Below are 230,686 nucleotides of genomic sequence, written 5' to 3'. Positions count from 1 at the left end.
AATCAATATCGATCTGACCGATGTTGATACCATTTACAATAATTGGTACAACAATTTCCGATTTTACATCAATATTGCACGAAATATAATTGTCTTGCGCAGTAACATCATCAACTAAAAAAGTTTCATTACTTTCGGCTACTTGTCCGCAAATGCCTTTTCCAAACGGAATAATTATGTGGTCTGTAGGTAATCCGGCAAAGGGTCCCAAGTGTAATTCTTGCTTGCTGGTATCGGCAAAATAAAAACCAACCCAATCGTAATGTGCTACATTTAAATGTAAAAGATTACAAATTTCTTGTAATCGTTCATTAATGGTTTTGTCTGATTTTATGATTTCTGTTAAAGAAATCTTTAATTGTGCTCTTTCCATATTCTTTTTTTAGTAAATTTACAAAAAATTAAAACGCAGCAAAATTTAAATGTTTCAACGCTATCTATATAATATTTTATTAGCAGTTGCCGTACTTTTCTCGAATGTAGGGCTGGCTATTAATATTCATTATTGTGGTAACGAAATTGAAAAGGTTGAATTAGGTTACGCTGCGTCTATAAATTGTGCAGAAGACACGCACGAAAAAGCGTGTTGCAAAGAAAAGAACGAAACGGTAAAGAAAGATTGCTGTAAAAACGAAACAATCAAGCAAAAAACAGACGAGGTTGTTATTAAAATTTCTAACGTTCAGCAGTTTTCAGACTTTATAACGCCGGTTGTTTATAAATTTCAGCCGCTTGTTATTTCTAAAATCAATCTGCCAAAGAAAATCAACGTTACTTTTAAATGCGAAAGTAATGCTCCACCTTTATACAAACTCTACAACCAGTATTTGCTGTACGCATAATTACACATTTTTTACCAAAAGAATGTTTAATTAATTATGCAAATTCATGAAATATACCTTAATGCTATTGTGTGCGTTTGGCGTGCACAACATTTATGCCCAAGATACTTACAAGGGTAAAGTTTTAGATACTTACAATACATCTATAGAAAAAGCAAATATTACGGTTAACGACAGCGTTGTTGCCACTACAGATAAATTCGGAATGTTCGAAGTTACTTTAAACGAACCGTCTGTAATTTATATTTATGCTGAAGGATATGAGGTTTTAGAAGCCGAATTAACAGATAAAGACCAATTTTACACATTTCAAATTCAACCAGAAGCAGCCTTAAATGAATTGGTTGTAAACGTAAACAAGAAAAATACCGAACGCAATAAAGGTATTACCAATTCACAAACCATGAACAGTGGTGAGTTGCTAAAAGCGGCTTGTTGTAATTTGGCAGAATCTTTTGAAACAAATCCATCAATCGATGTGAATTTTTCCGATGCCATTTCCGGATCAAAACAAATTAAAATGTTGGGCTTAACAAGTCCTTATATTTTAATTGCTGAAGAAAATATTCCGAGTGTTCGCGGGGCTTCGCAGGCTTACGGTTTATCGTTCACACCGGGAACCTGGGTAGAAAGTATTCAGGTTACCAAAGGTGCGGGAAGTGTAGTAAATGGTTTTGAAAGTATTTCGGGACAGATCAATACTGAATTGATCAAACCTGCAAACGATATTCCTTTCTTTTTGAATTTATACGGATCTACCGATGCGCGTTTTGAATTGAATGCACATTTTAACGAGAAAATTTCAGATAAATGGAGTACTTCGTTATTTGTACATGGAAATACCCGCGTTAAAAAGAACGATATGAATCACGACGGATTTTTAGATAATCCACTGGGAAGTCAGGTAAACGTAATGAACCGTTGGCAGTATCAAAACCTTGAAAAAGGTTGGATTGCCTTTATTACGGCTCGATACATGAAAGACGAAAAGCAAACCGGTGAATTAGATTTTGATAAAGATCAACACAAATTATCAACCTTAAAATGGGGATCTGAACTAAACACCGATAAGTTTGATGCCAGCACAAAAGTTGGTTACGTTTTTCCAGATCAGCCTTACAAAAGCTTTGGTTGGCAAAACTCGTTCAGTTATCATAAACAAAATTCGTATTTTGGTTTAAACCAATTCGATATTACGCAACGCAGCATTTATTCCAACTTTTTATATAGTTCCATCATCAGTAATACGCTGCATAAATTCTCTACCGGAGCAAGTTTTATGCATGATGATTATTCGGAATTCGTAGCAAATTACGGTAGTCAAAATTTCGACAGAATCGATACAAGCTACGGCGCTTTCTTTGAATATACGTATGATAACGCCAATAATTTAGCATTGATTTTAGGTGGAAGAATTGATAATTCTAACCGATTGGGAACTTTTGTAACTCCGCGTATGCATTTGCGTTACAATCCGTGGGAGAAAACAACTGTTCGTGCATCGGCAGGTCGTGGAAAAAGATTAGCGAATATTTTTGCAGAAAACCAGTATTTGTTCGCAAGTTCACGTCAGTTTAATATTTTAAACGAAGGTGGAAAAGCGTACGGAATGGATCCTGAAATTGCTTGGAATTACGGTTTAAGTGTTTCGCAAGATTTTACTTTTTTAGGAAAGAACGCTAGTTTAACGCTTGATTTTTATCGTACCGATTTCCAAAACCAAATTGTAGTTGATATGGATCAATCTGCAAGAACCGTTAATTTTTATAATTTAGAAGGAAAATCGTACGCGAATTCTTTTCAAGCTGAATTGAATTACAATATCATTAAACACTTAAACTTAAGAACAGCGTACAAATATTACGATATTAAAACAACGTACGGCGACAAAACGTTAGAACGTCCATTACAGGCAAAACATCGTTTGTTTGCCAATTTAGAATTTTCTACTCATGAACATAATGGTGCATATTGGAAGTTTGATACTACATGGAACTGGTTAGGTGCACAGCGTTTACCTTATACGGGCGATAATTCGGCAGAAAATCAGTTGACATCATATACCAATCCGTTTTCTACGATCAATGCACAGGTAACAAAAGTGTTTTCTGATAAATTTGAAGTGTATGTAGGTGGCGAAAACATTGGGAATTACCAACAGCACCGTGTAATTTTAGGAGCCGATGATCCGTTTGGCAATGAATTTGATAGTACTATTGTGTACGGACCAATTTTTGGTAAGATGTTCTATGGCGGTTTACGATTTAAAATTAAATAGTATTTTAGTCTAAATTCATAATCTCAAAAGTCTAACATTTGGTTTGTTATTGTCAAATGAAACAATCTTAACGGATAAGCAATTAAACGATTAAACAAATAAACAATTTAAAATATAAAGAAAAATGAAAAAATACTTATTAGTATTATTGGCTGTTTTAGGTGTTGCATTTACAACTACAGCGCAAGAAAAGAAAAACAAAAACGCAAAAGTTGATGTTGAGGTAAAAGGTAACTGCGATATGTGTAAAAAACGTATTGAAAAAGCTGCTTTTAGCGTAAAAGGAGTAAAATCGGCAGAGTGGCATGCAGATGATCAAACGCTTCACTTGATTATCGACGAAAATAAAACAGATGCTTTAAAAATTCAAGAATCGGTTGCTAAAGCTGGTCATGATACAAAAGATGTTAAAGCAACAAAAGAGAACTACGATGGTTTACATGGCTGTTGTAAATACGATCGTGAATCGTAAATAATTTTTTATAACCCCGAAATTTATTCGGGGTTATTTTATGTTAATGCGAACTCAGCATGTTTTTTGGATCTAAATAAGTATCCAATTGTTCTTTTGTTAAAATATTTTGTTCAATAATTAAATCATAAACGCTGCGGTTTTCTTGCAATGCCTGTTTGGCAATTTTAGTACTATTTTTATAACCTATTATTGGGTTTAAAGCTGTAACAATACCAATGCTGTTTTGTACTTCGTTTCTTAAATGGTCGGTGTTTGCTGTGATTCCTTCAATACATTCAACACGTAGTGTGTCAATGGCGTTTGTTAATATTTCAATCGAATCAAATAAGGTCAATGCAATAATTGGTTCCATAACATTTAATTGTAATTGTCCGGCTTCGGCAGCTAAACTCACGGTTAGTTCGTTCCCAATTATTTTAAAACAAACCTGATTCACCACTTCCGGAATTACCGGATTTACTTTACCCGGCATAATTGACGATCCCGGTTGTTTTGGCGGTAAGTTAATTTCGTACAAACCAGTTCGCGGTCCCGATGTTAACAATCGTAAATCGTTACAGATTTTAGATAATTTTACAGCCAACTTTTTTAACGCGCTGGCATAACCTACAAAACTGCTGGTATCAGATGTTGCTTCGACTAAATTTTCTGCCAACTTAACCGGTTCGTTTAAAAGAGTTGCCAATTTTTCTGCACAAAGTTGTGCGTAACCTTTCGGAGCGTTTAATCCGGTGCCGATGGCGGTTGCGCCCATATTTACTTCTAAAAACTGAAAAGCCTGATCTTGTAAATACGGAATTTCTTTTTTCAGTGTAAATGCAAATGCTTCAAATTCCTGACCTAAAGTCATTGGAACGGCATCTTGCAATTGGGTTCGCCCCATTTTAATAACGTTTTCAAACTCTTTCGCTTTTCTATCCAAAGCAAAAAACAATTTTTCTAACGCATTAGTAACTTGTTTCGATGATTGAAATAGTGCCAGTTTTAATGCCGAAGGATACGCATCGTTAGTAGATTGTGATAGATTCACATGATCGTTCGGAGAACAATACTGATAATCTCCTTTTTGATGCCCCAGTTTTTCCAGAGCAATATTCGCAATTACCTCGTTGGCATTCATATTTACCGAAGTTCCTGCACCACCCTGAATCATATCAATAGGAAACTGCTCAAAATACTGGTCTTTCAGAATATCTAAACAAGCTTGCGAAATAGCATCTTTCAGTGTTTCGTTGATCAATCCTAATTCAAAATTCGTTTCAACAGCCGCTAATTTCACAACCGCTAACGATTTTATAAAAATGGGATACTGATATAATTTGTGGTTCGATATTTTAAAGTTGTTAATAGCGCGTTGGGTTTGCACGCCGTAGTAGGCATTTTCGGGTATCTGTAAATCGCCTAATAAATCAGTTTCTGTCCGAAAAGAGTTCATGCTTTTTGTTTAAAATTACAAAAAATCTTTCAACCTACTTTTAATTTAAACGGAATATTAACAAATAAATAATTTAGCAGTTAAAAGAAATAATACGCGTTTGGTATGTGATTTATCTCGTTTTCTTTACCTATAACAACCGAAATAATATCCAGACTTACCTCTAAATCCAAATCTTTTTCTATGATGTACGCATTGGTAGCTTCTAAAATAAGTTTGATTTTTTTGTTGTTCACAAAGCTTTCGGGCTCGCCAAAATGAGTCGATGTTCTGGTTTTGACTTCGATAATTGCTAAAATATTTTCTTTAGCAGCGATAATATCTATTTCGGCTTTTTTGTAACGATAATTCGTTTCAAGAATAACATAATTGTTGGCTACTAAAAATTCTTTAGCCAATTGTTCGCCTTGTTTTCCAGTATCGTTATGCGTTGCCATTTTAAATATATTTTAGAGATGTAGATTCGTTATTGATGTTTAACGAAACTTTTGTTCCCAAATTTAAAGCACGATTATCAGGAATGTGACCCGCAGGAAAATCAAAACAAATTGGGAAATTGTATTCTTTGCAAAGATCCAAAACAATCTGCTTAACATCATATCCAAAAGGAATCTGGTTGTCGTGCATATCGGTCATTCCGCCAATAATCAATCCATTTAAATCATCGAAATAACCATTGCGTTTTAAGTTGTAAAACATTCGGTCGATATGATACAAATATTCATCTAAATCTTCCAAATACAATATTTTATTTTTTGTGTTGATGGATGATTTCGATCCTAACAAACTATAAATAATCGATAAATTTCCGCCAACAAGCAAACCTTCTGCATTGCCGGTTTTATTACTTGAATTCGATGGAATTTCAATTTGATAATCTTCATTAAATAAAGCCTGACGCAATGTTTCTTTAGCTTCGTTCAACGCTTTTGGTACAGAATACGGCATAATGGCGTGCAAAGTGGCGATGCCCAAATTGTGAATATGGCTGTGTAAAACGGTAATGTCGCTAAAGCCAATGACCCATTTTGGATTTTTTACGAATTTAGAAAAATCGAGTTTATCAATGATTCGAACGGTTCCGTAACCACCGCGCGCAATCCAAATGGCTTTAATAGAATCGTCATCCATCATACGCTGTAAATCATCTGTTCGTTGTTCGTCGGTTCCACCTAATTGATTCGCGTTAATGTCAATAGTGGATCCAAAAACAATGTTCAATCCCCACGATTCAAAAAGTGAAACGGCTTCTTGAGCTTCATCTCTGGTAAAACTTCTTGCGGTACAAACCATTGCTACGGTATCGCCTTTTTGTAAATATGCGGGAATTTTCATGATGATAATTTTAAACAAAAATAGTTTTTAATTGATATTTAGAAAACTATGTTGGTTTTATTTTACGACATATTTCACAGATTTTTTTGAATGATGATAAATTATGTAAAACCTGAAATAGATCTTATTAACTTAAATATCATTAGCATATTGTTGTTTGTTATCCTGCAAGGTCTTTTTTAGACCTTGTAGGTATAATATATGTGCAAATTACATATCTACAAGGTTTTTAAAACCTTGCAGAATATAAAGATTAATGAAAATGTCAAACAATAAATAACATTTCTTTAAGTTTTGGTCTATTTAACCATAACCAAAAAATGATTAAATTTGTAGAAATTTTAATTTAACAGATCATGTATCCAGAAGAAATAGTAAAACCAATGCAGGCTGAATTAACTTCGGCAGGTTTTGAAGCATTATATACATCAGAAGAAGTTGAAAACGCTTTATCAAAAGAAGGAACAACATTAGTAGTTGTAAATTCGGTTTGTGGTTGTGCGGCGAGAAATGCACGTCCGGGCGCAATTATGAGTTTAAACAACGGTAAAAAACCAGAAAATATTGTAACGGTTTTTGCAGGTGTAAACAAAGAAGCGGTTGATACAGCACGCGAAAAAATGTTTCCATTTCCACCATCATCACCATCTATGGCATTGTTCAAAAACGGAGAATTGGTGCACATGTTAGAGCGTCATCATATCGAAGGCCATCCGGCAGAAATTATTTCAGAAAACCTAAAAGAAGCTTACAACGAACATTGTTAATCTTTTAACTGAAAAAATATATAAAAATCTATCGAATTTCGGTAGATTTTTTTATTTGTCGTATATTTGAACATAAATTACGAAAAGTGCACAAAATTTTATCTTATCCGTTAAGTATTGTATATTATTTGTTCTTAAGCTTAAGCTTATTAATTTTTCATCCGATACAATGGATTTGTTTGAATTTATTTGGATACCAGGCACATACACGCAGCGTTGTTATACTACAATGGTTTCTAATGCGCAGTGCCAATGTTTTAGGGACAACTTTTGCAGTAAAAGGGCTTGAAAAATTACCTGTAAACAAACCAATTATTTATGTATCAAACCACCAATCAATGTTTGATATTGTTTCAATGATCTGGTTTTTACGAAAAACACATCCAAAATTTGTAAGTAAAAAAGAATTAGGTAAGGGTATACCAAGTGTTTCGTATAATTTAAAACACGGCGGATCGGTTTTAATAGATCGTAACGATCCAAAACAAGCACTACCTGCCATTAAAGGTTTGGGCGAATACATACAGAAACACAACCGTTCTGCAGTAATTTTTCCCGAAGGAACACGATCTAAAAACGGTGCTCCAAAACGCTTTTCAGAAAACGGCGTAAAAATGCTTTGCAAATTTGCACCCGATGCTTATTTGGTGCCTTTAACAATAAATAATTCTTGGAAAATGTTTCGTTTCGGAATGTTTCCAATGGGATTAGGAAGCGCAATAACATTAGAAGTACACGAAGCAATGAAAGTTTCAGACTACGATTTTGCCACCTTATTCCAAAAAACCGAAGAAGCAATCGTTTCTTCCATAAAATAACACAACGCAAGTTGTACAAAAAACAGTAAAAATGTCTATTCAAAATGTTCGATTAGAAGTAATGCAGTTCTTGGAAAAGAACATAGATACTTTTGTGCAGAATTATTTAATTCCTGTAGAAAAGATCTGGCAGCCTTCAGATATGTTACCCGATTCACGCAACGAAAACTTTTTAGAAGAAGTTCGTGAACTACAAGCTTATGCAAAAGAATTACCTTACGATTTCTGGGTGGTTTTAGTAGGCGATACCATTACCGAAGAAGCGTTACCAACGTATGAATCTTGGTTGATGGATGTAGAAGGTGTTGACCAAATGGGAGGCGAAGATGGTAGTGGAAACGGATGGGCAAAATGGATTCGTCACTGGACGGGTGAAGAAAACCGTCATGGTGATCTTTTAAACAAATATCTGTACTTATCTGGGCGTGTAAACATGCGCGAGGTAGAAGTTACCACTCAATATTTAATTAACGATGGTTTTGACCCGGGAACAGACCGCGATCCGTATAAAAACTTTGTGTTTACCAGTTTTCAGGAATTGGCAACGTATGTATCGCACAACCGAGTGGCACAGTTGGCTAAAAAGCATGGGGATCATAAACTATCAAAGATTTGTAAGTTGATTGCGGGCGATGAAATGCGTCACCATCATGCGTATTCAGAGTTTGTTGAGCGAATTTTTCAGGTAGATCCTTCGGAAATGATGAAAGCTTTTCATTACATGATGAAGAAAAAAATTACTATGCCGGCAAATTTAATTCGTGAATCGGGCGGAGCGATTGGCGATGCATTCCATAATTTTTCAGAATCGGCACAGCGTATCGGTGTTTACACATCTATGGATTACGTAGATATTTTAAACAAGCTGATTAAACGTTGGGAAATCGATAAAATTACTAATTTGACCGATGAAGCAGAAAAAGCGAGAGATTACCTGATGAAATTACCAGACCGTATGGCAAAATTAGCTGAGCGTATGAAGATTTCAGACGAATCGCACGTTTTTAAATGGGTGACACCAGCAATTGTAAAATAATATAAAGCCGATAGAAATATCGGCTTTTTTAATCTTTGGTAAATCGTGTGTCACGTGTTAACCCGCAATTCGTCAGTTCGAGCGAAGTCGAGACTTTTCAATGAAAATATAGTCTAATTAAAATACTAAAATGAATTACATAGATCAAACCATAAATTTTGTTAAGAAAGAATTAGAAGGTGCCGAAACCGGTCACGACTGGTTTCATATTCAACGTGTATATAACAATGCGTTGAATCTTTTAAAAACCGAAGAAGCAAATGAACAAGTTGTTGTTTTAGGAGCTTTGTTGCACGATATCGCCGACAGTAAATTCCATAACGGCAATGAAACAATTGGTCCTAAAAAAGCAATGGAATTTATGACATCTATTGATATTATTGATGAGGTTAAAGATCATGTTGTAAAAATCATCGAAAACATTTCTTTTAAAGGTGGAAATTTCAACAAAACGTTTCATTCTAAAGAATTAGATATTGTTCAAGATGCAGATCGTTTAGATGCTATTGGCGCCATTGGTATTGCCCGGACTTTTAATTACGGCGGATACAAAAACAATGGGTTGTATGACCCGGAAATTCAGCCAAAATTAAAAATGACCAAAGAAGAATACAAGAATCATAAAGGAACAACCATTAATCATTTCTACGAAAAATTATTGCTGCTTAAAGATTTAATGAATACCGAAACCGGTAAAAAAATCGCAGAAAACCGTCACCAATATATGGAAGGTTTTTTAGAACAGTTTTATAACGAATGGGAAGGAAAAGCGTAAGAATAAATAGCTCCTTAAAATTTAAGGAGCTTATTGTTATTTCTTTTCAGGTGTTTCGTTAATAACACGAATAGGTGATGCAGCAAAAGGATTGCTGAATCCGCCTTCGTAAATGGCATTTTTAATTTCGTCTTGTATTTCAAAGTTTAACGAACCAAAATCTGCTTTTGCAGCCCAAACACGAACGGTTAAGACAACACCACTTGCGGCTAATTCTTTTACAAAAATCTCTGGTTTTGGATCTTGTAAAACTCGGCTGTCGGTAGCTAGTTTGCTTTCTATTGCCTGTTGTACTTTTTGAATGTTATCTGCATAGCTTACGGTTAAAGCAAATTCAATTCTGCGTTTTGATATCTTCGAGAAATTTCTGATTACAGAATTTGCCAAAGCTCCATTCGGACTAAAAACTTTTATTCCTTGTGCGTTGTTTAAAGTGGTGTATAATAGATCGATTTTTTCTACGGTTCCATCGGTTCCGGCAGAGTTTTCTATGTAATCGCCTACTTCAAACGGACGGAATAATAAAATCAACACACCACCTGCAAAATTCGATAATGATCCTTGCAAAGCCAAACCTGCTGCCAAGACTAAACCTGATAATGCTCCTAAAATCGCGGTTGTTTGAAAACCAAGATTTCCTGCTACCGATAAAATCAATAAAGCATACAAAACAAATTTAATGATTGATAGTAAGAAACCCCGTAAGGAAAGATCAACATTGCGTTTTTCAAATCGTTTTTTTACAAGTTTTAAAACTGTTCGTATAATGAATAATCCAATGATTAAAACTAATATTGCAGCAATTATTGACGGAATAGCATCAATAAACTTAACGACTAATAATTCAAAATAATCGGAAATTTTTGTTACAGAACCTACAACACCTTCTTTAACATTTTCTGGATTAACGACGTTTAATAATTTTTCTTTTTCTGTAGTTAACGATGGAGTTTCTTTTACAACGGTAACTAATGAATCTTTTTTCATGTTCTCAATTTTTTTACAAAAATAAAAAAGAGATGTTTATCACATCTCTCTTTATAAAATATTTATGTTTTTTAGATCGCTAATTTTTTAGCAATTGCTTTTGGTAAAGCATTTTTGTGAACCATTACATCGGTTGCTTTGTACTTCATAAATTCTTTAGTCATGTACATGTATCCTTTGTAATCGTTAGATAATCCCCAAGAGTTTTTAACAATATAATACTCTTTACCGTTTTGATCTTTCGCAATACCCACAATGTGCATTCCGTGATCATCGGTAGTTTCGTAATTGTCAAACGCTTTTTGGCGGTCTGCATCGGTAACTTTTTTCTCTGGTTTTGGTCCGTTGAACATATCTGCTTTTTGTTCTGCAGTCATTTGTGCAAAATCAATTTCAGGAATGTAAGCTATACCATTTTTCCAGCTAAATCCTTTTTCAGAAACATCGCCACCCCAAGCAACAGTATAACCGTTTTTCAAAGCGTTGTCAACAATTTCTACTAATTCATCTTGTTTCACATTCCAAACTTGATCAAAAGCCCAGTTGTCAGGAACCAACAAAGTGAATTTTGAATAGTATGGATATTCTGTAAACGAAGAAACTTCTACATAATCATCTGGGTTGATCCCAACCACTTGGTCTGCAAATGTTTTAGGCGTGTATTTTTTACCTTCGTATGTAAATTCTTTAGGAGCAGTACCTAAATAGGTGTCAATAACAGCTGTGTAAGCAGTTAACCAGTTTTCTGATAATTTATCGTTTTTAATAACCGATGCCAAAACAGATTCGGTAATTTTGCTCATTTCAGAGAAGTTGTTACGTGTTTGCCCTTCTTGTAAGCCCGAATAAGCCGATCTTGGAACCGTACCGTATTTTTTGTACATGTTCATAACATCGTGAAAAGCACCACCTTCGCCCAACGTAACTGCACCATGCATTTTTACATACATTTTACCTTTTTCGATATACGCGTTACGAGCTGTGAAGATTTGAGCTAATTCAACAGGTTTTTTACCCATGCGAATCATTTCAGATTCAATGAATGAATTTCCTGAATAAGACCAACAAGTTCCAGATGAACCTTGATCTTTAACCGAAGTGTTTTCTAAGTTAATTACATCGGTAAACGTAAAATGATCTTTACTGTTGGCACTTTGGTTTGCCTTTACCTTATTCATTAAATCGTCTTGTGCCGATACATTTGAAGTTGCAGCTAAAGCAATTAATACCGCCGCAAATAATGGTTTTAATTTTAAACGAAACATATTGTTATTTGAATATTTTTAATAGTAAGTACGAATTTATGCAATTTGTTACATAACTAAATGAAATGTTTAATTTTTTTGAAAAACATAGTAGTAATTTTTGTTTTGCACTAACTTTACTTTTTGGATTTTTTTATGGAAATTAAAGAACAAAATATACTTACCAAACCCATATTATGGTTTCTTACAATTAGTACAGGTTTAATTGTTGCGAATATTTATTACAACCAACCTTTGTTAGGTTTAATTGCAAAAGATTTTGACATTACAGAAAGTAAAGCAGTTAAAATAGCAATGCTTACACAAATGGGTTATGCCTTAGGTTTGTTTTTAATAATTCCCTTAGGAGATAAAATAGCACGTAAAAAGTTGATTTTATTCAGCATGTTTCTTACTATGCTTTTTTTGCTAACTATAGCTACAGTTACTAACTTGATGTTATTGTATGTGGTTAGTTTTGCTTTAGGAGTAGTTTCGGTTGTTCCGCAGCTTTTTATACCCATGGTTGCCGAACTTTCTACCGAAAATACCCGTACACAAAATATCGGCATGGTTATGTCTGGCTTGTTAATAGGTATTTTAGCATCAAGAATGATTAGTGGTATAGTTGGTGATTATTTTGGTTGGCGGTTTATGTTTTACATTGCTTTGGGGTTAATGATACTTACAACAATTTTTATTTATTTGTTGTTGCCACAAACATATCCTCACTTTAAAGGAAGTTATATTTCACTACTAAAATCGGTTGCTCATTTTGCTAAAACAGAACCTGTATTACAATTAGCATCCTTGCGTGGAGCTTTATCGGCAATTTTTACTACTTTGGTTTTTCATTTAGAAGAAGCTCCTTTTTTAGCAGACGCAAGTGTTGCGGGAATGTTTGGTTTGGTGGGAGCAGTAGGCGCTGTTGCTGCAGCTTCAGTGGGCAGGTTTACACGTTATGTTTCTAAAAATACAATTATAAGTGTCTCTCTTTTAATTATATTGTTAAGCTGGATGTTTACCTATTTTGCAGGCTATACTTATTGGGGATTGATAGTGGGTTTTATACTGATTGATTTTGGACTACAGTCGAGCCACATTATGAACCAAAGCGTGTTTTTTGCAATAAATATTAAGGCAACCAATCGTTTAAACACAGTTTATATGGTATCGTATTTTTTAGGTGGATCATTAGGAACACTTTTAGGAGCTATTGCTTGGGAGCATTATGGATGGGCAGGTGTTTGTTGTATAGGTGTAATATTCACTGTTTTTGCATTATTAGCTCACATTTCGTTGTATAAAAAAGTAGAAAGATAGTGTATGTTTATAAAAAAACCTTCAATATTAATTGAAGGTTTTTTTTTCTTATTACAACGTTTCTTTTAACCATTTAAAAAACTCGGTTTGCCAAACCATCGCATTTTGTGGTTTAAGCACCCAGTGGTTTTCATCGGGTAAATAAACAAATCTACTTTTAATGCCTTGTAATTGTGCAGCTGCAAATGCTTCCTGACCTTGACCAATTGGCACGCGGTAATCTTTACCGCCATGGAAAATCAAAATAGGTGTGTTCCAGTTTTTAACCAATAAAATTGGGTTGTGCTGGTAATAGGTTTTTGCAGCATCTTTATTGGTTTCGGTATCCCAATACGCACCGCCTGCATCCCAGTTAGGGAAAAAAGTTTCTTCGGTAGTTCCGTACATGCTGTGTAAGTTGAAAACACCGCAATGAGCAATAAAACTCTTAAAACGGTTTTGGTGAATTCCTGCCAAATAGTAAACCGAATAGCCGCCGTAACTTGCACCAACTGCACCACGACGAGCGGTATCTACATATTTTTCTTTAGAAACATCGTCGATAGCCGAAAGGTAATCGTTCATTGCCTGTCCGCCCCAATCTTTAGAAATAGCTTCGTTCCATTCCACTCCGAAACCAGGTAAACCTCTGCGGTTTGGTGCTACAATCACATAACCTTCTGCTGCCATTAACTGGAAATTCCATCGGAACGAATAAAAAGGCGATACGATAGACTGTGGTCCGCCTTGGCAATATAACAACGTAGGGTATTTTTTGTTAGCATCGAAATTTGGAGGAAGAATAACCCAAACCAACATTTTTTTACCATCGGTTGTAGTTACGTAACGTTTTTCAACCTTGCTTTTTGCAATTTTACTATACGCAGCATCATTTACATGTGTAATCTGGTTCCACGTTTTTTTCTTTAAATCGTACGAATAAACTTCAGAAGCCGTATTAAAATCGGTACGGGTAACCAAAACTTTATCTTTTACAAAGCCTACAATACTGGCAACATCAAAAATACCGTTGGTTAATTGTTTTACCTGCACGGCAATTCTCGTCACACCCGGAAAGTTCACTTCAAACAACTGCGTAGTTCCATCAATCGGAGCAATAAAATAGACTTTTTTACCGTCGTTGCTCCAAACATAGCTGTTTACCGTTCCGTCCCAACCAGCGGTTAAATTAATATCAATGCCTTTGTGACGCACAATAATATCGTTTTTATCGGCTTCATAACCATCGTTTTTCATTTGCAGCCATGTTAAATCGCCGTTTGGTGAAAAAGTTGGGTGCGTATCGTAACCTAAATTCTTTTCGGTTAAATTAACGGTTTGCTTGGTATCTAAATGATATTCATACAAATCGGTATTCGTACTTGTAGCATAAGCTGTTCCTGCTTTCTTTTTTGATACATAAATAACCGATTTTCCGCTTGGATGCCAGATATAATCTTCTTCGCCACCAAAAGGTGCCTGCGGACTATAATAAGGTTCATCTTTTAATAGATCAGTTTTTTCATTGGTTTCCAAGTTCGTAACAAAAACGTGGCTGAAAGATCCGTCGTTATCTTTGTCCCAATGGCGGTAATCTAAACCATCGTACACATACACATTCGATTCTTTCAATTCAGGATACCTGTCTTTTCCTAAAACTTTATTTACCTTAACTTCTTCGGCAGATAATTTAAATTTTCCGTCGGGTGAAAGGTTTCGGTCTTTAATCAAACCATCAGTATTTTCAAGTTCTTTGATGCGTTTTCCGTCAACGGTTACCTGATATGTTTTGTATTCCACCGTGTTTTTATCCACATTCGGAATTCCAACCTTATAAATTAAAAAATCGCCTTTTTCTGTGATGCCAACCGGGTTTACGCGCCCTAACTGCCAAAGTAATTCTTTTGTCATTACCTTATCTTGTGCACTGGCCTGCAGCGCAATTACCGATAAAGTAGCTAATAAAATACGTTTCATTTTTACACCTATTTTTAGTTGCGGCTAAATTTACGAAATATTAAATGATAAAAATTCCTTAAAGTTTTGTTTTATGTTTTTTGAAGGATCGAAAAATGAAAAATTATGACTAATTTCACGAACGAAAAAATACTACACAATTAATTTAGAATGGAAGATTTTAACTGGGGCGACTTAATCAATCCTGAATTCTACATAAATTTAGAAATTGCCGGTCATAAAATTGGTTTATACGTTGTTTTATTCATTGTATTTGCCGAAACGGGTTTGTTGGCAGGCTTCTTTTTACCGGGTGACAGCTTATTGTTTTTATCGGGAATTTACAGCAAAGCTTTAATGAGCGAAATTGTTGTAATTGAAAGCGATTTTTTAAATGTTTTAGGCGTGGCATCGTTAGTTGCTGTGGCAGGAATCGTTGGTAATTTGTTTGGATACTGGTTTGGATCTAAAAGCGGAAACTATTTGTATCAGAAAGAAGACGGATTTTTATTTAAAAAGAAATATCTGTTAGAATCGAAAGCTTTTTTTGAAAAACACGGTGGTCGTGCCATTATTTTTGCACGTTTTTTACCGGTTGTTCGTACGTTTACGCCAATTATCGCAGGTGTTGCCAATATGGAATTCAAAAAGTTTTTGTTCTATAACATTGTAAGTTCTATTGCATGGGCATTTTCGCTGATCTTTGCAGGTCATTATCTGTATCGATTTTTGTTAGACAGCTACGGCTTTGATCTTACACATTATATAGAATACATCATTCTGGTAATCATCATCATCACAACGGTACCATTTGTTGTTAAACTGATAAATAATAAAAGAGCAAAAAATAAAAAATAAGGGAGTATATTTACATCCCTTTTTTTATGCATTATGGTGAAGAAAATTTTTAAATTCATAGGTAAATTAATCCTGTATTTTTTCGGGATCAGTATTGGTTTGGTTCTCCTTTTTAAGTTTGTACCCGTGCCGTTTACGCCGCTGATGTTTATACGAACTTTTGAACAAATTGGTAGCAACGATAAAGTTGTTTGGAAACACGATTGGGTTTCGATTGATGAAATGGGAACATCGATTCAAAAAGCGGTTATTGCCAGTGAAGACGGAAAGTTTACTACGCACAATGGTTTCGATGTAAAGGCGATCGAAAAAGCGTATAAGAACAATCAAAAAGGAAAGAAGGTTAAGGGCGGAAGCACCATTAGCCAGCAAACTGCCAAGAATGTTTTTCTTTGGCCGGGCAGAAGTTACTTACGAAAAGGATTGGAAGCGTATTTTACGGTTTTGATTGAAGTTGTCTGGGGCAAAGAACGAATCATGGAAGTTTATTTGAACTCGATTGAAATGGGCAACGGAATTTACGGAATCGAAGCGGCATCACAACACTGGTTTAATAAATCTGCAAAAAATCTTACAAAAACCGAAGCTGCTGCTATTGCTGCCATTCTTCCAAATCCGAGAGTTTACAAAGCTAAAAACGGTTCGAGATATATCGAAAGAAGAAAGAATGCTATTAAGCGTCAGATGAATTTTTATAATAGTCCAAACTATTCGGAATAATAATGAATGAAGATTTAAAAAAAGGATTGATCGGACTTGCTTTTGGACTTATATTATTAATTTTTGGATATTTTTCGAAATACTTAAAAAATAATGACAGAGAAGAACCCAAAACTAAAGATGAAAAAATACGTAAAGGACTTTTAAATGTAACCTACGTTGGTTATTTTACCAAAGGCATACTCGGAATTATTATTATTCTTATTTCCTTACTGTTTTTTATTAAATATTTGGTAACTATGTTATAAATTATCATCTATTAATTTTTTTGTAACTTTACTTTTAGTACACAACTTAAAATGATAATTCTTTAAGTTTTCGAGAAGTCCTCACAGGTTTTTAAAACCTGTGAGGACTGAAATCAAAAGTCTTTGGTTTGTTTTTTGTTATGTACAAATAAAATTATATTATTAATTAAAATTTAGAACTATGAAAAAGAACATGTTATTAATGGCTGTTGCTGCCGGATTGTTATCGGTAACGGCTTGTAAAAAAGAAACAACTACAACAACTGAAACTACGGTTGATACATTAACCACAGAATCTACAACGGTTACTACCGAAGAAACAACTGTTGATCCTGCGGTACAAGCAGAAATTGATGCTGCGGAAGTTCGTTATGAAAAAGCCGAAGCTGATGTGAAAGCTGCCGTAGAAAAAGGCGATAAAAAAGCCGAAGCAGCAGCTGTAAAGGTTCGTGACGAGGCTAAAACTTCTTGGGACAAGTTAAAAGCAGGTGTAAACAACGCCGCTAACGATGTAAAAGACGGTATTAACAACGCTGCAGAAAAAGTAGAAGAAGGTGCTGATAAAGTGGGCGAAAAAGCTAAAAAAGTAGGTAAAGATGTAGAAGAAGGTTACAACAAAACCTTAGATAAAATGAAAACCAATAACTAATTATTTTAGTTTTATAAAAAAATCCTGTATTTTGCAATACAGGATTTTTGTTTTTTATATCTTTTAGAATTGATCAGTTTGATAATATTTTCTCGTCAGTTCAAGCTTGTCGATAACTTCAAATTTCTAATAAAAATTTACAGGTAAATTAGTTTTAGAAATTTTAGCGATACAAAATGGTTGTATAGGCATATGATGTCCAGCATTGTTAACAATCTTGTTAATATAAAACTGTACTTCGGTTGATGTATATAATACTTTATCAACTACAATAGCATATTTTCCATCAGGACGAGGTTCGTCTCTCACAAATACTATGTTTTCTTGATTAAAGTTTATTGTTGTACCACTTAAATCATGATGCTCTGTGGCAAGTAAACTTACTAAACTATTCCAATCAGATTGTGCTGTTATCACGCTGTTTTGTGAGGTTGTTGTAATGTTATCACCAGCAAAAGCGCCAGCAGCTAAAATTTCAAAAATTTCATTTTCAGCAGCTATCACGTTATCATCTCCTTTACAATTTGTTAAGAAAATAGAAAGTGTTGCAATTAAAATAAAGTTTTTCATATAGTTATGTGTTTTTAAATCAATTATATAAAAATAACTAATTTATTTTATGAAAAGCAATATTAATAATTGATTGAAAAATATCCTTCTAATTCCCTTTAAACTCGGCTTTACGTTTTTCTAAAAAAGCGGTGGTTCCTTCTTTAAAATCGGCAGTTCCAAAGCAATATCCAAAACGATCAATTTCTGTATTAAAACCATTAATTCCGTCTTTAAAATTAGCGTTCACCGCTTTAATTGCTTGCGAAATAGCCGTTGGCGAGTTTTTAGCAATTTTCAATGCTAATTCGGTCGCTTTATCTAACAATTCAGGTTGCGAAACCATGTGGTTAATCAATCCGTATGATAAAGCCGTTGGAGCGTCAATCATTTGTGCGGTCATAATTAATTCATTAGCACGCCCTTTACCAATAAGCTGCGGTAAACGCTGCGTTCCGCCGTAACCAGGAATCACGCCTAAGGTAACTTCTGGTAAGCCCATCTTAGCGTTGTTGCTTGCAATACGTATGTGTGCCGCCATTGCCAATTCTAACCCACCGCCTAAAGCAAATCCGTTTACGGCAGCAATTACCGGCGTTTGTAAATTCTCTACAAAATCAAACAATAATTCTTGTCCTTTTCTTGCTAATTCAGATCCTTCCGATACATTAAAACTTGCAAATTCCGAAATATCAGCACCTGCAACAAACGCTTTTTCGCCCGATCCCGTTACAATGATGGCACGCACTTCGTTATCGCTTTCGCATTCTTTAAAAGCATTGTGCAATTCCTCGATAGTTGCCTTGTTTAAAGCGTTTAATTTTGTTGGGCGGTTAATTGTAATAGTAGCTACAGCATTATTTTTTTTTACTAAAATGTTTTCAAACGACATATTTTTATTTTTTAGTTACTAATTGGTAGTTTTACGTAAAACGTTGTTCCTTTATTCAAAACCGATTCAAAACGGATGCTTCCGCCGTAGCTCTCGATCATGTTTTTAATCATTGCCAAGCCAAGTCCCATTCCGCTTGTTTTTGTTGTGAATTTAGGTTCGAAAATTTTATCTTTAATATCTTCAGGAATCCCAGATCCATTGTCGGAAACAGTGATTAATACCGATTGACCTTCTCTTTTAACTTTGACTGAAATTCGTGGAAAGGGTTCATAATTCGGAATTCCTTCAATAGCATTTTTAACCAGATTGTTTATGATTCGGATAATTTGCGATTGATCAAATATAGCAATGATTTCGTCTTCGGTTGATTCAAAATTGATAAAATCTTCGTTAAAAATATCCAAAGCCAATTGCACCACCTTAACAACATTCAACGTGGTATTTTCTTGAGCAGGCATCGATGCAAAGTTTGAAAAAGCCGATGCAACCGCACTCATGGTATCAATTTGCTGCACCATGGTTTCGCAAAAGTCTTTTATCTTTCCGTTTACGTTTGGATCTTCCGGATTGAATTTTCGTTGAAAACTTTGAACGGATAATTTCATTGGCGTTAACGGATTTTTAATCTCATGCGCCACCTGTTTCGCCATTTCGCGCCACGCCATTTCGCGCTGACTTTGAGCCAGTTTTTCTGCCGATTCTTCTAACTTATCAACCATTTGGTTGTACGAATTTATTAAGGCTTCAATTTCGTACGAAGCGTTTTCTACCTTAATTTTTTCGTTTCGGCGGTTAATATTTGTTTTTTGGATACGATCGCTAATTAATTGAATGGTTTTGGTAATGTAGCTTGATAAAATAAACGCGAGAATAATTGCCAGAATAATTACAAAAATATAAATCTGTGCAAAAAGTATTAAAAAACTGTTTACCTGCGCGTCATAAAACGATGTTTCTTCGGCAACTGGCATGCTAATAATTCCTAGCGGTTTAAACTGGTTGTCTTTTATGTAGTTGTAGGCAGAACGGTATGTTACGCCGTCTATAATTCGTAAATCAATAAAGCGTTTGGTACTTGTGGTTTCAATTATTTTCAGAATATTGGGAGATATAACTTCGTTGTTTATTTTATCGACAATAAAATTTCCTTTCGATGTTATTAAAAGATTTCCCTTTAAATCGTAAATGTTGATCTGTATGTTGTGAATGCTGGAGAGTTCGAAAATTTTATCCTTAAAAATCAATGGTAAATTTTCTGTCGTCACAGGAATATCCGTGGTTTGCAGAATAAAGTTTAAATGCTCGTTTACGGCATCTTCCTTTCTAATCAATCGATCCTGATGGTAATTTCGCGCTTCTTTTTTAAACTGATAAATGGTAACCATGGCAATTAAAACCGACGATACAATGGTAAGAAAAATCATGGCAATGAAAATTCTTACACGTAACGATGTGCTTTGTATGTTGAATGGTTTTGCCATAAATGCCTAATTTTTCTCGCGTATTTTCTTATAGAATTTAAAGCCTAAAGTTAACAATAGTGCCAATACAAAAATACCGGCTACGCCAAAAATCCAGTTAATGGCACTTTTTAAAATTACTAAAAATACTACTGAAAAAAGTATAATTGTGGCACCTTCGTTCCAAATTCTGAAAAAAGAACTGTTTTTTGTAAGGTTTTTGTTTTTGATCTGTTTTACAAACTGCTGACATTTAAAATGATACAGCCATAAAAGCAGTACGAAAAGCAATTTAACGTGCATCCAGGGCATTTGCAAAAGTGCAGGATTTTCCACCAACATCCACACGCCAAAAATAGTTGCCAATACGGCAGCCGGAAAAGTAATAATGTACCACAATCTGTTAGTCATTATCCGGTATTGATTTGAAAGAATTTCCTTTTCAATATCCGATTTTAACTGAGCTTCGGCATAATACACAAACAAACGTACAATGTAAAAAAGTCCGGCAAACCAGCAAACAACAAAAATAATATGTAACGCCTTTAAGTATAAATACATAAATTAGTTTTTAGACCAATCTTTTACCCAATTTGCAACCACGTTACACCATTCGTCTTCATCGTTCAAACACGGAACAGCAAAAAATTCTTCGCCACCATTTGCTTTAAAATCTTCGTTGGCACGCATAGCAATTTCCTCTAATGTTTCTAAGCAATCGGCAACAAAAGCAGGTGTTACAACAGCTAATTTCTTAATTCCTTTGGCAGGCATGTTGTTAATTTCAACATCGGTATAAGGTGTTAACCATTTGTCGCCGGCTAATCTTGATTGAAAGGTTTGACTGTATTTTCCTTCGGGAATTCCCAATAGTTTAACCACTTGTTTGGTGGTTTCAAAACATTGGTGGCGGTAACAGAACTCGTGTGCAGGCGATGGTGTAGTACAACACGATCCATTGATTTTACAATGCGATTTGGTTACATCGGTTTTACGAATATGGCGTTTTGGAATTCCGTGATATGAAAACAGCAAATGGTCATAATCAAATCCTTCCAAATGTTTTTTTATAGAATTTGCCAATGCCTGAATAAAATCGGGTTTGTTGTAAAATGCAGGAACTTTGGTCAACGTTATTTCAGGAAATTTAGTAGCAACCAATTCGTCTGCCAATGCCCAGATTGTAGTAGTTGATGCCATAGCATACTGCGGATATAAAGCCAACAACATTACATCGGTTACACCTTGATCTTTTAATTCCTGCAGCCCTTTTTCAATAGTCATTGTTCCATAGCGCATAGCTAAAGCAACGGGAATATCCACTTGGTTTTTCACTTTTTCGTGCATTCTTTTAGAGAACACAATCAAAGGTGAACCTTCGTCTGTCCAAATTTGTGCATAAGCGTGAGCCGATTGTTCAGGACGTTTTCTTAAAATGATTCCGCGGACCAATAAAGCACGCAGTAAATATGTAACATCGATCACATATTTATCCATTAAAAATTCATCTAAATAAGGCTTTACGTCTTTTGGTGTTGGACTTTCGGGCGATCCTAAATTAACTAATAAAACTCCTTTCATGTTTTGTGTGGTATTAATTTGTCACTAAAGACATTAAATATTTTTTAGGCGTAGTGCCAAATTTCTTTTTAAATGCTGCAATAAAGTGGCTTGCAGTGCTGTAGCCAATGCGGTTACCCACTTCGTTTACATTATAAGTGCCGCTGTCTAACAATTTACGGGCATATTCCATTTTATAATCAAACAAAAATCCGTAAACTGTATCGCCATAAACCTGCTTAAAACCTTGTTTTAATTTTTTGATGTTCAAACCAATTTCATCTGCTAATTCCTGAAGAGTAGGAGGTTCTGCCATATTTTTCAACAAAATGTCTTTGGCATGTTTAATTTTCATAGTTTCTTCTTCATCGGTTTTAAACGGGCAACTTTCATCGTCGGTTCCTTCGGGTTTATTAAAAAGAAGACTCAATAATTCGTAAACTTTGGCCTTATAATACAGTTTTTTGACCGATGAATGCAGATTGAAGTTCATTATTTGATACAAAACAACCGACATGGAAGGGGTAATGTTTGTTTGTGCATAATGTTTCCTGTCGATCGCATCTTTGTTTAAAAAAGGAATAAACTCGGCTTCGGTCGAAAAAAGATTATGAAATTTTTTTATCGATATAATCACAGAAATGATCCACGAACTCGGTTGAACTTCCAAATGAATAGGCAAGCCACGCTGCGGATTGTAAAGCGTTAAACTGTTTTCTTCGTTAACCGGTATGGTGTAAGCGCCGCTGTTAAAAACAAACGTTCCTTTCCCTTTTAAAATAAAGTGAAACTGCATAACCTCGTTACTTAAATCTTTTGTGATAACCTGCACATTGTCAGATTCGTTTTTTAAGCGAATGCAAATAAAATCATCTTCTAAAATAACATCTTCTTGAGTTCTCATAGCGTTGTTTTTGTTTTTTGAATGAATTAAAATTTAGCAATCAATCTATTTAGAATTGTTCTAAATATTAATTCAGTAAAAATCATTAACGTCAGCAAATATAAGGCTTTTTTGAAAAAATAACGCAACAAAAAATCAAAATGTAACTTTGCGATATAATTAGTCCTTACAGCGTTATTTTAATTAAACTATTGCTTTTAAATTTGTGAAGCTTTATTAGTGAAACTAAATAATGAAGAACAACAACAATATAAAACCGTCGCATTTTTATGTGGTGGGATTAAATTACAAGAAAGCCGATGCGGAAACGCGTGGTAAATTCAGTTTAAGCGACCAGGCGAAATCGAATTTGCTGGACGATGCCCGTTTGGAAGGAATTCCGTCTTTAATGGCTATTTCTACCTGTAACAGAACCGAACTGTATGGTTTTGCAGAACATCCATTTCAATTAATTTCTTTATTGTGCAAACACAGTAACGGTACGGTAGAAGATTTTCAGCGTGTAGCTTACGTGCACAAAAATAACGAAGCTGTTTCGCATCTTTTTAAGGTTGGAACAGGAATGGATAGTCAGATTTTAGGCGATTTTGAAATTATAAGTCAGGTTAAAACCGGTTTTATTGCAGCCCGCGAAAAAGGATTGACCAACAATTATTTTGAACGATTGGTAAATTCGGTTATTCAGGCAAGCAAGCGCATTAAAAACGAAACCGAGATCAGTACCGGTGCAACTTCGGTATCATTCGCTTCGGTTCATTACATCTTAAATAATGTAGCAGATATTAAAGAGAAAAATATCCTGCTTTTCGGAACAGGGAAAATAGGTAGAAATACCTGTGAAAACCTTGTGAAGCATACAAAAAATAATCAAATTACTTTAATAAATCGCACCAAAGACAAAGCACAGAAAATTGCGGGTAAATTCAATTTAATCGTTAAAGATTATGCCGATTTACAAGCCGAAATTCAAAATACCGATGTGCTGATTGTAGCAACCGGGGCGCAAAATCCAACCATTGACAAAGAATTGCTGAATCTTAAAAAATCATTGTTGATTTTAGATTTATCGATACCAAAAAACGTGAATGAAAATGTGTTGGATGTTGCCGATGTTACCTTGGTTCATTTAGATCAATTGTCTCAAATGACCGATGATACCTTAGCAAAACGCAAAGAATATGTGCCGCAGGCAATGGCTATTATAGATGAGGTGAAGCATGAATTCATTACTTGGACACAAGCCAGAAAATTTGCACCGACAATTCACGCGCTAAAAGCAAAATTGGAAGAAATTAAAGAAACCGAATTAAAATACCACAAAAAGAAAATACAAAACTTTGACGAAGATCACGCGAATTTAATCACCACGCGTCTTATTCAAAAAATTACTACACACTTTGCCAATCATTTAAAAAATGAAACCACCGAAGTTGATGAAAGTATTGAATGGATCGAAAAAGTTTTTCAAATAGAAACACTCACAAATGAATAAAATAATCAGAATTGGAACCCGCGACAGCGAATTAGCGCTTTGGCAAGCCAATACCGTATCAAAACAACTGAATAATTTAGGCTATAAAACAGAAATTATAGCTGTAAAGGCTGATGGGGATATTATTTTAGACAAACCTTTATACGAGTTAGGAATTACCGGAATATTTACTAAAACGCTCGATGTTGCCATGATTGCCGGCAAGGTTGATATTGCGGTGCATTCCATGAAAGACGTACCAACAGCTTTACCGCAAAGTATTGTGCAGGCTGCCGTTTTAAAGCGCGGAAACGTGCATGACATTTTGGTTCACAAAGGATCTACCGATTTTTTGGAGACCAACGGAACAATTGCCAGCGGATCGTTACGCAGAAAAGCGCAGTGGTTAAACAAATATCCGAAACATACAGTAGAAGATTTACGTGGAAACGTGAATACGCGTCTGCAAAAACTGAAAGATAATTCGTGGAATGCAGCTATTTTTGCTGCCGCCGGTTTGGAGCGAATCAATTTAAAACCAACCGAGTTTATTAATTTAGATTGGATGGTTCCCGCTCCAGCGCAAGGTGCAATGATGGTTGTTGCAATGGAAAACGATAATTATGTTTTAGATGCCGTTGCACAATTAAACGATATTGAAACCGAAATTTGTACACATATAGAACGACAGTTTTTACGCACATTAGAAGGCGGTTGTACTGCACCAATTGGTGCTCTGGCAAGTTATAATGAAGAGGAAGATACCATTATTTTTAAAGGAAATTTACTTTCGATAGACGGAAAACAGAAATTCGAAATTGAAAAGAATGTTCCCATTAACGAATGGAAAAAATTAGGTTTTTTCGCAGCAAAAGAAATTTTGGAAAACGGCGGTTCTGTATTAATGATAGAACTTCGATCTCAATTGAAAAAGTAAAATGAAACCAAAAATCTGCATATTATCAACCAAAAGACTCAATAGCAATCAAAAACAATTTTTGCTAAATGCAGGTTTTTCGGTAATCGAAGCAGATTTTATCAAAATTATATTTGTTCCTTTTCAGTTAAAAACCATTCCAACTTTATTGCTTTTTACATCTCAAAATGCTGTAAAAAGTGTATTGCAGAATGAAAATATCGAAACTTTAAAGCAAATTCCCGCTGTTTGTGTAGGTTCAAAAACCAAACAATTATTACAGGAAAATGGATTTAATGTGCTGGAAGTTCAAGAATACGCAGAAGATTTAGCACCGATAATTCAACAGAAATATCACTTGGAACAAATTGCCTTTTTTGCAGGAAATTTAAGACGAGATGTTTTACCAAATGCCATGCAAAAAGCCAATATTTCTTTTGAAGAATACATAGTGTATCGAAATACTACAAATTCAATAGAAATTCAAGCAGAAACTGATGCATTGCTGTTTTTTAGTCCATCGGGAATTCACAGTTATCTGCAACAAAACACCATAAAAAATCAAACCTGTTTCTGCATTGGTACTACAACTGCTGCGGCTTTAAACGGAATTACGAACAATATTGTAATTGCCAACAAGCAAACGGTAGAAAATGTAATTATTCAGTGCATTAATTACTATAGCAATAAGCTTTAGGCAGAATGCCATAAGCAAAATTAATATAAACAATTTGGCTTGAAGCATACAGCTTAAAGCCTAAAGCTAAATAAAAAAATGTTAAAAAACGATTTATTTTTAAGAGCATTAAACGGAGAATCAGTTGAACGTCCGCCAGTTTGGATGATGCGCCAAGCAGGAAGATATTTACCGGAATTTAGAGCATTGCGCGACAAATACGACTTTTTTACCCGTTGCGAAACTCCGGAATTAGCAGCCGAAATCACGGTCCAACCCATTAGAATAGTAAAACCCGATGCAGCTATTTTATTTTCGGATATTTTGGTGATTCCGCGCGCAATGGGAATTCATGTGGAATTAAAAGACAATTTAGGACCGCAGATTCCAAACCCAATCCGAACAATGGAACAGGTAAATCAGGTGATTGTTCCAAATATCGAAGAAACGTTGGGTTACGTGATGAATGCCATTAAACTAACCAAAGAAATGTTGAACGATGAGGTTCCATTGATTGGTTTTGCAGGTTCACCATGGACTATTTTTTGTTATGTGGTGGAAGGAAAAGGATCTAAGAGTTTTGATACCGCAAAAGGTTTCTGCTTTTCAAATCCGGTTGCAGCACACACTTTACTACAAAAAATTACCGATACAACCATTTTGTATTTAAAGGAAAAAGTAAAAGCGGGTTGTAATGCTATTCAGATTTTTGATTCGTGGGGCGGAATGCTTTCTCCGACCGATTATAACGAGTTTTCGTGGCAATACATCAACCAGATTGTGGAAGCTTTAGCAGAAGAAACAAAAGTGATTGTTTTTGGAAAAGGCTGTTGGTTTGCTTTAAACGAAATGGGTAAAAGTAAAGCATCAGCTTTAGGTGTAGATTGGACGTGCTCTGCAAGAAATGCACGTTATTTATCGGGCGGAAACATTACGTTGCAAGGAAATTTTGATCCGTCAAGATTGCTTTCGCCAATCCCAACCATCAAAAAGATGGTTCATGAAATGATTGACGAATTCGGTAAAGACAAATATATTGTAAATTTAGGGCACGGTATTTTACCAAATATTCCGGTAGATCACGCAAAAGCGTTTATTGATGCGGTTAAGGAGTATAAAGGGTAGTTTTCCTGCAAGGTTTAACAAACCTTGTAGGAATAAATACAAGAATGACAAAGGCATTATGAAAACATGAGATTAGAAGTTTTAAAAAATGATTGTTTTTATCACATTTATAATAGAGGGATTAACGGATGTGTTATTTTTTCTAATGATGATAACAAGCTGTTTTTTCTAAAGAAATTAAAGTATTTTGCTACCAATTCATTTAAAGTCTATGCTTATTGTTTAATGGATAATCATTTTCATTTGATAATAAAAGTTATAAATGAAACAAACATCACTCAACAGTTTTCTAATATGTTTAACTCTTATGCGAAAGCCTATAACAAGCAAGAAAGTAGGACAGGTAGCTTATTTGAAAAACATTTTAAAAGAGTGCAGTTGAAAGATGAAGTTTATTTAAAGAACCTTATTTTGTATGTTCATTTAAATCCATTTCATCATTTAAACCAAGATTATAAAACATTTCAATTTTCATCTTTTGCTTCCATTTTGTCAGATAAGGAAACAAATTTGCCGAGACTAGAAGTTATTGATTTATTTGATAACATTGAGAATTTTATGGATTGCCACTTATTAAAACAAGAATTTTTAAACGAAATTTATACATTGGAATGAACACCTGCAAGGTTTCAAAAACCTTGTAGGTATAAGAAAAAAGTTTTGAATACCTACAAGGTCTCCAAGACCTTGCAGGATAAAAAAATAATAAAATGCTTACAAGTAAAAAAGACGAAACCGAACAACGTTTAAATTCCATACTGCAAAAGCTTTCGGGAATTACGTTTGTACCTGAAAATTGGAACGAAGCTGTATTTTGGACAACTTTAGAAGAAACCGGATTGTCTAAAACCGATGTTTTGGAAAAAGAAGAAAACTTGTTTTTTCAGCAATTGATCGATTTGCAGTTTCCTTGGGAACACATGGAGAAACTAGCTGATATTTTAGTAGGTTTAGATCCAAAACAACCAAATCAGCTGATAAAAGAACGTGCAAAGCATCTGTATCAATTCATACAAAATGAAAGTAAAATGTTCTCGTTTGAAATTATGAATAAGATTGGAAAGTTATAATAAACTCCTGCAAGGTTTAAAAAACCTTGTAGGTATCAATAATAATCAGACCTACAAGGTCATCAAGACCTTGCAGGACTAAACACTACAAACCATGAAAGATAAATTTTATACCTACATTCAAAATCTACAAGATCAAATTTGTAAAGCATTAGAAGATGCTGACGGCAACGCAAAATTTCGTGAAGACCTTTGGGAACGCCCGGAAGGCGGTGGCGGAAGAACCCGAGTGATTGAAAACGGAAATGTTTTTGAAAAAGGTGGCGTAAATATTTCGGCTGTACATGGCAAATTGCCAGAAAGTATGCAAAAGATGTTCAATGTAGGCGAAGCCGATTTTTTTGCTTGCGGATTAAGTATGGTTATTCATCCTAAAAGTCCTATGGTTCCTACGGTTCATGCCAACTGGCGCTATTTTGAAATGTATGGTGAGAACGGAAATGTAATTAACAGTTGGTTTGGTGGTGGGCAAGATTTAACGCCGTATTATTTGTTTGAAGAAGACGCCAAACATTTTCATCAGGTATGTAAAACAGCTTGCGATAAACATAATTCCGATTTTTATCCTAAATACAAAAAGCAATGCGATGAGTATTTTTGGAACTCACACAGAAATGAAGCTCGCGGAATTGGCGGATTGTTTTTTGATTATTGCAAGGCAACCGAAAATCAATCAATGGAAGACTGGTACAATTTTGTAACCGAACTTGGCAATAGTTTTACGCAGGCTTATGTACCAATTGTCAATAAAAGAAAAGAATTACCTTACACGGATGAAAACCGAACTTGGCAGGAAATTCGTCGAGGTAGATATGTAGAATTCAATTTGGTGCACGATAAAGGAACTTTGTTCGGATTAAAAACAAACGGTAGAATAGAAAGTATTTTAATGAGTTTGCCACCACATGTTCAGTGGATTTACGATCATAAGCCCGAAGTTGGTTCAGTAGAAGAAAAATTAGTAGAAGTATTAACCAAACCGCGCCAATGGGTAAACTAATTCTGTTTTGTATTATCTGCTTTTGTTGCAATCGTGTTTTGGCTCAACAAGACACTTTGCAGCCTTATATGGTTTCGTACAATGAAAAAATGGTTGGAAGCATTACCTATCAAAACAGTTCCAACACTTTTTTTATGACGTATGAAGACGGTGCAGATTCATACAAAGCCGAATTTATTCCCAACACACAACAACGGCTGGTTGCGGGTTTAAGTTATAAAATGATTGATGTTTCGATTGGATTTACGCCAAATTTCATGAAAAACGATGCTTCAAAATTAGAATCGAATAATTTTAATCTGGGCTTTAGGTTCAATTACAAAAAATGGTATCAATCGGTAACATTCATCAATCAAAAAGGTTTTTTTGTAGATTTTAATCATTTGGAACGATTTTATCTTCCAAGATTTCGATCTACAAAACTGGGCGGAACCACATCGTATGTATTCAACGATAAATTTTCGTACAAAACCATTTTCAATCAAAATCAGTGGCAGCTAAAAAGTGCGGGTAGTTTCGTACCAAATTTCTCGGTTTACTACACCAATTTAACGTCTAAAGACACGCCAGATCATGTGCATATCGATATGTACACGTTTTCGTTAGCTCCGTCGTACCATTACAATTGGGTTATCAGTCAAAAGTTTTTGGTTTCGGCAGGTTTGCTGTTGGGTGCGGGGATTAATATTGCAGATAAAGAGGTAACGCCGTTGTACGAAGCTTCTATGAATATTAAGTTGGGATACAACACCGATTCGTTTTTTACCTATTTGGGAATCAACAGCACCAGCTTTTTTCAGGAAGAAGAAAAAAATGAGTTCTACGATTCGTTTGCCGATGTTAAATTAGCAGTAGGATACAGGTTTGATCCACCAAAAAAGTTTAAAAAATTATATAATGATGTAACCCGAAGAATAGGGTTTTAATTGATGTTATGAAAAAGTATATTTTATTTTTTTTGATAATGAATCTTTTTACAGGGTGTGATTATCTAAATACATATTCAATTGTAAATAAATCAGGAGAGGATTTAATTGTAGAAGCATCATATTACGAATCTTATATTGATAGTGCGAATATTAAGAGGTCGTTGATGTTTGATCTAGCAGCGAAAGATATTTTAAGTTTAGATACAATTAATTATAAATTGAAGTTAAGATTAAAACCAGATGAGGAGTTTGGTTTAGGATTTAGTATAAATGGAGTTCCTAAATTTGATCACAACAAAGAGATTTCAATTTATAAAAATGATTCTTTAGTATTTTACGGGAATCAATACATTATACAGAATCTATATACTAATTCAAAACAAGATCATACAGAAGTTTTAAATATATATTAAGCTAATAACTTAAAACTATCAACTAATAACAAAAATTATGTTTCCATTACACAGAGGTAGACGATTAAGACAAAACCAATCTATAAGAAGTTTAGTAAGCGAAACAACATTAAGTCCAAGCGATTTTATGTTTCCGATGTTTATTGCCGAAGGCGAAAATATAAAAGTAGAAATACCGTCGATGCCCGGAATTTTTCGCAGATCGATTGATTTAACGATAGAAGAAGTAAAAGAACTTTTTGCATTGGGAATTCGTGCCGTGAATATTTATGTAAAAGTAGATGAATCGTTAAAAGATAATACCGGAAAAGAAGCTTGGAACCCAAACGGATTAATGCAGCAAGCAATTAAAGCCATTAAAAAAGCGTGTCCCGAAATGATTGTAATGCCCGATGTAGCTTTAGATCCGTATTCAATTTACGGTCATGATGGGATTATAAAAAACGGAGATATAGAAAACGATGCTACGGTTGAAGCTTTGGTGAAAATGGCGGTTTCGCATGCAGAAGCCGGAGCCGATTTTGTGGCACCAAGCGATATGATGGACGGTCGTGTGTTGCGTTTACGCCAAGGTTTAGATGCTGCCGGATTCACAAATGTGGGAATCATGAGCTATTCGGCTAAATATGCATCGGCATTCTACGGGCCGTTTCGCGATGCATTAGATTCAGCTCCAAAAGAAACTGGTGAAGTTGTGCCTAAGGACAAAAAAACATACCAAATGGATTACGCAAACCGAATTGAAGCTATTAAAGAAGCTGTTTGGGATGCCGAAGAAGGCGCCGATATGGTGATGGTTAAACCCGGAATTGCTTATCTGGATATTGTACGCGAAGTTAAAAATGCCGTGAATATTCCCGTTACTGTTTTTCATGTATCAGGCGAATATGCGATGATTAAAGCAGCCGCAGAAAAAGGTTGGTTAGATCACGATAAAATTATGATGGAACAATTAATGTGTATTAAACGTGCTGGTGCAAGTTTAATATCGACGTATTTTGCTAAAGAAGCGGCTATTTTGCTGACCTCACAATCCTATCAATAAGTAATAATATAAGAAATACTAACCAAAAGTATCTTCCATATCTTTGAAGGATACTTTTTTCTTTATAATTTTTTGACTCATTATAGTTTGATACATATTTCAAGTCAGGGACAGGAATATCAGCGTTCTCTATGTTATCTAGCAAATCCATATACTTATTATATTGTTCTCTGTCGCTTTCGGAACCAGAAAACCTGCTTCTTAAACATTCTTTTATCTCATCATATAATTTGTAATAAAACGGAGAATCTAATTCATTTAACTTTTTAAGATGATAGAGTACTTCCATTAAATTCTCTTTTTGAATATAAGAATTTAAGGCATAATAGATTTCAGCATCTGCATTTTCTGTGTTTTTATCTTTATCATAGAGTTCATAGGTTTTGTAAGAGTTCTTCAAATGGAATGAAAAACGCGGTGTTCCTGAAGACAAAGCTGTTGAAAATTCAATTTTTTCAAATATATTTAAGTTGCGTATTTTTTTATGCAATGCTTTTACAATTTTTCTTAAGTTCTCTGAATCTTCGGCTTTTCGTAAAGCAAGAATATTAACTATTTTTGAGAAGTAATAACGCAGATGGAATAAATCATTTTTGGATGTTGCTGTAAATTTGTTTATGTAGATTTCCAATGCTTCTATGTCCGAACGGTTGTAATAATAAATTGCCAATGCTTCATCATATTGCTGTTGTTCAAAAAAGTATTTACCTACGGTTTCATTATAATCTTTCAGAGAAAAATGTTCTTCAATTTTTTCCCCGCTAATTGAAAAAATGCCGGAATATTTCTCATAAAATTTTCCGGCAAAAGGATTGCCCCGTAAATCTAATTCTTGCAAGCCATAATAAAAGCTTACAGGTAGAGGTAACGGTTTTTCTACATTATTATTTTTAAGCAACACATTTCTTAATTGAGGAAAATTCGATAATACAGAAACATCAGAAATTCGATTGTCGTTAAGATTTAATACTTGTAAATTCTTTAAACTTTCAAGAAATTGAATATTTTCAATAGCACAATTCGACAAAGACAACCAATGCAAATCGGACTTAAATTTATCTTTGCCCAAATCATCAGCTTTCATATTATCGGCTTGTAAAGTTCTTAATTCGGTTAACTCGGTTACTGGTTTGATTTTTTGAATTGGGTTATCGGAAATAATTAACCAATTTAATTTTATGCAATCATTCAGAAAAAAAATATTGTTTATCTGATTGTTTTGTATATTCAAATAGTTTAGATTTTCTTTTCCTTTTAGTGCTGATACTTCTTTAATTTTGTTATGAGAAAGTCCAATATTTGTTAGATTATTTAGATGTTTTAATGCGGAAATGTCTTCAATTTTATTAGCACTTAAATCCAAATGATTTAAATTAAGATGATTTTCTAATATAGAAATATCTGATATTTTGTTTTTGTTAAGTGCTAAAGATTTAAGATTTTTTAAATGAGTAATTGGTGTAATATCTTTAATATTAGCCTGATTTAAGGATAATATTTCAAGAGATTCTAGGTTTGATAACGGTGTAATATCTTCAATACAGCTCCCGTAAATCACGATTGATTTTAGTTTTGATAAATATTTTAACGGATTTAAATCTGTTATTTTTGAACCATAAAAACTTATAACCTCTAAATCTTTCAATTCAGAAAAAACACCTATGTCATCAATATCACATTGACCATCTTCAATATCAATTTTTTTTAGCTTTTTCAAAAGTCTAAGGGAAGATAAATCTTTTAAAACATAATTATTAATATTAATTGTAATTGATTTTAATTCAGTATAGTTTGATAAAGCTTCTAAAACATTTGAATCTAATGCAGGGAATTCGCCATATTCAGGATCAAAAAACTCAATATGAGAAACAGAACCTTTTTCATTTCGTTCAAAATAATAACAATCTTCATAAATTTTCAGCCTTGTTTCTAAATCGTGTAATCTGTCCATCTTTATTAATCTTGCATTTATAAAAATAGTTAAAAATTAGTTAGTAATGCTTTTAAAGTTTCTGTAAACTTTTACGTTTTCTTACCTTTGCAAAAACTAACAACAATGAAAAAAATATTATTTTCAGGTATTTTATCAACCATACTATTTACTTCTTGCGGAAAGAAAGAAGAGAAAAAAGAAGCATTGTATCCTGAAAATGTTGCAGAAAAATTAAGTCCCGAAGATCAATTGGTTGCAGATGGAAAAGAGTTGTTTGAAAGTAACAAGGCGGCTTGTTTTTCTTGTCATAAAGTAGATAAAAAGGTTATCGGTCCAAGTGTAAAAGATATTGCAAAAATTTACAAAGAACAAAACGGCGACATGGTTGCGTTTTTACGTAAAAAAGCCGATCCTATTGTAGATCCGTCACAATACAACGTTATGGAAACCAATTTTGCCATTTTAAAAACAATGAGCGACGAAGAAATAAAATCATTAGAAGCTTACATGATGAGTACCATTAAATAGCAAAAAGCATCTCAATTGAGATGCTTTTTTGTTTATAATAATTTTAGTTTTACTTTAGTGTTCTAATAAAAACATAATTATGAATATTGAAGTTTCTTCAAGTTTTAAAGCACAAGCTAAAAAAGCAATTTGGGCAATTGTACTATTTTTTGTCAGTTTTTTATTGCTAATTATTGTAGGTTTAGCAATTGCTGCATTGCTTATATATTTGGCAGTACAAATTGTAAAGCACACTCCTAATTTTACAACACTGATATTAGCGTTTGGTATAGCTTCATCTGGAGTTATTTTGGTTGTATTTCTTTTTAAGTTTATCTTTCAAAAATCTGTTTCTAATACAGACGGAATGCGTGAAATTACAAAAGCACAGCATCCAAAACTTTTTCAGGTTATAGAAGAATTAGCAGCACAAGTAGCAACTGATGTTCCTAAAAAAGTATTTATTACAGATCAAGTAAACGCATCGGTTTTTTATAATTCATCTTTTTGGAGCATGTTATTTCCTGTTCGAAAAAATTTAATGATAGGTTATGCTTTAGTAAATGCTTCAACAAAAGATGAATTAAAGGGGATTTTAGCACATGAATTTGGACATTTTTCTCAAAGAAGTATGAAAGTGGGAAGTTATGTTTACAATTGTAATCGTGTGATATATAGTCTTGTTTATGAAAATAATTCGTTTGAAAATAGTATTGAAAAGTTTTCTAACGGACATATTTTTTTAAAGGTAACCTTTTTAATATCAATTGTAATTATGCGTGGTTTTCAATGGGTTTTAAAAAAACTGTACAACATTTTAAATATAAGTTACTTATCATTATCACGTGAGATGGAATTTCATGCCGATGCTGTAGCAACCCACATTGTAGGCTCAGATACTATGATTGACTCTTTGTTAAGAATGGATTTAGCAGATAAATCATATAATTCTGTCATTGAGTTCGTTAATGAACAGTATGCAGAAAAGAAAAAGATTTCAAACTTGTTTTCATTGCAAAAAGATGTTCTTCAGTTTTTTGGAGAATTAAATAATTTAAAGTTCAAAGGTAGATACCCGTTAGTTACAATTGAAGAAATAGATCAATATCAAAAAAGTAGGTTGATTATAAAAGATCAATGGGCATCACACCCAACAACCGGAGAACGTATCAAAAAAATTAAGACATTAAATATCAAAAAAGAAAATCCGAACATTGTAGAAGCAAATGTGTTGTTTGATAATACAACGATTTTAGAAGAAAAGCTAACCGATTTGTTTTATAATGATTTAGAAGATAGTTCTTTAGAACAAATAAACTTAAACGAGGTTTTTAACGCATACAAAGCGTATTACAAAACGGTTACATTTAACAAAGAATATAATGGATATTACAATTACAAAAACCCAATCTTAGAACCTTCTCAAATTTCAGAAGTATATCCCTTACTTACTTTTGAAGAATTATTTTCTGATGAGGTAATGGAGCTAGTGAATTCTTATAATGCTTTAAGTTCCGATTTTAATGATTTGAAATTTTTAACCGTTGAAGATCATGTGATTAAGACATTTGATTTTGATGGAGTTAAATATAAAAAGAATCAAGCCGGACATTTACTAGAAGGTTTGAATAAAGAAAAGGAAGTGCTAGAGGCAAAAATACAAGTGCACGACGAAAAAATTTATCATTTTTTTTTGCAACAAGCTAAATTAAATGATGCTTTACCAAAGTGGCAAAAATTATACGATATATATGTTTATTGCGATAAGTTGTACGATTTAGGATTTGAAGAAACTCAAAAACTAGAAAAACAGCTTGAGTTTTTACAACACGATTTGAATTTAGATGTAATTTATAAACATTTAAAGGATTTAAAAAACATCGAAGAAGTTTATAAAAAGCACCTTAAAGTTGTAGAAGAATTGCCTTTGTATCAAGAAGCAATTAACGATGATTTAAAAGAAATTGTTACAGCTTACATTAATCATAACAGTTTATACATAAAAGGAAATACGTGGAATGATGACAGTTTAAATACTTTATTTAGTTGTTTACGTTTATTGCCGCATATACATTCTAGATTAATGTTTGTATCTAAAAAACAGTTATTAGATTTTCAAATAGATATGATAAAAGTTCCTGTATAAAGCATCTCAACTGAGATGCTTTTTTTATTCTTCTTTACTTTGAACAGATCTTGCAATGGCAATTTTATATTTTTTACCTTTCATTTTCTGATCTTTAATATCTTTTAACAATTGTTGAATTTTAGATCGCTTTACGGCTGCGAATGATATAAAGTCTTTCACTTCAATCAAGCCTAAATCTCCTTTTTCTAAATTTCCTTTTTGCGATAAAAATCCAACAATATCAATTTTATTTAGTTTGTTTTTCTTGCCTCCGCTAATATACAAAGTTTCAAATAGAGGTTGCTTTGGAGTAGAAGCTGATTTATCTAATTTAAAAACGGGCATTCCGTAATCAATATAATCCATTTTTTTCTCGTCTTCATGGATAATCAAATACGCCGTTCCTTCACTTTTCATACGTGCCGTTCTACCGTTTCTGTGCCTAAACTCTTCTTCTTTAAACGGCAAATGATAGTGAATTACGTGTTTAATGTCCGGAATATCCAATCCGCGTGCAGCCAAATCGGTCGTGATTAAATATGGTACACTTCCGTTTCTAAACTGAATAAGTCCACGTTCGCGTTCGTCCTGATCCATTCCGCCATGATAATAGGTTGCAACAATTCCTCTTTCATTTAAAGTGTTCGATATTCTTTCAACCGCATCTCTGTGATTACAGAAAATAATTCCGGCTTCGGAATTTAAATTACAGATTAAATGAAATAGTGTGTTTAGCTTGTCTTTTTCTTCTGAAATGACTTTTTTGACTTCTAATAAAGAGAAGTTTTCTTCGGTTTGATAAATGAAATTTAAAGTAGTTGGTTTTGATATTTTGGTGTATTTTGGAATTTCGATGGCATTGGTTGCCGATACCAAAACACGCTTGTCAACATTTTGTAAACGCGCAATAATGAACGACATTTGTTCGTGAAAGCCTAATTGCAACGATTTGTCAAACTCGTCTAAAATCAATGTTTTAATGGTTTTTGGATCGATCGATTCTCTTTCCAAGTGATCCATAATTCGTCCGGGAGTTCCAATTAAAACGCTTGGTGGCGATGACAGATTTTTTATTTCAGTATCAATACTATGTCCGCCGTAGCAAATGTTTACTTTATAATTTGTCCCCATTTTTTTCCAAACCTGCTCAATCTGCAAACCTAATTCTCTTGACGGAACTAAAATCAAAGCTTGAATTCCATTGGCATCCGGATCGATCAACTGATAAAGCGGATACAAAAACGCCAGTGTTTTTCCCGATCCCGTAGGCGATAATAACAGCGTTTCGTTTGTATTTAAGATTGTTTCGTTCGCTGCAAGCTGCATTTCGTTTAACTCTTCAATGCCTAAATTCAGTAATATATTGGTTGATTTTGAATGATAATTCATTTGGAAATAATATTAAAATGTGGGAAAATAAAAAGAGGATTTCTTAAAAGTTAAAACTGTCAAGCTGAACTCGTTTCAGCTTCTCATAATATTCGAAAGTTAAAATAATGAGATTCCGGAACAAGTCCGGAATGACAAGAGCTTACACTTTAAGAAAACCTCTTTTTTATAATTGTTCAATCACGTAATCTTTATAAAAATCTTCGATTTCATCAAAGATACGTAAAAGCTGGTTGGGATCATCTTCTGTAACCAATCGTTGACGATGTGCTTTAAAACTGTGAATTCCTTTAAAATAGTTGGTGTAATGACGGCGCATTTCTACAATTCCCAAACGTTCGCCTTTCCATTCCATAGACCAAATCAAATGATTTTTTGCTGCCTCCAATCGGTCACTCATTGTAGGTGGAGCTAAAATTTCTCCTGTAGCTAAATAATGTTTAATTTCATTGAAAATCCAAGGATAACCAATCGCAGCTCGACCAATCATCATACCGTCTAAGCCAAAACGTTCTTTGTATTCTTTAGCTTTTTGAGGCGAATCAATATCTCCATTACCAAAAATCGGAATTTTAATACGCGGATTGTTATGAATACGTTCTATATGCGTCCAATCGCTGTGTCCTTTGTACATTTGTGCGCGCGTACGTGCATGAATGGTTAATGCCTGCACGCCAACATCTTGCAAACGCTCGGCAACTTCATCAATATTAATCGACTCTTCGTCCCAGCCCAAACGTGTTTTTACCGTAACAGGCAAGTTAGTTCCGCTGATAACCGCTTTGGTCAACCGAATCATTAAATCAACATCTTTTAAAACTCCGGCACCGGCACCTTTGCAAACTACTTTTTTAACGGGACATCCAAAATTAATATCAACCAAATCGGGCTGAACAGTTTCTACAATCTTTGCCGAAAGCTGCATGGCTTCTTCATCGCCACCAAAAATCTGAATACCAACAGGGCGCTCGTAATCAAAAATATCCAATTTCATTTTGCTCTTCATTGCATCGCGAATCAACCCTTCCGACGAAATAAATTCAGAATACATCATATCGGCACCGTGCATTTTGCACAAACGGCGAAACGGCGGATCGCTTACATCTTCCATAGGTGCCAGTAAAAGCGGATGTTCGGGTAATTCTATTTTTCCTATTTTAATCATTCAATGAAATTTTATGCAAAATTAATCTATTATTTTTAAAGAGAGAAATCCGTTTTTATTCCAAATCAAACTTTAAATTAGGTAAATAGCGTTCTTTAATAATGTTTAAATGATGAATGTTGTGGCCTACAATCAGCTTTCCGATGGTTTCTACCGATACTTCATTCCCATTTGCGTTTCCTTTTTGTGCTAATTGTTCTGAAGTAAGTTTATTAAAAAATGCAAGCGAAAGCAATCTGTTTAAATGGAATTCTTCAATAAGTGAAGGTAATTCTTGTTGGTTTGCTGTTCCGTTTTTAGCATAATTTTCTTCATTAAATCCGGGAAGTTCTGTTTGATCTTTCCTTGCAAAACGTAATGCTCTGTAATGAAATATTTTTTCTACATCGGTTAAATGTTCCAATAATGTTTTCAAAGTCCATTTTCCATCAGCATAAGCAAAATTACTTTGTTCTTCGGTTAATGACTGATAAATTTCTAATGTTTGGTTACAAACAATTTTCATTTCATCTAACCAGTTTTCAGAAAGAATCAAATTTATATATCGCTGTATGTATTTTTCAAATTCGGTCATATTTTATAATTTTAAACTTAATGTAAATTAACGATGTTTCCTGATGTTTTTTATATCTTTAGAAACATTAATTAGTGAAACTTATGTCGAATATAGATTTTATTTTTGAAGAAAAAGCTGCCGATATCGGTAATTTTTTGGTAGGCAGATTGTTGCCTTTTAGACAAAAACGCAATATTGGTCCGTTTGTTTTTATCGATCACATGGGCCCGGCACACATGACAGCAGACGAGAATTTAGATGTTGGTCCGCATCCGCACATTGGCTTGTCAACATTAACCTTTTTGTTTGATGGCGCTGTAGCACATAAAGACAGTTTGGGGAACGATATTGTTATTAAGCCCGGAGCTGTAAATTGGATGACTGCCGGAAAAGGTGTAGTGCATTCTGAAAGAACGCCCGATTATTTAAGAACGGTTGATAAAACTATGCACGGTTTACAGATTTGGATTGCTTTGCCGAAAGATTTGGAAGATATGGAACCGAATTTTATACATATTGAGGCAAAGGATTTACCGACTTGGAAAGAAGGAGCAGCAGATTTTAAATTGATTGCAGGTGAGTTTGAAGACAAAAAGTCCGGAGTTCCCGTTTACAGTAAGTTGTATATGATTGAAATAAAAGCACACGAAGATATGACCGTTAATTTACATGATAGATTGTATGGTGAAAGCGGTTTGTATATTTTAGAAGGCGAAGTTTCTACCAACGAAAGTGCTTTTGGCGAAAAACAAATTCTAATAACTAAAGATGCGCATTTATGTACTTTTGATATTAAAGCGGGATCTACTATTTATTTGTTTGGCGGCGAACCTTTTCCTGAAGAACGTTTTATTTATTGGAATTTTGTATCATCGTCTCGTGAAAAAATTGAAGAAGCTAAATTAAAATGGCAAGCACAAGAATTCCCGAAAGTTCCTGGTGAAACCGATTTTGTTCCGTTACCTGTTGATTCGTTTAAGAAAGGTTAATAATGGAAAAAGTCACAGCAAAAATTGGCGCAGAAAATTATAAAACGGTAGTTACTTCACCAACTTCGGAATTTATTACCGATATGCCGATCGATGAAGGCGGTCAAAATCTGGGTCCAAAACCAAAAGAATTATTAGCCGCAGCGTTGGCAGGTTGTGTTGCAATGACCGTTAAAATGTACGCCAACCGAAGCAAATGGTTGTTGGATGATGTTTTTGTAGATGTTGAAATTGATACCGAAACAACTCCGGGAACAACTATTTTTATAAAGAAGGTTTCTTTTACAGGTAATTTAACCGATGAACAAGAAAAAAGATTACACGTAATTGCCCAAAAATGTCCGATTAATAAAATACTGCAAAGCCCTATTATAGTAAAATAAAATCTCGGCAATATGTCGAGATTTTATTTTACTTTATATCTTCAACATCTATAAAATTGAATTTAAAAAGTTCTGAACTAAAATCATATCATCAGAATTAAAGTCAATATTTTTCTGACTAATGAATTTTTTAATTTCTTTAGAATGATCGGGAAAGATCTTTTCTAAATCTTTGCTTTTCTGTATTGGATTAACAGTATTTTCATATTCAATAAAATACAAAGGTTTTTTTAATTTGAATTCAGGTAATTTTTTTTCTTCATAACTATTGGTAGATTCTTTATAAGGAATAAGTTCAACACTATCTAATTTATAAAGTTTAACATTAGCATTAGTAATTCCAACAGTTAATAAATAATCTTCTTTGCTAGCTTTGTTAGTTTTATATTGCTTTAGAAAATATTTTCTACCGTCTTTAAAAGTAATTTCGTTATTTTTTTCCTTAGATAAATTTATTACCTCAGTTGGAGATTTTTTATATTCAAAATAACCACTGTAATTATTATATCTTAAATCAAAATATTGAGAGCCATTATTTACAGTTGCTTCACTAAATTTATCATTAACAAATTGGGAACCTAGGGTACTAACTTTATCCGAAGAAAAATTTGTAAACCTGAGAGATTCAATCCCACTATTAGTTGGTATTACTGGAGCGGAAACTTTTCCTAATACGTCTGGTGATGATGATAATACCTGTCCAAACATATTCGTGTAAACTAAAAGGGAAAATAATAATGATAGTTGAATATTTATTAACTTCATAATGTTATATTTAATTGATTAGTAATTTACTAAAGATACGATTTTAATATTGTTTTATGAAAAATTAATTATATATGATATAAAAAATTAGCCTAAAAATAAACTATATTTGCAATTTGTAGCCTTTGGTAACTGCGTGAGAGATAGAAGCGAAAAGCCCGCAAGAATGAGGACTTGAAGCGCATAGCCCGACGAAGGAGGAACGACGAACGGCACGCCCAAAGAACAATTTATTTTTTACAATTTACACCAATGAAAAATATTAGAAACTTCTGTATTATAGCCCATATTGACCACGGTAAAAGTACCCTGGCAGACCGATTATTGGGTGCCACACAAACCGTGACAGCTCGCGAAGAAAAAGCGCAATTGCTTGATAATATGGATCTTGAAAGAGAACGTGGTATCACAATTAAAAGTCACGCCATTCAAATGGAATACAAATACAAAGGCGAAGATTATATCTTGAATTTGATTGATACTCCGGGACACGTAGATTTTTCGTACGAAGTTTCTCGATCAATTGCTGCCTGCGAAGGTGCTTTGTTGATTGTTGATGCAGCACAAAGTATTCAGGCTCAGACAATTTCAAACCTTTATTTGGCATTAGAGAATGATTTAGAAATTATTCCCGTGTTGAATAAAGTTGATTTACCATCAGCAAACCCAGAAGAAGTAAGCGATGATATTATTGATTTATTGGGTTGTAAGTTAGAAGATATTATTCACGCATCGGGTAAAACCGGTTTTGGTGTCGAAAATATTTTGGCTGCTATTATTGAGAAAATTCCTGCACCAAAAGGAAATCTAGACGAACCTTTACAAGCGTTGATTTTTGATTCGCACTACAATCCTTTCCGTGGAATTGAAGTTATTTTCCGTGTATTGAACGGTGAAATTAAAAAGAACCAGAAGATAAAATTCATGGCAACTGGCAATGAATATTATGCCGATGAAGTAGGTACGTTGAAATTAAACCAAGTACCTAAACAAAAAATTTCTGCAGGCGATGTTGGTTATTTAATTTCGGGAATTAAAGAAGCTAAAGAAGTAAAAGTAGGTGACACCATTACCGATGCTGTAAATCCTACCAAAAATATGATTACCGGTTTTGAGGATGTAAAACCAATGGTTTTTGCCGGAATTTACCCTGTTGATACCGAAGATTACGAAGATTTACGTGCATCGATGGAAAAATTGCAGTTGAACGATGCTTCGTTGGTTTTTCAGGCAGAAAGTTCTGCGGCTTTAGGTTTTGGTTTCCGTTGTGGATTCTTGGGAATGTTGCACATGGAAATTATCCAGGAACGTTTAGAGCGAGAGTTTAATATGACCGTGATTACTACGGTTCCTAACGTTTCGTATTTTGCGTACACTAAAAAAGAACCAGATACTCCGTTTGTGGTAAATAACCCGTCTGATTTACCGGAACCATCGAAATTAGACCGTGTAGAAGAGCCTTTTATTAAAGCTACAATCATTACAAAATCTGATTTTGTGGGACAGGTAATGAGTTTGTGTATCGAAAAACGCGGACAAATTACGAATCAAACCTATTTAACAGAAAGTCGAGTTGAATTGAATTTTGATATGCCTTTGGCAGAAATTGTATTTGATTTCTACGATCGATTAAAAACGGTTTCAAAAGGATACGCTTCGTTTGATTACCACCCAATTGGTATGCGATCGTCTAAATTAGTCCGTTTAGATGTATTGTTAAACGGACAAAATGTGGACGCGCTTTCTGCATTAATTCACGAAGATAATGCGTATCATATCGGAAAAAAAATGTGTGAGAAATTACGTGAGCTAATCCCTCGCCAACAGTTCGATATTCCAATTCAGGCAGCAATCGGAGCGAAAATTATTGCACGTGAAACCATTAAAGCATTGCGTAAAGACGTTACTGCAAAATGTTACGGTGGTGATATTTCGCGTAAACGTAAGCTGTTAGAAAAACAAAAAGCAGGTAAAAAACGTATGCGTCAGGTGGGTAACGTAGAAATACCGCAATCGGCATTTATGGCTGTTTTAAAATTAAATGATTAATTAGTTGTAGGCTTTTAGTTTATAGTTTTTAGATAATAGAAAACCTATCCAATTATACGGATAGGTTTACTTTTTTTTAGTATTTGAATATTTTACATTACCTTGTATATTTTGATTATAAACGATAAATAAAATACATAAATTTAATAGATGAGTTTTCTAAAAAATATTTTCGCAAAGAAGGATGAGTCAATAAAAAGCTATAGTGATTTTTGGAACTGGTTTCAGAACAATGAAAAAATCTTTTTTAACATAGTAAAGGAGAATAAAAACATTGAAAAAGACTTCTTTGATAAACTTTCTTATAAACTTGAAGAGCTTAAAGATGGGTACTTTTATTTAACTGGAATGTACAACGACAATACTGTTGAATTAATTTTTACTGCTGATAGTAATATTAAAAATATTGTTTTTGTTGAAGAACTTGTAGAACATGCTCCAAAGATCATTGGTTGGAAATTCACTGCTTTAAAACCAGCGTTAGATATTGAAAATCTAGCAATTAATATGGGGGAATATAAGTTTGATAGCGATAATTTATCTTTTTATTCAAATGATTATGCTGATTATCCTGACGAAATAGATATTACCGTAATTCATGATGATCTAACCGAAGAAAATAAAGATCAAATAGCCAATGGAATTTATATTTTCTTGGACAATTATTTGGGTGAACTTGACTTTGTAAATAATATCGATAATTTGCAGGTAATCAGCAAGAATGAAGCTAAAAAAGAATTGATACCAATTACAAAACTGAAAGATTTTTTAATTTGGCGACAAAAAGAATTTATTGAAAAGTACGATGGTGTTCGTTATAACACAGAAGAAGATGAATATTCAATTTTAGAAGCAGAATTAAAAAACGGAAACAATTTAATCGCCGTTGTAAATTCGAATCTTCTTAATTGGGATAGCAAGGCTTCACATCCTTGGATAGCTGTTATTACATTTAAATTTAACGGACACAGCAATAACGGAATGCCGTATGAAAACGATTATAAACGCTTAAATGAAATAGAAGAAAGTATATTGCAACAACTTCTGGACAAAAATGGTTATTTGTACATTGGCAGGCAAACTGCAAATAGCGAACGGGAAATTTATTTTGCTTGTAAAGATTTTCGCAAACCTTCAAAAGTACTTTTTAGCATACAACAAAAATATGGTAATGAATTTGACGTAGGATATGATATTTATAAAGACAAATATTGGCAATCATTTGAAAGGTTTATACCTAAATAATAAAAAACGCATCAAGAAATTGATGCGTTTTTCGGTTGTTTGTTGTTTACTTACTTATTATGAAAAAATTATTTTGCTTTTGTAAATTCTAAATTAACAATGAATTTTACATCTTTTGCAATACCCATACCTGTTGGGTCATAGTTTATGTTGAATGCAGTTCTGTCGATTGTTGTAGTAGCCTGAAAACCTACTTTTTGATTACCTTGTCCGTCATCTTTCAATAAACCGCCGTAAACTAAAGTAAAAGTAACCGGTTTGGTAACATCTTTAATCGTTAAGTTTCCGTTTAATTTATAGTTTTTACCATCTTTTTTAACCGATGTAGAAACAAATTTAATGTCGTTGTATTTAGCTGTATCAAAAAAATCAGCCGAACGTAAATGGTTGTCACGAGCGTCAATTCCTGTGTTTACTGAATTTGCATCAATAGTAAAATTGAATTTTGCAGAAGTAACATCTTCATTAGTCATCTCTAACGAACCTTGGTACTTATCCATTTTACCATCTACAAACGAAATCCCCATGTGACCAACGGAGAAATTTAAGAACGAATGGTACGAATCTACATTATATTTTGTCTGTGCAAACGATGCTACAGAGAATAATGTTGCAACAAAAAATAGGGCTATCTTTTTCATTATTTACTTTTTTAAGTTTGATAAGACAAATTTATAGCAGTAAATACCGATAGCCGTTAACCTAGATTAAGAAATGCTTTAAACATAAAAAAGTCCAACATTTGTTGGACTTTAATTTAATATTTCAAAGAAAATTATAATTGAGGACCAGCCGCAACTAATGATTTTCCTTCTTCGTTATCTGTGTAGTTTTCGAAATTTGATACGAATAACTTCGCTAAATCTGTAGCTTTGGTTTCCCATTCAGAAGCTTCTGCATACGTGTTTCTTGGATCTAAAATGTTGGTATCAACACCTTCTAAACCTGTTGGAACAGCTAAATTGAAAATTGGAACTATAGTAGTTTCTGCATTTTCGATAGATCCATCTAAAATACGGTCGATAATTGCACGGGTATCTTTTATAGAAATACGTTTTCCGGTACCGTTCCAACCAGTGTTCACCATGTAAGCGGTAGCGTTATGCTCTTCCATTTTCTTAACTAATTCTTCACCGTATTTTGTTGGGTGCAAGCTTAAGAATGCTTTACCGAAACAAGCCGAAAAAGTAGGTTCTGGCTGAGTAACACCACGCTCTGTTCCTGCTAATTTTGCTGTAAATCCTGATAAGAAATAGTATTTTGTTTGTTCTGGAGTTAATTTAGAAACCGGAGGCATCACACCGAAAGCATCTGCCGTTAAGAAGATTACTTTTTTAGCATGACCTGCTTTTGAAACCGGTTTTACAATATTTTCGATATGTTCGATAGGATACGAAACACGAGTGTTTTGCGTTACAGATCCGTCTTTAAAATCAATTTTTCCGTTTGCATCAACCGTTACATTTTCTAACAATGCATCACGCTTAATAGCTGCAAAAATTTCTGGTTCATGTTCTTTACTTAAATCAATTGTTTTAGCGTAACATCCACCTTCAAAATTAAAAACTCCGTCTTTATCCCATCCGTGCTCATCATCACCAATCAATTCACGTTTTGGATCTGTTGACAACGTAGTTTTTCCTGTTCCAGATAAACCAAAGAAAACAGCAACATCGCCTTCTTTACCTTTGTTTGCAGAACAGTGCATTGAAGCAATTCCTTGTAACGGCAAGTAATAGTTCATCATAGAGAACATACCTTTTTTCATTTCGCCGCCGTACCAAGTGCCGCCAATTAACTGCATTTTTTCGGTTAAGTTGAATGCAATATAAACTTCAGAATTTAAGTTGTGTGCTTTGTAATCTTTAAATGAAGTTTTAGATGCGTTGATTACCACGAAATCTGGCTCACCAAAGTTTTCTAATTCAGCTTCGGTTGGGCGGATAAACATATTTTTTACAAAATGTGCCTGCCAAGCCACTTCCATAATAAAACGAACTTTTAAACGGGTATCTTCGTTTGCACCGCAAAAAGCATCAACAACATATAATTTTTTACCTGATAATTCAGAAGTTGCGTTTTGCTTTAAAGCTTCCCAAGTATCTTGAGAAATAGGTTTGTTATCGTTTTTAGCGTTTTCAGAAGTCCACCAAATAGTGTTTTCTGTAACGGCATCTTTTACAATATATTTATCTTTAGGAGAACGTCCGGTGAAATCACCTGTCATAACGTTTACAGCTCCAAGTTCCGATACTTGTCCGCGCTCAAAACCTTGCAAGTTCTCATCTGTTTCAGCTTTAAATAACTCATCGTACGACGGATTGTAAATAATTTCTGTTACATTGTTAATTCCGTACTTCTCTAAAGATATTGATTTTGAAACCTTCATTTTTAAATCTTGTGTTGTGTTAATTTGCATACAAACTTACTAATAAATTTAGTATTTTTTTTATTAATTGTTTTTTTGTTTCATAGAATAGAACGCTGTTAAAAACCAGCTTACTATTAAAAATAATCCGCCAACGGGTGTTACAGGTCCTAAAAATTTAAAGTTTATGCCCGATAAACCTTGGGTTGCCAGTAAAAAAATCGATCCCGAAAATAAAAAAATGCCTATGGTTGTTAAAATACCAATGGTGCGCTTGTTCTTTTCTGTTAATACATTTAGTTGCGATATAAGCAGTAAAAACAAAGCGTGATACATTTGATATCGTACACCAGTTTCAAAACTTACCAACTGTTCTGCTGTTAAAACTTTTTTTAGTGCATGTGCGCCAAAAGCACCTAAAATTATTGCAACAAATCCAAAAAAAGCTGCCAATGTTACTAACTTTCTAGTCATGGGAAAATTTTTGTCAAATGTACACTTTTTTATTTTTCGATAAGTGTTTTTTTTCATGCGCTATTTTTTTAGTACTTTTAGCACATTCAAAACCAGAAATTAATGAAAAATATATTGTTGTTTGGTTCAGGAAGATCAACCTCTTCTTTAATCAAATATTTGTTGGAACGTACCGAAACACATCAGTTCAAACTTCATATTGCCGATCAGTCGATCACATCCATCCAAGATAAAATAGCCAATAATCCCAACGCATTTGCCATTGCTTTAGATATTCATAACGATACAGAACGCACCAAATTGATAGAAAAAGCCGATGTAGTAATTTCTATGATGCCTGCTTTTTTACACCCGATTATTGCTACCGATTGTTTGACTTATGGTAAGCATTTAGTGACAGCATCATACATTTCGAACGAATTAAAAGAAATGGATGCCGAGGTAAAAGCAAAAGGATTGATTTTTATGAACGAATGTGGATTAGATCCGGGAATTGATCACATGAGTGCCATGAAAGTTTTAGACGAGATTAGGGAAAAAGGCGGAAATCCGGTTCATTTTGAAAGTTTCTGCGGTGGTTTGGTTGCTCCGGAATCTGATGATAACATCTGGAAATATAAATTCTCGTGGAATCCTCGTAATGTGGTTGTTGCCGGTCAAGGTGGTGCAGCAAAATTTTTACAACAGGGCACTTATAAATACATTCCGTACCAACGTATTTTTAAACGTACCGAATTTTTAGAAATTGAAGGTTTTGGAAGATTTGAAGCGTATGCGAACCGAGATTCGTTAGGATATCGTGAAGCGTACGGTTTGCAAAATGCACATACTATTTACCGCGGAACCATGCGCAGAGTGGGTTATTCGCGTGCTTGGAATATGTTGGTTCAATTAGGTGTTACCGATGATACCTACACGATTGAAGATTCTGAAAACATGACGTACCGCGAATTTATCAACTCGTTTTTATATTATCACCCAAGCGATTCTGTAGAGGTAAAATTCCGTTTAACTTTGAATGTGGAACAAGACGACACCGTTTGGGATAAGTTTGTAGCTTTGGATCTTTTTAATAACGATAAAAAAGTAGGATTGAAAAATGCAACGCCGGCACAGGTTATGGAAAAAATTCTGTCTGAAAAATGGACGTTACAACCAACAGATAAAGACATGATTGTAATGTATCATAAATTCGGTTATACCATGCCCGGAAGTACAGAAACTTTTCAGATAGATGCTACAATGGTTTGCCTTGGAGAAGATGCAGTATTAACCGGAATGGCAAAAACAGTTGGTTTGCCTGTTGGTATTATTACCCTGAAAATATTAAATGGTGAAATTACTACACCGGGAATACAAATGCCACTTACAAAAGAGGTTTACGAACCTGTTTTAAAAGAATTAGAAACTTTTGGAATTATTTTTCAAGAAAAAGAAGTTCCATATGATGGTGGAATGATAAGATAAACAAACAGCTCAATCTTTTAGAATTGAGCTGTTTTATTTAATATAAATTCGTTCCGAATCTAATTTTAAGCTATCGTAAAATTCCTTTTTTGAAGCAGATACTAAATAAAAAAAACCACCATATCTTATATAGTGGTTTGGTTCTGTGAGATAGTATATTAACTTACTTTAATGCCCATAAATAAATCAATCTTTTTTACTACAAGTAAAATCTTCATACTGTTTTCGCTGTGTTTGCGATTTTTTTTAAAATCTTCATTTACTTGTCGCATCAAACATTCTCGAATCAGAAACAGTTCTTCTTCTTTAAACATTCTGTAAAGATAGTGATTGATTTTAACAAAAACAACCTGTTTGTTGTTTGTTAATTTTGATTTAATCTATTTTTAATAATTTTATTAACATAATTGGTTGTTTGTTAATAATTTGTAAAAAAATATGTAAATAGATTGATAGTGATTATTAACTCTTTTAAATCCCCTTCGGAATAGCGTTAATTAATTTTTGAGTATACGGTTTTTGCGGATGTTCAATTAAAGCATCAGCTTCGTTTTGCTCTTCGATTTTTCCTTTGTTCATTACGATAATCTGATCCGAAATATATTTTACAACAGCCAAATCGTGTGATATAAACAAATAGGTAAATCCAAAATTATCTTTTAAGTCATTCAGTAAATTTAAAACTTGTGCTTGAACCGAAATATCCAATGCCGATACCGATTCATCGCAAATAATTAATTTAGGATTCACAGCAATTGTACGTGCAATACCTATACGCTGACGCTGACCTCCGGAAAATTCATGTGGATATCGATCATAATGCTCTGGCAACAAACCTACTTTATTCAACAAATCCAATACTTTTTCTTTACGTTCTTTATCGTTTGCACATAGTTTATGTACTTTCATTGGTTCTAAAATAGCTTCGCCAACGGTTATTTTTGGATTTAACGATGCAAACGGATCCTGAAAAATAATCTGAATTTCCTTCCGCAATTCTTTTAGTTCGCTTTTCGATAATTTGGTGATGTCTTTTTCTCTGTAGAAAATTTGTCCTTTTGTAGCTGGATCTAACTGTAAAATCGCATTTCCTAAGGTCGATTTTCCACAACCGCTTTCGCCAACTAATCCCAATGTTTCGCCTTCGTACATTTTAAAACTTACATTGTTTACTGCCTTAAAATAATCATTCGACTTGAACAAATGTGTTTTTAAAAGATATTCTTTCTCAACATTCTCCACACGTAGCAAAGGTTTTTGATTGTACAATTTATCCAAATGTTCTTTGCGCTCCTCTTTCGAAATAGCTGCAGCATTTTCTGTTCCACTTAAATAATCTTGAATGGTTGGCAAGCGTTTTAAACGGACATTTAACGATGGGCGAGAAGCAATTAATGCTTTTGTATAAATATGTTCGGGATTTTTAAAGATGTTTAAAGCCGAATTCTGTTCAACAATTTCACCTTTGTACATAACCAGAATACGATCGCAAATTTCTGATATTAATGATAAATCGTGCGATATAAACAAAATGCTCATTCCGGTTTCCTGTTGCAGATTCTTCAACAATAAGATAATTTCCTGCTGAACCGTAACATCTAAAGCAGTGGTTGGTTCATCGGCAATGAGGATTTCGGGTTTGCAGGCAATTGCCATCGCAATCATTACCCGCTGTTTTTGTCCGCCCGAAATTTGATGTGGATATTTATTATAAATTGTAATCGGATCGGGCAGTTTTACCTGATCGAACAATCGCAAAACTTCTGCTTTAATTTCTTTTTCGGATAAATTAGTGTGTGTTTCTAAAATTTCGGCAACTTGTTCGCCACAGTTTATCGACGGGTTTAAAGAACTCATAGGTTCCTGAAAAATCATTGATACTTTTTTGCCTCGAATTTTCTGAAAAGCTTTTTCGGAATAATTGGTAATATTTTCGTTTTTAAAATGAATAGAACCCGTGTTTAAATCGGATACATTTTTAGGAAGCAAACCCATTACAGCCAGACTTGAAACCGATTTTCCCGATCCCGATTCGCCTACAATACCAACAATTTCGTTCGGAAAAACTTCAAACGAAATAGAATGTATTACTTCGTTCCATTTTTTTTCCTGTAAAAAAGAAATACTTAAATTTTCTACCCTTAAAATCGGTTCTTTCATAAAAAAATACTACCAATAATTATAAAAATTAAAGGTAGTAAAAACAAACTAAACAATTTTTTTAAATGTGTGATGTTTGATGATGGATGCCTGATGTTTTCAACTTCTGAATTTACACCCAGCACCCAGCATCAAACATCAAACATCGGTCATCACGCTACATTTTGTGTATAATCTTTTGTAACAACCAGATTTATCGGGGTGCTGTTTAAAAGATTGTCGTAAATAGGACAACGTTCTTTAATTTCATCCATCCAAAACTTCAGTGTACTTAAATCGGCACTAGTGACAGGTTTTACAACCAGTTCAATTCGTTCAAAACCGCTTCGGTCTTTCACATTTAAGCCTTGTGTTTTGGCGGTATTTATGGTTCCTTTAATTTCAATCTGTATCGATTTTAAATTCATGTCCAGATCATCTGCAACCTGATGTCCAACCATATTAATGCATGCTGCAAATCCTGCTAAAAGATATTCTAAATGGGCATTTGAATTCTTTTTCATATCGTTTTGAGTGATTGAAAATTGTAATTCGCTGCTTTTAATGTTTAACTGGCTTTGGTTGGCAAAACTTAATAATGAAATTTGTTCTAGGCTCATGATTACTGGTTTTATGTATTATTAATTTACTTTTTTTGAATTTTATTTTAGCTACATAGGTTTTGTTTTTAACCACATAGTTCTTCTATTTACTGTTGTCTTTATTTAAGTTTATCATAGATTTTGTTTTTACAAAATGGACATAGGTTGATTTTTAAATATTCTATGTGTATATATGGTTAAATAATTATTGGGCATAAAAAAATCCCCTGCGGTTTAGCAGAGGATTCACTTTTAAATTTATGTTGTAAAACAATTACAATTTAGTGCATACAAAACCTCTGCGGGGAAATTTCCACATTCTACAGTTGCGTGTATGTTTAATAAATTGTTGCATTTTAATTTTTCTGTTGATTTTTATTTCGGAACAAAATTCTAAATTTATTTTTTAAAAAGAAAATTATTTTTAAATTTTAACATTTAAGTATTTTATACCGAAAATATTACGGTTAGAAAGTTTTGTAACAGATTTGATTTGCAATGTCAAAGTAGGCATACCTTATTTCTATATTTTTTTTAAAATTAGAAGTTAATAAATTACTTAATTCATCTATTGATTTGTTATTGTCAGTACTTGTTCCTGTCCATCCATCTTTACACAGTCCAAAAACATCATCAAAATTTGGTTTAATAGTATAACTCTTAGTATCAAACATTTCTATGAATTGTTTATTTTTTGTGTCAAGGAAATAAATATCAGTAATATAAACTTCGTTGTTTTTAAAGTGTATTTTATAAGTTATTACACTGATTTTAGAGTTCGATTTTGATAAATCATTTATTTCATCATCAAACATTTTAAGTTTATGATTAATTTGACTTTTAAAATTCTCAATATTATCTGATTTGAACAGAGAAATGGTGTCGGTTTTAAATAAAGGCTTTTCATTTTTTTGTGCCACGCAAACTGACCAATTTAGGAATAGTACAAATAAAATTATTAATTGTTTCATAGTTGATTTGGTTAAAATTAATCATTTGACTTTATTCATTTACCGAAAAAATTTCACTTTCGTTTAAAATGGTTTCGTTACGCATTCTTAAAAAAATTTGTGCTACGGCAACTACATCGCGTTCGCAGTATTTTGCAATTCGTTCTATGTTTTTCTCGTTGTAATATACGTTACGGACTTCGCTGCCATCGATGTCTTCTTTTGGCGATGGTATGTTTAAAACATGTGTTAGTAATTTTAACGAGGTGTAATGTTTGTAATCGCCGAATTTCCATAATTCCAGCGTATCTAAATGCGGAATTTCCCAAGGTTTTCTACCGAAAAGTTGCAATTTTTCAGGAATGTTTATTCCGTTTATTAACATTCTTCGGCACATATAAGGAATGTCGAATTCTTTAATATTGTGTCCGCAAAATACAAATGCCGGATTTGAAAAATGTGTTTTTACCAGATCATTAAATTCTTCTAACAATTGTTTTTCTTCTCCAATGATCGATTTGGTTCTAAACTGTCGTTCGGCATTTTTAATGGTGAAATATCCAACCGAAATACAGATGATTTTTCCGAATTCTGCCCAAATTCCTGCTCGATCATAAAATTCTTCGGGCGTTAAATCATCTTTACGCTGATATTGTGTTTTATCGGCAAATAATTGCTGTGCATCTTCAGGTAATTCATTGAAAAATTCTGATTGCGGAACGGTTTCAATATCCAAAAAAAGAATATTCGGTAAAACTATTTTATCAATCATAACTGTTTGCTTAACATATTATACGCTTCATCGATATACACATACAAATCGTTGCTGTGCGCATCGGTTGTGGTTTGTAAACCTTTGATATGCCCCAGACGGACAATGATTAAATTGTCTTCGGGAATTACAATAGTAAACTGCCCCAAATGCCCGCGCATGTAGTAAATATGCTTGTTTTTATAGTTTGATAACCACCAGCCGTAACCATATTGCGGACTTTCTTTGAAACGCGGGTTTATCGATTCAAAAACAAATTTCATAGAAAGCAGTTGCTCGCCATTCCATTTTCCGTGCTGCATATACAATTTACCAAATTTGGCAAAATCGCGAGCATTGCTGGCAATACAACAGTATGCTTTTTCAATTCCGTTGTCTTTATGGTCGATCTGCCACAGTGCATCATGTTCCATTCCCATAGGTTTCCAGAAATATTTCGAAACAAAATCAGCCAAAGTCATTTTTGTAGCTTTCTCTAAAACCATTGCCAATAATTGCGTATCGCCACTTTGGTAGATAAATTCCTGTCCCGGTTTTTTATCAATCGGTAAACTCAACATCAGCGAACGCAGATCGTTTTTAAAATATGCCTGTGTGGTAATCGATGTTGGTCCGTAATAATTTTCATCCCATTTTTGTCCCGATGCCATACTCGCTAAATCACCAACGGTTACTTCTTTCGCAAATTTGCCCGTTAGTTCGGGTAAAAAATCAATTACTTTAGTATCTAAACTTTGAATCATTCCTAAATTAATCGCTTTGCCTAATGCCGATGTTACAATGCTTTTCGCCATAGAAAACGAGTTGGTTTTGCTGTCTTCTTTGCCAATATCGAAATAACTTTCATGAAAAATACTGTCGTTTTTAATAATTAAGAACGATGTAGTTTGTAAGTCTTTATGTGTTTGATTCAGCTTTTCGGTAGCCGGAACTTTATTGTAATTTTTTGATAGATTCCAAGGTTGCGCCGTTCCTTTTTTAATTTCTCGATTATTAAAATAACTGTAATCTTCTAAAAAAGCCGTTTTATGACCAGTTAAATACGTTACGCGAATTGCACGAAGCAAATAACCGTAACCAAAAATGTACATAAGGGCAATGATTGTTATAAAAACAATTGCAAACCATTTAAGAATTTTTATAAGAATTTTCATGATTTTATTTGTTGGATAAATTAAAGATAACAAAATTTATTCATGGTCTAATTTATTTTTTTACCACAGATTCACAGATTTATTTAACTGGTGTTCTGAATGGTTCTAAAATAAATATGTAAAAGTGAGTTAAAATAATTTCCGTGTATCTATGGCAATAATTACTCGTCGTCTAACTGAAAAATTTCATTTACGGTTACATTAAACATTTTAGACATGCGCAAAGCTAATTCTACAGACGGAGCATATTTTCCAGCTTCGATTGCATTGATGGTTTGTCGTGTAACACCTAATTTTTCTGCCAATTCTGCCTGCGTGATGTTATGAATGGCGCGGAATACTTTAATCTTCGTTTTCATAACTGAATTGTTTTTTATAGATGAATAATTTGGTATAATAGAAGATGTTTAAAAATAAGATAAAAGCGTAATAAAAAAACATAATTATATAAACGAAAGGCATACCAAAAATTAAAAATTCACTAATTATTAGTAGTATAAAGGTAAAATAAGTAGCATTAGTTATAGATTTATATCGAATTAAACCAATCATTTCGTCTTCGGTTTTTTCTTTAGAAAAGGCTAAAATTATACCACTAGAAAAAAATAATAAGTCAACAAGCTCATTATAAATGTCTTCCTTTCCAAAAGAAAAATAAAAAGAATTTTCAGAACTTAGAAAGTGATCACTAGCTATTGCAAATACAGGAACTCGGAGTTCATATGCAATTTCAAAAGGAATTAATATAACTAATGTAAGCGAAATTATAAAAACCACCAAAGCAGGAATTTTTAATTTGTTCGGGAATAGATAAATACTTTTCATAATAAAGAGTTTTAAAATTATTGATTGAATCAAATGTAATAAAAATTTTATATAATGTAAATTATTTTTTACATATTGAAATAAATGTTTTACAAAAATTAAATTAATTGATGTAATGAGATCCTGAAACAAGTTCAGGATGACCCAGTATTTGTCACTCTGAACTTGTTTTCAGAGTTGCATTGCTACCTTATAAATATTGATTTAATAAAAAAAGCTCTATAAAGTTTTCAAACTTTATAGAGCTTTGAGCTTATAACTAACAGCTAAAAACGAATAGCTGTTTACAAATTCTGAAAGAAATCGTTTCCTTTATCATCGGTAATAATAAATGCAGGGAAATCTTTAACGGTTATTTTTCTCACTGCTTCCATTCCTAATTCAGGGAAATCAACAACTTCAACTTTTAAAATATTGTCTTTTGCCAAAATAGCTGCTGGTCCACCGATAGATCCTAAATAAAAACCGCCGTGTTTCGCACAAGCGTCGGTAACCTGTTGTGAACGGTTTCCTTTTGCCAACATAATCATTGATCCGCGGTTTTCTTGGAATAAATCAACATAACTGTCCATACGTCCGGCAGTTGTTGGTCCAAAAGATCCTGAAGCCATTCCTTCCGGAGTTTTTGCAGGTCCTGCGTAATAAACCGGGTGGTTTTTAAAATATTCCGGCATTGGTTCGCCATTATCTAACATTTCCTTGATTTTTGCGTGGGCAATATCGCGGGCAACAATAACGGTTCCATTTAACATTAATCGGGTTTTAATCGGATGTTTGGTTAATTCCGCCAAAATCTGATCCATTGGCTGATCCAAATCAATATGTACAGGTTCTTCTAAATGCGGAGCCGTTTCTGGTAATAATCTCGCAGGATTTGTTTCTAATTGTTCTACAAAAATACCATCGGCAGTGATTTTTCCTTTGATATTTCGATCGGCAGAACATGAAACACCCAAACCAACCGGACAAGATGCTGCATGGCGTGGCAAACGGATTACACGAACGTCGTGCACCAAATATTTACCGCCAAATTGCGCACCTACACCAGATTCTTGGCAAATTTGCTGTATGCGTTTTTCCCATTCCAAATCGCGAAACGCTTGTCCTGCCATATTTCCTGTTGTTGGTAAATGATCGTAATATCCTGCAGATGCCTTTTTAACGGTTGCCAATGTTGCTTCGGCAGATGTTCCCCCAATAACCAAAGCCAAATGGTAAGGTGGGCAAGCAGCCGTTCCCAAATCCATTATTTTAGCTTTTATGAACGCTTCTAACGATTTATCGTTTAATAACGATTTTGTCTGTTGATATAAAAAGGTTTTGTTTGCCGATCCACCGCCTTTTGCAAGGAACAGGAATTCGTACGAATTTCCTTTTTTAGAATAGATGTCTATTTGTGCAGGAAGGTTAGATCCCGAGTTTTTCTCTTCGAACATTGAAATTGGAACGATCTGAGAATAACGTAGATTTTTGTTGATATAAGTGTTGAAAATACCTTTTGACAATGCCTCTGCATCATCAATTCCGGTATAAACATTTTCGCCTTTTTTTGCAATTACAATTGCCGTTCCAGTATCTTGGCACGATGGTAATTCGCCGCCAACAGCCACAGCTGCATTTTGCAATAAGTTGTAAGCAACAAAACGATCGTTGTCGGTAGCTTCTGGATCATCTATAATAGCGCGCAATTTTTCTAAATGCGACGTACGCAGCATAAACGAAACATCGGTCATTGCTGTTTCTGCCAATAATTCCAATCCTTTCGGGTCAACCGTTAAAATTTCGCGATCTCCTAATTTTTCAATTTTTACGTAATCTGAAGAAATTTTACGATACTGTGTATCATCTTTTTGTACAGGATACGAATCCTGATATAGAAAATCAATCATTTTTGTTGTATTGTTATTTAGTGGCGTAAAAATACTGAAATATGATTTTAGACTGACTCTAAATTTTAGGTGAAATCCATAAAAAAAGAGAAGTTACCTTCTCTTATCTTCTTTTCGAAACGTAGTTCATTAATTCTTTTTTGTTTTTGTCGAAATCGAAACTTTCGTAAACTATGTAGAAATTTTTAGTGTCAACACAATAATCATACAGTAATTTCCCGGCTTGCAAACGTGCGTCGTCAAAAGAAAAACTGCTTAAAAGCGTATTGATCTGCTGCGATGTAAACAATGCCGATTTTACTTGTTGTTCTATAAAAGCCAATTTGTCTTTATCAAAGCTTGCGGTTCTTTTTAATGTTTGCACAAAATTATCAAACGAACGGTTGTCCATAACTTCTTTTTGTTGATTATAACCTGGTTGATTGTTGTAGTTTGATGAATTATTATAAGGATTATTCCAAACATCGTCCCACTCATTAAAACCATACATTTGTCCTTGAACTCTGTACGAATCTAACAAATACAAACCATAATTGTTGAAAAAATCTAATACCATACGCATATTGTTTCGAACATTTAATAAAGTTCTGTAAATTAAATAACGGTCTTGATAGATAGAAAGCATCATTCTGCCTGATTTTAAATCGAAAAAACGATACTTTCCAGAAGACGAACTGATTACCTGATCGTCAATTTCCACTGTATAATAACCATATTCGGGAATTCGTAAAAACACTTCGGAATAACCTGAATTCTGATTCCAGTTATATCGGGTTTTTGTATTTCTATTATCGCTTCTTGTCAGCGAACGGTTTCCGGATTGGTTAGATGATGATGTAGTACGAGGTAAATCTGTGCTACGTTGCGTTTTCATTTCGGTAGCCGATGCTTCGTTTTTTAACAGTTCACCTTTTTTACCGGCTTCTTGGGCAAAAGTCAGCGTACTTAAGGTTAACAAGCAAAGAGTAATTATTGTTTTCATGATTTATAAGATTATTATTTTATTGAGCTTTTTCATGAATCATGCCAATTTTTATGAAGGATGAATATCAGCATAAAAAAACCTCTTCAATCGAAGAGGTTTTGTATATTATTTGTTAACTTTTGCTAGATATTGATCGATAGCCATTGTCATTGATGGCGCTTCGGGTGTTGGTGCCATAATATCGACACGTAAACCAAAAAGTTCGGCTTCTTTCTTTGTTGTGCTTCCAAAAACACCAATTCTTGTGTTGTCTTGAACAAAATCGGGGAAGTTTTTAAACAACGAATTTATTCCTGTTGGACTGAAAAAACATAAAACATCATATTTTACATCTGCTAAATCAGACAAATCGCTCATTGCTGTGCGGAAAAATATTCCTTGTGTCCAGTTTACACCTAAGTCATTAAGGGTTTGTGGAACATCATCATTTAATTTATCCGATGCCGGCAATAAAAACTTGTCGTCTTTAAATTTCTTAATAAGTGGCGATAAATCAGCAAAATCTTTCTGTCCAACATAAATTTTACGTTTACGGTAAACAACATATTTCTGCAGGTAATAAGCAATAGCTTCACTCTGACAGAAATATTTCATTGTTTCAGGAACTTTAAAACGCATTTCTTCTGCAACTCTGAAATAATGATCTACAGAGTTTTTGCTTGTAAGAATAATAGAGGTATAGTTGTTCAGGTCAATTTTTTGTTGACGCACTTCTTTGGCGTTTACACCTTCAACGTGAATGAAAGGTCTAAAGTCAATTTTTACTTTGTATTTCTGCTGTATGTCGAAATACGGGGAATTCTCCACTTTAGGTTCTGGTTGCGACACCAAAATTGATTTCACTTTCATGGTATTTGTGCTTTAGGTCTTAGAAATAACAAACCAGTTATATAAGATAACGTAGGGTGCTATTTCAAAGGTGCAAAGATACAAAATAAAATAAAACAAAAACTGACTAAATACTTTTTGATAGTTTTTTAAGAGAAGAATAAACAAAATTGTGTTAAATAATACGAAAACTCCCGATACTACCCATATAAAATAATCAAACGAAAAACGGTTGTAAAATAAAATGGCAACAACAGGTAGTAATAGTAATCCTAAATAAGATCGGTAACTAACCTTAACCAAATTGTATTGTTCGGCAAATTCTTCCATATTAAAACAAACCGCAATTATTTTTTCTACAAAATATTTTACCAGAACAAAAAACAACAAAATGCTTAAAATACGCAGGTATGTTGGGAAATAATTTAGGTTAGAAAAACCGGTAAGGCTTATTACGTAATGTACAAAAAGACTCAATGAAACCATTTGCACAAAAAACATACTTATGGTAAAACCGCTTTTTATGTTATTGCTGTCGCGGTACGTAGAAAGATATTTATTATTAAAAGCCAGTTTTATAAAATCATCAAACCGGTTTGGAAACGTAAGTCGGGTAATAACAATTGTGGCAAAGGTTATTGTAAGTAAAACCGTTGCCCAATCAAGAGAAAAATTGTTTCTATCTAAAAAATCTATTTCCATAAACGTTGTAAAAATACTAATTTTATGCGGAATAAAACCTTTTAATTTTATTAAGAAAACTACATTTAAAAAAAGCTACATTTGAGCAATATTTTTTTATGAAGCAAAATATAGTTGTAATACCTACTTTTAACGAAATAGAAAATATCGAAGATATTTTACGTGCGGTTATGAATTTGGACACACCCATTGATGTTTTGGTGGTTGATGATAATTCGCCCGACGGAACCTCGGAAAAAGTATTACAAATTGCAGAAGAATTCCCTGATAGGATTTTCTTAAAGAAAAGATTAAAGAAAAACGGACTGGGCACCGCTTATGTAGCCGGTTTTAAATGGGCGTTAAAGCATAATTACGAATATATTTTTGAAATGGATGCCGATTTTTCGCACAATCCGAATGATTTACCAAAATTGTTGGAAGTGTGTAAAAATGTAGCCGATGTTGCTATAGGTTCGCGCTACGTAAAAGGTGTTAATGTGGTAAACTGGCCGTTAAGTCGCGTATTATTGTCGTATTTTGCATCGGTTTACGTGCGTTTTGTGACCAGCATGAATGTTATGGATACCACGGCGGGCTTCATTTGTTACCATCGTTCGGTTTTAGAACAGATCAATTTGGATAAAATTAAATTTGTGGGATATGCGTTTCAGATCGAAATGAAATATCGCGCATTTTCACGTAACTTTAAGCTGGTAGAAGTTCCAATTATTTTTACCGATCGAACCAAAGGAAAATCAAAAATGTCGGGCAGTATTATTAAAGAAGCCGTTCTGGGCGTTTTACAATTACGATTTAAAAAACTATTTAATAAATTATAAATGAGCACTCTTTTAATTAAAAACGGAACCATAGTTAACGAAGGAAAAGTTTTTAAAGCCGATATTTTTATCGAAAATGAAATCATTTCTAAAATAGATACACAAATTACGGTTGCTGCCGATAAAGTAATCGATGCTTCGGGATTGCACATTTTTCCGGGTGTTATTGATGATCAGGTTCATTTTCGCGAACCAGGTTTAACACACAAAGGTAACATTGCAACAGAATCTAAAGCGGCAATTGCAGGTGGAGTTACATCGTTTATTGAACAGCCAAATACGGTTCCAAATGCCGTTACGCAAGAAATTTTAGAAGAGAAATATCAAATTGCAGCCAATACATCTTACGCGAATTATTCGTTTATGATGGGCGGAACCAACGATAATTTAGAAGAAGTTTTAAAGACAAATCCGCGTAATGTTGCCGGAATTAAGTTGTTTTTAGGATCATCTACAGGTAATATGTTGGTTGATAACGAAGAAGTTCTGGAGAAAATATTCTCATCAACAAAAATGCTGATTGCCGTTCACTGCGAAGACGAACAAACCATTCGCGAAAATCTTGCAAAAGCAAAAGAAGAGTTTGGTGACGATATTCCGGTATCGCAACATCCTGTAATTCGTAGTGCAGAGGCGTGTTATAAATCGTCATCAAAAGCAATTGAATTAGCGAAGAAAACAGGCGCGCGTTTGCATATTTTCCACATAAGCACTGGAATTGAAACCGATTTGTTCAGAAACGATATTCCTTTAGAAGAAAAAATGATTACTGCAGAAGTTTGCGTGCATCACTTGTATTTTTCAGATGAAGATTATAAAACAAAAGGAAATTTCATTAAATGGAATCCTGCGGTAAAATCGGCAACTGATCGAGAAAAAATCTGGGAAGCGTTGTTAGATGATCGTATCGATGTGATTGCAACCGATCACGCACCGCATACATTAGAAGAGAAATCGCAAAAATATTCTCAAGCTCCGTCTGGTGGGCCGTTGGTTCAGCATTCGTTGATTACTATGTTAGAATTTGCAAAAGCAGGAAAAATATCGTTAGAAAAAGTTGTTCAGAAAATGATGCACAACCCGGCAATTCTGTTCAAAATAGAAAAACGCGGTTTTGTTAAGGAAGGTTTCTTTGCCGATTTGGCTTTGGTTGATTTAAACAGCGAAAAATGGACGGTTACCAAAGAAAACGTATTGGCAAAATGCGGTTGGTCTCCTTTAGAAGGTGTTGATTTTACCACAAAAGTACAGTCAACAGTTTTAAACGGAAAGGTTGTTATGGAAAACGGCGTTATCAGCGAAGAACGTTTTGGTCAACGATTGTTATTCAATAGATAATATGAAAAATTTAGTTTCAGCATTTTTTTTAATCATTCTGGTTGGTTGTACAAAAACAGAGAAAGCCGAAATTCCGCAAGAAAAAATGGTCGATGTTTTGTATGATCTTACTGTATCGTCAAGTGCACGCAATACATCAAACAGAAGAGATACCATTCAGTATGTGGTAGATTATAAGCAGATTTTGAAAAAACATGGTGTAGACAGTTTAAAGTTTATCAAAGCGCAAAAAATCTATCAACAAGATCCCGATGTATATGCGGTAATTTACGATTCGGTTCAAAAACGCCTTCAGAAAAAGTTAGAAGAAGTTCGTGCTACCAAACCCGATTCAACCGAAGAAAAACTCAATCCGGTAATCAACGTAAAAGAACTTAAAGCATTGCGCCGAAACAAATAATAATTTAGTAAAGTCACATTTTTTGTGGCTTTCTTTATTTTTGAAAATACTATATTTGCACAAAATATTTTAAAGATGAAAAATTTAGTAGAAGAATTACGCTGGCGCGGGCTTGTTCACGACATGATGCCCGGAACAGAAGAACAATTAACAAAAGAATCTACTACAGCATATATTGGTTTCGACCCAACATCAGATTCATTACATATAGGTAGTTTAGTACCAATTATTTTATTACAGCATTTAAGAAATTTCGGACACAAGCCAATTGCTTTGGTTGGTGGAGCGACTGGTATGATTGGCGATCCATCAGGGAAGTCAGACGAAAGAAATTTGTTAGACGAAGCTACGCTTACTAAAAACGTAAACGGAATAAAAGCTTTGTTATCTCGTTTTTTAGATTTTGATGCGAAAGATGATAACGCACCGGTTTTAGTAAATAACTACGATTGGATGAAAGATTTTTCGTTCATTGCTTTTGCTCGCGATGTAGGTAAGCGCATTACAGTAAATTACATGATGGCAAAAGATTCAGTAAAAAAACGTTTTGAAAGTGATGGTGCCGGAATGAGTTTTACCGAATTTACATACCAATTAATTCAAGGATACGATTTTTACCACCTAAATAAAGAATACAACTGTTTGTTGCAAATGGGCGGAAGCGATCAGTGGGGAAATATTACTACGGGAACAGAATTGGTACGCCGTATGAATGTTGATAACGATGAGCGTGCAAAAGCTTATGCAATGACTTGTCCGTTAATCACAAAAGCCGATGGTTCTAAATTTGGAAAAAGCGAAGGTGGTAATATTTGGTTAACAGCCGATAAAACATCGGTGTACAAATTTTACCAGTTTTGGTTGAATACAGCTGATGCAGATGCAGAAAAATACATCAAGATTTTTACTTTTTTGTCAAAAGAAGAAATCGAAAAAATAATAGCAGAACATAACGAAGCACCGCATTTACGTCCGTTACAAAAACGTTTGGCAGAAGAAGTAACCGTAATGGTTCATTCGCGCGAAGATTTTGAAAACGCAGTAAAAGCATCAGGAATTTTGTTCGGAAATGCATCGGCAGACGATTTAAAAGCATTAGATGCTAAAACATTCTTAGAAGTTTTCGATGGAGTTCCGCAAGCCGAAATTTCTATGGAAGATTTAAAAGCAGGAATTGACATTGTAGATGTTTTAAACACTAAATCGGGCTTTATGAAATCAAACGGAGAAGCAAGAAGAGCTTTAGCAGAAAACTCGATCTCTGTAAACCGTGAAAAAGTTCAGGAAGGTTTTAGTTTATCAACAAACGATTTAATAAACAATCAGTTTGTGTTGCTACAAAAAGGCAAGAAAAATTACTTTGTATTAAATGTACAATAACAATTAAACCTCAGTGAAAGCTGAGGTTTTTTATTTTAAAATAGACTTTGTCATTTCGACGAAGGAGAAATCTTATAATTACGTAATAAGTTTTTAATTTTATAGAGATTAATAAACCATTAAATTACATCCACGAATATCCGAATTATCAAATCTGCCCAAAACTTCAAAAGAGTAATCGGGATATTTCTTACCTAAATCTTGCGTAGCAATAAACGAGCACGAATTTATATTAGCCAAATCAATCACATTAATACCGCCTGTTTTTCCATCTTCAATAATTGTTAACGGATCCTCGGTATCGCGAATTAAAATATCCATCCACGGCGGACATTCAAAAATACCATCACCAAACGAATAGGCTTGAGAAAGTAATTCCGTCATTCCGTATTCCGAATGAATTTTTTCCACTCCAAAACCTTCGGCTAAAATCGTATGCAGTTCTTCGCGAATTAGTTCTTTACGTTTGCCTTTCATACCACCGGTTTCCATAATAATGGTGTTCTTTAGCTCGAATTTTTGTAGTTCAATTAAATCTAAAAGAGAGTAGGTAACACCAATTAACAAAATATTTTGTCCCTTGTTATCTAATTCGACTAACTTCTGTGCGAGTTCATTGTAGTTATGCAGATAAAATCCAGAATCGGGATGATTAGATCCTTCTATAAAATCTTTTGCCATGTAGATTAACGACGATCCTTCGCGTTCTAAATAGGAGGGAAGCAACGCCAAAACGGCATAATCTTCAATGTTTCCGTAAAATTTAGAAAACGCACTACGAAAACTGGCTTCGTAAAAACCTAAATCGGTTACATGATGTTTAGAAGTGATCATTCCGGTAGTTCCGCTACTTGTGAACGTGGTTTGCACGGCATCTATAGAACTTAATATATCTTTCGATTTAAAAAATTCAATAGGTAAAAAAGGAATTTCAGTAAGGTGCTTTACATTCTCCGGACTTTTCTTCAACAACAAACAGTATTTTTGATACACTTCGTTGTGCTGAAACTGATAGCGAAACACTTTCATCGCTGTTTTATGAAATTCTTTTGTGGTATGTATGGAAATGATGTCTTCTGGTGTAAACACGATTTTTGTTTTAAAGTACAAAATTACGAATAAAAAAAGCATCTCGGTTAAGAGATGCTTTTAAGATTTATTTCTATAAAAATTATTTAATAACAACTTTACGAGTAGCTGTTTTACCAGCTTCGTTGATTTTTGCTACATAAATACCCGCTTTCAATGTAGAAACGTTTACTTGAGAAACAGTAGTAACATCTAATACTTTTTTACCTGTTAAATCAAATAACTGTACGTTTTTATCAGCAGTATTGTTTGATGTAATGTTTAAAACATCGTTCGCTGGGTTAGGGAAAATGTTTAAACCTTCGATGTTGTTTTCTTTTGTTGATGCAGAAGTAGTATATGTGAATGTAACAGATAAAACTCTAATTTGATTACCAGATGTTGCGTTAGCACTATTTTGAAATTTTAAACCAGTTGCCGCATTTATACCAGATATAGTATATAACCCTTGGCTATCTGCAACCAGGGCAGTTCCTGTAGTAGATCCATCAACAAAATATGTTGCGTCTGCTGCATTAGTAACACCTGCTTCCACAATAACGTCAGTTACTGTAATATTATTTGTGAAAGTAAATTCAAGTGAACCACCATCTCCAGCTCCTGGATAAAGTCTAATGGTACCACCGCCTCCATCGTAGTATGCAGGATCAACATTTGAAGCATTTTTTACAGTTGTAAATGAAATGTTGGAATCGATAGCACCACTAGGAAATGCCTGTGCGTTTGTAAAGCCAAACTGATTAAATTCCTTTTTAACTGTAGTCTGTGCATTCGCAGCAAAAGAAGCTGCCAAAATTGTAACTAAAGTGTAAATTTTTTTCATATCTGAATTGTTTTTAAATTTTATAATGCAAAGTTAAGGTAATTTTTTAAAACCTAAAAGAGTGTATGTTACTAAATTGTTTCCATTAAAAAAGCCCGTGAAATAATCACGGGCGTATGTTTTATTTTATTACAATTTTGCGTGTAATGCTGTTATTTTTTTCGGACAGTTTTAAAATATAAACGCCCGCTTTTAAGTTGGATACGTTTAATTCTTTCTGGTAACCGTTCATTTCTGTAAAAACAATTCTTTTACCCAGCATGTCGTACAACTCAATAGTTTTGGTTGAGGTGTTTTCTGCGTTAATGTAAATTTTACCGCTGGTAACCGGGTTCGGGTAAATTTGAACCTTGTCTAACGTATTCTCGGTTTTAACTTGGTCTGCTACTCCACTGTTTTTGGCTGTTTGTGCTTGCGCAGAAAAGCTTGTTATTATTAACAGTAAGAATATATATAGGTATTTTTCTTTCATAACTTTAAATTGAATAAGTAAATATATAAAATAAATATCAAATAAAATACCAAAAAAATAACCTCAATAAAAAATTGAGGTTATTTATGAAGATTTTAACTGATTTACTGTTTGTTTAAGTTGTTTTACATCTTTGCGTAGTATGACAAACTGACTTAAACTGTGACAGTAATTATTTGAAATTTATTACAAACCTACTGTCCAGCCAGTTGCCCAAGTTGGGGTTGCTGTTCCGTTACCTGCACCTGTTGCTGTAGCATCTTCTGTAAAGATTTTGCTAACATCTGCAGCTGTTCCGTCGGTTTTCTTTCCTTTAGATTTTGTTGCAACGTTATCAAATTTAACGCGTGTAGCTTTTAATTCACCACTTGCAACGTAGCTAATTCCTTCATCGTGCTCCACATCGAAACCTGTTCCAAAGTTACTTAGTACAACGTTGTCAAAAGATCCTTTAGTACCTACACGCAATTTCATTGCTTGGTTTTCGCTACCACCGTTGTTACCAATTAACGTTAAGTTTTTAATAGTTGGGTTAGCAATTGGTGCTGCTGTGTGGTTGTTAGAGTTGTTATCTGCTTCGATACCACGGTTACCACCATTTGTTCTTTTCCCGTACCAGTTTTCACCTACACCGTTCCAACCTTCTGTCCAATCGAATAAATCATCACCTACTTCACTATGGAAATTTGTAACAACTAAGTGTTTAGCATCAACGGTACCACCAAACCACTCAAAACCATCGTCTGATCCATCGTGAATCTGTACATAATCAATAGTTGTTCCTTTACCCACACCAAACATAGAAAGACCATTGAATTCTTTATCTGCGTTGTAAGAGTATCCAGAATATTCGATTCTTAAATATTTAATAGATCCTGAGTTGTCATTCGCATCAGATCCACCATAAGTTAATTCAGAAACCTCTGCAGTTGCTGTAGCTCCTTTGTTAATTGGTGCTTTACCGCAAATTACCAAACCACCCCATTTACCTGGCGCTTTTTCTTCTGCAGTCATGATTACCGGGTTAGAAGATGTACCTTCGATGAAAATTTGCCCACCTTGTGCAACAGCAATGTAGCGAACTGCATCAAACTGACCTGCGCCTAAAGCTGTAGCTTCAATTTTTACACCTGCTTTAATGGTTAATTTTGCACCGTTAGCTACGATTAGTTTTCCGGTTAATTTATAAGTTCCGTCTGTTAATGTTACGTGACCACTTTTAATTTCGCCTGTTAAATTGTTACGGTCTACTTTAAAGTCTGAAGTTGGTTGTTCTACTTCTGGAGTTGAATCGTCACTTGAACAAGAAACTGCTGTTGCTGCTAATGTTAATGATAATAATGTTAAGCTAAATAGTTTTGAAATTGGCTTTTTCATTTTCTTTAAATAATTAGTTATTTTATTTGATACAAAGTTGTGTATTAATACTTTAATGTGTGTTAAGCGTATGTAATGAATATGTTGTTAAAATGTATATTTTCCACCTAAACTAAAGAAGGCTCCTCTTTTATATGTAACAGCATCTATTGCACCTGAAGCGTTGTCTTGTATTCTGCGGAATTCCGGATTTAAAATGTTACGTGCGGCAAAATCAAGTGCAAAGTTTTTATGGATTTTTGTTTTTAAGATAAAATCTAAACTTCCCATGCCTTTGTCAATTAAATTACCTTTGCTTTCTACACCTAAAGCGTACAAACGGTCAGAATAATGTGTGTATGCAACAGTAGCGGTCATTCCTCTGCCTTCGTTCCATTCGGTTACATACGAAATATCTGCATTCAATAATAAATCAGAAGCACCTGTGAACGACGATCGGTCAAAATCAAAATTGGTATTTATCAATCCGTTGGTTTCACGTTGAATTTTATCTTTATCTACTTCCTGATCGGTTTTCATATACGATACATTCAAACCACCCGAAATGTTATTGATGTTAGTTCCGCCAAAATCAAAAAGTCTTTTCTTAATTTCGAATTCTGCTCCGTAAACGTATCCTTTGTCACCAATATTTACCCAAGTGATATCGTTGGTAGAAGATGCCATGGTGATTTCATTGATAGGATCTTGAATGTACTTACCAAAAGTGGCTACCGAAATTACTTCATCGTTCATTGGGAAAATTTCCCATTTTAAGTCAAAGTTGTAGTTTTGCGATGGATATAAGTACGGGTTACCTACTTTAATTTCGGTTACGTCTTCGTAAATAAAGCGTGCGCGTTCTTTAAATTGAGGCAATGTGTAGGTTTTACTTGCTGCTAAACGTAAATTTTGTGTGCCTGACAATTCATATTTTAACGATAAGTTTGGTAAAAATTCGTTACGGTTAAATTTGTTGGTTTGCTCAATAGCATCTAACTGCGTTCTCCATTGTACGGTTTGATCTATTTTTTCGTAACGTAAACCAATAACTGCGCTGAATTTATCGGTTAAACGGTATTCTAAATTACCAAAAGAGGCATGTATATTTTGTTCACCACTGTATGTTTGTGGAGTATCGCCTGCAAATGCCGAAATACTAAATAAGCCGCTGGTATAGTTTTGCTGATTGAAAAAAGTATCTAAATTATTCGGATTTACAGCACTTGTTAAAGCATCGCCCGAAATACGGAAGTTGTATTGTATCGCTTCAAAATCACGTTTTTTTACTCGACCGTTGTAACCAAAAGTTACTTTTCCTTTTTCGTTACCGTTTTCATCAACACCTAATTTGTAATTCAATGCAAGATTCGCTGCAATTTCATCTTCTTTAAGATTTTGAAAGTAACGGTGGTTATCTGTAATGGTACGTTGCGCTAAAGTGTAAGTATCTGAATCTTTCCAGTAAAACATTTTGTTTTGCGTTCTATCCGGCATGTCACTTTCAATGGTGTTGTACGATACCGCCCAATCAAAACCTAATTTTTCGTTTAGTTTGTGGTTACCCAACAACTGATTAATTAAAACCGTATTTTGAATGAATGTACCACGCTGAACCAATAAAGCATCATGATCGCCTTCAAAATCACGGTCGCTGCCTGTATAAGTATCTCTTGATAAATCAGAAGAATTAATGTACAAAAAGTTATATGCTAAACGGTGGTTGTCATTCACATGGTAATTAGCATTAAACATACCTGTAGTATTGGTAGTTTGCGAGAATTTTTCCTGGTTAAACGATTTTAATTTTGCACCCTGCGCACTGGTACTTTGGTTAATACCTTCTCTGTAAGTAAAACCGTTATCAAAACTTGCTGTAGCAAATAAATTTAATTTACCGGTTTCGCCAATTAAGAACGATTTACCTGCTTTTAAACCAAAGTTTCCACCAATTGGACCGGCACTTTCTGGTTGTAAACTGTTCTGAAAGTTGTAACCATTTAAAGCGTTGTTAGGTTTTCCGTATGATGCGTAACCCATTTTGCTTGGACCTTGCGGAAGTACAAAATCGCTGCCTTTGCTTAACGCATTGGTGTTTGCTTGCGCACCTAGTTCAATTTCGAACAAACCACTGTCTTTAAAATCTTTTGATAAGATATCTACATTTCCACCACCAAAATCTCCGGTATTTCTTGAATTAAAGGTTTTGTCGATCGAAATATATTCCACAATATCCGTTGAAAATAATTCTAAATTAATGTTCTTTTTCTCCGGATCGTTCGATGGAACCGGCAAACCGTTTAAAGATGTTGAATTGTATCTGTCGCCCAAACCACGAACATACACGTTATTGCTTCCTTCTTGCTGAGAAATACCTGCTGTTTTTGCAACCGCCGCAGCAACATCGCCCACACCTTTACGCGAAAGCTCTTGTGCGCCGATCTGTTGTTTTATTTCTAACGATTTACGCTGTTCGCTTAATAAAGCTGTTTCCGATGATTTTCTGTTATTAACCGTAATAACCAACTCGTTTAAATTGGCTTCTTCAGGAGTCATATTAATGTTAACTTCGTTAGCACTTCCTGTATCATAAGGTAAAACAAAGGTTTGATACCCTGCGTACGATGCTTCTAATAAATAAGATCCTTGCTCGCATTCAATTTCAAAATACCCGTTTTCATCGGTTTCTGCACCAATTGATGTGTTTTGTAACATCACTGTTGCATACGCCAAAGGTTCGTTGTTATTAGCTGTATCGTAAATGTGGCCTTTAATCGTTTTTGTATCCTGTGCATAAGTCACTACTCCAAATAATAACGCTGCTGCCAAAAAATTTAATTTCATTATATTGTTATTATAAATTTTCGTTGCAAAGGAATTACCTAAAAGTTATTGAAACGTTACAGCTTTTTTACGAAAGTATTGAGTTTTTGTAAAGAAATTGTTAGTACATTAAATAATCGTTAAGAGGTTGTTTGTTTTTTATTTATCTTTAATTTTACAACCGAAACAACAATAAAACAAATGAAAAATAAGGATATTAAAATCTTATTAGTTGATGATGATGCGGATATTTTAGAAATTGTAGGTTTTAATTTAGAAGCCGAAAATTATCAGGTATTCACAGCCAAAAATGGTAAAGAAGCATTGTCTATTGCAAAAAAAGAAGTTCCTAACTTAGTTATTCTTGATGTAATGATGCCCGAAATGGATGGTATTGAAACATGCGAAAACATGCGAAAGATGCCTGAATTGAACAGCAGCATTATTACGTTTTTAACCGCTCGTGGCGAAGATTATTCGCAAGTTGCTGGGTTTGATGTAGGTGCAGATGATTACATAACCAAACCAATTAAACCAAAACTACTGGTTAGTAAAGTAAAAGCATTGTTACGCCGTGTAAAAGAAGATATTTCAGTAGAAGATGTTTTAAAAATTGGCGATATAGAAATTAACCGCGAAGAGTATAAAATCATTAAAGACAAAACTGAAATTATTTTACCACGTAAAGAGTTTGAATTGTTTTATCTTTTAGCTTCAAAACCAGGAAAAGTGTTTAAACGCGAAGAAATTTTAGACAAAGTTTGGGGTAACGAAGTAATTGTTGGCGGTAGAACAATTGATGTACACATAAGAAAACTACGCGAAAAAATTGGCGACGATTTATTTAAAACCATAAAAGGCGTAGGTTATAAATTAGAAGTTTAATGGGTATAAAATACCGTAAATCTTACAAATTTGCATTAAAATCGTCATTGGTCATTGTACTTTTTAGTACATTATTGCTCATGGCGTTGCAACATTTATTTTTCCAAATAAACTGGCTTTTTACAGTAACATTTACGTTGCTGTTTTTTGCTTTTTGCTTTTTTGTGTTGCAATACAGGGTAGAACGCTTTATTTACCGCCGCATTCAAAAAATATATAAAGAAGTAAGTATTTTAGACGAATCGGTTTTGCGAAACCAACCGGTAACTACCGATATGCAAACGTTGATGTACGAAGTAAACAAATTTGCTACCGATAAAAAAGTGGAAATTGAATCACTTAAAGTACAGGAAGAATACCGCCGTGAGTTTATTGGAAACGTGGCGCACGAACTCAAAACACCTTTGTTTACGGTTCAAGGATACGTTTCTACATTGTTAGATGGCGGTGTGAAAGATAAAGCAATTCGCAAAAAATACCTGGAACGTGCCGATAAAGGTATTGAACGATTAATTGATATTGTGAACGATTTGGATATGATTACCAAATTAGAAACAAACGAATTAAAAGTGAACATTCAAACTTTTGATATAATCGAACTTTTTCAGAATGTTTTTGATTTGTTGGAAATGAAAGCCGATAAAAAAGACATCACCTTAATGTTTGATAAAGATCACTATAGATCAATTTTTGTGAATGGTGATCGAGAAAAAATCAATCAGGTGGTTTTAAATTTGGTAGATAATTCCATAAAATACGGTAAAGATAATGGTACAACTGAAGTGTCAATAGAAAGCTTAACCGATAAAAAACTTCTTATTCGTATAACCGACAACGGTTACGGAATAGAAAAAAAGCATATTTCCCGTTTGTTTGAACGTTTTTACAGAACCGATTCCAGTAGATCGCGCGATATTGGCGGTTCCGGATTAGGTCTGTCCATTGTAAAACACATTATAGAAGCCCACAACGAGCATATTTACGTAGAAAGTAAAATAGGTGTAGGGTCTGAATTTTCGTTTACTATAGAAAAAGCTGTTAAAAAATAACAGCTTTTTTAGTTTTCTAAATTTAACTACCGTTCAATTGTTGTATTTTTACCAAAATTTTGTAGAGTGGGAAGTAAAAATAAATTGAAACGCTTCAGAGAAAACGAAACGTTTTCAAATGTTTATCAGCCGGGTAGAGAAGAGGTTATGAACGATAACTTTGCTTTAAAAGGCAACTGGAATAAAGAAGTTTTTAAAAACAATAACCCGATTGTTTTAGAATTAGGTTGCGGTAAAGGCGAATATTCGGTAGAATTGGCGCGCCGTTATCCAAACATAAATTTTATTGGAGTTGATATAAAAGGATCGCGTTTTTGGCGTGGTGCTAAAACGGCTGTTGAAGAAAATATCCCGAATGTAGTCTTTTTACGCACACAAATTGAATTGATTGAAAACTGTTTTGCAACACACGAAGTTGATGAAATCTGGATTACTTTTCCCGATCCGCAAATTAAATACAAACGTACCAAGCACCGTTTAACCAACGAAGAATTTTTGGCTCGATATAAAAATATCCTGAAGGAAGAAGGGATCATTAACCTAAAAACCGACAGCGAATTTATGCACGGTTATACTTTAGGTTTATTGCATGGCGCAGGGCACAAAGTGTTGTACGCAAACCACAATGTTTATAGAAACGAAGGTGCTCCGGAAATGGTTACGGGTATTCAAACTTTTTACGAATCGCAGTATTTAGAGCAGAACAAGCCCATCACGTATATTAAATTCCAGCTTAAGTAATGAATTATATCCTTCCTTTTTTGACAGGGCTTATTGCTTCTGTTTTTGGAACATTACTTCCTGGTATTTTAAATGCTACGGTAGTAAAAATTTCTAAAAGGGAAGGAATGAAAAACGCCTACAGCTTTATGCTGGGCACTTTTATCATCATTGCTTTACAAACCTATTTGGCGGTATTTTTTGCAAAAATTATTGATCGAAGTGTTTTTATAACCAACATTATCCGTGAAATTGGTTTTGTGGTTTTCTTGATACTCACGATCTATTTTTTTGTGGCAAAACCCAAGAAGAAAGACGATGCCGAAATTGAAATCATACAAAAAAGAAAACGTTTTACCCAAGGTATTTTGTTGGCATTAATAAACGTATTTCCTATATTTTATTATGTTTTTATAACCATAACGGCTGTTAATAATAATTTTTACGAGATTAATTATATCAGTAATGTTTTTTTAACGGTTGGTGTGTTAATTGGATCTTTTTTAGCTTTCATGTTTTATATAAACCTATTTAAAAATGCGGTGTTGCAAGAGAACTTTGTCTTAAAAAACATCAATAAAATTTTAGGTTGCGTAACCGGAATCATCACCGTTATTAATTTGTACAAACTGTTTTATAAATAATGGAAAAAGATTTTTTTCAGCGGGTTTATGAAGTTGTAAAGCAGATTCCCTACGGAAAAATTACAACGTACGGAGCTATTGCAAAAAAGATAGGTGCGCCAAAATCTGCCCGAATGGTTGGTTATGCGTTAAATGCTTCTGGCATGCACGAAGATGTTCCGGCCCACCGCGTAGTCAACCGAAAAGGTTTACTTACTGGCAAGCATCATTTCCAAGGAACCAATTTAATGCAGCAGTTGCTGGAAAATGAAGGAATAAAAATTAAAGAAAATACGGTTCAAAATTTTAATGAACATTTTTGGGAGCCTTAAAAAAACATCCAAAATTTAAATTTTGGATGTTTTCTGTTTTAATCTTATTTTTTTATAAATTTGGAGTGATAAACTACCTTACCGCCAGATTCTAATTTTATTAAATAGGCACCATTTGCAAGATGCGAAACATTTATGCTGTTTTCTGAAACATTTTGTTCTACTACCTTTTTTCCATTAATGTCATAGATGGTGATTTTTTCAATTATGATATCTTTTTCTGACCAAAAAAGTTTATCGGTAGTTGGATTAGGATATAAATTAATACTAATTTCATTAGTGTATTCGTGAGAGGAAGCTTTTCCACAATAGTAAACCTCTTTAGGTGTAGTGGCAGGCGAAATTTGAGATGGTAAATTTGTATTAGTACCAAAATACCATAGTGAATTGTCATCTTTAGTCAACCAGAAGCCTTTGTAAAATCCAATAGATCCAGTAACACTTTTCCAATCTTTATCGGTGCCTATTTGTGTACGTATGTTTGTATTCATGTAAGTATATGGACCTCCAAATAAACCAGCACCAGAATACCATAGTGAACCGTCGGTTTGTATTCCTAAAAAATTAGATCCTGTGATACTTACATCTTTCCAAGTGTCCGTGCCAAGTTGTATATAATCTGTAAAATAATCCATTTGGACATTATTTATACCCAAACCGTTATTGTTATTACTATTCCCATACGAAACGCCCCACAAGGTATTATCATTTTTGAGCATTACATAAAAAGAGTCGGAACTTATCATAATTTTTTTCCAATCAGTATCCTTACTCAATTTATAAAAGCCGTTAGATTCAAATTGGGTTCCTAGTGGTAAGCGAATAGCATTACTAACGCCGGGGTTGGGTGCGCCTAAACTTACAGCGCCTGTACCATATAGTTCACCATTATTTTTTATAGCAAATGTAGTATGACTATCAGCATTTATAAAACTCCAATCGGTATCGTTATTTAATTGAATAGGTGTTGTTTGGTCTTGTGGTAAATTAGAATGGAAGTAACCTAAAGCTTTAGTTCTTGTATTTCCCCATCCCCACAATGTTCCGTTAGATTTTAATGCAATAGAATGCCAACCACCTACAGCAATCATTACCCAATCATTATCCGTTCCTACTTGTGTAGGTATGTAATGATCTGTCATGGTACCGTTACCTAATTTCCCGGCGTCATTACTACCCCAACTCCACAAAGTCCCATCATTTTTAATGGCTAATGTATGAAAGAATCCCTGACGTATCATTTTCCAGTTTGCATTAATTTCTATGTGGGGAGCTGAAAAAGAATAATCATTTTTAGTGCCATCGCCTATTTGTCCTCGATGACTATTTTCACCAAACGAAACTCTTTTATTGTCTTTAGTAAGAATTGAAACAACATTTTGTCCTACCGATATTTCTTCAACACAATATTGAGAATATACATTAAAACCTAATAATGTAATAAAAAAGAATAGTAATTTTTTTTGCATAATTATTGCTTTTTTAGTTTATCATAAAAATACTAAAATTTTATACAATCATAATGTATGTTTAAAAAAAGCCAAAGTGTTATACTTTGGCGATACTAATTGTAAAAAAAATAAATTTTACTTCAACGCATTAATTGCATGGTTGTAATCTGGTTCTTGAGTAATTTCAGGAACTTGTTCGTTATAAACTACTTTTCCTTCTGGGTTTATTACCACAACAGCTCTACTCATTAAGCCATTTAAAGGACCGTCGGTCATTTTAACGCCGTAAGCATTTGTAAAATCGTCACTTTTAAAATCCGATAATGTTTCTACATTACTTAAACCTTCTGCCGCACAAAAACGGTTCAATGCAAACGGTAAATCTTTAGAAATACATAAAACAACCGTATTATCTATTGCCGAAACTTCTTTGTTGAATGTGCGTACCGATTGTGCGCAAACACCAGTATCAACACTTGGGAAAATATTTAAAACCACATTTTTTCCTTTGTAATCGCTTAACGATTTTTCAGACAAATCGCTTGCTGTTAATTTAAAATCTGGAGCCGTTGCACCAATTTCTGGTAAATTTCCTGCGGTATTAATTCCGTTTCCTTTAAATGTTATCTGTGCCATAATTTCAATTTTTTGTTTCTATAAAATTACAGCTATTTTTAAATAAAGGCTATAATGCCTGAAAAACTTTTTGTTTAATTAACATCCTTCACCCAGCATCAAACAACATACTTAATTTATTAAATCATTAACTTTAAAGTATCATAAATTCGTGTTATCTTTGTAATTTAAAATAATTCTACATAAGTTGTTTAGCAGCAGGTTTTTAAACAGCTTTATTAAGATACAAAAAATGAAATTAGACAGAAAAGAAATATTAACTGCTTTAGAAACTATTTCTATTGCAGGCGAAGGTAAAAATATGGTTGAAAGCGGTGCGGTACAAAACGTAATGACTTTTGGCGACGAAGTGGTGGTTGATGTTACGTTGCACACGCCGGCTTTACATATTAAAAAACGTGCCGAAGTAGATATTATGAAAACCATTCACGAAAAAATCTACGATAAAGCAAAAGTAAAAGTAAATATTAAGGTTGAAACTCCAGAGAAACCTGAAATCAAAGGCAAATCAATTCCGGGAATAAGCAATATTATTGCGGTATCGTCTGGTAAAGGTGGTGTTGGTAAATCAACAATTACGGCAAATTTAGCGGTTACATTGGCTAATATGGGCTTTAAAGTTGGTGTTTTAGATGCTGATATTTACGGCCCTTCGATGCCAATTATGTTCGATGTTGAGAAATCGAAGCCAATTTCGGTTGATGTAGATGGAAAATCAAAAATGAAACCAATTGTAAGTTATGGCGTAGAAATGTTGTCGATCGGATTTTTCACAAGTCCGGATCAGGCAGTAATATGGCGCGGACCAATGGCATCTAAAGCATTAAATCAAATGATTTTTGATGCAGATTGGGGCGAATTAGATTTTCTTTTGTTAGATTTACCACCAGGAACTGGCGATATTCACTTGTCATTAATGCAATCGTTACCAATTACGGGCGCGGTTGTGGTAAGTACTCCGCAAGCTGTTGCGTTGGCAGATGCTAAAAAGGGAGTGTCGATGTTTATGGCAGATAGTATCAACGTACCGGTTTTAGGTATTATTGAAAACATGGCATATTTTACTCCCGAAGAATTACCTGAAAACAAATATTACATTTTTGGACAAGAAGGAGCGAAGAATTTAGCTTTAGATTTAGATGTTCCGTTTTTAGGTGAAGTGCCTATTGTACAAAGTATCCGCGAAGCAGGCGATTACGGTCGTCCGGCAGCATTACAAGAAAAATCTCTTGTAGCCGATGCTTTTATAGAAATTGCTAAAAATGTAGTATCACAAACCGTTTTAAGAAACGAATCGCTTCCGCCAACCGAAGCAGTTAAAATTACAACAATGGCAGGTTGTTCTGCTGTAAAAAAATAATTCTAAAACATATTGATTGTTTTATCAATTTAAAAATATATGGCTTCAGAAACTATAAAACAAAATGTAGAAAAAGCGTTAGAAGAAATCCGTCCGTTCTTGAAATCAGACGGAGGTGACATCAGCTTAATTTCTATCGAAGACGATAAACATGTGAAAGTTCGTTTAGAAGGCGCTTGTACATCATGCAAAATCAACCAAATGACCTTGAAAGCAGGTGTAGAAACTACCATAAAAAAATACGCTCCCGAAATTGAAACGGTAGAAAATATTTCGGTGTTTTAATAAACTATAAGCAAATTAGTGATGAATGATATTTATCACTTTTTTTGTGCTTATAGGTCTTTAATTTTATATAAATTTTACTTTTATGATTGAAACTGATATATTAATAATCGGTGCCGGACCAACAGGACTTTTTGCCGTGTTCGAAGCCGGATTATTAAAATTACGCTGTCATATAATTGACGGACTTCCGCAACCTGGCGGACAATTAACAGAGTTATACCCCAAAAAACCAATTTTCGATATTCCGGGCTATCCTTCGGTTGGCGCTGCCGAATTAATCGATAATTTAATGGAACAAATTAAGCAGTTTGAACCTGGTTTTACCTTAAACGAAGTTGCCGAAAATATTGAAAAACTAGAAGACGGCACTTTTATTGTCACCACCAACAAAGGAACACAACATCATGCCAAAGCAGTAGCAATTGCGGGAGGTTTGGGCAGTTTTGAACCACGAAAACCGGTTATTGAAGGATTGAATTTCTACGAAGATAAAGGTGTAGAGTATTTTGTTAAAAATCCGGAACAGTTCAGAGATAAAAACATTGTGATAAGTGGTGGTGGCGATTCTGCTTTAGATTGGAGCATCTTTTTAAGCGATGTTGCTAAAAGCGTTACTTTGGTTCACAGAAGAAACGAATTTCGTGGTGCATTAGATTCTGTAGAAAAAGTTCAAGAATTAAAACATCAGGGAAAAATTAATTTGATAACGCCAGCCGAAGTTACCGAAATTCACGGAAATGAACATGTAGAAGCCGTAACTTTATCTTTTGATGGCGGTGTATCTACCCAAATTATTAAAACCGATTATTTTATTCCGTTGTTTGGTTTAACTCCAAAGCTTGGTCCAATTGCCAACTGGGGATTAGAGATCGAAAAAAATGCCATTAAAGTAAACAACGCACTTGATTATCAAACCAATATAGAAGGTGTTTACGCTATTGGAGATATTAACACCTATCCTGGTAAATTAAAGTTGATTTTATGCGGATTTCACGAAGCAACTTTAATGTGTCAAAGTGTTTATAACCGAATAAATCCTGGGAAAAAATATGTGTTGAAATACACCACAGTTTCAGGTATCGACGGGTTCGACGGAACACGTAAAGAAGCCGAAAAAGCGGTTGTAAAAGCGATTGATTAATGGATCTATCTAAAAAATATAAAGAGTATGTTAAAAAAGCATACTCTTTTTTTGTAACATTTCGTTAAAAACACTACTTACTAAATAAAAAGCAGTATGACATTTAAACAACTCGCCAATTTAGAATGGAAAGGCATGAAGCGTAAAGGCGGCATGGCACAAAGTATTATAATGGCAATTGGTAAAGGCTATTTCGGGGTTTGCTATTTAATTATCATGACCATAATGACTCCTGGTTTATTTAAATTCTCCGAAGAAGAAGGGTTGGATCCGTTTCAGGGATTTTTTAAATATGCCATTTATTTATGGTTGGGCGATCTGGTAATTCGTTACTTCTTTCAAAAAATGCCAACCACTTTGGTAAAACCGTTGCTAATACAGAACGTTCGCAAAAAAACAATTGTAAATTACTGCCTAACAAAATCGGCATTATCGTTTTTTAACTTTGTAAACCTTTTTATGGGCGTTGCCCTTTTACTTTTATTGGTATTAGACTATAAAGTAGGTTTTGTAGCAAGTTTTCTGTTTGCATTGTCGTTTACCATATTCTTTTGGGCAAACAACTTTTTAGTGCAGCTTTTAAATCACGTAAATAAATTTGCATTGCCGTTTTTAGTGGTTTTTGCTGGAGTTTTGGCGTTAGATTATTTTAAGTTTGTAGAAGTTACCGCTTACACCAAATATTTCTTCGAAGCGCTTTACAATTATCCGTTTTTAATAGTAGTTGTAGCAGCATACTTGATTGCATTGCTTGTGGCGTGTTATCGTTTTTACTTTAAAAATTTATCGTTAGACAGTACCGTTGTTGTAAAAAAAGAAACCTATAAATACTACGATTTAAACTTTTTAAACCGCTTTGGAAGATTGGCTCCGTTTTTAAAGTTAGATTTAAAACTGCTTACGCGTAACAAACGAACACGTACCGTTTTAATGATGAGTGCTTTGTTTTTATTGTATGGTTTGATATTCTTTACAATGGATATGTATAAATCAAATGACTTTTTTACCATTTTAGCAGCCATAATGATTACGGGCGGATTTATGATGCTTTTCGGTCAGTATGTACCAAGTTGGGACAGTAGTTATTATCCGTTAATGATGACACAAAATATTCCGTATCGAACATATTTAGAATCTAAATGGTTGGTAATGGTTTTAGGAACATTAGTTTCCACCGTACTGGCAAGTTTCTATCTGTTTTTTGGTTTGCAAACTTATTTAATAATTGTCGCTGTCGGCTTTTACAACATCGGGTGGAACTGTTATATGTCATTAATCACAGGGGCGTTTGTTCGTTCAAAAATCGATTTATCAAGCAATAAAAACGCATTTGGCGATAGTAAGGCATTCAGCGTTCAAACATTATTATTAAGTATTCCTACTTTGGCAATTCCTATGGTTTTGTATTTAATTTTAAACACATTTTTACCTTTTAACACTGCAATTATTGTGTTTATAGCAATTGGTTTAGTCGGAATTTTACTTAAAAAGCCAATGTTTAATTTAATAGAAAATCTATACAAATCACAAAAATATAAAACCATAAAAGCTTACAAATAGTTATGATACAAGTAGAAAATTTAAAAAAGATATACGACGGAAATACCGTTTTAGATATACAAGGATTACAAATTCCAATTGGCGAAAGTTTTGGTTTGGTAGGTAACAATGGTGCCGGAAAAACCACTTTTTTTAGTCTGCTGTTAGATTTAATTGAACCAACACAAGGCTTTATTAAAAACAACAACGTTATTGTAAATAAAAGTGAAGATTGGAAAACCTTTACTACCGCTTTTTTAGACGACAGTTTTTTAATTGGATACCTAACTTGCGAAGAATATTTTTACTTTTTAGGTGAATTGCGTAATCAAACAAAACAACAGGTTGATGCTTTTTTACAAACCTATGCCGATTTCTTTAACAACGAAATTTTAGGTAAAAATAAATTTATCCGAGATCTATCAAAAGGAAATCAAAAGAAAGTAGGAATCATTGGAACTTTAATAGGAAATCCTAAAGTGGTAATTTTAGATGAACCTTTTGCTAATTTAGATCCAACAACGCAAATCCGTTTAAAAAAGATTTTACGAAGTATTGCAGATACCAAACAGACAACCTTGCTGGTTTCAAGTCACGATTTAAATCATACGTTTGAAATATCTGACAGAATTGTGTGTTTTGAACGTGGTAGAATTATTAAGGATATCGACACCAAACAATATTCGTTCGAAGAATTAACCGCTTTTTTTGATGTGGTAGTTTAATTTGCTTCAACCACATATATCCCAAATTTATCCTGCAAGGTTTCTAAAACCTTGTAGGTGTAATTATAACAGACGAGCTTTATTTGAAGCTCGTTTTTTTATGAAGTAACTTAAAACCTTCATCCACTATCGTTTTAATAATTAGTATCTTTGCAAAAATGCAGATTATGAGCGATATTAAAATAACAATTATAGATAGAGAAGGAGCAGAGCATACCGTTGATGCACCTACAGATATGAACATGAACGTAATGGAATTGGTGCGCGCGTACGAATTAGCCGAAGAAGGAACCATTGGTATTTGTGGCGGTATGGCTATGTGTGCATCTTGCCAATGTTATGTTTTAAACGAAGACGAGGTTAGCTTGGTTGAGAAAAATCCGGATGAGGAAGCCATGCTTTGGGAGGCTTTTAACGTGAAAGAAAACAGCCGTTTAGGTTGCCAGATTCCTATTACACCAGAAATTGAAGGCTTGCGAATTGAATTAGCGCCCGAAGTTTAGTAAATATTTAAATAAATATATTTTTTACAGATAATTTTGTTACCTTTAAGGAAATTTTATAAGAAATAGTAAATTATAGATTTATTTTATTGGATTATTTTTATTGAAAAACGAAGGAACCCTTCGTTTTTCTTTTTAACAAGAACAATTTTAGTACAAACGATTGTTGAACCGAATATTTAATTAATTTTGCTCGATTTTAATTATCCTCTATGAAAACTTTATTAAAAGTTATAAAATGGTTGTTAATTGTATTGACTATTTTGTTGGTTGCATACATATTAGGAATATTCTTATTCCACGACACGGTTTTTTATTTAAATGAAAAATACCGTATCTATATGGTTATTCAGTTAGTGCATCTTGCGGCTTCGTTAAGTGCGTTGTTTGTTGTTTGGAGCAGCCAGTTGTTTGACCGTTGGAAAAAGATCGATCAAACATTGTTAGTCGTGTTTTTATCTATTTTTGGATTGTGGTATTGGTATAAAAAATATGTAAAAACTTATTTGCACCACGAAAATACAAAAGAGTAACTTCTTGTTAAAAAACAAAATCCCGAACATTGTTCGGGATTTCTTATTTATAAAATTCAAATCTTATTTAAAAGCAGGGAATCCGGTAACATCCATACCTGTAATTAACAAGTGAATGTCGTGCGTACCTTCATAAGTAACAACCGATTCTAAATTCATCATGTGGCGCATAATAGAATATTCACCGGTAATACCCATTCCGCCTAACATTTGGCGAGCATCACGAGCAATAGTTAATGCCATATCCACGTTGTTGCGTTTTGCCATTGATATTTGTGCCGATGTTGCTTTACCTTCGTTACGTAAAACACCCAAACGCCAAGTTAGTAATTGCGCTTTAGTGATTTCGGTAATCATTTCGGCTAATTTCTTTTGTTGTAATTGAAAAGCTCCGATTGGTTTATCAAACTGAATACGTTCTTTAGAATATCTTAAAGCCGTATCGTAACAATCCATCGCTGCACCAATCGCTCCCCAAGCAATACCGTATCGAGCCGAATCTAAACAGCCAAGTGGCGCGCCTAATCCAGATTTGTTTGGTAATAAATTTTCTTTAGGAACTTTAACGTTATCAAAAATTAATTCACCGGTTGCCGATGCACGTAACGACCATTTGTTGTGTGTTTCCGGAGTTGTAAAACCTTCCATACCGCGTTCAACAATCAATCCGTGAATACGTCCTCTTTCGTCTTTCGCCCAAACAACAGCAATATCTGCAAACGGAGCGTTCGAAATCCACATTTTTGCCCCGTTTAATAAGTAATGATCGCCTTTATCTTTAAAGTTGGTAACCATTCCGCCTGGGTTCGATCCAAAATCAGGTTCTGTTAAACCAAAACATCCAATCATTTCGCCGGTAGCCAATTTAGGAAGGTATTTCATGCGTTGTTCTTCGTTTCCGTATTTCCAAATTGGATACATTACCAACGATGATTGAACCGATGAGGTTGAACGTACGCCTGAATCGCCACGCTCAATTTCCTGCATAATTAATCCGTACGAAATCTGGTCTAATCCTGCACCGCCGTATTCCACAGGAATATAAGGTCCAAAACCGCCAATTTCACCTAAGCCTTTTACAATCTGTGTAGGAAATTCGGCACGTTGTGCGTAATCTTCAATAATGGGAGAAACTTCTTTTTTAACCCAAGCACGCGCAGCATCGCGTACTAATTTATGTTCTTCTGTAAGTAAATCGTCTAATAAATAATAATCTGGTGCCTGAAATAAATCCGGTTTCATATCTACAATTGTTTAGTTGTCACAAAAATACTTATTTTTTAAGAAGAAAGACAAAATATTTTATGATTGAATTTTTAGAATAAAAAATAGTAACTTGCTGTTAGTTATTGATAAATGAAGATAAAGCAGTTGCGATATGGCAAAAAATAATGTAAATAATCATATAAAAATAAACAGACTATTTGTTCTTTGCAGATACGTTGCAGTTGTTTTTGGAATAGTTTTGCTTTCTACTTGGACTGTAAAATCTGCATCTCTAGTAAATTCAACTAAACAAGTGTTACAGCAAGATCTTTTTAAAGAAATAACAGGTGTTGTTAAATCTGAACAAGGAGATCCGATTCCGGGCGTTGTTGTAAAGTTAGCAGGAACAAATGTAGAAACAGTAACAGATGCTGAAGGAAGATACAAGTTTAATGTTAAAAAAGGCGATAGAATTCAGTTTATTTATAGAGGATATAAAACAAGTATAGCAACTGTTCGTAAGAGTAATATTTTGAATGTTAAGATGATAAAAGATGATGCTGACTTACCTGATGTTATAATTTCTTTCAATTATCATTCAGCAACAGGATGTACTATTGATACAGTTGGTGTTAAAAAAACTGAACTTAATAAAAATCATTTTGTAGATATAGCATTCCCATTAGTTTTTAATGTCGATATGAGACCGTCAGAAGTTTACAGAGAACCCGAAACTATTTTAAAAGATGTAGAGAATTTAACACGAAATGGCAATTACACGTATATTATAGATGGCGTGCGTGTTAGCGAAGAAACATTTCGTTCGTTAAATCAGAACGATGTTGAGAGTGTTGATATTTACAAACACACAGATGTTTACAATGCTCGATTTGGAAATAAAGAAAATCAAAGTAGAATATCATTAAATGCTCGGTAAATCTTTACTCACTATTAGCGTCACTTCGAGTGTCGTAATGTAATGAAGCGTATCGAGAAGTTCTCGACAAGCTCGAACCGACGCTACTTTTGACTTTAAGACTTTTAACTTTTGACTATTTATTAAAACAGCCGCAACTGCTCTCCTTTGCTTCCATCAAACAAATCGGTTGATAACGCTGGAAATTTAGATTGACTGAAAAATTTCTTTCTTCCAATGTCGAATGTTTTGTGAATCATATCGGCAAAATTTCCGTTGCCTGCATTTCGTTTGGCAATATTCTTTTCTGCTAGATTTCCTTTATGTAACGATGCTATTTGGTTTAAAACTTTTTCTTTTCGATCGGGATAATGTATTTCCAACCAATCTTTAAAAACAGGTTCCACTTCGTCGTTCAATCCTACTAAAGTATATCCAAAAGAGTTCGCTCCGTTTTCTGCAATTGTTTTTAATATAGGTAAAATTTCCATGCTGTTTAACCCGGGAATTATCGGCGCAACCATTACGTGTGTAGGAATGTTATTTTCTGATAAAGTCTGCAGTGCTTTTAATTTTATTTTTACCGATGATGTTCTGGGTTCTAAAACTCTTCGTAATTCTTCGTTTATGGTTGGAATACTTAATGATACATTTACCAGATTTTTAGCTGCAAGTTGTTTTAAAATATCTAAATCGCGCAATATTAAGGCGTTTTTTGTAATGATACTCACCGGATGACGATAATCTAAACACAATTGCAATATTTTTCGAGTAATTTCTAATTTGCGTTCTAAAGGTTGGTAGCAATCTGTGTTGCCTGAAAGTTGAATGGTTGATACTTTGTAACCGCGTTTTAAAAAGAACTCTTCTAAAAGTTCGGGAGCATTTTTCTTTACTAAAATAACACGTTCAAAATCTACACCGGCGCTAAATCCCCAATATTGATGCGTTGGTCGGGCGTAACAATACGCGCAACCGTGTTCGCAACCCTGATAAGGATTTACAGAATACAAAAAAGGCAAACTGTTACCTTTTACTTTATTAACAATGGTTTTTGGGAAAACTTCTAAAATCTGAGTTTTAGCTAATTCTTCCTCATAATCATCTTGATAGATCGATGTTTCATATCTGTTTTTAAAAAACCGATTGTGAATGTTTTCTACAGCTCCCTGACCTTTTATAAATTCCTTTTTCATTGTAACGATTATTGCTTACCATAAAATTAAGAAGTTGATATGGCATTAAACGTCGTTTATAAAAATGAAAATTTACATCTTCAAATAAAAGTCTTTTGTAAGATTTGTGTATTCTGTAGTGTATTTATGGCGGTCTGTTTCAATGGTTAATTCATCAACTAATGGTTCTTGTTCTATTCGGGAAAAAGCCAATAAACTGCGTTTCACTTCTGATGTGGTGTTTCCTTTAACTCGAGTTATTTTCAATGGAAATAATCCAACTGAATGAGCTAATTCTATAAAATTTTCTTCTTCTTTATAGGGAATAATGACTGTGAAAATTCCATTTTCTGAAAGTAATGCTTGTGCCGATTCTATTAACTCATCAAACGGTAAAGCTTCCTGAAAGCGTGCCTGATCTCGTTTGTCATTTCCTGATGAATAATTTTCGGAATAAAAAGGTGGGTTCGATACAATTAAATCATATTCTTCTTCCTCTTCAAAAAGTTCTTCGGTAAATTCATCAATCGATGCGTGGTAGCAAAACAAACGGTCGTTCCATTTACTTTGTTCAAAATTTTCAACACATTGTTCGTAAGCTTCTTCGTCTATTTCTACTGCATCAATGTGCTGTGCATCGCTTCTTTGGGCTAACATTAAAGCAATTAATCCTGTGCCTGCGCCAATATCCAATATGTTGAATGGTTTATGAAAAAGGGGAGTCCAAGCGCCTAACAAAACGCCGTCTGTGCCCACTTTCATGGCACAACGATCTTGTTGAACGGTAAATTGTTTAAATGAGAACATTGAAGTAGATTTTACTTCAAAATTACTGTTTTAAATGAAAATAAGGGTAATTAAAGATACAAATCAATCAATCCTTCCGGAGTATTGAAAAGAATGGATTTGTTTTCGCGATTTACTTCAATAATGAATTCATCAATTAAAGGAATCAGTATCACGGCATCATCCTTCTGAACTTCAAACAGTGCTTGCACACCGTTGTCGCTAATTCGTAAAATGGTTCCAAAATTACCTAACCGCTGGTCAATGGCATCAAAACCAACAACCTCGTGGTAGTAAAATTTGTTTCCTTCTAATTTAGGAAGCATGGTAAGCGGTAAGTAAACATCTTTCCCTACAATGGTGTCAGCATCTTCTTCAGAATCCATATCTTCAAATTGGGTACGAAGAAATTTTTCTCTGTGGATTGATGATTTTTCAATAAAAAAAGGAACCAAATGTCCGTTTATTTCAACGAACATTGATTCCAATTCTGTGTACAATTCCGGCTCGTCCGTGTCTAAATAAACCAAGACTTCGCCTTTGAAACTATATTTCTTAGCGATTTTTCCTAAATAAAAACAATCTTTTTTACGCATTCAAAATCGCTTACAAATTATGCTTCAGTTTCTTCTGTATTTTCTTCTACTTCTGGAGTAGCTTCTTCTGCAGTTGCAGCTTCAGCAGCAGCTTTAGCTTCTTGTGCAGCAGCAATACGTTTTGCATTTACTTCTTTTTCAGCGTTTAATGCAGCAGCTTTAGCAGCAGCTTTGTTATCAGCCAATCCAGAAACTTTTGAACTTACTTTGTTTGTTTTTTCATCTAACCAAGCAGTGAATTTTGCATCAGCTTGCTCTTGTGTTAAAGCACCTTTACGTACACCACCGTTCAAGTGATGTTTTAATAAAGCACCTTTGTAAGATAAAATTGCACGAGCAGTATCTGTTGGTTGTGCACCGTTAAATAACCATTTTGCAGCAGCATCAACATTTAAGTCAATTGTTGCAGGGTTAGTGTTAGGATTGTAAGTTCCGATTTTTTCTAAGAATTTACCATCTCTTTTAGCACGTGCGTCAGCAGCTACTACCCAGTAAAAAGGTTTTCCTTTTTTACCGTGTCTTTGTAATCTAATTTTTACAGACATAATCTTTAAATGATTTAAGCGAGGTTCCCGACCTCTTAATTATTAAAATTGAAGTGCAAAAGTAATTATTTTTTTGTAATGATTGATTATTAACTAGTAAAAATTAACCTTAAGTTGTTAAATTTTAAAAAAGTTAAATAATTATTAAAAAAAATGATTTGCTGTTAAAGAAAAAATTCTATTTTTGTTTGGTAACATTGAATTCAGAATCTAAATAGAATATGAAAAAATACTTTTTATTTGCATTAATGGCAGTTTCACTAGTGTCTTGCGAAGAAGAACTAACTACTAATAGTCCTACGTTTGAAGCCATGAAAAGTTATGACTTTTGGCGTGCTACAAAATTAACGGCAAATGTTGATAATGGTAATTTGGTAATTGTTGGTGCAACCGATTCAGAAAACGTTACTTTATTCATTCATAATTATGAATCAGGAAAAGAATATGAATTAGGTACAACCAACCATCACGTTGCTACGTATTCTAAAATAGAAAATGATAAAGTGTACTTATATAGTACATCATCATCAACAGGAAAAGGATATATTAAGTTAGATCCGGTTGAAAAACAAGTTCCGGGAACAATCTCAGGAACGTTTATGGCTGAAATGGTACCGGTTGATCCTACTTTGGTTTTGCCAGAAACACCACTTGTTAATTTAAATAAAGGAGTGTTTTTTAGAATTCCTTTAGTTTATCCACCAGCGCAACCAGAAACGCCAAATCCATAATAAATTTTAATAAATTTGTTTAACACATACTTAAGTCGTTCTTTTTTAAGAGCGACTTTTTTTATCGTAACTTTGTATAAAATCAAGCTGAATTTTTCCCATGTACATAATTTTTGATACCGAAACAACTGGTTTGCCTAAAGATTGGAATGCACCTATTACCGATGTTGATAATTGGCCGCGCTGTATACAGATTGCCTGGCAGTTGCATGATGAAATGGGAAATGTTGTGGAACATGAAGATTATTTAATTAAGCCCGAAGGTTTTGATATTCCTTATGATTCTGAACGTATCCACGGAATTTCTACCTTATTGGCAACCGAAAAAGGTATTGATATAAATACGGTCCTAACCAAGTTTAATACGGCTTTGGGTAAAGCTAAATTTGTTGTAGGGCAAAATGTTGGGTTTGATTTGAATATTATGGGTGCCGAATTTCATCGTGCATCGGTAACTACGCCGTTAAATTCAATGGCAGTTTTGGATACATGTACCGAAGTTACTGCCAATTTATTGAAACTTCCTGGTGGTCGTGGTGGTCGTTTTAAATTGCCTACATTGACTGAACTGCACGAATATTTGTTCGATGTACCTTTTGGCGAAGCCCATAACGCAACTGCCGATGTGGAAGCTACTACAAGATGTTTTTTTGAATTGATCCGTAAAAATGTTTTTACAGAAAACGAATTGCAACAACCTGCCGGATATTTACAGCATTTCAAAGAAGTAAACCCGCAGCCTTTTCAGTTAATTGGTTTAAAGCACATCAATCTTAAAAAAGCATCCGAAGAAATTCGCAAGCAGTTAGAAGCTGCAGGTGTTATAAAAGATGATGCCGAGAAAACCACCATTACAGCCGATGTAAAAAAAGCCTACAACGAAGCGGTTTTTGCGCATTTGCATAATCATACACAGTTTTCGGTTTTGCAATCTACGATCGATATTGGTGCAATGATCAAAAAATCGGCAAAAGAAAAAATGTCAGCTTTGGCAATGACCGATCACGGGAACATGATGGGCGCTTTCAAGTTTGTTAGTGCAGTTTTAGATCATAACAAAAATGCAATAAAAGCCAACGAAGCTGCGATTGAAAACGGAGAAGATCCTAAAGAAACCGAGCTAAAACCTATTGTTGGTTGCGAGTTTTTTGTGTGCGAAAATCATACTGATAAATCTAAAAAAGACAACGGATATCAGGTAGTTCTTTTGGCAAAAAATAAAAAAGGATATCACAACCTTGCAAAACTATCGTCAATAGCGTCAATTAACGGTTTTTACTATGTTCCGCGTATCGATAAACAGGTTCTTTTGCAATATAAAGAAGATATTATTGTGCTTTCCGGAAATTTGTATGGCGAAGTACCCAGTAAGATTTTAAATGTTGGTGAAAAGCAGGCAGAAGAAGCACTTTTGTGGTGGAAAGAACATTTTAAAGACGATTTTTATCTGGAAATCATGCGCCACAATCAGGAAGATGAAGATCGTGTAAATAAAACACTGATCGCGTTTTCTAAAAAGCACAACGTAAAGTTAATCGCTACAAACAATACTTATTATTTAGAACAATCTGATGCCAATGCGCACGATATTTTATTGTGTGTAAAAGATGGCGAAAAACAGGCAACACCAATTGGTCGTGGACGCGGCTATCGTTACGGCTTGCCAAATCAAGAGTATTATTATAAAACTCAAGACGAAATGAAGGCACTTTTTAAGGATCTGCCCGAAGCCATTATCAATATCCAGGAAATTGTGGATAAAATTGAAGTTTATTCGTTATATCGAGATATTTTATTACCGAAATTTGATATTCCAGCCGAATTTATCCATCCAGAAGATGAAATTGATGGAGGTAAAAGAGGCGAAAATGCTTATTTACGCTATTTAACTTACGAAGGTGCAAAACGCCGATACAAAGAAATCAATGATGTTATAACCGAACGATTAGATTTTGAACTAAAAACAGTAGAAAATTCAGGTTATCCGGGATATTTCTTAATTGTTCAGGATTTCATTGCCGAAGCCCGTAAAATGAACGTGTCGGTTGGTCCGGGTCGTGGATCTGCTGCTGGTTCTGCAGTGGCTTATTGTTTGGGAATTACAAATTTAGATCCTATAAAATACGATTTACTTTTTGAGCGTTTCTTGAATCCTGATCGTGTATCAATGCCCGATATCGATATCGATTTTGATGATGAAGGTCGTGGTCGAGTTATGGATTACGTAATCAATAAATACGGATCTAATCAGGTGGCACAAATCATCACGTATGGTAAAATGGCAACAAAATCGGCAATTAAAGATGCAGCGCGTGTATTGGATTTACCTTTGTATGAATCGGAGCGTATCGCTAAAATGATTCCAACGATGATGCCTAGCAAGTGGAATTTACGTCGATTTTTATCTGAACCAGAAGATGCAATTAAGAAAGCTTTGCGATCTGATGAGTTTGATGCAGTTAAAGAATTAATCAGCGTTGCCAATCAAAATGATTTGTTATCTGAAACCATTCAGCAGGCAAAAATTATCGAAGGATCAATGCGTAATACGGGAATTCATGCCTGTGGAGTAATCATTACGCCAGACGATATTACCAATTTCGTTCCTGTGCAAACCGCAAAAGATTCCGATTTATATGTAACCCAATTTGATAACTCGGTTGCCGAAAGTGCCGGTTTGTTGAAGATGGATTTCTTGGGCTTAAAAACCCTTACCTTAATAAAAGATACAGTTGCAATTATAAAACAACGTACCGGTTTGGAGATCGATCCAGAAGAAATTCCGATTGACGATGTTAAAACCTACGAATTGTTCCAACGCGGTGAAACGGTAGGTGTGTTCCAATACGAATCGCCCGGAATGCAGAAATACATGCGTGAGCTGAAACCAACGGTTTTTGGAGATTTAATTGCCATGAATGCTTTGTATCGCCCGGGTCCGTTAGAATATATTCCATCGTTCGTTCGACGAAAAAATGGCGAAGAAGAAATTACGTACGATTTAGATGCGTGCGAAGAATATTTAAAAGAAACCTACGGAATTACCGTTTATCAGGAACAGGTAATGCTTTTGTCGCAAAAACTGGCAGGTTTTACCAAAGGTGAAGCCGATGTTTTGCGCAAGGCAATGGGTAAAAAGCAAAAAGATGTTTTGGATAAAATGAAGCCTAAATTTGTAGAACAAGCAGCTGCAAAAGGTCATGATCCAAAAACATTAGAAAAAATCTGGAAAGACTGGGAAGCCTTTGCATCCTACGCCTTCAACAAATCGCACTCAACTTGCTATGCGTGGGTGGCGTATCAAACCGCATATTTTAAGGCACATTATCCGGCAGAATATATGGCTGCGGTGCTTTCAAACAACATGAACGATATTAAATCGGTTACGTTTTTTATGGAAGAATGTCGTAGAATGGGCTTAGATGTTTTAGGTCCAGATGTAAACGAATCGCACTACAAATTTGCTGTGAACGAGAATTATCAGATCCGTTTTGGAATGGGGGCAATAAAAGGAGTGGGCGAAGGTGCTGTGAACACGATTATCGAACATAGAAAAGACGGAAATTATAAATCAATTTTTGATCTCGCTAAACGAATCGATTTAAGATCAGCCAATAAAAAAGCATTCGAAAACTTGGCGTTAGCGGGTGGTTTCGATTGTTTTACCGATACACATCGTGCACAATATTTTTATACCGAAGGCGACGGAATTACCTTTTTGGAAAAAGCTATGAAGTATGGCGGTAAGTATCAAGATAATGAAAATTCGGCGCAGGTTAGTTTGTTTGGTGAAAGTAGCGAAGTGCAGATTCCAGAGCCTGTAATTCCAAGTTGCGAAGAATGGACAACCATGGAGAAACTGGCAAAAGAAAAAGATGTTGTTGGAATTTATATTTCGGGACATCCGTTAGATGATTTTAAGTTCGAACTGAAATATTTCTGTAATGTAAAGTTGGAACAGTTAAAACATTTAGATTCTTTGGTTGGTAGAACCGTAACTTTTGGCGGAATGATTTCTAACGTACAGTTTAAAACATCGAGCAAAGGAAAAGATTGGGCAATGTTTACGGTAGAAGGTTACGACGAAAGTATTGAAATGCGCATGTTTAACGAAGATTATTTAAAAAACCGACATTTTCTGTTGAACAATACTTTTGTGTATTTTAAAGTGTATATAAAAGAAGGTTGGATTAAAAAAGATACAAACGAACGTGCCGAACCACGCTTGCAATTTGTAGAATTGAAGCTGTTGAACGAAGTAATACCAACGTTTGCAAAAAAACTGATTATTCAGATCGATGTTCGTAAACTGAAAGAAATGCAGGTTGATAAAATACGAATGGTTATGGATAAAAATCCGGGGACGAAATCGGTTGTTTTTGAAGTGTTTGAATTAGAGGAAGTTCAAAATAGATTGCAAACTCAAGTGGTTCATAAATTGTTGGAAGATACATCTGACGAAATTCAAGACGATATTTCGGAACAAATCGAAGAGAAATCGCCCGAAATTGAAGTGCCCGAGGTTCAGTATCTTAAGAAAAATCTGTTAGAAATGCCAAGTAAAAACATGCGCATTGAAATATCATCAGATTTGTTGGAAGAGCTAGAGCGTATGCAGGTTTCGTTCCGTTTAAATTAAAAACCTTTATGTAATTATAGATATTAGTTATAGTTGTTAACTTGTAGCAATTAAAAAAATAACTAAATTTGTATATATAGATTTATAAAAACTAAAATTATGGCTTTAGAAATAACAGATGCAACATTTGAAGAAGTAGTATTAAAATCAGCACAACCGGTAGTAGTAGATTTTTGGGCAGAATGGTGTGGTCCTTGTAAAATGTTAGGTCCAACAATTGAGGAATTAGCCGGAGATTTTGAAGGAAAAGTTGTTGTAGGAAAAGTAGACGTAGATGCAAACCAAGATTTTGCTTCACAATACGGTGTGCGTAACATACCAACGGTATTAATTTTCCAAAACGGAGAAGTAGTAGGTCGCCAAGTTGGTGTAGCACCAAAGCAAACTTATGTTGATGCACTTACCAAATTGTTGTAATAAGTACAAAATATAGTAATAAAAGTACCAGAATTAGTTCTGGTATTTTTTTTGTAAATGATTGAAAAGTAACGGTGTAAAAAAAATATTTAAAACAGTATCTTATTTTTTTTAAAAAATGTTTGCACCATTAGTAAATGGTCGTATATTTGCACCGTTGAAATGATGAAGCAAACGCAACATTAACTTAACAAACGGTTTGGTAGTTCAGTTGGTTAGAATACATGCCTGTCACGCATGGGGTCGCGGGTTCGAGTCCCGTCCAGACCGCAAAACAAAGAACACGGTTCTTTACAATTTTGCGAAAGTAAAATTTCTTTGACATAAAACATTATCTTGGTTTGGTAGTTCAGTTGGTTAGAATACATGCCTGTCACGCATGGGGTCGCGGGTTCGAGTCCCGTCCAGACCGCCAAGATACAATAGCCCTTCGGTTACGAGGGGCTTTTGTGCCCTTTAATGTTTTGGTTTGGTAGTTCAGTTGGTTAGAATACATGCCTGTCACGCATGGGGTCGCGGGTTCGAGTCCCGTCCAGACCGCGAAATTCGCGCAAGAATTTAAACTTAGTTGTGTTGTTTAGGTACGCAAGTACCTGGTTTAGTAGTTAGACCAATGAAAAGCTTTCCAAATCGGAGGGCTTTTTTGATTTTTATCTTACCTAATAAAACCATAGTTTTGTATTTCACAATACATAAACATGAAAAAAATACTTTTACTGCTTTTAATTTTAATTGTCAATAGTTTTTCGGTATTTGCACAAGACGAGGTTAAATCATTTGTTCAACAGAAAGCAAGTCCAAAAGAAGGTTTGCAGGCTTTTATGAAAGAGTTTGTAAACAAATTCGATTATAAAAATGCAGATAAAATTCCTAACGATGTAACTGAAATTAAATTGCGTGTAAAGTTTGTAGTTGAAAAAGATGGATCCTTTAATGATATCACTTTAGTTGATGATACTTATAACTTTAAAAACGAAGTAATACGTATTTTAAACGAAATGCCTGTTTGGAATCCTGCTATGCACGAAGGTAAAAATGTTCGGTCGTCATTTACATTGCCTATAACTATTAGAATAACTCCGTCGGCAGTAACTTCACCAGATGAAATTGTTTTAAAAACACCTGAAGAAATAAATACGTTCAACGCTTTGTTAAAATCGAATAAAATTGATACTGATTTTTTTGATTTAACTTGTGATTGTACGTTGGCTCGAAGTTCAAAAAATGATGAGTTGAAGTCTGAGGAATTTTATATGACTTCGCAAGATCAAAAGGCATCGTATAATGTAGCTTTTAGAAAATTAACTTCACAACAAGCTAAAGATGAAATTGCAACTATTCATAGTGATGCCGTAAAACAAAATTCAGTTGTTAAAAAAGTGTCATTTAATGGAATAGATGCTACTGAACTTCACGTTAATATCCCAAATGGTGATTATGTAAATGTTTACCGAATGCTGTTTTTTTATTACAATGAATATGTTATAGCTGTAAGTGTAGTTTCGTATAAAACACAATTAGCGGATTTGTTATTTGAGCATCTTAAAAGAAATTTTAAGTTGAAAATTTAAAAAGATGTTATGAGAACTTTCCTGCTCATCTTTCTTATTATGTTTTCTTCAGCTACAATTCAAGCTCAAGAAGTAAACGAGATGGATGATGACAAAGTGTACAGATTTGTCCAAAAAAAGGCAGAACCAAAACAAGGGATGTCTAAATTTTTGCAAGCCTTTACTGGTCAATTTAACTCGTTGGTTATTCCACCGAAATTTGATGAGATTTCTTTTAAATTAAAATTCGTCATTGAGAAAAACGGTACGCTTTCTAATATCGAAATAGAAGAAAACGAGCATGCTTATGCGTATGTTGAAGAAATAGTAAGAGTTTTAAAACTGATGCCTGCTTGGCAACCCGCAGAAAATAAAGGAAAAATAGTTCGGTCTGTTCATGTAATACCTGTTAAATTGAGATTTCCTTTAAGAAGTGTTGACAAAGCGTTATTAGATAAAGCAATTTTAGAACGAACAGTAAGTACCGAGTATTTTGAGTTTGAGTGCAATTGTAAACTAATCAACAGCAATACAAACCAATACAATAAGGTTAAAGAATTTGCTTATAACACAGCCGATAACAACGTTTTTTATTCTATTAATTTGAAAGAAATACTTTTGAGTAATACAGCAAATCATTTCGATTTAATTAAAGCCGATGCCGAAAAGCAAAAAGCAACCATTAATGAAGTTGATTATAAAACGCACAAAGCTTTAGAAAGTAATTTTGTTGTGAATGGAAGTGAAAGTGTATTTTATAATAACGTACTTTACTTTATCGCTGGAAATTATTTAATAACTATAACAGTGATTTCGACAAACGAACAAATTTCAAAGTTTAATTTTGCCGATTTAAAACAAACGTTTAAACTTAAATTATAAAAATGAAAAATATTATATTATTATTGTTAGTGCTTTTTGTTAGATCACAAATGTTCGGACAAAAAGAAAATCAGCAAGAAAATAATAAGGTTTATAGTTTTGTACAAGAAAAGGCTTCTCCAATTGAAGGGATGTCGGGTTTCTATCAAAATTATGTAAGAAAGATTAATAGAAAGAAATTTTCATCATCCACAGTTACATTGGATGTAAGATTAAAATTTATTGTCGAAAAAGATGGTTCTTTTAGCGATATTCAAGTTCTAAATGAAAGTGCTGAAGGTTTAGGCGAAGAAGCAATTCGTGTTTTAAAAACAATGCCTGCGTGGAATCCTGCAAAACATAACGGGCAAAAAGTTCGTTCTTCATTTACTTTGCCAATGAGAATGACATTAAAAGCAGAAAGAGAAATCGAAGAAGCTGAAAAAACAGAAGAGATAAGAGCTTTAATAACAGTTTCAAAAGTAGAAACTGAATATTTTGAATTAAAATGTAACGATTGCACTGTTACAACAGGTCTGGGAAAAACCGATTTTAGAATTGAGAATATAGATAATTCTGTTGAATATCAAGTAACTATAATGCAAATGCCTGAAGATTTAGGTAATGAAATGGTAAAAATGCTAGATAATAATGTAAAAGACCCAAATGCAACTTTTAAGGATATTGTATTTTTAGAAATTCCAATGAAAGAGGTAGGGTTTTATGACGAATTTTCAGAAAATCCATACATACAAATTATTGGATTTTATAAAAGTGGTCATTTTTTCAGCATTAGTGTAGCATCTTATAAAAGGGAATTAGCAATAAAATTTATGAACGAATTAAAACAAACCTTCAAACTTAAATTATAACTATGAAAAATATTTTATTATTGTTTGTACTTTTTGTTACATCACAAATTTTCGCGCAAGAAGAAAATCAGCAAGAAAATCAGCAAGAAAATAATAAGGTTTATAGTTTTGTTCAAACAAAAGCGCAACCTAAAGAGGGGATACATCAGTTTATGAATAATTTTATAAATGCTTTTAGTTTAAACGGATTACCAATATCTAATCTCTTTGAATTAAAAGTAAAATTACGTTTCATAGTAGAAAAAGATGGCTCGTTTTCTGATATTAAAATAGTTTCCGAAGATTGTGTTGGTGCAGGCGAAGAAGCAATTCGTGTTTTAAAAACAATGCCCGCTTGGAAACCTGCTACACACAACGGTAAAATGGTTCGCTCTGCTTTTACATTGCCTATGAAAATACGCGTTGATGAAGATGATAAAAAACTTCGTGAAACTCAAGAAAAATCTTTAAATGAAATTGAAGAAAAGAATGAAACAATATCTGAAACTTACTTAAAATCATTAGATAATTTTCTTATTAACACAGATTTGTTTGAGTTTAAATGCAACTGTATTTTTGTTAAAAAGGATAATAAAAAAGATCTTTATTACGAGAGTCAAGATGAATCAGCTTATTATCAAATTTCGGTTGAAAAGAAAGATGCGAAAGAAGCTGAACAGACTATAAAAGACGTGAAAATCAATATGATTAACCAAGGTTTTATAGTAAGTGAAATACAATTGTCTGAAAGTAAAGCTGTAGAATTGACAATTTATACAAGAAGTTACAGACCATTTAGTAAATCAAAGATGATTGTATTGTATAAAGAAGGCTATTTTATAGGTATAGTTATATCATCCGAAGATCCGAAAATCGCCGATGCTGTTACAGAACATTTCAAACAAACCTTCAAACTAAAATTATAAATATGAAAAATATTTTTTTTGTCATTTTTGTTTTTATGGCTGGATTTCAATCAATAGCGCAAGAGAATATGCTGGAAGAAGATAATAGAATTCATACTTTTGCCCAAGTCAAGGCAATTCCTTCTGAAGGTCTAAATAAATTAAAATATAAGTTAGCTATTGAACTTAAAAGATATAAAAATGAAAAAGGTCTTGATGCTCTAATATTTCAATTTATTGTTGAAAAAGATGGTTCACTTTCAAATATTCAGGTAAAAAATGAGAATTTATCTGAAAAAAACATTCAAAAAGCAATATCTGTTTTGAAAAAATCAAAATGGATTCCAGCAAAACACGTTGGGAAATCTGTTCGTTCACGATTTACTATATCTATGAGTTTAAATGCAGATTAAGAGTTTGATTTAATCTCGATAGTATAGTTTAAAATCTAAAACCAAACACTCCAGTATTTCCAAACGGTGTGAATATAAATCCCAAATAAAATCATACAGAAAACAAATTTTATAAAGGTAGATGCCAAAAAACCAAAAAAAGATCCGGTTGCGGCTTTTAATGCGCGTTTAGAATCGTTTTGATCGTAAATCAGTTCACCGATAAAAGCGCCAACAAATGGTCCAATGATAAACCCAAATGGGATCGGGGCTAAAATTCCTACAATCAATCCAATGTTTGTGCCCCAAATTCCGTACTTACTACCACCAAAACGTTTGGTTCCTTGAGCTGGAATTACATAATCTAAAATCACAATAATCAGCGTAAAAACAAAGGTAATTCCCAATATCCAGTAATCAAATTTAATGTTTGGCATGGTATACAAAATCAGCAATCCAATCCAACTTAAAGGCGGTCCGGGTAAAGCGGGTAGCACACTTCCTGCAATTCCCACAAACACAAACAATAAACTTACAATGAGTATTAAGATTTCCATAGTTATTTTTGTATTTTTGCTTTTAAATTTACGATTTAATTTTTCATGAAAAATTATTGGGCATTTCTTTTTTTTACTTTTCTGCTTACTTCCTGCAATTTTGTTCAGAAAGAAATACCCAATTCACAAGAGTTGTTACGTCGTGAATTGCATGCGATTGATTGGAGTAAGGTGGACACCTATCCATCGTACGATTCATGCGAAAAACTTACCGATGCTGCTGAAAATAAAGAATGTTTTTTTGATCGATTGAATTTTGAAGTGGTTCGGGTTTTAAAAACCGATTCTCTGGTTAAGATTTCTACGATCGATTCGGTTCAGTTTAAAGTTAGTATTTCATCAAACAGCGAAATTGATTTTAAAACGGAAGCTGTGAACGAAAAATTAATGCCGAAGTTTATGTTAGACAGCATAATGAAAAAGCACAAAAATAGTTTTTCTAAAATTCAGCCGGCAACAAAACGCGGAATTCCGGTTACGACTCAGTTTGTACTGAATGTAAAGTTCAATCCTTCTTCGGATTAAAAATCAACAGAAAGATACTTCCAATCGAAATGGGAATTACCAGATTCAGTAGCCAGATTAAAGCCGCAACAAGGGTTACGATCCATCCATCCACACCAAAAAAGCTGAATAAATAAATAGCCACACTTCCTTTCAATGCAAAATCTACTGCCTGAAAATTCGGTAAGCTCGATGCCAGCAAATAAATACTCGCAACAACCGCCAATAACACAAAATACGGGATTTCAACGCTGAAAAGCGTGTACAAAATAAAGTACTGATGTATTAAAACCAAATACCTAAACAACGCCAAAACAATGTTTTTTCTATGGATTTTTTTAGGAATTTCTTTTAAGCTTTTAAATAGTGTTTGTAGCGAATATCCTTTAATTCGAATATTTTTAACCAGAAGTATCACTAAAATAACAGCAAATAAAATCCCAAAAAACAGTAAAATATATTTTGCGTCAATAAATTGGTGTAAAGAATTTATGTAAAGCGTACCGATTAACCCGAAAGTAACAGAGAAAATTACCTGAATTCCGTTACATACAGCGTTTAAAAAAACAATTTTAACAGCGTGTTTTTTATCGTAAAACCAAGCTTTTCCTGCGTATTCGCCAATTCCGTTTGGTGTAACAATGCCAAATGTAATACCAATTAAGACCTGTTTGGTGCTTTCCCAAATACTTATTGGTTTTACCACTTTAGCTAAATTCTGCCATTTTAAAATCTCTAAAAACCGGTTTAAAAATGTCAGTATTAAAAGTATCGTAACTAAAAACCACGCATTCGGTTTTTGTAATGTTTGCGAAATAATATCCCAATTAAAATCTTTTTCTGTAAGCTGATTTTTAATAAAGTAAAAAGCACCACCCACTACAATTAATTTAAGCAGAAGTAATAAGAATTGTTTAATTTTGGGTGACAGAAATTTCATACTGCAAAGGAATGATTTTTTTAAGCATACGCATACTAAATTAACGAATATTAAGCATTTTGGCTAACGAACGAATTATATTAGGGATTGATCCCGGAACTACAATTATGGGTTTTGGTTTAATTAGAGTTGTGAAAAATTCTATGGAGTTTATACAGCTTAACGAACTGAATCTAGCCAAAATGAGCGATCCGTACTTAAAATTACAACGTATTTTTGAACGAACAATTGAGTTGATTGATACGCATCATCCCGATGAAATTGCAATCGAAGCTCCTTTTTTTGGTAAAAATGTGCAATCGATGTTAAAATTGGGTAGGGCACAAGGTGTTGCTATGGCAGCCGGATTGTCGCGCCAAATTCCTGTGACCGAATACGAACCCAAGAAAATAAAAATGGCAATTACCGGCAACGGAAACGCCAGTAAAGAACAGGTTGCAAAAATGTTGCAGCAATTGTTAGGTTTAAAAGAACTGCCTAAAAACCTGGATTCTACCGATGGTTTGGCAGCAGCTGTTTGTCACTTTTTTAATTCAGGCAAAACCGTTGTTGGCAAAAGTTATTCGGGTTGGGGTGCCTTCGTAAGTCAAAATGCAGACCGCGTAACCAAAAAATAATGGCGGGCATTTACCTACATATTCCTTTTTGCAAGCAGGCGTGTCATTACTGTGATTTCCATTTTTCTACCTCGTTAAAAAAGAAAGAAGAGATGATTTCGGCTTTGCGTCGTGAGCTTTTCTTGCGAAAAAACGAAATTACCGAACCTGTTGATACCATTTATTTCGGTGGTGGAACTCCAAGCGTTTTATCGAACAATGAAATTAATCTGTTGATTGACGAAGTTTATCAGTTGTTTAATGTTGCAGAAAATCCAGAAATTACTTTAGAAGCAAATCCTGATGATTTATCAGCAGATCGAATAAAGCAGTTGGCAGAATCTAAAATCAATCGATTAAGTATAGGCATTCAATCGTTTTTTGATGAAGATTTAAAAATGATGAATCGTGCGCATAATGCCCATGAAGCATGGAATTCGTTGCAAGAAGTCAAAAAATATTTTGATAATATTTCTATTGATCTAATTTACGGAATTCCCGAAATGACGGTTGAGAGATGGAGACAAAACGTACAAAAAGCGTTAGATTTGAATATTCCGCACATATCAAGTTACGCCTTAACGGTTGAACCCAAAACAGCATTGGCTACGTTGATTAAAAACGGAAAGATACCAACACCAGACGATGGAATTGCACACGAACATTTTTTATTGATGATTGAAATGTTAGAAAATGCAGGATTTATTCATTACGAATTATCTAATTTTGGTAAGCCTGATTATTTCTCTAAAAATAATTCAGCGTATTGGCTAGGGAAAAAATATTTAGGAATTGGTCCGTCTGCGCATAGTTTTAACGGCGAAAATCGTTCGTGGAATATCGCGAATAATTCACTGTATATAAACGCAATTCAGAAAGATAAACTACCGAACGAAGTTGAGGTTTTATCAAAAACTGATCGATACAACGAATATGTGATGACAGGATTACGAACGGTTTGGGGTGTATCGTTAGAGAAAATTGAAACCGATTTTGGACAAGATTATTTGGCTTATTTGTTGAAAAACGCACAAGTTTTTCTGACTAACGAAAAGCTGATGATTGAAAATACTATTTTAAAAACAACTTTAAAAGGTAAATTCTTTTGCGACGGAATTGCAAGTGAATTGTTTTGGGTGGATTAACTTTTGTCATTCCGTGCCTGACACGGAATCTCATACACATTTTAAAAATAGTGAGAAGCTGAAGCAAGTTCAGCTTGACAAGTACAAGAGAAAATCTGTGAATGAGTAGAGAAAAATAAGTGATTATGTCATTCCGAACTTGTTTCGGAATCTCATCATTAGTTTATACCTTGCGCAAAGAAGAAATTAATACAACCCGTGCATCTGTGGTAAATAAAAAAATGAAAAAATGAAAACAACAATACAACATAACGATACAACATACAATATAGATTTATCAAAACCAATCGATATTTCTTTACCCATTCAAAATAACGAGCAAAACCCAATTGCGTGGTATTTAGATCAGCCCGAAATAAATCCGGTGGTTATGGGCGATTTTGTGGGAAGTGTTGCCTCGGGAAAATCATCTACAAATTTTAATAATATTCTGTTTAATCCGCATGGACATGGAACGCATACCGAATGTTTGGGGCATATTACCAAAGATTTTTATTCGATCAATCAAACGCTAAAAACCTTCTTTTTTACTGCCGAATTAATTTCTATCGAACCTGAAATGATCAATGATGATTTCGTTATCACTAAAAATCAAATTGAAAAAGCTTTAAACGGATCAAACCCAGAAGCTTTAATCATAAGAACGCTTCCAAATTCAACAGAAAAAAAGCACAAGAATTATTCTAACACCAATCCGGCGTATTTGTCAGAAGAAGCGGCTGTTTTTATTAGAGAAATTGGTGTGGAACATTTGCTTATTGATTTACCAAGTGTTGATAAAGAAGCTGATGAAGGCAAATTAGTGGCGCATAAAGCCTTCTGGAATGTGAAAAATGTAAAAGAAGTAAATGCCGACGCGCGATTTATTTGCACTATTACCGAATTGGTTTTTATTGATAGTGAAGTTGCAGATGGATCGTACATTTTAAACCTGCAAATTGCATCGTTTGAAAATGATGCATCGCCAAGTAAACCGATAATTTATAAAGTAGAAAGCATTTAAGCTTTTTTACAATAAACCACATAGAAACATAGTTTTTTGCGATTTAATTAATGATAATTTTTGCTGAACGTATAGTTTTTAAGTAGTGCTTAAAATTTATAGATCTACCAAATCTATATTCTCTATGATTCTATGTTGTTAAAAGAAAGAAACTCCTTCAAATTGAAGGAGTTTTATGTATAATTAATCTTGTTTTTGACCGTGATTAATATCGTTTCTGTGTTCTAAAACATCTAAGTTTTCGTCAACAAAATAAGCGCTACCAAAACCGTTTACGTAGGCACCTTTCACTGGGTTTAAAGCAATCATGATAAAATCTTCCATAGGAACAATTACTTCAACCACTTTTCCGTGCGCTTCTTTTAATTTTTCAACAACGGTATTCCATTGGTCAGAATCTCTTTCAATTTGAGTTGTAGTAACATCAAAAGTCAAGCGTTCACGAGCATAGATCTGTTTAGAATCGCTTTCATCGGCAATAAACATCATCGATGCTTTTTTCTGATCTCCTAAGTTTTTAGTATGGCGCGCCATAAAAGAAACTAAAATATAGAATTTATTGTCAATGTTAACAAACGGAGCGTAGCTTGAATTTGGATTACCTTCGGCATCAACCGTTCCTAAAATGATCGATTTAGAATTTGCAACCAATTCTTTTACTTTTGGTGCAATAGGCTTAACCTCTTTGTGTGTTGGTGGTGTGTTGTGTGTACTCATTTTAAAAAATTTATTGCAAAAATAGGTATTTATATCGGTTTTATATGTTTAAAGAGTGAAAATCAACGCTGATTGTTAGCGTATAAGTAAATTTTGTACGAACAGGCGATCCGTTTATTGTACCCGGAATCCATTTTTTTGCAGCACGTTTTACAGCTTGCATCATTCGTTTCTGAAAATATTCCAGTTCAGGGTCAACCATTCTAAAACTTGAAACCGAACCGTCTTTTTCAACAATAAAATCAATGGCAATATCAAGCTTAGTTTTTGTTTTTGCTACGTTTAAATTCGCGCGTTCCTGATCAGTCACATAGAAATTATTGCTGACTTTCTCACTAAACTTTTCCATACCGTTTATTGGCGATGCTTTCTGGCGAACCATTTTGAAATAATTGTACTCATTTATTACAAAAGATAGGTTGTACAAACTCGCTTTAGCTGTACCGTCCACAATGGCAGGTTTAAAATTGGGAAGCTGTTTAATAATTGGAACAATCAAGGTTTCCAATTCAAATTCATCGTTTGGAATACTTGCTTTTGTAACCTCGCCTTTATCGTTTAAAAACAATTTTACCTGAATAATATTGTCTTTGCCTCGCATTTTATCAAAAGTGGCATCGGGAATTTCTAATTCTTGAATAATATTCTGAACGTATTGTGTGGCTTCGTAAGGTGGAATTGCCTTTGAGTTTTGAGCAGATGAAACGATGGTTGTTAGAATTACAAAAAGTAAAAGTAATGTGTTTTTCATGGTTATTGATTGATTTTAATTTTAATAGGCAATTTAAAATCTGAACGAACAGGAACTCCATTTTCAGTCGCCGGATTCCATTTTGGCATTGATTTAATAACCCGAACCACTTCTCTGTTGAGGCTGGGTTCATTAGATTCGATAATTTTGATATTTGTTAAACTACCATCTTCTTCAACAATGAATGTTGCAATTATTTTGATTTCTGATTTATCGTTTGCGGAATAATTTTTAATATTAAATCCTCGCATAAATTGACGAAAGTATTCCGTTTTACCAGCTTCTGGAGTTGCTTCTGAAGATATTTCAGTATTTTTTTCTTGCATTGCTATAGGTATAACCAAATTAAAAGCTTTTCTAGACACTACAGCAACACCGTCTTCGGTTTTAGGATTCCATTTTGGTAATTTTTCAATCGCTTTTTTTAGGTTCGATTCTAATTGCAGGGAATCATTTTGAATTTTCGGATTAAAAACCGAACCGTCTTTAGTAATTGTCAGAATAATTGTAATGTCAATGGAACTGTTTGCATATTTCTTACTGATTGCTTCAGGGATTTCCAAATTTGTAGCCAATAGATCTAAATACTCATTTGTGGGAATTGTTGTAGAAGCTTCAACAGTTTGAGCTTTCATTTTGAAAGAGAAAGCTATTACAAAAAGTATAAGTAGTGTGTTTTTCATGGTTCCTTGTTGATTTTAACTTTAATCTTTATAGGTAATAAGGATTCAGAACGTATAGGTACTCCATTTTCAGTTGCAGGATTCCATTTTGGCATCAGCTTCATTACACGTATCACTTCGTTATTAACACTAGGTGCATTTGATTCCACAATTTTTATATCTGTAAGACTACCATCTTTTTCAATACTAAAAGCAACATACACTTCAATATCTCGATTGTTAGATAATTTTGGAGCATTAAACTTTCTTATAAACTGAATATAAAAAGCTTCTATTCCTTGTTCAGGAGTAGCTACTTCGTTAGTACTTGTGTGAATTTCTTTATTTGGAATAAAAATGGATAAATTAAAAGCTTTTCTAGAAACTACAGCAACACCGTCTTCGGTTTTAGGATTCCATTTTGGTAATTTTTCAATCGCTTTTTTTAGGTTCGATTCTAATTGCAGGGAATCATTTTGAATTTTCGGATTAAAAACCGAACCATCTTTTGTAATGGTTAATACAATAGTTAGGTTTAAATCTTGGTTGGCAAATTTTTGTTGAACAGCATCGGGAATTTCCAAGTTACTAGCCAATAAATCTAAATACTCGTTTGTGGGAATGGTTGTAGAAGCTTCAACAGTTTGTGCGTTTGTTTGAAAACTAAAAGCCAACAAAATTAAAAGTAGCGTGTTTTTCATTATTCGTTTTTTGCAAAATTACTAAAATTATTGCAGAACCTGTAAAATAAGAGGTTTTGTAAAAAGATTCATAAAAAATACAGTAGTAAAATAAAGTTTATTAATTTTGTGAAGATTAAAAAATAGTCGTCGCTACATATTTAGTTGAATAGTGATTTGAAAGAAGATTTACATATTTATGGATAAAAAAGATTTACGAAGCGTTATTTTTCGTCATTTAGACGGGATTGTAACCTTGCCTGTTTTAGTTACGCTTAACAACGCCGATATATTGCAGTTTATTTCGAATAATGAAAAAGTAACTTTGAACGAATTAGCAAATCAATTCAATGCGAATGAAGGCTACTTAAACGTGGCATTACGCGTGTTAGCATCACAAGGTTTTTTGAAATATCAAGTTAAACCGCAGGTTTCTGTTGAAAAAACTACAAAGTTCGATCAAATGTTGCGCTATGCAGATTCGTTAAAACCGGTAATGGAAATGATTCAGTTTTCGCAAGGTTTCCATAATCGATTGTTCGAAAAAGAACCTTTTTTAAAGTTAAAACCGTTGTTAGAAAGTTATCAGAACGATACACTTTTACCTTCGGCTTTAAACGATGAAGACAATGAAATTCGCAAACAGCTGAATTATTATGTGGAAGGTTGTTTGGTTGGTCCTACAATTGTTCGTTTGGGAATGAACGGTATGTTTCACAAATATTTTATGGAGTCGAGCTTTAAGGCAGAAGAATATCATAAAGATCCGGAAAGTTTCGAAAAACTGCTCGATTTTCTAACGCATTTAGGTTGGTTCAACAAGAAAAATAACAATTACAGTTTTACAGATCAAGGTTTGTTTTTTGCACGCAGGGCAACATCGTACGGCGTTACGGTTTCGTATTTTCCTATGTTGAGTCAGATGCAGCACCTACTTTTTGGAAATGTTTTAGAAGTGAAGCAAGACAACGGCGGACAGCAAGAAATTCATGTGGACAGAGCCATGAATGTTTGGGGAAGCGGCGGTGCACACGCAACGTACTTTAAAGCGGTTGATGAGTTGATTATCGAAATATTCAACAAACCTCTTGCTGAACAACCAAAAGGGATTTTAGATATGGGTTGCGGTAATGGTGCTTTGCTGGAACATTTGTTTGAAACCATTGAAAACCGAACGTTGCGTGGAAAACATTTAGAAACGCATCCGTTGTTTTTGGTTGGTGCCGATTATAATCAGGAAGCATTAAAAATTACACGTGCCAATTTAATTGCAAACGATATTTGGGCAAAAGTTATTTGGGGCGATATTGGAAATCCGGTAAAATTAGCTGCTGATTTAAAAGATGAATACAACATTGAACTGAACGATTTGCTGAATATGCGTACCTTTTTAGATCATAACAGAATTTGGGAGCAACCTGTAAAAACTGAAAATTTGCAAGAAAGTTCTTCAACCGGAGCTTATGCAACCAACGGCATATTGTTGCCTAACGAATGGGTGGAACAAAGTTTGGTGGAACATTTACAAAAATGGCGGCCATTTATTTCTAAATTCGGATTGTTGGTGATTGAACTTCATACGATTGCCCCTGCAATAACATCGAAGAATATCGGATTAACAGCTGCGACAGCTTATGATGCTACGCACGGTTTTTCGGATCAATATATTTTAGAGCTCGATATTTTTGAAGAATGTGTAAAACGTTCGGGATTGTCGATTGATAATAATTATACTCGAAAATATCCTGCCGATGAACGTGCAAACATCAGTATTCATTTGATAAAATAGAAAAGACCGCGTTGAAAGCGGTCTTTTTGTTATTAATTTTCTAAAGGAAGAAAATTATAGTTTTTAGAATAATACAACATTTGTTCTGCAAATGTTTTAGGATAAGTTACCACAATATCGGTAATTTCGCCTTTTTCATTTGTTACAGGAACAAGCACAGGGTTTACAAAACCGCGGTAAGGTGCCGTGTTGAACTTTTTGCTGCGTTCTAAAACCTCTTTGTGTAGTTGTTTGTCAACTTTTACACCATAATTTTCAACCAGTTCTTTCGCAGCTTTAAAATCTCCTTCTGATTTTATGCGTTGTGTTTCACGCAACAATTGTCCGAACAAATCATGCAAACGCGCATAATCATTTATTTTAAAGTAGGTTTTATTGTCGCGAACCACTTTTTCAATCACGTTGAATTCTTTTCCTTTTTCAAACACCCAAGCCGAAACCCATTGGCGGTTACGCATGTGTGCTTCTTCGATATCCTGACCTGGTTCAATTCTGACCAACTGCGTCATTAATCCGTTGCGGATATAATCGTTATAAGCTGCCATTCCCAGATTCTGCCAATTATCAACCAAACCTAAATCCTGAATTTTTTTATCGTACAAATAGTAAAGCGCAACTAAATCGGCACGACCTTCCTCTAAAGTAGATGCATAACTTTTCAGCGTTTCTTTTGGTGTACCAACTCCCGGATTTAACTGTCCCGATGCGTGCCCAATTACCTCGTGCAATGCCGTATGTAACTTATCAGCCAATTCGCTGTAACGTTGTGAAAGTTGAATTTCATTCTCCTCAAACGCAAATTCCTTTAATTTATCGCCACCGCCGGCTTTGTTGTAAGCATCGATAATATTTCCTAACGAAATTGATTTGGAACCGTGTTCAGCACGAATCCAGTCTGCATTTGGAAGGTTCACACCAATTGGCGTTGCCGGTGACGTATCGCCACTTTCGGCAGCCACTATAACGGTTTTGTAAGATACACCTACCACATTTTTCTTTTTATGTTCGGGCATTAAAGGCGAACTGTCTTCAAACCACTGCGCACTTTTAGAAATGACTTCCATTTTTGCCGACATATCGAAATCTTTAATCTGAACCGTTGATTCGTACGATGCTTTATGCCCTAACGGATCGTTATAAACTTCGATAAATCCGTTGATGTAATCAATATTTCCTTCGGTAGCTTTTACCCAAGCCACGTTGTAATCGTCCCATTTTTTAAGATCGCCGGTTTTGTAAAAATCAATCAAAATCTTCAACGCATCGGCTTGCGGTTTGTTTTCGGCAACTTCTACCGCTTTTTCCAGCCAATAAACAATTTTATCAATTGCAGCGCCGTACATTCCGCCACTTTTCCAAACGCGTTCTTCTATTTTACCCGATTCTGTTCTAACCAGTTTTGAATTCAATCCGGTAGATAAAGGTCGTAAGGTATCTGCAGGAATCATGCTTCCGTAAAAACGCTCTACATCTTTCGCATTTAATCCTTTTCCGTAAAAATTAACCGCCGAACCTTGTACCAAACCTTTCGATTCGTTTAAATTCACTTTTTTTCCATCCACATCGTTAAAAAGAACTTCCACAATACTTGCGTCTAAATTTGTTTTGGTTTCTTTTAATAATTTCTGAAGATACGTTTGCGGAAAATCGGGCTTGATTTTACTGTTTGAATAATGATGGTGAATACCGTTAGAAAACCAGATGCGCTTTAAATAAATCTCGAAATTTTTCCAGTTTTCGCTGTTTTTATCGCCTTTGTAGTTTTTGTAAACATTTTCAAGCGCCGTACGAATTTTTAAGTTGTATTTGTAGTTTTGATCCCAAAAGATATCTCGACCCGAATAGCCAGCCTGTGCCAGATAATACACCAGTTTTTTCTCTTTCAAGGTCAGTTTTTCCCAACCCGGAATATCGTATTTCAGCACCTGAACATCGGCAAATTTTTCAGGTTCAAATTGCACGCTTTGTAAACTGTCTGTAACGCTTTTGTAATTGCTTGCTTTGTTGTTTTTGTTGCAGGCTGTTAGCGATACAACAGCTATTGCTATCATGGTAAACTGACTAAATTTCATGCTTAATTGTGTGATATGAAAAACAAATATATTAAAATTTATGTTGTGAAGTTTTGCTTTGATTGAAACTACCAGATAAAAAAAGAGCTTTGAAAATATCAAAGCTTATTAATTTTGCGGTAAAACGTTTTTAAGAAATTCGTTTAACTGATCGAACAAATCTTTTGGACTTGAATATAAAATATGGAAATTACTTAACGCAAAAAGTAAATCGTTGGTATCGGCTTCGGCTTTTTGCAAATAAACAATAGGTTTGCGTTTTGCTTTGGCATAACCCAATTCGATACACGAGGTAACGTTAACCGATGTGGCTTCGATAATTAAAAAGTTGCTAGAATCTATTTCTTTCATTGCTTGCTGCATCATTTCGGCTTCTTGTCCGGCTTCAAACGGATATTTATCAACAAAGATAAACTGTTCCACATTCGCCGTACTCATTGCCATGCCCAGTGCAATAATTTCTTTTCCTAAAGATTTTCTTGTAATTGTATCAACCGATATATATGCTTTCATTCATTAGCAGTTTATGTGGTAAAGATAATTAAATTATTCGGTAACAACGGTTTCTCTGTCGCTTTCTTCGGCTTTTCCTTCTTCAATCATTTCTGTAACATCTTCGTGATCATCTTTATCCAAATGTTCCACCAAATCTTCCTGATCGTCGTTAATTTTATCGATAAAAAACTTGCAGTACAACGGTAAATGGTCAGATCCAACAGTTGGCATCGCTTTTAATTCTTCTACAAAAATGTCGGTTGTATGAAACATTTGATCGATTGGAAAACGCAGCAAACGGTATTTTGCATGAAAGGTTGATATTAATCCGCGACCGATTCTTGGATCGATTGTTCCGGATGTTTTTCTGAATAATACCGATGATTTTGCCCACGCCACGTTATTAAAATCGCCAATTACAACAGCAGGTTTACGATCTTCTTTTACTTTTTTGGCAACCGATAATAATTCGCCATCGCGTTCTTTTGCATTTTCTTCTTCGGTAGGGCTTGGCGGTGGCGGATGCACACCAAAAAACACAAACTCAAAACCATCTTTTGTTTTAAAAGTAGCTTCAATACTCGGAATATCATCGGCAACAAAATAATGTTTCTGGCAATTGGTCATTTCAATTTTAGAATACAAATGCATTCCGTAAGTATTTTCTAAAGCAATTTCACAAAAAAAAGGATAGTTCGGTTTTAAAACTTGCAATGCATCTTCCCAATCTTGGTTCGATTCCATTGTAAGAATAATATCCGGATTTTCGTTCTCTAAAAACTTCAAAAATCGATCGTATTCTTTATTAAACTGATAAATATTGGTGGAAATGACTTTAATACTTTCAGACGATTTTTCGGTTTTTACCTTTTTTTCGATCTTATAAAATGGCGTGTACGGATACAGCAAATAAATCTCGTAAATCATACAGCAAACCAATGCAGCCTGAGCAAACCAAAAATAGATAGTTCTTGGTACAAATGTAAATGCCAAAACTAAAACAATGAGTTGCAAAACAAAAATTTGGACTTTTCCAAAATCGAAAATCCTAAAAAACCAATGTTGGTTTTCTACCAGCGGAATTAACGATGCAAAAATTAAAAGGATAGATAAACTATAAAAACCAATTTCCATTACGGTAAATTTTTTACAAATCTAAAGTTTTAAAACCAAGCATTTTATAAACATCTAAAAATACTTGCGACGGTTGTGCTGTTAAAGTTATGCTTTGCTGTGTGTGCGGATGCTGAAATGTTAAACTATGTGCATGCAGCAACATGGTTTTCATGCCAAATTTATCCAGCCACAGTTTGTTTTGTTTGTTGCAACCATGCGGGCGGTCGCCAATAATAGGGTATAAAATATGCGCCATGTGCTTGCGTATTTGGTGTATGCGTCCGGTTAAAGGCGTGGCTTCAATTAAACTGTAGCGCGATGTTTGGTGTTTACCATGCGGTAAATCAATTTCGGCTTTTTCCAAGGTTTTTATTTTGGTAACGGCATCTTGTAACACACCATCGTCACGATGCAAAGCGTAATCAATGGTTAATTCATCGGCACAAAAACCGCGAACAATTGCCCAATATTTTTTTTCGGTTGATTTATTTGTGAATTGTTCAACCAAATTTCGATTAGTTTCTTTATCTAAAGCAAAAAGCAAAACACCCGATGTTTTTCGATCTAACCTGTGTACCGGATATACTTTTTGATTGATTTGATCGCGCAAAAGCTGAATAGCAAATTCTTCGGCATTTCGGGCAATTGGCGACTGATGAACCAATAAATCATGCGGTTTGTTGATGGCAACCAGATATTCGTCTTGATAAATTATTTCGAGTGGATACATTTATTTTTTTAACTTTAGAAAAAAGAGCGATGACAAAAGTTGTATTATATTCAATTCTGTTCTTGTCAATATTTCAGTTTGATAAAAGTACAGAAATAAGCTATCAATTAAAAAACGAAAAGTTAGTTTATCATCTTAAAATGAAAAATGGTAAACAATTAACGGTTTGTATTGATAAAGACGACAAATATATTGTTTATAGATATGGTTCAAAAAATAAAATTGAGTTAGAATATCCAAAAGAAAAAGATTTATCAAGTTTTCAAAAGTTTGAATATTCTGGTTGGAGTAGAGGTGGAGGTATTAAAAATTCTGCAATGAAATTAAAATATCTAGCTTTTACAAATAATGGAATCAAGTATGTTATTTACGACACCTATTTTTCAGAAGTAAACAAATTAGAAGCTGGAATTAAAGTGATGGAATCAGAAAACAAAGTCACAGATTTAAAAGGATTAAAAAAATCGGCAAAAGGAAATCTATCTGATTTAAAAGATAAAGTAAAAGAAGGCGATGAGTTGTATGATTAAAAAAAAAAATCGCCTTAAAAAGGCGATTTTTAATAAAACACTAATTTAATTATTTAGCGTCTGCATATTTTTTAGCAACAGCATCCCAGTTAACAACATTAAAAAATGCGTTAATATAGTCAGGTCTGCGGTTTTGGTAGTTTAAGTAATAAGCATGTTCCCAAACATCTAAACCTAAAATCGGTGTTCCTTCACATCCAATTCCAGGCATTAAAGGGTTGTCTTGGTTTGCAGTAGCACAAACTTCTAACTTACCGTTTTTAACACACAACCAAGCCCAGCCCGATCCAAATTGCGTAGCACCCGCTTTAGCAAAAGCATCTTTAAAAGCATCGAATGATCCAAAAGCTTCATTAATGGCAGTAGCTAATTCACCAGTTGGTTCGCCACCTGCGTTAGGTGCCATAACTTCCCAAAATAAATTGTGGTTGTAAAAACCACCACCGTTATTACGAACAGGTTTGTTGTTTAAATCTAAATTTGTTAAAATATCTTCGATAGATTTTCCTGCTAAATCAGTTCCTTCAATCGCTGCATTTAAGTTTGTTGTGTATGCTTGGTGATGTTTAGAGTAGTGAATTTCCATTGTTCTAGCGTCAATATGAGGCTCTAAAGCGTCGTAAGAATATGGTAATTTTGGTAATTCGAAAGCCATAACTATAATAGTTTAAAGATTAGTATTATTTTTATTTCAAATTTAAACAAAATACATCGACAACAAAAATTATTATGTGTCTTCTTTGTTAACATTTTTATAAAGTATCTTGGAAAAAAAAGCCTTTACCATTTATAACGCATCGGCAGGTGCCGGAAAAACGCATACGCTTGTAAAAGAGTATCTTAAAATTTTGTTGGGATATTCCAATAAAGACGATGCCTACCGAAACGTGCTTGCAATTACCTTTACAAATAAAGCGGTTAACGAAATGAAATCGCGCATTGTTTCGTGTATTTATGCGTTTACCTTGAACGAAATTCCGCTAAAAGAATACCGATTGCTGGAACAAATTGTTGATGAAACGCAATTTACCGAAGCTTATATTCGCGAAAAATCTAAAAAGATTTTAAAGAACATTATTCATAATTATGCAGGTTTTGATATTTCTACCATTGATAAATTCACACATAAAGTAATTCGATCTTTTGCGTTTGATTTGAATTTACCTTTTTATTTTGAAGTTTCGTTAGATACCGAAGCGTTGTTGCAAGAAGCGGTTGATGCTTTGATTTCGCAAGCCGGTGTTGATGAAGAACTAACGAAATTATTAGTCGATTTTTCCATAAGTAAAGCCGATGACGATAAAAGTTGGGATGTTACTAACGAATTAATGGAAATCGGTCGATTATTGTTGAACGAAAACAATAAACAAGAATTGGAAGCTTTTGAGAATATCGAAATGCAAACGTTTTTGTCGTTGAAAAATTGGCTGCACGATCAGATCAATCAGTTAAAAAACGAAACGGTTGTGTTGGCTCAAAACGCGTTGCAGTTGCTGGAAACAAATGGTATCGACAATAAATCATTCAGTGGTGGGTATTTTCCAAAGCATTTAATAGGAATTGTTGAAGGAAACTACAATAACGCCAATAAAAAATATTATGAGTTTGATGATATTAAAATCAATAAAACTGCAAAAGATAAAGAGGCGATTGAACAATTAATTCCCGATTTATTAGCGATTACAAAAAAGATATATCCGCTGTTTGGAAAAGTCTATTTTTACGAAGCTTTCCTGAAAAATCTGGTCCCGCTTTCGTTGTTGAATTCAATAAGCAACGAAATAAAACGCATACAAAACGAACAGCAGATTCTTTCCATTTCGCAGTTCAATAAGATTATTTACGAAGAATTAAAAAATCAGCCGGCGCCTTTTATTTATGAGCGTTTGGGCGAAAAATACCGACATTTTTTTATTGATGAATTTCAGGATACATCAGAAATGCAGTGGCAAAATCTGGTGCCGTTGATTGATAACGCACTTTCGGGCGAAGACGATTTTGGTAAACAAGGTTCGTTGATGATTGTGGGCGACCCTAAACAGGCAATTTATCGTTGGCGTGGCGGCAAGGCAGAACAATTTATGCAATTGAGCGATGGTGAAAATCCGTTCTCAAACCCATCAAAAGCAACCATAAGTTTAGATACCAATTACCGCAGTTTTTCTGAAGTGATCGAATTTAACAACGGGATTTTTAAGTTTCTGGCGAATCAGTTTAATAACCCAGCGTATCAAAATCTGTACGAGAATTATTCGCATCAAAACACAAATCCTAAAAAAGGCGGTTTCGTAAATATTTCGTTTTTAAATAACGATTTATTGGTTGATGATGAGGTTACAAAAGACGATTTGTATCTGAATGAAGTTTTAAAAACGATTGAAAAGGTATTGAATCAAGGTTTTTCGTTGGGCGATATTGTGGTGTTAACGCGTAAAAGTAAAGACGGCGTTAAGGTTGCCAATCATTTAACAAAAAACGGAATTCGAATTTTATCGTCGGAAACTTTGTTGATTAATAACGCTACCGAAGTGCAGTTGCTGTTGAATTTGTTGCGATTTTTAAAGAACAATCACGATAGAGAAGCAAAAGCACTGATTTTATATTATGTTGGTCGATTTATTCTGAAAGATGCCAAAGTACACGATGTGATTGTGAAAGGAATGGCGATGGATAATGAAATCGATTTTCAGAACTATTTGAAAACGTTCGGTATTGAAATCAATTTTAAAGAACTGCGTAAAAATAATTTGTATGTGGCTGTGGAATTAATGGTTTCGGCTTTTATCCCAACAAAGAAAACCGAAGCTTATGTACAGTATTTTCTGGATTTGATTTTAGAACGAACCATAAAAAATCAATCAACAATAGCCGATTTTCTAAATTATTGGGAGCAGAATTATCATAAATTGAGTATTCCATCGCCTGAAAATGAAAACGCGGTGACCTTAATGACGGTTCATAAATCAAAAGGATTGGAATTTCCGGTGGTGATTTATCCTTTTGCCGATGAAGATTTCTCGAAATCGCGCGATAAAATTTGGGTAGATTTAGAAGAAAACGATCAGTTGGTTATCCCTAAAGCATTGGTCGATCTAAAAAACGACGTGAAAATGTATGGCGAAACTGCACAACGTTTGTTCGATCAAAAAAAGCAGGAAGAACTGCTGGATGATTTAAATGTTTTATATGTGGCATTAACGCGTGCCGAAGAGCAGTTGTATATCATCAGCAATTACAAACGATCTAAAACAGGAACGTTGCCAAACACATTAGCTGCATTTTTTGTGACGTATTTAGAAGATTTAGGTCGATTTTCTGAAAACGAATTGAATTATGATTTTGGAAATCCTGTAAAAGTATCTGCCGAAAAAACAGATGAACTTTTAAAACCAATTGTCATAAAATCAGTAGAAAAACCAATAGATCAATCGGTAATAAAAATTGCAAAGCGCGAAGCAATTATGTGGGATACCAAACAGCAGCATGCCATTGAAAAAGGAAATTTAATACACGAACTGTTGGCAGAAATTATTACTGTTGATGATATTGCTTTTGTGGTAAAAAACGCAGTGTCGAAAGGAATGTTGCCTGCAACGGAAGAAACCGAAATATCAGAAAAAATCACAGAAATTGTTCAGCATGCAGAGTTGCAACCTTTCTTCAATAAAGAAAATATCATTTACAACGAACGACCAATTTTGCATGAATCGTTCAAAAACATAAAACCCGATCGTGTTGCCATAAGTGGAAACAAAGCTTATATCATCGACTATAAAACCGGTGAAGAACAACCAAAATACACCAAACAGATTAACGATTATGCTTTAGCAATTGAAGAAATGGGCTACGAAATCGCAAAAAAGACGCTCTTGTATATTCAAGACGATTTAAAAATAATAAATTTGTAACCTATCAATCTTAAAATAAAAACAAATCATAAAATTATGTACGGAGCTATTAAAGAGTTTTTACAAACAGAAATCGATACCATTAAAGACAATGGTTTGTATAAAAAAGAACGTATTATAACATCGCCTCAAGGTGCCGAAATTACCATTAGTACAGGCGAAAAAGTTTTGAATTTTTGTGCGAATAATTATTTGGGATTATCGTCGCACCCAGAAGTTGTTCAGGCAGCTAAAGATGCTTTGGATACTCATGGTTTTGGTATGTCGTCTGTTCGCTTCATTTGCGGAACTCAAGATATTCATAAACAGTTAGAACAAGAAATTGCCGATTTTTACGGAACCGAAGATACCATTTTGTACGCAGCTGCTTTTGATGCAAACGGTGGTGTTTTTGAACCTTTGTTAGGTGCCGAAGATTGTATTATTTCTGATAGTTTAAACCATGCATCGATTATTGATGGTGTTCGTTTGTGTAAGGCTGCGCGTTACCGTTACGAAAATAACGATATGGCAGATTTAGAAAAGCAGTTGCAACAAGCAGTTGCGGATGGTCGTAGATTTAAATTGATTGTTACCGATGGAGTTTTCTCTATGGATGGATTAGTCGCTCCGCTGGATAAAATTTGCGACTTAGCAGATAAATATGATGCTATGGTTATGGTTGATGAATGCCACGCAGCCGGATTTATTGGCGCTACAGGCAAAGGAACGTTAGAAGCTAAAAACGTAATGGGTCGTGTAGATATTATAACTGGAACCTTAGGTAAAGCTTTGGGTGGTGCCATGGGTGGATACACTACTGCTAAAAAAGAGATCATCGAAATTTTGCGTCAGCGTTCACGTCCGTATTTGTTTTCAAATTCATTAGCTCCATCAATTGTAGGTGCGTCTTTAAAGGTTTTTGAATTATTAAAGAAAGATACCAAACTAAGAGATCAGTTAGAGTGGAATACCAATTACTTTAAAAAAGGTCTTAGAGAAGCAGGATTGGATTTCATTGATGGCGATTCTGCAATAGTTCCGGTAATGCTGTATGATGCCAAGTTGTCGCAGGTAATGGCAGATAAATTACTAGAAAAAGGTATCTATGTAATTGGGTTTTTCTTCCCGGTTGTACCAAAAGATAAAGCGCGTATTCGAGTGCAATTATCGGCAGCACATACACAAGAGCACTTGGATAAAGCTATCAAAGCATTCGCTGAAGTAGCCAAAGAGTTAGGGGTAGTTTAAAAAATCTTATAAAAATGTTAAAGGTTTCACTAAATTATTTTGTATATTTGTTGAAACAATTTATTTTTGTGAAAATATTACGTAAAGTAGAAAATTGAATAGTTATGAAACAATTAAAAGTATTTGCAGCTGCTTTGTTATTAGCTGGTACAGCTACACAAGCGCAAAATGCTGATCAACCATGGGCTATTACCGTGGGGGTTAATGCTTTGGACGGTGGGCGTTCAAGTGTTGCCACAGACTTTGCAGATCGTTTTGGTCAATATTTCCAAACAGATAACTGGAGTATTTTGCCGTCAGCGTCTGTTTTAAATGTATCTCGTTATTTAGGTGCTAACGTTTCATTTGGTATTACAGGTTCTGTAAACAAAATGACAAGAATAGTTATGCCTGACGGATTTGATAATCTTCAGAGACAAGGTTCAAGAGTTGTTGGAGGAGATTTTAACGGACAAAGAAGAGTAGATGGAGCAGATTTGATGTACTATGGTGTTGATGGTCAATTCAGATACAGCATCGGTGGATTAATCGGTTCTAAATGGTTTGATCCTTCTATTCACGTTGGTGGGGGTTACGCTTTCTTAGGAAAAGCATCTTCAGGTAACGTTAACGGAGGTTTAGGCCTTACATTCTGGGTAACAGAAAATATTGGTATTAACTTATCTTCTACCTACAAACATCAGTTAGAGGATGGTCAGGATGATTTATTTAACTTTGAAAGAGGAAACGATATTTCAGTTCCAACCCATTTGCAACATACAGCTGGTGTAACTTTCCGTTTTGGTGGAAAAGATACAGATGGTGATGGTATTTTAGATAAATATGACGAATGTCCTGAAGAAGCAGGTTTAAAACAATTCAACGGATGTCCTGATAGAGATGGGGACGGTATTCCTGATCATTTAGATCAATGTCCTGATGTATTTGGAGATGCTCAATACAATGGCTGTCCTGATACAGATGGTGACGGTATTCCTGATCACGAAGATGCTTGTCCTGAAGTTCCTGGATTAAAAGAATTCAACGGATGCCCTGATACAGACGGTGATGGTATTCCGGATCAATTAGATGAATGTCCTGAAGAAGCTGGTCCTAAAGAAAATAATGGTTGTCCATGGCCTGATACAGACGGTGATGGTGTGCCAGATCATTTAGATGAATGTCCAGAAGTTGCTGGTCCTGCATCTAACAAAGGATGTCCAGAAGTGAAAGAAGAGCACATTAAACAATTAAACGAGTATGGTAAAACAATCTTGTTTAACACAGGTAAATCTACTTTCCAAGAGCAATCTTACGCAGTTTTAGATAATATGGCTAAAGTTATGAACCAATTCCCTAATGCTAAATTTGCAATCGAAGGTCATACAGATAGTACAGGTTCTGATAAAATCAACGACCCGTTATCTAACGATCGTGCAAATGCAGTTAGAGAGTATTTAATCTCTAAAGGAATTTCTGCAAGCCGTTTATCTTCTCAAGGTTTTGGCTCGAAAAACCCAATCGATGATAATAAAACTGTTGCAGGACGCGCTAATAACCGTCGTACAGAAATTAAATTAGTAAAATAATTTACAGTTTAAATAATATTGAAAACGTCCCGATTTGTCGGGACGTTTTTTTATTTTTATAAAATGAATACAACTTCTTTTCTAGATAAAATTGCACAACAAATTGCAGACGATTGTAACTTAAATTTTACAAATGCCATTATTGTTCTACCGAATAAACGTGCAAGATTGTTTTTGCTAGAAGCTTTTAAAAGCACATCAAACAAAACATTTTTTGCGCCTGAAATTATCAGTATTGAAGATTTAATTACAAGAATTTCAAAAATGAATACGCTTTCGGGTGTAGAACAACTTTTTGAATTTTATGAAGTTTATAAGGAAATTACTCCGAAAAATGCACAACAAGATTTTGAACAATTCAGCAATTGGGCAAAAATGTTGTTGCAAGATTTTAATGAAATTGATCGTTATTTGTTGAAACCAAGTCATGTTTTTGACTATTTAAAAAACATCGATGATATCAACCATTGGTCTGTAAAAGCAGAAGATCGAAGTGCTTTAATAGATAATTATCTGACATTCTGGGATCAATTACCAACCTATTACAAGGCATTTCAAAAACATTTAATTAAGCAAAATTCCGGTTATCAGGGATTGGTTTATAGAGTTGCTGTTGATAACATAGAGGGTTTCATAAAGAATAACAGTTCTAAAACCATTTATTTCGCAGGTTTTAACGCATTAAATCAAGCGGAAGAACAAATCATACAGAAATTATTAAAAAATGGTATAGCAAAGGTTTATTGGGATACCGATGCTGCTTTTTTGAACGATCCAGACCACGGAGCTGGTTATTTTGCCAGAAAAATCAAACAAAACTGGTCGTACTATAAATCGCATCCTTATGATTGGATTGTTGATGAATTCAAACAATCAAAAAATATCGAGATTATTAGTACGCCAAAATCGGTTGGGCAGGCAAAAATTGTTGGATCAATCGTAGAAGAACTTCAAAAATCAAATGAAAACCTTCAAAAAACGGCAGTTGTTTTATCTGAAGAAAATCTGTTGATTCCGGTGCTTTATGCCTTGCCAAATACCGTTGCATCGCTGAATGTAACAATGAATTACGACAGTAAATCAAATCCTATTCAATTGTTTTTTGCGAAACTTTTCAAAATGCACGTGAATGCACTGAATCGCGGAAAAACCAAAGCCGCATTTTATCACAAAGAAGTTTTAGATGTGTTGTCTCATTCTTTGATTGAAAATTTGGCGACTTCAAAGCAGGTGGTTGATGGTATTAATAAGCGGAATTTATCTTTTTTTAATTTTGATACTTTAGATTTTATTCCGACCGATAATTCTTTTTTGCAGTTGATTATTAAAGATTGGAATAGTGATGTAATTGAAATTATTGATAGAATTGAGGCGATTGTTTTTGAAATTCGAACCTATCTTCGACAGAATAAAGACGATGTTTCGCTTACATTTCTGTATTCATTTCATCAGGTTTTAACGCAGATTAAAAACTATCAATTAAAGTATAAAGTTATTGAAAACGCTCAGCAATTATTGACGATTTACAAGCAAGTTGCAGATTTGGCTGAAGTGTCTTTTGAAGGCGAACCGTTGGAAGGTTTGCAGGTAATGGGCGTTTTGGAAAGTCGGGTTTTAGATTTTGACAATGTAATTATCACTTCTTTAAACGAAGGAAAATTTCCTGCAGGAAAATCGTCTAATTCGTTTATTCCGTACGATGTTAAAATGGAATTAGGTTTGCCTACTTTCCGAGAAAAAGATGCTATTTATACCTACCATTTCTACCATTTGCTGTTGCGTGCAAAGAACATTTATCTGTTGTATAATTCAAATTCCGAAGGTTTGGATGCCGGAGAAAAAAGTCGATTTATAACCCAATTGGTTTTAGATCCGCAGGTAAATCACAACATAAAAGTGAATAATTATTTTGCAAAATCGCCTGATAGCGTTAGTGAACCTTTAATGATTGAAAAATCGGAATTATTGCAAAATCGATTGAAAGAAATCGCTTCAGATAAAGGTTTTTCTCCGTCGGCAATCGGTAATTATATGCGTAATCCAATTCAGTTTTACATGCAACGTGTTTTGGGTATTCGAGAGTTAGATGAGGTAGAAGAAAACATCGCCTTAAATACGTTAGGAACCATTATTCATGGTGCTTTAGAAGAATTGTATAAGCCAGTAATCGATCAAAAATTAACCATTACAATGGTTGATGAAATGTTACAAAAGTATCAAACCGAAATTGTGAACCAGTTTAAATTGAATTATTCTGAAAGTGCCGATAAACAAGGGAAAAATCTATTAGCTTTTGAAGTTGCAAAACGTAACGTGTATCATTTTTTAATGCTTGAAAAAGAAATGCTCGAAAGTGGCGATGATGTGACCATAATTGGATTAGAGCAAACTTTGGAAACCGTTTTAAAAGATTCAAAATTACCATACAACATTAAATTATCGGGAATTGCAGATAGAATTGAAATCCGCAACAATGTTGTGAGAATTATTGATTACAAAACAGGAAAAGTTGAAGGTAGTCAGGTTCAAATAAAAGAAATTTCAGGAATCACAACTGACTTAAAGTTCGAAAAAGCCATTCAGTTGCTTATGTACGGTTTAATGTATAAAAGCAATACGCATTTGCCAATTCAGGCGGGAATTTATTCATTTAAGAATAGAAAATCGGGTTATTTGCTTTTTAGTTTGAAAGAAGATAAAATGGTAAACGAATTTATTACCGATGATTTATTGATTGATTTTAAGGCAGAATTAATCAGTTTATTGAATACCATTTTAGATCCCGAAACAGTATTTGAAGAAAAAGTAGTTTAATTGTTTTTCTTTAAAAATGATGTAATGATTGAAGCTATTTTAGAATCTTGTTCAATAGTAGAAACATGACCGCCCGGAATAATTTCAAACGTAACTTCAGCTCCTTCAACCTGATTTTTAATATCTTCTAAAGGAATAATGGTGTCGTTTTCACTGGCAATAACCAGTTTTGGGTACGGACTAAAATGTAGTAATGCTTCGCGATCTATACGGATCTTCATACCTTCTAAAGCTGCGATTATTCCTTGTAACGGAGTTTTTAATGCTTGCTGAGTAAAAGTTTCAATTTTATCTGCATACAAATTATGTGCTTCTTTATCAAACAAATTCTGCGTTGCCATTCTAATAAAAGCAGTGCTGTTCTTTTTTACGACATCAATGGCACGGTCACGATTTATTTTACGTTCGTCGGAATCAGGTTGGGCTGATGAATTTAAAAGAATCAACGATCGAACATTATCAGGGTACAATTCAGCAAAAGCCAACGCAATGTATCCGCCCATAGAATGCCCAATTAACGAAACTTTACGCAAACGCAATTCAGAAATCAACGCAAAAAGCATATCCGCCTGATCTTCCATTGTATGCACGTATCCGTAACAATCGCTTTTACCATGACCTAAAAGATCAACAGCAATAACGCGGTAACGTTTGTTTAAATTCAACGTAAGATCAACCCACATAGAAGCATCTTCCAAAAAACCGTGAATAAGTAAAACGGTGTTTCCTTTGCCGGAATCACCATAATTTATTGCGGTATTTTTGTAGGTAAACGTGTTCAATCTTTTTTGTGTAAAAATAGTAAAGAAAACCAAAAAATTAAAAATTATGTTATTTGCAACTAAATTGTATTTTTGCACATAATAAAAACATACTTATTTAACTTATGAAAACAAAAATTGCTTACCTATTTTTTGTGTTATTTTCGGTAACCTTAAATGCGCAAAATTCTGCTCCGGAGAAAAAAGTAACTGTTAGAGAAATTCCTGTGTACCGTGATGTAGATGTTATGGCGACTTATCGTGGTGGTTATGCAGTGATTTTGAAACAGATTGAAGACGCAACCAAAAATTGTAAAAGAGGTTCTTTTAAAGGAAAAGACACCACTATTATTATTGATGTTTTAATTACTGATAAAGGTAAAGTTGCAAAAGTGGAATTTGTGAAAGCTGATGTTACATTGTGCAATGAAGCTATAGAAAATGCAATTAAGGACGGAAATCAGTGGGTACCGGGAAGAATTGAGAACAAGCCGGTAAATTCTTATTTACAGTTAACCGTGAATTTAAGTAATGGTAGAGATAGCAGAAATATGAATGTTATAAATCGATTACAATAAAAAAAACAGTCAATCTGTTTTTTTATTTAAAATATTGTTCTATTTTTATAGAACTAATTCTAATTTTATAGAATATGAAATTAACAGCAGCCGAAGAACAACTCATGCAATACATTTGGAAGCATGATAAAGTGGTTCTTAAAGATTTAATTGATAGTTACAGTGATCCCAAACCTGCAAAAACAACCGTTGCAACTACGGTTAAAAAATTGATTGATAAAGGTTTTGTTGGATACGATGAAATTGGAAATACACGTTTGTATTTCGCAATTGTAAGGAAAGAAAACTATTTTTCTAAACAAATGAAAAATATGATTAAACAGTTTTTTGATAATTCCACATCACAATTTGCTTCCTTTTTTGCAAAAGATGCAACCTTAACAAAAGATGAATTACAAAAACTTCGCGATTTAATAGATGATGAACTTAAAAATAAGTAGGTATGGTGCTTTATTTTATAAAATCGACATTTTTATTATTGATATTTTGTTTGATATATAAATGGAATTTAGAAAACAAAAAGTCATTACAATTTATAAGGTATTATTTGCTTGCAAGTATTGTTTTTGCATTGGTTGTGCCTTTGTTTAATTTTCAGTTTTTAGTACCGCAAAACAAAATTGTTGAAACTAAAGAATATATTTTTGATCAGTTGCCAAACATTCCTGTAATAATTGTTGATAGTGTTCCAGAAAACAATATTTCTATACTAACAATAATTTATGTCTTTGTCAGTGGTGTTTTTTTAATCCGATTCTTATATAATCTTTTTAAAATTTTACAGATTAAGAAATCAGGCAAAAATGTTAGCACATCATTTGGAAAGTTAATTGTAAGTAGTAAAGTTGCTTCGCCTTTCACGTTTTGCAATTTTATCTATGTAAACAAAACCGACTGGGAAAGTAAAAGTGTAAGCGATGCTATTCTGTATCACGAACAAGCCCATGTAGAACAAAAACATTCAATAGATATTCTGTTTATTGAAGGATTAAAGATAGTGTTGTGGTTTCAGCCTTTTCTTTATTATTTCAAAAGAATTATACAAGAAAATCACGAATATCTTGCAGATGAATTTAGTTTGCAAAAAACAAAAAATCTTAAAAATTATCAAGAATTAATTCTAAACTATTATGGCAATAATCAGCCAATTGTTGCATTAAGTAGTTCGATCCACTTTAATAATTTAAAAAAACGATTTATTATGATGAAAAACACAAAAAAAGGAAAAGTATGGGGAACGATTTTTTATTCGTTAACCATCGCAGTAACGTATGTTGGTTTTGTTGGAATTGAAACCAAAGCAGCCGAAATTAAAAAGGTTGAAGATAAAATATCAAATGTAGTTGAACAAGCAGTTAATCTTCCTCAAGAAATTAAATCTACCGAACCAATTAGTGAAGAAACAAAAGATGAGATTAAGAATAACCCAATTATTCTAGCGTACATAAAAGGTGAAAAAAGTAGTGGCTACTTTAGTCATAAAGACAGTGTTTATTTTTATGTTGTAGATGAAAATTTAAAAGTATCAATTTACAATAGATATGGAGTTGTTCAAAATGAAAAAGACTTCACTTACGAACTTAAAGCGGTATCTAAAGAAGAAAAAGAAAAACTAACTTTAGATGAATTAAAAAGATCTACACAAGTACAAAATGATTATCAAGATATAAAAGAAATTGAAAAAAAATATGCTGAAGCTCATAGTTTTGTAGAAAAAAAGGCTGCTCCAAGAGAAGGTCTGCAAGCTTTTTTTCATAATTTTATGAGGGCTTTTGATTCAAAATCGATTACTACAAATGATACATTAATTTCAGCCAGGTTAAAATTTATTGTAGAAAAAGATGGCAGCTTTTCAAATATTATTGCAGTAGGCGGTGGAAATGAAACAGCAGCTAACGAAGCAATACGGGTTTTGCAAACAATGCCTAAGTGGCAACCCGCAGAAAATGAAGGTCAAGTGGTAAGATCTACCTTTACACTGCCTATTAAAATTAAGATAAATCAACCGTTAAATGAAGTTGAAAACTAAATGAAGACATCCATTTTATTTTTTGTAGTATTTCTTGTTTCCTGCAAAATCAATCAGAAAAAAAATGGAGTAGAAGTCGGCAGGTGGAAATATGTTTCGGGTACAAAAACGGAGAGAAATATAATTAAAGGTAAATATGATAAGTATGGTCAAGAAAAAGGTGTTTGGAAATATTACAATAACGATACACTTTTTCGGTCAGAAAAATATTTTTATCCGTATGCTGTAGATGTGTTGTATCATAAAAACGGAAAAATTAGCCAGATAGGAAAAAGCTACACGACTAAAAAAACATGGGCTAAAATTGGCACTTGGTATACATTCAACGAAGAAGAAAAACTAATCGATTCAATCACTTTTGAAAACTAAAAACACCTCAACTGAGGTGTTTTTTTATCCGTGAACGCTTTCTTTAGTTCCGTAATTTTGAATTAACTGACCTTCAAACTCCAGCCATTCTTTCCAGCGTTTATCAACATTTACGCGTTCGGTATATTTCTTTGCGAATTTTATAAAAGTTGTGTAATGACCTGCTTCAGAAATCATTAAATCTCTATAAAATTTCACTAATTCTTCGTCTTTAATATTTTCAGAAAGCACACGAAAACGCTCGCAACTTCTGGCTTCAATCATGGCAGCGAAAAGCAATCGATCAATAAAAGCATCGTTACGCGATCCGTCTTTTTTCATAAACTTATAAAGCTGGTTAACGTAATCGTCTTTTCGTTCGCGACCCAAAGTGTAACCACGTTGTTTAATAATATCATGAACCATTTTAAAATGCTCCATTTCTTCAATCGCAATTTCGGTCATTGCTGTAACCAAATCTTCGTGTTCCGAATTATAAGTTATAATGGTAATGGCATTTGTAGCCGCTTTTTGCTCGCACCACGCATGATCAGTTAAAATTTCTTCAATATTACTTTCGGCAATATTTGCCCAACGAGGATCGGTTAACAATTTAAGTCCTAACATAAACCTTAATTTTTGCAAATTTACAAATTAATTGTACAGTTAGTATCTTTTACATTTTACTTCGATATTTGCTTTATGAAATTACGTGTTTTAATAATTGGTTTGGTTTGGCCCGAACCTACTTCATCGGCGGCTGGTTGGCGCATGTTGCAGCTGATTGATGAATTGAAGAAAATGTCAAGCGATATTCATTTTGCCTGTGCAGCTTCAAAATCGGTTTTTTCTCATCCTTTGCACGAGTTGGATGTTATTACGCACAATATTGTTCTAAATGATTCATCTTTTAATGATTTTATTGTCGATCTTTTGCCTGATATTGTTGTTTTTGATCGATTTATTACTGAAGAACAATTTGGCTGGCGCGTAAAACAAGTATTTCCAAACATTGTATCGGTTTTAGATACCGAAGATCTACATTTTGTTCGCAGAGCTCGCACCACGGCTTTTAAGACAAATAAAGAAGTAAATTACGATACACCGGATTGTTACAGGGAATTATCGTCAATTTACCGATCTGATTTATCGATCATTATTTCAAAATTCGAATATGATTTGTTGATTAATTATTTTAATATTCATCCAAAACAATTATTGTATCTGCCATTTATTGAAAACGAAATTTCTAACGAAACAAAAGAAAAACTACCCAATTTTAATAATCGGAAAGATTTTATGTTCATTGGAAATTTCATTCATGAACCAAATTATCAAACGGTACTTCAGCTAAAAAAGATATGGACATCGATCAAAAAACGATTGCCAAATACGCAGCTTCATATTTATGGCGCGTACGCAACGCAAAAAGTATTACAGCTAAATAATATTAACGATGGTTTCATAATTAAAGGAAAAGCCGATGATGTGAATGAACTCATGCAAAAATATCGAGTTTTGGTTGCGCCCATTCCGTTTGGAGCGGGTTTAAAAGGTAAGTTTGTTGATGGTTTTAAAAACAGCTTGCCTAATGTAACATCAAAAATTGGAGCCGAAGGAATTTCTGCTGAAAACTGGGGTGGATTTATTGCCGAAAATGAAACCGATTTTGTTGATGCTGTTTGCAAATTGTACAATGATGAAACCGAATGGAATAAAGCAGTAACACACGGATTTGATATTTTGAATAATGAGTTTTCTACAGAAATTTGGAGCGGTGTTTTGAAAGATGCTGTTTTGAAAATTTATGAAAATATCGAACTTCACCGAAGCAATTTATTCATTCAAAAAATATTGTGGCAAAATGGTTTACAAGCAGTTAAGTACATGAGTTTGTGGATCGAACAGAAAAATAAATAGATTTTTTTAATGGAAACATTTTGAATTTTAATTAAATAAAGCTGTATCTTTAAGAAAAGAAAATTCAAATTGTTATGGAAAATCCGTTAGTAAATCAGATCAAACAGTACATTTCGCCCGACTTTATTTCAAGTTTGGCAGTTAGTACAAACGAAACAGAAGCATCAATAAATAATGCTTTTGATGTTGCCATTCCGGCGCTACTTTTAAAGATGCATCACAAAGGCGATGCGTATTTAAGACCAATGTTTAGTGAAATTCAAAATGTTTTTGCAGATTCTGTAAATGAATTCGAGTTTAAATTAGAAAAAACAGCTTCTTATTTAGACGATTTTTTAGGTGCAGATAAGCAGGAATTTGTCGAAAGAATTTCGGCTTTTTCAAACATTTCGCAAACATCGGCACATACCGTATTAAAAACCGCTTTTTTAGGAATTATCGATTATTTTAAAGGCTTGGATGCCAATTTCGATCTTTCAACAATAAACGGTGTGCTTACAAATAATCTTACATCATTAAAATCTATGATTCCTGTCGGTTTTGGATCTTTAAGTGCTGTAGATTCTACAATTAATCAGCCAACTGCCGTGCGCATGGAAGAACGCGAACATGCCGATGCCGTGATTAACAATGTGGTGGACAATAACGAAAAAGATCAGTTTAAGACCAACGAATCACCTTACACAGATCCACGAAACGACAAAAGTGGGAACATGTTGAAATACATTTTAATTCCGCTTCTTTTGGGTATAGTGTTGATCTTCTTTTTGTACCGCGGTTGTAACAGAGAAGTTACAATAGAAGAATCGGTTGTTAAAGATACCATTCAAAACGATACATCAACCACGGTAACTACAACCAGAACAACGAAGGAAATTGTAGTGAACGATCAGGTAAAACTGAATGCTTACAGTGATGGAATTGAAGATCAAATGGTTGCTTTTTTAAATAAAGGCGAATACAAAACCATGACCGAGGATCAATTGAAAGAAGTTTGGTTTAATTTCGATGATTTAAATTTTGAACACAACACGGCAAATGTGTTACCAGAATCGCAAAAGCAGTTAGACAACATTGCGCAAATTTTAACGGCATATCCCGAAGTTAAAGTGAAAATTGGTGGTTATACCGATAAAACCGGTGACGAGGCTGTAAATAAAAAGGTTTCAACAGACCGCGCAATGGCTGTTAAAAAGTTTTTAGACGATAAAGGTTTGGGTAAACAAGTTGTGGGTGCCGAAGGATATGGATCTGAATTTGCAGTTCACCCGGCTGATGCATCAGAAGAATTAAGACTTACCGATAGAAAAGTAGCATTAAGTATAAGAAATTAGTAAAAGAAGGCAACATTTTAAATGTTGCTTTTTTTATTTTTCGGTTAATATTTTAGTCGAACTAATAAAATATGCTGAAAAAAGATAGTATATTTGCGCTGTTTAATACATAGAATACTAAATAACTATAATATATTATGAGTCATAACGGTCAAGACAAAAGCGGAAATGCACTTAAATACAGTCTAATTCCTTTAATGTTGGGAGTAGTGTTGATTTTCTTTATTCACAGAAGCTGCGATACTGCACTTTTTGAACCTACACCACAAAAAGGAACAAAAACAATTGTTGTTGAAGACGAACTTTCGCCAGAACAACCATTGGTAAAACAAGATACAACAAGTACAGCTGCTGCTACAACAGCAACAGAGCCTGCAGCAGAAACAGTTGCACAAGATACAGTACAAGCTGCAAAATAATTTTTGAGTTTACATGATAAAAAAAGTCCACTTCAATTACGAAGTGGATTTTTTTTATGGATTTATTTAGACATTTCTGTAAAATACTTGTAAAACAACGGAATTGTTTCAATACCTTTTAAATAATTGAAGATACCGTAATGTTCGTTTGGTGAGTGTATCGCATCAGAATCTAAACCAAAGCCCATCATAATGGTTTTCGATTTTAATTCTTTTTCAAACAAAGCTACAATTGGAATTGATCCGCCTGAACGAACCGGAATTGGCGTTACCCCGAAAGAATCGGTATAAGCTTTTGATGCTGCCTGATATCCGATTGAATCGATAGGAGTGACATATCCTTGTCCGCCATGATGCGGTTTTACATCAACTTTAACTGATGCCGGTGCAATGCTTTCAAAATGTTTTTGGAACAATTCGGTGATTTCCTCCCAATCTTGATTTGGAACCAAACGCATAGAAATTTTTGCAAACGCTTTTGATGCAATTACCGTTTTTGCACCTTCGCTGGTGTATCCGCCCCAAATTCCGTTCACGTCTAACGTTGGACGTATAGAATTTCGTTCGTTGGTAGTATAACCAGCTTCGCCATGAATTTCTTTAATATCCAATGCTTTCTTATAATCATCTAACGAAAAAGGACGTTTGCCCATTTCATCGCGTTCTTCTTTTGATAATTCTTCTACTTTATCATAGAAACCAGGAATAGTAATATGATTATTTTCGTCGTGTAACGAAGCAATCATTTGTGCAAGAATATTAATTGGGTTGGCAACAGCACCACCATATAAACCTGAATGTAGATCACGGTTTGGACCCGTAACTTCAACTTCTACATAACTTAAACCGCGCAAACCTGTAGTGATTGATGGTTGTGTGTTAGAAATCATTCCGGTATCAGAAATCAAAATAACATCGTTCTTTAATTTTTCCTGATTTCTTTCAACAAACCAAGCCAAAGATGCCGACCCTACTTCTTCCTCTCCTTCAATCATAAATTTTACGTTACAAGGCAACGTATCGGTCTGCATCATTAATTCTAACGCTTTAACGTGCATAAACATCTGACCTTTATCATCACAAGCACCACGCGCAAAAATAGCTCCGTCTGGGTGTAATTCCGTTTTTTTGATCACAGGTTCAAAAGGCGGAGAATCCCATAATTCGATAGGATCTGCCGGCTGCACATCGTAATGTCCGTAAACTAAAACAGTTGGCAGGTTGTCGCTGATGTGTTTTTCGCCATAAACGATAGGGTAACCGGGAGTTTCGCAGATTTCTACTTTATCGCACCCTGCTTTTTCTAAAAATTCTTTTACCTTATCGGCAGTATTTAAAACATCTTGAGAGTAGGCGCTATCGGCGCTTACCGAAGGGATTTTTAACAAGTCAATTAGCTCATTAATAAAACGTTCCTTGTTTTGTTGAACGTAATTTTTTATTATTTCCATTATATAATTTGAATGATTTCTAATGATTAGAACAAATATAATGATAAAAATTTAATGAAATTTTGTTGCAGAATAAAAAAGCATTTGTATATTTGCACCGTCTTACAAGAACAATAAAGTTCTTCCCAAGCCGCGGGTGTGGTGAAATTGGTAGACACGCCAGACTTAGGATCTGGTGCCGCAAGGTGTGTAGGTTCGAGTCCTATCACCCGCACAAAAACCCTTAGCTTTCAGTAGTTAGGGGTTTTTTATTTCATTTTTGTGCTACCTGTGTGCTACCAATTAAGAAATATAATTTTCTTGAACTTCTACAGAAATGTAATTATGTAATTTCTGCAATTAATGTAATATACGATTAATTACACATGAGTTTATTATTTGCTTATGCTAATTAATTTATTTTGCATTTTATAAGTTGTTTTTACGTATGAATTATTGATTTTTGTAAAATTCAGTTTTGAGAGCTTCTTTACTTTAGGTAAATCGACAGGTTCAAATTCTAGTATTATTATTTTTAACTGTTCCCAATAAAAGATTAATTCCACTTTTTTAGGAATAATACCAAAAATGGTTATTGGTGCAATATATAAATAGCTATCATAACCTTTTATACGATCTTGAATAGGTTCTAAATCAAATTCTAATTCTTCATAAGGCATATTAAGTTTAAACGGCAATTTATTATTATGTTTCATAAACTATAGAACATTAAAAAACCACTCAATTTGGAGTGGCTTGTGTTTTATTAATTTGTAATATTCACTATTTTGCTGTTGAAATTGAATTAAGAAATTTTTCAACCTCTAATTTCGCTGAATTACTTACAGATACTTTATTGTGCATAGCCAAAAACACTATTGCTTTTTCTTTAACCGAAATAATAATAACTTCCCTGTTGGTTCTTTCTCCTGTAGTTGGATTTATGGCTGAAAACACTACTTTTTTTCCAGAATATTGTCCAATTTTAATATCTTTTGTTGTTCCTTCAGCATCTGACTGCTTCAAAGTTCCTTCAACTAACCCATTTAGAAAATTGTTAGTGACTAATGCTTTTTCAGATGATGTAAAATTTATTTGAGCTTTCAAATATTCATCATATTTAGGAAAAGCATCCCTAATAACAGAAACTGCATAAGACACATTTTCTGTTATTTTAGAATAAGTTGTAACATAGCCTTTTATTGTATATGTTGGTACAGTTGGAAAAGTAACAAAGATTCCATTATCAACTTCTTTTCTTACTTGAGAAAATGAGATGTAGGAAATTAATAAAGCAAATATTGTAATAAATGACCTCATATTTATTTTAGTTTTATTGAATATTTATTTTTTAAATAAGAAATTAAGTATATAAGAGCAAGTATAACAATGGACAAAATCAAAAATTTAGTTTTATGATTATTTATTAAATCAGCTGTATATATCTTAAAAAATTTTTCTGAATAATCTAATTCAATTTCGAAATTATCATCATTTTCAGAATAGTAATAGGTTTCCATTTTAGGATAAAAAAGATTCCATTCATCTACTAAAGGGCTTCTAAAAGTTACTTTGGCAGAAACTATTTTACCTGAATAATAATGATAATTGTATTCTCTTGAAATTACTCCAAAATGTTGTACTATTATTAAGATAATAAAGGATAAAGCCATTGCATTCAAAATACTATTTGTAATACGTGAAACTGAAGATTTATTAATAGTGATTTCTTTTTTTTGAGTTTCCATGAAAAATTAGTTAGGGATTACAAAATTAAAACTTGCCATATATGGCATTTTAAACCTACAAATATAGCATTTGATTTGACTTGTCAAATATGTCAAATATGGAAAAATCAGATTTGTTAAAAATTGTAGGTAAAAGAGTTCAGGAGTTGCGTATTAGCAAAGGTTTAACTCAGGTTGATTTAGTTGGGAAAATTGAAGGTGAAATTGACACTACAAATATTTCAAGAATTGAATCTGGCAGAACAAATCCTACCATTTTTACTCTCTACAGAATTTCTAAAGCTTTAGATGTAAGTTTAATTGAATTATTAAATTTTAAAACTGAAATTTAAAAAAGGCTATTATAATAATGTTCCTTATTCTGATTAAACTAATTTCAACATAAAAGTTTAGGTTACGAACTCATTCAGATAAAAAAATACACATAGTTTAATTTCTATGTGTATTTTTAATTTTAATCTTAAAACTTAATTTAGACTGGAAATCAAGTTATTAATAGGTTCAAATGAAACACTTTCTATTCCATTCATAACTTGATTAGTATTGGCTCTTGGTTGTTCCTCTTGAGCATATTCGTATCTAAAATCAAGTTTCATAATTTCACCTGTAATTTTATTTACAAATTCATAAGGTTCACATGTAACTTTTACAATGTTACCATCAAGCTTTGTACCTATTATGAAATACAAACTTCATCATCAAAAGTTGAAGAAATAAAACATTTTCTCATTGTTGCATAAAGCCTTTCAGTTTCTTTACTTTTTACAAATTCAATTCCACCATTTAATTCAAGAAGATTAAACTCTGTTCCATCATCTTTTCTAGTTTTTTTAAATCCAATAATTGTTACCATTTTGTTTGAGTTTTTGAGTAATTAACTAACTGCTAAAAAAATGAAGAATTATATTTACAGCTGATTTTTATTCTTCAGATTTTAAGCAGGGAGGGGGATTTCCCATCCTAACTTAGTGGGGGTATTGTATTTGGGGACAATTATGCTTAAATTTTTTTTAAAAATTTTAATCCCACATACCTTACAATTATTCACTCCCTTACACCCTAGCTGTTCTTTAGAACTTTAGTTGAGTATTTAAATCAGTGTATTATTGTTAAATCAGATGATAACATCATCAGAAGTTTAACATATTTTTAAATTATATTTTTATTTTTTAAAATAAGCATATACTATATAAGACACCTTAAAACCTAGAAAACACTTCATCATATTTCCCTAACAATTGATTTTTTCTATTAATTATACATATTTACAATTTTTTATATACTTTTACCATGCCAAACTTTAAATCCTAACTTAATAATGAATAAACTAGAAGCAACTAAATACATTTTGCTACAGCTTTGCAATTGGTATTATGAATTAAATCCTTCTAAGAGAGTTAGTGGTGACAATGATTTAAGTATCCTAAAATCATTAAAGTTGATTTTCTTTTTATCAACTATTAAAAATGGTGAAGATACATTATTAGGAGATCCTTTTGACGAATTTAAGGCAATGCCATTAGGACCTGTTGAAACTGATGTATATGATTTTTTTAAAGAAAATTCCTATATTATAAACTATCATAAAACTTTTGATAGAGAAATAACTTACTCTTTAAAAGATCATGAGGTGAAAAAAATTGATTCTTTGATAAATGAGCTTAAAAAATTAAATTTTGATTTAGTAAACAAATCAGCATTCTACCTTGTTGATTTGACGCATGAATGGGATTGTTGGAAAAATAGCTTTTCTGAAGCTGAAAGAAAAGGCTCTAATTCTAAAGATATGAAAATTGATGAGATAATTAGAAGTAATAAATATTATTCTTATTAATTAATTAAATATTTATGTGAATTGGAATTAGATATTTTCAACAAATTCTTAACGGATTTTTCTGCTTTAAAAACAGTAACAGAACTGAAAGAAAAACAAGAAGCTTTTTTTTTGGATTTAACATATATTGTTAATAAATCTATAATTGAAGGAGAGTATTTAAATATAATTGATATAACAGATGGATATTATATTTGGTTTGAAATTTTATCACTTAATTCACAAGAATTTACCCATATTTCAGGTGCAAAATATAAAGACATCGAAGACTTTTTACATTCATTAAAATACCTTATAAGTTTATATTCTTTATTTTCAAAAAAAATCTGTAAGCTATACAATAGAGGAGTTTTAGAGTATATTGATACTGAGATATATATTAGTTCAGAAAACCTAATATATAAAGAGTTTAACTCTTTTTTTGAACTAACTGAAAATAACATTGAGCTATCTAAAATTGACCATCAATTTATTAATGATGAAAGCTTATTGAAAGAGCTGTTTAAAGTAAAAAATAACATTACAAATATTCGCATAAGTACATCTCAATTCAATAGGAACAGTTCTTTACATTCCTCTTTTACAAATTTAAAAGATGCATTAATATTAAAAGTTAATTTTTTAATTGACAAATGGTATATCAGAAGTTCAACAAAATTAAAAGACACAGAATTTAAATTTGAAGAATTTAAAAATATAGCTAAATATAATTTACCCAAAAACAATAATCTAAATAAATATAAGGATAAAATAAAATATCTATATGAATTAGATGGTTACAGCTATTCAAATTTACTAGAAAATAAATTTAATGATATAGATAAGACAAATAAAAAAAAATTAACCTTTTTTGAACTACATACTCTTGTAAAATATTACAAAGACAAAGTAAATAATTTAGATAAATTAAATGAAGTTTTAAGAGCATTCTCTAACAAATTAGAGAATTTTAAAAGCATCAATATTTATGAAAAATTCTCTTACAACATTTCTTATCAATATTGTCTAAATAATTATTTTTCTTTATTTTGTGAAGATTTCTACAACAACTGTAATGATTTAAATGAAAAAAATTTAAATACGAAATTAAATATTTTATATAAGAAGTATAAAGATGTAAAAGCTAAATCTATTAGTCTTACAGATAATTTCTTTATTCAATATAAACTACTCTCATACTCTTTTTTAACTATTGAAAAAGTTCTGAATAATGCAGGAGATAAAACTATTGAAGCATTAAATAGTTCATCTAACCATTTTAATATAATTCTTACAGAAGTATTAGAAGAATATGAAAATAAAATCCAATGGTCTCTAAAGAACAATAATTATATCTTTAAATTACCTTATGACGAGTCATTAATAGCTTATAAAAATTTGAATATTTATATAGCATCTAGCTTTCTATTACCTAAAGTTAATGAAGATATAATTAATGAGAAAAGATTGCTTTTAAATCATCATCAAAAATTAAGTGTTTTTTTTAACATTGAAAATCAAATTGATGAAATAAAGAAATTGAAGGAAAATTTTGAATTAGATAATAAAAAATTAATAGAAACAGTAACTATATTTACAGCAATTATTTCATTTATTGTTGGATCAATTGGAGCTTATAAGTTTTTAACAACTTTTACAGAAGCATTGATATTTATTATTGTCTTTGGAATTAGCATTTCAATATTTGTGCTATTAATATTTATTTCGACAAAAGGAATTGAAGCATTAAAAAAATACAAATTAGCATTAATAAGTGTTTATGCATTGGCATTTATTATTCTTACTGCATTAATACCTTTTAATTATCATTCAAGTGAATATATTGAAAACTCAAATAAATCTAGAGATTCATTGCATAATGCGCAAGAAAGAAAAATTGAAAATTTGGAAAAACTAATCTTATTAAATAAATCCTCTCAAGATTAATTGAGAGGATTTTTAATTACTCAATAAACCAATGATAATCTCCATTACCAATTAGTGCTTTTTGAATACCTTGAGAAAAGTCAAAAGCATTCAAATCTCTTTCAAGAAAACTATCAATATAACTTGATTTACTTGCCTGTGTAAATAAATTATAAACTTTCCAAAGATTTATATTGTCATCTTCTTGCTTACAAAAACTTTCATCTGAATAGTAGTCTTTTGCAATAGTATTAAACTGACTATCAGTGAAGCTTAATTGAGGTAAGTTAGCTTTGATATTCTTAGGCAAGTAATTATATAACTTAGCCTTGCCAAGTAGTTGTGCAAACTGTTGCTCTGTTAAATGGTAATCTTGTAAGGTAGACATTTCACTCAAATGCTTTTCAGCATTATAATTAAGCATCACACTTAATATCTGTTCCTGTAAATCAACTATTGATGTACTCTTCATTTCAGACTTCATACCATCTGTACTTATACATAAGTTACAACACACAAGATTCTGAAATCCAATAAAAAATTTAAACTTTTCAAGATTCTTTTTGCTGTAAAGATTTTCTTGATTATAAGCTCTTACGCCACCTACTGTTAGTGATAATTTATTTCCATTTATTGTTTCTGTTATGCTTGGTATTCTTACTATAAAAGCAAACCTTTCATAATAAATAGTTTTTTCACTATCTAATAGGTCTTTCGCATTCTTATAAATAGCATCAGGAGTTCTTCCTTTGATTTGATGAGACACTCTTATTTCAGGACTTTCTACCTTTTCAAATGGGTACACTTTCTGAATGCAATTTAAAACACATTCGATAAAGTTAACGTGGGATATGGTAACTTCATTATCTTTAGAGAAAACAGGGATGATACAATCATTTTGTAGATGACTTATGTCAACCTCTATTGTGTTCGCTTCAATAAATGGTTTTCTAATATACTCTTGAACTTCATCTTTATCGCTTAAAATAAGAATAGGCGTGGTATTTTCTGAAACACTTGTAGGCATTTCAAAAAAGTTGCTCCTCACAGCTGGGGTAAAGGAAATATTACTTAAGTTATTGTGGTTGGTTTCCATAATTTGAAATATTTTGAGGATTAGTAATTGCAAATAGTTGATTCTTTTTAAATTCAAAATCACTTCTATATGCTTCTTGTTGTTGTGTATCTTGTTTTTTATAAAGTACCAAGAGTTCCGCAAAAGAATTACAGTTTTGAATTTCTGTACTTAAAGAGGGTATAACAATTTTTTCCCTAGCTGTTTGGTTAATATTATCTAGTTCACTTACTGAAGTTCCCATATTGCACCATTCTAAAATTTTTTTTCCCGTATGTTCAGAAATAATAAACTCTGGTTTATTAATAAACAGACTGGTTCTGTCTTTAGAAGAAACTGCAAAATGTTTTATATCAATGTCAAAAACTAGAGTAAATTCGTAATCTATACCATCTCGTTGAACAGCTTTTAAACCTACTTTTTCAGGTATAAATTTTCCATCTTTTTGATTCAGAACATAATCTTGCTTTGTCCTCATAGTTGCAATTACGTGAGCATTACATTGTAGAATTTTATCTGTAAATGCTTTTTGTCTTGGAGTTACTTTTGCCCAATTGGTAAAAGAGTTACCTGCTAATTTAGAATGAAAGTCTAACAATTCTTCCCAACTATGTGTAATACTGTCAATAATAACAACCTCCATTCCTGCCTGTTCACAAATATTTAAAGCTTGAATATATTGTTCTGGTGTATATGGTGGTTTAAGACTTATAACTTGATAATTTCCAAGATGAGCATACAAGTCCGCACTGCCATTTTCTGTATCTATAATAGCAACCTTATCTAAGTTACCATTAGATAAACCTTTAGCTAACAATAAGCTTGAATAGGTTTTTCCTGAGCCTGAAGCTCCTTGTAAAGCCATTTTAATTTTGGCTTTTTTTCTTTCTGTTTTTCTTAATTCCATAATTATATGATTTAAAGTGAATGATAACACTCTTAATTAGAGCGATTTTGTTTTTAATGTAGGTTTATAGGAGATGTGCGTTGAGAAAATATTTTTCAAAACGATCTTTCAAAGTATGTTAAAACTGATAAAAAAACAGTGGGATGTAAGAATGGTTACCACTGTTTTTTTATTGTTGAATTTACAGAAGTTGCAAATATTGCAGGTTTACATTATAGTTTTCTATAACTACCATGTTTTGGTTTATGAATAATTTTTTTAAGAATCCATTGGTTAAGTTTGTCATCAAGGGTTCTTTTTGGCATACCAAATTTATTTGCAGAAATTATAGCATCTTTTCTTGAAAAGGCTACAGGTAAATCATCTAATATATTTTTGTCTAGTTCAGGTAAAAAGTCGGAATCAAAGTTTACGATAATATCTTTAGTGTGTTCTAATAATGTTTCGACAATACTTAGCGCTATTAAAAAATCTTTATCAGAACATTCTAATTTGTATACGTTTTCTAATTTGTCCTTATGCCTTAATACTGTTAGAATCATTGCTATTCTAAATGCTATTAGCGCAAATCTTTTTAAATTACTAATAATGTTTTCAAATTCTTGTTCAAGAATATTTTTCTGTTGTTTTCTGAAAAAACGTAAGAATCTTTTTTCTTGCCTAGCAGTAAGGTTGAACTTTATCCCTTTCTTTTCTCTAAGAATTTTGAATAGATTCAACATTTCGTCTGATTTTATTTTGAAAGCATTGGCTAATTCTTGTGCCTTTACTGCGAAAACATCAATAAACTCATCAACATCATTAAATTGATATATTAAGAATCTAGAAAATAAACCGTTTTCTTTATTTTTCATCAATAACTTTAGCTGTTCAGGTGTGCCGCTAAGCAATATTGAAAGTTTTGGTTTAACTACTTCAAGATAAGTACCATCAGCACGAGCCAATGAAATTACTTCGGTATGAAAAGCCTTCCGTAAAACATCAGATAAATCAGACCAATCATTACCTAGCATTTTAGTTAAAGTATCGGCTTCTGTTTCGAACATCAAAACACCTTCTTTTACTATGTTTAAAATCTTGTAAAATGCTGTTGTAGAAATATTAGCTGGGACAATTTTACGAGCTATTTCAGGGCATTCTTCATCATGTTCTCCATCTTTTTTCTTTTGCTCACATATCTTCTTTGCTAAAGTTGAAAATTCTACTACATGATTGTTAATTCCATCTATTAAATATTTAGATAATGTCATTCGCCCTTTACCTGATGCAGGTGGTGCTATGATTATTAAATAAATATGTGGGTAAACTTCCGATCCATTATATATTCCACTTACAAATGGTAAGCAATTACTAATAACGGTCAAACTAGATAAAGTCAATAAGTCCCTTTCTCTTCCTGTGGAATGCTCTAACAATTCTTGAAAGAATGATGGTAGACGATGATAGATATTCTTTTCTAACATGCCTTTTAAATCTGTTTGATTCCTACCTTTCATTGCTAATTATTTAAAGGGATTAAACAATTATCAATGTCTGCACGTAGAAAATAAACACGAGAACCTATTCCATAAGGCTTTAGTTTACCTTGTTTACACCAATTGTGAATAGTAGATAAATCTACTTTAAACAAATCAGCCACTTCTTGACGAGTTAAGTATTCGTCAGCTTTTTTGGGCTGTAATTTTGATTGAAGTGTAGCCATTGAATCGGTAATGGCATTTTGAATTACCTCTTTTAATTCTTGAGAAGTATACTGCAAAAGATTTATTTGCTCCATGCTTAAATAATTTTAATATTAATAATGAAGCAAAGGAATAGTCATTTTTGGGGCGTTGGAAGTCTAAACTTGGACTTTTTACAGTCTAAAATTAGGGATTGTGCTTTAACCACTCTAATGAAGTTAAAAAATGCTTTTCTCTATCTCCTTTTTTGCCAACAACTTCATTTAATGCTTTTATTTTATCAAAATCGTCAGAATAAAGGGTACAAAACCAATTTCTAAACACCTCGGGGCGTTGATGTATATATTGTGGTTCATGATTGTATAATTTCCAATAATAAAAACTTATATCTGCATAACGTCCTATTACTTCTTTTGCTTTAATATGATTTTCTAAAATATATTCGAACAATTTAAAACCATTATTTGCAAAAATATGATTATGTTGGTTTTGATGATCTTTTACTATTGGTTGCGACGTATTATTCTGTTTCTGTTTAGAAAATTCTATTTTCGAATTAAGAGCGTCCTTTTCTTTATTCAACCATTCAAATATTCGATTTACAGAAAGTTCAAAATTTCTAAACTTTACATAATTAAATACTAAGCTAAAATTACTTTCATTATTTTGAACTTCAATAAATTCCTTGTACTTATTGAAATCATTATATTCAATATCATATTCATCAATTTTATTTTTACCTAAAATATAATCTTCAATTTTAGAAAGTTCAGAAATATTGTTTATAATTGTTTTAGGATTATTTTTAATAAAATCTTTTAATCTAAAGTTTAGAACAGAAACCCAATCTTTCATTTCTAAATTTTTGCTGTACAGATATTTAGTATCTTTATAACAATGAACAAAAATATAATCAATGAATGAAACTCTTTCATGTATGTCAGTAAAAAAGAAAGAATACTTTCTTTCAACTTCTGCTATAAAATCGAATTCTCTTCCATCAGGATATACATCAAGCCATTTTTTGAAATCAGAGTCGTAGTTAGATTCAAATTCTGTGTAACTATGGTAAATAGGTATTTGGTAGTGATTTTTCATTAGTTATAATTAAAAAGAGCGAAAAAACTGACAATTAAATTCTTTCATTGTATTATTATTCGGTTTGAACTCTGTAAAGCTTTGTAAAAAAGTAGAACTTTTCGCAGTGTATCTAAAGCGTTTTGGGGCTTTGCGAAGTGGCGGATTTAGAAGTATAAATGTTGAATTTTGCACTAAAGTTCAATAGAATTACTATCGTTGAATTTAGCACTTTACCCGCCATTTTGCAAAACCCCTGTTAGCCGATCGCCCCTTTTATTATCAAGGTTTAGTTCCGTTTTATATTCAGCTTTTTGTTCTTCTAAAAGAAATAATTCAAGTTCTTTTTTGTCATTGAAGCCACCAATTTTTTGTCTGTAATTTGCCGAAGTTTTAGGGTTTTCAATCTCGATTTTTCGATTTTTACTTATCGTCAAAAACTCTTCTTCTTGGTCAATTCCTAAATATCGTCTGTTTGCCAAATTAGCGGCTATTCCTGTTGTCGAACTTCCTGCAAATGGATCTAAAATCCAAGCGTTTGGCTTTGTCGAAGCTAAAATAAGTCTTGTTAAAACCGACAAAGGTTTTTGTGTCGGATGTTTTCCACAAGATTTTTCCCAAGGTGCAATTGCTGGCAATTTCCAAACGTCTTTCATTTGTTTGTCGCCATTTAATTGTTTCATTAGTTCATAGTTAAAATAATGAGGAACTTTTTCGCTTTTTCTTGCCCAAATTATCTGTTCTGTCGAATAGGTAAAATATCTACACGAAAAATTTGGGGGTGGATTTGACTTTTCCCAAGTGATTACGTTAAGGATTTTGAAGCCTAATTCGTTTAGAATTTGTCCAACTGAAAAAATGTTGTGCATTGTTCCGCTAATCCAAATTGTTGCATCGTCTTTCATTTTGTCACGAACTAATGAAAGCCATTTTCGATTGAAGTCGTTTATATATTCAAATCCTTCGGATTTATCCCATTTTCCTTTATTAACACTTACAATTTTTCCGCTTTGTATTGAAAGTCCATTGTTTGATAAAAAATAAGGAGGATCAGCGAAAATCATATCAAACTTGTGGTCAAATTGTGGCAAAAGATCCATTGTGTCTCCGTGAAGAAGATAAAAGTCTTTGTCGTCAGATTTGAAAAATGGGTTAATCATAAAACAATATAATAATAATTAGAGCTAAATTAATAAATTTCTCATAGGCAAAGATATATAAAAATGATACTTATTGTATGTAGCTTTTAAAGAAAAATTAAAAGAATTTTGGAGATTATGAAAACGGAATTATTAGTAAAGTTTGGTGAACGTATTAAAGTTCTTAGAAAAGATAAAAATTGGTCTCAAGAAGAACTTGCTGATGAAACGGGTTTTCATCGTACTTATATTGGTATGATTGAAAGAGGAGAACGTAATCCTTCATTAATCAATATCAATGTCTTCGCTGAGGTTTTTAAAATAAGCATTTCAGAACTACTAAAATTTGATTAATGATAACAGTTGATTTAACAAAACATACATTTAAAAATGATAGATCAGAATTAAGAAAGGAAATTATTAATATTTTCTTGAATGAAGTTCCTGGAACTGGTAAGGGTGAGTTAACTTCTAAATATAATTATGTTGTAATGAAGAAGGGTGACAAGGAAGTTTATCTTAAAAGACCCGCTCAATTTAATAACGGTTTTGACTTCACTTTGAATGTCTCAAATATAAACTTTAATCCAAATGGAAGAGCAACTTCAAGACCCACACACGGAAATATTATAGATGATTTGATTTTGAAAAAACAGACAAATGCAAGCCTTTATAATGAGTTAAAAATTCAAATTGAAAAAATATACAATTGTTTAAATCCCGATAAAGCTGATTTCAATTTTGGAATTGGAATAGATTCGGAAATACTTCTTGAGTGTATAAAATGGCTTTTTGTTGAGCAAGATGTAACATATTGGAATTATTCAGGTAGAGCAATGTTTTATAGTGGAATTCAAGAAATATAGATTTAAAAATGAGAAGAATAAATACAGTTGGTGGAGGAGCTCAAACTAATGTAAATGGATTGGAATTTGAAGCTCGCACACATTTAATTGATGCAATAAATAATCATCCAGAATTTTCAGTTTTAGAAAATCAAGTTTTTAAGAATGGTGAAATCGTAGCTCATTATTATGAAAAACACGGCTTATATAAAAAACTTCTACAAAGTAGAGGAATTGATTATTCTAATTATATCTCAAAGAAATTACTGCCCGATGGTGCTTTATTAGTAGATAACACTATTTATATAATAGAAAAGAAATTTCAAAATGGAGCAGGTTCTGTTGACGAAAAACTCCAAACTTGTGATTTTAAGAGAAAGCAATATGTGAAATTATTTTCTCCAATAGATATCAACGTTCAATTCTATTATGTTTTGAATGATTGGTTTAATCAGCCTAGTAATAGAGATGTATTTGAATATATTAGAAGTGTAGGATGTGATTATTTTTTTGAAGAATTACCTTTAAATAGATTGGGATTAGAATAAAGAATTCAGGCTAAATAGCCTGAATTTCTATATTAGAATGGTTTGTAATTAATAATTCCGTTAATTTTCCTCTTTTTTCAGGATTTGCGTTAATGTTTCTTTTTGCATTTACTCTCGAAATCGAAAAATCGGAATATAAATCGTCAAAGAAATTATCGTTTGCGTTTTTCCCTTTTACATCCGAATTACTTAAAATCCAAGTATGGTTTAATGCATCCAATTTTGTGCAAAACTCTTTTAAGCGAATTTGTTCGTTATCGTTAAATTCATCTTTTGCGTATGAATTAAAACTTGAAGTTTCGCTCAAAGGTTTGTAAGGTGGATCAAAATAAAACAATGAGTTGTCACTTGCGAAGTCAAGGGTTTGTTCAAAATCTCCGGATAAAATTTCCACTTTTTGTAAAGCGTTATTTACCGCCAAAATATTTTCCTTGTCGCAAATAGTTGGTCTTTTATAACCTCCCATTGGAACATTGTATATATTTTTACTATTAACTCTGTACAAACCATTAAAGCAAGTACGATTTAGAAAAATAAACAAAGCGGCTTGTCCGCTTTTTTCTTCTTTTCTTGTATTGTACAATTCTCTTTTTTGGTAGTAATAGAGTTTTTTATTTTCTTCACTTCCTTCCAAATTGTGAAATTCATTTTGTAGAATTTCAAGAATTGAAATCAATTCTTTTGGATTTGAAGCAATGGTTTTGTATGTATTTATTAAATCCTCGTTGATGTCGTTTATTACAGCTTTTTCAAGTTTTGGAAAGTTGTTAATCATCCAAAATAAAACCGCACCGCTTCCAACAAATGGCTCGATATATGTAAATTTTTCTTTAGTTACTTGCGTTGGCAAAGTCCGTTCAATGGCGTTTATTAGCTGGGTTTTTCCACCTGCCCACTTTAAAAACGGTTTTGCTATTTTAATATCTGTCATCCTAATTTAATTCAGTTATAAGCTTCAAATTTACAATATTTTTCCGTCTTAAAAGTCTGTTTGGAAGTTCATTTTTGTCCGAATGTTGATTTTTAGCACGGTCGTTTTGGGGTGTCGGCTAACATTTGGCTTTGCGCATACAATCTTCATTAGAACATTTAGTTATATCCATAATTAATTTTGATTTACTTTTTTTACTATTTTCATTTTGGGTTCTTGTCTATCGTTCATTTTTTCAAAGAATTCCATAAACAAATCCGCATTTGAATCCTTATCAGCTCTTTGGTTAATATATTTTAAAAACATATTTTCTGTACTATGTCCTGTTATGTTTATTAGTACAGCGGTTGGCATCATTTTGTAAAAATTCGTTGCAAATGAACGTCTGAAACAATGTGAGGTAATAAGTTCGTGTTTTGGATAGATGTCAAATTCGCGCCTATTTGTTTTGTTGTTAAATTTATAACCTTCAACCTTTTGGTTAATTTTGGCAAGTTCACAAACTTTTGAAATATATTTATTAAAACGTTGATGAGATACTTGCTTGGGAAAATCGTTAATAAGAATATCAACGATATAATCTTTTACTACACCTATTGTAACATTCTTTTTTGTTTTTTCTTGAATTACATCAACATAAACTCCTTTAGAATTAATCCGTAAATTATTACTAGTTAAATTTAATAAATCTCCACCACGTTGCCCAATGTAACAGCCTACTAAAATCCATTTTTTTACTTCTTTCAATACAGGAGTTGGCATTTCGGTATTTCGTATTTGTTCTAATTCATCAAAAGATAATGTTTGTATGTGTTTATCATCTTCGGATTCTTTAAACGATTTTAGTTTTGTTGAATGAGGAGTAACTTCTATGTCATTTTTTTGAGCATCGATACAAACTGTTTTAATCATTTCAAATTGTCGCCCTGCATAATTTACCGAATATCCTTTTTCTGTTATTAGCCAATTCTTGAATTTATCTGTAAAAGCTTTGTTTATATCCTTGAATTGAATTTGCTTTTTTATGTCCTTCTGATAATTTCCAATAAGATTTTTAAATAATTTATAATTTTTCAAAGTGTTAGGACTTAAACCGATTTTATTATTTCTTACTTCTCTAGTAGCTGAATTGTCTATAATGTACTGAATATAGTTAATGAAAATAGAGTTGTCAGTTTTCTCAACGCGATTGAAACATTTATTTATACAGTCGTCAACCCAATTAGAATCAAAAATAACACCTTGTGCTAAATCTTCATTGTAACGATCAAAAATGTAGTTTTCTAATTTGTTAAGTTTAGAAATAAGGTTTTTACTTTCGGCAGAATTTTGTTTTGGTAAACTTGTTTTTTCACTCCAGTCTTTTACATCAATAACAAAATCTGTTTTACGTCTGAAGAATAAATCACGACTTATAGAAAAACGTACGTATATCTGTGAAACATCTTTTTTGCTTCTTAGAAAGTATTTGATTGTTGCCATTTTAATTTTTTGATTATAGAGCAATTCAAAAGTAATGAAAAAATAAACTTGTGCTACCGTTGTGCTACCAATTTACATTTTTATTCAATTTCATGCAATTTGTCTAAATAATAAAACCTTTTCTAAAAGTTTATTATGTATTGATTTTGTTGGGTTTCTCATTGGTTTTAGTAATGATTCTAAATGTGTCAAATTGTATGCTGGTTAGTTTAGGTTCGAGTCCTATCACCCGCACAAAAACCTCTAATTCATTTGAATTGGAGGTTTTTTATTTTCTAAAGAATAATAACTAACATAGTTTTTCTTAATACTTTTTAGTTACTTTGTATTTTAATTTTTCGAAATGAAATTTACTTCAGACGAATACAATCTACTTAAAATCATAATTGCAAAGGTGTTGGAACAAAACAGTGCTTTAACAGATAATGAAAGTAAAGTAAAGTTGCTGACAGATTTATATGAGCGATTAGAGCTGCAAAAGATAATAATGGGCGTTTATCTCCACGAACTAAATATGCAGATAAGAATGTACGTTAGCCAAAATGAATTGACCGATGATGTGAAAAGTAAATTGGAGAATTTACCAGCAAAAATGAAAAGAAAATCGCATTCTACTCGATAATTTTATCGAACCGAAGGCATAGTGCTATAAAATTCTAATACAATCGCAATAACTGCCTTATCTTTGCAAAAAATTGTATTGTTGTAAATGAACACAAAAATAAAAAAAGGGCTTAAATATACGGGTATTGCTTTGTTGGTACTCATTGGATTTGTCCTAATTGCACCGCAACTTTTTAAAAAGCCCATAGAAACCGCTGTAAAAGATGCAGCTGCAGAATTTGTTACTACTCCGGTAAATTTTACCGATTTAAACGTATCGTTTTTTACAAATTTCCCCAATTTAAGTGTCTCGTTAAAAGATTTAAGCATTCAAGCTCCTGCAGAATTTGGTAATCTTAAAACGGTTGAAAGCAATTCGGTTGATTTAGGGATCGATTTGTTCAGTCTGTTTTCAGATCAGATTAAGTTTACAAAACTGTATGTAAACAAAGGCAAATTTAATGTGGTAACCGATAGTCTGGGCAATTTTTCGTTCGCTATTTTTAAACCTTCCGATGAACCCTCTTCTGATAGTTCATTTTCTTTGGCGCTGAACAAAATCCATGTTAAAAATACTGACGTTTTGTATCAGGACGATCAATCTAAAATAAAAATTCAGACTAAAAATACCAACATTACTGGCGATGTGCAAGTGACCGACAAATACATTAATTTTGAAACCGAAGCCGATATTAAATCATTGTTTTTTGGGTTGGATAAAAGCATTTTGGTCGATCATAAACCGTTGAAAGGAACCATAAACACAAAAGTAAATCTTGATCCTGTTTCGGTTGAGTTCAATGAAAGTGAACTGCTTTTGGCGAATTTACCTTTAAATGTTCTGGGAAAAGTAGCCGTTCTTGAAAAAGGAATCGACTTTAATTTAGATGTAAAATCCAACAACGCATCGCTTGAAAATCTGTTTTCTCTTGTTCCGAAAGAATATCAGAAATGGTACGATGGAATGACGTTTAAAGGAACATCGAACATTCATCTGTTGTTAAAAGGATTGATGCAAGACAGCGTTTCAAATCCCGATTTAAACATTAAGCTGGATATCGCTAACGGATCAATCGCTGCTAAACAGTTTCAAAACATTCCGATTGAAAATCTGCACACAAAAACCGAGCTCAATCTACCACAGTTAAATCCCGATTCGTTAACGGTAACTATCCCCGAATTCGCTTTTAATTTGGGTAAAGGTCATGCAAATGGTAAAGCTTTGTATAAATTTCCAATGTTTGTAGATGCTGATCTAAACGCTAATTTAAATGTTACGCAGCTGTGGCAAACGCTTGCAATTTCTGGCATGCAGCTAAAAGGAGATGTGGTTTTAAACGGATCTGCAAAAGGTAATTACACAACGAAATCTTTTAAAAATAAGCAAGGAACTTTAATTACCGAAATTACCGAGATTCCTAAATTTAATGTTCAGGCAAACTGGACAAACGGTTATTTTAAATGGAACGAAATGCCTTTGGCGATTGATCAGTTGACTTTTGATTTGAATGCGGAAAATACCAACGGAAATTATAAAATCACCAAAGTTGATGTTAAAAATATCGATATTAAAGCAGCAGATGATTACGTAAAAGGACGATTGAAAATTGACAATTTAATCGATTTTAATACCGATACTGATCTGAAGGCTTTTGTGAATTTATCAAACATAGAAAAGATTTTTCCAATTAAGGAAGTCGATTTTGGCGGACAATTAACGGTTGATACCAAAGCAAAAGGGCGATTAGATCTGGATCGAAACAAAATTCCTGTCACCACATCAATCGTGAAGCTTAAAAACGGTTATCTGCGTTACAACAGCTTGCCTGATCTTCCGCTGGAAAAAATAAATCTGGAAACGCATATTTCATCGCCACGTGGTTCGCTGAACGATTTGCGTGTAAACGTATTGCCAATCTCGTTTGTCTTGGCGAACGAACCATTTATGGTTGATGCAAATCTGTTCAATTTTAACAATTTGACGTTTGATATAGGAACAAAAGGAAAACTGAATCTGGGTAATTTGTACAAGGTTTTTGCAATTGACGGATTAAGTGTTTCGGGACAGTTAGAAACCGATGTGAAACTGAAAGGAAAGGGCGGGGCAGATGATCCTTCGTCGCTTAACAACCGAGGTTTTGTGCTGTTGAAGGATATTCATATTAAATCGGAATTTTTTCCGCACGATTTTGTTTTTACCGATGGAAAATTCAAGTTCTTCCGCAAACAAATGAAGCTAGAAAATATCAAAATGAATTATGCCAAACAAACCTTTGTGTTAAATGGCGATCTGGAAAATTACATCAATTATTTTCTAACTCCGAATGCAACACTGAAAGGAAAATTGGCTGTTACATCGCAGTTTATCGATGTTAATTCGTTTATGTTGCCGGCAAATCCAAATGCATCAAAAGCAGCGTCAGCGTCAAATTCTGGTGGAAGTGTAGTTTTAGTTCCCGATAAAATTGATTTTGAACTAACGGCAAACGCTCAAAAAGTAAAATTCAACGATTTACAGTTAGATAATTTAAGCGGCGTTTTAAAAGTGTTCGATCAAAAACTGGCATTGCACGAAGCAAAATTCGGTTTAATTGACACGCAGTTTTTACTGAACGGTTTGTATCAACCAATAAATACCAAAAGTGCCTTGTTTAATTTTGATATTGATGCGCAACAGTTCGATATTCAAAAAGCTTATAAACAACTGGCATTGTTCCGTGAAATGGCTCCGGCTGCAGAAAGCGCTTCGGGTCAGGTTTCTTTAAAATATCAGTTGCAAGGTACATTGAACAAAGAAATGTATCCAAACATGAATTCTATCAAAGGTTCGGGCGATTTAATTTTAGAAAACATTCAGTTTAAAGGTTTTAAATTGTTTAATGCGGTTGCCAGCGAAACAAAAACCGATGCTTTGCGCGATGCCAACGTAAAAAATGTGGTGGTTAAAACTTCGATTGCCAATAACGTTATGACCATTGAACGAACCAAATTCAAGATTGCAGGCTTTCGTCCGCGGGTAGAAGGTCAGGTTACGTTAGACGGTAAAATGAATTTGGGTATGCGTTTGGGCTTACCGCCTTTTGGAATCATTGGGATTCCTATCACAGTAAACGGAACAAGCGATAAAATGGATATTAAACTGGGTAAATACAAGAATGAAGATTTAGCAGAGGATGATGAAGATTACGAAGCTTATAAAAAATCGATTGATACTTTAAAACAACAATAAATCATAATATAATAATGAAAAAAACACTGTTATTAATTTTATTTTCAACATCACTTATTATTAATGCGCAACAAAGTGTAGCTCCTTATCCAAAACAAGGAATAGAAATGCTTACAAAGGAACTTCAAGAGAAATTATCTATTCCTCCAAGTTATTACGAGAAAGAAGGATTTACAATGCAGGTTACTGTAGATAGTTTGTCTAATGTGAAACTAACATCATTAGATCCCTATGCTTCATTTTTTTATAAAGAATTAAAAAAGTTTGTAGAAAATACCGAATGGGTTGCAGGGAAGAATAATGGATTAGAAAATACACAAATGGTCTTAATTCCTGTTAAATTAGATAAAGAGAAGTTAGCAAACATGGAGAAAGCACATCCTAAAGAAGGTTTGAATGCTTTTTATGAATCGTTTGTGAAATATATTTTTACCACTTATTACAGAAGTTTTAAATATTCGTCTTATAAAGTGATTTTTGAAGTTGATGAGAAAGGAAAAATCAAAATTAGTGACATACAACCTGCCGATGGAGCCTTTCGATTTGAAGTTACCCGATTCTTAGAACGTAAAACAGAATTATGGACACCAGCTAAGATTGATGGAAAACCTGTAAAATCGACATTTACTTTGCCTATTAAATTTCAATTAGGTAGTAACTGATATTAAATTTATAAATATCTTTGCAAGTACTAAATAGTCTAAATATGAAAACATTAAAAGGAATATCATTATTATTTATGGCTGCTGCTTTTATGGTAAGCTGTAAACAAACATCGAACGAACAAAAAGAAACTACTACAGAAACTACTGAAAAAGTAGCATCTACAGAAGTTGCTGGAACTATGCAAAAAGCTACATTTCAGGTAGAAGGTATGTCTTGTGCCGTTGGTTGTGCAAAGGTTATTGAAGGGAAATTAGCGAAAATGGACGGCATGAAAAGTGCTAAAGTTGATTTTGATACCAAAACCGCTACGGTAGAATTTGACGATGCAAAACAAAACCCAGAAGCTATCAAAAACATGGTAGAGGAAATTGCAAACGGAGCTTATAAAGTAGAGAATATCAACGTTTCTAAAGAAATGGCAATGGTTTTCCAAGATGATAAAACAGATCAAAAGAAATGTTGTTCATCTCACAAAGACGGTAAATCTTGCGGTGACAAAAAAGGTACTGAAAAGAAAAAAGACGGATGTTGCAGTAAAGACAAAAAAGATAAGAAAGCAACTACAAAACAAAATATAATCTAAACAAAAAACTCTTGAGAAATCAAGAGTTTTTTTATTATTTGTTCGTCCATTCTATAGATTCCATTAAGGTTTTCATGTCATCTTCGATGTATTTCGTAGCCGGATAAATAGAATCGAAATTTGGTTTTGAGTAAAAATACAGCGTACCTACCACAAAGTTTTTGGTGCTGTCGGTTACATAAAACTGCACGTTGGTTGCAGCATCACCAATTACTTTATAAAACATGCCATAAGCCTTTTTTTCAGGATGTTCAAAAATAGATTCCTGAATATCGTCTGCTTTTATGGTGTGGTTATAAGTTAACTTTTGGGCATCTTTCAACAATAAATTTAGGTTGTTGTTCACCGGGCGGTAATTCATGTAAATACTCGCCTTCATTTTAGGGTAATCAATTTTAAAAGAAAAATTTTCATCGGGTTTTACAACAGCCCATTTGTTTTTGTTAAATTTGAATTTTCCTCCGGGTTCGGTGTAAGTTTCATAAGCCGCTGTAGGATATTCTAAACTTAAATAACCATCGGGTTTTGGTATGGCATTTTCTTTACAGCTTGTTAAAGCCAATGCGATTATAGCGGGAATTAAAAATTTACTGGTTTTCATTAATGGTTACTTTAATTTTTTCTAATCGGCGTTTGTGAATGCTTACCACTTTAAAACGATAATTTTCAAAGGTTATTACATCGTCGGTTTTCGGGAAATCTTCAAATTGTTCCAATAAAAATCCACCTAACGATTCGGCATCTTGTCTGCTTTCTTCAAACGGTTCTTCGTCAATATCTAAAATCCTGCAAAAATCAAGAATCGATATTTTTCCGTCAAAGATATAAACATTTGCATTTAATTTTTGATACAATTTATCGTCTTCATCTAATTCATCGGCAATTTCGCCCACAATTTCTTCAATAATATCTTCTAACGATATAATTCCAACGGTTTCGCCAAATTCATCGACAACAACCGCTAAATGGTTTTTATCTGATTGAAAATCGGTCAATAAATCGTCTAACTTTTTACTTTCGGGAATAAAGTAAGGTTCGCGCAAAAGAGTTGTCCACTGAAAAACTTTTTTATCTAAAAACGGAATCAAATCTTTAATGTACAAAATACCCGTAATATTATCGATACTGTCTTTGTAAACCGGAATTCGCGAGTAACCTTTCTCTACAATTTGCGGCAAAATTTCATGAAAAAGTTCATCGTCACTCAACGCAAAAATATCAATACGCGGCGTCATTACCTGTGTAACTTCGGTTGATCCAAAAGAGGCAATTCCTTCCAAAATACGCTGTTCGTCTTCGTTTGCTGGGTTGTAATCGGTCATTTCCAATGCTTGCGACAATTGTTCCATAGAAAACGAATCGTCTTTTTTGTCGATCTTTCCCATGATAAACCGATTGGTTTTTCTAAAAATCCAGGTAACAGGCGTTAATACGGTGCAGAAAAAATAAATGGGTTTAATGGTTTTAACAACTACTTTGTTTAATTGGCGCGAACTGTAAATTCGTGGGTAAATTTCGCCGAATAATGCCAGCGTAAAAGTTCCGATTAATATTACAATGATGATACCCCAAAAACGCGTAAAAAAGAAATGATTATAGATTACGAACAAACTCCACAAGAACAAAACCTTGAAAATGGTATTGCTTAAATTAATTGTAACTTGCAGTTTTATGGGTTTATCGAGTAATTTTTGATACAGTTTTGCTTTGTGCGGAAAAGATGCCAAAAGCTGTTCAAAACGGTTTTTAGAGGTTGAAAAATACGCAACTTCTACGGCTGCAAATAATGCAACAAAAAATAAGGAAGCAATTAAACAAAAACTTGTAAAAGTTATAAAAAGTAATTGTAATGTGGCGGGGTCGGGATCCAAATGGTGAAAATTTTAGTTATTAAAATGGAATATCGTTTAGTTTGTCGTAATCAGAAATTTTAGGAACTTCAAAATTGTTCAATTTATCTTCTTCGGCATGTTTCATTGCCTTGGTTTTCGCATCAATTTCTTTTTTTACGTTCAGAAAAATAAATTCGGTAACCTGAATTTCGGTCGTATGTTTTGTAGTACCGTCTTCGGTTTGCCAGTTGCGCGTGCGAATTTTTCCTTCTACATAAATTTTATCGCCTTTGCTTAAATATTTCTCGCACAGTTCGGCAGCTTTGTTTCTAAAAACAAGGTTGTGCCATTCGGTAGAAGTAATTTTTTCGTTGGTGGTTTTGTTAATGTAAACCTCGTTGGTAGCAATAGAAAAGCGGGCAATAGAATTACCGCCTTCAAAATAATGCATTTTTACATCGTCGCCTAAATGACCAATTAAAGTTACTTTGTTTAAAGTTCCGTACATAAAATGTGTTCGTTATCAATCAAAAATACTAAATTTTTTCAAGCGTAAAAAAATCTTTTAGAAAATTCCATATAACAATCGGGTACGCATAATTATGTAAATCGCTGATTGCCGATGTTTGTTGGTTTGATGTAAAGTTTGAAACATTTATTTCATAAAAATTGATATGCAGTTGCTGATGCGATAATTTGTGTTTGATGCTATTTGCAGTAACTTTTTTTATGCTGTTGTTTGGATACAGGTTTGATAAATGCAGGAACAATTCTTCTTCATTATCTGATGAGGTTTCAATAAGCGGAAGTTCGAATAACTGTTGCCAAATGTCTTTTTCTGTTCGTTGCTGAATTACAATTTCATTATTTTTTCTTAAAATAAGATAATTCAGATACCGATCTTTAACTTTGATCTTTTTGTTTTTTACGGGTAACTGCGCAACTTCATTTTTCAACAAAGCAAAACAGTTATCATTAAAAATACAGCTATTGCATTTTGGATTTGCAGGTAAACAAACGGTTGCACCAAAATCCATAATGGCATGGTTGAACAAATCGGGATGTTTTGTTGAGATCAGTTCATTTGCCAGATTTTGAAAAACAGCTCGGGTTTTAGTAACAGCAATATCATCATAAATACCAAAAAATCGAGCCAAAACTCTAAACACATTTCCATCAACCACAGCAACCGGTTCTTTGTATGCAAACGATGCTATTGCCGCCGCTGTGTAAGGTCCAATACCTTTCAGTTTAATAATTTCAGCATACGATTTCGGAAAAACACCGTTGAGTTCGTTGTAAATATATCGCGCCGTAAAATGTAAATTTCGTGCACGCGAATAATAACCCAAACCCTGCCAAAGTTTCAAAACCGCATCTTCATCTGCCGTTGCCAGATCTTTTAAAGTAGGGAATTTTGTAGTAAAAGCCTCGTAATACGGCAAGCCTTGTTCAATACGTGTTTGCTGCAGAATAATTTCAGAAAGCCATATATAGTAAGGGTTTGTGGTGGTTCGCCACGGTAAACTCCGCTTGTGTTTTTTATACCAATTAAGCAGTTGGTGGGTAAAATCCATCAATACAATTTTAAGGTGCAAAGATACATGATAAAAGTATGGAAGATCGGTCAAAAAAAGGGTTTAATTTAAAATGAGTAACTTTGTAATAGTAGAAATTAAAAAAATGAATATGTTAGAAATCAAGACGTACAGTCAAGAAAACAAACCTGATCAAAATGAAAAAGAAACAATTTTAAACTTTCTATTTAAAAATTTAGAGCAATACGGCGATCCAAAACAGGATATCGAAAAGTGCATGAATTATGCCTTGAACGAAACTCCGTCGTTCGGTGGATTCATCGTAACTGCTTCGTTAGAAAACAATATTGCAGGTGCGGTAATTGTCAACGAAACCGGCATGAAAGACTACATTCCCGAAAATATTCTGGTGTACATTGCAACCGATGCCAACCAACGCGGAAAAGGCATTGGTAAAGCATTAATGCAGCACGCAATCGACAACGCCAAAGGAAACATTGCCCTGCACGTAGAACCAGACAATCCTGCTATAAAACTTTACGAAAAGCTAGGTTTTACCAATAAGTATTTAGAAATGCGCTTAAACAAGTAATTGTTATGGCGATAATTACTTTACACAAAGAACGTTTACAATACAATTTTGAACGTTTAGATTATTTCTTTAAACTAAAAGAAATTCAATGGTCTGTTGTTACTAAAATTCTCTGCGGAAACGAACTTTTTTTGAAAGAAGTTTTAAGTTTAATGCCTAATCAGGTATGCGATTCACGGGTTAGCAATTTAAAAGCGATCAAAAAAATCAACCCGAAAGTTGAAACAATTTACATAAAACCTACGCCAAAACGCTCGGTTGCATCTGTGGTAAAATATGCCGATATCAGCATGAATACCGATATCGAAACCATTAAACTGTTGTCTGCAGAAGCCCAAAAACAAAACAAAATCCATAAAATTATTATTATGATTGAATTGGGCGAGTTGCGAGAAGGTGTTATGCGCGATAATGTGATTTCGTTCTACGACCAGGTTTTTCAGTTAAAAAATATCGAAGTTGTGGGAATTGGTACCAATCTGTCGTGTTTGTACGGCGTACTGCCAAGTACCGATAAGTTAATTCAGCTTTCATTGTACAAACAATTGATCGAGGCGAAGTTCAATAAAAAAATCCAATATGTTTCGGGTGGATCTTCTGTAACCATTCCGTTGATATTCCAGAACAAACTGCCGGCTGGCGTAAATCATTTCAGGGTAGGCGAAACGCTGTATCAGGGAACCGATGTTTATAGAGATGCACCAAGTAATCTGCTGAAGCAAGATATTTTTACTTTGAAGGCAGAAATTATTGAACTGATTGAAAAACCGAGAGTTCCCGAAGGTGATTTTGGAACCAATTTAGAAGGGAAATCTTTTAAATTCGATGAAAAACAAATCGGTAAAAAATCGTTCCGTGCCATTTTAGATTTAGGAATTTTAGATGTAGATCAGGCAAATATCTTTCCTAAAGATGAAAATATAAAGTTTTTTGGCGCCAGTTCTGATATGATTATTGTTGATTTACAAACAAACGACAAAAAATATAAGGTGGGCGATTATCTGGAATTTACCTTAAATTATATGGGTGCTTTGCGTGCAATGAACTCATCGTACATAGAAAAAGTAGTGGAATAGTGCTGAATTTTGGTGTGCAAAAACAAAAAGTATTGGTTACTTCATTAAAATTTAATGCTTTGAAAGGTTGATATTATAATAAAATTAATATATTTGCACACTCAAAAAACAGACAACAAATTAATTTATAAAGAGATAATGACTAAAGCAGACATTGTAGCTAAAATTTCAGAGAAATTAGGGCTTGAGAAAGGTGATGTGCAGGCAACTGTGGAATCTTTTATGGAGGAAGTAAAATCTTCTTTAGAAAGTGGAGATAACGTATATTTAAGAGGTTTTGGTAGTTTTATTATTAAAACTAGAGCCGAAAAAACGGGACGAAACATCTCTAAAAACACAACAATTAAAATCCCTGCTCACAACATTCCGGCTTTTAAACCAGCTAAAGTGTTCGTAGAAGGTGTTAAAACAAACACAGACGTAAAATAAATTATTACTAACTTAAAAACTACAAGATTATGCCAAGTGGTAAAAAAAGAAAAAGACATAAGGTAGCTACGCACAAACGTAAAAAAAGAGCGAGAGCTAACCGTCACAAAAAGAAAAAGTAGTTTATAACTACTTTTTCTTTTATTACAAATTAAAAAGTTCTTTGAAAAATCTTTTAAATTTTAGTTTAAAAGAAAGGGTAATACCTGTTTAATGTTTAATCCATCTGTACTTTTAGGTTATAAGTTGTAGGTTTTAAGTTTTAAGTTTTTCTGCTTTTGACTTTCAACGTTTGACTTTCGACTAAAATTGTATGGATAAAAATGTACCAAGTGAACAAAGAGTTAATTATTAGGTCTGGTTCCAATACAGTAGATTTTGCCTTATTAAAAGATGGAAAATTAGTAGAACTGCACAGAGATAGGGAAGACGAAAAAGGTTTCTCGGTTGGCGATATTTTTATAGCAAAAATTCGCAAGCCTGTTCCCGGTTTAAACGCGGCGTTTGTAAATGTTGGTTTCGATAAAGATGCCTTTTTACATTACCACGATTTGGGTCCAAACCTTCCTACGCTCATGAAGTTTACAAAGCTTGTAACCGCAGGTAAATTAAATGATTTCACTCTTAAGAAATTTCCTTTTGAACCTGAAATTGACAAAAACGGCGTTATAACCGATGTGTTAAGTGCCAACCAGTCAGTTTTAGTACAAATAGTTAAAGAACCTATATCAACCAAAGGTCCGCGAATTAGTTCAGAACTATCGTTGGCAGGAAGATATTTAGTATTGGTTCCTTTTTCAGAACGTGTTTCGATCTCACAAAAAATCGAATCAAAACAAGAAAAAGATCGTCTTAAAAAAATGATGCTTACTATTAAACCAAAAGGTTTCGGCGTTATTGTTCGTACAGTAGCCGAAGGCAAAAATGTTACAGAATTAGAAAAAGACTTACAAGGTTTAATGGATAAATGGATTTTACTTTGTAAACGTTTAACCACAGCTCATCATCCATCAAAAGTTTTTGGCGAAGTAAACAGGGCATCAAGCATACTGCGCGATGTTTTTAACGATACTTTCACCGGAATTCATATAGATGACGATGAACTTTATTACCAAACGAAGGACTATCTGCAAGAAATAGCCCCTTCAAAAGTTTCCATTGTAAAGCATTATAACAACAAAGAAGTGCCGTTGTTCGAGAAATATCATATTGAACGACAAATTAAAACTTCATTCGGCAAAACCGTATCTATGAGCAAAGGAGCCTACTTAATCATAGAACATACCGAAGCTTTGCATGTTATCGATGTGAACAGCGGAAACCGCTCAAACAAAGCTCAATCTCAAGAGGACACAGCTCTTGAAGTAAACATGATCGCCGCATCAGAAATTGCACGCCAGTTAAGATTGCGCGATATGGGCGGAATTATTGTTGTTGATTTTATCGACATGAGTAATCCCGAAAATCGTAAAGTTTTATACGATTTCCTAAAAGAAGAAATGAGCGATGATAAAGCAAAACACAAAATCTTGCCTCCTAGTAAATTTGGATTGATTCAAATTACTAGACAAAGAGTTAGACCTGAAGTTTCTATCAAAACAAAAGAAGAAAACCCTGACCATAACGGTGAAGGAGAAATTGAGGCTCCGATTTTAGTTATTGATAAAATATCAGCTGACCTGGAACGAATTATTAAAGACAATAAAAGTATTGTTTTAAATGCGCACCCTTTTATAGCTGCGTATCTTACAAAAGGATTTCCGTCGGCACGTGCCAAATGGTTTTTAGAACACAAACGTTGGATAAAAATTGTACCACGCGATGCCTACACCTATTTAGAATACCATTTCTTTGACAAACAAGGAAACCAGATTGAATAACAAAATGCCGGACTTATGTTCGGCATTTTTGTTTTTATTAATTCTTAATTGTTAATAAAACGGGGAATAAATGGTTTAAATATTTTGTTAAAATATTTAAATTACTATATTTGCTGCTAAATAAATTATTAAAAGATACTATTTATGAAAAAAATTACCTTAACCTTATTAGGGTTAGTTGCGTTCTCTACCAGTGCATTGGCGCAGCAAGAAGTGAAATTTGGTCCAAAAGCAGGTGTGAACTTTGCTAAAATTAATGGAGAAATTAAAGAAGATGGGGAAACAATTAAACTTGATAAAGGACAAGTAGGTTTTCACGTTGGTGCTTTTGCAGAAATTAAATTTAATGACAAATTTGCTATCCAACCTGAGCTTTTATATTCTGTTCAAGGAGGTAAAGCGGAACAATCTGGATCAGAAACAATTATGGGACAAACTTTTGCTTACGAAGCAGAAGCAAAATGGAATTTGCATTATATTAATGTGCCTATTATGGCTAAATATTATGTAATTCCAAGTTTGGCATTTGAGGCAGGGCCTTATGTTGGTTTTAATATTAAATCTGAAGTTAAAACTGAAGGAACACTTACAATGGCTGGTGTAACTGAGAGTGAAAGCGCAACAGAAGACATGAAAGATGGTACAAATTCTATTGATTTTGGTGTAGGCGTTGGAGCAAGTTTTAATTTAGATAACGGCTTTTTTGTAGGTGCTCGTTACAATTTTGGATTGGCAAAAATATCTAAAGAGTATACAGAAACTGTTGAGGGTATTGAGTATAAGAATCCTGCCTATGATATTAAAAATGGAGTAATCCAAATATCTGTTGGTTACAAATTCTAATTAAGTAAAGATATTAAGTAAAACCGCAACAATATGTTGCGGTTTTTTTGTGGAAAAAAGTTACAGTTTAGTAATTTGGTATATAGCATGTTTATGTTATTTTGAGTAACTTCGGCTTTGGATTAAAATTTGATAAACAATTCATAAACCCCAATACTATGAAAAAGTTACCTAAAATGATAGCAATGCTTTTTACTGTGTTTTTATGCGGAAATGCAGTACAGGCGCAAGATTTCTCATTTGGACCTAAAGTAGGTTATAACAACGCCAAATTAGCAGGAAAAAGCTGGCAAGAGTTTCACGACAATAATTCCATTAATGGATTTCACGTTGGTGCATTTGCCGAAATCCGTTTTAATAAATTCGCCATTCAGCCCGAAGTTTATTATTCGTCAGCAGGTGGTAAGTGGAAAACTACCTTTGAAAATGCTACGGTTGAGCACGATTTTAATTTGAATTATGTAAACGTGCCGTTGATGTTAAAATATTATATTACCAACGGAATCGCCATTGAAGCAGGTCCACAAGCAGGATTTTTAACCGATTCTAAAGTTAAATTTTCTGATTTAGATCCAGACAGTGCTAAATTCAATGATTTCGATTTCTCTTTGAATGTTGGTTTAAGTGTCAACTTACCTTTGAACTTTATGATTTCTGCGCGTTACAATGCCGGAATGACCAATGTTATCGATGATCCGAATGTTGATTGGAAAAACCGAGTAATGCAACTTTCTGTAGGCTATCGTTTTTAATTCGTAGGTTTTTAAATAAGTTAAATTTTACGTCAGTTCGAGTAAGAATTTCAAAGAGAAGCGGAGAAATTCTGTGTCGAGAACTAAATAAGAAAGCTGTTTAGGAAAGTTAATTATTGTCATTCCGGACTTGATCCGGAATCTCACTTATTTTGATTAAAAACTTTTATGAGAAGCTGAATCAAGTTCAGCTTGACAAATTAGTGTTTCTTAAACAGCTTTTATCTTTTATTCTGAAAAAAAGTCAGCATCAATTCCTTACATTCATCTTCTAAAACACCGTAAACAATTTCCGTTTTCGGGTGCAGTTGTCCGCCCATCGTGGTAAAACCACGCTTGTTGTCTTGTACACCAACAACAATTTTTGAAATCTGACTCCAATACAACGCACCGGCACACATTTGGCATGGTTCAACCGTTAAATACATGGTGCAGTTTTTTAAATACTTACCACCAATGGCATTTGCAGCAGCCGTAATAGCCTGCATTTCTGCATGTGCTGTAACATCGTTCAAATTCTCGGTTAAATTATGCGTTTTCGCTATTATGGAATTATTCGCTACAATAACAGCTCCAATAGGAATTTCATTTTTTAAAAGCGCTTCTTTTGCCTCATTTAAAGCAATCCGCATAAAATATTCGTCGTTCAACAGCATTTCAATCAGTAAATTATTCGTTCAAAAATAAGATATTATTGTAAATTTGTTTAATAATTTAAAAGTTAATGACCCCAATTTTACCAACAATTCAATTTCCTGCCGATTTAAAATCGAAAACCTTGGAACAGCTGCAACAGTTGGCAGACGAGATCCGTAGGTTTATTATCGATGTTGTTTCGGTAAACGGCGGTCATTTGGGTGCGAGTTTGGGAGTTGTAGAACTAACCATTGCTTTGCATTATGTGTTTGATACGCCTGTTGACAAGCTGGTTTGGGATGTAGGTCACCAAGCCTATGTGCACAAAATTTTAACGGGACGTAAAGCCGATTTTGAAACCAACCGACAAAAAAACGGATTGAGCGGATTTCCTAAAATCAGCGAAAGCGAATACGATGCTTTTGGAGTTGGGCATTCATCTACATCCATATCTGCGGCTTTGGGAATGGCGATTGCGAGTAAATTGAAAGGCGAAAACGATATTCAGCATGTTGCGGTGATTGGTGATGCGTCTATTGCTTCAGGAATGGCGTTTGAAGCCTTAAATCACGCAGGTGTAACAAATGCCAATTTAATTGTTGTTTTAAATGATAATGCTATTGGGATCGATCCGAGTGTGGGTGCGCTGAAAAGCTATTTAATGCAGGTAAAACAAGGCGAAAATCCGAAGAGTAACAACATGATTAAATCATTGAATTTTAAATATGTGGGACCAATTGATGGGCACGATTTAAAAGCATTGATTCATGAATTACAAAGATTGAAGGCTAAAAGCGGGCCACAGTTTTTGCATATCACAACCACAAAAGGTAAGGGTTTAAAACAGGCAGAAGAAAATCAGGTATTGTATCATGCACCGGGAAAATTTGATAAAATTACAGGTGATCTGCTTGAAAATAATACACAGAAGTTTACAAAATATCAAGATGTTTTCGGGCTCACTTTATTAGAATTAGCACAGCAAAATCCTAAAATATTTGCCATCACACCTGCAATGCCCACAGGAAGTTCGCTAAAATACATGATGGATCAATTTCCGGAACGTGCAATTGATGTTGGCATCGCAGAACAACATGCTGTTACCTTGGCAGCCGGTATTTCATTGGGTGGTTTCACTGTTTTTTGTGCCATTTATTCTACTTTTTTGCAACGTGCTTACGACCAATTAATTCACGATGTAGCGTTACAGAGCATTCCGGTTATTTTTTGTATAGATCGTGCCGGTTTGGTGGGCGAAGACGGTGCAACACATCAGGGAGTTTTCGATATTGCGTATTTACAGGCAATTCCAAACCTAACTATTTTGGCTCCGAAAGATGCTGTAGAATTGCGTCAAACGCTGTTTACGTTGCAGAATAATTCTAAACCTGTGGCAATTCGTTATCCACGTGGATATTCATCAGTCGAAAACTGGAAAGTTTCTTTTGAAAAGATCGATCTTTCTAAAATTCAATTAATTAAAAGAGGAAAAAAAGCAGCCGTTTTTTCAACTGGAACCATTTTAGAAAACGTTTTAGAAGCATTAAGTTTTGATGAAGATTATTTTGCGGTGCATCATTTCTTGCAGATCAAACCTTTAAACAAAACAGAAATTGTGGAGTTGATTAGCGGTTTCGAAACCATTATTACGGTAGAAGAAGGTGTAATTAAAGGCGGTTTTGGCAGTGTAATCAATCAGATTATTTTGGCAAACAATATAAATATTAAGGTGATAAATTTAGGTGTTCCCGATGTTTTTATAGAGCATGCTACGGTGAACGAACAGCTTAAACAGTGTGGATTAGATGTGGAATTTATGCAGAATTTATTTAAAAAAGTACAGAATGTTTAAATTTAAGATCGTTGTTTTTTTTATGTTATTGTCGGCAGTTGGTTTCTCGCAACCGTTAGATTCTTTGCAGATAAAAAAAACAAGTACAGATGTAAATACTTTTTATAGAACGCAGTTTTCGGTTTTTGATACGCTGGTAAAAAGAAACGATACTATTTTTTTACGACCAATTACGGTTGAACCTAAAATGGTTTTGCAAGATTCGGTACTTATGAACTTAAAATCGGGCGATGTGCAACAGGTTGTTGTTTCAACATTCGAAGTTACCAAACGAAATAAGAATACCGATTTGGCGTACTTTTTAATATCAAAACCAAACGGGTTTGTGTACGATAGAATGCCCCGATCAAACTTTCAAATTCCGTATGATGCCTTGTCTCCAATTCGTTCTGAAGTCAGTTTCTGGAAAAAAACGAACAGTTTTGGGTTAGATATCAACCAAGGAACGTTCTCTAATTGGAATGCCGGTGGTTTTAGTTCTGTTTCGGGTATCGTAAAAGGCGATTTCACCAGAAAATATGAAAAGGGACGAACTGTTTGGTTAAATGAATTAAAAGTGCGTTACGGTTTAAATAAACAGGAAAATCTGGAATTGCGTAAAACCGACGACGTTTTAAACATCAATTCATCTTTCGGTTACAAAACATCGGTAAAATCAAACTGGTATTATTCTGCAAAAATGACGCTTAACACCCAAATGGCAAACGGTTACGCATATCCTAACGTAGACGATCCAATTTCGCGCGCATTTGCACCGGCGTATCTTTTTGCGGGTATCGGTTCAGAATATTTCAAAAATAACTTTAAAGCCTACATTTCGCCACTTACCTTAAAATCTACGCTGGTTTTAGATGATACTTTGGCGAATAAAGGGGAGTTTGGTTTACCGGGCGCTATTTATGCTGAAGACGGGACGCTGTTAAGAGCCGGGAAAAAATCACGAAACGAATTTGGTTTTTTGTTTACAAGTGAATGGAATAAATCTATCATGAAAAACGTTAATCTTAAAAACAACCTGACCCTTTATACCGATTATCTGAATAACTTTGGAAATGTGGATGTAGATTGGCAGCTTCAAATTGAAATGAAAGTAAACAGTTTAATTAAAGCAACTTTAGGCGGACATTTGATTTATGATGATGATATAAAAAACAAACGCGACGTAAACGGAACCCAGATTACCCAAGGTCCGCGCGTACAATTTAAACAATTGTTAAGTGTTGGTTTGGTTTATAATTTTTAAGAGATGAAAGTTTTTTTTAGCATATTGATACTCTTGGTTTCTGTCAAAACATTTTCGCAAGCAATTGATAGTTTGCCTGCTTTGGACAGAACCATAAAAGTAACCGATCCGTTTTATCGTGAAGATCAGTTTTACGTGGGCGTTACGCATACTTTGATGATGAAACAACCGCAAAATTTCTCTACGAACTCTATTTCCATAGGAACGAATTTTGGTTTTCTGCGAGATTTTCCGATCAATAAACAACGAACGGTTGCCATTGCTCCGGGTGTTGGTTTTGCATTCTATAATTTGCGACACAATATGGCATTGATTGATAACAATCCCGTTACTTTTGAAATTGACAATGATCGCGAAAAAAATGTTCAAAAGTTGTCTTATATCGAGATTCCGATCGAAATTCGCTGGCGTAATTCAAAAGTACATTCACATAAATTCTGGCGAGTTTATACCGGAATTAAATACAGTTATTTGTTGAATTCAACTTCAAAGTACGAAGGCGTTTTAGGAAATCACAGTTTTAAAAACAGCGATCTGCTGTCAAGATCAAATTTAGGAGTTTATATTTCAGCAGGTTTTAATACCTGGAATTTATACGGCTATTACGGTTTTAAACCTTTGTACAACAAAAATACAATTGATGGTACCGCAAGCCATATAAACATGCTGAATGTAGGGTTGATGTTTTATATTTTGTAGTTGCTACAATCATTCGTGTCACCCTGAACTTGTTTAACTTCGTTCTGTTCGCAAGCTCGGGTCAGGGTCTCACAAGTGTAATTATGACAAGATGCGATGCCGTGTCAAGCAAGGCATGACAATAAGATACTATACAGAAAAAACATCCGGCATTAAACACCCAACATCTGTGCATTTGTGGTACAATAAATATCTCGAATTCTTTTTATATGACATTTTTGAGAAAAGCTAAAAGCTAATAACTAAGAACTACTTTCTACATCTTATAAAACAATATAAACGACGGTACAAAACCAATCAACGCACCTACAATAATTTCTACGTTGGTATGTGCTCTTAAATACAAGCGTGACGTTGCTACTAAACCGATGATAAGCAATAACGCTGGTAAAATGTAAAACGGGTTTAAATAATAGGTGGTGGTCTGGTTTACAAATAGCGGAATGGCACTGCAAACGCTTGCTACGTGCACACTGTATTTACGCTTTAGTAATATACCGAAGAATAAAATGGTATACGAAATACAGTAGCCGATAAAAAATACTTTTAAAGAGGAATTAGAGGCATTTTCCCAGATTTTAAAAATCAAGATGTTTATGATTACAATATTCAAAAACATAGGTGCACTGCGTTCGCGCAGGTTTTTAATCATTACCGATGATTTTAGTAACCCTAATGATTTCAAGAAAAAATAAATACAAACAGGCAACAAAAAAGTCATTAAAAAAGCCTGACCTGTTGCTAAATATCGTTCAATGGGAATAAAAAAATCGGCATTTAATAAGTAAAAACATCCTGTGATTATTGTTGGAATAAAAACAGGATGGAATATGTAAGATATTATTTTAAAAAAATACTTCATTAAATCTTTTTGCGCATTCTTGCTACCGGAATGTCTAGCTGCTCGCGGTATTTTGCAACGGTTCTGCGGGCAATAGGGTAGCCTTTTTCTTTAAGCATTTCAGCCAGTTTATCGTCTGGTAGCGGTTTTTGCTTGTCTTCGTCGGCAATAATGTTTTGCAGAATCTTTTTAATTTCAATGGTAGAAACTTCTTCGCCCTGATCATTCGTCATTGCTTCAGAGAAAAATTCCTTAATCAATTTGGTTCCATAAGGTGTATCAACATATTTACTGTTGGCAACACGCGAAATGGTAGAAATATCCAAACCAACCATGTCTGCAATATCCTTTAAAATCATCGGACGGATTTTTGTTTCTTCGCCTTCCAAAAAATAATCTTTCTGATATTCGATAATGGCACTCATGGTAACAAAAAGCGTTTCCTGACGTTGTTTAATGGCATCAATAAACCATTTGGCACCATCTAATTTTTGTTTGATGAACTGTACCGCATCTTTTTGAGCCGACGATTTTTCATTGGCTTCTTTATACGTTTGCAACATTTCCTGATAATCTTTAGAAACGTGCAGTTCCGGAGCGTTTCGGCTGTTTAAGTGTAGTTCAATTTCGCCATCGTCAACCTTAACGGTAAAATCGGGAATAATATGTTCTACAGCACGAGAACTTCCGGAGAAACTTCCACCTGGTTTTGGGTTTAGTTTTTCAATTTCATCAATAGCCTTACGCAATTGCGATTGTGAAACATTGTATTTCTGTAATAACTTATCGTAATGTTTTTTGGTAAAAGCCTCAAACTGATTTTCAATAATATCTTTAGCCAGATCTATTGATTCATTTGGTGTTTTACTATGCAACTGCAGTAACAAGCATTCCTGTAAATCGCGTGCGCCTACACCGCTTGGTTCCAGTTCGTGGATAATACTTTCCAAAATACTTTTAACCTGTTCTTCGCTTGCGTAAATTCCCTGCGTAAATGCCATGTCATCTACAATATCCTGAATATCGCGGCGAATGTAACCCATATCGTCCATGCTGCCAATTAAGAACTCGGCAATGGTTCGTTCTTCATCGGTTAAAATAAAAGTGTTTAACTGTTCAATTAAGTTTTGGTGGAAACTGATCTGCGCTTCAATCGGCATAAAAGTTTCATCGTCATCATCGCTGTAATTGTTGCTTTTAAGCTTGTAATCGGGTATTTCGTCGTCACTTAAATAATCATCAATGTTGATGTCATCTGTGTCGATGTGCTCATTGTCGTAATCATCAAATTCGTTTGAATTATCCTGAAACTCATCTGCATCGTTCACTTCATCTTTCCCAGATTCCAACGCCGGATTTTCAACCAATTCTTCTTTTAAACGTTGTTCAAATGCAAGCGTAGGTAATTGAATCAACTTCATTAATTGAATTTGCTGTGGCGATAATTTCTGCGATAATTTAAACTGTAAATTCTGTTTTAACATTTTATAATGCTCCTATAACTTTTAGTAATAAAAAAAAGTTTGACACAAACTAATTTATTCAAAAATAACAAATAATTAGCGTTGTGTCAAACTTTAAAGGTTGTAAAATATGCGTTTTTTTGTTTTATCTTAATAGACCCAATGCACGAATATTTTTATGGATTTCTACTATATTTTCTGGTATTTCAGCATTTAATAACCAATTTATATCTAAACCATTGTTTATGGCAGCTTTCATAAAATCTTGGTTTTCTATAATACTTTCCCCTAATTTGTTTAGTTCGTCACGAAATTCGTATTGTTCGTCTTCATGAAATTTTGAAACATTCATTAAAATTTTAAAAATACGTGCCAACGCAGGAACGTAAAATTTATTTGCTTTTATTGGTTTATAGGTTTGTAGCTGTTTATTTAGTTTTGGAATTATCCCGTTTAAATTTAGTAAATTAAGATAAGGATCGCCAAATTTATCTTTAGTGATTTGAACATGTTCGGTAATCATTCCACTCATATAGCGCACATCCATTGATAAATAACCGGGTGAATAAAATTGTTCAACAGATCGATCTATTTGAAAAACTAATGATTTTTGTATTTTCTTTCGTTTTTCTTCAACCGTTTCTGTGCTTACCAATTCAAAAAGCAAACGGTTAGCCAATGCTAAATCTTTTTTTAACAAACGGAAAATTAGTTTGTCTTTTTCGGTTGATGACAGATGCGTTATGGCTTCTTTAAGTTCTTTTGGTAAAATCATCTATAATGGAATTTAAAACTGTAAGCTAATAAAAAAACGTTCAAACTTTTTTAAGTTGAACGTTTTATAATTTAAAATTCTGCGTTTTGCGGTGTTCTTGGGAACGGAATTACGTCGCGAATGTTGGTCATACCTGTTACGAACAATACCAAACGTTCAAAACCTAAACCAAAGCCCGAGTGAACTGCCGATCCAAATTTGCGGGTATCCAAGTACCACCATAATTCTTCTTCGGGAATATTTAATGCCTGCATTTTTTCGATCAAGACATCGTAGCGTTCTTCACGTTGCGATCCACCAACGATTTCACCGATTCCAGGGAATAAAATATCCATTGCACGAACTGTTTTTCCATCGTCGTTTAAACGCATGTAGAACGATTTAATGTTCGCAGGATAATCAAACAAAATTACCGGACATTTAAAGTGTTTTTCAACCAAGAAACGTTCGTGCTCACTTTGTAAATCGGCACCCCATTCTTCAATTAAATATTGGAATTTTTTGTTTTTATTAGGTTTTGATCCTTTTAAAATATCGATAGCTTCGGTATAAGAAACACGTTTGAAATTGTTTTCTAAAACAAATTTCAGTTTCTCCATCAACGTCATTTCCGAACGATCTGCCTGTGGTTTCGATTTTTCTTCATCGATCAATCGTGCTTCCAACTGCAATAAATCGTCTTCGCATTTTTCAACCGTATATTTAATAACGAATTTGATGAAATCTTCCGCCAAATCCATATTATCGTCTAAATTATTAAAGGCAACTTCCGGTTCAATCATCCAGAACTCAGCCAAATGGCGCGATGTATTTGAATTTTCTGCACGAAAAGTAGGTCCAAACGTATAGATTGATCCCAATGCCATGGCATAAGCTTCTCCTTCTAACTGACCCGAAACGGTTAAGTTGGTGTGTTTGCCAAAGAAATCCTCTTTGTAATTAATGCTTCCATCTTCATTTCTTGGCGCAGAACCATCTAAAGGCAACGCGGTAACCTGAAACATTTCACCGGCACCTTCGGCATCAGATCCCGTGATGATCGGCGTGTTTACATAGAAAAATCCGTTGTCTTGAAAGTATTTGTGCACCGCGTAAGAAAGCGTACTGCGCACACGCATAATAGCACCAAACATATTGGTACGAATACGTAAATGAGCATTTTCGCGTAAAAATTCTAACGAGTGTTTTTTAGGCTGTATCGGATATTTTTCAGCATCAGAATCGCCTAAAATTTCCAGCGTATTTGCCTGAATTTCGTATTTTTGACCTTTGCCCTGACTTTCAACCAACGTACCTTTAACGCTGATTGCCGCGCCGGTTGTAATACGTTTAATGGTTTCTTCAGGAAAAGCGTCTAATTCTAAAACGCATTGTATGTTATGAATGGTAGATCCGTCGTTTAATGCAATGAACTGGTTGTTTCTAAAAGTACGCACCCAGCCTTTTGCCACTACTTCTTGTAAAAGACTCGACCCTGCTAAAAGATCTTTAATCTTAGTATGTTTCATTATATTTTGCTATAATTTAGATGTCAATAATTACAGTGGGTAAAATTACAACTTTTTTTAGTTTTTGATGCGATTAATTTTTAAGCTGTTGGTTGCCGATTTTTATATCTTTGATATAATGCCAAACATCAATTCTAATAGAACTTTTTATGAGGTTTCTTTGTATTGTATTTATATTGATTTTTGTTTCGTGCAAAGAAAAGAAAGTTCGTTTGCAGGAAGATTTTGTTTTTGGGTATGCAGGAATGCAAAATTTGAAAGTATTTAAATTTACAGGCGACACTGTTTTTGTTTCACCTAGTTTTCCTGCAAGAGTAAAAGCTTATTTTTATTTGATTGATGATTATGAAAAAAATAAAATCCATGAATATTTAGATACAATTAAAGGCAATAGTTTTGAAAAGGAATATATTAATGATGATGTGGTGGATGGATTTGAGTATCAGTTTGAATTTCTAAAAAGTAAAAAACGAGTTTACGTACAGAATTTTGAATCTGAAGCAACAAAAGCACTTACAGAGTTTGCCGATTATTTGATACATATTGATAGATATAAAAAAGAAATTGAACATTACAATTTAAAAATTGATTTTGGAAATGTTGATATTTTCTATCCACCCGAACCAAATCCTTTTGAATAATTAAACAATAAAAACAAAATAAAAATGAGCATTAAAAAAGCATTATTAATTGAATTAGAACGCGAAAAAGCAAACACCAAACGTATTATTAGTCGTTTAAACAACGAGAGTTTTGGTTACAAACCACACGAAAAGTCGATGACTTTGGGCGAATTGACCAATCATATTGTGGAACTGCACAACTGGGTTGATTTTGTTTTAAGTAAAGAAACATTTGATTTTCACGTAGATTATGTGCCTACAAAGTTAACTTCGGTTGATGATTTGTTGAGTAAACTGGAAAGTGATTTCGAAAAAAACAAAGCTATCATTGAACAAATGAACGAAGAAATTGTTTTTGAAGATTGGGCACTAAAAGCGGGCGATCATATAATTGCTGCAATGCCAAAAACCGGAGCGTTGCGTTTTATTGTAACCAACCATTTAATTCACCACCGCGGACAATTAACGGTTTATATGCGTTTGCTGGATATTCCTGTTCCGGGAATTTACGGTCCTTCTGCAGATGATAAAGCGTAAAATTTTTTACCACATAGAAACTTCAAAACTATGTTTCTATGTGGTTTAAATTAAATTTACTTGTTTACAGAATCAATCAAACGTAATAATTTGGCGGTATCTAAATTACTCAACGTATGATTCCATTCGCCAATGATAATTTTGTTCGATTTATGCAAACGTTCGTAAGTATAATTGTAATCTAAAACTTCGTCGTTCTTACCTAAAAGAATCAATCCGTTTGCTAAATCTGCTGACGGATTTTTTAATTGATTTGCCAGCAACATCGGGAAATTATAGTTATCAATTTTTCGTTGTTCCACATTTAACAAAGGATTTATCAGCACAAACAATAGTTCTTTATCAGTGAATTGTTCTAAAAGTTGATAGGTGAAATTTCCACCAGTCGATGATCCGATTAAACAAATAGGTTCGTTCCAATTAATCTGGTTATCAAGTTGTAAAATCAGTTGTTCTAAAATATCCGCCTGATGTTCGTTCCATTCCAACGCAATTGCTTTGAAATTTTTTGAAAGTGCGTGTGTTTTAATTTTTTTAAACTTGATGCTGTTTGCGCCTGTAGTGCCAAAACCATGAATGTAAACGTACTGCATTATTTTTGTGTGAATAATTTTATGGTGTAATCAATTAAATTGGTGTTTCCTATTACGCCGTGTCCGGGAATGACTATTTCGGCATCGGTAATTGTGCTTTTTAATTTGTTTACGGTTTCTGACCATGCGGTTTCATTGGCATCTGCCAAATTTCCTTTTCCGGCGTTTAATTCCTTAATCAAACATCCGCCGAACAACACTTTTTCATTCGGATAATACGCCACAATATTGTCTTTGGTATGACCTTCGCCAAAAAAATAAAGCTCTGCAAATTGGTTTCCGACTGCTATTTTTTCTTGATTAGTAAACGATTTTAAAGGAACAGGAAGTTTCTTTTCTTTTGCAATTTCGATTGTTTTACTGTTTGCTATCGATGGAATATGGTGTTTGTGAAACGCATTTAATCCGCCCAAACAATCATCATGAAAATGAGTAGGAACAACCGCATTGATTTTACTTTTTAAACTGTTTTGAATCCATTGGATTAATTCTTCTGAAATTTCATCATTCACAGGCGTATCAAAAACTACCGTTTCATTATTGTTGTGAACAATCATTCCGTTGCAAGGAACATTGCCAAAACTTTCGGTCTGTAAAAACGATGTATGCTGATACACGTTGGGCGAAACTTGAGTAATAACCAATGTTTCGGATTGATAAACGGTTTTGTTTTCCGGTTTTTTATTTTGTGCAGAACAACTTAAAGTTACTATCCAAATTACAGAAAGCAGAAATAATTGAATGATTTTCATGGAAGATTAATTTCATTCAAAAGTACAAAAACAAAAAATCCGTTTCAATTTAAAAACGGATTTTAACTGCTTATATTTTCGTTATTTTATTGTTTACACCAGCAACTGCGGTTGTAACTTTACCGTCGGCAGCCGATGTTTTCTTGTAATTTACTTTGTTTCCGGTTCCTTCCACACTAATCGATTTTACATCATCAACTGTAACCACATTGTCAACGCCTTCAACTTTAATGGCATTGCAAGCGCCAATAATTGTAACTTTGTTGTTGGTGCCTTCAACTTTAATTGTTTCGTTACCGGTAGCTTCTATTTTTTTAGTAACGCCAACGCCTTCTACAGTAATTTCTTTTTGTTGTGCCGAAGCCGTTAAAGAACCTAAACATAAAATAATGATTGCTAATAGCTTTTTCATAGTTTTTTCTTTTTGATTTAAATATACAATTTTAATGCCAGATAATCAAACTAATAGTACAAATGAAATCCTAAATTGGTGCAAAGTGCGTAATGCTTTTGAAATAGTGCTTCAACAACATCGGTAACATCATCAAAATCGGGGTACAGACTAAAAAAATGATAATCTAACAGCATACTGCTTGAAAAGTTTTGGTGCTGATAACCCGAAATAGCTTTTGCGCCCGTGACATCTAAAAAATATTGAGCCGTTTCGCTATCCAGATTCAGTATTTTAGAATTCGCGAAATGAAGGATTTTTCCTTTTAATTTTCCTTCAAAAAGTTCGGCAATTTCTTCTAAAGTGTACAAATAATCGTTTACAATGATCTCGTTTTCACTTCCGCCACAAATAAAATACAACAGATCATAATCTTTAAAATTTCGATCTTCATAAAGCAGCGTGTTTAAACTTTCTTCAAAATCTTCAATAGAATCAACGGCTTTGTATACATTCACAATACTATGCTGTTTAACGAGTTGTTCCAAAAGCGGAAAGATTTTACTTTCAGCAGATTCATCAACACTTTTAACACATTCCAAACAAAATAATTTAAGTTGATCGTTAGATAAATACATTGGTTTGTTTTCTATAAAGATACGTTTCATTTAATTAATCAAACCGCCAAATGACCTGCTTTTGATATTTTTTGTAATATTTAATATACTATTTAAATTTTTTTAACGTTTTAACAATTAGGTTTGCAATAACCAAAATGTGTTTATGAAACAACTGTTACTTTTCTTTTTACTTTCGATACCAGCCGTTGCACAAAAATCTTTTTTAGTAAAAGATGCCTCAACTAATGAGCCCATTGCATACACGAGTATTTTATACCATATTGTAACTAAAGATAAATGGAGAAATATAACTCAAGATTTTTTATTAAAGCGTATTGAAAAGGGATCTTATCCATTGATTATGTGCGAACTTACCCTAACAAACTAGAACCAATACAAACATTTTTGATAGCTATTTATTTAGCAGAAAAGCCACTCGATTTGAGTGGCTTTTTAATTATACTTTCATGATTTCTGCTTCTTTTTCAGCATAGATCTCATCGATTTTTTTAATGTAATTGTCGGTTAGTTTTTGTATGCGGTCTTCGGCATCTTTACAAATATCTTCAGAAGTTCCTTCTTTTTCCTGTTTCTTGATATCGGTATTCGCATCTTTACGCGCATTACGGATTGATATTTTAGCATCTTCTGCTTCCGTTTTTGCTTGTTTAGATAAATCTCTACGACGCTCTTCTGTTAACGCAGGAATGTTAATGATAATCATGTCGCCATTATTCATTGGGTTTAAACCTAAATTAGCAATCATAATTGCTTTTTCAATAGGCTGTAACATATTTTTTTCCCAAGGCGTAACCGTTAACGTACGTGGATCGGGCACATTGATGTTTGCTACCTGTGATAAAGCTGTTGCCGATCCGTAATAATCTACAAAAACAGCACCCAACATTTGCGGGTTTGCTTTACCTGCACGAATGTTTAACAAGGCTTTCTTTAAATGCTCAATAGAACCGTTCATTGATTCTTTTGCTTCGTCTATAATAAAATTAATTTCTTCTGTCATTTCTATATCTTTTTAATAAACTGTTGTACCAATGTTATCGCCTTGGCACACTTTTAATAAATTACTTTCCTTGTTCATATCAAAAACAACAATTGGTAAGTTGTTTTCCTGGCTTAAAGTAAAAGCCGTGGTATCCATAACATTTAATCCTTTTTCTAACACATCGGCAAACGAAATGGTTTCATATTTAGTTGCGGTAGAATCTTTTTCAGGATCGGCAGTATAAACACCATCAACTCTTGTTCCTTTTAAAATAACATCTGCACCCACTTCAATTCCTCTTAAAACAGCAGCGGTATCAGTTGTAAAATAAGGATTTCCAGTTCCGGCTCCAAAAATTACAATTCTGCCTTTTTCTAAATGGCGCACCGCTCTGCGTTTAATGTAAGGTTCTGCAATTGCCTCAATTTTTAAGGCAGTCTGCAAACGCGTAAGCATTCCGGCGTCTTCCAAAGCTCCTTGTAACGCCATTCCGTTGATTACGGTCGCAAGCATCCCCATATAATCGCCTTGAACGCGATCCATACCTTTACTTGCTCCGGCAACACCTCTAAAAATGTTTCCTCCGCCAATTACAATGGCTACTTCCACACCTAAATTAACGATTTTTTTTATTTCTTGGGCATATTCTGCCAAGCGATTTGGGTCAATGCCGTATTGGTTATCGCCCATTAAAGCTTCACCGCTTAATTTTAGAAGTATTCTTTTGTATTTCATACTGAGGAAAATTTATTTGCAAATATATTATTTTTGATATTGTTTAAAAACGCTTAAGGTAATTTATCTTTTATTTTTCCCGTTCTATTTTATTTGGGTTTTGACGGGTATCGAAAACATCGGCAATTTTTATCAGCATTTCATCATGATCAATGGAATAAATTATTTTATAATTCACCGCTAAAATATAGTGATGTAATTAATCTATGTTGTAAAGTGTGTTCTTTTTGTCCGATTTTGGGATTGTGGATTAAAATATTGGGAGCTAAAAGTATTTTGGTAACAATATCTAATGCAACTTCGTAGGCTGCTTTTTGCGTGTAATAATTGAAAATATCATCGATCTGTTGTTCAGAAAATGCCGACCACACAATTTTATATTTCACAGCTTAGTATTTTGAAAGAAGTTCGGCGGTTGTTTTAAACTTGTTGTTTTCAAAATCTTTTTCCGATTGTAAAATACGTTCGTTTAGTTCTTCCACAGTAAAAGGCTCAAAATCGTTTTCAGATTCTGATTGTTTTGCATTTCTTAAAAGTTTTTCAAATTGAGAAATCATTTCTTCGCTTTGAAGTTTAAGAAAAGCCTGTACAAATTCTATTTTTCTTGTTTGTAAGTCCATGGCTTTAAAACTCTTTACAATTCAAATTTACGAAAAAAATCACATTAACGAAAGTTAAGCAATTATCAAAGATTTTATTAAGGTAATTTATCTTTTATTTTTTCGAAGTTCTTTTTTGCTTCTTGATAACCGATATCAAAAATTTCGTCCATTCTTTTTTTCGATGTTTCAAAGGTACTGTAATTTGCTAGCGCTTCAGGTTGAATATGCCAATCGCACAATTCGTTTTGCGGAAAGGTGTTCTGCATCATCATGATTTCAAAAGCCCTTAAAGCAACCGATTTTATTGATGTAAACCGAGTTTGATTGTACATTAACACCGGATTTACGTTGCTGCCAATTAAAAAATCGCATCGACCCTGAATGGTGTTTACCGGATAATTGTTTAAAATACCGCCATCGCTATACACTTTATTGTTGATGATTACTGGCGAAAATACTCCGGGAAAGGCACTTGATGCCAATATTGCCGATACTATTTTTGTGTTTTTGTGGAAGATCTTCAACTTACCGCGTTCAATTTCGGTTGCCGAAATGTATAGTTCGATATCTAATTCTTTAATGGTTTTGTCGCCAAATTCTTTATCAAGATAGCGTGCAAATTGGTCGGCGTCTAAAAATCCTGCTTTTCTAAAAGATAAATGTGTCCAACTGAACAAACTTACCGATTTAAAGAAAGTAAGAATATCTTTCGGCTTCATTCCGTTAGCATACAATCCACCAACAATAGATCCTGCGCTTGTTCCCGAAATAATCTCTGGAAAAATTTCCTGTTCGTTTAAAAACTGTAATACACCGGCATGGGCAATGCCTTTATGACCGCCGCCCGATAATGCCAAACCGAAAACGGTTGAATTGTTATTCATTATTTTTTGTAACGTTAAATCGTTATTTTTGCATAAAAATACAAATTATGCAGGCAATATTTCAAAAAGCAATCGAAAATTCGATGTCTTATAACGATTATTTAAATTTGATCGACCAAAAAATTAACGAGAACAGTTCTACCGGACATGAGCAAAACGAGATGCTTACCGATTTTACAAAACTGAACCGTGCCCGAATGAAGCGTTTAGATAAAACCCAGCAGATACTTCCGGAATTGGAAAACATTACAAAACAAATTTCTGAAAAACAGGTATGGATTGTGCTTACCGAAAGCTGGTGCGGCGATGCTGCACAAAATGTTCCGGTATTGCAAAAACTTGCCGAAATAAATCCGTTAATAGATTTACGTTTGGTTTTACGTGATGATAACGATGAATTAATGCAAAAGTATTTAACCAATGGAGGGAAATCGATCCCTAAATTAATTGCCGTTTCTGCCGATTTAGATAAGGAATTATTTACTTGGGGACCACGACCTGCAACCGCACAAATTGAAGTAAAACGACTGTTAGATGAAAACGGAGGTTTTAATGAAAAAGTAAAAGAAGGTATCCAGATTTGGTACAATAACGATAAAGGAATTTCAATGCAGAATGAACTGATAGAATTATTAAAAAACGCAGCTAATTAAGCTGCGTTTTTATGGTTTTATCTTAACAATTTTGTTATCACGAATAATAACAACTTCGCTGTTTTTTTGTCTTTTAAAATCAAGCATTTTTTCGTAGGCTGTTTCTAAACCTTTTAAAATTTTGTTTTTTCTTACTTCTTTAGCATCTTTCGTCATATACCTTTTTTAAAGAATTAAATTTATCTAAATTATGAATTATAATGTTTTCTGCAAAATTTTTTTCAGCAATTAAAACAGGTTTTCCGTCTGAATTGTCAAAAATTAAAGTTTGTTCTACCATATCAATATAAATTTCAAAAAGATTTTTAATACCATTAAGATATCTTCTTTCAATTACATTTTCTGGTATATTATGCCCACCTTCATTAACACGTACTTTTACGCGTTCCTTAGCGAGATTTGAATCTTTTAGCCAAAAGAAAAGAAGCGTTACGCTATATCCATTTGCTTTAGCTTTATTTACTTTATGTTTGTATGTTTTTGAAGCTAATGTTGTTTCAAATGCAAAGTTTTCTTGATTTTGAAACAATTCATCAATTCTGTTAAGCATAATTCTTCCTGATTCAAAAGCTACCTTTTCAGGTTGGAAAGGTGATAATCCTTTTGCTATTTCATCAGCATTTACAAATTCTTTACAATCTAAAATTTCAGGTAAAATAGTAAATGAAGCTGTGGTTTTTCCGGCTCCGTTACAACCTGCTATAATATAAAGATTTTTTTCATTCATAAATCAAAGTTACATTTTTTTATCCAAATCTTAATTTAAAGATTTCTGTGAAGGATAAACTAATAGAATTATTAAAAAACGCAGCTAATTAAGCTGCGTTTTTGCTTATTATTAGAGATATTTTTCGTTTTTTATTCTTTGTGAAATGAAATGTAGCGAAGAATCTAATTCAAGTGCAAGTGAGATTCCTCCTTCGTCGGAATGACAAATATCGAAAATTTAATATTATTTCAACAAAGCATTTGTCCGTCTAATTGCTTCGGCATCTTTGTAATCTAACCATTGTTGGCCTTTGCGTTGACGCATAAAATTATCATACAAACGGTTAAAAGTTACATTTTTTAAGCCCGTAAATAAATTTTTTGGTCTGCCGGCTAACGATCGTAAACTTAACGAAAATCCTGGAGTCTGATATTTCATGTAATGCCACCAACCTTCGGGCATATACAGCATTTCGCCGTGTTGTAGCTGCGTGATGTACGGATTTACTTTTTGCAGCGCCGGAAAACGTTCAAAATCGGGATTGTCAAAATCAATATCTTCATGACAAATCCACGAATACGGCAAACGATACATGTATTTTGTTTCTTTAGGATCTACCAATACACACTGTTTTTTTCCATTAAAATGAAAATGGAAAATATTTGGTAAATCAATATCGTAATGCATAAAAACCTTCGCATCTTCGCCACCAAAAAATACCAAGGGCAAACTTTTTATCAAACGCAAACCTAAATCGGGCCAGCGCATATCGTCTTTCATCTGCGGAGCATCTTTCATAAGGTTATACAAAAAAATACGTAAATCGGTCGGACCTTTTTCTAAAATATCAATGTATTCTGCCATTGTCATTTTAAAATCAGGCTCGTTTACTTTTTTAGTATAATCGGTTTTTCTACTGTCGTATAACGGTACTGTTTTATCGCCGGCAATTTCTTTAATAAAGTCTAAATTCCACTTGGTAAATGCAGGCCAATCTTCAATTTGATTGGTAATTACCACAGGTTTCTGCTTTTTGTAATAATTCTCTATGAACTCTTTTTTGGTAAGCTTTGTTACACGTTCAATTTCTATATAATTAAAATTCATACTTAAATTTCAGCTTAAATACTTTAACGTATAAAAGTAGTGAATTTAAAGATTTGTTGTTTTTTATTGAACTTTTTTTTAACAATAAATCCTTAGTTTTTAGGCTAAGGATTTAAATGGTTTCTTACCACAGATTCACAGATATTTATGTTAAGTAAAGAATAAATAGATAAATCTGTGACTATTTTAATGATTTTGTTTTCATTAAATCATCGAAAGCTTTATTGGTAGCTTCGGTAATTTTTGCATGAAGTCCGTTGCCGTAACTTATTCTGTGTACACCTAAAGCAGCAAATTCTTCGTAGGTTTTCAGCCCGTCTTTCATAAAAACGTTCAAAGGTAGTTGCGTGGTTTCCAAAACCGCTTTTATGTCTTCGTCTGTATTGATCAATGGAACAAAAAATCCGTCGGCACCCGCAGCTTCATAAGCTTTAATACGTTTTAAAGTTTCGTTAATGGCGTCGAGGTGTTTAGTTGTATAAGTATCGATACGCGCATTAATGTAAATATCTTTTCCTTTTGATTGAAGATGCGATTTTATGGCTTTGATTTTATCAGTCAAAACAGAAATATCGCCTAATGATCGATCTTTTCCGTTGGTTAATCCGTCTTCCAGATTAATTCCTAAAATACCGGCATCGACCAACTTTTCAACATTTTTGGCAACCTGTTGCGGATCATCAGAATATCCTGACTCAAAATCGGCTGAAACCAAAAGCGATGTTGATTTCGCAATTTTTTCGACCACAAAAAACATTTCTTCAAACGGAATATTTTCACCGTCTTCATATCCCAAAATATTTGCAATGGCGTGGCTTGATGTTCCTATTACCTGAAAGCCTGCTTTTTCGGCAGCTTTACTACTAATGACATCCCACGTATTAGCGATTAACAAAGGTTGGTTTTGCTTGTGTAACGATTTAAATTTTTCTAAACTCATAGCTTTATAATTTTCTTGTTCCTTATAAATTTACGTTTTTTTTAGATCGAAACAAAAGAAGATTTTTTAAAAGCACTTTTTAGAACAATATTAAGTTAAAGCAAAAGGTCTGAAACTTTCAGACCTTTTATTTTACATTTGAAACACTTTCAAAGTTATTTTTTTATCAAGACTCATTCCGCCTGGGTTACAACCTGGTTTTCCTTCGGGAATTTCTATTCCGCGTTTTGCAAAATGTTCCACCCAAACAGGAAAAAAGTTGTCGGACTTTGGCTCTTTGTAGGTCATTGGAAATAATTTAAAAAACGGTTTGTTATTATTGGCGAATTTAAACGTATCATAAATCAATTCCGAACAATAATATTTACCATTATCGTATAAAAACTCATCATCGTACGGAACGCCTAATTGTGATTCGCAAAAAGAAATAGCTTTAGGTATTAAATGAAGGTGTTTACGTTTTAACGTACCAACATAAACAGTTTTTTTAGTGTAAGCTAAAAAATCTTTAAGAGGTGTTTTGACAACGGATTTGCCAATCGCTTCATAGACAAAAAAATCTTTATTATTTATGGTAACAACCAAACCCATGTGGTTAAAATCGTTGTTTTTATAGCCTTGTGTAACCGCATTGATAGCATCACACATGCCGCCACAATTTATATTGATAAACAACAGATCGCCGTTTTTTAATTCTTTTTTTTGAGCGAAAATGGATACTGAAAATAGTATAAAGAATAGAATGTTTTTCATAGTTGATTATTTTTTATCTTTAAAAAGCGTACCACCAAAACCAATACCTAATGTACGGTAAACCTGTTGTTTTAATCTAAATTGATGATCGTTAGCAAATAAGAAAATTCTGGAATCACCGCCAAACTCAACTCCGAATTGATCATGAGAAAATACTCCGTTTAAATTTCCTCTGCCAATTGCCGTATTCCAACCATACGCTACCTTACCGTAAACTTTGGTTTCGCTGCCAATTAATGGAGCTAAAGTTACAGTCGGAGCAATTGGAACTGTATATGCGCTGTCAAAAAAGTTTGCGTGAATACCTGTAAGTAATCCAAGGCGAATCCATTGTTTGTAAGCAATTCCGTATTCATAGTGCCCAGAAATTCCGCCAATTACAAATTTAGAAGGTTGTTCCATTTGCCCGGTATTGGCATCATAATAACTTTCTTTATCTGAATTTGCGTTGAATAGCAACATATAATCTATTGCCTGATATTGTTCAAAAGCAGGTTTCTTCTCTTGAGCATCTATTTGAAATGCAGAAATCAGCAAACTTATCTGAACTATTTTTCTCATAAGCAAAAAAGAAGCTTATTCGGCTTCTTTAAAATTTAAATTGTATATTTTTTCAAAGGCTAACGGTTCAATAGCATCAGCAACAGAAAAATCGCCTATTTTGGTTCTTCGTAAAGCCGTTAAATGTCCGCCTGAATTTAGCGCTTTTCCAAAATCAAAAGCCAAAGATCTAATGTAAGTTCCTTTGCTGCAAACCACTCTGAAATCAATTTCGGGTACGGCAATTCGGGTAATTTCAAACTCGGTAATTTCAATTTTTCTTGATTGAATCTCCACTTTTTCACCCACGCGCGCATGTTCGTACAAACGTTTCCCATCTTTCTTCAACGCCGAAAAAATAGGAGGGAACTGATCTATAACTCCAATAAATTTTTTACGGGTTTCTTCGATTAATTCGTTCGATATATGATCGGTAGGAAACGTTTGATTTACTTCGGTTTCTAAATCATACGATGGTGTTGTTGCGCCAACAGTAATCGTTCCGGTGTATTCTTTAATCTGACCTTGTAATTCGGCAATTCGTTTGGTAAATTTTCCGGTACAGATTATTAAAAGTCCCGATGCTAAAGGATCCAACGTTCCCGCATGACCAATTTTGAACTTTTTAGGAAGATCTAAATTTTTTAGTAACGTGTATTTTATTTTATTTACCGCCTGAAAAGAACTCCAAGTTAATGGTTTGTCTATCAGTAAAACTTGTCCTTCCAGAAAATCTTCCTTTGATAATTTCTGCATTATTTCGTATAAAAATAAATTAACAACCCAATACCAATAACGATTCGGTACCAACCCCAAAATTTAAATCCGTATTTTGTAAGAACGGCAATGAATGTTTTTACGGCAATTAAAGCGGTGATAAATGCTACAATGTTACCAATTATGAAAAGCATAATGTGGTGATCGTCTTGTAAAATCATTTCGTAACCTTTGATTTCGGTTGCTGTTCCTTTGCCCCAGGTTTTTACAAAAATAGAGTAAACTGTAACGGCTAACATGGTTGGAACTGCCAAAAAGAACGAAAATTCTGCTGCTGCTTTACGGCTTAAACCTTGCGTCATACCACCAATAATTGATGCTGCCGAACGCGAAGTTCCCGGCATCATTGCTAAACATTGCCAAAAACCAATGGTAATAGCGGTTTTAAAAGTGATTTCTTTTTCGTTATGAATTTTTGGCGATTTAAACCAACGATCTACAAAAAGTAAAACAATTCCGCCTAAAACCAGAACGGTTGAAATAGCAATTTGATTTCCTAAAACAGCTTCAATTTTATCGTCTAACAAATACCCCAATCCCAATGCAGGAATCACGGCAAATGCCAATTTATAGTAGAAATTAAGGTTGCTGAAATCGAAAAACTTTCGCCAATATAAAATGACAATTGATAAGATCGCTCCAAACTGTATGGAAACCTGAAACATCTTTAAAAACTCAGACTCTTCCATTCCTAGAAGAGCCGCAGTAAAGCCCATGTGAGCTGTAGATGATATAGGTAAATATTCTGTTAATCCTTCAACAATTGCAATGATGATGGCTTGTAATAAATCCATTTATAAGGTGTTTATGCTTTTTTTGCAGGGTTCTTAAATATCGAATAAATGCAGATCCCGAAACCAATGAAAATTACGGTTGGTGCTAGTTTAATTCTGCGAAAACTAAAAACAGCTTCGTTAAAAACATTTGGATCTTCGCTGTTTCCGCCTGACATCAATAAAAAGCCTAAAGCAATTACGGCAACACCCGCCAATAAAAGTATGTAGTTCTGTTTGCTGAATAAAAATGATTTTTCGGTAGTATTTTCCATAAGTTACAGGTATAAATCGTCTGATTTTAAATTTAAAAAGCGTTGCGTTGCAAAATACGTGCTAATGTAGGTAATGATTATTCCGACAATAAAAACGGCTCCGCATACTAAAAGAATCGACTGTAAATCGCTCATTAATCCTAAAGTTGGTAATTTTTTGTCGGCATAAGCTGTCAATCCCAAAATACCAATAATTGCTAAAACCGAACCAATGATTCCCAACTTAACACTTGTAAGAATAAATGGTTTACGAATGAACGATTTTGTTGCACCAACCATTTGCATGGTTTTTATAATGAAACGTTTTGAATAGATCGATAAACGCAGCGAACTGTTAATTAAAAGTATCGATATAAAAGCAAAAACGCCACTGATTATCAATATCCAGAAGCTGATTGTTTTTATGTTTTTGTTTACCAAATCAACCAATTGGGCATCGTAAACAACTTCGTCAACCAACGGGTTTTCTTTTATACTGATTTCAATATCTTTAATAGAATCTTGCTCAACATAAGCTCCGTTAAAGTGTAAATCGAACGAATGCTGTAACGGATTAAAACCTAAAAACTTTACGAAATCTTCGCCAATTGTTTTCTGGTGGGCGTTTGCTGCCGAATCTTTATGAACAAAAGTAAGGTCTTTAATAAATTTCTGCTGACCTAATTCGGTTTGATAGGCTGCAAGCTGTGTTTCGTTTACATTCTCTTTAAAATAGATCGACATTGGAATGTTTTCTTTAAAATTGTTCGATATTTTTTCATAATTAATCACGAACATTCCTAATGATCCCAACAAAAACAACACTAAAAAAATACTTAAAATAACCGAAAAGTAAGACGATATTAATCTGCGCTTTTGATATTTTTCGTACGCTGTAGCCATAAATTAAATTTTTAAAGGGTAAAGATAACAAACAATTTAAATATAAAGCTACCTAAAATTATGTTAATGCGTAAAAGTGCTTTGTAAAATAAAAAATCGATAGAAAACCATCGATTTAAATATTCATTATATAATTCTGTAAATTCTGTTCACCGGTATGGTAACACCTTTTTTAAGTACCAAATGTTCTGGTGTAACCGCCCAAACGGTGGTATTTGTTACCAGTTGGTTTGTATCGTCTTCAAAGAAAATTTCAATTTTTACGTGATCGGTATTTCCCATAGCCATTGCTTTTTCCAGATCTTGTTTACGCTGAAAAATTTCATGCTTATCAGTTAAAACATCTGTTGTTGGAAAAACTAAATGTGCAATATCTTCTTTTTCTATAGGTTTAAATGTCGTGGTCATATTCAATGGTTTTTAGTATTATTTTATGATATTCATTTTTAGAATAATAATTTTTTCTAAAATAATTAAGTTTTTTTGTAAAATCAAGTATGTTAAGGTTTTTTTTGATAAAATCAAATGTATAAAAAAAATTATTGCTTAAAATTAATCAAGATTAATTTCTACGTGTGGTTAATATAATAAAAAATTAGTAATCTAAAGAAATTAAAGTAATTTTGTAATCGTTAAAAATCACAGGCTTACAAAATGAAATACAATCCAAACGAAATAGAAGCCAAATGGCAGAAATACTGGAGCGATAATAATACCTTCAAAGCAGAAAATCAATCAACAAAACCAAAATATTATGTGTTAGATATGTTTCCGTATCCATCGGGAGCGGGCTTACATGTTGGGCATCCGCTGGGTTACATAGCTTCTGATATTTATGCACGATACAAACGTCACCAAGGTTTTAATGTATTGCATCCGCAAGGGTACGATTCTTTTGGTTTACCGGCAGAACAGTATGCGATACAAACAGGACAGCATCCGGCAGTTACAACCGAAACCAACATTAAACGCTATCGTGAACAGTTAGATAAGATTGGTTTTTCGTTTGATTGGAGTAGAGAAGTACGTACATCGAACCCAGAATATTACAAGCACACACAGCGCATTTTTATCCAGCTGTTTAATTCGTGGTACAATAAAAATACCGATAAAGCAGAAAATATTTCTACGTTGGTTGATTTATTTTCGAAAGAAGGAAATGTGACTGTAAATGCAGTATCCGATGAAGATATCGAAGTCTTTTCTGCCGATCAGTGGAATGCTTTTTCTGCTGATGATCAAGAAAGAATTTTATTAAAATACAGATTGACCTATTTGGCTGAAACCGAGGTGAACTGGTGCCCTGCATTGGGAACGGTTTTGGCGAATGATGAAATTGTAAACGGTGTATCAGAACGTGGTGGACATCCGGTAATTCGTAAAAAAATGACCCAGTGGAGCATGCGAATTTCTGCTTATGCAGAACGTTTGTTGCAAGGTTTGGATACCATTGATTGGAGCGAATCTATCAAAGAAGCACAACGCAACTGGATCGGAAAATCGGTTGGGGCATCAGTAAAGTTTAAAGTTTTAAGTTCAAAGTTTGAAAGTTCTGCCGATAACGTTAAACCTGAAACCTTAAACGAAGAAAACTTTATAGAGGTTTTTACAACGCGTCCTGATACTATTTTCGGAGTGAATTTCATGACATTGGCTCCAGAACACGAATTGGTTGCAGCAATTACAACGCCAGAACAAAAAGCGGCTGTTGATGCGTATATCGAAGCTACTTCAAAACGTTCAGAACGCGAGCGTATGGCAGATGTTAAAACCATTTCGGGCGTATTTACCGGTGCGTATGCAGAACATCCTTTTACCAAAAAACCGGTTGCCATCTGGATTGGCGATTATGTTTTGGCAGGCTACGGTACAGGCGCGGTAATGGCGGTTCCGTGTGGCGATGAGCGCGATTATGCGTTTGCAAAGCATTTTGCCAACCAAAACGGAATGCCTGAAATCATTAATATTTTTAATAAGGATATTTCTGAAGAAGCGTACACCGAAAAAGCTGGTTTTGAATTACAGAATTCTGATTTTTTAAATGGATTGGATTATAAGGCAGCGACTACAAAAGTTATTGAAGAACTAGAAAAAATAGGGCAGGGGAAAGCCAAAGTAAATTACCGTTTGCGCGATGCTGTTTTTTCGCGTCAGCGTTATTGGGGCGAGCCTTTTCCGGTTTATTACGTGAACGGATTGCCTAAAATGATCGATCCGAAACATTTACCGATTGAATTACCCGAAGTGGAGAAATATTTACCAACCGAAGACGGTCAGCCTCCATTAGGTAATGCAACCACTTGGGCTTGGGATACGGTAAACAATAAAGTGGTATCAACAGCAGAAATTAATGATGGAACCATTTTTCCATTAGAACTAAACACCATGCCGGGTTGGGCAGGTTCATCGTGGTATTGGTTGCGTTATATGGATGTTGAAAATGAAAATGAAATTGCATCGAAAACAGCCATTGACTACTGGCAAAATGTAGATTTATACATTGGCGGAAGCGAACACGCAACGGGACATCTACTATACTCACGTTTTTGGAACAAATTTTTAAAGGATATGAATATTGTTCCAACCGCAGAACCGTTCCAGAAATTAATCAACCAAGGAATGATTTTGGGAACATCTGCTTTTGGTTATATTTTTAGTCTAGGTTTTACTGGAAGTGATTTCAATGCTTTACCTGAATTAATTGATAAAACTCCTAATTTCATGATTCCAAAATCAGCATATGAAGCACATAGTAGAGGAGAAGAATCAGAATTATTGAATAAGATTATTGAAGAGTATTTGACTTATTTAAAAGACAAAGGATTTAATGTTACTTATGTTAAAGAAACTTCAGTTATTAGACCTTTCCGTGTAGAAGTAGAATATGTTGATCCTGTAACCAATGAATTAGATATTGAGAAATTTAAAAAAGGAAATAGATATAATGGTTTAGGGATTAATAAAATATATGCTGAAGATTCTGGGAAATACATTGTTGGTCGTGAAGTAGAAAAAATGTCTAAATCTTTCTACAACGTAGTAAATCCAGATGATATATGTAACGAATACGGTGCAGATACCTTACGTTTGTACGAAATGTTTTTAGGTCCGTTAGAACAAGCAAAACCTTGGAATACCGCAGGTATCACTGGTGTGTTTGGTTTCCTTAAAAAATTATGGAAGTTGTATGCAGATGATAACGGTTTAATCGTTACCAACGATGAACCAACGTCTGAAATGTACAAATCGTTACATAAAACCATTAAAAAGGTAACCGAAGATATCGAGAATTTCTCCTTCAATACATCGGTTTCTCAGTTTATGATTTGCGTTAACGAACTGCAACAGCAAAAATGCCACCACCGTGCTATTTTAGAGCCATTGGCAATTGTAATTTCACCTTATGCACCGCACATTTCCGAAGAATTATGGAATATGTTGGGTCATACCGAATCGGTTTCACAACAACCATTTCCTAAATTCGAAGAGAAATATTTGGTAGAAAGTTCAAAAGAATATCCGGTTTCGTTCAACGGAAAAATGCGTTTTAAAATTGAATTGCCGTTAGATTTAACCGCAGAACAAATCGAAGAAATCATTATGAACGATGAACGCACGCAAGCTCAATTACAAGGCGCAACACCTAAAAAAGTAATTATCGTTCCTGGTAAAATCATCAATTTGGCTGGGTTTTAAATTTGAATTCTATGATTAAAAACCTTATTGTTATTTTTTTGTCAGTTATTGGCTTAACAGCTTATGGACAAAATGAAGATTTTCATTTTAAAGTGTTTTTAGGTGCTGGTGTGGCTTTCAATAACCATTTTGAAATAAACAAATATTTGCAGAAGAATGGTTTTGTGCAAATGGAAATGGGTGAATTGAACGCAACAACAGGGTTTAGTTATTTTGATAATAATGTAGATATTGATTTAGGATATGAATTGTTTACTAATGCAAAGGGTAATGAGATATCAAAATATAGAACAGTTTCAAATGGAATTAAGTTAAGAGCGCATTATGAAGTATTAAAGTTTGAGAAAACGAACCTAGGGGCTGGTTTTAATTTGGGCTATTCAAAACGAAATTTACACTTATATACCAAAGGACATCAAGTAAATTTAGATGAACAAATTGTAGGAAATCAATTGTCAATGCACAATGAAAAAGCATATTTAGGTCCATCTATTTCATTGAAATTTAAAGATAGAAGAGGAGATCGTACAAAAATAACTGTAGCTTATGAGTTTCCAATAAATAACAAGAAATGGGAAAGTGCATCATTTGATTTGAAAAACACCATTCATGAAAAAAACCAAGCTCGTTTAATAATAAATGCAACATTTGTTTTTTAGATTCAAAACCGCTCAATAAACCGAGCGGTTTTCTTTTTGGCTTGCTTTTTGTGTTGGCAGAAGAAAAATAGAACATCATGAAAAAACTACTACTGCTATCAGCCTTATTATTCGCCCAAATAACGTTTGCACAATCGCAACAAAACGATTTGGCTTTTACTGCTAAAGCAACCGTTTTACCTGTTTTTAACAACAACCGTTTAGGTGCCGAAGTCGGTTTAAGATATTACCTAACCGATGCTTTCTCTATTGGAAACAACTATGTTTACACAAACGATAAGTTTACACACGGTTTTGGGTATTATACCGATAATTCTATTGTACATTATTTAGGCATTAACGTGCCATTGCAGTACGATGTAGTTAATAAAGACAAAGTTCAGATTGGAATGGGCGTTTCTCCGGGGCTTTCTTTAAGTACATTACGCGATAAAAATCAATTAAAAGTTGAGGAGCATTACGATGAAGAAACGGGCGTAACAACGGTTGTTAAAACTCCGGTTCGTTTAAACCGCGATGCTTACTTTTCGTTAACGCCAAATATTGATCTGTCAGTAAAAGTGGCAAATATCGATCCTAAAAGCAATACCGCAATATATGTGACCGGAAATGCGGGTTATCAGTTTACTTTTGGTAAGGGCGATTTTACTAAACCGAGCGATTTTAGAAACTATATAGTAACTTTAGGTTTTACGATTAAAGGTGCGTTAGATTAATTTTAAAAACCAATTATTATGAAACACTTAGTACTTTTATCAACACTTTTATTCGCACAAATAACGTTCGCACAATCGCAGCAAAACGATTTGGCAGTAACTATTGGTGCCACTACAATGCCTGCATTCAATAAAAATAAAATTGGTTTGGATCTTACGGGACGCTATTATTTTACTGATGCTTTTTCGGGCGGATTAAGTCTAAATATCGTCAGCCCAAAATACAATCATGGGTTTGGATTTGATACCGATCGCACACTGATTAATATGTACAGTTTTAGTATTCCGTTGCAGTATGATGTGGTAAATACAGAGAAGCTGACGTTGAGTTTTGGTTTTTCGAACGGAATTCTTTTAAACATACTTCGCAACAGAAACGAATCTAACGAAGTGATAAACTATGATCCTGATACAGGAATTGGCTACACCACTCAAGTTCCCCGTAAGTTGAAAACCGATTCGTATTACACATTAACACCTTATGCAGATGTATCGTATAGATTGATGGCTATGGATATTGAAGAAATTGCCTTTATGTTTCTTACTTCTAAAGTAGGATATCGAAATGTGTTTGGGAACGGTTCATTTTCTAAACCAAGCGATTTTTCAAATTATGTTGTATCTTTAGGCATTACATTTAAAGGAGTTTTAGATTAATTATGAAAAATTCAAAAGCATTAGTAATAATATTTGCATTCATTGCAATTTTAGTTGTGGTATTGATGGTTGGATTGCCGGTTTATAACGTTTGGCAACAGGAAATGGCTGGTAAAGCAGAAATGGCAAAGGCAGAGCAAAACCGTAAAATTTTAATCGAAGAAGCTAAAGCCCGGTTGGAAGCCGAAAAACTAAATGCACAAGCCGAAGTTGAACGCGCACGCGGTATGGCAGAAGCCATGAAGCTTGAAAACGGAACATTAAACACCACATACAACCAATATTTGTTTATTAGAACGTTAGAAAAATTGGCAGATAAAGGCTCGCTGCCTCAAATTATCTATATGCCTGCCGAAGGTTTGGTTCCGGTGATGGATGTAAGCACAAAAACACCTGCTAAACCGGTTATCGTAAACGACTAATGGGTTTTAAAGAATATATAATTTTATTGCTGATTGTTGCTGTTGGCTATTTCTGGTTCAGAATGCGCAAGTACAAGCAAACGATCGACGATTACCATAAATCAACCGGATATTTAGAGCGTAAGTACGAAAATATCGAGCTGGAAAATATCGATACCCGTTTAAACCAGCATCTATTCAAAAATGTATTGAATTCGATACAATCGCACGTTTATCAATCGTATTACACCATTGAAAAATTATCGAATGTGTTGGATTATGTGTTGTACAAAACGCCCAAGCAATTGGTAACTCCGCGCGATGAAATCAATTTTATAAAGAGTTTAATCGAGATCAATAAAATAAAATTAAGTCCGCTTTTTGATTTGCGAACCAAGATTTTAATCGATGACCGTGATCCGTTTTTAGAACGAAAAGTTATTGCACCTTTGGTACTTATCGATTTAATTGAAAACGCCTTTAAACATGCCGATGTGCAAAGCGAAGATGCTTTTATTGCCATTGTAATTGAACTGAATAATGGTTATTTTAACCTTTCGGTTTCAAACAAAATTGCAGCACAAAATCCTTTAAAGAAAGAGAACAGCGGTATTGGTGTTTCAAGCCTTGAAAAGCGTTTAAAAAAGTTGTACGAGAATCGATACAAACTCCAAAAAAGTATCGATGACAAGATTTATTCAGTATCCTTAAAAATTAAATTAGAAGAATAATGCTGCGTTGTGTTTTGTTAGATGATGAATTGCTTGCCCTGCAATATTTAAAATTGTTGTGCGAGCAAATTAGCGAGGTTGAGGTGGTGAAGGTTTACAACAACGCCGAAAAATTTATTCAGGAAAAAGATGAAATTGATTTTGATGTTTGTGTAACAGATATAGAAATGCCGTCGATTAATGGTTTGCAAATTGCCAATTTATTGTCTGATAAACATATTGTTTTTACAACTGCCTATCGCGATTTTGCAGTAGAAGCTTTTGATTTGGAAGCGATTGATTATATTACAAAACCGGTACAAAAAGATCGATTGGAAAAAGCATTTCGCAAAATTGAAAAGCTAACGAAGGAAACCAAACAAGTTTCGGAATACATTACGCTTAATTCCGAAAAAGGAAAAAGCATCATTAATACAAACGATGTTTTTTATATTACGGTTTCCGATGTGGATAGTCGTGATAAGATTATTCATTTTAAAGACGAAACCACACTTTTGGTTAAAAATAATTCGTTTGAAAAACTCAAGGAAATTCTGCCAACCGGAAAATTTTCGCGTATCAACAAGCGCGAAATTATTGCCATGAACAGCGTGAACTACTACTCGCACGATGAAATTGTATCTAAAATTTTAATCGACGGTAAACCTAAAACCTTTACAATAGGCATCAACTTCAGAAACGAATTTTTAATGATGTTGTAGACCTTTTAAAAGTTGTTGGATTGTCGTCAGTTCGAGCTTGTCGAGAACTTCTCGATACATTTCACTTCGTTTCATTACTCGAAGCGACGAGTCGTTTAAATCATGTATTAGGTAAATTATTTTACTCCTATCTGCTTTAGTTTAAAATCTTCATTACAACTTTTTTAGGTTTCGTTACATTATCTGCGTTTTATTTTACAATGTAAACACGTATTTACATTAGGTTTTAGACTTTTGTCTGAAATTAAAAAAATACATAATGCGCAAGTACAAGAATTCTATTTTTTACGGGGCTGTAATTGTTGTTTTTTCCTTTATAATGTATCTAACCGTTAACAAGGGAAAATATCTGGAAGTTGATGTTAAAAATGTAGCTTCAGATAAAAACGATTGGCAGGAATTTTTAGATTCATTTATAAATAATCTTCATCATCCGTTGGCATTGTTGTTACTGCAAATTATTGCCATTGTAATAGCGGCACGTATTTTTGGTTGGCTTTTTAATAAAATAGGGCAGCCCGCAGTTATTGGTGAAATTATCGCCGGTATATTTTTGGGTCCGTCATTGTTTGGAATGTATTTTCCCGAAGCTTCGGCTATTTTGTTTCCTGCAGCATCGTTAGGTAATTTACAGATTCTAAGTCAGGTGGGGTTGATTCTTTTTATGTTCGTCATTGGAATGGAACTCGATTTAAAAGTTCTTAAAAGTAAAGCACACGAAGCTGTTGTAATAAGTCACGCCAGTATTGTAATTCCGTTTGCTTTGGGAATGGTTTTCGCATATTTTACCTACACTAACTATGCTCCAGACGGAATCAATTTTTTATCGTTTGCCCTTTTTATGGGAATTGCAATGAGTATCACGGCTTTTCCGGTGTTGGCACGTATTGTACAAGAACGCGGTATTCAGAAAACAAAGCTGGGAACAGTGGTGTTAACATCGGCAGCTGCAGACGATATCACGGCTTGGTGTATTTTGGCAGTGGTAATTGCTATTGTAAAAGCGGGTTCGTTTGTTAGTGCCTTGTATGTAATTGCACTTTCAATAATTTATGTAGCGGTAATGTTAAAACTGGTACGTCCGTTCTTAAAACACATTGGTAATCTAAATTCAAACAGCAAAACCTTAAGCAAGCCGGTTGTTGCCATATTTTTATTAGTGTTGATTTTATCATCGTACCTTACAGAAATCATTGGTATTCACGCATTGTTCGGAGCTTTCATGGCTGGTGCAATTATGCCTGATAATCATAAGTTCCGTCACATATTTGTTGAAAAGGTAGAAGATGTAGCCGTTATTTTATTCTTACCGTTATTCTTTGTATTTACAGGTTTACGAACCGAGATTGGTTTGCTAAACGATATTGAATTATGGAAAATGACCGGAATCATTATTCTGGTTGCTGTAACCGGGAAATTTATTGGTAGTGCCGCCGCTGCCAAATATGTTGGGCAAAGCTGGAAAGACAGTTTAACCATTGGTGCTTTAATGAATACTCGCGGATTAATGGAATTGGTTGCCTTGAACATTGGTTATGAATTGGGAGTTTTAACGCCCGAAGTTTTTGCAATGATGGTAATTATGGCTTTGGTAACTACTTTTATGACCGGACCGTCTTTAGATTTTATAAACAAAATGTTTAAAGATAAAACCATAAAAGCGGAAGAAATTTTAAACGAAACCAAGTTTAAAATTCTGTTTTATTTTGATAAAACAAACGCGGGTAAAAATCTATTGAAAATTGCCAATACTTTTACCAAAAATCAACAAGAAAATTCGGTGGTTACTGCACTTCATTTGGTGAATAGCAGCGATGTTGATGTACTTGACAAAAAATACGAAGAAAAAGTTTTTACGCCAATAGAAGAAGATGCGCACAAAATAAATCAAAAGCTAATTAATCTTTATAAAGTATCGTATGATATAAGTTCCGAAATTGTTGATGTAGCTCATAAAGGCAATTACGATTTAGTTTTAATGGAGTTAGGTTCGTCTATTTACGATGGAACTATTCTGGGTCGATTGTTAGGATTTACAACCCGAATTGTAAACCCTGAAATTATTGTTGATAAAGTAATAGGTAAAGAAAAATTCTTTGATTATTCTCCGTTCGATGATCAAACGCGTTATGTAATTACCAATTCAAAAATCCCTGTCGGAATTTTTATCGATAAAAATCTGGAAGAAGTAAATAAGATCTTTGTTCCGTTTTTTCATGAAAGCGATAAAAAGTTAATTCCGTTTATATTGAAGTTCATTCAAAACAACGATTCGCAGATTGTAATAATGGATATAAAGGGACATTTAAAAACGAACACTTTTATTAAAGAAGAAATCCGTTTGATAGAACAAGCAAAACCTAATCATATTTCGGTATTGTCTGATGTGGAAATCGATTTGAATTTAATCCAACAACAAGATCTAATTCTTACAACCGTAAAATCGTGGCGTAACATGATCGATAAAAAATACAACTGGCTAAAAAATACTACTTCCTTGTTATTAATCAAACCTTAAAATAATTCAACCAACCAACCCTAATTAAAATGAACAAGCAGCACTAATGTGCTGCTTGTTTTATTTTTTGAACTAACCAATATCAAAATGTGTCAGTTTCGAAGTTGTTAAAAACTCCAATCTTACTTCTTAAGCTTAACCACAAACGCATCCGGATATTTCCCTGCAATTTTCTTTAACAAATATTCCGCTTCTATTTTATTCTTATAGTTACCTACAACCAATTTAAATTTTGGATTGGCATAAATAATGGTCGCATCAATTTCCGGGTGTTGAATTGTAAAATCTTTGTAAAGTGTTTCAACTTCTTCTTTTGCTCCGTTTTTAAGCTGCACTGAATAGTTGGTGTATAGTGAAAACTGATTGTTTTGACTCATTTTGCGTTCTAAAAGCAAATCAATGGTTTTTTGGTCGGCGTTTTCAATAACATTAATTTGTGCTTTAGCATTTTGCTGAACAAAAATTGTTAAAATAAATATAATGAAAACTTTATAAGTTCTTAAATTATTCATAATGAGTAAATTTTTAGACAAAATTAAAAAATATTCATGAAAGTAGAATTTATGAATTTATTTAGAATTGTTATAAATTAAGTTTTGGTTTTTATTAAGCTTTATTTAATGGGGCTTATGTTGTATTTTTGTCAAAGTTTATAAATAAAGGTAGAGAATATTCCATGTGAACTATGGAAAAACTGTGCCAAAATTAGTTGATAATCATTTTTTTAACTATGAAAAAAGTGGGTAACCATACTTCGTTTTCAAGGATTCTTTTCTTGTGTTTAACATTTGTGTTAACATTTTCTACAGGATCTTTTGCACAAGACGCTGCAAAGGGTAAAGAGTTATTTAATGCAAACTGTGCAGCTTGTCACAAGCTAGATGCTAATTCAACCGGACCGGCTTTAAGAGGTGTTATAGAACGCCATTCTGCCGACTGGTTGCATAAATGGATCAAAGACAGTTCAGGTTTAATTAAATCTGGAGATGCAGCAGCTGTTAAACTTTTTAATGAGTGGAACAAAGTTCCAATGAACTCATTCCCTAATTTATCTGATGAAGATATCGATAACATTATCGCTTATACTTCAGAACCAAAACCAGAAGTTAAAGCTGTACCAGGAGCTGCTCAGGCAGGTGGTAGTACAGCTACAGGTGGTGTTTCAGAAAAATTAGTTTTAGGCGGTTTAGTAATTGTTCTTGCAATGCTAGTTATCATGTTGGTATTGGTAAGAAGAGTATTAAACAAAGTTGCCGATAAAAACAACTTAACGGTTAACGAAACTAAATCGTTACCAATCTGGAAAGCTTTTGTTAAAAATCAATTCTTGGTAATTACTTCAGTAATCGTATTAATGTTAACAGGAGCATATTTTGCTTTCGGATTTATGATGCAGGTTGGTGTTGATCAAAATTACGAACCTATCCAGCCAATTCACTTCTCGCACAAAATTCACGCAGGTGAAAACGGTATCGACTGTAAATATTGTCACTCTTCGGCACGTACATCTAAAACATCGGGAATTCCTTCTATGAATGTTTGTATGAACTGTCACAAGAATATCACAGAGTTTACAGGAAGTGCAGATTCTACTTATGTAGATTACAGCAAAGAATTCTATACTGCAGAAATTCAAAAGATTTATGATGCAGTAGGATGGGATCCTGCGAAACAAGCATACACAGGTAAAGAGAAACCAGTTAAATGGGTACGTATTCACAATTTACCAGATTTTGTTTACTTTAACCACTCACAACACGTTTCTGTTGCAGGTTTAGAATGTCAAACTTGTCACGGTCCTGTTGAATCTATGGAAATTATGAGACAACATTCGCCATTAACAATGGGTTGGTGTGTAGAATGTCACCGTGAAACGGAAGTAAACGTTAAAGATAACGAGTACTACGCTAAAATTCACGAAGAATTATCTAAAAAGTATGGTGTTGAGAAATTAACAGCAGCACAATTAGGTGGTTTAGAGTGTGGTAAATGTCACTATTAATAATAATTTAAGAAGCTAATATATATACAATGGCATCAAACAAAAAATACTGGAAAAGTGTTGAGGAACTTAACGAGAACAGTTCTATTGTTGAGACGCTAAGAAACAATGAGTTTGTTGAAGAGATTCCAACCGAGGATTTTCTTGGAGACAAAAATGCATTGTCGTCTTCATCAACCTCTCGTAGAGACTTTTTGAAATACGTTGGGTTTTCTACAGCTGCAGCTTCTTTAGCAGCTTGTGAAGGACCGGTGAAAAAGTCGATTCCTTATGTATTTCAACCAGAGGAAATTATTCCTGGTGTTGCTGATTTTTACGCAACTACGGTTGCAGACGGATTTGATTTCGTAAACGTTTTAATTAAAACACGCGAAGGTCGTCCTATTAAAGTAGAGAATAACTTTATGGAAAACGCGTTAACAGGTGCAAACGCACGTGTACACGCTTCTGTATTGTCTTTATATGATAGTTTACGCTTAAAGCAACCAAAAATTGACAATAAAGCTGCTTCTTGGTCAGATGTTGATCAAAAAATTAAAGCAAGCTTAACAAGCGCAACGGGTCAGATTGTTTTATTAACAAACACAATGGCATCGCCATCTACAGATAAGTTAATTGCAGAATTTAAAGCTGCGTATCCATCAGCAAAGCACATTGTGCACGATGCAGTAGGATCGGATGCTGCTTTAGATGCATACCAACAAGCTTACGGCGAGCGCGCATTGGCTGATTACAATTTTGGAAAAGCGGATGTAATTGTTTCTGTTGGTGCAGATTTCTTAGGAGATTGGCAAGGAGGCGGATACGATAGCGAATATGCTAAAGGTCGCGTTCCTAAAAACGGAAAAATGTCTAAGCACATCCAGATCGAGGCAAATATGTCTTTAGCTGGTGCAAATGCAGACAAACGTATTCCGTTAACTGTTGCAGATCAAAAATTAGCTTTAGTTAAAATATACAATATTGTTACAGGTAATGCTGTAGCAGTTACAAATACTGCTGCCGATGCAGAAGTTACAAAAGCGGCACAACAATTAAAAGCTGCTGGTTCTGCAGGTGTGTTGGTTTCAGGTTTAGACGATGTTAATGCACAGTTATTAGTATTTGCTATTAACCAAGCATTAGGTTCGGCTGCTTTTAACCCGGCACAACCTAAATATGTGCGCGGTGGTAACAATAAAGAAGTTGCACAGTTGGTTAAAGACATGAATGCAGGTTTGGTTCATACTTTAATTATGAGTGGTGTTAATCCTGTTTATACGTTATTCAACGGCGCTGCTTTTGCAGAAGGATTGAAAAAAGTAAAACTTTCTGCTTCTTTTTCATTACGCGAAGACGAAACAGCATCTTTAACTACAATCGCTGCTGCTGCACCTCATTATTTAGAATCTTGGGGCGATGTTCAAATGCGTAAAGGTCATTATTCTATTACGCAACCAACCATTCGTCCGTTATTCAATACAAAACAATTCCAAGAAGGTTTATTAACTTGGTTAGGTAAAACAGAATCTTACTACGATTATTTAAAAGCATCGGGTACTGCTTTAGCCAACGGAAAAACTTGGAACCAAATGGTTCACGATGGTTTTTCTGCTGTTGAAGTTACAGGTTCTGCAACTGCATCTGCTGATTTTGGCGCTGCTGCATCTGCATTAGCTGCAACTAAAAAAGCTGCCGGTTTAGAATTGGTATTGTATCCTAAAACCGGAATGGGAGATGGGCAACAGGCAAATAACCCTTGGTTACAAGAGTTCCCTGATCCAATCACACGTGTTTCTTGGGATAACTATGTAACAGTTTCTAAAGCCGATGCGGAAGCATTGGGTATTAAAAACTACAATGTTGCAAATGGTGGTTTAAACGGATCTTACGTTACTTTAAAAGTAGGTGAAAATACTTTAGAGAAAGTTCCTGCATTTATCCAACCAGGTCAGGCAAAAGGTACTTTAGGTTTAGCGTTTGGTTACGGACGTAAATCTGCCTTAAAAGAAGAAATGCAAGTAGGTGTTAATGCTTACAAATTATACAAAGACTTTAATAATACACAAAATGTATCTGTAGAATTAGGTTCGGGCGATCACGAGTTTGCTTGTGTTCAGTTACAAAGAACTTTAATGGGTCGTGGTGATATTGTTAAGGATACTACATTAGAAATCTTTAATACGAAAGATGTTAAAGAGTGGAATGTTAAACCACACGTATCTTTAGATCACCAGTCGGTTGAAGCATCAACAGTTGATATCTGGGAATCTTTTGATCGCTCAACAGGTCACCATTTCAACTTGTCTATCGATTTGAACTCTTGTACAGGTTGTGGTGCATGTGTTATTGCATGTCACGCAGAAAACAACGTTCCTGTTGTTGGTAAATCCGAAGTAAGAAGATCACGCGATATGCACTGGTTACGTATCGATAGATATTATTCTTCTGAAGATACATTTGCAGAAGATGTAACTACAAAGAACAGTGCTAAAGGTTTAATGGAAAACATTAATACATTTAATGGTTTAGAGCATCCTGCAGATAATCCTCAGGTAGTTTTCCAACCGGTAATGTGTCAGCACTGTAACCACGCACCTTGTGAAACAGTTTGCCCGGTTGCTGCAACATCTCACGGTCGCCAAGGTCAAAACCACATGGCATACAACCGTTGTGTGGGTACACGTTACTGTGCAAACAACTGTCCGTACAAAGTACGTCGTTTCAACTGGTTCTTATATAGCCAAAACAACGCGTTCGATTACCACATGAATGACGATTTAGGACGTATGGTATTAAACCCAGATGTTAATGTACGTTCTCGCGGGGTTATGGAAAAATGTTCATTATGTATTCAAATGACACAAGCGAGCATTTTAAAAGCTAAGAGAGAAGGTAGAGCAATAAGCGGAGATGAGTTTGAAGTAGCTTGTTCTGCAGCTTGTACATCGGGATCTATGGTTTTTGGAGATGTGAACGACAAACAGTCTGAAGTGGCTATGTTGTTTGAAGATGACAGAAGATACCATTTGTTAGAGCATATCGGTACTAAACCAAATGTGTTCTACCACGTAAAAGTTAGAAACGTATAAGTTAGTATTAATTAGAAACATTATAATAAAGGATTATGTCGTCACATTACGAAGCACCCATTAGAAAACCTTTAGTTATTGGTGATAAAACCTATCACGATATAACGGTAGATGTTGCTAGACCTGTAGAAACACGTGCGAATAAACAATGGTGGACTGTTTTCACAATTGCTTTAATTGCATTCCTTTGGGGAGCTGGTTGTATGGTTTATACAATTGGTACAGGTATTGGTACATGGGGATTAAATAAAACTGTTGGATGGGCTTGGGATATTACCAACTTTGTTTGGTGGGTAGGTATCGGTCACGCGGGTACACTTATCTCGGCTGTATTATTATTATTCCGTCAGAAATGGAGAATGGCTATTAACCGTTCTGCAGAAGCAATGACCATTTTCTCTGTAGTTCAGGCAGGTTTGTTCCCAATTATCCACATGGGTCGTCCATGGTTGGCATACTGGGTATTACCAATGCCAAACCAGTTCGGGTCGTTATGGGTTAACTTTAACTCACCGTTATTATGGGACGTATTCGCGATCTCTACCTATTTATCTGTATCATTGGTTTTCTGGTGGACAGGTTTATTACCAGATTTCGCTATGTTACGTGATAGAGCGGTAACACCTTTTTCAAAAAGAATTTATTCTACTTTATCATTCGGATGGTCTGGTCGTGCAAAAGACTGGCAACGTTTTGAAGAAGTATCTTTAGTATTGGCAGGTTTAGCAACGCCATTGGTACTTTCGGTACACACCATTGTATCTTTTGACTTTGCTACGTCGGTAATTCCAGGTTGGCATACAACCATTTTACCACCTTACTTCGTTGCGGGTGCGATCTTCTCTGGGTTTGCCATGGTAAACACGCTTTTGATCATTATGCGTAAAGTTGTAAGTTTAGAAGACTACATTACTATTCAGCACATCGAATTAATGAACATCATTGTAATGATTACAGGTTCGGTTGTTGGTATCGCATACATCACAGAGTTATGGGTAGCTTGGTATTCGGGAGTAGAGTATGAACAATACGCTTTCTTAAACCGTGCAACAGGTCCTTACTGGTGGTCATACTGGTTAATGATGACGTGTAACGTAATTTCTCCGCAGGTAATGTGGTTCAAAAAAATACGTACATCAATTATGGGATCGTTCATTATATCAATTATCGTAAATATTGGTATGTGGTTTGAGCGTTTCGTGATCATCGTAACATCATTACACCGTGATTACTTGCCATCGTCTTGGACAATGTTCCAACCAACATTTGTAGATGCAGGTATTTATATCGGTACTATAGGGTTCTTCTTTGTATTATTCTTATTATACTCTAGAACATTCCCGGTAATTGCACAGGCAGAGGTTAAAACAATTTTAAAATCTTCTGGTGAAAATTACAAAAAAGAGAGAGAGAACGGACACCATTCACATAATCATTAATAAATTATGAGTACAAAAGTTTTACACGTATTATACAATGATGATGATGTTTTAATGGATGCAGTTAAAACAACCAGAGCTGCACATCATCATATCGAAGAGGTTTATACACCTTTTCCTGTACACGGTTTAGATAAAGCAATGGGATTAAAACCAACGCGATTAGCAATTTGTGCATTTATCTATGGTTTATGTGGTTTATCTTTCGCAACTTACATGATGAATTACATTATGATACAAGATTGGCCGCAAGATATTGGTGGTAAACCAAGTTTTAGCTATATTCAAAACATGCCTTCATTTGTGCCAATTATGTTTGAATTAACCGTTTTCTTTGCAGCCCATTTAATGGTTATTACATTCTTTTTAAGAAGTAGATTATGGCCGTTTAAAAAAGCAGAAAACCCAGATGTAAGAACAACCGATGATCATTTTTTAATGGAAGTTGCTTTACACGGTAGCGAAGAAGAAGCTTTAGAGTTCTTTAGAAACACCGGTGCAGTAGAAGTTAAAGTAATCGATAAACATTAGTAGTAAAAATGAAGAGTTTATATAAAATAGTTGCCTTGGCAGCAGTTTCAACTTTAGCTACCTCTTGTTTTAATAAGGAAAAACCAAATTACCAGTTATTTCCTAATATGTACGAGTCTGTAGCTTACGAAACCTATTCTGAATCAAGCGCATTTAAAAACGGAAAAGAAGGTCAGGTGCCTGCACAAGGATCAGTACCTCGCGGATTTACACCTGAAGAGTATCCAAATACTCCGGAAGGTTTAGCTGCGGCAAGACTAAATTCTAAATCTCCTTTAGATTCTATTACCGAAGGTGATATGACAAAGGCGAAGCAGTTGTACACCATTTACTGTGCAATTTGCCACGGTGATGCCGGCGACGGAAAAGGAAATTTAGTTAAAAGAGAAAAATTCCTGGGAGTACCAAGTTATGCTGAACGTGAGTTAACAGAAGGTGGAATTTACCACGTTGTAACGTACGGATTAAACTCAATGGGATCACATAAAAACCAGTTAACACAAACCGAAAGATGGATGGTAGCTGCTTATGTGTTAAAATTGAAATCGGAATTATAATTGTAAAACTTATTTGAAAGTTTAGATATGTACACATTTTCAGGCAAATTAAAATCCTTTTCTGTTATTTTAATGGTTTTAGGTATCATCGGGATCGCTTACGGCTTTCTTACGGCACCTAAAACAGTTGAAGAGGTTGAAGCAATTTTAAGCGAGCAACATCATGGTGGTCATGGCGCGCACGATGCACACGCAGCACCTGCACACGGTGAAGCTAAGGCTCATGAAGCAAATACGGCAAGCCATGATGCACATGCAGCAAATCATGATGCGCATACAGCAACTGCAACAGCTGTTACTAACGATAGTACGGCGCACGCTGCAGATTCAACAGATGCACACACTGCTCATGTAACAGAAGCAGCTCCGGCACACGCTGAAGCTACTACTCACGCTGCAAAGGCTGATACGCATGATGCGCACGCAGAACATACAAAACATTTAGAGCACGTATTACACCAGTTACAAAACAAACCTTGGGCTGCTGTTTACGTTGGGTGTATCTTTTTCATGCTTATTTCTTTAGGTATCTTTACCTTTAATCAAATACAGTATGCTGCATCTGCAGGTTGGTCACCAGTATTATTCCGTGTAATGGAAGGCTTATCGGCTTATTTATTACCGGGTTCTATATTGTTTTTCTTAATGTTGGTAGCAAGTTCGGCTCATTTAAACCATTTGTTTATCTGGATGGATGCTGATGTTGTAGCTAACGATACCATTATTCAAGGTAAAACAGGTTTCTTAAACATACCGTTCTTTTTAATCCGTGCCGTTATTTTCTTAGCTGGTTGGAATATCTTTAGAATGTTATCTCGCAGAAACTCATTAGCTTTAGATGAAACAGGCGATTTAAATTATTACAAAAAGAACTTTAAATTGGCAGCAGGTTACTTGGTGTTCTTTATCATCACAGAATCTATCATGTCATGGGATTGGATCATGTCTATTGATACGCACTGGTATTCAACATTGTTCGGTTGGTATGTATTTGCATCGTTCTTTGTAACAGCGGTAACTATTATTGCGTTGTCAACATTATATCTTAAAAACAAAGGATTGTTAGAATTCGTAAACACATCACACATCCACGATTTAGCTAAATTTATGTTTGGTTTATCTATCTTCTGGACGTACTTATGGTTCTCTCAATTCATGTTAATGTGGTATGCAAACATTCCTGAAGAGGTAACGTACTTCATTTTAAGAATAGAAGAATACAACTTGCCTTTCTTTGGTATGCTGGCGTTAAACTTTTTATTACCTATATTATTATTAATCAATACAGACTTTAAACGATTATCTTGGATCATTGTTATGGCGGGTACATGTATTATTGCAGGTCACTATTTAGACTTCTTTAATATGATTATGCCTGGAACTGTTGGTGCATCTTGGTTTATTGGTGCTGCCGAAATAGGATCTGTATTGTTCTTTGGCGGATTGTTTATCTTTGTCGGTTTCTCGGCAATTGCTAAAGCTCCGTTATTGGTTAAGAATAATCCAATGGTAGAAGAAAGTAAACATTTTCATTATTAATATTTAAAGTAATAAACAAATGACGAGTTTATTAATATTAGTTATTGTAGCTTTATTAGGAATTGCAATTTGGCAATTAACTAAGATTTTCGACTTAACTCAGAGCAAACAACACGTTGGCGAAGAATACAAGACGCAGGTTGCTACACATAAAGACAATAATATCAACGGATATTTAATGTTCGGATTTCTGGCATTCATTTACATTTTCACAATTTATAGCTGTGTTAAATGGGGATACATGCCGTTGTTAAGCAATGCAGCTTCTGAACATGGTAAAGATGTTGACCAGTTAATGTGGATTACTTTAGTAGTTATCTTCTTTGTTCAATTCTTAACGCAGTTCTTATTACACTACTTTGCATTCAAATACCGTGGTAATACAGACAGAAAAGCGACGTTCTTCGCAGATAATGATAAATTAGAATTCATCTGGACAATTATTCCGGTAATTGTTTTAGCAGGATTGATCTTATATGGATTATACGCTTGGAACAACATTATGCATTACGATGAAGAGGAAGAAGTGATTTACGTAGAAGTTTACGCAAAACAGTTCAACTGGGATTTCCGTTATGCAGGTGACGACAACGTATTAGGTAAAGCAAACGTTCGTTTTATCGAAGGAATCAACGTTGTGGGTGCCGATATGGCAGATCCAAATGCACAAGACGATGTTGTAACAAAAGAATTACACTTACCGGTTGGTAAAAAAGTAGTATTAAAAATGCGTTCGCAAGACGTTTTACACTCTGCTTATTTCCCACACTTCCGTGCACAAATGAACACGGTTCCTGGTATGGTTACGCAGTTTGCAATGACACCAACGGTTACTACTACAGAAATGAGAGACCGTGAAGAAATTGTAGATCGTGTAAACAAGATCAACGAAGCACGCAACAAACACAGCAAAAAGTTGGTTGAAAAAGGCGAGCCTGGTTTAGAACCATATACGTTTGACTATATTTTATTGTGTAACAAAATATGTGGTCGTTCACACTATAACATGCAAGCAAAAGTTGTAGTTGAAACAGAGAACGAGTTTAGAAAATGGATCAACCAACAACCTAAATTAGGAAAACAAGTAGCCGAAGAGAAAGCTGCCGCTGCTGCTCCGAAAGTTGAAGCACAGCCGGTTCAAACTCCGGTAGAAGAACCACAAATTGTAGTAGATACTACTGCAGTAGTTGCTCAAGTAATTAAATAATTTGTTTACCAATATAAAATTATTAGTATGTCAGCAGTAGTAGGACACGAATTAACACACGATCATTCACACGATGATCACCACCATAAAGAAACTTTCGTAACAAAGTACATCTTTAGTCAAGATCATAAAATGATTGCCAAACAATTCCTTGTAACAGGTATTATCATGGGAATCATTGGTATTGCAATGTCATTATTATTCCGTATTCAAATCGCTTGGCCAGAAGAATCATTCAAAGTATTCTCTTGGTTATTAGGAGACGATTTCGCTCCGGGCGGTGTAATGCGTAACGATATTTATTTGGCTTTAGTTACCATTCACGGAACCATCATGGTATTCTTTGTATTAACTGCAGGTTTATCAGGTACGTTCTCTAACTTATTAATTCCATTACAGATTGGAGCGCGCGATATGGCTTCAGGATTCATGAATATGTTATCATACTGGATCTTCTTTATTGCTTGTATCGTAATGATTGCTTCATTGTTTGTAGAGTCAGGACCGGCATCAGCAGGTTGGACAATCTATCCTCCGTTATCAGCAGTTCCAGAAGCAATTCCAGGTTCTGGTACAGGTATGACGTTGTGGTTGGTGTCTATGGCATTGTTCATTGCACAATCGTTAATGGGATCATTAAACTATGTGGTAACGGTTTTAAACATGCGTACAAAAGGTATGTCTATGACGCGTTTACCGTTAACAATATGGGCTTTATGGGTAACGGCAATTATTGGTATTGTATCGTTCCCGGTATTATTATCGGCTGCATTATTGTTGATTATGGATAGAAGCTTTGGTACATCATTCTTCTTGTCTGATATTTATTTAGCTGGAGAAGTATTACATTATCAAGGTGGATCTCCGGTATTATTTGAGCACTTGTTCTGGTTCTTAGGTCACCCTGAGGTATATATCGTAATTTTACCTGCAATGGGTATTACATCTGAAGTAATTTCGGCTAACGCTCGTAAACCAATCTTTGGTTACCGTGCCATGATTACATCAATCTTAGCAATTGCATTTTTATCTACAATTGTTTGGGGTCACCACATGTTCGTATCTGGTATGAACCCATTCTTAGGATCGGTATTTACCTTTACAACATTGTTAATTGCAATTCCATCGGCAGTAAAAGCATTCAACTACATTACTACATTATGGAAAGGTAACTTACAAATGAACCCTTCTATGTTATTCTGTATTGGTTTCGTATCAACGTTCATTACAGGTGGTGTAACAGGTATTATTTTAGGAGATTCAACGTTGGATATCAACGTACACGATACGTATTTCGTTATTGCTCACTTCCACTTAGTAATGGGTATATCAGCATTGTATGGTATGTTTGCCGGTATTTACCACTGGTTCCCTAAAATGTACGGACGCATGATGAATAAAAACTTAGGTTATATTCACTTCTGGGTAACGGTAGTTTGTGCTTACGGAGTTTTCTTCCCAATGCACTTTATCGGTATGGCAGGTTTACCACGTCGTTACTATACTAACTCGGCATTCCCAATGTTCGACGATATGGTAGATGTGAACATCTTAATTACCATGTTTGCATTAGTAGGAGCAGCGTTCCAATTAGTATTCTTGTTTAACTTCTTCTACAGTATTTTCTATGGTAAGAAAGCACCAAGAAACCCATGGAGAGCTACAACTTTAGAGTGGACTACACCGGTTGAGCACATGCACGGTAACTGGCCGGGTGCAATTCCAGAAGTACACCGTTGGCCTTATGATTATTCTAAGCCTGGTTACGAAGAAGATTTTGTTCCGCAAACAGTGCCGTTAAGAGATGGCGAAAAAGATGGTGGACATCATTAATATATATAAAACTCCCGCAATTTGTGGGAGTTTTTTTATTTTTGAATAATTCTATTTTGATATGAAACGTATTGCAATTATTGGAGCTGGAATTGGCGGTTTAACTACCGCTTTGGCTTTTAAACAAAAAGGATTTAATGTTACTGTTTACGAAAGTGCTGCCGAAATTAAACCTGTCGGAGCAGGAATTGGTATCGCAAACAACGCCATGCAGGTTTTCAAAAAGTTGAATATTCACGAAAAGATAGAAAATGCGGGTGTAAAGGTTTCTTACATGAATATTACCGATCATCAATTGCAATCGCTCTCGATTATTGATTTGAATGAATTTGAAGTAAAGTATGGAGTTTGTAATATTTCTATACATCGTGCGGTTTTGCAGAATATTCTGGCTGAAGAAATTAGTTTTGAAAATATAAAATTATCAAAACGACTTTTAAAGATCGAACAAAACGAAAACGTTAAATTGATTTTTGAAGATGGCTCAAATGAAACTGCAGATGTAGTTATTGCCGCCGATGGTATTAAATCTGTCGTTCGTAATCAGTTGTTTGATCAATCACAAATTCGCGATACAAATCAGATTTGTTGGCGAGGTGTTTCAAAAATATCGTTGCCCAAAGATTACAACAATAAAGCGGTAGAAGCTTGGGGTAAAGGAAAGCGCTTTGGCTTCGTTCAAATTAATAATCAGGATACCTATTGGTACGCCGTTGTAAATGAATCTTTAGTGATTAGGCATAACGATAGCTTACACGATTTATTTAAAGGTTTTAATAATGATGTTTTAAACATTATTGAAAATACATCTGACGATACCGTTATTAAAAACCGAATCATAGATTTAAAGCCAATCTATAAATGGTATAATAAAAATGTATGTTTGTTGGGTGATGCGGCACATGCTACAACTCCAAATTTAGGTCAGGGTGCATGTCAAGCAATAGAAGATGCTTATGCGCTTGCTCAAGTTTACAACCCAAACAAACCTATTGAAGCTGTTTTTGAAGAATATCAAATAGTACGAATTAAAAAATCACATTCCATTGTAAATTCAAGCTGGAGAATTGGCAAAATTTCGCATTTCGAAAATATTTTAGCTATCTATTTCAGAAATTTAGTAATGCGATGTATTCCAACATCTGCTAACAGTAAACAATTACAAAGTATTTTTAATATGGATTATTTAGATAACATGGACATTTAAATTTTCAGTGAATGGTTTACAACCATATCTAAAATCCGTATATATTTGTTATTAAGAAAATGATGTTTTATGAAAGAAACAGACAAACATAACGAACGAATTGCCAAAATGATCTTTGCTTCAGTTTACCCGCATTATGTTACCAAAGTGGAGAGTAAAGGCAGAACTAAGGCAGAACTCCATCAAGTGATAGAATGGCTTACGTGCTTTAACGAAGAAAAGTTACAGCAACTTATGGATGAAAAAGTAACGTTTAAAACTTTTTTTGATCGTGCCGAACTAAACCCAAATGCCGAATTGATTAAAGGCGTTATTTGCGGATACAGAATAGAAGAGCTCGAAAACCCGCTTACCAAAAAGGCACGCTATTTAGATAAATTGGTTGATGAATTGGCGAAAGGAAAAGCCATGGAAAAAATATTAAGAAAATAAGAAATAGAAAAATGAAAGCATCAGGAAATACGGTCGATGAAATTTTAAAGAATATACCTGAAGACAGGACAGAAGCATTCTACAAGTTGCATAATGTTATTGTTAAGAATTTGCCCGATGGTTTTGAGGCTGCCATCAGTTACGGTGGGTTAGGTTATGTGGTGCCACATACTATTTACCCTAACGGTTATCATTGTAAACCTATTGAGCCTTTGCCGTTTGCTGGTTTAGCATCGCAAAAAAACTCTATAAATTTTTACCACATGGGCATTTATTCGGATCCCGAATTGCTGGAATGGTTCGTAACCGAATATCCTAAACACAGCAAACTAAAGTTAGATATTGGTAAAAGTTGTATCCGCTTTAAAAAGTTCGATCAAATTCCCCATGAGCTTATTGGCGAATTAATGCAGAAAATGACCGTTAAGCAATGGGTTAATCTGTATGAAAGCAAACTTAAAAAATAATCGACTCAAAAATTTAGAAAAAAATGAACAGACAAATTTTTATTAATGTGGCAGTAAAAGATCTTCAACAATCTATGGATTTTTATATCGCAATAGGCTTTACCAACAACCCGCAGTTTTCAGACGATACCGCTAAATGTATGGTTTGGAGCGATACTATTTTTGTAATGCTGCTTTCGCACGAAAAATTTTCGTCTTTTACAGCAAAACCTATTGCCGACACAAAATCGCACATCGCAGGTCTTTTTTCACTATCGGTTAACAGCGTTGACGAAATGAATGCAATAATGCAGGCAGGGCTTGCTGCAGGTGGTATAGAACCTAACGAAATTAGAGATTACGGCTTTATGCAGCAACGTACTTTAGAAGATTTTGACGGACATACATGGGAGATTTTCTTTATGGATATGACTAAGATTCCTACACAACAACCAGAATAATAAGTTTAGCAATAATATGTTAAACAATATAGAAATAACTACCGGCAGGCTAATTCTTAAAGCAATAACGCCTGCCATTATACACAATTTGTTCCATACCAAAACCAAAGAAGAAATCAAGATTTTTTTTGGTGTTGATGAAAATGGATATGCACATTATAAAAACATGCACGACCAAGGGATGGAAACGCATCGTTTATCGTTGTTTTTCTTTTTATTGATCGATAAAAGTACAAACTTCCCAATTGGCGAATGTGGTTTTCATATATGGAACAAAACGCATGCACGGGCAGAATTGTTTTATTCCTTAAAAAATGATTCCGACAAGCGAAAAGGTCTTATGACTGAAGCATTGCCTTACGTTTTAAATTATGGATTTTCAACCTTAAAACTGCATAGAATAGAAGCATTGGTAGCTCATTGGAATGTTCCGTCGGTTAAATTGCTGCTTCGTCACGGTTTTGTGAAAGAAGGCACTATGAGAGAAGATTATATCGTTAACGATAAACACGAAGATTCTGACTGTTATTCTTTATTGCAGTATGAGTGGACACGGAATACATAATTAACCATTGTAAGTAAACCTTAAATATTACACTTAGAAGTTCTCAAAATACAAATTATGAAGTATTATTACCTGTTTCTTTTTATTATTCTTTTATTTGGTTGCGATAAAAAAGATATTGCGGTGTCTTCTAAGAATAATCGTCCTGATAAACCCGATTCAGTATATTTTGATAAACTGGTACACATGGAATGTTTACCTGCAAGCGCAACATTGGATAGTTTGCAGCGTTATATTGGCGATTTTCAAACTGTAGAAAGTCGGCAAAGATCAATATACTATCTTTTAAAAACGAAATGGCACCGCATACAAGGCGAAAAAGACAGTACACTTTTTTATTTTGATAAGTTAACGATAAATGAAGGTGATGTAGAATTAAAAATATTGAAATTTTTAGAAGAACTTTACATTGATTATCAATCCAGTGCGGCAGTTGCGTATGATAAATCTGCCAGAATCTTCAGTAACATTAAATTTGCAGAACAGCGCAACAGCCTGTTTACTTTTAGGCTGTATCGAGAGTTGGCAGAAGCTTATTATTTGAATGGTAAACAACGGGAATCTTCTCATTTTAACGACTTGTGGTTTAAAAATACTCCTAACAAGAAATCTTTGTGGGTACAAGACAGTTATTATTCTAATCAGTTTGTAATTGCGCATCAGTTGGAACGTGTAGATTCCATGAAAATATATCTTGATAAAGTGGAAAAGGTTGCAAACCAGCTGAACAATGAAAGGGTAACAGCCAAGTTTCACAATTACGAAGCACAGTACCATTATTACGCAAAAAATTACGAAGCTGCGTTAGAAAGCAGTAAGAAATTTTTTAACTATTATAAAAAGATCGACAACCTTGCGTATGATAACTACCATAACCTTGCGCTTGCTTTTCTCGATAATAAGGAATTAGATTCTGCTTTATACTACTTTAAAAAAGCGTATGTAGTATCTAAAGAAAATAAAGAAGAGATAAACGGCGAGCTTTATTTTAAAATGTTGGCCGAAGTTTATGACAAACAAGGAGATTTTAAAAATGCCAGCATAGCTAAAGATTCTGTACAAAAACACTATTATGCATTTCAGGAAAAAGTGCAGAACGATAAGTTGGAGGAACTAAAAATACAGTACGACACAGAAAAGAAAGATATTAAAATAAACAATTTACAGTCTACAAACAAACTGCATAAAATGCTGCTTGTAGGTGGTGCATTTCTTGTTATTTCCGTTGGTTCTATTTTGTATATGATTTACAAAAGAAGATTTTTAAAGGCAAAAAACGAAAAACTGGAAATTGAAAATAAAAAATTGAATATAGAGCAAAAAGTTTTACAGTTACAGTTGAATCCGCATTTTGTGTACAATTCTATAGCTAATTTGCAAGGATTGATTTCGCAGGGAGAAACAACAAAATCGGTAAATTATCTTTCGTCGTTTTCCAAACTGTTGCGAAATATTTTAGAGTTGAACCGTGAAGATTTTATTCCTCTGAAAGATGAAATTGCTTCGGTTACCAATTACATGAAACTTCAGCAGATGCGTTTTGAAGGTTTGTTTGATTATGAAATTAATCTTCCTGAAGATTATAATACAGAATTCATAATGATTCCACCGATGCTTTTACAGCCTTTTCTGGAAAATTCTATTGAACACGGTTTTAAAAATATTAATTATAAAGGAAAAATAGAAATTTCATTTGCGATAACCGACAAAAAACTCATTGTTGAAATAGAAGATAACGGAACTGGAATGAGTAATTCCAAAACAGAAAACCCAAATAAAAAGTCGCTTTCAAAAATAATCATTCAGGAAAGGTTGGATATTTTGTTCAACCAGAAAAGCAAAGAAAGTTATCTTGAAATAAGTTCCATAAATCAAGACGAAAAAACAGGAGTTTCTGTAAAAATTATTCTACCATTAATTGAAGACTAAATACTATGAAAGTTTATATTTTAGAAGATGAAATCAATATACTTAAACACATTATTTCTCTGGTAGAAGCAATTCCGTACTTGCAGATTGTGGGGTATTCGGCAGAAATTTCAAAAGCACAAATTGAAATTCCAAATATGAAACCCGACCTGATTTTATCGGACATTCAATTGACAGACGGTTCAAGTTTTACTCTTTTTCAGAACATCGATATTTCTGATACTCCGGTAATTTTCATCACAGCATATAATCAGTATGCTATTGAAGCTTTGAATATTGGAGCTTTCGCCTACCTTTTAAAACCAATTGAGACCGAAGTTTTTAATGAGACATTAGATAGGTGTTTTCAGAAAAAAGAGCAGTTTAGGTTTGAAAGAAATCAGATGGAGTTGGCAAGAAATCATTATACCGAGAAAGAAACCATTAAGCGTATTGCCTTAAAAAGTGTGGATTACACGCAGATTATACAGATTGCAGACATTGTTTATTGCCAGAGCGATAAAGGTTATACAACGTTTTTCTTGAAAGATGGTAATAAAATTGTGGTTTCAAAGGTGCTGAAAGAATATGAAACATTGCTACCTGCAACGGTTTTTATTAGATGCCATCAGTCGTTTTTGGTAAATGTAAACTACATAAGCAAATATTATAAAGACGGAAATTTACAGCTTACCACTAAAGATCTTATTCCGGTTTCTGAACGCAAAAAAGAAATCGTAATCGATTATCTCAATCAGATTTCTTAAATGTATCTTCAAATATTCTAAAAAAAACGTCAAATATCGATTCATTTTCTACGAATATCAAATGTTTTCTTATTTTATTCTCTACTAAGTTATTTTTGATTGTATAAAACAATAACTTCTAAAAACAGGAATCATGAATAAGAAAACCATAATACCGCTTGCTATAATTGTAGGGGCATTAGTTGCTGTTGGTATTTATGTAAAAATTAGTTTAGATAATCTGGACGAAGATATTGATAAAACAAAACAGTTGTCTAGCACAATCATCGATCATTTTAAAGGGAACAAATCTGTAAAAGATTATCCTTATCAGCCCTCACCCTTAAATTGGAAAACAGATTACCTTGTTTTAAAAGAAGGTGGCTATGAAGACGGTATTAATATTACCTACACTGCAGATTATAATGAAAAACTGGGGACAGTTGGTAATTTTCCGGGTGACAAAGTAAAAGGACTTGTTGTAATTGGGTATGATATGGTGGAGAAAGGAGAATATAAGTCAAAATTAGGTAATGATGAAAAAGCTTATCAGCGAAATTACATTGTTCGTTATTTTGATCTTGCCAAAGAAGCCGTAATTGCACAAGATACTTTATTTGGAGATGAGCCTACTTCAACAAAACGCCTGAACGATGCCGGTGTTGGTGGCGGTTTACCTTCTGATGATGCTCTTGTAAATTCTATTAAAAAGAGGTTGCAGTAGTTAGTCGTGATAAATTTTATGCTTGCTGCAGTATGCATCGCTATTCTAGCTGTTTTTTTGTTCGCTATTTATGTCATTGTTCTTTATAATAAACTTTCGGTTAGAAAAAATCAGGTAAAAAGTACTTTATCTACATTAAATATGTTGTTTGTTCAACGAGCAGCTTTAATTCCGAATCTTATTTTAATTTTAAAGAAGCATGTGGTTTTAGATGAAGAAATGCTCCAAGAAATTTTAGCATTGCGTAATCCTGTTAATTTTTCAAATAGTAAAGAATTGTATTTACAACCTGAAGAAGGAAGTTCTGTACTGAAACAGATTATACTCCAGATCGAAGATGATCCTGAACTTAAATTCAACAGGCAGTTTTCACAGTTGAAGTATGCTTTTACTGAATGCAAAGAACAGATCACTGCAGAAAGAGCACTTTTAGGTGCGTCAATCATAAAATATAACAATACTGTAGTAACATTTCCTTGTAAAATCATCGCAAAAATATTGGGGTTTACGCCTTACCTATGAAAATTGAGAACTGAAATACATACAAAACTAATATTTAAATAAATTAAGCATTTTTAAAAACTTACCAGAAAAATTAAAAGATTTTACGAGTATTTATCGGATCTCACTTTCGTATGAGTTTGTCTTGTGAAATTATAAAAGAGCGTATTAACTAAAGCAGATTTATGAGTATACAAATATTTATCAAATGCTTGCGAATATCGGTTCATCTCCTGTGAATATTGATCGTTGTCGGCGTCTTTGAATTTATAGTAATAATTTTATAGTGAAATTAGAAAAAAGTTATTGTGAAAAGTAGAAAAATGGTATTGTTGTTACTTTTAGCCCTAACAACCGTTGGGGCTATAAGTTGTAAAGGAGATGGTAAAAATCCTTCAGACTCGGTTGAAACAGCAGATTTAAATCAGGAATCTGCTAATTTAATGATTGAATCAAGTAATAAATTTCTGGATCTTTCAAGAAAAAGAAATGGAAACATTGATAGAACCCTGAATTACACCGAACATGTAGCAGATTATATTTCAGGAAAAAGAACCGCAATAAAACCTAATTTAGTACTTATACCTATTATCAGTACAAGTGCATTCAATAAAAAAGAAGTGAATTTGGCAGATGCTTTTGGTTGTAAAAAAGACGAGGTAGCTAAACTGCACGAAGAAACAAATACTAAATTTAAGTTGATGACAGATAAAACTGCCGAGCTTAAATCGTATATAGATGCAGAAGATTTTAAAGATGATAAAGGTGAAAAAGCGAAAACACTTATAGCCGAAATAGAAACAGCGATAGAAGAATATTTCACAGCGAACGCTTCTTTGTTAAGTTTAACACAACCTATGGCTGATAAAGCAGAAGAAGTAATTTTGAAAGATCATCCGTTAAAAGATTATATCATCGGCGCTAAAAAAGCAATGAATTCTGTAGAGGAAAGTTACAGCCAGGTTGCAGATCAGTACAACAATGAGGCTCTTGACTTAGCTGCTTTAAAAGCATCGTATGCTGAAATAGAGAAAATTTCAAATGCTTTAAAAAAGGATTTTTCTGTAACAGATACTAACTATACCGATAAAAAGGGCTATTATGAAAACTTTACCAAAGCAATTGAAGATTATTTGGGAGAGTTGAGAAAAAATTTAAGAAATATTGAAGAGAAAAAGAAAATAGAATTAAACGATGTTGAAAGTATAGAAAGGGCTTATGACAATACCATTTCAAAATACAACAATTTTGTATCGTAATTCAAAAACCATCTTATGAAATTAAAGACACTTTTAGAAGTGTCTTTTTTATTTTACCAATTATTCAAATAACAAATATTAATTGAGATTCATCGTAAATTAACTGATAATCAACGAATATACAATAGCGATTTTAATCTTTTAGCATTTGGTATATTTGAATAAAACACTTTTTATATTGAAAAAATCAAAGTTTAAATATTCAAAAAGCTGTAAAATCAGCTGTAGTTTAATTATCTTTAGAATAAGCAAATCAAAAAAGTAAAATATGTTCAGAAATTTATTCAATAAAAACGAAGAAAAACCTTTGGAACTTCCCCAAGACTGGGTTTTTTATTTGTGCAGGGTTGAAGATAAACCGGCAAGTATCAGAATTAATTTGGCATTAGGTCAGATTGCACCTATCCAAAATTATGATAAGAGAATCTGGTTTTCGGTAAAACTGAAAGATCCTGACGAAAACGGATTTACTTCAAGAGAAGAGTTTTCAAAGATTTGTGAAATAGAGGATACAATTATCGATGTATTAACGCCGAAAGGATGTATTATGGTTGGTGCTTTGAAAACCGATGGAACATTTGATCTGTATCTGTATGCTAAAAATACTGATGGTTACGACGAGATCATTAAAAATGTAATGATAAAAAATCATCAGGAATATCAGTATGCATTCGATTTTAAAGAAGATAAAGAATGGAATGATTATTTTAATTTTCTTTATCCTAACGAATATGAATACCAATCAATACAGAATCACAAAATACTGATTCAGTTAGACAAACATCAGGATAATCCGGAAATGGAACGCGAGATTGATCATTGGCTGTACTTTGATTCAGAAGGAAACAGAGAAAAATGTATTGCAGAAGTGCAGCAGATTGGTTACAAAATTTTATCGAAAGACAAACAAACCAAAGATGCCGAAAAGCCGTATCAACTAAATATTTCCCGAATGAATAATACAATTGATGTTGATAGTTATGTTTGGGAACTGATACAGATTGGCAAAAAATACAACGCTGATTACGATGGTTGGGGATGCCCAATTGCAAAATAATTTGATTACATTCATAAATCAAACATAAACAGGCTTTAAAAGAAAAAATTGAAATACGTCACCTTAATTTTTTTAATATTTTTTGTCACCAGTTCGTGGGGACAAAATTCCTACACAAAAGAAATTCCCAAAAATTGGAAAATAATCTCGCAGGTTAACGGCGATTTAAACAAAGACAGAATCGAAGATTTGGCTGTAATTATTGAAAAAACCGATACTTCGAACATTCTTAAAAATGAAGGTTTGGGGGCGCCGTCTTTGAATATTAATCCGAGAGAAATTCTGGTGTTTTTTAAAGATGATCAAAACAATTATGTATTGATCGAAAAAAATGCCATGGGTTTTATTCACAGCGAAAATGACGAAGAAAGTACTTGCTTGGCAGATCCGTTGATGATTGACGGCGGAATTAAAATTTCGAATAATATTTTAATAATTCATTTTAATTACTGGTTAAGTTGCGGTTCTTGGGAAGTTAACGATGCTTCGTATAAATTTAGATTTCAAAGCAACAGTTTTGAACTAATCGGTTTCGATCATTTTTCGTTCAATAGAGCAACTACAGAAGAAACAAGAACAAGCATAAATTTTTCAACCAAGAAAAAAGAAGTAACCATTGGATTGAATCAGTCAGAAGAATCAAAACCCAAAACAACAAAAAGTACAATAAAGGTAAATGAATTGTATAACTTGAAAAATTGCAATCAAAATACCTATTTCGAAATATTGAAATTATAAGAAATAAACACAAATGGATAAATACAAAGAAACTTTTGATACTTGGAATAAGATTGCCGAATTATATCAGGATAAGTTTATGAAGTTGGATTTGTACAACGATACTTACGATTTTTTCTGCGATGCCATAGCGAAACCAAATGCAAAATTGTTGGAAATTGGTTGTGGTCCCGGTAACATTACAAAATATCTTTTAGAAAAGAATTCACATTTTGATATTCTGGGAATTGATATTGCTCCTAATATGATCGAATTAGCAAAAAAGAATAATCCCACTGCCAATTTTTCTGTTATGGATACTCGAGAAATTAACACACTTACCACTAAATTCGATGGAATTATTGCAGGATTTTGTCTGCCTTATCTTTCACAAACCGAATGTGAAGATCTTATCTATAATTCATACGAATTGTTGAACAACAACGGCGTAATTTATCTGAGTTTTGTTGAAGGCAATGAAAAAGAATCGGGTTTTAAAGTTGGTAATGCAGGTAGAGTGTATTTTTATTATCATAATCTCAATGATTTAAAAGATCGACTTATCAAAACAAAATTTCAAGAAATAGAAATTTTTAAAGTAGCCTATAAAAGATCAGAAACCGAATCTGAAATACATACAATTCTTATCGCAAAGAAAATCGCGTAATTTAAGTTGCTGATGCCTGTCGGTAACTTAAATTATTTAAAATCAAACTTCTATCCAAATTAACAACTTCTCTCAAAATCATCCATTTCTAAAAAAGAAAGCATTTTTCAGAAAAAAAACAATATCTTATCCCAACCTTTCAGGTGTTTTGGTACTCTTTATAAGAAAGATACATTTATATGGATGAAAACTTAATAAACCAATGCAGAAAAATGGATCGTGCGTCACAACGGCAGATGTACGAACTGTTGGCTCCCAGATTATATATCGTGTGCAAAAGGTATTTAAAGCAGGATATTGAAATAGAGGAAGCCTTGGCAGATGCCTTTTACACCATTTTTACGAAGATGGATCAGCTAAAAGAAAATGCTGCTTTTGAGGTTTGGGCTAAAAAAATCGTGATTAATCAGTGTTTGCTGACCATTCGCAGAAAATCGGATCGACAAATTTATGTGGACGATATGGCTGTACCGCCTTTTGCTGCCGAAGAAAACGATATGTTGCTGAACGAACAAGATGTGTTAAAACTACTTGATTACCTGCCACAGGGTGCTAAAAACATCTTTTGTTTGTTTGCTATAGAAGGTTATTCTCACAAAGAAATTGCCGAACAGTTGAATGTTTCAGAAGGAACATCCAAATCGCAACTTAATGTAGCCCGTACCAAACTCAAAGAGTTAATAGAATTGTATTACAACCAAACACCTGAAAGCTATGGAAAATCAAGATAAAAATATAGAAAAATACTTCCGCAAGCTGTCGGAAGAAAAAGAACCCCAAGCATTCCCGAATATGGATAAGGTTTGGGATAAAATTGAACAGAAATTAGATCAAAAAGAAACTAAAAAAGTAATTCCTTTCTGGAAATATGTAGGAATTGCAGCTGCTTTGCTGGTTTTTGTTTCGGTAGGAATTCAGCTAATGAACAACACGCCCGATAAAGAGAATCTGCCTGCAGTAAACGATCAACGCATTGTGATTGATGAACGAAAAGCTAAAGAAATTCTTGATGAAAAAACAACGTCACAAAAAGATGTTTATGCTTTTGAAGAGGTTGAAAAGAAGAAAGAAGAAGGAAAGAGCAAAACACATTTTATTCAAATTCCTGCAAAAAAAGAAGCTGTTTCAAATTCATCTAAATCAGAAACCAACGATATTAAATTTACAGAGGTTGAAGCTAAAAGTGATCCTGTCGTTAAAGATCAACAAGTAACTACTCAACAAGATTTTAATGATGCTACCGTTGTAGGCCGAGATAATTCAAGAAATGAGGAAAGATCAAAATCAATTAAAGGTATTGTAAAAACTCAAGATGGAGATCCAATTCCTGGGGCAACTGTTATGTTGAAAGGAACTAATTTAGGAACAGATACAGGTGTAGAAGGAGAGTACAGTTTTAACGCAAATAAAGGAGAAAAACTTCAAGTTGTCTATGAGGGTTTTAAACCGGTTACTGTGACAGTTTCAGACAGTAATGTACTTAATGTTACTATGGTTGAAGACGACTCGTTTGCTTTGGCTGAAGTTGTAGTTGACAGCTATCGCACAACATCTAAAGCTACATCAACCGCAGCCGTAAGTACCGTAACATCAAAAACAATAGAAGCTCGTCCAAATGCATCGATTATTCAAACATTACAAGGACAAGTTCCTGGGTTGAATATTGCTACAGGTTCTGGTCAGCCCGGTTCAAGTAATACAGCGGTTGTTCTTCGTGGTGTAGGTTCAATAAGCGGTAATACAGAACCCTTGTATGTGATCGATGGAGTGCCAGTCAGTACAAGAAAAGCTCGCAAGTTGAACCCAAATGATATCAAAAATATTTCAGTTTTAAAAGGTTCTTCAGCTACTGCTATTTACGGAAATCGCGGTGCAAATGGTGTTATTAATATCAGTACCCAGAAAACCGATAAATCCAAAAAAAGAAAAAGTAGAAAGCAACGCAAAAAAGAAGCGTTACAGATACAGGAAGCTTTAAAAACCATTCAACCAATTGAAGTTGATTCGGAATCGTATGAGTCGTATCAGGAAAATTTGTTTGAAAGCAGCAGTGTAAATCCGGTGTCCACTTTTTCGATAGATGTAGATAATGCCGCGTACACCAACATCCGTAGACTGATTAACAACGGACAAAAAGTTCCGAAAGATGCGGTGCGTGTCGAAGAAATGATCAATTTCTTTAAGTACGATTATCCAAAACCAACAGACAATCATCCGTTTTCAATCAATACCGAATACAGCGATTCACCTTGGAACGAAAATCATAAACTGTTAAAAATCGGCTTGCAGGGAAAAGAAATTCCGACAGATAAATTACCAAAATCTAATTTTGTTTTTTTAGTTGATGTTTCCGGTTCGATGGATTATGTGAACAAACTGCCACTTTTAAAGGAATCGATGAAGGTTTTGTTGAATGAACTGCGCGATGAAGACCGAGTTTCTATTGTGTATTATGCAAGCGGAACGGGTGTTTTGCTGGAACCAACAAAGGCATCGGAAAAAAATAAAATCATTCATGCGATTGATAACATGCGTGCGGGCGGAGGAACTTCGGGTGCTGCAGGTTTGGATCTGGCATACGAAATGGCTGCGAAACATTTTATTAAAGATGGAAACAACCGTATTATTCTGGCAACCGATGGCGATTTTAATATCGGAAAATCGTCTGACAAGGAAATGCAGGAACTGATCGAAGAAAAACGAAAAAGCGGTGTGTTTTTAACTTGTCTTGGTTTTGGAATGGGGAATTATAAAGACAGTAAAATGATTACGCTTTCTAAAAAAGGCAACGGAAATTATGCCTATATCGATAATATTCAGGAAGCAAACCGATTTTTAGGCAAAGAATTTAAAGGTAGTATGTATGCCATTGCAAAAGACGTGAAGATTCAGATTGAATTTAATCCGGCACATGTTCAGGCTTATCGATTGGTTGGTTACGAAATGCGTAAATTGCGAAATGAAGATTTTGCAAACGATGCTATTGACGCTGGCGAATTAGGTAGCGGGCATACCGTTACGGCGCTTTACGAAGTAATTCCAACCGGTGTAAAAAGTGATTTTTACCAACAACCAACCGAATTGAAATATACCGAAAATAAAGCTGCCGGAGGATATCAAAATGAACTGGCAACAGTGAAGTTTCGTTATAAAAATCCTAAAGAAGATAAAAGTACCGAAACCATTCAGACTATCGAAAATAAATCAACCGAGTTAAAAAACGCATCTGCCGATTTTAAATTTGCTTCTTCGGTAGCTTGGTTTGGCTTGAAACTGCGCGATTCTAAACTAATAACAGATAAAGAAACCAATCACATTGTTGATCTTGCCAAACAAGGCATAAAAAATGATAAAGATGGTTACAAAGCCGAGTTTGTAAGACTTGTAGAAAGCGTGAAGTAATGTGTGAAAATTTAGAATAATATTTAGTAACTTTATATCTTATAAACAGAACGGAATTCTTTTCGTTCTGTTTTATTTTTCAATAAAATAAATCTCTCACAATATATATGTTAGGATGATAAAAGAAGATTCATCGCCTTACGAAAAATACCTGCCGTTAGTTGCTGCCGTAGCTATGTTTATGCAGTCGTTAGACGGTACTATACTTAACACATCGTTGCCAAGCATTGCTGTCGATATGAATTATTCGCCGTTAGAAATGCAGTCGGTAATTGTGAGTTATACATTAACGTTGGCGTTGTTTATACCGCTTTCAGGTTGGCTTTCGGATAAATTTGGAACCAAAAGAATGTTTATGTTTGCGGTGTTTTTGTTTACGTTAGGATCTTTCTTTTGTGCGATATCTGTCGATTTACTTACACTGAACCTTTCACGAATTCTACAGGCAATTGGCGGATCTATGATGGTTCCTATTGCCCGGTTGGCAATTTTATATCAATATCCAAGAAATCAATTGCTGAAAATCATGAATTATATAACCATTCCGGGATTATTAGGTTTGGTGGTTGGACCGAGTTTAGGCGGATTTTTATCTGATAATTTTTCCTGGCATTGGATTTTTCTGGTGAATTTACCCGTGGGTATTTTAGGAATTATTTTGGCATTTAAAATTATGCCGAACTTTAAAAATACCGTTGGTAAATTCGATATTTTAGGATTGATTTATTTTAGTACGGCTTTGGTATTGGTAACATTTGCGTTAGAAGTAAGTAGTGTGGGTATCAATCATTATTCGCTGGTTTTAGGATTGGTTGCAGCAGCAGTTTTATTATTTGTACTTTATTACAAACATTTCAAAAAAACACCAAAACCAATTATCGACTTAAATATTTTTAAAATTCGAACATTGCGAATTGGTTTATTGGGCAGTTTAATAACTCGTTTTGGCATAAGCGGATTACCTTTTCTGTTACCGTTAATGATGCAGGTTGGTTTCGGCTTTTCGGCTTCAAAGGCAGGAATGATGTTGTTGCCTTCAGCATTAACAACCATTGCCATAAAACCATGGATTGTACGTTTGGTAAAGCATTTTGGTTATCGAAACATTTTAATAAGCAACACCTTGTTTTTAGCGGTAATTATCTTTGTTTTCAGTTTTATGCAAAAAGATACACCGCTAATGTATTATATTTTACTAATGATTGCTTACGGTGCGTTTACATCGATACAAATGACGGCGATGAATACCATTTCGTTAGCCGATTTAAACGACGATCAGGCAAGTGGCGGAAACAGTCTGTTGGCAATTATGCAGCAACTATCAATAAGTTTCGGAATATCGATTGCAGCGTTGGTTTTAGCTTTCTATAAAGACAAAATGGATTTTTACCATGGCGATTTAATAACTGCTTTCCATTTAACTTTAATAACGTTGGCGGTTTTAACGGCATTATCAAGCTTAACGTTCACAAAACTTAAAAGCGGTGATGGAGAGAAAATGTCAGAATAGAAAAATTCCAAAAAAATGTATATTTGATACAATCTAAAATATAGTTTATGAAAAAGATTTTTTATTTTATTACAATATTCTCTATTTTAAGTTGTCAATGTAATCACGATGAAAGTGGTAGATACTTAATTGATAGTAGCGACAAAGCTTATTTAATAAATTATATGAGTGAAATTAAATATGTTGATCAAAATGGTGTAGAAATAACAGCGAATTTTTGGGACCCTCGATTTTACTTAGAACAAAGTGATATAGGTATGAATGCTTGTAGCTATAGTACTACAGAATATGGTAACCAAGACATAGATGTTGGAAACTATAATGGTACAATTTCCTTACACCATTATCCATACTTACAAATTATGCTTGATGATGGAGTTTCGCAAAACTATCTAAAAATAATGAATCAAAAAGACATAAATTTAGATCATAGCTTACAAAATATAAATATTTATGGTATGGAATTTCAAAATGTATTGGTTTTAGAAAATACTAATAAAGACGGAATTTGGAACATTGATAAGATATTATATAGTAAAACAAACGGTATTGAATTTATATTATTTGCAGACGCTACTTGGTATAAGCGTGTTGAATAAAAACTCTGCCAAAGTTTTAAACTTTGGCAGAGTTTAATGGTAAATAAACAAAAGCCCAACATTACATTGAGCTTTCATTATAAATGTAGATAAAAAAGGAAGTCTTTCCTCTTTCGTCTATTCTCTAAAAAATTACTTCTTAAAAAATCCGCCTAAAAGATCGCCAAGGTTACCGTTTTTAACTGCACTTAAAGCATCATCAATACCTAATTTACCATCACCGTTTTGGTCTAGTATTGAAGTTGCATTGCCACCGGTTAATGATCCTAAAATATCGGTAATATTAAAATCGCCGCTTTTAGCTTTGCCCATAACCATGCTTAAAATTTGTGGGATAATACTGCTTGCAAAACTGCCCGATATGCCCGCATCTAAACCAACATTTGCACCTAACTTAGATGTTAACGATTCAATAATGTTTTTTACAATTGGGTTGCTTGTTAACGAATTTGCATCGCTTCCGCCAAACATATTCATCAACTCGCCCATGTTGCCGCCCGAAACTGCATTCTGCAATCCTTCCATTAAAGAATTACCTGTTTCTTTAGCCACATCGCCTGCCAAATTGTTAGAAATGTTGTTGTTGCCCACTACTTCTTTCTCTGTTAGCTGATATACAATCTGCTGAATTTGATCCATCATTTTTTTCTAAAAATTTAAATTTATTTTATAAAGATAACAAAAATTTCATTGTATCAACATTGTCTGCATAATCCCATAATTCCGGTTTTTGAGTAGATCCAAAGGGTAAGCTGTTCGTTACTAAATTATTAGAAACAATACATTGAATTTTGTCGGTATCGGCTTTTAATCTCTCTTCAACCTCATTTAAATCAGTATAAAATTCATAAAAAACCGATGAAATAGGCGAGGTGTACGACGTATCTTCCTTAATAGTCAAAAATCCGTTGTCTAACAAATTAAAATTACTCATTAAAAAAACAGCTTTGTTATAATCGTAATTATTGGCGTATTTATCATCATCGATAATATCCTTGTAAGCAAACATTCCTTCAAAAAAGTTGTCGAAATTATAATCTTTCGGAACAAAAAGTTTCGATACATTTCTGCAACCCAAACCATAATACCTGAAAATATCTTCGCCCAAAGCCATTAAATCTTCTTTAGATTCACTGCCGTTTAAAACAGCAACCGAATTTCGGTTTTTACGGATAATGTTCGGATATTTCCCAAAATAATAATCAAAATAACGCGCTGTATTGTCACTTCCTGTAGCAATCACAGCATCAAAATTCTGCAATTTATCTTTTGTGATTTCGTAGCGGTCTTTAAATTGCGGTTCAACGGTGCTGAGGTATTTCAACAAAACGGGAATCAACAACTCATCGTTGCTTGATAACTTTATCAACGCTTTGTTCCCCGACATTAAAACCGATAAAACATCGTGAAAACCAACCATTGGTATGTTTCCTGCTAAAATTAATCCAATTGTTTTTAATTTATCGTCGGTTAAATCGTAGGCAGACAACCATTTGGTTAAATTATCGTTTGTTAAAGCATCGCTCCACGATTTAAAAGCAAATTCTAACTGCTCGCGTTTAAACCAGCTGTTACTTTCGTGCAATTGATTTATCAGTGAAACAAAGGGTTCAAAAAACAAATCGTTAAACAATACACTCGGGTTTTGCTGGTAAGGTTGTTGGGTAAACTGTTTTAAAAACGCACCTAACTGTACAAATGCGTGTTTTTTATCTTCTAAAATCATATAGATTTGTTTGTAAATTGTTTATGCAGTACTTTTGTACAAAGTTACATTAATTAAATAAAATCCTTGCTATGGCAATTATAATAACCGATGAATGTATAAATTGCGGGGCGTGCGAACCAGAATGCCCAAATACAGCAATTTATGAAGGTGCCGATGACTGGCGCTGGAAAGACGGTACAAAATTAAGCGGAAAAGTGATTTTGCCTGATGGATCGGAAGTAGATGCCGAAGATGCACAAACACCAATTTCAGACGATATTTATTACATTGTTCCGGGTAAATGTACCGAGTGTAAAGGTTTTCACGAAGAACCGCAATGCGCAGCCGTTTGTCCGGTTGATTGTTGTGTGCCCGATGATAACCACGTAGAAAGCGATGAGCTTTTATTAGAAAGACAGGCTTTTTTACATAACGAATAGTTAAAAGCTTCGCATTTTGCGGAGCTTTTTTTATTTTTATCAAAATTAAAAATGAATATGAAAAAGGTATTTTTACTTTTAACCGCAGCTACATTGATTGTTTCGTGTGCTGCAAAGAAAGAAATTAAAGAAGATCAAACGCTGTTAAACGGAAACTGGGAACTTGCCGGTGCTAGTTTTAGTAAAGATTTAGCAAAAGATTTTAAAGAAGGATTGCCAACTTTGACTTTTGAAAGTGCCGAAAATTTAACGGTTTACGGATACGATGGCTGTAACAGAATTAACGGAAAAGCGGTGTTGAAGAAAAATCAGGAAATTAGTTTTCCTACCGATTTTATTTCGACCATGATGGCGTGCAATAAAGTGAAGAGTGAAGATTTTAAAAGTAGCTTAACACAAGTAAAATCGTACGAATTGAAAAATAATGTGTTGATTTTAAAATCTGAAACCGGCGAAATGAAATTTCATAAGGTAACTTTAAATGGAAACTGGTATTTAGATAAAATTTATGTCGGAAAAATTAAAGCTGCCGATTTGTATCCATATAAAAAACCTTTTATTAAGATTGATATCAATCAGCCGGTTTTTTCTGGAAACAGTGCTTGTAATGCGATTAACGGACAATTGTTGATGTTCCAAAATACTATGAAGTTTAATCATATAACATCAACCAAAATGTTTTGCGATGGCGTAAACGAAAAGGTTTTTACCGATGCTTTGGAAAAAGTTACGCATTACAAATTAGAAGGAACGCGTTTGGTTTTATTAGAAAAAGAAAAGAAAATAATGGAATTGGTTCAACAATATGAATAAAAAAAGTCGCTTTTTTGAAGCGACTTTTTTATGATCTTAATTAACCTGTTCCCACCATTTTTCAAAAACCTGATCTTGCTGGTTTAAATAAATTACTTCGCCAATTTTAGGTGTAATTAATTGTGATGCTGTTTGTTTTGTACTTGCAATACTTACGCGTTCCAAAGGTTCTTTCCACGGGTGATTTGCCAGTTTAAATTTAGAACTATGCACCGGAAAAAATCTTTTTGCCTGCAAATCGTTACTTGCCTGCACAACTTCTTCGGGCATCATGTGAATGTATTTCCATTTTTTATCGTATTGTCCGTTTTCTAAAATCGCTAAATCAAACGGACCATATTTTGTACCAATTTCTTTAAAATGCGTATCGTAACCACTATCGCCACCTAAATATAATTTCAGATTTTTTGTTTGCAACACGTACGATGCCCATAAAGTTGTGTTTCGTTTAAAGCTTCTGCCCGAAAAATGGCGTGCTGGCGTTGCGGTAATCTTGATAGAATCGGTTGCAGATGCATCTTCATACCAATCTAATTCGGTAATATTTTCTTTCGGAAATCCCCAATATTCTAAATGTTCGCCCACACCCAACGGACAAATAATTTTACTTACTTTATCTTTAATATTCTTAAACGACGAATAATCTAAATGATCGTAATGATCGTGTGTTAAAACCAAAACATCAATTTTAGGAAGTGCTTCACAAGTAAATAAATCAGCACCAGCGAAGGCAGTATTAGTTCCATATAAAGGCGATGCATTTTTGCTTAGTACCGGATCAATTAAAAATGATTGTCCATCGATTTTCATGTAGTAAGACGAATGCCCAAACCAAACCATAAAATCTTCTTCAATGGTTTTTTCTAACAAATTCGTATTTACGCAAGGAATACTGTCGGTAGGTTTCGTATGTTCAATTTTAGAAAACAGCAGTTCTTTCATAACACTATAATAATTAGTGTCTTCTGAAAGAGCCGGAGTGTTTGATAAATTATGAAACTGACCGTCTTTATAGTGTTTTGATTTTTTAATTCGTTCCAATCGCTCTCCCGAAGGCTCTTTTCCGAACAACGGATGTTGTAAAAAGATCAATGTTCCGGCAATTAATACGCCAATAACAATAAGTATAGTTGTCATTAATTTTTTTCGTTTTATTTTCATAAAGCGAATGTGCAAAAATTAAATCAAACCAAATGTTAATAAAAATAAAAAAGTCAAGCTTTACGCTTGACTTTTCTGTTTTTATTTCTCTGGAGCCTGATCGATTAAATCCATAAACTCATCTAATTTCGGAGTAATGATAATTTGTGTTCTACGGTTTTTGGTTCTACCGGCATCGGTACTATTGTCCGCAATTGGGTTAAACTCACCACGACCACCAGCCGTTAAACGTTTTGGATTTACACCGTACTGATTTTGCAATGCCTGTACAACTGATGAAGCTCTTAAGGAACTTAAATCCCAGTTGTTGCGAATGTTTTCGCGTTTAATAGGCACATTATCGGTATTACCTTCAATCAACACATCGTAATCTTTATAATCGTTAATTATTTTTGCTACTTTGCTCAACGTTTCGCTTGCACGGTCGGATATTTCATAACTTCCTGATTTATACAACATATTATCAGCCAACGAAATGTAAACCACACCTTTTAAAACCTGTACATCAACATCTCGCAATTCTTCACGACTTAACGAACGGGTTAGGTTGTTAGTTAGCACCACGTTTAAAGAATCGCTTTTGTTTTTGGTGTTCACCAAATGCTGAATGTACTTGTTACTTGCATTGATCTCATCGACCAATTTAGAAATATTCACGTTACCTTGGGTGATACTTTTATCTAAAGATCCTTGCAAAGATTCTAGCGTTTTTTTTAGGGCATCATTAGAAGAGCGTTCTTGTGCCAACATATCTTCTAAGCTTTTTACGCGGGAATTGCACGAGCTTAAATCAACTTCGGATTGATGGAAACGTTGTCCCAATCCTTTATAATCGTCTTGAAGTTTTGTGTAGTTTGCCTGCAAACCTTCATACCTTTTTTTAGAAACGCAACTTGTTAAACCAATGGTTCCTAAAAGAATTACGGGAATTAAAATTCTTTTTCTCATAGTTTATCTTTTTAACAATTCCTATAAAGATACGAATTTCAATAAAAAACTCCTGAATTTTCAGGAGTTTTTTGTGTTATATATTTGTTACGGGTCTGTTTTTGGCAGTTGCCCAAATGTAAATTCCGGCAATGATGAACGGAATACTTAACCACTGACCGGTTGATAATAATCCTAATGAAGATTCAAATCCGCCCTGGCTTTCTTTAACGTATTCAACTACAAATCGAATCAGCCATAAGAAAACTAAAAACACTCCGAAGATTTTTCCTAAATAATTACGCGCATCGGTTTTCCAGTACATAAACATTAAGATAATGAACAAAATTATGTATCCGAATGCTTCATATAATTGTGTTGGATGACGAAACGGAATGGCTTCTAAAATCGAAGAAAATCTAGGATCGGTTTCTATCAGTTTGTAAGCTTCATTTTTATCTTCAACTTGAGTTATTCCAAGTAAGTTGTTGGATCTCCAAAATTCATGTTCGCGAATGAATTTTATTCCGAAAGGGAACGATTGATCTGTAACGTGACCATAAATTTCTGAATTGAAAAAGTTTCCAAATCGAACAAAAACACCGCCAATAGTTATCGGTAAAACCACACGGTCTAAAATCCACAACAACGGTTTTTTGATTATTCTACTGTAAAAGATCATTGCTAAAATAATTCCAATTGCCGCTCCGTGACTTGCTAATCCTCTAAATCCTGTAAACTCAAATTCAGGTTCAAATTTAAAAGGAAGTAAAATTTCCCACGGATGATCTTTATAATAATCTTGCCAACTATAAAAGAAAACATCACCTAAACGTGCACCTAACAACGTGGCGATAAAAGTGTAGAAAAAAAGTTTGTCTAATTCGTCTTGCGAACGGTTTTCGCGTTCGTACACTTTTTTCATAATAAAATAGCCTAATGTAAATGCAACAACAAACATTAAGCTGTAAAAATGTAAGGTAAAACTACCAATGGTAATTCCTTCGGAAGGATTCCAGATCATATAAAATATTTTTAGTTTTTAAGGAACAGGATCGTAACCCGATTTTCCCCACGGATGACATTTTGCAATACGTTTTATGCCTAACCAGCTACCTTTAAACAAGCCGTATTTTTTTAGCGCTTCTAACGTGTAATGCGAACATGTAGGAGTAAACCTGCACGATGGCGGTGTTAAAGGCGAAATTACCAGCTGATAAAAACGTATTAGTACAACAAAGGGAAAAATTAAGATTTTTTTGAGTTGTTCCATAAGTATCAAAGATAAAAAAAGCTACCGTTTAAGTAGCTCTTTTTTGTAAAAAATTATAGGGTAAAAGTTGTGCCGTCTTTTCCGTCTTTTAGTTCGATACCGATTGCTGCCAACTGGTTGCGAATTAAATCGGATTGGGCGAAATCTTTGTTTGCACGAGCCAAATTGCGCATGTTGATTAACATATTTACAACTTCTTCTAATTTAGCATTGTTGTTGGTGTTTTCGCTTGCGTATAATCCCAACACATCAAAAATTAAAGCGTTTAATGTTACTTTTAAAAGATCTAAATCGGCTGCCGAAATAGTTGCTTTGTTTTCTTTAACCGAATTAATAAATTTAACTGCTTCAAAAATCGTTGCGATTAAAATCGGGCTATTAAAATCATCCAATAAAGCATCTAAACATTTCTGTTTCCATTCTGATACATTAAAGGTAGATGCTGCAGACGTGTTTAAATCGGCAAGTGATTTTATAGCATCCATTAATCGATCAAAACCTTTCTCAGATGCCAGCATAGCTTCATTCGATATGTCTAAAACGCTGCGGTAATGTGCTTGTAAAAAACAGAAACGCAATACACCCGGCGTAAAAGGTTTTTCAAAGAAATCGTTTTCACCTGTGATTAACTGCATTGGTAAAATATAGTTTCCTGTAGATTTACTCATACGTTGCCCGTTCATGGTTAACATATTTGCATGCATCCAATAACGAACAGGCGATGTGCCGTTGCAAGCTTTTCCTTGTGCGATTTCACATTCGTGGTGAGGGAATTTTAAATCCATTCCGCCGCCGTGAATATCAAACTGATCGCCCAAATATTTGGTGCTCATTGCGGTACATTCTAAATGCCAACCCGGAAAACCATCGCCCCATGGAGACGACCAACGCATGATATGTTGCGGAGAAGCTTTTTTCCACAAAGCAAAATCCTGTGGATTCTTCTTTTCGTTTTGTCCGTCTAAATCGCGGGTGTTTTCAAACAGTTCTTCAATATTTCTACGCGAAAGTTCCCCGTAATTTAAACCGCGTTTATTGTATTCCAACACATCAAAATAAACCGAACCATTGCTTTCATAAGCAAAACCTTTATCGATTAGCTTTTGAGTAAGTTCTAACTGTTCAATAATATGACCTGTTGCGGTTGGTTCTATAGTAGGCGGAAGCAGGTTGAACAACTTTAATACGTTATGAAAATCAACCGTGTATTTTTGAACAATTTCCATTGGTTCTAACTTCTCTAAACGAGATTGTTTTACAAAACGGTCGTTGTTTACATCTCCATCATCGGTTAAATGACCGGCATCGGTAATGTTTCGTACATAACGTACTTTGAAACCTAAATACTGAAGGCTTCTAAAGATAAAATCAAACGAAAGAAACGTTCGCACATTTCCCAAATGCACGTTGCTGTAAACAGTAGGTCCGCAAACGTACATACCAACTTTATCTTCGTGTAAAGGTTTAAAAAGCTCTTTCTCTCCTGTTAAGGAATTGTATATTTTTAGGTTTGATTTCATATGTTGTTTAACTGTTAAACCGTTTATTTGTTTTGAGAGATAAAATATTTTTTCAGATTGTTTATTTGATTGCAGATTTTTTCGATTTCTTGTCTGCAAATAATATAATTTTCTTCTGATAAATAGTTTAGTTCTTTTGCTATTATTAAATGATTTAATGTTTCCATTGCAGATGAATATGCAATTGTTAAAAAGCGCGATTTGTCAGTAGGTGTATCTCTTGATGTGCCTTCTGCTATATTAGTTGCAATTGATGATGTACTTCTTTTAATTTGAGAAGTAATACCATATTGTTCATTAACCAGAAATAGCTTCGTTATATCGTAAACAAAAATAATAAGGTTTTTAGTATTTTGCCAAACTTCTAATTTCTCAAACGAAAACAGATATCCCATTTCAACCAATTAAACAATTTTACAAATCAACGATTAAACATTAAATTAAAACTGTGTATCTAATTTAATATAGTCTAAAAATTCTCTGCGGGTAACATCGTTTTTAAAAGCACCACTGAACTCTGCAGTAACAGTTGAACTTTCAATATCGCGAATTCCACGAGAATTTACACATAAATGTTTGGCATCAACTACACAGGCAACATCTTCGGTTCCTAATACACGTTTTAATTCTTCAACAATTTGAATAGTTAAACGCTCTTGAACCTGCGGACGTTTTGCGTAATAATCTACAATACGGTTCATTTTAGATAAACCAACTACTTTTCCGTTTGATATATATGCTACATGTGCACGCCCAACAATAGGCAATAAGTGATGTTCACACGTTGAATAAACCACAATGTTTTTTTCAACAAGCATTTCGTTATACTTATATTTATTGTCAAAGGTAGATGATGAAGGTTTTTTAGCAGGATTTAATCCGCCGAAAATTTCCTTAACAAACATTTTAGCCACACGGTTTGGGGTGCCTTTTAGACTGTCGTCTGTTAGATCCATACCCAAGGTGTTTAATATATTTTCGACATCTTTTTTAATCAATTCGATTTTTTCATCGTCAGAAATAGAAAAAGCATCCGCTTTTAACGGCGTATAATCGCTTGTTCCTATATGGTTGTCACCGATATCTTCGTGTAACGCGTCTGATTTACACATAATTTTAATAGTATTTATTTAAAAAATAATAAGGTGCAAATATAGTGAAATGCACTAAATAAACTGTTTTTATAAATAATTTCATTGTTATTATGTCCTTAATATATATAAGTGCATATAACCTATATGTGTTAAAGTTTAGCTTGTTTAAATTTTTTTACAAAAAAAACTTAATAGTTTCTTAATTTTATGTAAATTTCGCTTTTTAAATGAAGTTGTGTTTAAACGCAAAAATTAACTCATAAAATTTATATTAACTAACTATGAGAAACAAATATTTATTAATACTGTTTTTAGTAACCAGCTTTTTAGGGTTTAGTCAACAACCCAATTATGTGGATGTTGATGACACATATACTACAGATCAACTTATAAAGGACATATTAGTAGGTTCTAAATGCGACTTGGTATCTAATGTAAGATACC

At 33.8% G+C, this 230,686-nt stretch carries 239 protein-coding genes and 4 tRNA genes (1 of these 243 cut by a window edge); 133 read left to right on the top strand and 110 right to left on the bottom strand.

Going from position 1 to position 230,686, the window contains the following annotated elements:
* A protein-coding gene (locus tag BM253_RS01200; protein ID WP_091517766.1) for a GAF domain-containing protein crosses the window boundary here: on the bottom strand, positions 1-373 show its 5' portion. The gene continues 86 nt to the left of window position 1, outside the view; only the first 373 of its 459 coding nucleotides appear in the window; it begins with the start codon at positions 371-373; its stop codon lies off the left edge, out of view.
* Positions 374-422: 49 nt separating this feature from the next.
* On the opposite strand from BM253_RS01200, the gene BM253_RS01195 reads away from it, so the two are divergent.
* The 3 genes from BM253_RS01195 (at position 423) to BM253_RS01185 (ending at position 3,592) form a co-directional block, all read left to right on the top strand.
* On the top strand, positions 423-842 hold the full coding sequence (locus BM253_RS01195; protein WP_091517764.1) for an HYC_CC_PP family protein: 420 nt from the start codon (positions 423-425) through the stop codon (positions 840-842).
* Between the two features lie 46 nt (positions 843-888).
* Positions 889-3,120, top strand: a complete 2,232-nt coding sequence (locus BM253_RS01190) for a TonB-dependent receptor plug domain-containing protein (RefSeq protein WP_091517762.1) — start codon at positions 889-891, stop codon at positions 3,118-3,120.
* Positions 3,121-3,244: 124 nt separating this feature from the next.
* Entirely contained in the window at positions 3,245-3,592 is a 348-nt protein-coding gene (locus BM253_RS01185) for a heavy-metal-associated domain-containing protein (protein ID WP_091517760.1), read from the top strand.
* 43 nt (positions 3,593-3,635) lie between these two features.
* On the opposite strand, the gene aspA is transcribed toward BM253_RS01185, so the two are convergent.
* From aspA to BM253_RS01170, 3 genes are all read right to left on the bottom strand, one after another.
* Positions 3,636-5,030, bottom strand: coding sequence for an aspartate ammonia-lyase (aspA, locus tag BM253_RS01180; protein WP_091517757.1), 1,395 nt, complete (start codon positions 5,028-5,030; stop codon positions 3,636-3,638).
* Positions 5,031-5,110: 80 nt separating this feature from the next.
* Positions 5,111-5,467: a YraN family protein gene (locus tag BM253_RS01175; RefSeq protein ID WP_091517754.1), complete on the bottom strand. Its 357-nt coding sequence runs from the start codon at positions 5,465-5,467 to the stop codon at positions 5,111-5,113.
* A 1-nt stretch (position 5,468) separates the two neighbouring features.
* Entirely contained in the window at positions 5,469-6,365 is an 897-nt protein-coding gene (locus tag BM253_RS01170) for a S66 peptidase family protein (protein WP_091517752.1), read from the bottom strand.
* 356 nt (positions 6,366-6,721) lie between these two features.
* Between BM253_RS01170 and BM253_RS01165 the strand changes: the two genes are divergently transcribed.
* The 4 genes from BM253_RS01165 (at position 6,722) to BM253_RS01150 (ending at position 9,761) form a co-directional block, all read left to right on the top strand.
* Positions 6,722-7,132, top strand: coding sequence for a BrxA/BrxB family bacilliredoxin (locus tag BM253_RS01165; RefSeq protein ID WP_091517749.1), 411 nt, complete (start codon positions 6,722-6,724; stop codon positions 7,130-7,132).
* Positions 7,133-7,218: 86 nt separating this feature from the next.
* A complete protein-coding gene (locus tag BM253_RS01160; RefSeq protein WP_091517748.1) occupies positions 7,219-7,950 on the top strand; it encodes a lysophospholipid acyltransferase family protein in 732 nt (243 codons plus the stop codon).
* Positions 7,951-7,981: 31 nt separating this feature from the next.
* Positions 7,982-8,986, top strand: a complete 1,005-nt coding sequence (locus BM253_RS01155; RefSeq protein WP_091517747.1) for an acyl-ACP desaturase — start codon at positions 7,982-7,984, stop codon at positions 8,984-8,986.
* A gap of 130 nt (positions 8,987-9,116) precedes the next feature.
* Positions 9,117-9,761, top strand: a complete 645-nt coding sequence (locus BM253_RS01150; RefSeq protein WP_091517745.1) for an HD domain-containing protein — start codon at positions 9,117-9,119, stop codon at positions 9,759-9,761.
* A 36-nt stretch (positions 9,762-9,797) separates the two neighbouring features.
* On the opposite strand, the gene BM253_RS01145 is transcribed toward BM253_RS01150, so the two are convergent.
* Both BM253_RS01145 and BM253_RS01140 read right to left on the bottom strand, forming a co-directional pair.
* Complete coding sequence (locus BM253_RS01145) at positions 9,798-10,748, bottom strand: mechanosensitive ion channel family protein (protein WP_091517742.1); 951 nt, start codon at positions 10,746-10,748, stop codon at positions 9,798-9,800.
* A gap of 71 nt (positions 10,749-10,819) precedes the next feature.
* Complete coding sequence (locus BM253_RS01140) at positions 10,820-12,013, bottom strand: C1 family peptidase (protein ID WP_091517739.1); 1,194 nt, start codon at positions 12,011-12,013, stop codon at positions 10,820-10,822.
* 135 nt (positions 12,014-12,148) lie between these two features.
* On the opposite strand from BM253_RS01140, the gene BM253_RS01135 reads away from it, so the two are divergent.
* Positions 12,149-13,315 carry an MFS transporter gene (locus tag BM253_RS01135; RefSeq protein WP_091517736.1) on the top strand — a complete coding sequence of 389 codons (1,167 nt, stop codon included), beginning with the start codon at positions 12,149-12,151 and terminating at the stop codon, positions 13,313-13,315.
* 51 nt (positions 13,316-13,366) lie between these two features.
* Here the strand turns inward: BM253_RS01135 and BM253_RS01130 are convergent, their stop codons facing one another.
* Positions 13,367-15,271, bottom strand: coding sequence for a S9 family peptidase (locus BM253_RS01130; protein WP_091517733.1), 1,905 nt, complete (start codon positions 15,269-15,271; stop codon positions 13,367-13,369).
* Positions 15,272-15,421: 150 nt separating this feature from the next.
* Between BM253_RS01130 and BM253_RS01125 the strand changes: the two genes are divergently transcribed.
* The 4 genes from BM253_RS01125 (at position 15,422) to BM253_RS01110 (ending at position 17,725) form a co-directional block, all read left to right on the top strand.
* The gene (locus BM253_RS01125) at positions 15,422-16,108 is read left to right on the top strand and encodes a DedA family protein (protein ID WP_091517730.1); all 687 of its coding nucleotides are present in this window, start codon (positions 15,422-15,424) and stop codon (positions 16,106-16,108) included.
* Positions 16,109-16,141: 33 nt separating this feature from the next.
* Complete coding sequence (mtgA, locus tag BM253_RS01120; protein WP_091517727.1) at positions 16,142-16,828, top strand: monofunctional biosynthetic peptidoglycan transglycosylase; 687 nt, start codon at positions 16,142-16,144, stop codon at positions 16,826-16,828.
* A 2-nt stretch (positions 16,829-16,830) separates the two neighbouring features.
* The gene (locus BM253_RS01115) at positions 16,831-17,076 is read left to right on the top strand and encodes a hypothetical protein (protein WP_091517725.1); all 246 of its coding nucleotides are present in this window, start codon (positions 16,831-16,833) and stop codon (positions 17,074-17,076) included.
* A 181-nt stretch (positions 17,077-17,257) separates the two neighbouring features.
* Positions 17,258-17,725, top strand: coding sequence for a hypothetical protein (locus tag BM253_RS01110; RefSeq protein WP_091517722.1), 468 nt, complete (start codon positions 17,258-17,260; stop codon positions 17,723-17,725).
* Positions 17,726-17,851: 126 nt separating this feature from the next.
* Here BM253_RS01110 and BM253_RS01105 read toward each other — a convergent pair whose 3' ends face one another.
* The 6 genes from BM253_RS01105 to BM253_RS01080 all read right to left on the bottom strand — a co-directional run bounded on the left by BM253_RS01105 (position 17,852) and on the right by BM253_RS01080 (position 23,093).
* Positions 17,852-18,295 carry a hypothetical protein gene (locus BM253_RS01105; RefSeq protein WP_091517719.1) on the bottom strand — a complete coding sequence of 148 codons (444 nt, stop codon included), beginning with the start codon at positions 18,293-18,295 and terminating at the stop codon, positions 17,852-17,854.
* 88 nt (positions 18,296-18,383) lie between these two features.
* Positions 18,384-19,166, bottom strand: coding sequence for an enoyl-CoA hydratase/isomerase family protein (locus BM253_RS01100; RefSeq protein WP_091517717.1), 783 nt, complete (start codon positions 19,164-19,166; stop codon positions 18,384-18,386).
* Positions 19,167-19,177: 11 nt separating this feature from the next.
* Complete coding sequence (locus tag BM253_RS01095) at positions 19,178-20,650, bottom strand: sensor histidine kinase (RefSeq protein ID WP_245758421.1); 1,473 nt, start codon at positions 20,648-20,650, stop codon at positions 19,178-19,180.
* 6 nt (positions 20,651-20,656) lie between these two features.
* Positions 20,657-21,190 carry a CopD family protein gene (locus BM253_RS01090; protein ID WP_091517714.1) on the bottom strand — a complete coding sequence of 178 codons (534 nt, stop codon included), beginning with the start codon at positions 21,188-21,190 and terminating at the stop codon, positions 20,657-20,659.
* Positions 21,191-21,193: 3 nt separating this feature from the next.
* Positions 21,194-22,210, bottom strand: a complete 1,017-nt coding sequence (gene hemH / locus BM253_RS01085; protein WP_091517711.1) for a ferrochelatase — start codon at positions 22,208-22,210, stop codon at positions 21,194-21,196.
* Between the two features lie 13 nt (positions 22,211-22,223).
* A complete protein-coding gene (locus BM253_RS01080) occupies positions 22,224-23,093 on the bottom strand; it encodes a helix-turn-helix domain-containing protein (protein ID WP_091517708.1) in 870 nt (289 codons plus the stop codon).
* 232 nt (positions 23,094-23,325) lie between these two features.
* Between BM253_RS01080 and hemA the strand changes: the two genes are divergently transcribed.
* The 10 genes from hemA to hemB all read left to right on the top strand — a co-directional run bounded on the left by hemA (position 23,326) and on the right by hemB (position 31,738).
* Positions 23,326-24,585, top strand: coding sequence for a glutamyl-tRNA reductase (gene hemA / locus BM253_RS01075; RefSeq protein WP_091517705.1), 1,260 nt, complete (start codon positions 23,326-23,328; stop codon positions 24,583-24,585).
* Positions 24,578-25,501 (top strand): hydroxymethylbilane synthase, encoded by a 924-nt coding sequence (gene hemC / locus BM253_RS01070; RefSeq protein ID WP_091517702.1) that lies wholly within the window; start codon positions 24,578-24,580, stop codon positions 25,499-25,501. The genes hemA and hemC overlap by 8 nt, the downstream gene beginning before the upstream one ends.
* 1 nt (position 25,502) lies before the next feature.
* On the top strand, positions 25,503-26,177 hold the full coding sequence (locus BM253_RS01065) for a uroporphyrinogen-III synthase (protein ID WP_091517699.1): 675 nt from the start codon (positions 25,503-25,505) through the stop codon (positions 26,175-26,177).
* Positions 26,178-26,255: 78 nt separating this feature from the next.
* On the top strand, positions 26,256-27,281 hold the full coding sequence (gene hemE / locus BM253_RS01060; protein WP_091517696.1) for a uroporphyrinogen decarboxylase: 1,026 nt from the start codon (positions 26,256-26,258) through the stop codon (positions 27,279-27,281).
* 66 nt (positions 27,282-27,347) lie between these two features.
* Positions 27,348-27,896: a transposase gene (locus BM253_RS01055; RefSeq protein WP_091517693.1), complete on the top strand. Its 549-nt coding sequence runs from the start codon at positions 27,348-27,350 to the stop codon at positions 27,894-27,896.
* 95 nt (positions 27,897-27,991) lie between these two features.
* Positions 27,992-28,351 carry a hypothetical protein gene (locus tag BM253_RS01050; protein WP_091517691.1) on the top strand — a complete coding sequence of 120 codons (360 nt, stop codon included), beginning with the start codon at positions 27,992-27,994 and terminating at the stop codon, positions 28,349-28,351.
* Positions 28,352-28,445: 94 nt separating this feature from the next.
* Positions 28,446-29,351, top strand: coding sequence for an oxygen-dependent coproporphyrinogen oxidase (gene hemF / locus BM253_RS01045; protein WP_091517689.1), 906 nt, complete (start codon positions 28,446-28,448; stop codon positions 29,349-29,351).
* Entirely contained in the window at positions 29,339-30,277 is a 939-nt protein-coding gene (locus BM253_RS01040; RefSeq protein WP_091517686.1) for a DUF4421 family protein, read from the top strand. Before hemF ends, BM253_RS01040 begins: the two co-directional genes overlap by 13 nt.
* Positions 30,278-30,285: 8 nt before the next feature.
* Positions 30,286-30,693 carry a YbaK/EbsC family protein gene (locus BM253_RS01035; RefSeq protein ID WP_143095556.1) on the top strand — a complete coding sequence of 136 codons (408 nt, stop codon included), beginning with the start codon at positions 30,286-30,288 and terminating at the stop codon, positions 30,691-30,693.
* Between the two features lie 37 nt (positions 30,694-30,730).
* Positions 30,731-31,738, top strand: coding sequence for a porphobilinogen synthase (gene hemB / locus BM253_RS01030; protein WP_091517681.1), 1,008 nt, complete (start codon positions 30,731-30,733; stop codon positions 31,736-31,738).
* Here the strand turns inward: hemB and BM253_RS01025 are convergent.
* Positions 31,707-33,689 carry a leucine-rich repeat domain-containing protein gene (locus tag BM253_RS01025; RefSeq protein WP_091517679.1) on the bottom strand — a complete coding sequence of 661 codons (1,983 nt, stop codon included), beginning with the start codon at positions 33,687-33,689 and terminating at the stop codon, positions 31,707-31,709. The genes hemB and BM253_RS01025 overlap by 32 nt on opposite strands.
* Before the next feature lie 105 nt (positions 33,690-33,794).
* Between BM253_RS01025 and BM253_RS01020 the strand changes: the two genes are divergently transcribed.
* The gene (locus BM253_RS01020) at positions 33,795-34,199 is read left to right on the top strand and encodes a c-type cytochrome (protein ID WP_091517677.1); all 405 of its coding nucleotides are present in this window, start codon (positions 33,795-33,797) and stop codon (positions 34,197-34,199) included.
* A 79-nt stretch (positions 34,200-34,278) separates the two neighbouring features.
* Positions 34,279-36,324 (top strand): M48 family metallopeptidase, encoded by a 2,046-nt coding sequence (locus tag BM253_RS01015; protein ID WP_091517674.1) that lies wholly within the window; start codon positions 34,279-34,281, stop codon positions 36,322-36,324.
* 24 nt (positions 36,325-36,348) lie between these two features.
* On the opposite strand, the gene BM253_RS01010 is transcribed toward BM253_RS01015, so the two are convergent.
* The 3 genes from BM253_RS01010 to BM253_RS01000 all read right to left on the bottom strand — a co-directional run bounded on the left by BM253_RS01010 (position 36,349) and on the right by BM253_RS01000 (position 39,434).
* Positions 36,349-37,695, bottom strand: a complete 1,347-nt coding sequence (locus BM253_RS01010) for a DEAD/DEAH box helicase (protein ID WP_091517672.1) — start codon at positions 37,693-37,695, stop codon at positions 36,349-36,351.
* Positions 37,696-37,861: 166 nt separating this feature from the next.
* Entirely contained in the window at positions 37,862-38,860 is a 999-nt protein-coding gene (gene dusB / locus BM253_RS01005) for a tRNA dihydrouridine synthase DusB (protein WP_091517669.1), read from the bottom strand.
* A 55-nt stretch (positions 38,861-38,915) separates the two neighbouring features.
* Positions 38,916-39,434, bottom strand: a complete 519-nt coding sequence (locus BM253_RS01000; RefSeq protein ID WP_091517667.1) for a DinB family protein — start codon at positions 39,432-39,434, stop codon at positions 38,916-38,918.
* An 83-nt stretch (positions 39,435-39,517) separates the two neighbouring features.
* On the opposite strand from BM253_RS01000, the gene BM253_RS00995 reads away from it, so the two are divergent.
* Both BM253_RS00995 and BM253_RS00990 read left to right on the top strand, forming a co-directional pair.
* Complete coding sequence (locus BM253_RS00995; RefSeq protein ID WP_091517664.1) at positions 39,518-40,405, top strand: pirin family protein; 888 nt, start codon at positions 39,518-39,520, stop codon at positions 40,403-40,405.
* A gap of 2 nt (positions 40,406-40,407) precedes the next feature.
* Positions 40,408-40,788 (top strand): OsmC family protein, encoded by a 381-nt coding sequence (locus BM253_RS00990; protein ID WP_091517661.1) that lies wholly within the window; start codon positions 40,408-40,410, stop codon positions 40,786-40,788.
* A gap of 48 nt (positions 40,789-40,836) precedes the next feature.
* Here the strand turns inward: BM253_RS00990 and BM253_RS00985 are convergent, their stop codons facing one another.
* Entirely contained in the window at positions 40,837-41,553 is a 717-nt protein-coding gene (locus BM253_RS00985; RefSeq protein WP_143095555.1) for a hypothetical protein, read from the bottom strand.
* Positions 41,554-41,805: 252 nt separating this feature from the next.
* Between BM253_RS00985 and lepA the strand changes: the two genes are divergently transcribed.
* Both lepA and BM253_RS00975 read left to right on the top strand, forming a co-directional pair.
* The gene (lepA, locus tag BM253_RS00980; protein ID WP_091517656.1) at positions 41,806-43,602 is read left to right on the top strand and encodes a translation elongation factor 4; all 1,797 of its coding nucleotides are present in this window, start codon (positions 41,806-41,808) and stop codon (positions 43,600-43,602) included.
* 150 nt (positions 43,603-43,752) lie between these two features.
* On the top strand, positions 43,753-44,847 hold the full coding sequence (locus tag BM253_RS00975; RefSeq protein ID WP_091517653.1) for a DUF695 domain-containing protein: 1,095 nt from the start codon (positions 43,753-43,755) through the stop codon (positions 44,845-44,847).
* 68 nt (positions 44,848-44,915) lie between these two features.
* Here the strand turns inward: BM253_RS00975 and BM253_RS00970 are convergent, their stop codons facing one another.
* The 3 genes from BM253_RS00970 to BM253_RS00960 all read right to left on the bottom strand — a co-directional run bounded on the left by BM253_RS00970 (position 44,916) and on the right by BM253_RS00960 (position 47,689).
* The gene (locus BM253_RS00970; protein WP_091517651.1) at positions 44,916-45,488 is read right to left on the bottom strand and encodes a YceI family protein; all 573 of its coding nucleotides are present in this window, start codon (positions 45,486-45,488) and stop codon (positions 44,916-44,918) included.
* Positions 45,489-45,622: 134 nt separating this feature from the next.
* On the bottom strand, positions 45,623-47,236 hold the full coding sequence (gene pckA / locus BM253_RS00965; protein WP_091518075.1) for a phosphoenolpyruvate carboxykinase (ATP): 1,614 nt from the start codon (positions 47,234-47,236) through the stop codon (positions 45,623-45,625).
* 63 nt (positions 47,237-47,299) lie between these two features.
* Complete coding sequence (locus tag BM253_RS00960) at positions 47,300-47,689, bottom strand: DUF423 domain-containing protein (protein WP_091518072.1); 390 nt, start codon at positions 47,687-47,689, stop codon at positions 47,300-47,302.
* A 102-nt stretch (positions 47,690-47,791) separates the two neighbouring features.
* Here BM253_RS00960 and BM253_RS00955 point away from each other — a divergent pair, with 102 nt between their 5' ends.
* The gene (locus tag BM253_RS00955) at positions 47,792-49,156 is read left to right on the top strand and encodes a saccharopine dehydrogenase family protein (protein WP_091517649.1); all 1,365 of its coding nucleotides are present in this window, start codon (positions 47,792-47,794) and stop codon (positions 49,154-49,156) included.
* A 158-nt stretch (positions 49,157-49,314) separates the two neighbouring features.
* Here the strand turns inward: BM253_RS00955 and BM253_RS17245 are convergent, their stop codons facing one another.
* From BM253_RS17245 to BM253_RS00900, 12 genes are all read right to left on the bottom strand, one after another.
* Complete coding sequence (locus tag BM253_RS17245) at positions 49,315-49,470, bottom strand: hypothetical protein (RefSeq protein ID WP_177205680.1); 156 nt, start codon at positions 49,468-49,470, stop codon at positions 49,315-49,317.
* 157 nt (positions 49,471-49,627) lie between these two features.
* On the bottom strand, positions 49,628-51,316 hold the full coding sequence (locus BM253_RS00950) for an ABC transporter ATP-binding protein (RefSeq protein WP_091517646.1): 1,689 nt from the start codon (positions 51,314-51,316) through the stop codon (positions 49,628-49,630).
* Between the two features lie 152 nt (positions 51,317-51,468).
* Positions 51,469-51,915, bottom strand: a complete 447-nt coding sequence (locus BM253_RS00945) for an OsmC family protein (protein ID WP_091517644.1) — start codon at positions 51,913-51,915, stop codon at positions 51,469-51,471.
* A gap of 449 nt (positions 51,916-52,364) precedes the next feature.
* A complete protein-coding gene (locus BM253_RS00940) occupies positions 52,365-52,868 on the bottom strand; it encodes a hypothetical protein (protein ID WP_143095554.1) in 504 nt (167 codons plus the stop codon).
* 31 nt (positions 52,869-52,899) lie between these two features.
* Positions 52,900-53,619 carry a 3'-5' exonuclease gene (locus BM253_RS00935; protein ID WP_091517640.1) on the bottom strand — a complete coding sequence of 240 codons (720 nt, stop codon included), beginning with the start codon at positions 53,617-53,619 and terminating at the stop codon, positions 52,900-52,902.
* A complete protein-coding gene (locus BM253_RS00930) occupies positions 53,616-54,773 on the bottom strand; it encodes a serine hydrolase domain-containing protein (protein WP_091517638.1) in 1,158 nt (385 codons plus the stop codon). The genes BM253_RS00935 and BM253_RS00930 overlap by 4 nt, the downstream gene beginning before the upstream one ends.
* Positions 54,774-54,934: 161 nt before the next feature.
* Positions 54,935-55,132, bottom strand: coding sequence for a helix-turn-helix transcriptional regulator (locus BM253_RS00925; RefSeq protein WP_091517635.1), 198 nt, complete (start codon positions 55,130-55,132; stop codon positions 54,935-54,937).
* Complete coding sequence (locus BM253_RS00920) at positions 55,116-55,598, bottom strand: hypothetical protein (protein ID WP_091517633.1); 483 nt, start codon at positions 55,596-55,598, stop codon at positions 55,116-55,118. Before BM253_RS00920 ends, BM253_RS00925 begins: the two co-directional genes overlap by 17 nt.
* A 284-nt stretch (positions 55,599-55,882) precedes the next feature.
* Positions 55,883-57,484 (bottom strand): fumarate hydratase, encoded by a 1,602-nt coding sequence (locus BM253_RS00915; RefSeq protein ID WP_091518071.1) that lies wholly within the window; start codon positions 57,482-57,484, stop codon positions 55,883-55,885.
* 106 nt (positions 57,485-57,590) lie between these two features.
* Entirely contained in the window at positions 57,591-58,469 is an 879-nt protein-coding gene (locus BM253_RS00910; protein ID WP_091517630.1) for a proline and serine-rich protein 1 family protein, read from the bottom strand.
* A 108-nt stretch (positions 58,470-58,577) separates the two neighbouring features.
* Positions 58,578-59,321, bottom strand: a complete 744-nt coding sequence (locus tag BM253_RS00905) for a uroporphyrinogen-III synthase (RefSeq protein ID WP_091517627.1) — start codon at positions 59,319-59,321, stop codon at positions 58,578-58,580.
* A 12-nt stretch (positions 59,322-59,333) separates the two neighbouring features.
* A complete protein-coding gene (locus BM253_RS00900; protein ID WP_091517624.1) occupies positions 59,334-60,002 on the bottom strand; it encodes a DUF4271 domain-containing protein in 669 nt (222 codons plus the stop codon).
* A gap of 98 nt (positions 60,003-60,100) precedes the next feature.
* Between BM253_RS00900 and BM253_RS17240 the strand changes: the two genes are divergently transcribed.
* From BM253_RS17240 to tyrS, 4 genes are all read left to right on the top strand, one after another.
* A complete protein-coding gene (locus BM253_RS17240; protein WP_177205675.1) occupies positions 60,101-60,823 on the top strand; it encodes a polyprenol monophosphomannose synthase in 723 nt (240 codons plus the stop codon).
* Positions 60,824-62,161, top strand: coding sequence for a dihydroorotase (locus tag BM253_RS17235; RefSeq protein WP_177205673.1), 1,338 nt, complete (start codon positions 60,824-60,826; stop codon positions 62,159-62,161). It begins immediately after the preceding gene.
* Position 62,162: 1 nt separating this feature from the next.
* Positions 62,163-62,561, top strand: coding sequence for a DUF4296 domain-containing protein (locus BM253_RS00890; RefSeq protein WP_091517622.1), 399 nt, complete (start codon positions 62,163-62,165; stop codon positions 62,559-62,561).
* Between the two features lie 75 nt (positions 62,562-62,636).
* Positions 62,637-63,941 carry a tyrosine--tRNA ligase gene (gene tyrS / locus BM253_RS00885; protein WP_091517619.1) on the top strand — a complete coding sequence of 435 codons (1,305 nt, stop codon included), beginning with the start codon at positions 62,637-62,639 and terminating at the stop codon, positions 63,939-63,941.
* 108 nt (positions 63,942-64,049) lie between these two features.
* On the opposite strand, the gene BM253_RS00880 is transcribed toward tyrS, so the two are convergent.
* From BM253_RS00880 to BM253_RS00860, 5 genes are all read right to left on the bottom strand, one after another.
* On the bottom strand, positions 64,050-65,030 hold the full coding sequence (locus BM253_RS00880) for a LuxE/PaaK family acyltransferase (protein ID WP_091518067.1): 981 nt from the start codon (positions 65,028-65,030) through the stop codon (positions 64,050-64,052).
* Between the two features lie 82 nt (positions 65,031-65,112).
* The gene (locus BM253_RS00875; protein ID WP_091517616.1) at positions 65,113-65,853 is read right to left on the bottom strand and encodes a T9SS type A sorting domain-containing protein; all 741 of its coding nucleotides are present in this window, start codon (positions 65,851-65,853) and stop codon (positions 65,113-65,115) included.
* Positions 65,854-65,974: 121 nt separating this feature from the next.
* Positions 65,975-66,325 (bottom strand): T9SS type A sorting domain-containing protein, encoded by a 351-nt coding sequence (locus BM253_RS00870; protein ID WP_091517614.1) that lies wholly within the window; start codon positions 66,323-66,325, stop codon positions 65,975-65,977.
* A 186-nt stretch (positions 66,326-66,511) separates the two neighbouring features.
* The gene (locus BM253_RS00865; protein ID WP_091517611.1) at positions 66,512-67,702 is read right to left on the bottom strand and encodes a hypothetical protein; all 1,191 of its coding nucleotides are present in this window, start codon (positions 67,700-67,702) and stop codon (positions 66,512-66,514) included.
* An 87-nt stretch (positions 67,703-67,789) separates the two neighbouring features.
* The gene (locus BM253_RS00860) at positions 67,790-70,525 is read right to left on the bottom strand and encodes a TonB-dependent receptor (protein WP_091517608.1); all 2,736 of its coding nucleotides are present in this window, start codon (positions 70,523-70,525) and stop codon (positions 67,790-67,792) included.
* Between the two features lie 180 nt (positions 70,526-70,705).
* On the opposite strand from BM253_RS00860, the gene BM253_RS00855 reads away from it, so the two are divergent.
* From BM253_RS00855 to BM253_RS00835, 5 genes are all read left to right on the top strand, one after another.
* Positions 70,706-71,389, top strand: a complete 684-nt coding sequence (locus BM253_RS00855) for a response regulator transcription factor (RefSeq protein ID WP_091517606.1) — start codon at positions 70,706-70,708, stop codon at positions 71,387-71,389.
* Positions 71,389-72,438, top strand: a complete 1,050-nt coding sequence (locus tag BM253_RS00850) for a sensor histidine kinase (protein WP_091517603.1) — start codon at positions 71,389-71,391, stop codon at positions 72,436-72,438. Before BM253_RS00855 ends, BM253_RS00850 begins: the two co-directional genes overlap by 1 nt.
* A gap of 66 nt (positions 72,439-72,504) precedes the next feature.
* Complete coding sequence (gene trmB / locus BM253_RS00845; RefSeq protein WP_091517600.1) at positions 72,505-73,179, top strand: tRNA (guanosine(46)-N7)-methyltransferase TrmB; 675 nt, start codon at positions 72,505-72,507, stop codon at positions 73,177-73,179.
* Positions 73,179-73,802 (top strand): LysE family translocator, encoded by a 624-nt coding sequence (locus tag BM253_RS00840; protein ID WP_091517597.1) that lies wholly within the window; start codon positions 73,179-73,181, stop codon positions 73,800-73,802. Before trmB ends, BM253_RS00840 begins: the two co-directional genes overlap by 1 nt.
* Positions 73,802-74,113 carry an MGMT family protein gene (locus BM253_RS00835; protein WP_091517594.1) on the top strand — a complete coding sequence of 104 codons (312 nt, stop codon included), beginning with the start codon at positions 73,802-73,804 and terminating at the stop codon, positions 74,111-74,113. The genes BM253_RS00840 and BM253_RS00835 overlap by 1 nt, the downstream gene beginning before the upstream one ends.
* A 44-nt stretch (positions 74,114-74,157) precedes the next feature.
* On the opposite strand, the gene BM253_RS00830 is transcribed toward BM253_RS00835, so the two are convergent.
* Complete coding sequence (locus BM253_RS00830) at positions 74,158-75,582, bottom strand: T9SS type A sorting domain-containing protein (RefSeq protein WP_091517592.1); 1,425 nt, start codon at positions 75,580-75,582, stop codon at positions 74,158-74,160.
* Positions 75,583-75,699: 117 nt separating this feature from the next.
* The gene (gene tpx, locus BM253_RS00825) at positions 75,700-76,200 is read right to left on the bottom strand and encodes a thiol peroxidase (RefSeq protein WP_091517589.1); all 501 of its coding nucleotides are present in this window, start codon (positions 76,198-76,200) and stop codon (positions 75,700-75,702) included.
* A 232-nt stretch (positions 76,201-76,432) separates the two neighbouring features.
* On the opposite strand from tpx, the gene BM253_RS00820 reads away from it, so the two are divergent.
* From BM253_RS00820 to BM253_RS00790, 7 genes are all read left to right on the top strand, one after another.
* Positions 76,433-77,560 (top strand): Mrp/NBP35 family ATP-binding protein, encoded by a 1,128-nt coding sequence (locus BM253_RS00820; protein WP_091517586.1) that lies wholly within the window; start codon positions 76,433-76,435, stop codon positions 77,558-77,560.
* Between the two features lie 39 nt (positions 77,561-77,599).
* Complete coding sequence (locus tag BM253_RS00815) at positions 77,600-77,845, top strand: NifU family protein (RefSeq protein WP_091517583.1); 246 nt, start codon at positions 77,600-77,602, stop codon at positions 77,843-77,845.
* An 85-nt stretch (positions 77,846-77,930) separates the two neighbouring features.
* Positions 77,931-78,989, top strand: a complete 1,059-nt coding sequence (locus BM253_RS00810; protein ID WP_091517581.1) for an NAD(P)/FAD-dependent oxidoreductase — start codon at positions 77,931-77,933, stop codon at positions 78,987-78,989.
* Between the two features lie 96 nt (positions 78,990-79,085).
* Positions 79,086-80,549: a DUF5687 family protein gene (locus BM253_RS00805; protein WP_091517578.1), complete on the top strand. Its 1,464-nt coding sequence runs from the start codon at positions 79,086-79,088 to the stop codon at positions 80,547-80,549.
* Between the two features lie 2 nt (positions 80,550-80,551).
* Positions 80,552-81,253: an ATP-binding cassette domain-containing protein gene (locus tag BM253_RS00800; protein WP_091517575.1), complete on the top strand. Its 702-nt coding sequence runs from the start codon at positions 80,552-80,554 to the stop codon at positions 81,251-81,253.
* 167 nt (positions 81,254-81,420) lie between these two features.
* Complete coding sequence (locus BM253_RS00795; RefSeq protein WP_177205671.1) at positions 81,421-81,756, top strand: 2Fe-2S iron-sulfur cluster-binding family protein; 336 nt, start codon at positions 81,421-81,423, stop codon at positions 81,754-81,756.
* Positions 81,757-81,968: 212 nt separating this feature from the next.
* Positions 81,969-82,289, top strand: a complete 321-nt coding sequence (locus BM253_RS00790; protein WP_091517572.1) for a hypothetical protein — start codon at positions 81,969-81,971, stop codon at positions 82,287-82,289.
* A 63-nt stretch (positions 82,290-82,352) separates the two neighbouring features.
* Here the strand turns inward: BM253_RS00790 and BM253_RS00785 are convergent, their stop codons facing one another.
* The gene (locus BM253_RS00785) at positions 82,353-83,531 is read right to left on the bottom strand and encodes an acyl-CoA dehydrogenase family protein (protein ID WP_091517570.1); all 1,179 of its coding nucleotides are present in this window, start codon (positions 83,529-83,531) and stop codon (positions 82,353-82,355) included.
* 136 nt (positions 83,532-83,667) lie between these two features.
* On the opposite strand from BM253_RS00785, the gene BM253_RS00780 reads away from it, so the two are divergent.
* Positions 83,668-84,432 (top strand): carboxypeptidase-like regulatory domain-containing protein, encoded by a 765-nt coding sequence (locus tag BM253_RS00780; RefSeq protein ID WP_091517567.1) that lies wholly within the window; start codon positions 83,668-83,670, stop codon positions 84,430-84,432.
* Between the two features lie 122 nt (positions 84,433-84,554).
* Here the strand turns inward: BM253_RS00780 and BM253_RS00775 are convergent, their stop codons facing one another.
* The 4 genes from BM253_RS00775 to BM253_RS00760 all read right to left on the bottom strand — a co-directional run bounded on the left by BM253_RS00775 (position 84,555) and on the right by BM253_RS00760 (position 87,513).
* The gene (locus tag BM253_RS00775; protein WP_091517564.1) at positions 84,555-85,607 is read right to left on the bottom strand and encodes a PA0069 family radical SAM protein; all 1,053 of its coding nucleotides are present in this window, start codon (positions 85,605-85,607) and stop codon (positions 84,555-84,557) included.
* Between the two features lie 72 nt (positions 85,608-85,679).
* Positions 85,680-86,393 (bottom strand): tRNA1(Val) (adenine(37)-N6)-methyltransferase, encoded by a 714-nt coding sequence (locus BM253_RS00770; protein ID WP_091517562.1) that lies wholly within the window; start codon positions 86,391-86,393, stop codon positions 85,680-85,682.
* A gap of 50 nt (positions 86,394-86,443) precedes the next feature.
* Positions 86,444-86,968 carry a ribosome maturation factor RimM gene (gene rimM, locus BM253_RS00765; protein ID WP_091517559.1) on the bottom strand — a complete coding sequence of 175 codons (525 nt, stop codon included), beginning with the start codon at positions 86,966-86,968 and terminating at the stop codon, positions 86,444-86,446.
* 17 nt (positions 86,969-86,985) lie between these two features.
* Complete coding sequence (locus BM253_RS00760; protein WP_091517556.1) at positions 86,986-87,513, bottom strand: 30S ribosomal protein S16; 528 nt, start codon at positions 87,511-87,513, stop codon at positions 86,986-86,988.
* Between the two features lie 221 nt (positions 87,514-87,734).
* On the opposite strand from BM253_RS00760, the gene BM253_RS00755 reads away from it, so the two are divergent.
* The 11 genes from BM253_RS00755 to BM253_RS00705 all read left to right on the top strand — a co-directional run bounded on the left by BM253_RS00755 (position 87,735) and on the right by BM253_RS00705 (position 97,880).
* Complete coding sequence (locus BM253_RS00755) at positions 87,735-88,244, top strand: DUF6252 domain-containing protein (RefSeq protein WP_091517555.1); 510 nt, start codon at positions 87,735-87,737, stop codon at positions 88,242-88,244.
* Positions 88,245-88,344: 100 nt separating this feature from the next.
* Positions 88,345-92,883 carry a DNA polymerase III subunit alpha gene (gene dnaE / locus BM253_RS00750; protein WP_091517550.1) on the top strand — a complete coding sequence of 1,513 codons (4,539 nt, stop codon included), beginning with the start codon at positions 88,345-88,347 and terminating at the stop codon, positions 92,881-92,883.
* A gap of 99 nt (positions 92,884-92,982) precedes the next feature.
* Complete coding sequence (gene trxA / locus BM253_RS00745) at positions 92,983-93,300, top strand: thioredoxin (protein WP_091517547.1); 318 nt, start codon at positions 92,983-92,985, stop codon at positions 93,298-93,300.
* Between the two features lie 196 nt (positions 93,301-93,496).
* Positions 93,497-93,570, top strand: a tRNA-Asp gene (locus BM253_RS00740).
* Positions 93,571-93,638: 68 nt separating this feature from the next.
* Positions 93,639-93,715, top strand: a tRNA-Asp gene (locus BM253_RS00735).
* 51 nt (positions 93,716-93,766) lie between these two features.
* A tRNA-Asp gene (locus BM253_RS00730) sits at positions 93,767-93,840 on the top strand.
* 158 nt (positions 93,841-93,998) lie between these two features.
* Positions 93,999-94,871: an energy transducer TonB gene (locus BM253_RS00725; RefSeq protein WP_091517544.1), complete on the top strand. Its 873-nt coding sequence runs from the start codon at positions 93,999-94,001 to the stop codon at positions 94,869-94,871.
* Positions 94,872-94,880: 9 nt separating this feature from the next.
* The gene (locus BM253_RS00720; protein ID WP_143095553.1) at positions 94,881-95,732 is read left to right on the top strand and encodes an energy transducer TonB; all 852 of its coding nucleotides are present in this window, start codon (positions 94,881-94,883) and stop codon (positions 95,730-95,732) included.
* 2 nt (positions 95,733-95,734) lie between these two features.
* On the top strand, positions 95,735-96,583 hold the full coding sequence (locus tag BM253_RS00715; RefSeq protein ID WP_091517538.1) for an energy transducer TonB: 849 nt from the start codon (positions 95,735-95,737) through the stop codon (positions 96,581-96,583).
* A gap of 2 nt (positions 96,584-96,585) precedes the next feature.
* Positions 96,586-97,488 carry an energy transducer TonB gene (locus BM253_RS00710; RefSeq protein WP_091517535.1) on the top strand — a complete coding sequence of 301 codons (903 nt, stop codon included), beginning with the start codon at positions 96,586-96,588 and terminating at the stop codon, positions 97,486-97,488.
* Between the two features lie 2 nt (positions 97,489-97,490).
* A complete protein-coding gene (locus BM253_RS00705) occupies positions 97,491-97,880 on the top strand; it encodes an energy transducer TonB (RefSeq protein ID WP_143095552.1) in 390 nt (129 codons plus the stop codon).
* Between the two features lie 35 nt (positions 97,881-97,915).
* Here the strand turns inward: BM253_RS00705 and BM253_RS00700 are convergent, their stop codons facing one another.
* On the bottom strand, positions 97,916-98,416 hold the full coding sequence (locus BM253_RS00700; RefSeq protein WP_091517530.1) for a DUF456 domain-containing protein: 501 nt from the start codon (positions 98,414-98,416) through the stop codon (positions 97,916-97,918).
* A 45-nt stretch (positions 98,417-98,461) separates the two neighbouring features.
* Between BM253_RS00700 and BM253_RS00695 the strand changes: the two genes are divergently transcribed.
* Complete coding sequence (locus BM253_RS00695) at positions 98,462-98,941, top strand: hypothetical protein (protein ID WP_091517527.1); 480 nt, start codon at positions 98,462-98,464, stop codon at positions 98,939-98,941.
* On the opposite strand, the gene BM253_RS00690 is transcribed toward BM253_RS00695, so the two are convergent.
* Complete coding sequence (locus tag BM253_RS00690; protein WP_091517524.1) at positions 98,922-99,860, bottom strand: lysylphosphatidylglycerol synthase domain-containing protein; 939 nt, start codon at positions 99,858-99,860, stop codon at positions 98,922-98,924. The genes BM253_RS00695 and BM253_RS00690 overlap by 20 nt on opposite strands.
* Positions 99,861-99,919: 59 nt before the next feature.
* Here BM253_RS00690 and ruvC point away from each other — a divergent pair, with 59 nt between their 5' ends.
* The 3 genes from ruvC (at position 99,920) to BM253_RS00675 (ending at position 102,604) form a co-directional block, all read left to right on the top strand.
* Positions 99,920-100,477, top strand: a complete 558-nt coding sequence (gene ruvC / locus BM253_RS00685) for a crossover junction endodeoxyribonuclease RuvC (protein ID WP_091517521.1) — start codon at positions 99,920-99,922, stop codon at positions 100,475-100,477.
* Positions 100,477-101,601: a radical SAM family heme chaperone HemW gene (gene hemW / locus BM253_RS00680; protein ID WP_091517519.1), complete on the top strand. Its 1,125-nt coding sequence runs from the start codon at positions 100,477-100,479 to the stop codon at positions 101,599-101,601. Before ruvC ends, hemW begins: the two co-directional genes overlap by 1 nt.
* Before the next feature lie 229 nt (positions 101,602-101,830).
* Positions 101,831-102,604 (top strand): cyclase family protein, encoded by a 774-nt coding sequence (locus BM253_RS00675; RefSeq protein WP_091517517.1) that lies wholly within the window; start codon positions 101,831-101,833, stop codon positions 102,602-102,604.
* Between the two features lie 183 nt (positions 102,605-102,787).
* On the opposite strand, the gene BM253_RS00670 is transcribed toward BM253_RS00675, so the two are convergent.
* From BM253_RS00670 to BM253_RS00655, 4 genes are read right to left on the bottom strand one after another with little or no spacing between them, the layout of a single operon-like run.
* Positions 102,788-103,321: a pyridoxamine 5'-phosphate oxidase family protein gene (locus tag BM253_RS00670; RefSeq protein ID WP_091517514.1), complete on the bottom strand. Its 534-nt coding sequence runs from the start codon at positions 103,319-103,321 to the stop codon at positions 102,788-102,790.
* 40 nt (positions 103,322-103,361) lie between these two features.
* A complete protein-coding gene (locus BM253_RS00665) occupies positions 103,362-104,072 on the bottom strand; it encodes an energy transducer TonB (RefSeq protein WP_091517511.1) in 711 nt (236 codons plus the stop codon).
* A 2-nt stretch (positions 104,073-104,074) separates the two neighbouring features.
* Positions 104,075-104,755, bottom strand: a complete 681-nt coding sequence (locus BM253_RS00660; protein ID WP_091517508.1) for an energy transducer TonB — start codon at positions 104,753-104,755, stop codon at positions 104,075-104,077.
* Positions 104,752-105,435, bottom strand: a complete 684-nt coding sequence (locus BM253_RS00655; RefSeq protein WP_091517506.1) for an energy transducer TonB — start codon at positions 105,433-105,435, stop codon at positions 104,752-104,754. The genes BM253_RS00660 and BM253_RS00655 overlap by 4 nt, the downstream gene beginning before the upstream one ends.
* Positions 105,436-105,613: 178 nt before the next feature.
* Here BM253_RS00655 and BM253_RS00650 point away from each other — a divergent pair, with 178 nt between their 5' ends.
* On the top strand, positions 105,614-107,203 hold the full coding sequence (locus BM253_RS00650) for a class I SAM-dependent methyltransferase (RefSeq protein ID WP_091517503.1): 1,590 nt from the start codon (positions 105,614-105,616) through the stop codon (positions 107,201-107,203).
* Between the two features lie 32 nt (positions 107,204-107,235).
* Here the strand turns inward: BM253_RS00650 and BM253_RS00645 are convergent, their stop codons facing one another.
* The 4 genes from BM253_RS00645 to BM253_RS00630 form a co-directional block, all read right to left on the bottom strand.
* Positions 107,236-109,275, bottom strand: a complete 2,040-nt coding sequence (locus BM253_RS00645; protein WP_091517500.1) for a dipeptidyl-peptidase 3 family protein — start codon at positions 109,273-109,275, stop codon at positions 107,236-107,238.
* A gap of 108 nt (positions 109,276-109,383) precedes the next feature.
* The gene (locus BM253_RS00640; protein WP_091517498.1) at positions 109,384-109,788 is read right to left on the bottom strand and encodes a hypothetical protein; all 405 of its coding nucleotides are present in this window, start codon (positions 109,786-109,788) and stop codon (positions 109,384-109,386) included.
* A gap of 33 nt (positions 109,789-109,821) precedes the next feature.
* A complete protein-coding gene (locus tag BM253_RS00635; protein WP_091517495.1) occupies positions 109,822-110,904 on the bottom strand; it encodes an endonuclease/exonuclease/phosphatase family protein in 1,083 nt (360 codons plus the stop codon).
* A gap of 13 nt (positions 110,905-110,917) precedes the next feature.
* Complete coding sequence (locus BM253_RS00630) at positions 110,918-111,616, bottom strand: pseudouridine synthase (RefSeq protein WP_091517493.1); 699 nt, start codon at positions 111,614-111,616, stop codon at positions 110,918-110,920.
* On the opposite strand from BM253_RS00630, the gene BM253_RS00625 reads away from it, so the two are divergent.
* The gene (locus BM253_RS00625; protein WP_143095551.1) at positions 111,607-112,146 is read left to right on the top strand and encodes a hypothetical protein; all 540 of its coding nucleotides are present in this window, start codon (positions 111,607-111,609) and stop codon (positions 112,144-112,146) included. The genes BM253_RS00630 and BM253_RS00625 overlap by 10 nt on opposite strands.
* A gap of 49 nt (positions 112,147-112,195) precedes the next feature.
* On the opposite strand, the gene BM253_RS00620 is transcribed toward BM253_RS00625, so the two are convergent.
* A complete protein-coding gene (locus BM253_RS00620; RefSeq protein WP_091517489.1) occupies positions 112,196-112,801 on the bottom strand; it encodes a superoxide dismutase in 606 nt (201 codons plus the stop codon).
* Positions 112,802-112,907: 106 nt separating this feature from the next.
* On the opposite strand from BM253_RS00620, the gene BM253_RS00615 reads away from it, so the two are divergent.
* From BM253_RS00615 to BM253_RS00600, 4 genes are all read left to right on the top strand, one after another.
* The gene (locus BM253_RS00615; protein ID WP_177205686.1) at positions 112,908-116,054 is read left to right on the top strand and encodes a UvrD-helicase domain-containing protein; all 3,147 of its coding nucleotides are present in this window, start codon (positions 112,908-112,910) and stop codon (positions 116,052-116,054) included.
* A gap of 36 nt (positions 116,055-116,090) precedes the next feature.
* Positions 116,091-117,284: a glycine C-acetyltransferase gene (gene kbl / locus BM253_RS00610; protein ID WP_091517484.1), complete on the top strand. Its 1,194-nt coding sequence runs from the start codon at positions 116,091-116,093 to the stop codon at positions 117,282-117,284.
* Positions 117,285-117,388: 104 nt separating this feature from the next.
* Positions 117,389-118,852, top strand: a complete 1,464-nt coding sequence (locus BM253_RS00605; RefSeq protein WP_091517481.1) for an OmpA family protein — start codon at positions 117,389-117,391, stop codon at positions 118,850-118,852.
* A gap of 63 nt (positions 118,853-118,915) precedes the next feature.
* Positions 118,916-121,666, top strand: a complete 2,751-nt coding sequence (locus tag BM253_RS00600; RefSeq protein WP_091517479.1) for a PD-(D/E)XK nuclease family protein — start codon at positions 118,916-118,918, stop codon at positions 121,664-121,666.
* Here BM253_RS00600 and BM253_RS00595 read toward each other — a convergent pair.
* Positions 121,663-122,448 (bottom strand): alpha/beta fold hydrolase, encoded by a 786-nt coding sequence (locus tag BM253_RS00595; RefSeq protein WP_091518059.1) that lies wholly within the window; start codon positions 122,446-122,448, stop codon positions 121,663-121,665. The two genes, BM253_RS00600 and BM253_RS00595, sit on opposite strands and share 4 nt — an antisense overlap.
* A 104-nt stretch (positions 122,449-122,552) precedes the next feature.
* On the opposite strand from BM253_RS00595, the gene BM253_RS00590 reads away from it, so the two are divergent.
* The 4 genes from BM253_RS00590 to BM253_RS00575 all read left to right on the top strand — a co-directional run bounded on the left by BM253_RS00590 (position 122,553) and on the right by BM253_RS00575 (position 125,403).
* Positions 122,553-123,005 (top strand): hypothetical protein, encoded by a 453-nt coding sequence (locus tag BM253_RS00590; RefSeq protein ID WP_091517476.1) that lies wholly within the window; start codon positions 122,553-122,555, stop codon positions 123,003-123,005.
* Positions 123,006-123,079: 74 nt separating this feature from the next.
* Positions 123,080-123,445, top strand: coding sequence for a BlaI/MecI/CopY family transcriptional regulator (locus BM253_RS00585; RefSeq protein ID WP_091517473.1), 366 nt, complete (start codon positions 123,080-123,082; stop codon positions 123,443-123,445).
* A 107-nt stretch (positions 123,446-123,552) separates the two neighbouring features.
* Positions 123,553-125,034 carry a M56 family metallopeptidase gene (locus BM253_RS00580; protein ID WP_177205669.1) on the top strand — a complete coding sequence of 494 codons (1,482 nt, stop codon included), beginning with the start codon at positions 123,553-123,555 and terminating at the stop codon, positions 125,032-125,034.
* Positions 125,035-125,403: a hypothetical protein gene (locus BM253_RS00575; RefSeq protein WP_091517468.1), complete on the top strand. Its 369-nt coding sequence runs from the start codon at positions 125,035-125,037 to the stop codon at positions 125,401-125,403. It abuts the gene before it with no gap.
* Positions 125,404-125,427: 24 nt separating this feature from the next.
* Here BM253_RS00575 and miaE read toward each other — a convergent pair whose 3' ends face one another.
* Positions 125,428-126,009, bottom strand: coding sequence for a MiaE family protein (gene miaE, locus BM253_RS00570; RefSeq protein ID WP_091517466.1), 582 nt, complete (start codon positions 126,007-126,009; stop codon positions 125,428-125,430).
* A 75-nt stretch (positions 126,010-126,084) separates the two neighbouring features.
* Between miaE and BM253_RS00565 the strand changes: the two genes are divergently transcribed.
* From BM253_RS00565 to BM253_RS00555, 3 genes are all read left to right on the top strand, one after another.
* Positions 126,085-127,302: a glycosyltransferase family 4 protein gene (locus BM253_RS00565; protein ID WP_091517463.1), complete on the top strand. Its 1,218-nt coding sequence runs from the start codon at positions 126,085-126,087 to the stop codon at positions 127,300-127,302.
* A gap of 74 nt (positions 127,303-127,376) precedes the next feature.
* Positions 127,377-128,636 (top strand): OmpA family protein, encoded by a 1,260-nt coding sequence (locus BM253_RS00560; RefSeq protein ID WP_091517461.1) that lies wholly within the window; start codon positions 127,377-127,379, stop codon positions 128,634-128,636.
* 137 nt (positions 128,637-128,773) lie between these two features.
* Positions 128,774-129,055, top strand: a complete 282-nt coding sequence (locus BM253_RS00555) for a hypothetical protein (protein ID WP_091517459.1) — start codon at positions 128,774-128,776, stop codon at positions 129,053-129,055.
* A gap of 62 nt (positions 129,056-129,117) precedes the next feature.
* Here the strand turns inward: BM253_RS00555 and BM253_RS00550 are convergent, their stop codons facing one another.
* Entirely contained in the window at positions 129,118-130,506 is a 1,389-nt protein-coding gene (locus BM253_RS00550) for a dipeptidase (protein ID WP_091517457.1), read from the bottom strand.
* A gap of 132 nt (positions 130,507-130,638) precedes the next feature.
* On the opposite strand from BM253_RS00550, the gene BM253_RS00545 reads away from it, so the two are divergent.
* Positions 130,639-130,720: transfer RNA gene (locus BM253_RS00545), tRNA-Leu, on the top strand.
* A 160-nt stretch (positions 130,721-130,880) separates the two neighbouring features.
* On the opposite strand, the gene BM253_RS00540 is transcribed toward BM253_RS00545, so the two are convergent.
* From BM253_RS00540 to BM253_RS00530, 3 genes are all read right to left on the bottom strand, one after another.
* Positions 130,881-131,201, bottom strand: coding sequence for a hypothetical protein (locus BM253_RS00540; RefSeq protein ID WP_091517455.1), 321 nt, complete (start codon positions 131,199-131,201; stop codon positions 130,881-130,883).
* A gap of 67 nt (positions 131,202-131,268) precedes the next feature.
* Entirely contained in the window at positions 131,269-131,805 is a 537-nt protein-coding gene (locus tag BM253_RS00535; RefSeq protein WP_091517453.1) for a hypothetical protein, read from the bottom strand.
* 2 nt (positions 131,806-131,807) lie between these two features.
* Entirely contained in the window at positions 131,808-132,233 is a 426-nt protein-coding gene (locus tag BM253_RS00530) for a hypothetical protein (RefSeq protein ID WP_091517451.1), read from the bottom strand.
* A 98-nt stretch (positions 132,234-132,331) separates the two neighbouring features.
* Between BM253_RS00530 and BM253_RS00525 the strand changes: the two genes are divergently transcribed.
* On the top strand, positions 132,332-132,565 hold the full coding sequence (locus BM253_RS00525; RefSeq protein ID WP_091517449.1) for a helix-turn-helix domain-containing protein: 234 nt from the start codon (positions 132,332-132,334) through the stop codon (positions 132,563-132,565).
* 344 nt (positions 132,566-132,909) lie between these two features.
* Here BM253_RS00525 and BM253_RS17230 read toward each other — a convergent pair whose 3' ends face one another.
* Positions 132,910-133,086 (bottom strand): hypothetical protein, encoded by a 177-nt coding sequence (locus tag BM253_RS17230; protein WP_177205667.1) that lies wholly within the window; start codon positions 133,084-133,086, stop codon positions 132,910-132,912.
* A 465-nt stretch (positions 133,087-133,551) separates the two neighbouring features.
* Between BM253_RS17230 and BM253_RS00515 the strand changes: the two genes are divergently transcribed.
* Positions 133,552-134,067: a type II toxin-antitoxin system antitoxin SocA domain-containing protein gene (locus BM253_RS00515; protein WP_091517445.1), complete on the top strand. Its 516-nt coding sequence runs from the start codon at positions 133,552-133,554 to the stop codon at positions 134,065-134,067.
* 21 nt (positions 134,068-134,088) lie between these two features.
* Positions 134,089-135,993, top strand: coding sequence for a hypothetical protein (locus BM253_RS00510; RefSeq protein WP_091517444.1), 1,905 nt, complete (start codon positions 134,089-134,091; stop codon positions 135,991-135,993).
* A 16-nt stretch (positions 135,994-136,009) separates the two neighbouring features.
* Here BM253_RS00510 and BM253_RS00505 read toward each other — a convergent pair whose 3' ends face one another.
* The 6 genes from BM253_RS00505 to BM253_RS00480 form a co-directional block, all read right to left on the bottom strand.
* The gene (locus BM253_RS00505) at positions 136,010-137,068 is read right to left on the bottom strand and encodes a DUF3871 family protein (RefSeq protein WP_091517442.1); all 1,059 of its coding nucleotides are present in this window, start codon (positions 137,066-137,068) and stop codon (positions 136,010-136,012) included.
* Positions 137,049-137,954 carry an ATP-binding protein gene (locus BM253_RS00500; RefSeq protein ID WP_091517440.1) on the bottom strand — a complete coding sequence of 302 codons (906 nt, stop codon included), beginning with the start codon at positions 137,952-137,954 and terminating at the stop codon, positions 137,049-137,051. The genes BM253_RS00505 and BM253_RS00500 overlap by 20 nt, the downstream gene beginning before the upstream one ends.
* Positions 137,955-138,166: 212 nt before the next feature.
* A complete protein-coding gene (locus BM253_RS00495) occupies positions 138,167-139,450 on the bottom strand; it encodes a DUF3987 domain-containing protein (protein ID WP_091517438.1) in 1,284 nt (427 codons plus the stop codon).
* A gap of 2 nt (positions 139,451-139,452) precedes the next feature.
* Positions 139,453-139,731: a helix-turn-helix domain-containing protein gene (locus BM253_RS00490; protein WP_091517436.1), complete on the bottom strand. Its 279-nt coding sequence runs from the start codon at positions 139,729-139,731 to the stop codon at positions 139,453-139,455.
* Positions 139,732-139,822: 91 nt separating this feature from the next.
* The gene (locus tag BM253_RS00485; RefSeq protein WP_091517434.1) at positions 139,823-140,734 is read right to left on the bottom strand and encodes a hypothetical protein; all 912 of its coding nucleotides are present in this window, start codon (positions 140,732-140,734) and stop codon (positions 139,823-139,825) included.
* Between the two features lie 212 nt (positions 140,735-140,946).
* A complete protein-coding gene (locus BM253_RS00480) occupies positions 140,947-141,873 on the bottom strand; it encodes a DNA-methyltransferase (RefSeq protein WP_091517433.1) in 927 nt (308 codons plus the stop codon).
* Between the two features lie 117 nt (positions 141,874-141,990).
* Between BM253_RS00480 and BM253_RS00475 the strand changes: the two genes are divergently transcribed.
* From BM253_RS00475 to BM253_RS00465, 3 genes are read left to right on the top strand one after another with little or no spacing between them, the layout of a single operon-like run.
* On the top strand, positions 141,991-142,206 hold the full coding sequence (locus tag BM253_RS00475) for a helix-turn-helix domain-containing protein (protein ID WP_091517430.1): 216 nt from the start codon (positions 141,991-141,993) through the stop codon (positions 142,204-142,206).
* Positions 142,206-142,718 carry a hypothetical protein gene (locus BM253_RS00470; RefSeq protein ID WP_091517428.1) on the top strand — a complete coding sequence of 171 codons (513 nt, stop codon included), beginning with the start codon at positions 142,206-142,208 and terminating at the stop codon, positions 142,716-142,718. Before BM253_RS00475 ends, BM253_RS00470 begins: the two co-directional genes overlap by 1 nt.
* 8 nt (positions 142,719-142,726) lie before the next feature.
* Positions 142,727-143,245 carry a hypothetical protein gene (locus tag BM253_RS00465; protein WP_091517425.1) on the top strand — a complete coding sequence of 173 codons (519 nt, stop codon included), beginning with the start codon at positions 142,727-142,729 and terminating at the stop codon, positions 143,243-143,245.
* A gap of 10 nt (positions 143,246-143,255) precedes the next feature.
* Here the strand turns inward: BM253_RS00465 and BM253_RS00460 are convergent, their stop codons facing one another.
* Positions 143,256-144,176, bottom strand: a complete 921-nt coding sequence (locus BM253_RS00460; RefSeq protein WP_091517422.1) for a DNA adenine methylase — start codon at positions 144,174-144,176, stop codon at positions 143,256-143,258.
* A 174-nt stretch (positions 144,177-144,350) separates the two neighbouring features.
* Complete coding sequence (locus tag BM253_RS00455) at positions 144,351-145,658, bottom strand: tyrosine-type recombinase/integrase (RefSeq protein ID WP_091517419.1); 1,308 nt, start codon at positions 145,656-145,658, stop codon at positions 144,351-144,353.
* 343 nt (positions 145,659-146,001) lie between these two features.
* Between BM253_RS00455 and BM253_RS00450 the strand changes: the two genes are divergently transcribed.
* The 4 genes from BM253_RS00450 to BM253_RS00435 all read left to right on the top strand — a co-directional run bounded on the left by BM253_RS00450 (position 146,002) and on the right by BM253_RS00435 (position 150,739).
* Positions 146,002-146,280 (top strand): hypothetical protein, encoded by a 279-nt coding sequence (locus BM253_RS00450; RefSeq protein ID WP_091517416.1) that lies wholly within the window; start codon positions 146,002-146,004, stop codon positions 146,278-146,280.
* Positions 146,281-146,367: 87 nt separating this feature from the next.
* On the top strand, positions 146,368-149,490 hold the full coding sequence (locus BM253_RS00445; RefSeq protein ID WP_091517415.1) for an AsmA family protein: 3,123 nt from the start codon (positions 146,368-146,370) through the stop codon (positions 149,488-149,490).
* 14 nt (positions 149,491-149,504) lie between these two features.
* Positions 149,505-150,152, top strand: a complete 648-nt coding sequence (locus tag BM253_RS00440) for an energy transducer TonB (RefSeq protein WP_091517412.1) — start codon at positions 149,505-149,507, stop codon at positions 150,150-150,152.
* A gap of 44 nt (positions 150,153-150,196) precedes the next feature.
* Positions 150,197-150,739, top strand: coding sequence for a heavy-metal-associated domain-containing protein (locus BM253_RS00435; protein WP_091517410.1), 543 nt, complete (start codon positions 150,197-150,199; stop codon positions 150,737-150,739).
* A gap of 34 nt (positions 150,740-150,773) precedes the next feature.
* On the opposite strand, the gene gldD is transcribed toward BM253_RS00435, so the two are convergent.
* Genes gldD through mutY form a run of 4 tightly spaced genes read right to left on the bottom strand, consistent with a single transcriptional unit; the run spans position 150,774 to position 154,148 of the window.
* Entirely contained in the window at positions 150,774-151,340 is a 567-nt protein-coding gene (gldD, locus tag BM253_RS00430) for a gliding motility lipoprotein GldD (protein ID WP_091517407.1), read from the bottom strand.
* The gene (gene gldE / locus BM253_RS00425; RefSeq protein ID WP_091517405.1) at positions 151,327-152,610 is read right to left on the bottom strand and encodes a gliding motility-associated protein GldE; all 1,284 of its coding nucleotides are present in this window, start codon (positions 152,608-152,610) and stop codon (positions 151,327-151,329) included. The genes gldD and gldE overlap by 14 nt, the downstream gene beginning before the upstream one ends.
* 19 nt (positions 152,611-152,629) lie before the next feature.
* Positions 152,630-153,079, bottom strand: a complete 450-nt coding sequence (locus BM253_RS00420) for a single-stranded DNA-binding protein (RefSeq protein WP_091517402.1) — start codon at positions 153,077-153,079, stop codon at positions 152,630-152,632.
* Between the two features lie 28 nt (positions 153,080-153,107).
* Positions 153,108-154,148, bottom strand: a complete 1,041-nt coding sequence (gene mutY, locus BM253_RS00415) for an A/G-specific adenine glycosylase (protein ID WP_091517399.1) — start codon at positions 154,146-154,148, stop codon at positions 153,108-153,110.
* 73 nt (positions 154,149-154,221) lie between these two features.
* On the opposite strand from mutY, the gene BM253_RS00410 reads away from it, so the two are divergent.
* The 6 genes from BM253_RS00410 to BM253_RS00385 all read left to right on the top strand — a co-directional run bounded on the left by BM253_RS00410 (position 154,222) and on the right by BM253_RS00385 (position 159,681).
* Positions 154,222-154,701, top strand: a complete 480-nt coding sequence (locus BM253_RS00410; protein WP_245758420.1) for a GNAT family N-acetyltransferase — start codon at positions 154,222-154,224, stop codon at positions 154,699-154,701.
* A 5-nt stretch (positions 154,702-154,706) separates the two neighbouring features.
* Positions 154,707-155,777 (top strand): alanine racemase, encoded by a 1,071-nt coding sequence (locus BM253_RS00405; RefSeq protein ID WP_091517396.1) that lies wholly within the window; start codon positions 154,707-154,709, stop codon positions 155,775-155,777.
* A 93-nt stretch (positions 155,778-155,870) separates the two neighbouring features.
* Positions 155,871-156,206: an HU family DNA-binding protein gene (locus tag BM253_RS00400; RefSeq protein WP_262487566.1), complete on the top strand. Its 336-nt coding sequence runs from the start codon at positions 155,871-155,873 to the stop codon at positions 156,204-156,206.
* 332 nt (positions 156,207-156,538) lie between these two features.
* Positions 156,539-158,086 (top strand): Rne/Rng family ribonuclease, encoded by a 1,548-nt coding sequence (locus BM253_RS00395; RefSeq protein ID WP_091518053.1) that lies wholly within the window; start codon positions 156,539-156,541, stop codon positions 158,084-158,086.
* A gap of 144 nt (positions 158,087-158,230) precedes the next feature.
* Positions 158,231-158,929: a porin family protein gene (locus BM253_RS00390; protein ID WP_091517390.1), complete on the top strand. Its 699-nt coding sequence runs from the start codon at positions 158,231-158,233 to the stop codon at positions 158,927-158,929.
* A gap of 158 nt (positions 158,930-159,087) precedes the next feature.
* On the top strand, positions 159,088-159,681 hold the full coding sequence (locus BM253_RS00385; protein WP_091517388.1) for a porin family protein: 594 nt from the start codon (positions 159,088-159,090) through the stop codon (positions 159,679-159,681).
* 221 nt (positions 159,682-159,902) lie between these two features.
* On the opposite strand, the gene BM253_RS00380 is transcribed toward BM253_RS00385, so the two are convergent.
* On the bottom strand, positions 159,903-160,337 hold the full coding sequence (locus tag BM253_RS00380) for a nucleoside deaminase (RefSeq protein ID WP_397334384.1): 435 nt from the start codon (positions 160,335-160,337) through the stop codon (positions 159,903-159,905).
* 68 nt (positions 160,338-160,405) lie between these two features.
* On the opposite strand from BM253_RS00380, the gene BM253_RS00375 reads away from it, so the two are divergent.
* From BM253_RS00375 to BM253_RS00365, 3 genes are read left to right on the top strand one after another with little or no spacing between them, the layout of a single operon-like run.
* Positions 160,406-162,169, top strand: coding sequence for a 1-deoxy-D-xylulose-5-phosphate synthase (locus BM253_RS00375; protein WP_091517382.1), 1,764 nt, complete (start codon positions 160,406-160,408; stop codon positions 162,167-162,169).
* Positions 162,162-163,412, top strand: coding sequence for a DUF3078 domain-containing protein (locus tag BM253_RS00370; RefSeq protein WP_177205665.1), 1,251 nt, complete (start codon positions 162,162-162,164; stop codon positions 163,410-163,412). The genes BM253_RS00375 and BM253_RS00370 overlap by 8 nt, the downstream gene beginning before the upstream one ends.
* A 3-nt stretch (positions 163,413-163,415) precedes the next feature.
* Positions 163,416-164,111, top strand: a complete 696-nt coding sequence (locus tag BM253_RS00365) for a porin family protein (protein ID WP_091517376.1) — start codon at positions 163,416-163,418, stop codon at positions 164,109-164,111.
* Positions 164,112-164,367: 256 nt separating this feature from the next.
* On the opposite strand, the gene BM253_RS00360 is transcribed toward BM253_RS00365, so the two are convergent.
* The 4 genes from BM253_RS00360 to asnS form a co-directional block, all read right to left on the bottom strand.
* Positions 164,368-164,973 carry a hypothetical protein gene (locus BM253_RS00360; protein WP_091517373.1) on the bottom strand — a complete coding sequence of 202 codons (606 nt, stop codon included), beginning with the start codon at positions 164,971-164,973 and terminating at the stop codon, positions 164,368-164,370.
* The gene (gene rpoN / locus BM253_RS00355) at positions 164,973-166,436 is read right to left on the bottom strand and encodes an RNA polymerase factor sigma-54 (RefSeq protein ID WP_091517370.1); all 1,464 of its coding nucleotides are present in this window, start codon (positions 166,434-166,436) and stop codon (positions 164,973-164,975) included. Before rpoN ends, BM253_RS00360 begins: the two co-directional genes overlap by 1 nt.
* A 124-nt stretch (positions 166,437-166,560) precedes the next feature.
* The gene (locus BM253_RS00350; protein WP_091517367.1) at positions 166,561-167,190 is read right to left on the bottom strand and encodes a hypothetical protein; all 630 of its coding nucleotides are present in this window, start codon (positions 167,188-167,190) and stop codon (positions 166,561-166,563) included.
* A gap of 71 nt (positions 167,191-167,261) precedes the next feature.
* Complete coding sequence (gene asnS / locus BM253_RS00345) at positions 167,262-168,698, bottom strand: asparagine--tRNA ligase (protein WP_091517363.1); 1,437 nt, start codon at positions 168,696-168,698, stop codon at positions 167,262-167,264.
* 149 nt (positions 168,699-168,847) lie between these two features.
* Between asnS and BM253_RS00340 the strand changes: the two genes are divergently transcribed.
* Together BM253_RS00340 and BM253_RS00335 are read left to right on the top strand one after the other, a co-directional pair.
* Positions 168,848-169,339 (top strand): hypothetical protein, encoded by a 492-nt coding sequence (locus tag BM253_RS00340; protein WP_143095550.1) that lies wholly within the window; start codon positions 168,848-168,850, stop codon positions 169,337-169,339.
* A 24-nt stretch (positions 169,340-169,363) separates the two neighbouring features.
* Positions 169,364-169,858 (top strand): DinB family protein, encoded by a 495-nt coding sequence (locus BM253_RS00335; protein ID WP_091517358.1) that lies wholly within the window; start codon positions 169,364-169,366, stop codon positions 169,856-169,858.
* A gap of 56 nt (positions 169,859-169,914) precedes the next feature.
* On the opposite strand, the gene BM253_RS00330 is transcribed toward BM253_RS00335, so the two are convergent.
* The 4 genes from BM253_RS00330 to BM253_RS00315 all read right to left on the bottom strand — a co-directional run bounded on the left by BM253_RS00330 (position 169,915) and on the right by BM253_RS00315 (position 172,262).
* Complete coding sequence (locus BM253_RS00330) at positions 169,915-170,451, bottom strand: YqiA/YcfP family alpha/beta fold hydrolase (protein ID WP_091517355.1); 537 nt, start codon at positions 170,449-170,451, stop codon at positions 169,915-169,917.
* Entirely contained in the window at positions 170,451-171,203 is a 753-nt protein-coding gene (bla, locus tag BM253_RS00325; RefSeq protein WP_091517352.1) for a subclass B1 metallo-beta-lactamase, read from the bottom strand. The genes BM253_RS00330 and bla overlap by 1 nt, the downstream gene beginning before the upstream one ends.
* A gap of 70 nt (positions 171,204-171,273) precedes the next feature.
* Complete coding sequence (locus BM253_RS00320; RefSeq protein WP_091517350.1) at positions 171,274-171,615, bottom strand: DUF3060 domain-containing protein; 342 nt, start codon at positions 171,613-171,615, stop codon at positions 171,274-171,276.
* Between the two features lie 50 nt (positions 171,616-171,665).
* Positions 171,666-172,262, bottom strand: a complete 597-nt coding sequence (locus BM253_RS00315; protein WP_245758419.1) for a DUF6642 family protein — start codon at positions 172,260-172,262, stop codon at positions 171,666-171,668.
* Positions 172,263-172,377: 115 nt separating this feature from the next.
* Between BM253_RS00315 and BM253_RS00310 the strand changes: the two genes are divergently transcribed.
* Positions 172,378-172,602, top strand: coding sequence for a hypothetical protein (locus BM253_RS00310; protein ID WP_091517347.1), 225 nt, complete (start codon positions 172,378-172,380; stop codon positions 172,600-172,602).
* A gap of 69 nt (positions 172,603-172,671) precedes the next feature.
* On the opposite strand, the gene frr is transcribed toward BM253_RS00310, so the two are convergent.
* The 5 genes from frr to BM253_RS00285 form a co-directional block, all read right to left on the bottom strand.
* The gene (frr, locus tag BM253_RS00305) at positions 172,672-173,235 is read right to left on the bottom strand and encodes a ribosome recycling factor (protein ID WP_091517345.1); all 564 of its coding nucleotides are present in this window, start codon (positions 173,233-173,235) and stop codon (positions 172,672-172,674) included.
* 12 nt (positions 173,236-173,247) lie between these two features.
* Positions 173,248-173,952: a UMP kinase gene (pyrH, locus tag BM253_RS00300; protein ID WP_091517344.1), complete on the bottom strand. Its 705-nt coding sequence runs from the start codon at positions 173,950-173,952 to the stop codon at positions 173,248-173,250.
* Between the two features lie 167 nt (positions 173,953-174,119).
* The gene (locus BM253_RS00295) at positions 174,120-174,338 is read right to left on the bottom strand and encodes a type II toxin-antitoxin system RelE/ParE family toxin (RefSeq protein ID WP_245758418.1); all 219 of its coding nucleotides are present in this window, start codon (positions 174,336-174,338) and stop codon (positions 174,120-174,122) included.
* 3 nt (positions 174,339-174,341) lie between these two features.
* Entirely contained in the window at positions 174,342-174,572 is a 231-nt protein-coding gene (locus tag BM253_RS00290) for a hypothetical protein (RefSeq protein ID WP_091517343.1), read from the bottom strand.
* Between the two features lie 77 nt (positions 174,573-174,649).
* Positions 174,650-175,438 (bottom strand): patatin-like phospholipase family protein, encoded by a 789-nt coding sequence (locus tag BM253_RS00285; protein WP_091517342.1) that lies wholly within the window; start codon positions 175,436-175,438, stop codon positions 174,650-174,652.
* A gap of 47 nt (positions 175,439-175,485) precedes the next feature.
* On the opposite strand from BM253_RS00285, the gene BM253_RS00280 reads away from it, so the two are divergent.
* Entirely contained in the window at positions 175,486-176,091 is a 606-nt protein-coding gene (locus BM253_RS00280) for a thioredoxin family protein (protein WP_177205662.1), read from the top strand.
* Between the two features lie 9 nt (positions 176,092-176,100).
* Here BM253_RS00280 and BM253_RS17225 read toward each other — a convergent pair whose 3' ends face one another.
* The 11 genes from BM253_RS17225 to BM253_RS00230 all read right to left on the bottom strand — a co-directional run bounded on the left by BM253_RS17225 (position 176,101) and on the right by BM253_RS00230 (position 183,255).
* A complete protein-coding gene (locus BM253_RS17225) occupies positions 176,101-176,247 on the bottom strand; it encodes a hypothetical protein (RefSeq protein ID WP_177205660.1) in 147 nt (48 codons plus the stop codon).
* Positions 176,231-176,818: an ATPase gene (locus tag BM253_RS00275; RefSeq protein WP_091517341.1), complete on the bottom strand. Its 588-nt coding sequence runs from the start codon at positions 176,816-176,818 to the stop codon at positions 176,231-176,233. The genes BM253_RS17225 and BM253_RS00275 overlap by 17 nt, the downstream gene beginning before the upstream one ends.
* Positions 176,819-177,043: 225 nt before the next feature.
* Positions 177,044-177,907, bottom strand: a complete 864-nt coding sequence (locus tag BM253_RS00270; RefSeq protein ID WP_091517340.1) for a cupin-like domain-containing protein — start codon at positions 177,905-177,907, stop codon at positions 177,044-177,046.
* 181 nt (positions 177,908-178,088) lie between these two features.
* Positions 178,089-178,847 (bottom strand): isocitrate lyase/PEP mutase family protein, encoded by a 759-nt coding sequence (locus BM253_RS00265; protein WP_091517339.1) that lies wholly within the window; start codon positions 178,845-178,847, stop codon positions 178,089-178,091.
* 132 nt (positions 178,848-178,979) lie between these two features.
* Positions 178,980-179,600, bottom strand: a complete 621-nt coding sequence (locus BM253_RS00260) for a YiiX/YebB-like N1pC/P60 family cysteine hydrolase (RefSeq protein ID WP_091517338.1) — start codon at positions 179,598-179,600, stop codon at positions 178,980-178,982.
* Between the two features lie 6 nt (positions 179,601-179,606).
* Positions 179,607-180,161 carry a hypothetical protein gene (locus BM253_RS00255; RefSeq protein ID WP_091517337.1) on the bottom strand — a complete coding sequence of 185 codons (555 nt, stop codon included), beginning with the start codon at positions 180,159-180,161 and terminating at the stop codon, positions 179,607-179,609.
* A 15-nt stretch (positions 180,162-180,176) separates the two neighbouring features.
* On the bottom strand, positions 180,177-180,896 hold the full coding sequence (gene truB, locus BM253_RS00250) for a tRNA pseudouridine(55) synthase TruB (protein ID WP_091517336.1): 720 nt from the start codon (positions 180,894-180,896) through the stop codon (positions 180,177-180,179).
* A complete protein-coding gene (locus BM253_RS00245; RefSeq protein WP_091517335.1) occupies positions 180,896-181,711 on the bottom strand; it encodes an undecaprenyl-diphosphate phosphatase in 816 nt (271 codons plus the stop codon). Before BM253_RS00245 ends, truB begins: the two co-directional genes overlap by 1 nt.
* 11 nt (positions 181,712-181,722) lie before the next feature.
* Complete coding sequence (locus BM253_RS00240) at positions 181,723-181,965, bottom strand: DUF3098 domain-containing protein (RefSeq protein WP_091517334.1); 243 nt, start codon at positions 181,963-181,965, stop codon at positions 181,723-181,725.
* 3 nt (positions 181,966-181,968) lie between these two features.
* Positions 181,969-182,847 carry a cell division protein FtsX gene (locus BM253_RS00235; protein WP_091517333.1) on the bottom strand — a complete coding sequence of 293 codons (879 nt, stop codon included), beginning with the start codon at positions 182,845-182,847 and terminating at the stop codon, positions 181,969-181,971.
* 126 nt (positions 182,848-182,973) lie between these two features.
* Entirely contained in the window at positions 182,974-183,255 is a 282-nt protein-coding gene (locus BM253_RS00230) for a hypothetical protein (RefSeq protein WP_091517332.1), read from the bottom strand.
* A gap of 246 nt (positions 183,256-183,501) precedes the next feature.
* Here BM253_RS00230 and BM253_RS00225 point away from each other — a divergent pair, with 246 nt between their 5' ends.
* From BM253_RS00225 to BM253_RS00190, 8 genes are all read left to right on the top strand, one after another.
* Positions 183,502-186,543, top strand: coding sequence for a leucine--tRNA ligase (locus tag BM253_RS00225; RefSeq protein WP_091517331.1), 3,042 nt, complete (start codon positions 183,502-183,504; stop codon positions 186,541-186,543).
* A gap of 11 nt (positions 186,544-186,554) precedes the next feature.
* Positions 186,555-187,202 (top strand): hypothetical protein, encoded by a 648-nt coding sequence (locus BM253_RS00220; protein ID WP_091517330.1) that lies wholly within the window; start codon positions 186,555-186,557, stop codon positions 187,200-187,202.
* Between the two features lie 77 nt (positions 187,203-187,279).
* Complete coding sequence (locus BM253_RS00215) at positions 187,280-187,918, top strand: hypothetical protein (protein WP_091517329.1); 639 nt, start codon at positions 187,280-187,282, stop codon at positions 187,916-187,918.
* Positions 187,919-187,936: 18 nt separating this feature from the next.
* Positions 187,937-188,575, top strand: a complete 639-nt coding sequence (locus BM253_RS00210) for a hypothetical protein (protein WP_091517328.1) — start codon at positions 187,937-187,939, stop codon at positions 188,573-188,575.
* A gap of 2 nt (positions 188,576-188,577) precedes the next feature.
* The gene (locus BM253_RS00205) at positions 188,578-188,997 is read left to right on the top strand and encodes an SPFH domain-containing protein (protein WP_091517327.1); all 420 of its coding nucleotides are present in this window, start codon (positions 188,578-188,580) and stop codon (positions 188,995-188,997) included.
* Positions 188,997-189,707 carry a sensor histidine kinase gene (locus tag BM253_RS00200; protein WP_091517326.1) on the top strand — a complete coding sequence of 237 codons (711 nt, stop codon included), beginning with the start codon at positions 188,997-188,999 and terminating at the stop codon, positions 189,705-189,707. The genes BM253_RS00205 and BM253_RS00200 overlap by 1 nt, the downstream gene beginning before the upstream one ends.
* Entirely contained in the window at positions 189,707-190,408 is a 702-nt protein-coding gene (locus tag BM253_RS00195; RefSeq protein ID WP_091517325.1) for a LytR/AlgR family response regulator transcription factor, read from the top strand. The genes BM253_RS00200 and BM253_RS00195 overlap by 1 nt, the downstream gene beginning before the upstream one ends.
* 259 nt (positions 190,409-190,667) lie before the next feature.
* The gene (locus BM253_RS00190; protein WP_091517324.1) at positions 190,668-192,926 is read left to right on the top strand and encodes a cation:proton antiporter; all 2,259 of its coding nucleotides are present in this window, start codon (positions 190,668-190,670) and stop codon (positions 192,924-192,926) included.
* A 122-nt stretch (positions 192,927-193,048) separates the two neighbouring features.
* Here the strand turns inward: BM253_RS00190 and BM253_RS00185 are convergent, their stop codons facing one another.
* Positions 193,049-193,438: an SPOR domain-containing protein gene (locus tag BM253_RS00185; RefSeq protein ID WP_091517323.1), complete on the bottom strand. Its 390-nt coding sequence runs from the start codon at positions 193,436-193,438 to the stop codon at positions 193,049-193,051.
* Between the two features lie 218 nt (positions 193,439-193,656).
* On the opposite strand from BM253_RS00185, the gene BM253_RS00180 reads away from it, so the two are divergent.
* The 25 genes from BM253_RS00180 (at position 193,657) to BM253_RS00060 (ending at position 221,306) form a co-directional block, all read left to right on the top strand.
* Positions 193,657-194,928: a c-type cytochrome gene (locus tag BM253_RS00180; protein WP_091517322.1), complete on the top strand. Its 1,272-nt coding sequence runs from the start codon at positions 193,657-193,659 to the stop codon at positions 194,926-194,928.
* Positions 194,929-194,957: 29 nt separating this feature from the next.
* On the top strand, positions 194,958-197,999 hold the full coding sequence (locus tag BM253_RS00175) for a TAT-variant-translocated molybdopterin oxidoreductase (RefSeq protein WP_091517321.1): 3,042 nt from the start codon (positions 194,958-194,960) through the stop codon (positions 197,997-197,999).
* Between the two features lie 35 nt (positions 198,000-198,034).
* Complete coding sequence (gene nrfD / locus BM253_RS00170; RefSeq protein WP_091517320.1) at positions 198,035-199,438, top strand: NrfD/PsrC family molybdoenzyme membrane anchor subunit; 1,404 nt, start codon at positions 198,035-198,037, stop codon at positions 199,436-199,438.
* A gap of 6 nt (positions 199,439-199,444) precedes the next feature.
* Entirely contained in the window at positions 199,445-199,969 is a 525-nt protein-coding gene (locus tag BM253_RS00165) for a DUF3341 domain-containing protein (protein WP_091517319.1), read from the top strand.
* 8 nt (positions 199,970-199,977) lie between these two features.
* On the top strand, positions 199,978-200,526 hold the full coding sequence (locus tag BM253_RS00160; protein WP_091517318.1) for a c-type cytochrome: 549 nt from the start codon (positions 199,978-199,980) through the stop codon (positions 200,524-200,526).
* A gap of 27 nt (positions 200,527-200,553) precedes the next feature.
* Complete coding sequence (locus BM253_RS00155) at positions 200,554-202,065, top strand: quinol:cytochrome C oxidoreductase (protein WP_091517317.1); 1,512 nt, start codon at positions 200,554-200,556, stop codon at positions 202,063-202,065.
* A 19-nt stretch (positions 202,066-202,084) separates the two neighbouring features.
* A complete protein-coding gene (locus tag BM253_RS00150) occupies positions 202,085-203,272 on the top strand; it encodes a cytochrome c oxidase subunit II (protein ID WP_091517316.1) in 1,188 nt (395 codons plus the stop codon).
* A gap of 27 nt (positions 203,273-203,299) precedes the next feature.
* On the top strand, positions 203,300-205,105 hold the full coding sequence (locus BM253_RS00145) for a cytochrome c oxidase subunit I (protein WP_091517315.1): 1,806 nt from the start codon (positions 203,300-203,302) through the stop codon (positions 205,103-205,105).
* 61 nt (positions 205,106-205,166) lie between these two features.
* Entirely contained in the window at positions 205,167-206,312 is a 1,146-nt protein-coding gene (locus BM253_RS00140) for an FAD-dependent monooxygenase (RefSeq protein WP_091517314.1), read from the top strand.
* A gap of 69 nt (positions 206,313-206,381) precedes the next feature.
* Positions 206,382-206,744, top strand: a complete 363-nt coding sequence (locus BM253_RS00135; protein ID WP_091517313.1) for a DUF2200 domain-containing protein — start codon at positions 206,382-206,384, stop codon at positions 206,742-206,744.
* Between the two features lie 11 nt (positions 206,745-206,755).
* Complete coding sequence (locus BM253_RS00130; protein WP_091517312.1) at positions 206,756-207,211, top strand: DUF1801 domain-containing protein; 456 nt, start codon at positions 206,756-206,758, stop codon at positions 207,209-207,211.
* A gap of 23 nt (positions 207,212-207,234) precedes the next feature.
* Positions 207,235-207,651, top strand: a complete 417-nt coding sequence (locus BM253_RS00125) for a VOC family protein (RefSeq protein WP_091517311.1) — start codon at positions 207,235-207,237, stop codon at positions 207,649-207,651.
* Between the two features lie 16 nt (positions 207,652-207,667).
* Positions 207,668-208,216, top strand: coding sequence for a GNAT family N-acetyltransferase (locus BM253_RS00120; RefSeq protein WP_091517310.1), 549 nt, complete (start codon positions 207,668-207,670; stop codon positions 208,214-208,216).
* 57 nt (positions 208,217-208,273) lie between these two features.
* Positions 208,274-210,145 (top strand): histidine kinase, encoded by a 1,872-nt coding sequence (locus BM253_RS00115; RefSeq protein WP_091517309.1) that lies wholly within the window; start codon positions 208,274-208,276, stop codon positions 210,143-210,145.
* 5 nt (positions 210,146-210,150) lie between these two features.
* On the top strand, positions 210,151-210,891 hold the full coding sequence (locus BM253_RS00110; RefSeq protein WP_091517308.1) for a LytR/AlgR family response regulator transcription factor: 741 nt from the start codon (positions 210,151-210,153) through the stop codon (positions 210,889-210,891).
* A gap of 133 nt (positions 210,892-211,024) precedes the next feature.
* Positions 211,025-211,594, top strand: coding sequence for a hypothetical protein (locus BM253_RS00105; RefSeq protein ID WP_091517307.1), 570 nt, complete (start codon positions 211,025-211,027; stop codon positions 211,592-211,594).
* Positions 211,595-211,735: 141 nt separating this feature from the next.
* Entirely contained in the window at positions 211,736-212,116 is a 381-nt protein-coding gene (locus BM253_RS00100) for a LemA family protein (protein ID WP_177205658.1), read from the top strand.
* A gap of 287 nt (positions 212,117-212,403) precedes the next feature.
* Positions 212,404-213,354 (top strand): DUF3829 domain-containing protein, encoded by a 951-nt coding sequence (locus BM253_RS00095; protein ID WP_091517305.1) that lies wholly within the window; start codon positions 212,404-212,406, stop codon positions 213,352-213,354.
* Positions 213,355-213,622: 268 nt separating this feature from the next.
* Positions 213,623-214,411 (top strand): DUF695 domain-containing protein, encoded by a 789-nt coding sequence (locus BM253_RS00090; protein WP_091517304.1) that lies wholly within the window; start codon positions 213,623-213,625, stop codon positions 214,409-214,411.
* 48 nt (positions 214,412-214,459) lie between these two features.
* Positions 214,460-215,149, top strand: coding sequence for a hypothetical protein (locus tag BM253_RS00085; protein ID WP_091517303.1), 690 nt, complete (start codon positions 214,460-214,462; stop codon positions 215,147-215,149).
* 13 nt (positions 215,150-215,162) lie between these two features.
* Complete coding sequence (locus BM253_RS00080) at positions 215,163-215,795, top strand: class I SAM-dependent DNA methyltransferase (protein ID WP_091517302.1); 633 nt, start codon at positions 215,163-215,165, stop codon at positions 215,793-215,795.
* A 179-nt stretch (positions 215,796-215,974) separates the two neighbouring features.
* A complete protein-coding gene (locus BM253_RS00075) occupies positions 215,975-216,526 on the top strand; it encodes an RNA polymerase sigma factor (RefSeq protein WP_245758417.1) in 552 nt (183 codons plus the stop codon).
* Positions 216,510-219,197, top strand: coding sequence for a VWA domain-containing protein (locus tag BM253_RS00070; protein ID WP_245758416.1), 2,688 nt, complete (start codon positions 216,510-216,512; stop codon positions 219,195-219,197). The genes BM253_RS00075 and BM253_RS00070 overlap by 17 nt, the downstream gene beginning before the upstream one ends.
* Positions 219,198-219,312: 115 nt before the next feature.
* A complete protein-coding gene (locus BM253_RS00065; protein WP_091517301.1) occupies positions 219,313-220,707 on the top strand; it encodes a DHA2 family efflux MFS transporter permease subunit in 1,395 nt (464 codons plus the stop codon).
* Between the two features lie 47 nt (positions 220,708-220,754).
* A complete protein-coding gene (locus BM253_RS00060) occupies positions 220,755-221,306 on the top strand; it encodes a hypothetical protein (RefSeq protein WP_091517300.1) in 552 nt (183 codons plus the stop codon).
* A 132-nt stretch (positions 221,307-221,438) separates the two neighbouring features.
* On the opposite strand, the gene BM253_RS00055 is transcribed toward BM253_RS00060, so the two are convergent.
* Together BM253_RS00055 and BM253_RS00050 are read right to left on the bottom strand one after the other, a co-directional pair.
* Positions 221,439-221,948: a hypothetical protein gene (locus tag BM253_RS00055; protein WP_143095549.1), complete on the bottom strand. Its 510-nt coding sequence runs from the start codon at positions 221,946-221,948 to the stop codon at positions 221,439-221,441.
* 25 nt (positions 221,949-221,973) lie between these two features.
* Positions 221,974-223,032 (bottom strand): acyl-CoA reductase, encoded by a 1,059-nt coding sequence (locus BM253_RS00050; RefSeq protein ID WP_091517298.1) that lies wholly within the window; start codon positions 223,030-223,032, stop codon positions 221,974-221,976.
* A gap of 71 nt (positions 223,033-223,103) precedes the next feature.
* Here BM253_RS00050 and BM253_RS00045 point away from each other — a divergent pair, with 71 nt between their 5' ends.
* On the top strand, positions 223,104-223,454 hold the full coding sequence (locus BM253_RS00045; protein WP_091517297.1) for a 4Fe-4S dicluster domain-containing protein: 351 nt from the start codon (positions 223,104-223,106) through the stop codon (positions 223,452-223,454).
* Between the two features lie 57 nt (positions 223,455-223,511).
* Entirely contained in the window at positions 223,512-224,267 is a 756-nt protein-coding gene (locus tag BM253_RS00040; RefSeq protein WP_177205656.1) for an META domain-containing protein, read from the top strand.
* Between the two features lie 36 nt (positions 224,268-224,303).
* Here the strand turns inward: BM253_RS00040 and BM253_RS00035 are convergent, their stop codons facing one another.
* The 7 genes from BM253_RS00035 to folE form a co-directional block, all read right to left on the bottom strand.
* Complete coding sequence (locus BM253_RS00035) at positions 224,304-225,404, bottom strand: MBL fold metallo-hydrolase (RefSeq protein ID WP_091518039.1); 1,101 nt, start codon at positions 225,402-225,404, stop codon at positions 224,304-224,306.
* A gap of 105 nt (positions 225,405-225,509) precedes the next feature.
* Positions 225,510-226,376 (bottom strand): OmpA/MotB family protein, encoded by an 867-nt coding sequence (locus tag BM253_RS00030; protein WP_091517295.1) that lies wholly within the window; start codon positions 226,374-226,376, stop codon positions 225,510-225,512.
* 76 nt (positions 226,377-226,452) lie between these two features.
* Positions 226,453-227,379, bottom strand: coding sequence for a prolipoprotein diacylglyceryl transferase (gene lgt / locus BM253_RS00025; protein WP_091517294.1), 927 nt, complete (start codon positions 227,377-227,379; stop codon positions 226,453-226,455).
* An 18-nt stretch (positions 227,380-227,397) separates the two neighbouring features.
* Complete coding sequence (gene yidD / locus BM253_RS00020; RefSeq protein ID WP_091517293.1) at positions 227,398-227,628, bottom strand: membrane protein insertion efficiency factor YidD; 231 nt, start codon at positions 227,626-227,628, stop codon at positions 227,398-227,400.
* Positions 227,629-227,681: 53 nt separating this feature from the next.
* Positions 227,682-229,148 (bottom strand): cysteine--tRNA ligase, encoded by a 1,467-nt coding sequence (gene cysS / locus BM253_RS00015; RefSeq protein WP_091517292.1) that lies wholly within the window; start codon positions 229,146-229,148, stop codon positions 227,682-227,684.
* A 23-nt stretch (positions 229,149-229,171) separates the two neighbouring features.
* The gene (locus tag BM253_RS00010; RefSeq protein ID WP_177205654.1) at positions 229,172-229,543 is read right to left on the bottom strand and encodes a four helix bundle protein; all 372 of its coding nucleotides are present in this window, start codon (positions 229,541-229,543) and stop codon (positions 229,172-229,174) included.
* 45 nt (positions 229,544-229,588) lie between these two features.
* Positions 229,589-230,260 carry a GTP cyclohydrolase I FolE gene (gene folE, locus BM253_RS00005; RefSeq protein WP_091517291.1) on the bottom strand — a complete coding sequence of 224 codons (672 nt, stop codon included), beginning with the start codon at positions 230,258-230,260 and terminating at the stop codon, positions 229,589-229,591.
* Positions 230,261-230,686 lie beyond the last annotated feature (426 nt).

Origin of the sequence: Paenimyroides ummariense, from assembly GCF_900115115.1 — a bacterium.
Lineage (GTDB): Bacteria > Bacteroidota > Bacteroidia > Flavobacteriales > Flavobacteriaceae > Flavobacterium > Flavobacterium ummariense.
The sequence above is the reverse complement of the archived record's forward strand: the minus strand, read 5'-3'. Positions and strand labels throughout refer to the sequence as shown.

Excerpts from the sequence above, each read along its gene's own strand:
- mutY (WP_091517399.1), bottom strand. The coding sequence starts at position 154,148 with ATGGATTTTACCCACCAACTGCTTAATTGGTATAAAAAACACAAGCGG.
- BM253_RS17235 (WP_177205673.1), top strand. The coding sequence starts at position 60,824 with ATGAGCACTCTTTTAATTAAAAACGGAACCATAGTTAACGAAGGAAAA.
- BM253_RS01065 (WP_091517699.1), top strand. The coding sequence starts at position 25,503 with ATGAAACCAAAAATCTGCATATTATCAACCAAAAGACTCAATAGCAAT.
- asnS (WP_091517363.1), bottom strand. The coding sequence starts at position 168,698 with ATGAAACATACTAAGATTAAAGATCTTTTAGCAGGGTCGAGTCTTTTA.
- BM253_RS00620 (WP_091517489.1), bottom strand. The coding sequence starts at position 112,801 with ATGGCTTTCGAATTACCAAAATTACCATATTCTTACGACGCTTTAGAG.
- gldD (WP_091517407.1), bottom strand. The coding sequence starts at position 151,340 with ATGAAAACCAGTAAATTTTTAATTCCCGCTATAATCGCATTGGCTTTA.
- yidD (WP_091517293.1), bottom strand. The coding sequence starts at position 227,628 with ATGGAACAACTCAAAAAAATCTTAATTTTTCCCTTTGTTGTACTAATA.
- BM253_RS00930 (WP_091517638.1), bottom strand. The coding sequence starts at position 54,773 with ATGAAAATTCTTATAAAAATTCTTAAATGGTTTGCAATTGTTTTTATA.
- BM253_RS00815 (WP_091517583.1), top strand. The coding sequence starts at position 77,600 with ATGGCTTCAGAAACTATAAAACAAAATGTAGAAAAAGCGTTAGAAGAA.
- BM253_RS00650 (WP_091517503.1), top strand. The coding sequence starts at position 105,614 with ATGGATAAAAAAGATTTACGAAGCGTTATTTTTCGTCATTTAGACGGG.
- BM253_RS00140 (WP_091517314.1), top strand. The coding sequence starts at position 205,167 with ATGAAACGTATTGCAATTATTGGAGCTGGAATTGGCGGTTTAACTACC.
- BM253_RS00720 (WP_143095553.1), top strand. The coding sequence starts at position 94,881 with ATGAGAACTTTCCTGCTCATCTTTCTTATTATGTTTTCTTCAGCTACA.
- BM253_RS00145 (WP_091517315.1), top strand. The coding sequence starts at position 203,300 with ATGTCAGCAGTAGTAGGACACGAATTAACACACGATCATTCACACGAT.
- BM253_RS01170 (WP_091517752.1), bottom strand. The coding sequence starts at position 6,365 with ATGAAAATTCCCGCATATTTACAAAAAGGCGATACCGTAGCAATGGTT.
- BM253_RS00760 (WP_091517556.1), bottom strand. The coding sequence starts at position 87,513 with ATGTCTGTAAAAATTAGATTACAAAGACACGGTAAAAAAGGAAAACCT.
- BM253_RS00670 (WP_091517514.1), bottom strand. The coding sequence starts at position 103,321 with ATGAGTACACACAACACACCACCAACACACAAAGAGGTTAAGCCTATT.
- lepA (WP_091517656.1), top strand. The coding sequence starts at position 41,806 with ATGAAAAATATTAGAAACTTCTGTATTATAGCCCATATTGACCACGGT.
- BM253_RS00335 (WP_091517358.1), top strand. The coding sequence starts at position 169,364 with ATGAGCATTAAAAAAGCATTATTAATTGAATTAGAACGCGAAAAAGCA.
- BM253_RS01010 (WP_091517672.1), bottom strand. The coding sequence starts at position 37,695 with ATGAATTATCATTCAAAATCAACCAATATATTACTGAATTTAGGCATT.
- BM253_RS00110 (WP_091517308.1), top strand. The coding sequence starts at position 210,151 with ATGAAAGTTTATATTTTAGAAGATGAAATCAATATACTTAAACACATT.
- hemA (WP_091517705.1), top strand. The coding sequence starts at position 23,326 with ATGAAGAACAACAACAATATAAAACCGTCGCATTTTTATGTGGTGGGA.
- mtgA (WP_091517727.1), top strand. The coding sequence starts at position 16,142 with ATGGTGAAGAAAATTTTTAAATTCATAGGTAAATTAATCCTGTATTTT.
- BM253_RS00220 (WP_091517330.1), top strand. The coding sequence starts at position 186,555 with ATGATTAAAAACCTTATTGTTATTTTTTTGTCAGTTATTGGCTTAACA.
- BM253_RS00940 (WP_143095554.1), bottom strand. The coding sequence starts at position 52,868 with ATGAAACAATTAATAATTTTATTTGTACTATTCCTAAATTGGTCAGTT.
- tpx (WP_091517589.1), bottom strand. The coding sequence starts at position 76,200 with ATGGCACAGATAACATTTAAAGGAAACGGAATTAATACCGCAGGAAAT.
- lgt (WP_091517294.1), bottom strand. The coding sequence starts at position 227,379 with ATGATCTGGAATCCTTCCGAAGGAATTACCATTGGTAGTTTTACCTTA.
- BM253_RS00560 (WP_091517461.1), top strand. The coding sequence starts at position 127,377 with ATGGAAAATCCGTTAGTAAATCAGATCAAACAGTACATTTCGCCCGAC.
- BM253_RS01055 (WP_091517693.1), top strand. The coding sequence starts at position 27,348 with ATGAGATTAGAAGTTTTAAAAAATGATTGTTTTTATCACATTTATAAT.
- BM253_RS01190 (WP_091517762.1), top strand. The coding sequence starts at position 889 with ATGAAATATACCTTAATGCTATTGTGTGCGTTTGGCGTGCACAACATT.
- frr (WP_091517345.1), bottom strand. The coding sequence starts at position 173,235 with ATGACAGAAGAAATTAATTTTATTATAGACGAAGCAAAAGAATCAATG.
- BM253_RS00600 (WP_091517479.1), top strand. The coding sequence starts at position 118,916 with ATGAATACAACTTCTTTTCTAGATAAAATTGCACAACAAATTGCAGAC.
- BM253_RS00060 (WP_091517300.1), top strand. The coding sequence starts at position 220,755 with ATGAAAAAGATTTTTTATTTTATTACAATATTCTCTATTTTAAGTTGT.
- BM253_RS00805 (WP_091517578.1), top strand. The coding sequence starts at position 79,086 with ATGACATTTAAACAACTCGCCAATTTAGAATGGAAAGGCATGAAGCGT.
- BM253_RS00970 (WP_091517651.1), bottom strand. The coding sequence starts at position 45,488 with ATGAAAAAGATAGCCCTATTTTTTGTTGCAACATTATTCTCTGTAGCA.
- BM253_RS00200 (WP_091517326.1), top strand. The coding sequence starts at position 188,997 with ATGGGTTTTAAAGAATATATAATTTTATTGCTGATTGTTGCTGTTGGC.
- BM253_RS00775 (WP_091517564.1), bottom strand. The coding sequence starts at position 85,607 with ATGAAAAAGGAATTTATAAAAGGTCAGGGAGCTGTAGAAAACATTCAC.
- aspA (WP_091517757.1), bottom strand. The coding sequence starts at position 5,030 with ATGAACTCTTTTCGGACAGAAACTGATTTATTAGGCGATTTACAGATA.
- BM253_RS00275 (WP_091517341.1), bottom strand. The coding sequence starts at position 176,818 with ATGAATGAAAAAAATCTTTATATTATAGCAGGTTGTAACGGAGCCGGA.
- BM253_RS00420 (WP_091517402.1), bottom strand. The coding sequence starts at position 153,079 with ATGTACGGAACTTTAAACAAAGTAACTTTAATTGGTCATTTAGGCGAC.
- BM253_RS00245 (WP_091517335.1), bottom strand. The coding sequence starts at position 181,711 with ATGGATTTATTACAAGCCATCATCATTGCAATTGTTGAAGGATTAACA.
- BM253_RS00310 (WP_091517347.1), top strand. The coding sequence starts at position 172,378 with ATGAAACAACTGTTACTTTTCTTTTTACTTTCGATACCAGCCGTTGCA.
- BM253_RS01135 (WP_091517736.1), top strand. The coding sequence starts at position 12,149 with ATGGAAATTAAAGAACAAAATATACTTACCAAACCCATATTATGGTTT.
- BM253_RS01000 (WP_091517667.1), bottom strand. The coding sequence starts at position 39,434 with ATGACCGAATTTGAAAAATACATACAGCGATATATAAATTTGATTCTT.
- BM253_RS00490 (WP_091517436.1), bottom strand. The coding sequence starts at position 139,731 with ATGGAGCAAATAAATCTTTTGCAGTATACTTCTCAAGAATTAAAAGAG.
- BM253_RS01195 (WP_091517764.1), top strand. The coding sequence starts at position 423 with ATGTTTCAACGCTATCTATATAATATTTTATTAGCAGTTGCCGTACTT.
- BM253_RS01040 (WP_091517686.1), top strand. The coding sequence starts at position 29,339 with ATGGGTAAACTAATTCTGTTTTGTATTATCTGCTTTTGTTGCAATCGT.
- trxA (WP_091517547.1), top strand. The coding sequence starts at position 92,983 with ATGGCTTTAGAAATAACAGATGCAACATTTGAAGAAGTAGTATTAAAA.
- BM253_RS00360 (WP_091517373.1), bottom strand. The coding sequence starts at position 164,973 with ATGAAGTATTTTTTTAAAATAATATCTTACATATTCCATCCTGTTTTT.
- nrfD (WP_091517320.1), top strand. The coding sequence starts at position 198,035 with ATGTCGTCACATTACGAAGCACCCATTAGAAAACCTTTAGTTATTGGT.
- BM253_RS00065 (WP_091517301.1), top strand. The coding sequence starts at position 219,313 with ATGATAAAAGAAGATTCATCGCCTTACGAAAAATACCTGCCGTTAGTT.
- BM253_RS00645 (WP_091517500.1), bottom strand. The coding sequence starts at position 109,275 with ATGAAATTTAGTCAGTTTACCATGATAGCAATAGCTGTTGTATCGCTA.
- BM253_RS00900 (WP_091517624.1), bottom strand. The coding sequence starts at position 60,002 with ATGGAAATAGATTTTTTAGATAGAAACAATTTTTCTCTTGATTGGGCA.
- rimM (WP_091517559.1), bottom strand. The coding sequence starts at position 86,968 with ATGCGTAAAAAAGATTGTTTTTATTTAGGAAAAATCGCTAAGAAATAT.
- BM253_RS00535 (WP_091517453.1), bottom strand. The coding sequence starts at position 131,805 with ATGAGGTCATTTATTACAATATTTGCTTTATTAATTTCCTACATCTCA.
- BM253_RS00920 (WP_091517633.1), bottom strand. The coding sequence starts at position 55,598 with ATGAAAAGTATTTATCTATTCCCGAACAAATTAAAAATTCCTGCTTTG.
- BM253_RS00655 (WP_091517506.1), bottom strand. The coding sequence starts at position 105,435 with ATGAAAAACACGCTACTTTTAATTTTGTTGGCTTTTAGTTTTCAAACA.
- BM253_RS00710 (WP_091517535.1), top strand. The coding sequence starts at position 96,586 with ATGAAAAATATTTTATTATTGTTTGTACTTTTTGTTACATCACAAATT.
- BM253_RS00050 (WP_091517298.1), bottom strand. The coding sequence starts at position 223,032 with ATGATTTTAGAAGATAAAAAACACGCATTTGTACAGTTAGGTGCGTTT.
- BM253_RS00500 (WP_091517440.1), bottom strand. The coding sequence starts at position 137,954 with ATGGAATTAAGAAAAACAGAAAGAAAAAAAGCCAAAATTAAAATGGCT.
- dusB (WP_091517669.1), bottom strand. The coding sequence starts at position 38,860 with ATGATTAAAATAGGAAAAATAGAATTACCCGAACATCCGCTTTTACTG.
- BM253_RS00830 (WP_091517592.1), bottom strand. The coding sequence starts at position 75,582 with ATGCAAAAAAAATTACTATTCTTTTTTATTACATTATTAGGTTTTAAT.
- BM253_RS00855 (WP_091517606.1), top strand. The coding sequence starts at position 70,706 with ATGAAAAATAAGGATATTAAAATCTTATTAGTTGATGATGATGCGGAT.
- BM253_RS00635 (WP_091517495.1), bottom strand. The coding sequence starts at position 110,904 with ATGGAAATTGGTTTTTATAGTTTATCTATCCTTTTAATTTTTGCATCG.
- BM253_RS00470 (WP_091517428.1), top strand. The coding sequence starts at position 142,206 with ATGATAACAGTTGATTTAACAAAACATACATTTAAAAATGATAGATCA.
- truB (WP_091517336.1), bottom strand. The coding sequence starts at position 180,896 with ATGCAGAAATTATCAAAGGAAGATTTTCTGGAAGGACAAGTTTTACTG.
- BM253_RS00840 (WP_091517597.1), top strand. The coding sequence starts at position 73,179 with ATGAATTATATCCTTCCTTTTTTGACAGGGCTTATTGCTTCTGTTTTT.
- BM253_RS00410 (WP_245758420.1), top strand. The coding sequence starts at position 154,222 with ATGAGTAACTTTGTAATAGTAGAAATTAAAAAAATGAATATGTTAGAA.
- BM253_RS01100 (WP_091517717.1), bottom strand. The coding sequence starts at position 19,166 with ATGTCGTTTGAAAACATTTTAGTAAAAAAAAATAATGCTGTAGCTACT.
- BM253_RS00180 (WP_091517322.1), top strand. The coding sequence starts at position 193,657 with ATGAAAAAAGTGGGTAACCATACTTCGTTTTCAAGGATTCTTTTCTTG.
- BM253_RS00690 (WP_091517524.1), bottom strand. The coding sequence starts at position 99,860 with ATGAAATTTCTGTCACCCAAAATTAAACAATTCTTATTACTTCTGCTT.
- BM253_RS00910 (WP_091517630.1), bottom strand. The coding sequence starts at position 58,469 with ATGAAAACAATAATTACTCTTTGCTTGTTAACCTTAAGTACGCTGACT.
- BM253_RS00440 (WP_091517412.1), top strand. The coding sequence starts at position 149,505 with ATGAAAAAAACACTGTTATTAATTTTATTTTCAACATCACTTATTATT.
- BM253_RS00630 (WP_091517493.1), bottom strand. The coding sequence starts at position 111,616 with ATGTATCCACTCGAAATAATTTATCAAGACGAATATCTGGTTGCCATC.
- BM253_RS00385 (WP_091517388.1), top strand. The coding sequence starts at position 159,088 with ATGAAAAAGTTACCTAAAATGATAGCAATGCTTTTTACTGTGTTTTTA.
- BM253_RS17225 (WP_177205660.1), bottom strand. The coding sequence starts at position 176,247 with ATGACGAAAGATGCTAAAGAAGTAAGAAAAAACAAAATTTTAAAAGGT.
- BM253_RS00210 (WP_091517328.1), top strand. The coding sequence starts at position 187,937 with ATGAAACACTTAGTACTTTTATCAACACTTTTATTCGCACAAATAACG.
- BM253_RS00505 (WP_091517442.1), bottom strand. The coding sequence starts at position 137,068 with ATGGAAACCAACCACAATAACTTAAGTAATATTTCCTTTACCCCAGCT.
- BM253_RS00605 (WP_091517481.1), top strand. The coding sequence starts at position 117,389 with ATGAAACAATTAAAAGTATTTGCAGCTGCTTTGTTATTAGCTGGTACA.
- BM253_RS00675 (WP_091517517.1), top strand. The coding sequence starts at position 101,831 with ATGAAAACAACAATACAACATAACGATACAACATACAATATAGATTTA.
- BM253_RS01110 (WP_091517722.1), top strand. The coding sequence starts at position 17,258 with ATGAAAAAGAACATGTTATTAATGGCTGTTGCTGCCGGATTGTTATCG.
- hemW (WP_091517519.1), top strand. The coding sequence starts at position 100,477 with ATGGCGGGCATTTACCTACATATTCCTTTTTGCAAGCAGGCGTGTCAT.
- hemE (WP_091517696.1), top strand. The coding sequence starts at position 26,256 with ATGTTAAAAAACGATTTATTTTTAAGAGCATTAAACGGAGAATCAGTT.
- BM253_RS00285 (WP_091517342.1), bottom strand. The coding sequence starts at position 175,438 with ATGAATAACAATTCAACCGTTTTCGGTTTGGCATTATCGGGCGGCGGT.
- BM253_RS00700 (WP_091517530.1), bottom strand. The coding sequence starts at position 98,416 with ATGGAAATCTTAATACTCATTGTAAGTTTATTGTTTGTGTTTGTGGGA.
- BM253_RS00995 (WP_091517664.1), top strand. The coding sequence starts at position 39,518 with ATGTCGAATATAGATTTTATTTTTGAAGAAAAAGCTGCCGATATCGGT.
- BM253_RS00280 (WP_177205662.1), top strand. The coding sequence starts at position 175,486 with ATGCAGGCAATATTTCAAAAAGCAATCGAAAATTCGATGTCTTATAAC.
- BM253_RS00525 (WP_091517449.1), top strand. The coding sequence starts at position 132,332 with ATGGAAAAATCAGATTTGTTAAAAATTGTAGGTAAAAGAGTTCAGGAG.
- BM253_RS00850 (WP_091517603.1), top strand. The coding sequence starts at position 71,389 with ATGGGTATAAAATACCGTAAATCTTACAAATTTGCATTAAAATCGTCA.
- BM253_RS17230 (WP_177205667.1), bottom strand. The coding sequence starts at position 133,086 with ATGGTAACAATTATTGGATTTAAAAAAACTAGAAAAGATGATGGAACA.
- BM253_RS00320 (WP_091517350.1), bottom strand. The coding sequence starts at position 171,615 with ATGAAAAAGCTATTAGCAATCATTATTTTATGTTTAGGTTCTTTAACG.
- BM253_RS01050 (WP_091517691.1), top strand. The coding sequence starts at position 27,992 with ATGCTTACAAGTAAAAAAGACGAAACCGAACAACGTTTAAATTCCATA.
- BM253_RS00165 (WP_091517319.1), top strand. The coding sequence starts at position 199,445 with ATGAGTACAAAAGTTTTACACGTATTATACAATGATGATGATGTTTTA.
- BM253_RS01165 (WP_091517749.1), top strand. The coding sequence starts at position 6,722 with ATGTATCCAGAAGAAATAGTAAAACCAATGCAGGCTGAATTAACTTCG.
- BM253_RS01140 (WP_091517739.1), bottom strand. The coding sequence starts at position 12,013 with ATGTTTCGTTTAAAATTAAAACCATTATTTGCGGCGGTATTAATTGCT.
- BM253_RS00455 (WP_091517419.1), bottom strand. The coding sequence starts at position 145,658 with ATGGCAACAATCAAATACTTTCTAAGAAGCAAAAAAGATGTTTCACAG.
- BM253_RS00480 (WP_091517433.1), bottom strand. The coding sequence starts at position 141,873 with ATGATTAACCCATTTTTCAAATCTGACGACAAAGACTTTTATCTTCTT.
- BM253_RS00835 (WP_091517594.1), top strand. The coding sequence starts at position 73,802 with ATGGAAAAAGATTTTTTTCAGCGGGTTTATGAAGTTGTAAAGCAGATT.
- BM253_RS00240 (WP_091517334.1), bottom strand. The coding sequence starts at position 181,965 with ATGGAAAATACTACCGAAAAATCATTTTTATTCAGCAAACAGAACTAC.
- BM253_RS00030 (WP_091517295.1), bottom strand. The coding sequence starts at position 226,376 with ATGAGAAAAAGAATTTTAATTCCCGTAATTCTTTTAGGAACCATTGGT.
- BM253_RS00315 (WP_245758419.1), bottom strand. The coding sequence starts at position 172,262 with ATGAAACGTATCTTTATAGAAAACAAACCAATGTATTTATCTAACGAT.
- BM253_RS00945 (WP_091517644.1), bottom strand. The coding sequence starts at position 51,915 with ATGAGCCTAGAACAAATTTCATTATTAAGTTTTGCCAACCAAAGCCAG.
- kbl (WP_091517484.1), top strand. The coding sequence starts at position 116,091 with ATGTACGGAGCTATTAAAGAGTTTTTACAAACAGAAATCGATACCATT.
- BM253_RS00495 (WP_091517438.1), bottom strand. The coding sequence starts at position 139,450 with ATGAAAGGTAGGAATCAAACAGATTTAAAAGGCATGTTAGAAAAGAAT.
- BM253_RS01145 (WP_091517742.1), bottom strand. The coding sequence starts at position 10,748 with ATGAAAAAAGATTCATTAGTTACCGTTGTAAAAGAAACTCCATCGTTA.
- BM253_RS00175 (WP_091517321.1), top strand. The coding sequence starts at position 194,958 with ATGGCATCAAACAAAAAATACTGGAAAAGTGTTGAGGAACTTAACGAG.
- hemB (WP_091517681.1), top strand. The coding sequence starts at position 30,731 with ATGTTTCCATTACACAGAGGTAGACGATTAAGACAAAACCAATCTATA.
- pyrH (WP_091517344.1), bottom strand. The coding sequence starts at position 173,952 with ATGAAATACAAAAGAATACTTCTAAAATTAAGCGGTGAAGCTTTAATG.
- BM253_RS00465 (WP_091517425.1), top strand. The coding sequence starts at position 142,727 with ATGAGAAGAATAAATACAGTTGGTGGAGGAGCTCAAACTAATGTAAAT.
- BM253_RS00330 (WP_091517355.1), bottom strand. The coding sequence starts at position 170,451 with ATGCAGTACGTTTACATTCATGGTTTTGGCACTACAGGCGCAAACAGC.
- hemH (WP_091517711.1), bottom strand. The coding sequence starts at position 22,210 with ATGAAAGGAGTTTTATTAGTTAATTTAGGATCGCCCGAAAGTCCAACA.
- BM253_RS00215 (WP_091517329.1), top strand. The coding sequence starts at position 187,280 with ATGAAAAAACTACTACTGCTATCAGCCTTATTATTCGCCCAAATAACG.
- BM253_RS01090 (WP_091517714.1), bottom strand. The coding sequence starts at position 21,190 with ATGTATTTATACTTAAAGGCGTTACATATTATTTTTGTTGTTTGCTGG.
- BM253_RS00230 (WP_091517332.1), bottom strand. The coding sequence starts at position 183,255 with ATGACCACGACATTTAAACCTATAGAAAAAGAAGATATTGCACATTTA.
- BM253_RS00925 (WP_091517635.1), bottom strand. The coding sequence starts at position 55,132 with ATGAAAACGAAGATTAAAGTATTCCGCGCCATTCATAACATCACGCAG.
- BM253_RS17240 (WP_177205675.1), top strand. The coding sequence starts at position 60,101 with ATGAAGCAAAATATAGTTGTAATACCTACTTTTAACGAAATAGAAAAT.
- BM253_RS00370 (WP_177205665.1), top strand. The coding sequence starts at position 162,162 with ATGTTTAAATTTAAGATCGTTGTTTTTTTTATGTTATTGTCGGCAGTT.
- BM253_RS00100 (WP_177205658.1), top strand. The coding sequence starts at position 211,736 with ATGTTGTTTGTTCAACGAGCAGCTTTAATTCCGAATCTTATTTTAATT.
- BM253_RS00290 (WP_091517343.1), bottom strand. The coding sequence starts at position 174,572 with ATGGACTTACAAACAAGAAAAATAGAATTTGTACAGGCTTTTCTTAAA.
- BM253_RS00190 (WP_091517324.1), top strand. The coding sequence starts at position 190,668 with ATGCGCAAGTACAAGAATTCTATTTTTTACGGGGCTGTAATTGTTGTT.
- folE (WP_091517291.1), bottom strand. The coding sequence starts at position 230,260 with ATGTGTAAATCAGACGCGTTACACGAAGATATCGGTGACAACCATATA.
- rpoN (WP_091517370.1), bottom strand. The coding sequence starts at position 166,436 with ATGTTAAAACAGAATTTACAGTTTAAATTATCGCAGAAATTATCGCCA.
- BM253_RS00820 (WP_091517586.1), top strand. The coding sequence starts at position 76,433 with ATGAAATTAGACAGAAAAGAAATATTAACTGCTTTAGAAACTATTTCT.
- BM253_RS00695 (WP_091517527.1), top strand. The coding sequence starts at position 98,462 with ATGAAAAATTATTGGGCATTTCTTTTTTTTACTTTTCTGCTTACTTCC.
- BM253_RS00460 (WP_091517422.1), bottom strand. The coding sequence starts at position 144,176 with ATGACAGATATTAAAATAGCAAAACCGTTTTTAAAGTGGGCAGGTGGA.
- BM253_RS00120 (WP_091517310.1), top strand. The coding sequence starts at position 207,668 with ATGTTAAACAATATAGAAATAACTACCGGCAGGCTAATTCTTAAAGCA.
- BM253_RS00785 (WP_091517570.1), bottom strand. The coding sequence starts at position 83,531 with ATGAAACCGGATTTATTTCAGGCACCAGATTATTATTTATTAGACGAT.
- BM253_RS01175 (WP_091517754.1), bottom strand. The coding sequence starts at position 5,467 with ATGGCAACGCATAACGATACTGGAAAACAAGGCGAACAATTGGCTAAA.
- BM253_RS00055 (WP_143095549.1), bottom strand. The coding sequence starts at position 221,948 with ATGATGGATCAAATTCAGCAGATTGTATATCAGCTAACAGAGAAAGAA.
- BM253_RS00130 (WP_091517312.1), top strand. The coding sequence starts at position 206,756 with ATGAAAGCATCAGGAAATACGGTCGATGAAATTTTAAAGAATATACCT.
- BM253_RS00105 (WP_091517307.1), top strand. The coding sequence starts at position 211,025 with ATGAATAAGAAAACCATAATACCGCTTGCTATAATTGTAGGGGCATTA.
- tyrS (WP_091517619.1), top strand. The coding sequence starts at position 62,637 with ATGAAAAATTTAGTAGAAGAATTACGCTGGCGCGGGCTTGTTCACGAC.
- BM253_RS00075 (WP_245758417.1), top strand. The coding sequence starts at position 215,975 with ATGGATGAAAACTTAATAAACCAATGCAGAAAAATGGATCGTGCGTCA.
- bla (WP_091517352.1), bottom strand. The coding sequence starts at position 171,203 with ATGAAAATCATTCAATTATTTCTGCTTTCTGTAATTTGGATAGTAACT.
- BM253_RS00990 (WP_091517661.1), top strand. The coding sequence starts at position 40,408 with ATGGAAAAAGTCACAGCAAAAATTGGCGCAGAAAATTATAAAACGGTA.
- BM253_RS00665 (WP_091517511.1), bottom strand. The coding sequence starts at position 104,072 with ATGAAAAACACATTACTTTTACTTTTTGTAATTCTAACAACCATCGTT.
- pckA (WP_091518075.1), bottom strand. The coding sequence starts at position 47,236 with ATGAAGGTTTCAAAATCAATATCTTTAGAGAAGTACGGAATTAACAAT.
- BM253_RS00865 (WP_091517611.1), bottom strand. The coding sequence starts at position 67,702 with ATGAAAAAGCCAATTTCAAAACTATTTAGCTTAACATTATTATCATTA.
- BM253_RS00975 (WP_091517653.1), top strand. The coding sequence starts at position 43,753 with ATGAGTTTTCTAAAAAATATTTTCGCAAAGAAGGATGAGTCAATAAAA.
- BM253_RS00770 (WP_091517562.1), bottom strand. The coding sequence starts at position 86,393 with ATGTTCTCATTTAAACAATTTACCGTTCAACAAGATCGTTGTGCCATG.
- BM253_RS00860 (WP_091517608.1), bottom strand. The coding sequence starts at position 70,525 with ATGAAATTAAATTTTTTGGCAGCAGCGTTATTATTTGGAGTAGTGACT.
- BM253_RS01185 (WP_091517760.1), top strand. The coding sequence starts at position 3,245 with ATGAAAAAATACTTATTAGTATTATTGGCTGTTTTAGGTGTTGCATTT.
- BM253_RS00150 (WP_091517316.1), top strand. The coding sequence starts at position 202,085 with ATGACGAGTTTATTAATATTAGTTATTGTAGCTTTATTAGGAATTGCA.
- BM253_RS00575 (WP_091517468.1), top strand. The coding sequence starts at position 125,035 with ATGAAGACATCCATTTTATTTTTTGTAGTATTTCTTGTTTCCTGCAAA.
- BM253_RS00010 (WP_177205654.1), bottom strand. The coding sequence starts at position 229,543 with ATGGGATATCTGTTTTCGTTTGAGAAATTAGAAGTTTGGCAAAATACT.
- BM253_RS01080 (WP_091517708.1), bottom strand. The coding sequence starts at position 23,093 with ATGAGAACTCAAGAAGATGTTATTTTAGAAGATGATTTTATTTGCATT.
- BM253_RS00485 (WP_091517434.1), bottom strand. The coding sequence starts at position 140,734 with ATGAAAAATCACTACCAAATACCTATTTACCATAGTTACACAGAATTT.
- BM253_RS01130 (WP_091517733.1), bottom strand. The coding sequence starts at position 15,271 with ATGAAACGTATTTTATTAGCTACTTTATCGGTAATTGCGCTGCAGGCC.
- BM253_RS00985 (WP_143095555.1), bottom strand. The coding sequence starts at position 41,553 with ATGAAGTTAATAAATATTCAACTATCATTATTATTTTCCCTTTTAGTT.
- BM253_RS00450 (WP_091517416.1), top strand. The coding sequence starts at position 146,002 with ATGAAATTTACTTCAGACGAATACAATCTACTTAAAATCATAATTGCA.
- BM253_RS00585 (WP_091517473.1), top strand. The coding sequence starts at position 123,080 with ATGAAATTAACAGCAGCCGAAGAACAACTCATGCAATACATTTGGAAG.
- BM253_RS00080 (WP_091517302.1), top strand. The coding sequence starts at position 215,163 with ATGGATAAATACAAAGAAACTTTTGATACTTGGAATAAGATTGCCGAA.
- BM253_RS00530 (WP_091517451.1), bottom strand. The coding sequence starts at position 132,233 with ATGGAAACTCAAAAAAAAGAAATCACTATTAATAAATCTTCAGTTTCA.
- BM253_RS00340 (WP_143095550.1), top strand. The coding sequence starts at position 168,848 with ATGAGGTTTCTTTGTATTGTATTTATATTGATTTTTGTTTCGTGCAAA.
- BM253_RS00265 (WP_091517339.1), bottom strand. The coding sequence starts at position 178,847 with ATGAGTTTAGAAAAATTTAAATCGTTACACAAGCAAAACCAACCTTTG.
- BM253_RS00365 (WP_091517376.1), top strand. The coding sequence starts at position 163,416 with ATGAAAGTTTTTTTTAGCATATTGATACTCTTGGTTTCTGTCAAAACA.
- BM253_RS01025 (WP_091517679.1), bottom strand. The coding sequence starts at position 33,689 with ATGGACAGATTACACGATTTAGAAACAAGGCTGAAAATTTATGAAGAT.
- BM253_RS00705 (WP_143095552.1), top strand. The coding sequence starts at position 97,491 with ATGAAAAATATTTTTTTTGTCATTTTTGTTTTTATGGCTGGATTTCAA.
- BM253_RS00950 (WP_091517646.1), bottom strand. The coding sequence starts at position 51,316 with ATGAAAGAACCGATTTTAAGGGTAGAAAATTTAAGTATTTCTTTTTTA.
- BM253_RS00375 (WP_091517382.1), top strand. The coding sequence starts at position 160,406 with ATGACCCCAATTTTACCAACAATTCAATTTCCTGCCGATTTAAAATCG.
- BM253_RS00380 (WP_397334384.1), bottom strand. The coding sequence starts at position 160,337 with ATGCTGTTGAACGACGAATATTTTATGCGGATTGCTTTAAATGAGGCA.
- BM253_RS00715 (WP_091517538.1), top strand. The coding sequence starts at position 95,735 with ATGAAAAATATTATATTATTATTGTTAGTGCTTTTTGTTAGATCACAA.
- BM253_RS00800 (WP_091517575.1), top strand. The coding sequence starts at position 80,552 with ATGATACAAGTAGAAAATTTAAAAAAGATATACGACGGAAATACCGTT.
- BM253_RS00515 (WP_091517445.1), top strand. The coding sequence starts at position 133,552 with ATGAATAAACTAGAAGCAACTAAATACATTTTGCTACAGCTTTGCAAT.
- BM253_RS00135 (WP_091517313.1), top strand. The coding sequence starts at position 206,382 with ATGAAAGAAACAGACAAACATAACGAACGAATTGCCAAAATGATCTTT.
- BM253_RS00035 (WP_091518039.1), bottom strand. The coding sequence starts at position 225,404 with ATGACAACTATACTTATTGTTATTGGCGTATTAATTGCCGGAACATTG.
- BM253_RS00405 (WP_091517396.1), top strand. The coding sequence starts at position 154,707 with ATGGCGATAATTACTTTACACAAAGAACGTTTACAATACAATTTTGAA.
- BM253_RS00810 (WP_091517581.1), top strand. The coding sequence starts at position 77,931 with ATGATTGAAACTGATATATTAATAATCGGTGCCGGACCAACAGGACTT.
- BM253_RS00790 (WP_091517572.1), top strand. The coding sequence starts at position 81,969 with ATGAAAACTTTATTAAAAGTTATAAAATGGTTGTTAATTGTATTGACT.
- BM253_RS00070 (WP_245758416.1), top strand. The coding sequence starts at position 216,510 with ATGGAAAATCAAGATAAAAATATAGAAAAATACTTCCGCAAGCTGTCG.
- BM253_RS00045 (WP_091517297.1), top strand. The coding sequence starts at position 223,104 with ATGGCAATTATAATAACCGATGAATGTATAAATTGCGGGGCGTGCGAA.
- hemF (WP_091517689.1), top strand. The coding sequence starts at position 28,446 with ATGAAAGATAAATTTTATACCTACATTCAAAATCTACAAGATCAAATT.
- BM253_RS01095 (WP_245758421.1), bottom strand. The coding sequence starts at position 20,650 with ATGGCAAAACCATTCAACATACAAAGCACATCGTTACGTGTAAGAATT.
- BM253_RS01020 (WP_091517677.1), top strand. The coding sequence starts at position 33,795 with ATGAAAAAAATATTATTTTCAGGTATTTTATCAACCATACTATTTACT.
- BM253_RS00260 (WP_091517338.1), bottom strand. The coding sequence starts at position 179,600 with ATGAAAAACATTCTATTCTTTATACTATTTTCAGTATCCATTTTCGCT.
- BM253_RS00935 (WP_091517640.1), bottom strand. The coding sequence starts at position 53,619 with ATGATTGATAAAATAGTTTTACCGAATATTCTTTTTTTGGATATTGAA.
- BM253_RS00640 (WP_091517498.1), bottom strand. The coding sequence starts at position 109,788 with ATGAAAGCATATATATCGGTTGATACAATTACAAGAAAATCTTTAGGA.
- BM253_RS00550 (WP_091517457.1), bottom strand. The coding sequence starts at position 130,506 with ATGGAAATAATAAAAAATTACGTTCAACAAAACAAGGAACGTTTTATT.
- hemC (WP_091517702.1), top strand. The coding sequence starts at position 24,578 with ATGAATAAAATAATCAGAATTGGAACCCGCGACAGCGAATTAGCGCTT.
- BM253_RS00115 (WP_091517309.1), top strand. The coding sequence starts at position 208,274 with ATGAAGTATTATTACCTGTTTCTTTTTATTATTCTTTTATTTGGTTGC.
- BM253_RS01035 (WP_143095556.1), top strand. The coding sequence starts at position 30,286 with ATGAAAAAGTATATTTTATTTTTTTTGATAATGAATCTTTTTACAGGG.
- BM253_RS01105 (WP_091517719.1), bottom strand. The coding sequence starts at position 18,295 with ATGAAAAACTTTATTTTAATTGCAACACTTTCTATTTTCTTAACAAAT.
- BM253_RS00155 (WP_091517317.1), top strand. The coding sequence starts at position 200,554 with ATGTACACATTTTCAGGCAAATTAAAATCCTTTTCTGTTATTTTAATG.
- BM253_RS00270 (WP_091517340.1), bottom strand. The coding sequence starts at position 177,907 with ATGAATTTTAATTATATAGAAATTGAACGTGTAACAAAGCTTACCAAA.
- cysS (WP_091517292.1), bottom strand. The coding sequence starts at position 229,148 with ATGAAATCAAACCTAAAAATATACAATTCCTTAACAGGAGAGAAAGAG.
- BM253_RS00255 (WP_091517337.1), bottom strand. The coding sequence starts at position 180,161 with ATGAGAAAAATAGTTCAGATAAGTTTGCTGATTTCTGCATTTCAAATA.
- BM253_RS00890 (WP_091517622.1), top strand. The coding sequence starts at position 62,163 with ATGAAAAATTTAGTTTCAGCATTTTTTTTAATCATTCTGGTTGGTTGT.
- BM253_RS00795 (WP_177205671.1), top strand. The coding sequence starts at position 81,421 with ATGAGCGATATTAAAATAACAATTATAGATAGAGAAGGAGCAGAGCAT.
- BM253_RS00195 (WP_091517325.1), top strand. The coding sequence starts at position 189,707 with ATGCTGCGTTGTGTTTTGTTAGATGATGAATTGCTTGCCCTGCAATAT.
- BM253_RS00660 (WP_091517508.1), bottom strand. The coding sequence starts at position 104,755 with ATGAAAAACACACTACTTATACTTTTTGTAATAGCTTTCTCTTTCAAA.
- BM253_RS00875 (WP_091517616.1), bottom strand. The coding sequence starts at position 65,853 with ATGAAAAAAATTTACACTTTAGTTACAATTTTGGCAGCTTCTTTTGCT.
- miaE (WP_091517466.1), bottom strand. The coding sequence starts at position 126,009 with ATGTTAGGACTTAAATTGTTAACCGATCCTCGTTGGGCAAATATTGCC.
- BM253_RS00960 (WP_091518072.1), bottom strand. The coding sequence starts at position 47,689 with ATGACTAGAAAGTTAGTAACATTGGCAGCTTTTTTTGGATTTGTTGCA.
- BM253_RS00125 (WP_091517311.1), top strand. The coding sequence starts at position 207,235 with ATGAACAGACAAATTTTTATTAATGTGGCAGTAAAAGATCTTCAACAA.
- BM253_RS00390 (WP_091517390.1), top strand. The coding sequence starts at position 158,231 with ATGAAAAAAATTACCTTAACCTTATTAGGGTTAGTTGCGTTCTCTACC.
- BM253_RS00185 (WP_091517323.1), bottom strand. The coding sequence starts at position 193,438 with ATGAATAATTTAAGAACTTATAAAGTTTTCATTATATTTATTTTAACA.
- BM253_RS01125 (WP_091517730.1), top strand. The coding sequence starts at position 15,422 with ATGGAAGATTTTAACTGGGGCGACTTAATCAATCCTGAATTCTACATA.
- BM253_RS00040 (WP_177205656.1), top strand. The coding sequence starts at position 223,512 with ATGAAAAAGGTATTTTTACTTTTAACCGCAGCTACATTGATTGTTTCG.
- BM253_RS00225 (WP_091517331.1), top strand. The coding sequence starts at position 183,502 with ATGAAATACAATCCAAACGAAATAGAAGCCAAATGGCAGAAATACTGG.
- BM253_RS17245 (WP_177205680.1), bottom strand. The coding sequence starts at position 49,470 with ATGTTTAAAGAAGAAGAACTGTTTCTGATTCGAGAATGTTTGATGCGA.
- BM253_RS00090 (WP_091517304.1), top strand. The coding sequence starts at position 213,623 with ATGTTCAGAAATTTATTCAATAAAAACGAAGAAAAACCTTTGGAACTT.
- BM253_RS00160 (WP_091517318.1), top strand. The coding sequence starts at position 199,978 with ATGAAGAGTTTATATAAAATAGTTGCCTTGGCAGCAGTTTCAACTTTA.
- BM253_RS00445 (WP_091517415.1), top strand. The coding sequence starts at position 146,368 with ATGAACACAAAAATAAAAAAAGGGCTTAAATATACGGGTATTGCTTTG.
- BM253_RS00235 (WP_091517333.1), bottom strand. The coding sequence starts at position 182,847 with ATGGCTACAGCGTACGAAAAATATCAAAAGCGCAGATTAATATCGTCT.
- BM253_RS00725 (WP_091517544.1), top strand. The coding sequence starts at position 93,999 with ATGAAAAAAATACTTTTACTGCTTTTAATTTTAATTGTCAATAGTTTT.
- BM253_RS00905 (WP_091517627.1), bottom strand. The coding sequence starts at position 59,321 with ATGAAAGTGAAATCAATTTTGGTGTCGCAACCAGAACCTAAAGTGGAG.
- BM253_RS00590 (WP_091517476.1), top strand. The coding sequence starts at position 122,553 with ATGAAAACAAAAATTGCTTACCTATTTTTTGTGTTATTTTCGGTAACC.
- BM253_RS00870 (WP_091517614.1), bottom strand. The coding sequence starts at position 66,325 with ATGAAAGAAAAATACCTATATATATTCTTACTGTTAATAATAACAAGC.
- dnaE (WP_091517550.1), top strand. The coding sequence starts at position 88,345 with ATGTACATAATTTTTGATACCGAAACAACTGGTTTGCCTAAAGATTGG.
- BM253_RS00475 (WP_091517430.1), top strand. The coding sequence starts at position 141,991 with ATGAAAACGGAATTATTAGTAAAGTTTGGTGAACGTATTAAAGTTCTT.
- BM253_RS01155 (WP_091517747.1), top strand. The coding sequence starts at position 7,982 with ATGTCTATTCAAAATGTTCGATTAGAAGTAATGCAGTTCTTGGAAAAG.
- BM253_RS00565 (WP_091517463.1), top strand. The coding sequence starts at position 126,085 with ATGAAATTACGTGTTTTAATAATTGGTTTGGTTTGGCCCGAACCTACT.
- BM253_RS00435 (WP_091517410.1), top strand. The coding sequence starts at position 150,197 with ATGAAAACATTAAAAGGAATATCATTATTATTTATGGCTGCTGCTTTT.
- BM253_RS00350 (WP_091517367.1), bottom strand. The coding sequence starts at position 167,190 with ATGATTTTACCAAAAGAACTTAAAGAAGCCATAACGCATCTGTCATCA.
- BM253_RS00780 (WP_091517567.1), top strand. The coding sequence starts at position 83,668 with ATGGCAAAAAATAATGTAAATAATCATATAAAAATAAACAGACTATTT.
- BM253_RS00555 (WP_091517459.1), top strand. The coding sequence starts at position 128,774 with ATGAGTCATAACGGTCAAGACAAAAGCGGAAATGCACTTAAATACAGT.
- BM253_RS00755 (WP_091517555.1), top strand. The coding sequence starts at position 87,735 with ATGAAAAAATACTTTTTATTTGCATTAATGGCAGTTTCACTAGTGTCT.
- BM253_RS00540 (WP_091517455.1), bottom strand. The coding sequence starts at position 131,201 with ATGAAACATAATAATAAATTGCCGTTTAAACTTAATATGCCTTATGAA.
- BM253_RS01150 (WP_091517745.1), top strand. The coding sequence starts at position 9,117 with ATGAATTACATAGATCAAACCATAAATTTTGTTAAGAAAGAATTAGAA.
- BM253_RS00955 (WP_091517649.1), top strand. The coding sequence starts at position 47,792 with ATGAAAAATATATTGTTGTTTGGTTCAGGAAGATCAACCTCTTCTTTA.
- BM253_RS01115 (WP_091517725.1), top strand. The coding sequence starts at position 16,831 with ATGAATGAAGATTTAAAAAAAGGATTGATCGGACTTGCTTTTGGACTT.
- BM253_RS01015 (WP_091517674.1), top strand. The coding sequence starts at position 34,279 with ATGAATATTGAAGTTTCTTCAAGTTTTAAAGCACAAGCTAAAAAAGCA.
- BM253_RS00205 (WP_091517327.1), top strand. The coding sequence starts at position 188,578 with ATGAAAAATTCAAAAGCATTAGTAATAATATTTGCATTCATTGCAATT.